The organism is Micromonospora humidisoli (assembly GCF_016900955.1).
In the GTDB taxonomy this organism is placed as follows: Bacteria; Actinomycetota; Actinomycetes; order Mycobacteriales; family Micromonosporaceae; genus Micromonospora; species Micromonospora wenchangensis.
This window is the reverse complement of the sequence record NZ_JAFEUO010000004.1, coordinates 629,942-860,027: the sequence shown is the minus strand read 5'-3', so window position 1 is coordinate 860,027 and position 230,086 is coordinate 629,942. Positions and strand designations below refer to the sequence as shown.

The 230,086-nt window shown below is 73.4% G+C and carries 200 protein-coding genes, 3 tRNA genes, 1 pseudogene and 2 riboswitches (1 of these 206 only partly in view); of the genes and pseudogenes, 129 read left to right on the top strand and 75 right to left on the bottom strand.

Going from position 1 to position 230,086, the window contains the following annotated elements:
- From JQN84_RS18660 to JQN84_RS18635, 6 genes are all read left to right on the top strand, one after another.
- Window positions 1–1,035 carry the final stretch of an Rne/Rng family ribonuclease gene (locus tag JQN84_RS18660; RefSeq protein WP_204959584.1) on the top strand. 2,091 nt of this gene lie to the left of the window's left edge, so the window shows 1,035 of its 3,126 coding nt (coding positions 2,092–3,126); its start codon lies beyond the left edge, outside the window; the stop codon is at window positions 1,033–1,035.
- A gap of 119 nt (window positions 1,036–1,154) precedes the next feature.
- The gene (locus JQN84_RS18655) at window positions 1,155–1,649 is read left to right on the top strand and encodes a hypothetical protein (protein ID WP_204959583.1); all 495 of its coding nucleotides are present in this window, start codon (window positions 1,155–1,157) and stop codon (window positions 1,647–1,649) included.
- 181 nt (window positions 1,650–1,830) lie between these two features.
- Complete coding sequence (gene rplU / locus JQN84_RS18650; RefSeq protein WP_067312477.1) at window positions 1,831–2,145, top strand: 50S ribosomal protein L21; 315 nt, start codon at window positions 1,831–1,833, stop codon at window positions 2,143–2,145.
- 11 nt (window positions 2,146–2,156) lie between these two features.
- Window positions 2,157–2,408: a 50S ribosomal protein L27 gene (gene rpmA, locus JQN84_RS18645; protein WP_088647594.1), complete on the top strand. Its 252-nt coding sequence runs from the start codon at window positions 2,157–2,159 to the stop codon at window positions 2,406–2,408.
- A gap of 156 nt (window positions 2,409–2,564) precedes the next feature.
- The gene (gene obgE / locus JQN84_RS18640) at window positions 2,565–4,037 is read left to right on the top strand and encodes a GTPase ObgE (RefSeq protein ID WP_204959582.1); all 1,473 of its coding nucleotides are present in this window, start codon (window positions 2,565–2,567) and stop codon (window positions 4,035–4,037) included.
- Window positions 4,038–4,107: 70 nt separating this feature from the next.
- The gene (locus JQN84_RS18635; protein WP_204959581.1) at window positions 4,108–4,557 is read left to right on the top strand and encodes a GNAT family N-acetyltransferase; all 450 of its coding nucleotides are present in this window, start codon (window positions 4,108–4,110) and stop codon (window positions 4,555–4,557) included.
- Between the two features lie 10 nt (window positions 4,558–4,567).
- Here the strand turns inward: JQN84_RS18635 and JQN84_RS18630 are convergent, their stop codons facing one another.
- From JQN84_RS18630 to JQN84_RS18620, 3 genes are all read right to left on the bottom strand, one after another.
- The gene (locus tag JQN84_RS18630) at window positions 4,568–5,050 is read right to left on the bottom strand and encodes a DUF4383 domain-containing protein (RefSeq protein WP_204959580.1); all 483 of its coding nucleotides are present in this window, start codon (window positions 5,048–5,050) and stop codon (window positions 4,568–4,570) included.
- Between the two features lie 236 nt (window positions 5,051–5,286).
- Window positions 5,287–6,390: a glycosyltransferase family 2 protein gene (locus JQN84_RS18625; RefSeq protein ID WP_281894955.1), complete on the bottom strand. Its 1,104-nt coding sequence runs from the start codon at window positions 6,388–6,390 to the stop codon at window positions 5,287–5,289.
- A gap of 218 nt (window positions 6,391–6,608) precedes the next feature.
- Window positions 6,609–7,856 carry a cytochrome P450 gene (locus JQN84_RS18620; RefSeq protein WP_204959579.1) on the bottom strand — a complete coding sequence of 416 codons (1,248 nt, stop codon included), beginning with the start codon at window positions 7,854–7,856 and terminating at the stop codon, window positions 6,609–6,611.
- Window positions 7,857–7,961: 105 nt separating this feature from the next.
- On the opposite strand from JQN84_RS18620, the gene JQN84_RS18615 reads away from it, so the two are divergent.
- Entirely contained in the window at window positions 7,962–8,450 is a 489-nt protein-coding gene (locus JQN84_RS18615) for a hypothetical protein (RefSeq protein WP_239485544.1), read from the top strand.
- 122 nt (window positions 8,451–8,572) lie between these two features.
- Here the strand turns inward: JQN84_RS18615 and JQN84_RS18610 are convergent, their stop codons facing one another.
- Window positions 8,573–8,791 (bottom strand): DUF397 domain-containing protein, encoded by a 219-nt coding sequence (locus JQN84_RS18610; RefSeq protein ID WP_067312494.1) that lies wholly within the window; start codon window positions 8,789–8,791, stop codon window positions 8,573–8,575.
- A 66-nt stretch (window positions 8,792–8,857) separates the two neighbouring features.
- Here JQN84_RS18610 and pepN point away from each other — a divergent pair, with 66 nt between their 5' ends.
- The 9 genes from pepN (at window position 8,858) to JQN84_RS18565 (ending at window position 19,455) form a co-directional block, all read left to right on the top strand.
- Window positions 8,858–11,374: an aminopeptidase N gene (pepN, locus tag JQN84_RS18605; protein WP_204959578.1), complete on the top strand. Its 2,517-nt coding sequence runs from the start codon at window positions 8,858–8,860 to the stop codon at window positions 11,372–11,374.
- 57 nt (window positions 11,375–11,431) lie between these two features.
- Window positions 11,432–12,028: a nicotinate-nucleotide adenylyltransferase gene (gene nadD / locus JQN84_RS18600; RefSeq protein WP_088644365.1), complete on the top strand. Its 597-nt coding sequence runs from the start codon at window positions 11,432–11,434 to the stop codon at window positions 12,026–12,028.
- A 110-nt stretch (window positions 12,029–12,138) separates the two neighbouring features.
- Complete coding sequence (gene rsfS, locus JQN84_RS18595; protein WP_204926278.1) at window positions 12,139–12,543, top strand: ribosome silencing factor; 405 nt, start codon at window positions 12,139–12,141, stop codon at window positions 12,541–12,543.
- On the top strand, window positions 12,540–13,172 hold the full coding sequence (locus JQN84_RS18590) for a histidine phosphatase family protein (protein ID WP_204959577.1): 633 nt from the start codon (window positions 12,540–12,542) through the stop codon (window positions 13,170–13,172). The genes rsfS and JQN84_RS18590 overlap by 4 nt, the downstream gene beginning before the upstream one ends.
- 142 nt (window positions 13,173–13,314) lie before the next feature.
- Entirely contained in the window at window positions 13,315–14,166 is an 852-nt protein-coding gene (locus JQN84_RS18585) for a DegV family protein (protein WP_204959576.1), read from the top strand.
- A gap of 555 nt (window positions 14,167–14,721) precedes the next feature.
- Entirely contained in the window at window positions 14,722–15,438 is a 717-nt protein-coding gene (locus tag JQN84_RS18580) for a ComEA family DNA-binding protein (RefSeq protein WP_372445999.1), read from the top strand.
- Complete coding sequence (locus tag JQN84_RS18575) at window positions 15,435–17,792, top strand: ComEC/Rec2 family competence protein (RefSeq protein WP_204959574.1); 2,358 nt, start codon at window positions 15,435–15,437, stop codon at window positions 17,790–17,792. Before JQN84_RS18580 ends, JQN84_RS18575 begins: the two co-directional genes overlap by 4 nt.
- 191 nt (window positions 17,793–17,983) lie before the next feature.
- Window positions 17,984–18,964: a DNA polymerase III subunit delta gene (gene holA / locus JQN84_RS18570; RefSeq protein WP_204959573.1), complete on the top strand. Its 981-nt coding sequence runs from the start codon at window positions 17,984–17,986 to the stop codon at window positions 18,962–18,964.
- Window positions 18,965–19,056: 92 nt separating this feature from the next.
- A complete protein-coding gene (locus tag JQN84_RS18565; RefSeq protein WP_239485543.1) occupies window positions 19,057–19,455 on the top strand; it encodes a hypothetical protein in 399 nt (132 codons plus the stop codon).
- Window positions 19,456–19,617: 162 nt separating this feature from the next.
- On the opposite strand, the gene rpsT is transcribed toward JQN84_RS18565, so the two are convergent.
- Together rpsT and JQN84_RS18555 are read right to left on the bottom strand one after the other, a co-directional pair.
- Complete coding sequence (rpsT, locus tag JQN84_RS18560) at window positions 19,618–19,884, bottom strand: 30S ribosomal protein S20 (RefSeq protein WP_204959572.1); 267 nt, start codon at window positions 19,882–19,884, stop codon at window positions 19,618–19,620.
- 177 nt (window positions 19,885–20,061) lie between these two features.
- Window positions 20,062–21,081 carry a phosphotransferase family protein gene (locus JQN84_RS18555; protein ID WP_204959681.1) on the bottom strand — a complete coding sequence of 340 codons (1,020 nt, stop codon included), beginning with the start codon at window positions 21,079–21,081 and terminating at the stop codon, window positions 20,062–20,064.
- 96 nt (window positions 21,082–21,177) lie between these two features.
- Here JQN84_RS18555 and JQN84_RS18550 point away from each other — a divergent pair, with 96 nt between their 5' ends.
- The 8 genes from JQN84_RS18550 (at window position 21,178) to JQN84_RS18515 (ending at window position 28,955) form a co-directional block, all read left to right on the top strand.
- Complete coding sequence (locus tag JQN84_RS18550) at window positions 21,178–21,714, top strand: DUF4240 domain-containing protein (protein WP_204959571.1); 537 nt, start codon at window positions 21,178–21,180, stop codon at window positions 21,712–21,714.
- A 138-nt stretch (window positions 21,715–21,852) separates the two neighbouring features.
- The gene (gene lepA, locus JQN84_RS18545) at window positions 21,853–23,730 is read left to right on the top strand and encodes a translation elongation factor 4 (RefSeq protein WP_204959570.1); all 1,878 of its coding nucleotides are present in this window, start codon (window positions 21,853–21,855) and stop codon (window positions 23,728–23,730) included.
- 354 nt (window positions 23,731–24,084) lie between these two features.
- Entirely contained in the window at window positions 24,085–24,372 is a 288-nt protein-coding gene (locus tag JQN84_RS18540) for a GlsB/YeaQ/YmgE family stress response membrane protein (RefSeq protein WP_204959569.1), read from the top strand.
- Between the two features lie 211 nt (window positions 24,373–24,583).
- Window positions 24,584–24,871 (top strand): GlsB/YeaQ/YmgE family stress response membrane protein, encoded by a 288-nt coding sequence (locus JQN84_RS18535; protein ID WP_204959568.1) that lies wholly within the window; start codon window positions 24,584–24,586, stop codon window positions 24,869–24,871.
- Window positions 24,872–25,171: 300 nt separating this feature from the next.
- A complete protein-coding gene (locus tag JQN84_RS18530) occupies window positions 25,172–26,461 on the top strand; it encodes a sugar ABC transporter substrate-binding protein (RefSeq protein WP_204959567.1) in 1,290 nt (429 codons plus the stop codon).
- Window positions 26,458–27,444: a carbohydrate ABC transporter permease gene (locus JQN84_RS18525; RefSeq protein ID WP_204959566.1), complete on the top strand. Its 987-nt coding sequence runs from the start codon at window positions 26,458–26,460 to the stop codon at window positions 27,442–27,444. Before JQN84_RS18530 ends, JQN84_RS18525 begins: the two co-directional genes overlap by 4 nt.
- Complete coding sequence (locus JQN84_RS18520) at window positions 27,441–28,271, top strand: carbohydrate ABC transporter permease (protein ID WP_204959565.1); 831 nt, start codon at window positions 27,441–27,443, stop codon at window positions 28,269–28,271. The genes JQN84_RS18525 and JQN84_RS18520 overlap by 4 nt, the downstream gene beginning before the upstream one ends.
- 42 nt (window positions 28,272–28,313) lie before the next feature.
- Entirely contained in the window at window positions 28,314–28,955 is a 642-nt protein-coding gene (locus JQN84_RS18515; protein WP_204959564.1) for an MOSC domain-containing protein, read from the top strand.
- A 44-nt stretch (window positions 28,956–28,999) separates the two neighbouring features.
- Here the strand turns inward: JQN84_RS18515 and JQN84_RS18510 are convergent, their stop codons facing one another.
- Together JQN84_RS18510 and JQN84_RS18505 are read right to left on the bottom strand one after the other, a co-directional pair.
- The gene (locus tag JQN84_RS18510; protein ID WP_204959680.1) at window positions 29,000–29,863 is read right to left on the bottom strand and encodes a hypothetical protein; all 864 of its coding nucleotides are present in this window, start codon (window positions 29,861–29,863) and stop codon (window positions 29,000–29,002) included.
- A gap of 96 nt (window positions 29,864–29,959) precedes the next feature.
- Window positions 29,960–30,742 (bottom strand): enoyl-CoA hydratase-related protein, encoded by a 783-nt coding sequence (locus JQN84_RS18505; protein WP_204959563.1) that lies wholly within the window; start codon window positions 30,740–30,742, stop codon window positions 29,960–29,962.
- 19 nt (window positions 30,743–30,761) lie between these two features.
- On the opposite strand from JQN84_RS18505, the gene hemW reads away from it, so the two are divergent.
- Entirely contained in the window at window positions 30,762–31,985 is a 1,224-nt protein-coding gene (hemW, locus tag JQN84_RS18500; protein WP_204959679.1) for a radical SAM family heme chaperone HemW, read from the top strand.
- Between the two features lie 85 nt (window positions 31,986–32,070).
- Here the strand turns inward: hemW and JQN84_RS18495 are convergent, their stop codons facing one another.
- A complete protein-coding gene (locus JQN84_RS18495; RefSeq protein ID WP_204959562.1) occupies window positions 32,071–32,697 on the bottom strand; it encodes a DUF4870 domain-containing protein in 627 nt (208 codons plus the stop codon).
- Between the two features lie 229 nt (window positions 32,698–32,926).
- Here JQN84_RS18495 and hrcA point away from each other — a divergent pair, with 229 nt between their 5' ends.
- From hrcA to JQN84_RS18440, 11 genes are all read left to right on the top strand, one after another.
- Window positions 32,927–33,949, top strand: a complete 1,023-nt coding sequence (gene hrcA / locus JQN84_RS18490) for a heat-inducible transcriptional repressor HrcA (RefSeq protein WP_204959561.1) — start codon at window positions 32,927–32,929, stop codon at window positions 33,947–33,949.
- Window positions 33,950–34,023: 74 nt separating this feature from the next.
- The gene (gene dnaJ, locus JQN84_RS18485) at window positions 34,024–35,169 is read left to right on the top strand and encodes a molecular chaperone DnaJ (protein WP_204959678.1); all 1,146 of its coding nucleotides are present in this window, start codon (window positions 34,024–34,026) and stop codon (window positions 35,167–35,169) included.
- 154 nt (window positions 35,170–35,323) lie between these two features.
- A complete protein-coding gene (locus JQN84_RS18480; RefSeq protein ID WP_204959560.1) occupies window positions 35,324–36,058 on the top strand; it encodes a 16S rRNA (uracil(1498)-N(3))-methyltransferase in 735 nt (244 codons plus the stop codon).
- A gap of 379 nt (window positions 36,059–36,437) precedes the next feature.
- Complete coding sequence (locus JQN84_RS18475) at window positions 36,438–36,797, top strand: histidine triad nucleotide-binding protein (protein ID WP_088644388.1); 360 nt, start codon at window positions 36,438–36,440, stop codon at window positions 36,795–36,797.
- An 86-nt stretch (window positions 36,798–36,883) separates the two neighbouring features.
- Window positions 36,884–38,224 carry a serine hydrolase domain-containing protein gene (locus JQN84_RS18470; RefSeq protein WP_204959677.1) on the top strand — a complete coding sequence of 447 codons (1,341 nt, stop codon included), beginning with the start codon at window positions 36,884–36,886 and terminating at the stop codon, window positions 38,222–38,224.
- Window positions 38,225–38,523: 299 nt separating this feature from the next.
- Complete coding sequence (locus tag JQN84_RS18465) at window positions 38,524–39,579, top strand: PhoH family protein (protein ID WP_204959559.1); 1,056 nt, start codon at window positions 38,524–38,526, stop codon at window positions 39,577–39,579.
- A gap of 43 nt (window positions 39,580–39,622) precedes the next feature.
- Window positions 39,623–40,096: an rRNA maturation RNase YbeY gene (ybeY, locus tag JQN84_RS18460; RefSeq protein ID WP_088644390.1), complete on the top strand. Its 474-nt coding sequence runs from the start codon at window positions 39,623–39,625 to the stop codon at window positions 40,094–40,096.
- Window positions 40,072–41,451 (top strand): hemolysin family protein, encoded by a 1,380-nt coding sequence (locus JQN84_RS18455; protein WP_204959676.1) that lies wholly within the window; start codon window positions 40,072–40,074, stop codon window positions 41,449–41,451. Before ybeY ends, JQN84_RS18455 begins: the two co-directional genes overlap by 25 nt.
- Window positions 41,444–41,830: a cytidine deaminase-like protein gene (locus JQN84_RS18450; RefSeq protein WP_204959558.1), complete on the top strand. Its 387-nt coding sequence runs from the start codon at window positions 41,444–41,446 to the stop codon at window positions 41,828–41,830. The genes JQN84_RS18455 and JQN84_RS18450 overlap by 8 nt, the downstream gene beginning before the upstream one ends.
- The gene (era, locus tag JQN84_RS18445) at window positions 41,827–42,723 is read left to right on the top strand and encodes a GTPase Era (protein ID WP_145921275.1); all 897 of its coding nucleotides are present in this window, start codon (window positions 41,827–41,829) and stop codon (window positions 42,721–42,723) included. The genes JQN84_RS18450 and era overlap by 4 nt, the downstream gene beginning before the upstream one ends.
- Window positions 42,724–42,853: 130 nt before the next feature.
- Window positions 42,854–43,936, top strand: coding sequence for an acyltransferase family protein (locus tag JQN84_RS18440; protein WP_204959557.1), 1,083 nt, complete (start codon window positions 42,854–42,856; stop codon window positions 43,934–43,936).
- 16 nt (window positions 43,937–43,952) lie between these two features.
- Here the strand turns inward: JQN84_RS18440 and JQN84_RS18435 are convergent, their stop codons facing one another.
- On the bottom strand, window positions 43,953–44,729 hold the full coding sequence (locus JQN84_RS18435; RefSeq protein ID WP_204959556.1) for a DUF4097 family beta strand repeat-containing protein: 777 nt from the start codon (window positions 44,727–44,729) through the stop codon (window positions 43,953–43,955).
- 102 nt (window positions 44,730–44,831) lie between these two features.
- Here JQN84_RS18435 and recO point away from each other — a divergent pair, with 102 nt between their 5' ends.
- Together recO and JQN84_RS18425 are read left to right on the top strand one after the other, a co-directional pair.
- Window positions 44,832–45,728 (top strand): DNA repair protein RecO, encoded by an 897-nt coding sequence (gene recO, locus JQN84_RS18430; protein WP_204959555.1) that lies wholly within the window; start codon window positions 44,832–44,834, stop codon window positions 45,726–45,728.
- Window positions 45,729–45,760: 32 nt separating this feature from the next.
- Window positions 45,761–46,537 (top strand): isoprenyl transferase, encoded by a 777-nt coding sequence (locus JQN84_RS18425; protein ID WP_204959675.1) that lies wholly within the window; start codon window positions 45,761–45,763, stop codon window positions 46,535–46,537.
- Between the two features lie 221 nt (window positions 46,538–46,758).
- Here JQN84_RS18425 and gnd read toward each other — a convergent pair whose 3' ends face one another.
- On the bottom strand, window positions 46,759–48,204 hold the full coding sequence (gene gnd / locus JQN84_RS18420; protein ID WP_204959554.1) for an NADP-dependent phosphogluconate dehydrogenase: 1,446 nt from the start codon (window positions 48,202–48,204) through the stop codon (window positions 46,759–46,761).
- 379 nt (window positions 48,205–48,583) lie between these two features.
- Between gnd and JQN84_RS18415 the strand changes: the two genes are divergently transcribed.
- Window positions 48,584–48,835: a hypothetical protein gene (locus JQN84_RS18415; RefSeq protein ID WP_204959553.1), complete on the top strand. Its 252-nt coding sequence runs from the start codon at window positions 48,584–48,586 to the stop codon at window positions 48,833–48,835.
- Window positions 48,836–48,989: 154 nt separating this feature from the next.
- Here JQN84_RS18415 and JQN84_RS18410 read toward each other — a convergent pair whose 3' ends face one another.
- Genes JQN84_RS18410 through JQN84_RS18400 form a run of 3 tightly spaced genes read right to left on the bottom strand, consistent with a single transcriptional unit; the run spans window position 48,990 to window position 51,894 of the window.
- Complete coding sequence (locus JQN84_RS18410; protein WP_204959552.1) at window positions 48,990–49,790, bottom strand: energy-coupling factor transporter transmembrane component T family protein; 801 nt, start codon at window positions 49,788–49,790, stop codon at window positions 48,990–48,992.
- 52 nt (window positions 49,791–49,842) lie between these two features.
- Window positions 49,843–51,270: an ABC transporter ATP-binding protein gene (locus tag JQN84_RS18405; protein WP_204959551.1), complete on the bottom strand. Its 1,428-nt coding sequence runs from the start codon at window positions 51,268–51,270 to the stop codon at window positions 49,843–49,845.
- A gap of 33 nt (window positions 51,271–51,303) precedes the next feature.
- Window positions 51,304–51,894 (bottom strand): ECF transporter S component, encoded by a 591-nt coding sequence (locus tag JQN84_RS18400; protein ID WP_204959550.1) that lies wholly within the window; start codon window positions 51,892–51,894, stop codon window positions 51,304–51,306.
- A 75-nt stretch (window positions 51,895–51,969) separates the two neighbouring features.
- Window positions 51,970–52,075: riboswitch (TPP riboswitch) on the bottom strand.
- A gap of 111 nt (window positions 52,076–52,186) precedes the next feature.
- Between JQN84_RS18400 and JQN84_RS18395 the strand changes: the two genes are divergently transcribed.
- Both JQN84_RS18395 and JQN84_RS18390 read left to right on the top strand, forming a co-directional pair.
- Window positions 52,187–53,017: an alpha/beta fold hydrolase gene (locus JQN84_RS18395; protein WP_204959549.1), complete on the top strand. Its 831-nt coding sequence runs from the start codon at window positions 52,187–52,189 to the stop codon at window positions 53,015–53,017.
- Window positions 53,018–53,143: 126 nt separating this feature from the next.
- Complete coding sequence (locus JQN84_RS18390; RefSeq protein ID WP_145921266.1) at window positions 53,144–53,647, top strand: DUF6328 family protein; 504 nt, start codon at window positions 53,144–53,146, stop codon at window positions 53,645–53,647.
- A 99-nt stretch (window positions 53,648–53,746) separates the two neighbouring features.
- Here the strand turns inward: JQN84_RS18390 and JQN84_RS18385 are convergent, their stop codons facing one another.
- Complete coding sequence (locus JQN84_RS18385) at window positions 53,747–53,914, bottom strand: hypothetical protein (RefSeq protein WP_204959548.1); 168 nt, start codon at window positions 53,912–53,914, stop codon at window positions 53,747–53,749.
- Between the two features lie 240 nt (window positions 53,915–54,154).
- Here JQN84_RS18385 and JQN84_RS18380 point away from each other — a divergent pair, with 240 nt between their 5' ends.
- Window positions 54,155–55,405: a cellulose binding domain-containing protein gene (locus tag JQN84_RS18380; protein ID WP_204959547.1), complete on the top strand. Its 1,251-nt coding sequence runs from the start codon at window positions 54,155–54,157 to the stop codon at window positions 55,403–55,405.
- 45 nt (window positions 55,406–55,450) lie between these two features.
- Here JQN84_RS18380 and JQN84_RS18375 read toward each other — a convergent pair whose 3' ends face one another.
- From JQN84_RS18375 to JQN84_RS18345, 7 genes and pseudogenes are all read right to left on the bottom strand, one after another.
- A complete protein-coding gene (locus JQN84_RS18375) occupies window positions 55,451–56,914 on the bottom strand; it encodes a cellulose binding domain-containing protein (protein WP_239485539.1) in 1,464 nt (487 codons plus the stop codon).
- 114 nt (window positions 56,915–57,028) lie between these two features.
- Window positions 57,029–57,634 carry a hypothetical protein gene (locus JQN84_RS18370; RefSeq protein WP_204959546.1) on the bottom strand — a complete coding sequence of 202 codons (606 nt, stop codon included), beginning with the start codon at window positions 57,632–57,634 and terminating at the stop codon, window positions 57,029–57,031.
- A 67-nt stretch (window positions 57,635–57,701) separates the two neighbouring features.
- A pseudogene (locus JQN84_RS18365) lies at window positions 57,702–58,004 on the bottom strand (ArsR/SmtB family transcription factor); the annotation flags it as partial.
- A gap of 43 nt (window positions 58,005–58,047) precedes the next feature.
- Window positions 58,048–58,914, bottom strand: a complete 867-nt coding sequence (locus JQN84_RS18360; protein WP_204959545.1) for a metal ABC transporter permease — start codon at window positions 58,912–58,914, stop codon at window positions 58,048–58,050.
- A 3-nt stretch (window positions 58,915–58,917) separates the two neighbouring features.
- Window positions 58,918–59,679 carry a metal ABC transporter ATP-binding protein gene (locus JQN84_RS18355; protein ID WP_204959544.1) on the bottom strand — a complete coding sequence of 254 codons (762 nt, stop codon included), beginning with the start codon at window positions 59,677–59,679 and terminating at the stop codon, window positions 58,918–58,920.
- Window positions 59,676–60,620 carry a metal ABC transporter substrate-binding protein gene (locus JQN84_RS18350; RefSeq protein WP_204959543.1) on the bottom strand — a complete coding sequence of 315 codons (945 nt, stop codon included), beginning with the start codon at window positions 60,618–60,620 and terminating at the stop codon, window positions 59,676–59,678. Before JQN84_RS18350 ends, JQN84_RS18355 begins: the two co-directional genes overlap by 4 nt.
- Before the next feature lie 54 nt (window positions 60,621–60,674).
- The gene (locus JQN84_RS18345; protein WP_204959542.1) at window positions 60,675–60,932 is read right to left on the bottom strand and encodes a DUF6703 family protein; all 258 of its coding nucleotides are present in this window, start codon (window positions 60,930–60,932) and stop codon (window positions 60,675–60,677) included.
- A 27-nt stretch (window positions 60,933–60,959) separates the two neighbouring features.
- On the opposite strand from JQN84_RS18345, the gene JQN84_RS18340 reads away from it, so the two are divergent.
- The 6 genes from JQN84_RS18340 to dusB all read left to right on the top strand — a co-directional run bounded on the left by JQN84_RS18340 (window position 60,960) and on the right by dusB (window position 67,324).
- Window positions 60,960–61,301 (top strand): antibiotic biosynthesis monooxygenase family protein, encoded by a 342-nt coding sequence (locus JQN84_RS18340; RefSeq protein WP_204959541.1) that lies wholly within the window; start codon window positions 60,960–60,962, stop codon window positions 61,299–61,301.
- A 144-nt stretch (window positions 61,302–61,445) separates the two neighbouring features.
- Window positions 61,446–61,946: an Rv0361 family membrane protein gene (locus JQN84_RS18335; protein WP_204959540.1), complete on the top strand. Its 501-nt coding sequence runs from the start codon at window positions 61,446–61,448 to the stop codon at window positions 61,944–61,946.
- A 116-nt stretch (window positions 61,947–62,062) separates the two neighbouring features.
- Window positions 62,063–63,442, top strand: a complete 1,380-nt coding sequence (locus tag JQN84_RS18330; protein ID WP_204926316.1) for a glycine--tRNA ligase — start codon at window positions 62,063–62,065, stop codon at window positions 63,440–63,442.
- A 152-nt stretch (window positions 63,443–63,594) separates the two neighbouring features.
- Entirely contained in the window at window positions 63,595–65,289 is a 1,695-nt protein-coding gene (locus JQN84_RS18325) for a hypothetical protein (protein WP_204959539.1), read from the top strand.
- 22 nt (window positions 65,290–65,311) lie between these two features.
- Window positions 65,312–66,100, top strand: a complete 789-nt coding sequence (locus JQN84_RS18320; RefSeq protein ID WP_204959538.1) for a hypothetical protein — start codon at window positions 65,312–65,314, stop codon at window positions 66,098–66,100.
- Window positions 66,101–66,154: 54 nt separating this feature from the next.
- Window positions 66,155–67,324 carry a tRNA dihydrouridine synthase DusB gene (dusB, locus tag JQN84_RS18315; RefSeq protein ID WP_204959537.1) on the top strand — a complete coding sequence of 390 codons (1,170 nt, stop codon included), beginning with the start codon at window positions 66,155–66,157 and terminating at the stop codon, window positions 67,322–67,324.
- Window positions 67,325–67,415: 91 nt separating this feature from the next.
- Here the strand turns inward: dusB and JQN84_RS18310 are convergent, their stop codons facing one another.
- Both JQN84_RS18310 and JQN84_RS18305 read right to left on the bottom strand, forming a co-directional pair.
- Window positions 67,416–68,072 (bottom strand): C39 family peptidase, encoded by a 657-nt coding sequence (locus tag JQN84_RS18310; RefSeq protein WP_204959536.1) that lies wholly within the window; start codon window positions 68,070–68,072, stop codon window positions 67,416–67,418.
- A gap of 828 nt (window positions 68,073–68,900) precedes the next feature.
- The gene (locus JQN84_RS18305; RefSeq protein WP_307821301.1) at window positions 68,901–70,616 is read right to left on the bottom strand and encodes a beta-N-acetylhexosaminidase; all 1,716 of its coding nucleotides are present in this window, start codon (window positions 70,614–70,616) and stop codon (window positions 68,901–68,903) included.
- A gap of 314 nt (window positions 70,617–70,930) precedes the next feature.
- Here JQN84_RS18305 and ppdK point away from each other — a divergent pair, with 314 nt between their 5' ends.
- From ppdK to JQN84_RS18275, 6 genes are all read left to right on the top strand, one after another.
- On the top strand, window positions 70,931–73,633 hold the full coding sequence (ppdK, locus tag JQN84_RS18300) for a pyruvate, phosphate dikinase (protein WP_204959535.1): 2,703 nt from the start codon (window positions 70,931–70,933) through the stop codon (window positions 73,631–73,633).
- A gap of 154 nt (window positions 73,634–73,787) precedes the next feature.
- Window positions 73,788–75,071: a deoxyguanosinetriphosphate triphosphohydrolase gene (locus JQN84_RS18295; RefSeq protein ID WP_204959534.1), complete on the top strand. Its 1,284-nt coding sequence runs from the start codon at window positions 73,788–73,790 to the stop codon at window positions 75,069–75,071.
- A 339-nt stretch (window positions 75,072–75,410) separates the two neighbouring features.
- A complete protein-coding gene (locus JQN84_RS18290) occupies window positions 75,411–76,244 on the top strand; it encodes a siderophore-interacting protein (RefSeq protein WP_204959533.1) in 834 nt (277 codons plus the stop codon).
- A 146-nt stretch (window positions 76,245–76,390) separates the two neighbouring features.
- A complete protein-coding gene (locus JQN84_RS18285) occupies window positions 76,391–78,034 on the top strand; it encodes a BCCT family transporter (protein WP_204959532.1) in 1,644 nt (547 codons plus the stop codon).
- A gap of 86 nt (window positions 78,035–78,120) precedes the next feature.
- Window positions 78,121–79,995: a DNA primase gene (dnaG, locus tag JQN84_RS18280; protein ID WP_204959531.1), complete on the top strand. Its 1,875-nt coding sequence runs from the start codon at window positions 78,121–78,123 to the stop codon at window positions 79,993–79,995.
- The gene (locus JQN84_RS18275; RefSeq protein WP_204959530.1) at window positions 79,995–80,633 is read left to right on the top strand and encodes a hypothetical protein; all 639 of its coding nucleotides are present in this window, start codon (window positions 79,995–79,997) and stop codon (window positions 80,631–80,633) included. Before dnaG ends, JQN84_RS18275 begins: the two co-directional genes overlap by 1 nt.
- 182 nt (window positions 80,634–80,815) lie before the next feature.
- Here the strand turns inward: JQN84_RS18275 and JQN84_RS18270 are convergent, their stop codons facing one another.
- The gene (locus tag JQN84_RS18270; RefSeq protein WP_204926328.1) at window positions 80,816–81,061 is read right to left on the bottom strand and encodes a flavin reductase; all 246 of its coding nucleotides are present in this window, start codon (window positions 81,059–81,061) and stop codon (window positions 80,816–80,818) included.
- 289 nt (window positions 81,062–81,350) lie between these two features.
- Between JQN84_RS18270 and JQN84_RS18265 the strand changes: the two genes are divergently transcribed.
- The 19 genes from JQN84_RS18265 to JQN84_RS18175 all read left to right on the top strand — a co-directional run bounded on the left by JQN84_RS18265 (window position 81,351) and on the right by JQN84_RS18175 (window position 105,554).
- Window positions 81,351–82,154: a helix-turn-helix domain-containing protein gene (locus tag JQN84_RS18265; RefSeq protein ID WP_307821298.1), complete on the top strand. Its 804-nt coding sequence runs from the start codon at window positions 81,351–81,353 to the stop codon at window positions 82,152–82,154.
- On the top strand, window positions 82,145–82,336 hold the full coding sequence (locus JQN84_RS18260; RefSeq protein WP_204959529.1) for a DUF397 domain-containing protein: 192 nt from the start codon (window positions 82,145–82,147) through the stop codon (window positions 82,334–82,336). The genes JQN84_RS18265 and JQN84_RS18260 overlap by 10 nt, the downstream gene beginning before the upstream one ends.
- Before the next feature lie 148 nt (window positions 82,337–82,484).
- The gene (locus tag JQN84_RS18255; protein ID WP_204959528.1) at window positions 82,485–83,624 is read left to right on the top strand and encodes a YihY/virulence factor BrkB family protein; all 1,140 of its coding nucleotides are present in this window, start codon (window positions 82,485–82,487) and stop codon (window positions 83,622–83,624) included.
- 339 nt (window positions 83,625–83,963) lie between these two features.
- The gene (locus tag JQN84_RS18250; protein ID WP_204959527.1) at window positions 83,964–85,142 is read left to right on the top strand and encodes an ROK family transcriptional regulator; all 1,179 of its coding nucleotides are present in this window, start codon (window positions 83,964–83,966) and stop codon (window positions 85,140–85,142) included.
- Window positions 85,139–86,746, top strand: coding sequence for a sugar ABC transporter ATP-binding protein (locus tag JQN84_RS18245; RefSeq protein ID WP_239485538.1), 1,608 nt, complete (start codon window positions 85,139–85,141; stop codon window positions 86,744–86,746). Before JQN84_RS18250 ends, JQN84_RS18245 begins: the two co-directional genes overlap by 4 nt.
- Before the next feature lie 31 nt (window positions 86,747–86,777).
- Window positions 86,778–87,899, top strand: a complete 1,122-nt coding sequence (locus JQN84_RS18240) for an ABC transporter permease (RefSeq protein WP_204959526.1) — start codon at window positions 86,778–86,780, stop codon at window positions 87,897–87,899.
- A gap of 128 nt (window positions 87,900–88,027) precedes the next feature.
- On the top strand, window positions 88,028–89,083 hold the full coding sequence (locus JQN84_RS18235; protein ID WP_204959525.1) for a substrate-binding domain-containing protein: 1,056 nt from the start codon (window positions 88,028–88,030) through the stop codon (window positions 89,081–89,083).
- Window positions 89,084–89,103: 20 nt separating this feature from the next.
- Entirely contained in the window at window positions 89,104–90,312 is a 1,209-nt protein-coding gene (locus JQN84_RS18230) for a Gfo/Idh/MocA family protein (protein ID WP_239485537.1), read from the top strand.
- A gap of 458 nt (window positions 90,313–90,770) precedes the next feature.
- Complete coding sequence (locus JQN84_RS18225) at window positions 90,771–91,919, top strand: inositol-3-phosphate synthase (RefSeq protein ID WP_204959524.1); 1,149 nt, start codon at window positions 90,771–90,773, stop codon at window positions 91,917–91,919.
- Complete coding sequence (locus tag JQN84_RS18220; protein WP_204959523.1) at window positions 91,916–92,830, top strand: SCO3242 family prenyltransferase; 915 nt, start codon at window positions 91,916–91,918, stop codon at window positions 92,828–92,830. The genes JQN84_RS18225 and JQN84_RS18220 overlap by 4 nt, the downstream gene beginning before the upstream one ends.
- On the top strand, window positions 92,827–93,747 hold the full coding sequence (locus JQN84_RS18215; protein ID WP_204959522.1) for a sugar phosphate isomerase/epimerase family protein: 921 nt from the start codon (window positions 92,827–92,829) through the stop codon (window positions 93,745–93,747). The genes JQN84_RS18220 and JQN84_RS18215 overlap by 4 nt, the downstream gene beginning before the upstream one ends.
- 37 nt (window positions 93,748–93,784) lie before the next feature.
- A complete protein-coding gene (locus JQN84_RS18210; protein WP_204959521.1) occupies window positions 93,785–94,387 on the top strand; it encodes an EboA domain-containing protein in 603 nt (200 codons plus the stop codon).
- Window positions 94,388–95,242 carry a TatD family hydrolase gene (locus JQN84_RS18205; RefSeq protein WP_204959520.1) on the top strand — a complete coding sequence of 285 codons (855 nt, stop codon included), beginning with the start codon at window positions 94,388–94,390 and terminating at the stop codon, window positions 95,240–95,242.
- Window positions 95,242–96,450, top strand: a complete 1,209-nt coding sequence (gene eboE, locus JQN84_RS18200; RefSeq protein WP_204959519.1) for a metabolite traffic protein EboE — start codon at window positions 95,242–95,244, stop codon at window positions 96,448–96,450. The genes JQN84_RS18205 and eboE overlap by 1 nt, the downstream gene beginning before the upstream one ends.
- A 64-nt stretch (window positions 96,451–96,514) precedes the next feature.
- Window positions 96,515–97,957 (top strand): alkaline phosphatase family protein, encoded by a 1,443-nt coding sequence (locus JQN84_RS18195; protein WP_204959518.1) that lies wholly within the window; start codon window positions 96,515–96,517, stop codon window positions 97,955–97,957.
- Window positions 97,954–99,021 carry a polyprenyl synthetase family protein gene (locus tag JQN84_RS18190; RefSeq protein ID WP_204959517.1) on the top strand — a complete coding sequence of 356 codons (1,068 nt, stop codon included), beginning with the start codon at window positions 97,954–97,956 and terminating at the stop codon, window positions 99,019–99,021. The genes JQN84_RS18195 and JQN84_RS18190 overlap by 4 nt, the downstream gene beginning before the upstream one ends.
- Window positions 99,022–99,451: 430 nt before the next feature.
- On the top strand, window positions 99,452–102,313 hold the full coding sequence (locus tag JQN84_RS18185; RefSeq protein WP_204959516.1) for a carbohydrate-binding protein: 2,862 nt from the start codon (window positions 99,452–99,454) through the stop codon (window positions 102,311–102,313).
- 65 nt (window positions 102,314–102,378) lie between these two features.
- Window positions 102,379–104,091 carry a ThuA domain-containing protein gene (locus tag JQN84_RS18180; protein ID WP_204959515.1) on the top strand — a complete coding sequence of 571 codons (1,713 nt, stop codon included), beginning with the start codon at window positions 102,379–102,381 and terminating at the stop codon, window positions 104,089–104,091.
- 452 nt (window positions 104,092–104,543) lie between these two features.
- The gene (locus JQN84_RS18175) at window positions 104,544–105,554 is read left to right on the top strand and encodes a sugar phosphate isomerase/epimerase family protein (RefSeq protein WP_204959514.1); all 1,011 of its coding nucleotides are present in this window, start codon (window positions 104,544–104,546) and stop codon (window positions 105,552–105,554) included.
- A gap of 54 nt (window positions 105,555–105,608) precedes the next feature.
- Here the strand turns inward: JQN84_RS18175 and JQN84_RS18170 are convergent, their stop codons facing one another.
- A complete protein-coding gene (locus JQN84_RS18170; RefSeq protein WP_204959513.1) occupies window positions 105,609–105,992 on the bottom strand; it encodes a hypothetical protein in 384 nt (127 codons plus the stop codon).
- A 293-nt stretch (window positions 105,993–106,285) separates the two neighbouring features.
- On the opposite strand from JQN84_RS18170, the gene JQN84_RS18165 reads away from it, so the two are divergent.
- From JQN84_RS18165 to JQN84_RS18145, 5 genes are all read left to right on the top strand, one after another.
- Window positions 106,286–106,358 (top strand) — tRNA-Asn (locus JQN84_RS18165).
- A gap of 198 nt (window positions 106,359–106,556) precedes the next feature.
- Window positions 106,557–108,683, top strand: a complete 2,127-nt coding sequence (locus JQN84_RS18160; RefSeq protein WP_204959512.1) for an MMPL family transporter — start codon at window positions 106,557–106,559, stop codon at window positions 108,681–108,683.
- Complete coding sequence (locus JQN84_RS18155) at window positions 108,673–109,914, top strand: NAD(P)/FAD-dependent oxidoreductase (RefSeq protein WP_204959511.1); 1,242 nt, start codon at window positions 108,673–108,675, stop codon at window positions 109,912–109,914. Before JQN84_RS18160 ends, JQN84_RS18155 begins: the two co-directional genes overlap by 11 nt.
- Before the next feature lie 131 nt (window positions 109,915–110,045).
- Window positions 110,046–110,122, top strand: a tRNA-Ile gene (locus JQN84_RS18150).
- A gap of 115 nt (window positions 110,123–110,237) precedes the next feature.
- Entirely contained in the window at window positions 110,238–111,092 is an 855-nt protein-coding gene (locus JQN84_RS18145) for a DUF8757 domain-containing protein (protein ID WP_239485536.1), read from the top strand.
- Here the strand turns inward: JQN84_RS18145 and JQN84_RS18140 are convergent.
- A complete protein-coding gene (locus tag JQN84_RS18140) occupies window positions 111,058–111,537 on the bottom strand; it encodes a DUF488 domain-containing protein (protein ID WP_239485535.1) in 480 nt (159 codons plus the stop codon). The two genes, JQN84_RS18145 and JQN84_RS18140, sit on opposite strands and share 35 nt — an antisense overlap.
- A 295-nt stretch (window positions 111,538–111,832) precedes the next feature.
- Here JQN84_RS18140 and JQN84_RS18135 point away from each other — a divergent pair, with 295 nt between their 5' ends.
- Window positions 111,833–113,458, top strand: a complete 1,626-nt coding sequence (locus tag JQN84_RS18135) for a LamG domain-containing protein (RefSeq protein ID WP_204959510.1) — start codon at window positions 111,833–111,835, stop codon at window positions 113,456–113,458.
- 108 nt (window positions 113,459–113,566) lie between these two features.
- On the opposite strand, the gene JQN84_RS18130 is transcribed toward JQN84_RS18135, so the two are convergent.
- Window positions 113,567–114,880, bottom strand: coding sequence for an FAD-dependent oxidoreductase (locus tag JQN84_RS18130; RefSeq protein ID WP_204959509.1), 1,314 nt, complete (start codon window positions 114,878–114,880; stop codon window positions 113,567–113,569).
- Between the two features lie 74 nt (window positions 114,881–114,954).
- Between JQN84_RS18130 and JQN84_RS18125 the strand changes: the two genes are divergently transcribed.
- Window positions 114,955–115,401 carry a MarR family winged helix-turn-helix transcriptional regulator gene (locus tag JQN84_RS18125; protein ID WP_204959508.1) on the top strand — a complete coding sequence of 149 codons (447 nt, stop codon included), beginning with the start codon at window positions 114,955–114,957 and terminating at the stop codon, window positions 115,399–115,401.
- Between the two features lie 288 nt (window positions 115,402–115,689).
- Window positions 115,690–117,123 carry a rifampin monooxygenase gene (rox, locus tag JQN84_RS18120; RefSeq protein ID WP_204959507.1) on the top strand — a complete coding sequence of 478 codons (1,434 nt, stop codon included), beginning with the start codon at window positions 115,690–115,692 and terminating at the stop codon, window positions 117,121–117,123.
- Between the two features lie 100 nt (window positions 117,124–117,223).
- Here rox and JQN84_RS18115 read toward each other — a convergent pair whose 3' ends face one another.
- The gene (locus JQN84_RS18115) at window positions 117,224–118,609 is read right to left on the bottom strand and encodes an extracellular catalytic domain type 1 short-chain-length polyhydroxyalkanoate depolymerase (RefSeq protein WP_204959506.1); all 1,386 of its coding nucleotides are present in this window, start codon (window positions 118,607–118,609) and stop codon (window positions 117,224–117,226) included.
- A gap of 286 nt (window positions 118,610–118,895) precedes the next feature.
- Between JQN84_RS18115 and JQN84_RS18110 the strand changes: the two genes are divergently transcribed.
- The gene (locus JQN84_RS18110; RefSeq protein ID WP_204959505.1) at window positions 118,896–119,906 is read left to right on the top strand and encodes a PaaX family transcriptional regulator; all 1,011 of its coding nucleotides are present in this window, start codon (window positions 118,896–118,898) and stop codon (window positions 119,904–119,906) included.
- A 28-nt stretch (window positions 119,907–119,934) separates the two neighbouring features.
- On the opposite strand, the gene JQN84_RS18105 is transcribed toward JQN84_RS18110, so the two are convergent.
- The 7 genes from JQN84_RS18105 to JQN84_RS18075 form a co-directional block, all read right to left on the bottom strand.
- Window positions 119,935–120,534 (bottom strand): hypothetical protein, encoded by a 600-nt coding sequence (locus tag JQN84_RS18105; RefSeq protein WP_204959504.1) that lies wholly within the window; start codon window positions 120,532–120,534, stop codon window positions 119,935–119,937.
- 83 nt (window positions 120,535–120,617) lie between these two features.
- Entirely contained in the window at window positions 120,618–123,866 is a 3,249-nt protein-coding gene (locus JQN84_RS18100; protein ID WP_204959503.1) for an ATP-binding protein, read from the bottom strand.
- A complete protein-coding gene (locus JQN84_RS18095) occupies window positions 123,863–124,513 on the bottom strand; it encodes a hypothetical protein (RefSeq protein ID WP_204959502.1) in 651 nt (216 codons plus the stop codon). The genes JQN84_RS18100 and JQN84_RS18095 overlap by 4 nt, the downstream gene beginning before the upstream one ends.
- On the bottom strand, window positions 124,500–125,546 hold the full coding sequence (locus JQN84_RS18090) for an endonuclease domain-containing protein (RefSeq protein WP_204959501.1): 1,047 nt from the start codon (window positions 125,544–125,546) through the stop codon (window positions 124,500–124,502). Before JQN84_RS18090 ends, JQN84_RS18095 begins: the two co-directional genes overlap by 14 nt.
- 205 nt (window positions 125,547–125,751) lie before the next feature.
- Window positions 125,752–126,720 (bottom strand): hypothetical protein, encoded by a 969-nt coding sequence (locus tag JQN84_RS18085; RefSeq protein WP_204959500.1) that lies wholly within the window; start codon window positions 126,718–126,720, stop codon window positions 125,752–125,754.
- Window positions 126,717–128,075 (bottom strand): hypothetical protein, encoded by a 1,359-nt coding sequence (locus JQN84_RS18080; protein WP_204959499.1) that lies wholly within the window; start codon window positions 128,073–128,075, stop codon window positions 126,717–126,719. The genes JQN84_RS18085 and JQN84_RS18080 overlap by 4 nt, the downstream gene beginning before the upstream one ends.
- The gene (locus JQN84_RS18075) at window positions 128,072–128,377 is read right to left on the bottom strand and encodes a DUF6403 family protein (protein ID WP_204959498.1); all 306 of its coding nucleotides are present in this window, start codon (window positions 128,375–128,377) and stop codon (window positions 128,072–128,074) included. Before JQN84_RS18075 ends, JQN84_RS18080 begins: the two co-directional genes overlap by 4 nt.
- A gap of 195 nt (window positions 128,378–128,572) precedes the next feature.
- Between JQN84_RS18075 and JQN84_RS18070 the strand changes: the two genes are divergently transcribed.
- From JQN84_RS18070 to JQN84_RS18060, 3 genes are all read left to right on the top strand, one after another.
- Complete coding sequence (locus tag JQN84_RS18070; RefSeq protein WP_204959497.1) at window positions 128,573–128,959, top strand: hypothetical protein; 387 nt, start codon at window positions 128,573–128,575, stop codon at window positions 128,957–128,959.
- 214 nt (window positions 128,960–129,173) lie between these two features.
- Window positions 129,174–129,443, top strand: a complete 270-nt coding sequence (locus JQN84_RS18065) for a hypothetical protein (RefSeq protein WP_204959496.1) — start codon at window positions 129,174–129,176, stop codon at window positions 129,441–129,443.
- A complete protein-coding gene (locus tag JQN84_RS18060; RefSeq protein ID WP_204959495.1) occupies window positions 129,443–130,480 on the top strand; it encodes a hypothetical protein in 1,038 nt (345 codons plus the stop codon). The genes JQN84_RS18065 and JQN84_RS18060 overlap by 1 nt, the downstream gene beginning before the upstream one ends.
- Window positions 130,481–130,492: 12 nt before the next feature.
- On the opposite strand, the gene JQN84_RS18055 is transcribed toward JQN84_RS18060, so the two are convergent.
- Window positions 130,493–131,023, bottom strand: a complete 531-nt coding sequence (locus tag JQN84_RS18055; protein ID WP_204959494.1) for an SRPBCC family protein — start codon at window positions 131,021–131,023, stop codon at window positions 130,493–130,495.
- A gap of 2 nt (window positions 131,024–131,025) precedes the next feature.
- Entirely contained in the window at window positions 131,026–131,331 is a 306-nt protein-coding gene (locus JQN84_RS18050; protein ID WP_204959493.1) for an ArsR/SmtB family transcription factor, read from the bottom strand.
- Between the two features lie 96 nt (window positions 131,332–131,427).
- Between JQN84_RS18050 and JQN84_RS18045 the strand changes: the two genes are divergently transcribed.
- Complete coding sequence (locus JQN84_RS18045) at window positions 131,428–132,357, top strand: LLM class F420-dependent oxidoreductase (RefSeq protein ID WP_204959492.1); 930 nt, start codon at window positions 131,428–131,430, stop codon at window positions 132,355–132,357.
- A 40-nt stretch (window positions 132,358–132,397) separates the two neighbouring features.
- On the opposite strand, the gene JQN84_RS18040 is transcribed toward JQN84_RS18045, so the two are convergent.
- The gene (locus JQN84_RS18040) at window positions 132,398–132,754 is read right to left on the bottom strand and encodes a hypothetical protein (protein WP_204959491.1); all 357 of its coding nucleotides are present in this window, start codon (window positions 132,752–132,754) and stop codon (window positions 132,398–132,400) included.
- Between the two features lie 198 nt (window positions 132,755–132,952).
- On the opposite strand from JQN84_RS18040, the gene JQN84_RS18035 reads away from it, so the two are divergent.
- Together JQN84_RS18035 and JQN84_RS18030 are read left to right on the top strand one after the other, a co-directional pair.
- Complete coding sequence (locus JQN84_RS18035; protein ID WP_307821314.1) at window positions 132,953–134,191, top strand: FAD-binding protein; 1,239 nt, start codon at window positions 132,953–132,955, stop codon at window positions 134,189–134,191.
- A gap of 84 nt (window positions 134,192–134,275) precedes the next feature.
- Window positions 134,276–135,145, top strand: a complete 870-nt coding sequence (locus JQN84_RS18030; protein ID WP_204959489.1) for an AraC family transcriptional regulator — start codon at window positions 134,276–134,278, stop codon at window positions 135,143–135,145.
- Between the two features lie 70 nt (window positions 135,146–135,215).
- Here the strand turns inward: JQN84_RS18030 and JQN84_RS18025 are convergent, their stop codons facing one another.
- Window positions 135,216–136,349: a site-2 protease family protein gene (locus JQN84_RS18025; RefSeq protein WP_204959488.1), complete on the bottom strand. Its 1,134-nt coding sequence runs from the start codon at window positions 136,347–136,349 to the stop codon at window positions 135,216–135,218.
- 150 nt (window positions 136,350–136,499) lie between these two features.
- Between JQN84_RS18025 and JQN84_RS18020 the strand changes: the two genes are divergently transcribed.
- Window positions 136,500–138,533, top strand: coding sequence for a prolyl oligopeptidase family serine peptidase (locus tag JQN84_RS18020; RefSeq protein WP_307821294.1), 2,034 nt, complete (start codon window positions 136,500–136,502; stop codon window positions 138,531–138,533).
- A 160-nt stretch (window positions 138,534–138,693) separates the two neighbouring features.
- On the top strand, window positions 138,694–140,091 hold the full coding sequence (locus JQN84_RS32310) for a transposase (RefSeq protein ID WP_204959486.1): 1,398 nt from the start codon (window positions 138,694–138,696) through the stop codon (window positions 140,089–140,091).
- Between the two features lie 69 nt (window positions 140,092–140,160).
- On the opposite strand, the gene JQN84_RS18010 is transcribed toward JQN84_RS32310, so the two are convergent.
- Window positions 140,161–141,006 (bottom strand): alpha/beta hydrolase, encoded by an 846-nt coding sequence (locus JQN84_RS18010; RefSeq protein WP_204959485.1) that lies wholly within the window; start codon window positions 141,004–141,006, stop codon window positions 140,161–140,163.
- A 195-nt stretch (window positions 141,007–141,201) separates the two neighbouring features.
- Here JQN84_RS18010 and JQN84_RS18005 point away from each other — a divergent pair, with 195 nt between their 5' ends.
- The 4 genes from JQN84_RS18005 to JQN84_RS17990 are packed head-to-tail and all read left to right on the top strand — an operon-like array spanning window position 141,202 to window position 144,760.
- Window positions 141,202–142,134 carry an ABC transporter ATP-binding protein gene (locus JQN84_RS18005; protein WP_204959484.1) on the top strand — a complete coding sequence of 311 codons (933 nt, stop codon included), beginning with the start codon at window positions 141,202–141,204 and terminating at the stop codon, window positions 142,132–142,134.
- A gap of 1 nt (window position 142,135) precedes the next feature.
- Window positions 142,136–142,927 (top strand): ABC transporter permease, encoded by a 792-nt coding sequence (locus JQN84_RS18000; RefSeq protein ID WP_204959483.1) that lies wholly within the window; start codon window positions 142,136–142,138, stop codon window positions 142,925–142,927.
- Window positions 142,928–142,985: 58 nt separating this feature from the next.
- Complete coding sequence (locus tag JQN84_RS32305; protein WP_204959482.1) at window positions 142,986–144,140, top strand: sensor histidine kinase; 1,155 nt, start codon at window positions 142,986–142,988, stop codon at window positions 144,138–144,140.
- A complete protein-coding gene (locus JQN84_RS17990; RefSeq protein ID WP_307821293.1) occupies window positions 144,137–144,760 on the top strand; it encodes a response regulator transcription factor in 624 nt (207 codons plus the stop codon). The genes JQN84_RS32305 and JQN84_RS17990 overlap by 4 nt, the downstream gene beginning before the upstream one ends.
- 33 nt (window positions 144,761–144,793) lie before the next feature.
- On the opposite strand, the gene JQN84_RS17985 is transcribed toward JQN84_RS17990, so the two are convergent.
- Window positions 144,794–145,678, bottom strand: a complete 885-nt coding sequence (locus JQN84_RS17985; RefSeq protein WP_307821291.1) for a L,D-transpeptidase — start codon at window positions 145,676–145,678, stop codon at window positions 144,794–144,796.
- 244 nt (window positions 145,679–145,922) lie between these two features.
- On the opposite strand from JQN84_RS17985, the gene JQN84_RS17980 reads away from it, so the two are divergent.
- From JQN84_RS17980 to JQN84_RS17965, 4 genes are read left to right on the top strand one after another with little or no spacing between them, the layout of a single operon-like run.
- The gene (locus JQN84_RS17980; RefSeq protein WP_204959481.1) at window positions 145,923–147,776 is read left to right on the top strand and encodes a ferric reductase-like transmembrane domain-containing protein; all 1,854 of its coding nucleotides are present in this window, start codon (window positions 145,923–145,925) and stop codon (window positions 147,774–147,776) included.
- Window positions 147,773–149,239 carry an NADH-quinone oxidoreductase subunit NuoF family protein gene (locus JQN84_RS17975; protein WP_204959480.1) on the top strand — a complete coding sequence of 489 codons (1,467 nt, stop codon included), beginning with the start codon at window positions 147,773–147,775 and terminating at the stop codon, window positions 149,237–149,239. Before JQN84_RS17980 ends, JQN84_RS17975 begins: the two co-directional genes overlap by 4 nt.
- A 21-nt stretch (window positions 149,240–149,260) precedes the next feature.
- On the top strand, window positions 149,261–149,884 hold the full coding sequence (locus JQN84_RS17970) for a TlpA family protein disulfide reductase (protein ID WP_204959479.1): 624 nt from the start codon (window positions 149,261–149,263) through the stop codon (window positions 149,882–149,884).
- On the top strand, window positions 149,884–150,738 hold the full coding sequence (locus JQN84_RS17965) for a cytochrome c biogenesis CcdA family protein (RefSeq protein ID WP_204959478.1): 855 nt from the start codon (window positions 149,884–149,886) through the stop codon (window positions 150,736–150,738). Before JQN84_RS17970 ends, JQN84_RS17965 begins: the two co-directional genes overlap by 1 nt.
- A 49-nt stretch (window positions 150,739–150,787) precedes the next feature.
- Here JQN84_RS17965 and serS read toward each other — a convergent pair whose 3' ends face one another.
- The 5 genes from serS to JQN84_RS17940 all read right to left on the bottom strand — a co-directional run bounded on the left by serS (window position 150,788) and on the right by JQN84_RS17940 (window position 156,653).
- Window positions 150,788–152,074 (bottom strand): serine--tRNA ligase, encoded by a 1,287-nt coding sequence (gene serS / locus JQN84_RS17960; RefSeq protein ID WP_204959477.1) that lies wholly within the window; start codon window positions 152,072–152,074, stop codon window positions 150,788–150,790.
- 598 nt (window positions 152,075–152,672) lie between these two features.
- Window positions 152,673–153,764, bottom strand: coding sequence for a DNA polymerase III subunit beta family protein (locus tag JQN84_RS17955; RefSeq protein WP_372445991.1), 1,092 nt, complete (start codon window positions 153,762–153,764; stop codon window positions 152,673–152,675).
- A 72-nt stretch (window positions 153,765–153,836) separates the two neighbouring features.
- Complete coding sequence (locus tag JQN84_RS17950; RefSeq protein ID WP_204959476.1) at window positions 153,837–155,009, bottom strand: saccharopine dehydrogenase family protein; 1,173 nt, start codon at window positions 155,007–155,009, stop codon at window positions 153,837–153,839.
- Window positions 155,010–155,085: 76 nt separating this feature from the next.
- Window positions 155,086–156,258, bottom strand: coding sequence for a zinc-dependent alcohol dehydrogenase (locus JQN84_RS17945; protein ID WP_204959475.1), 1,173 nt, complete (start codon window positions 156,256–156,258; stop codon window positions 155,086–155,088).
- Window positions 156,255–156,653 carry a hypothetical protein gene (locus tag JQN84_RS17940; protein WP_204959474.1) on the bottom strand — a complete coding sequence of 133 codons (399 nt, stop codon included), beginning with the start codon at window positions 156,651–156,653 and terminating at the stop codon, window positions 156,255–156,257. The genes JQN84_RS17945 and JQN84_RS17940 overlap by 4 nt, the downstream gene beginning before the upstream one ends.
- A gap of 177 nt (window positions 156,654–156,830) precedes the next feature.
- Between JQN84_RS17940 and JQN84_RS17935 the strand changes: the two genes are divergently transcribed.
- Window positions 156,831–160,139: a winged helix-turn-helix domain-containing protein gene (locus tag JQN84_RS17935; protein ID WP_372445990.1), complete on the top strand. Its 3,309-nt coding sequence runs from the start codon at window positions 156,831–156,833 to the stop codon at window positions 160,137–160,139.
- 289 nt (window positions 160,140–160,428) lie between these two features.
- Here the strand turns inward: JQN84_RS17935 and JQN84_RS17930 are convergent, their stop codons facing one another.
- Window positions 160,429–160,974 carry a DsbA family protein gene (locus tag JQN84_RS17930; RefSeq protein ID WP_204959473.1) on the bottom strand — a complete coding sequence of 182 codons (546 nt, stop codon included), beginning with the start codon at window positions 160,972–160,974 and terminating at the stop codon, window positions 160,429–160,431.
- On the bottom strand, window positions 160,971–161,468 hold the full coding sequence (locus JQN84_RS17925) for a redoxin domain-containing protein (RefSeq protein ID WP_204959472.1): 498 nt from the start codon (window positions 161,466–161,468) through the stop codon (window positions 160,971–160,973). Before JQN84_RS17925 ends, JQN84_RS17930 begins: the two co-directional genes overlap by 4 nt.
- Window positions 161,469–161,656: 188 nt before the next feature.
- On the opposite strand from JQN84_RS17925, the gene JQN84_RS17920 reads away from it, so the two are divergent.
- Together JQN84_RS17920 and JQN84_RS17915 are read left to right on the top strand one after the other, a co-directional pair.
- Window positions 161,657–163,735: a hypothetical protein gene (locus JQN84_RS17920; RefSeq protein ID WP_204959471.1), complete on the top strand. Its 2,079-nt coding sequence runs from the start codon at window positions 161,657–161,659 to the stop codon at window positions 163,733–163,735.
- A 176-nt stretch (window positions 163,736–163,911) separates the two neighbouring features.
- Window positions 163,912–166,677, top strand: a complete 2,766-nt coding sequence (locus JQN84_RS17915) for a cellulose-binding domain-containing protein (protein WP_204959470.1) — start codon at window positions 163,912–163,914, stop codon at window positions 166,675–166,677.
- Window positions 166,678–166,943: 266 nt separating this feature from the next.
- Here JQN84_RS17915 and JQN84_RS17910 read toward each other — a convergent pair whose 3' ends face one another.
- Both JQN84_RS17910 and JQN84_RS17905 read right to left on the bottom strand, forming a co-directional pair.
- Window positions 166,944–167,342 (bottom strand): hypothetical protein, encoded by a 399-nt coding sequence (locus JQN84_RS17910; protein ID WP_204959469.1) that lies wholly within the window; start codon window positions 167,340–167,342, stop codon window positions 166,944–166,946.
- Between the two features lie 157 nt (window positions 167,343–167,499).
- On the bottom strand, window positions 167,500–167,643 hold the full coding sequence (locus JQN84_RS17905; protein ID WP_204959468.1) for a hypothetical protein: 144 nt from the start codon (window positions 167,641–167,643) through the stop codon (window positions 167,500–167,502).
- Window positions 167,644–167,998: 355 nt separating this feature from the next.
- Here JQN84_RS17905 and JQN84_RS17900 point away from each other — a divergent pair, with 355 nt between their 5' ends.
- Both JQN84_RS17900 and JQN84_RS17895 read left to right on the top strand, forming a co-directional pair.
- Entirely contained in the window at window positions 167,999–168,361 is a 363-nt protein-coding gene (locus JQN84_RS17900) for an STAS domain-containing protein (RefSeq protein WP_067309377.1), read from the top strand.
- Between the two features lie 98 nt (window positions 168,362–168,459).
- Entirely contained in the window at window positions 168,460–168,927 is a 468-nt protein-coding gene (locus JQN84_RS17895) for an SRPBCC family protein (protein WP_204959467.1), read from the top strand.
- A gap of 120 nt (window positions 168,928–169,047) precedes the next feature.
- Here JQN84_RS17895 and JQN84_RS17890 read toward each other — a convergent pair whose 3' ends face one another.
- The 4 genes from JQN84_RS17890 to JQN84_RS17875 all read right to left on the bottom strand — a co-directional run bounded on the left by JQN84_RS17890 (window position 169,048) and on the right by JQN84_RS17875 (window position 174,713).
- Window positions 169,048–170,106: a coiled-coil domain-containing protein gene (locus JQN84_RS17890; protein WP_204959466.1), complete on the bottom strand. Its 1,059-nt coding sequence runs from the start codon at window positions 170,104–170,106 to the stop codon at window positions 169,048–169,050.
- A 4-nt stretch (window positions 170,107–170,110) separates the two neighbouring features.
- Window positions 170,111–170,242, bottom strand: a riboswitch (cyclic di-AMP (ydaO/yuaA leader).
- A 166-nt stretch (window positions 170,243–170,408) separates the two neighbouring features.
- Window positions 170,409–171,323 (bottom strand): cation diffusion facilitator family transporter, encoded by a 915-nt coding sequence (locus JQN84_RS17885; RefSeq protein ID WP_204959465.1) that lies wholly within the window; start codon window positions 171,321–171,323, stop codon window positions 170,409–170,411.
- Between the two features lie 107 nt (window positions 171,324–171,430).
- Window positions 171,431–173,548, bottom strand: a complete 2,118-nt coding sequence (locus tag JQN84_RS17880) for a HelD family protein (protein WP_204959464.1) — start codon at window positions 173,546–173,548, stop codon at window positions 171,431–171,433.
- Window positions 173,549–173,732: 184 nt separating this feature from the next.
- Window positions 173,733–174,713, bottom strand: a complete 981-nt coding sequence (locus JQN84_RS17875; RefSeq protein WP_204959463.1) for an alpha/beta fold hydrolase — start codon at window positions 174,711–174,713, stop codon at window positions 173,733–173,735.
- Window positions 174,714–174,858: 145 nt separating this feature from the next.
- Here JQN84_RS17875 and JQN84_RS17870 point away from each other — a divergent pair, with 145 nt between their 5' ends.
- A complete protein-coding gene (locus JQN84_RS17870) occupies window positions 174,859–175,527 on the top strand; it encodes a carbonic anhydrase (RefSeq protein ID WP_204959462.1) in 669 nt (222 codons plus the stop codon).
- A 75-nt stretch (window positions 175,528–175,602) separates the two neighbouring features.
- Here JQN84_RS17870 and JQN84_RS17865 read toward each other — a convergent pair whose 3' ends face one another.
- On the bottom strand, window positions 175,603–175,932 hold the full coding sequence (locus JQN84_RS17865) for a hypothetical protein (protein ID WP_088647745.1): 330 nt from the start codon (window positions 175,930–175,932) through the stop codon (window positions 175,603–175,605).
- A gap of 336 nt (window positions 175,933–176,268) precedes the next feature.
- On the opposite strand from JQN84_RS17865, the gene JQN84_RS17860 reads away from it, so the two are divergent.
- Both JQN84_RS17860 and JQN84_RS17855 read left to right on the top strand, forming a co-directional pair.
- Window positions 176,269–176,757, top strand: a complete 489-nt coding sequence (locus tag JQN84_RS17860; RefSeq protein WP_204959461.1) for a DUF3145 domain-containing protein — start codon at window positions 176,269–176,271, stop codon at window positions 176,755–176,757.
- Between the two features lie 580 nt (window positions 176,758–177,337).
- Window positions 177,338–179,059, top strand: coding sequence for a glycoside hydrolase family 3 protein (locus JQN84_RS17855; protein WP_372445998.1), 1,722 nt, complete (start codon window positions 177,338–177,340; stop codon window positions 179,057–179,059).
- A 67-nt stretch (window positions 179,060–179,126) separates the two neighbouring features.
- Here JQN84_RS17855 and JQN84_RS17850 read toward each other — a convergent pair whose 3' ends face one another.
- Complete coding sequence (locus tag JQN84_RS17850) at window positions 179,127–181,820, bottom strand: sugar-binding protein (protein WP_204959460.1); 2,694 nt, start codon at window positions 181,818–181,820, stop codon at window positions 179,127–179,129.
- 417 nt (window positions 181,821–182,237) lie between these two features.
- Between JQN84_RS17850 and JQN84_RS17845 the strand changes: the two genes are divergently transcribed.
- From JQN84_RS17845 to JQN84_RS17810, 8 genes are all read left to right on the top strand, one after another.
- Window positions 182,238–183,401 carry an ROK family protein gene (locus tag JQN84_RS17845; RefSeq protein ID WP_204959459.1) on the top strand — a complete coding sequence of 388 codons (1,164 nt, stop codon included), beginning with the start codon at window positions 182,238–182,240 and terminating at the stop codon, window positions 183,399–183,401.
- Between the two features lie 42 nt (window positions 183,402–183,443).
- The gene (locus JQN84_RS17840) at window positions 183,444–184,487 is read left to right on the top strand and encodes an extracellular solute-binding protein (RefSeq protein WP_204959458.1); all 1,044 of its coding nucleotides are present in this window, start codon (window positions 183,444–183,446) and stop codon (window positions 184,485–184,487) included.
- 94 nt (window positions 184,488–184,581) lie between these two features.
- Window positions 184,582–185,655 carry an ABC transporter ATP-binding protein gene (locus JQN84_RS17835; protein ID WP_204959457.1) on the top strand — a complete coding sequence of 358 codons (1,074 nt, stop codon included), beginning with the start codon at window positions 184,582–184,584 and terminating at the stop codon, window positions 185,653–185,655.
- A complete protein-coding gene (locus JQN84_RS17830) occupies window positions 185,652–187,433 on the top strand; it encodes an ABC transporter permease (protein ID WP_204959456.1) in 1,782 nt (593 codons plus the stop codon). The genes JQN84_RS17835 and JQN84_RS17830 overlap by 4 nt, the downstream gene beginning before the upstream one ends.
- A complete protein-coding gene (locus JQN84_RS17825; RefSeq protein ID WP_307821288.1) occupies window positions 187,421–188,455 on the top strand; it encodes a creatininase family protein in 1,035 nt (344 codons plus the stop codon). Before JQN84_RS17830 ends, JQN84_RS17825 begins: the two co-directional genes overlap by 13 nt.
- The gene (locus JQN84_RS17820; protein ID WP_204959455.1) at window positions 188,452–189,462 is read left to right on the top strand and encodes an amidohydrolase family protein; all 1,011 of its coding nucleotides are present in this window, start codon (window positions 188,452–188,454) and stop codon (window positions 189,460–189,462) included. The genes JQN84_RS17825 and JQN84_RS17820 overlap by 4 nt, the downstream gene beginning before the upstream one ends.
- Window positions 189,463–189,470: 8 nt before the next feature.
- Complete coding sequence (locus tag JQN84_RS17815; protein ID WP_204959454.1) at window positions 189,471–190,922, top strand: lyase family protein; 1,452 nt, start codon at window positions 189,471–189,473, stop codon at window positions 190,920–190,922.
- A 103-nt stretch (window positions 190,923–191,025) separates the two neighbouring features.
- Window positions 191,026–191,946 (top strand): ROK family protein, encoded by a 921-nt coding sequence (locus JQN84_RS17810; RefSeq protein ID WP_307821287.1) that lies wholly within the window; start codon window positions 191,026–191,028, stop codon window positions 191,944–191,946.
- 97 nt (window positions 191,947–192,043) lie between these two features.
- On the opposite strand, the gene JQN84_RS17805 is transcribed toward JQN84_RS17810, so the two are convergent.
- The 9 genes from JQN84_RS17805 to JQN84_RS17765 all read right to left on the bottom strand — a co-directional run bounded on the left by JQN84_RS17805 (window position 192,044) and on the right by JQN84_RS17765 (window position 201,997).
- Window positions 192,044–193,612: an amidohydrolase family protein gene (locus JQN84_RS17805; protein WP_204959453.1), complete on the bottom strand. Its 1,569-nt coding sequence runs from the start codon at window positions 193,610–193,612 to the stop codon at window positions 192,044–192,046.
- 222 nt (window positions 193,613–193,834) lie between these two features.
- Window positions 193,835–195,061 (bottom strand): beta-ketoacyl-ACP synthase II, encoded by a 1,227-nt coding sequence (gene fabF, locus JQN84_RS17800; RefSeq protein ID WP_204959452.1) that lies wholly within the window; start codon window positions 195,059–195,061, stop codon window positions 193,835–193,837.
- Window position 195,062: 1 nt separating this feature from the next.
- A complete protein-coding gene (locus JQN84_RS17795) occupies window positions 195,063–195,302 on the bottom strand; it encodes an acyl carrier protein (protein ID WP_067313076.1) in 240 nt (79 codons plus the stop codon).
- A gap of 77 nt (window positions 195,303–195,379) precedes the next feature.
- Window positions 195,380–196,324, bottom strand: coding sequence for a beta-ketoacyl-ACP synthase III (locus tag JQN84_RS17790; protein ID WP_145921163.1), 945 nt, complete (start codon window positions 196,322–196,324; stop codon window positions 195,380–195,382).
- Window positions 196,321–197,490, bottom strand: a complete 1,170-nt coding sequence (locus JQN84_RS17785; protein WP_204959451.1) for an acyltransferase domain-containing protein — start codon at window positions 197,488–197,490, stop codon at window positions 196,321–196,323. Before JQN84_RS17785 ends, JQN84_RS17790 begins: the two co-directional genes overlap by 4 nt.
- 134 nt (window positions 197,491–197,624) lie before the next feature.
- Window positions 197,625–198,815: a PucR family transcriptional regulator gene (locus JQN84_RS17780; protein WP_204959660.1), complete on the bottom strand. Its 1,191-nt coding sequence runs from the start codon at window positions 198,813–198,815 to the stop codon at window positions 197,625–197,627.
- A 123-nt stretch (window positions 198,816–198,938) separates the two neighbouring features.
- Window positions 198,939–200,018 carry a cellulose binding domain-containing protein gene (locus JQN84_RS17775; RefSeq protein WP_204959450.1) on the bottom strand — a complete coding sequence of 360 codons (1,080 nt, stop codon included), beginning with the start codon at window positions 200,016–200,018 and terminating at the stop codon, window positions 198,939–198,941.
- A 132-nt stretch (window positions 200,019–200,150) separates the two neighbouring features.
- The gene (locus JQN84_RS17770) at window positions 200,151–200,816 is read right to left on the bottom strand and encodes a response regulator (RefSeq protein WP_204959449.1); all 666 of its coding nucleotides are present in this window, start codon (window positions 200,814–200,816) and stop codon (window positions 200,151–200,153) included.
- Entirely contained in the window at window positions 200,813–201,997 is a 1,185-nt protein-coding gene (locus JQN84_RS17765; protein ID WP_204959448.1) for a sensor histidine kinase, read from the bottom strand. The genes JQN84_RS17770 and JQN84_RS17765 overlap by 4 nt, the downstream gene beginning before the upstream one ends.
- A gap of 188 nt (window positions 201,998–202,185) precedes the next feature.
- Here JQN84_RS17765 and JQN84_RS17760 point away from each other — a divergent pair, with 188 nt between their 5' ends.
- The 3 genes from JQN84_RS17760 to JQN84_RS17750 all read left to right on the top strand — a co-directional run bounded on the left by JQN84_RS17760 (window position 202,186) and on the right by JQN84_RS17750 (window position 204,181).
- Window positions 202,186–202,725, top strand: coding sequence for a hypothetical protein (locus JQN84_RS17760; RefSeq protein ID WP_204959447.1), 540 nt, complete (start codon window positions 202,186–202,188; stop codon window positions 202,723–202,725).
- Between the two features lie 104 nt (window positions 202,726–202,829).
- On the top strand, window positions 202,830–203,183 hold the full coding sequence (locus JQN84_RS17755; protein ID WP_204959446.1) for a hypothetical protein: 354 nt from the start codon (window positions 202,830–202,832) through the stop codon (window positions 203,181–203,183).
- Window positions 203,184–203,218: 35 nt separating this feature from the next.
- The gene (locus JQN84_RS17750; RefSeq protein WP_204959445.1) at window positions 203,219–204,181 is read left to right on the top strand and encodes an NADP-dependent oxidoreductase; all 963 of its coding nucleotides are present in this window, start codon (window positions 203,219–203,221) and stop codon (window positions 204,179–204,181) included.
- A 125-nt stretch (window positions 204,182–204,306) separates the two neighbouring features.
- Here JQN84_RS17750 and JQN84_RS17745 read toward each other — a convergent pair whose 3' ends face one another.
- On the bottom strand, window positions 204,307–204,972 hold the full coding sequence (locus tag JQN84_RS17745; RefSeq protein ID WP_204959444.1) for a hypothetical protein: 666 nt from the start codon (window positions 204,970–204,972) through the stop codon (window positions 204,307–204,309).
- A gap of 223 nt (window positions 204,973–205,195) precedes the next feature.
- Between JQN84_RS17745 and JQN84_RS17740 the strand changes: the two genes are divergently transcribed.
- A complete protein-coding gene (locus JQN84_RS17740; protein WP_204959443.1) occupies window positions 205,196–205,804 on the top strand; it encodes a copper resistance CopC family protein in 609 nt (202 codons plus the stop codon).
- A 59-nt stretch (window positions 205,805–205,863) separates the two neighbouring features.
- Here the strand turns inward: JQN84_RS17740 and gltX are convergent, their stop codons facing one another.
- The 3 genes from gltX to JQN84_RS17725 form a co-directional block, all read right to left on the bottom strand.
- Entirely contained in the window at window positions 205,864–207,273 is a 1,410-nt protein-coding gene (gltX, locus tag JQN84_RS17735; RefSeq protein WP_307821284.1) for a glutamate--tRNA ligase, read from the bottom strand.
- A 145-nt stretch (window positions 207,274–207,418) separates the two neighbouring features.
- Window positions 207,419–208,696 (bottom strand): MFS transporter, encoded by a 1,278-nt coding sequence (locus tag JQN84_RS17730; RefSeq protein ID WP_204959442.1) that lies wholly within the window; start codon window positions 208,694–208,696, stop codon window positions 207,419–207,421.
- Window positions 208,693–210,018, bottom strand: coding sequence for a GH1 family beta-glucosidase (locus JQN84_RS17725; RefSeq protein ID WP_204959441.1), 1,326 nt, complete (start codon window positions 210,016–210,018; stop codon window positions 208,693–208,695). Before JQN84_RS17725 ends, JQN84_RS17730 begins: the two co-directional genes overlap by 4 nt.
- 183 nt (window positions 210,019–210,201) lie before the next feature.
- Here JQN84_RS17725 and JQN84_RS17720 point away from each other — a divergent pair, with 183 nt between their 5' ends.
- Window positions 210,202–210,648: an SRPBCC family protein gene (locus JQN84_RS17720; RefSeq protein WP_204959440.1), complete on the top strand. Its 447-nt coding sequence runs from the start codon at window positions 210,202–210,204 to the stop codon at window positions 210,646–210,648.
- 63 nt (window positions 210,649–210,711) lie between these two features.
- On the opposite strand, the gene aceE is transcribed toward JQN84_RS17720, so the two are convergent.
- Complete coding sequence (aceE, locus tag JQN84_RS17715) at window positions 210,712–213,450, bottom strand: pyruvate dehydrogenase (acetyl-transferring), homodimeric type (protein WP_204959439.1); 2,739 nt, start codon at window positions 213,448–213,450, stop codon at window positions 210,712–210,714.
- Between the two features lie 206 nt (window positions 213,451–213,656).
- Here aceE and JQN84_RS17710 point away from each other — a divergent pair, with 206 nt between their 5' ends.
- Complete coding sequence (locus tag JQN84_RS17710) at window positions 213,657–214,061, top strand: YjbQ family protein (protein ID WP_168222548.1); 405 nt, start codon at window positions 213,657–213,659, stop codon at window positions 214,059–214,061.
- Window positions 214,062–214,117: 56 nt separating this feature from the next.
- On the opposite strand, the gene JQN84_RS17705 is transcribed toward JQN84_RS17710, so the two are convergent.
- Window positions 214,118–215,779: an alkaline phosphatase D family protein gene (locus tag JQN84_RS17705; protein ID WP_204959438.1), complete on the bottom strand. Its 1,662-nt coding sequence runs from the start codon at window positions 215,777–215,779 to the stop codon at window positions 214,118–214,120.
- Between the two features lie 296 nt (window positions 215,780–216,075).
- On the opposite strand from JQN84_RS17705, the gene JQN84_RS31450 reads away from it, so the two are divergent.
- The 5 genes from JQN84_RS31450 (at window position 216,076) to JQN84_RS17675 (ending at window position 221,337) form a co-directional block, all read left to right on the top strand.
- Window positions 216,076–219,126, top strand: coding sequence for a thiamine pyrophosphate-dependent enzyme (locus tag JQN84_RS31450; RefSeq protein WP_307821282.1), 3,051 nt, complete (start codon window positions 216,076–216,078; stop codon window positions 219,124–219,126).
- Between the two features lie 113 nt (window positions 219,127–219,239).
- Window positions 219,240–219,677 (top strand): DUF3052 domain-containing protein, encoded by a 438-nt coding sequence (locus tag JQN84_RS17690; RefSeq protein WP_067315614.1) that lies wholly within the window; start codon window positions 219,240–219,242, stop codon window positions 219,675–219,677.
- 93 nt (window positions 219,678–219,770) lie between these two features.
- Window positions 219,771–220,238 (top strand): peroxiredoxin, encoded by a 468-nt coding sequence (locus tag JQN84_RS17685; protein ID WP_204959437.1) that lies wholly within the window; start codon window positions 219,771–219,773, stop codon window positions 220,236–220,238.
- An 83-nt stretch (window positions 220,239–220,321) separates the two neighbouring features.
- Window positions 220,322–220,393, top strand: a tRNA-Val gene (locus JQN84_RS17680).
- Between the two features lie 155 nt (window positions 220,394–220,548).
- Complete coding sequence (locus JQN84_RS17675) at window positions 220,549–221,337, top strand: alpha/beta fold hydrolase (protein ID WP_204959436.1); 789 nt, start codon at window positions 220,549–220,551, stop codon at window positions 221,335–221,337.
- A 206-nt stretch (window positions 221,338–221,543) separates the two neighbouring features.
- On the opposite strand, the gene JQN84_RS17670 is transcribed toward JQN84_RS17675, so the two are convergent.
- Window positions 221,544–222,503, bottom strand: coding sequence for a phosphotransferase family protein (locus JQN84_RS17670; protein ID WP_204959435.1), 960 nt, complete (start codon window positions 222,501–222,503; stop codon window positions 221,544–221,546).
- Between the two features lie 562 nt (window positions 222,504–223,065).
- Here JQN84_RS17670 and JQN84_RS17665 point away from each other — a divergent pair.
- Window positions 223,066–224,214: a polysaccharide pyruvyl transferase family protein gene (locus JQN84_RS17665; RefSeq protein ID WP_204959434.1), complete on the top strand. Its 1,149-nt coding sequence runs from the start codon at window positions 223,066–223,068 to the stop codon at window positions 224,212–224,214.
- A gap of 223 nt (window positions 224,215–224,437) precedes the next feature.
- On the opposite strand, the gene JQN84_RS17660 is transcribed toward JQN84_RS17665, so the two are convergent.
- Window positions 224,438–224,635, bottom strand: a complete 198-nt coding sequence (locus JQN84_RS17660; RefSeq protein WP_088644837.1) for a DUF8847 domain-containing protein — start codon at window positions 224,633–224,635, stop codon at window positions 224,438–224,440.
- Between the two features lie 103 nt (window positions 224,636–224,738).
- On the opposite strand from JQN84_RS17660, the gene JQN84_RS17655 reads away from it, so the two are divergent.
- Genes JQN84_RS17655 through JQN84_RS17645 form a run of 3 tightly spaced genes read left to right on the top strand, consistent with a single transcriptional unit; the run spans window position 224,739 to window position 229,625 of the window.
- Window positions 224,739–225,260, top strand: coding sequence for a DinB family protein (locus JQN84_RS17655; protein WP_204959433.1), 522 nt, complete (start codon window positions 224,739–224,741; stop codon window positions 225,258–225,260).
- A 58-nt stretch (window positions 225,261–225,318) separates the two neighbouring features.
- Window positions 225,319–228,675: an SNF2-related protein gene (locus tag JQN84_RS17650; RefSeq protein WP_204959432.1), complete on the top strand. Its 3,357-nt coding sequence runs from the start codon at window positions 225,319–225,321 to the stop codon at window positions 228,673–228,675.
- On the top strand, window positions 228,672–229,625 hold the full coding sequence (locus tag JQN84_RS17645) for an SWIM zinc finger family protein (protein WP_204959431.1): 954 nt from the start codon (window positions 228,672–228,674) through the stop codon (window positions 229,623–229,625). Before JQN84_RS17650 ends, JQN84_RS17645 begins: the two co-directional genes overlap by 4 nt.
- Before the next feature lie 133 nt (window positions 229,626–229,758).
- Here JQN84_RS17645 and JQN84_RS17640 read toward each other — a convergent pair whose 3' ends face one another.
- Window positions 229,759–230,016: a DUF3040 domain-containing protein gene (locus tag JQN84_RS17640; RefSeq protein ID WP_204959430.1), complete on the bottom strand. Its 258-nt coding sequence runs from the start codon at window positions 230,014–230,016 to the stop codon at window positions 229,759–229,761.
- Window positions 230,017–230,086: the final 70 nt, after the last annotated feature.

The window sequence follows — 230,086 nt, the reverse complement described above, 5'->3', positions numbered from 1 at the left end:
ATCCGGGTGGTCCGGGACCTGTTCAACGAGGACTTCCGCGAGCTGGTCATCGAGGGCGAGCAGTCGTACGGCATGGTCGAGTCGTACCTGTCGCACGTCTCGCCGGACCTGGTCGACCGGGTGCGCCGGTACGTCGGCACCGCCGACGTGTTCGCCGAGTACCGGATCGACGAGCAGATCATCAAGGGGCTGGACCGCAAGGTCTTCCTGCCCTCGGGTGGCTCGCTGGTGATCGACCGCACCGAGGCGATGACCGTCATCGACGTCAACACCGGCAAGTACACCGGCTCCGGGGGCAACCTGGAGGAGACGGTCACCCGCAACAACCTGGAGGCGGCCGAGGAGATCGTCCGCCAGCTGCGGCTGCGCGACATCGGCGGCATCGTGGTGATCGACTTCATCGACATGGTGCTGGAGTCCAACCGGGAGCTGGTGCTGCGCCGGCTCACCGAGTGCCTGGGCCGGGACCGCACCAAGCACCAGGTGACCGAGATCACCTCGCTGGGTCTGGTGCAGATGACCCGCAAGCGGATCGGGGCCGGGCTGCTGGAGGCGTTCAGCGAGCCGTGCGAGTGCTGCAAGGGCCGGGGTCTGGTGATCCACACCGAGCCGGTGCCGGAGAAGCCGCGTACCGGTGGTGGCGCGGGCGAACGGGTCAAGACGGTGGCCTCGGCGGTCACCACCCCGGCGGCCGAGGCGTCGCCCACCGCCACCGCGTCGGCGCGGCGGCGGGCCCGCAAGGCGGTGACCGCGGAGCGTGCCGTGGTGGAGACCACCGAGGCCCCCGAGGTCGAGGTCGCCGCCCCGGCGGCCGACAACGGCTACGACGACACCATGGGCTATGACCTGTCCCGGTACGAGACGCAGACCCCGGCCGCCCCGGCCGTGGACGACGCCCAGGCCGGCGAGTCGGCCCGGCTCGCCGGGGCGGACGACCCGGACGCGCTCGGCGACCCCGACGGCGACGACGGGGAGGCCGGCACGGGCCGGCGGCGCTCCCGCCGGGGCGGTGCCCGTCGCCGTACCCGGCCGTGACCGGCTGAGCCGCGCACCCGACGGCAGTGGACCCCTTCCCCGGCGTACCGCCGGTGGGAGGGGTCCTGCCGTGCCGGGGTACGGCGATACCATCGGTCACCCCCGGCTAGGAGAAGACCATGCGCCGCCTGCCCGCCGCCCTCGTGCTGACCACCGTCCTGCTGGCCGGCGTCGGCTGTTCCGGTGACCGGGCCGACGCGCCGACGGCCTCCGGTCGGCCCTCCGGTGCCGCCACCCCGGCCTCCGTGGTCCCGTCGGCCGCGGTGAGCGGTTCCCCGGCCGGCGGCAACGGACCGCAGGTGTGTGCCGACGCCGAGGCGGCCTCGACCACGGCGGTGCGCACCTACGTCGAGGAACTGGGCACGATGATCGCGGCGGTCGGCGCGAACGACAGCGCGGCGGCGGCCTCCGCCCGCAAGCGGGCGGAGGCGGCGCTGACCACCTGGCGGACGGTGCTGCGGCAGCAGTCCGGCCGGGCCACCGATCCGCAGTTGAAGACCCTGCTCACCGATCTGGCCACCGAGATCGGCCGGCTCGGCACCGACGTCGACTCGATCGACGAGACCGAGTTGGACCGGCTCCAGCAGCGGCTGGACCAGCTCTGCGCCCGTTGACGGCGGGCCCGGCCGGGCGGGGGGTCGGTTTGGGTGGCGGGCGGGTGATGGCGTACTCTTTCCTGCGGCGCACTTTGGTGTGCCGAGTTCCCGCGTGCCCGCGCTGCCGGTGTCACAGCTACCCGGCGAGTTGCCATGGGAACGACCGCCAGCAGCCTCAACGACAGGGAGTCCGCCTCCGATGTACGCGATCGTCAAGACCGGCGGCAAGCAGTACAAGGTCGCCGAGGGCGACGTGATCGAGGTCGAGAAGCTCACCGGTGCCCCCGGTGACGCGGTGAAGCTCACCGCGGTGCTCCTCGTCGACGGTGACGACCTGGTGACCGACGCGGCGAAGCTTGCCAAGGTCGCGGTGTCCGGCGAGATCGCCGCGCACACCAAGGGCCCGAAGATCCGGATCCACAAGTTCAAGAACAAGACCGGCTACCACAAGCGCCAGGGTCACCGCCAGCCGCTGACCCAGGTCAAGGTGACCGGCATCTCCAGCGGGAAGTAGGTCGTCGGACAATGGCTCACAAAAAGGGTGCGTCCAGCTCGCGTAACGGTCGTGACTCCGCGGCCCAGCGACTCGGCGTGAAGCGCTTCGGTGGTCAGGTCGTCAGCGCGGGTGAGATCCTCATCCGTCAGCGTGGCACCAAGTTCCACCCCGGTGACCTGGTCGGCCGCGGTGGCGACGACACGCTCTTCGCGCTGGCCGCCGGCTCGGTCCTGTTCGGCACCAAGCGGGGTCGCAAGACCGTCAGCATCGTGCCGCAGTAACACGCAGGCGAAGCGGGCCGTGGACCTGGGGGTCCCGGCCCGCTTCGCCGTTTCAGGTGGGGGAATGCCCCCACCGCCGGGTGCCGGCCGCCGTCGCGGCGGGGCCGGGGGTGTTTTTCAGGTGCGGGGCCGGACCCCGCTGGAAGGATTGGCGTCGTGACGACGTTCGTTGACCGGGTCGTCCTGCACATGCAGGCCGGCGACGGCGGGCACGGCTGTGTCTCCATCCACCGGGAGAAGTTCAAGCCCTTCGGCGGCCCGGACGGGGGCAACGGCGGGCACGGCGGGAGCGTCTCGCTGGTGGTCGACCCGCAGGTCACCACCCTGCTGGACTTCCACTTCCGCCCGCACCTCAAGGCCGAGAACGGCAAGGGCGGTGCCGGCTCGAACCGGGACGGCGCCAACGGCCACGACCTGCTGATCAAGGTGCCGAACGGCACCGTCGTGCAGACCCTCGACGGCACCGTGCTGGCCGACCTGGTCGGCGCGGGCACCACCTTCGAGGCGGCCCGGGGCGGGCGCGGCGGCCGGGGCAACGCCTCGCTGGCCAACGCCCGCCGCAAGGCCCCCGGCTTCGCCGAGTTGGGCGAGCCCGGTGACCGGCTCGACGTGGTGCTGGAACTCAAGAGCGTCGCCGACGTCGGCCTGGTCGGTTTCCCGTCGGCGGGCAAGTCGTCGCTGATCTCGGTGATCTCCGCCGCCAAGCCGAAGATCGCCGACTACCCGTTCACCACCCTCGTGCCCAACCTGGGCGTGGTCCGGGTGGACAACCACACCTTCACCGTCGCCGACGTGCCGGGGCTGATCCCCGGGGCGGCCACCGGCAAGGGGCTGGGCCTGGAGTTCCTGCGCCACGTCGAGCGGTGCGCCGTGCTGGTGCACGTGGTCGACACGGCGACCCTGGAGCCGGGCCGGGACCCACTTGCCGACATCGACACCATCGAGGCGGAGCTGGCCGAGTACGGCGGGCTGGCCGACCGGCCCCGGCTGGTGGCGCTCAACAAGGTCGACGTGCCGGACGGGCAGGACCTCGCCGACATCGTCCGCCCCGACCTGCAGGCCCGTGGTTTCCAGGTGTTCGACGTCTCCGCGGCCACCCGGGAGGGGCTCAAGGAGCTGACGTACGCGATGGCGGAGCTGGTGGACCAGGCCCGCCGGGCCGCCCCGCCGGCCGAGCCGACCCGGATCGTGATCCGGCCGAAGGCGGTCGACGACGCCGGGTTCACCATCGAGGCGCAGACCGACGGCTCGTTCACGGTGCGGGGTATCCGCCCCGAACGCTGGGTCCGGCAGACGAACTTCGACAACGACGAGGCGGTCGGCTTCCTCGCCGACCGGCTGGCCCGGCTGGGCGTGGAGGAGAAGCTGGCCAAGGCCGGCGCCAACCCCGGTGACCTGGTCCGGATCGGGGAGCGGGAGTTCGACTGGCAGCCGACCCTGTACGCGGGCGTCGACTTCATCCCCGGCAACCGGGGGACCGACGTCCGGCTGGAGGAGAAGTCGACGCGTCCCGGGGCGGCCGAGCGGTTGGCCGCCCGTAAGGCACGTCGGCAGCGCCCGGAGGACGAACTGGACGCGGCCCCGGAGCCGGCGGACGACGACGAGGACAGCGACGGGGACGAAGAATAGCCCGTTACCGGCCGGGTCCGGGTCGTTTCCTGGAAACCTTCGTGAAACGGACCCGTCCTACCGTGGGATGATGCTGATCGAGTCCCGTCCCGCCACCGACCCGGAGGTCGACGCGCTGGTCGCCGCCCAGCAGCGGGAGCTGCGCGAGGCCGACGGCGGACTGGACGGGCAGGCCACCGTGGTGCACGACGGCATCCGCTACCTGGTGGTGGTCGACGCCGGTCGGGTGGTCGCCTGCGGTGGCGTACAGTCGCTCGACGCCGAGACCGGCGAGCTGAAGCGGATGTACGTCCGGCCGGCGTACCGGGGGCGGGGGATCGCCAGGCAGTTGCTCAGCGCGCTGGAGGAGCTGGCGTTCCAGCGCGGCCACTCGGTGCTCTGCCTGGAGACGGGCAGTTACCTGCCGGCCGCGATCGGCCTCTACACCTCCTGCGGATACCAACCGATCCCGGTCTACGGCGAGTACGTCGACAACCCGTACAGCGTGTGTTTCGCCAAGCGGCTGCCGGTGGCGGCCTGAGCGGGGCGGGTCAGGGCCGGTCGGCGGGGACGTCCAGCCGGCCGCCGGTGCCGGCGTCGTTGGACAGCAGCAGGCCGACGGCGAGCATGCCGAGGCCGAGCCCCAGGTGCAGCCAGCTGTCCGCGTCGTTGAACGGGACGATGTTGGCCGGGGCGTCCCGGGCGACGGCGAAGCCGTACAGCCAGAGCGCCAGGTAGAGCACCCCGCCGACGGTGAGGTAGAGCCGGGCCCCACCGAGCCGGCGGGCCAGCGCCAGGCCGACCACCCCGAACAGCAGGTGCAGCAGGTTGTGCAGGACCGACACCTGGAACACCCCGAGCAGCTTCGCCCCGGAGTGGTGGCCGGCGAAGGCCAGCCCGTCGTAGCCGGTGGTGACGCCGGGAACGAAGCCGAGGACACCGAGCAGCAGGAAGACCACCGCGACGGCGGCGGCGACCGTCTGCACCCGGGGCTTCGGGGCGGCCGGGGCGGGTCGTCGTACGGCGTGGGCCATCGCTGTCACCTCCACGGGAGCCAACTGCGCGGCACAGTCGGACGATCCTCACATTCTGGGCCGGCCGGCGACCTCCGGCGGCGGAAACGCGAATTGTGTGCCACCCACCGGCATCCGGCGCTGGCCGCCGACGCCGGGCCGGGCCGCGACCCCCGGCTGGGCCGCCGCCGCTGGGAGGCCCGGAACCGACAGTCATCCCGGGCACCCTGTCGGGCGTGCTCGCGGGTCACGTCCGGTCAGCGGCCCCGGGAGGCCGGATCGGCCCGCACCCACCGGATCAGCTCGCCCGGTTCGGCCGGGGCCATCAGGTGCCGCAGCGCCCGCACCGAGTGCGCCGGGCGGCGCACCCGCCGACCGGCGTGACGCACCCCGCCCCGGCCCACCCGACGGGCCACCGCGAGCCACCCGCAGAACCCGCGTTCGAGCAGCCAGAGCGGCGCGGCCAGGGTGGTGCTCGCCGGGAACACCGCCGTGCCGCCGGCCCGTCGCCGACCGATCTCCGCCAGCGCCACCGCCCCGGCCGCCGCACCGGCCACCAGCCCCGGCCGGCGGGCCACCGACGCGGCCACCACGGCAGGCAGCACCGCCAGTGTCACCAGCAGCCGCGCCGGTCGGGCCAGGTCGTCGTACGCCTGGCGGACCCGCTGGCCCCGGAAGCGCGCTGTGGACGGCGGCAGCCGGCGGACGTAGAGCCAGGCGGGACTCGCCTCGGTGCCGCCGTACGCGCGCACCGTGCGGACCAGCTCCAGGTTCTCGAAGAGCACGTCCGGGTCGTAGCCGCCCATCGCCCGGAAGGTGCTGCGCCGCACCGCCAGGGTCCCCGGCCAGTCGACGCCGAACGCCCGGTCGAGCAGGGTCCGGCCGGTGTCCCACCAGGCGTGCCAGGGCAGCGGGTCGAAGTAGTTCTGCGGGCGGACCAGGTCGACGGTGTCCAGCAGGCGGTGCACCACCAGCAGTTCCGCCTCGGCGTACCGGACGTCGTCGTCGGCGATCACCACGTGTTCGTGCCGGGCCGCCGCCACCCCGGTCAGCACCCCGCGTACCTTGCCGTTGAGCCCCTGCACCGCCGGGTCGGGCGGCAGGTGCCGCAGCAGGCCGCGCCAGTGGGCGGCGTGCCCGGCGAACACCTGTGGTGGTGAGCCGTCGACCACTGTCACGTCGACCAGCCGGCACAGCGTGCGCAGGTAGTCGGTCAGCTCGGCCAGGCCGTCGTCGTCGGTCCGGCGCAGCGGCAGGACGTACTCGACGGGGAGCCGGGGCGGGCGCGGCGGCCCGCCCGCCACGGCGGCCGGGCGGAACCCGGCCGGGGCCGGTCGCGCGGACCCGGCGGGGGCGCTCACCGGCGTGCCCCGCGACGTCCGGCGGTCCGCCCGCAGCGGACGGTGGTGGCGGCGTCCCGGCCGGTGCCGGCGCGGCGGTGGATGGTGTCGGGCACGGGTCCTCCCGGTGACGGTGGTCCCCGGACATCCCCCGCCGCCGGCCGGACAAACCGCGCGGCGTCAGGCACCCGCACCCGACCGGTGCCGCCGGGTCCCGTGCGGCGGCCCGGCCCCGGCGGTCAGTTGCTGGGGCGGACGTCGGTGAGCACCAGGCCGCTGGGCGGCAGGGTCGGCACCTGGGACAGGTCCAGGGCCAGGTCCTGCGGCGGCAGCCGGTAGTCCATCGCCCCGGTCAGCAGGCCGACCGCCCGCTTCATCAGCTCGATGGTGATCCATTCCCCGGCGCAGCGGTGGCCGCCCAGGTGGCTGCCCCCGCCCTGCGGCACGAAACCGTACGGGTCGTCGCGCCAGCCGGCGAACCGTTCCGGGCGGAACCGCTCCGGCTCGGACCAGATCCCTGGGTGGTGGTTGGTGCCGTACAGGTCGAGCAGCACCCGGCGGTCGGCCGGGAAGTGGTGCCCCTGCCACTCGAAGGAGTCCCGCACCCGGGCGAAGGCGACCGGGAAGAACGGGTAGTAGCGGCGGACCTCCTGGACGAACCACTCGGTCGGCTCGTCGCCGGTGCGCACCCGTTCCCGCCAGTCCGGATGGTCGTGCAGGGCCAGGGCGGCGAACAGGACGTACCTGTCGACGGCCACGGTGGGACGCAGCACGTTGATCAGTTCCACGGCGGCGACCCGGCGGGGGAGCAGCCGCCCCCCGGCGTCGCGGTGCTCGGCGACCACCGCGAGCGCGCTGCCCTCGGGAGCGGCCACGGTGCCGACCCGTACCCGCTCCACCAGGTCGGCGATCCAGCGTTCGGCCCGCAGCCGGCCGTACAACCCCCGCCAGTGCCGGGGGCCGAGCGCGGCCGGTCCGTCGATCATGGCCTGCATCTGGGCGTTACGCCTGCCGACCTCGCTCTCCGGCAGCGGTACGCCCGCCCAGGAGCAGACGGCCCGCAACAGCATCGGACCGATCTCGTCGCGGAGCACCACCGGGCCGGCGGCGCCCCAGGCGGCCAGCCGGACGCGCCACTGGTCGGCGAAGAGTCGGCCGATCCGCTCGACCGCCGAAGGCGTCATGATCGACATGAACATCGCCTTGCGGTCCGCGTGGGCCGCCCCGTCCAACCCCTGCACCCCACCCTGCCCGGTCAGCGTCCGCTGACCCCGCTTGGGAGCGGCACCGGCGCGCCGGAACCGCTGCGGGTCGTAGAACAGTTCCGCCGCGGCCCGCCCGCGCAGGAAGATCGTCGGTTCCAGCAGCAGCCGGGCGGTGAAGATGTCCGTGTCGTAGCGCTCACACCTGTTGCTGATGAACCGGTAGCCCTCGCGGAAGAACGCCAGCGTGCTCTCCAGGCTGCGGTCGGCCGGTGTGGTGGCCATCGGGCTCTCCTGACGCGGTGACGTGGGCGGACCCGGCTGGTCGGCCGTGGGTGGTCTACCCGGGTCCGGGGCCCTGAATCCCGCCGTGCCCCGGACGGTGACCGGATGCCCGCTGGCCCCTCCCGGGCCGCCGCGAACCTGGTTTGCTCGACCCCGGGCCCGCACGGGCGGCCGTGGGGCGTCGACGACGGGGAGGACCGGATGCGGGAGAACACACCGCCGTACTGGCGTCAGCGACAGGTGGTCGACGCGCTCGGCCGGGCCGGCGGGGGCCACCCGCCGGGTCGGCCGCTGCTCGCCAGGCCACGCCGGCCGTCCCGGCGCTTCACCGTGCACCTCGGGTTCACCGCCGACGGGCCGGAACATGCCCGGGAGTTGGCGGTGGCGTACGCGGAGGCGCTGAGCCTGCTCCGTCCGGAGCTGGTGCTGGCCTCGGCCGCGCTGTCCCCGGCCGATGCCTGGCGGGGCGCGGAGCGGCTGTTCTGTTCCGCCGTCGGCCCGGACGGCGACCGCTGCGCCGACGTCGCCGGCCACCCCGGCTTCCACCACGCCCCGGGGCCGGGCGGACTGGGCTGGGGCGAGGGGGACGGGTGAGCCGTCGAGCGGGTGCCACCGCGCCGGCCCGGGGCGGGTCGGGGCGGCGGTCGCCCGATCAGCCGGTGCCCCCGGGCGTGGGGCGGGTCGCCGCGTACCGCCCGGGGGCCGCTGCCCGGCCGTCAGTCCAGGTCGAACTCGCCGTCCTGCGCGCCGGCGACGAACGCGTCCCACTCCGCCTGGGTGAACACCAGCACCGGGCCGTCCGGCTCGGCCGAGTTGCGCATCCCGATCAGGTCGTCCACGAAGGCCACCTCGACCGCGCTGTCGGAGGTGTCGCCCTCGGCTCGCTGCCAGACCGCCCGGGACAGGTCGAAGTCGCCCTTGGGGTGCTGACCCATTGTTGATCCTCCATTGCCGCGCGTATCGGGGAGCCCGGCCGGCTCCCCGTCGGGCAGGATAAGCGGATGCCGAGCCTGACCCGTGTAGAGGCGACCGCGCGTCGCGCACTGATCGATGTCGAGTCCTATCAGGTGGACCTCGATCTGACCGGTGGCGAGGAGCGCTTCCGGTCGACGACCACCATCCGGTTCCGGGCCACCGCCGGTGCCGAGACCTTCGTCGAGGTCAAACCCGCGACCCTGGAGACGGTCCGGCTCAACGACCGGGAGCTGGACCCGGGAGCGCTCACCGACGGCCGGTTCCCGCTCACCGGGCTGGCGGCGGAGAACACCCTCACGGTCACCGCCGAGATGGCCTACTCCAACACCGGTGAGGGGATGCACCGGTTCGTCGATCCGGCCGACGGGGCGACGTACCTCTACGCGATGTCGTTCCTGGACGAGGCGCCGCGCATCTTCGCCGCCTTCGACCAGCCCGACCTCAAGGCCCCGGTGACCCTCACGGTGACCGCCCCGCCACAGTGGACGGTCGCCGGCAACGGCCCGCTCGCCGCCAACCCGGCCCCGGGCCGCTGGGAGTTCGCCCCCACCGCCCCCCTGGCCAGCTACTTCGTCACGCTGATCGCCGGCCCCTGGCACGTCCGGCGGGACAGCCACGACGGCATCCCGCTCGGCGTCTACTGCCGGCAGTCGTTGGCCGCGCACCTCGACGCCGACCTCGACGAGATCCTCACCGTCACCAAGCAGTGCCTGGACCGCTTCCACCAGCTCTTCGCCGAGCCCTACCCGTTCGTCAAGTACGACCAGGCGTTCGTGCCGGAGTTCAACGCCGGGGCGATGGAGAACCCCGGTCTGGTCACCATCCGCGACGACGACGTCTTCCGTTCGGCGGTCACCGACAGCGAACGGGAGCAGCGGGCCACCACCATCGCCCACGAGATGGCCCACATGTGGTTCGGTGACCTGGTCACCATGCGCTGGTGGGACGACCTGTGGCTCAACGAGTCCTTCGCCGAGTACCTGGGCACCCGGGTCACCGCCGAGGCCACCCGGTTCGACCAGGCCTGGACGACGTTCGCGATCCGTCGCAAGGCCTGGGGGTACGCCGCCGACCAGCGCCCGTCCACCCATCCGGTCGCCCCGGACGAGGTCGCCGACGCCGCCCAGGGCCTGCTCAACTTCGACGGCATCTCGTACGCCAAGGGCGCCAGCGTGCTCCGCCAGCTCGTCGCCTGGCTCGGTGACGACGCCTTCCTGGCCGGGCTCAACCGGCACTTCGCCGCCCACCGGTTCGGCAACGCCACCCTGGCCGACCTGCTCGCCAACCTCAGCACCGCCAGCGGGCGGGACCTCACCGACTGGGCCGCCCGCTGGCTGCGCCAACCGCAGGTCAACACGTTGCGGACGGAGACCTCGGTGGACGCCGACGGCCGGTGGTCCTCGGTGGCGGTGGTGCAGACCGCGCCGTCGGAGTACCCGGTGCTGCGCCCGCACCGGATCGCCGTCGGCCGGTACGCCCCCGACGGCGCGGCCGAGCGGGTCGAGGTCGACCTCGACCCGGCCGCGGACGGCGGGCGCACCGAGCTGCCCGCGCTGACCGGCCGGGTCGCCGGGGGCCTGCTCCTGCCCAACGACGGTGACCTCACCTTCGCCAAGCTCCGGCTCGATCCGGCGTCGGTGGACGCGGTCGGCACGGTGCTGCCCACGCTCACCGACCCGCTGGCCCGCGCGCTGCTCTGGGAGGAGTCGCTGGACGCCGCCACCGACGGCGAGCGGCCGGTGTCGGCGGTGGTGGCGCTGCTGACGGCGGCCCTGCCCACCGAGACCGAGGTGGCCGTCGCCGAGAGCGTGCTCGCCCGCAGCCGCAACCTGGTCGACCGCTACCTCGACCCGCTCGCCCGGGACGCCGCGCTGCTGCGCACGGCCGAGGCATGTGCCGCGCTGCTCACCGCCGCCCCGGCCGGCGGCTCGTTGCAACTGGCCGCCGCCCGGGGGTTGCTCTCCGCCACCGCCGACGCCGACCTGCTCGTCGGGTGGCTCGCCGGCCGTGGCGTGCCCGACGGGCTGGCCGTCGACGCCGAGCTGCGCTGGGCGCTGCTGCACCGGCTGGTGGTGCTGGGTGCGGCCGGTGAGCCCGAGATCGCCGCCGAGGCGTCGGCCGACCGCAGCGCCACCGGCGCCCAGCGGGCGGCCCGGTGCCGGGCGGCCCGGCCGGAGGTGGCCGCGAAGGACGCCGCCTGGGAGATCATCACCCGGGACACCACCTGCTCCAACCGGCTCGTCGAGGCAGCGGCCGAAGGGTTCTGGCAACCCGAGCAGGCCGAGCTGACCGGCACGTACGTCGACAGGTACTTCGCCGAGATGCCGGCGGCGGCGCGGCGGCGTACCGCCTGGGTGGCCGAACGGGTCGCCCGGCTGGCCTTCCCCCGGTACGCCGTGGCCCCGCCCACCCTGGATTCGGCCGCGGCCCTGCTCAGCCGCGACGACCTCACCCCCGGGCTGCGCCGCAGCGTCGTCGACGCCGCCGACGACCTGCGTCGGGCCCTGGTCGCCCGCACGGCGGTCGCCGCTGCCGCCGCCTGACGCTCGGTCCGCGCCGGGCCCCGGCGGGCCCGGCGCGGGGCGGCCTACGATCATGGGGTGGAGGACGACATCCGACGGATCGGCATCATGGGCGGCACCTTCGACCCGATCCATCACGGTCACCTGGTGGCGGCCAGCGAGGTGGCGGACCGGTTCGGCCTGGACGAGGTGGTCTTCGTGCCGACGGGTCAGCCGTGGCAGAAGGCGGACACCCCGGTCAGCCCGGCCGAGGACCGCTACCTGATGACGGTGATCGCCACCGCCTCCAACCCCCGGTTCCAGGTCAGCCGGGTCGACATCGACCGCGGTGGTCCCACCTACACCGTCGACACCCTGCGGGACCTGCACCACGAGTACGGCCCGAAGGCGCAGCTGCACTTCATCACCGGTGCCGACGCGCTGGAGCGGATCCTGTCCTGGAAGGATCTGGACGAGATCTTCGCGCTGGCCCACTTCATCGGGGTGACCCGGCCCGGGTTCGAGCTGACCGACAAGCACCTGCCCGCCGACACGGTCAGCCTGGTGCAGGTGCCCGCGATGGCGATCTCCTCGACCAACTGCCGGGAACGGGTGGGTCGGGGGGAACCGGTCTGGTACCTGGTGCCCGACGGTGTGGTGCAGTACATCGCGAAACGGCGACTCTACCAACGGTGATCATGCCCGGTTGCTCCCACTTCGTGCCGGTAAGCGGCCAGAACTGACAAGTCGTCTCCGCGCCGGGTGTGAGACGCTTGACGGGTCGCACGGTTGATCGAAGGAGAACGGTGACAGTTTCCGAACGCGCTCACGAGCTGGCGATGGCCGCCGCCCAGGCCGCGGCCGACAAGAAGGCGCAGGACATCGTCATCATCGACGTGGGTGACCAGCTCGCCATCACCGACGCGTTCCTGGTGGCCTCGGCACCCAACGAGCGTCAGGTGATGGCCATCGTCGACGCCGTCGAGGAACGTCTGCTGGAGCTGCCCGAGAAGGCCAAGCCGATTCGCCGCGAGGGTGAGCGGGGTGGCCGCTGGGTGCTGCTCGACTACGTCGACATCGTGGTCCACGTCCAGCACACCGAGGAGCGCGAGTTCTACGCTCTCGACCGGCTCTGGAAGGACTGCCCCCAGCTCCCGTTCGTCGACCGCGACCTGGTCGAGGCCGACGCCGCGGGTGCCGCCGCCGAATGACCCGCCTGATCATCTGGCGGCACGGCAACACCGACTGGAACGCCACCGGTCGGGTGCAGGGGCAGACCGACGTACCCCTCAACGACCTCGGCCGGGAGCAGGCCGCCGCCGCCGCCCCGCTGCTCGCGGCGCTGCGCCCGGACGTCGTCGTCGCCTCCGACCTGCGCCGCGCCGCCGACACCGCCGCCGCGCTCACCCGGCTCACCGGCCAGCCGGTACGCCCCGACGCCCGGCTGCGGGAACGGCACTTCGGCCGGTGGCAGGGCCTCGCCCTCACCGACGCCGCCGCCCGGTTCCCCACCGAGCACGCCCGGTGGCGGGCCGGCGACCCGGACCCGGGAGCGGGCATCGAACCCCTCGACGACCTCGGCAAGCGGGTCGGCGAGGCGTTGCTGGCCGCCGCCGAGCTGGCCGACGGGGGCACCGTCGTGGTCGCCACCCACGGTGGCGCGGCCCGACAGGGCGTCGGTCAGCTCCTCGGCTGGGACCACACCGTGCTGCGCAGCATCGGCGCGCTGGCCAACTGCCACTGGACCGAACTGCGCCGCAACGACCTGCGGGGCTGGCACCTGCGCGCGCACAACGTGGGCCCGATCGCTCCGCCCCCGCCACCGGCCGAGCCGGTCTGAGTCGACCGGCCGGCAGCGCCCCGACCCGGCCGCCCCGCAGCGTGCTGGGCCAGCTGGCCCGCAGCGCGCTGAGCCGGCCGGGTCGGGAGGTCAGTGCCGGCCGGCCAGGGCGGGTGGCCCGGCATCGGCTAGCGTGCCGGGCATGTCCGTCGCGGTCGTCACCGACTCCACCGCCTACCTTCCACCCGGGCCGGTGCGGGCGCACCGGTTGACCGTGGTGCCGCTGACCGTCGTCCTCAACGGCGCGGAAGGGCTGGAGGGGGTGGAGACCCTCCCCGCCGACGCCACCCGGGCCCTCGGTGGCCGGCGGGTCTCGGTGAGCACGTCCCGGCCGTCCCCGGCGCAGTTCGCCGCCACGTACCGGCGGCTGCTGGCCGACGGCGCGGACGGCGTGCTGTCGGTGCACCTGTCGGCCGACCTGTCCGGCACGGTCGACGCGGCCCGGCTCGCCGCCGCCGAGGTCGGCGACCGCGTCGAGGTCGTCGACAGCCGGTCCACAGGCATGGGGCTGGGCTTCCCGGCGCTGGCCGCCGCCGGCGCCGCCGAGGCGGGTGCCGACCTGCCCGGGGTACGCGCGGCGGCGCTGGCCGCCGTCGACCGGACCACCATCTTCTTCTACGTCGACACGCTGGAGTTCCTGCGCCGGGGCGGCCGGATCAACGCGGCGGAGGCGCTGCTCGGCACCGCCCTGTCGGTCAAGCCGATCATGCACATGCCGGACGGCACGATCGTGGTACGCGACAAGGTGCGTACCGCCAGCCGGGGGATGGCCCGTCTGATCGACCTGGCGGTCGAGGCCGCCGCCGACGCCGAGGTCGACCTCGGCGTGCACCACCTCGCCGCCCCGCACCGGGCCGAGCACCTGGTGCAGGCGCTCACCGCCCGGCTCGGCGACCGCCTGCACGACACGTACGTCTCCGAGGTCGGTGCGGTGGTCGCCGCCCACGCCGGGCCGGGCCTGGCCGGAGTCGTGGTCCACCGTCGTCCGGCCTGAACCGCTCCGGCCGCAGTGCCCGTCGGTCGGGGTCCGCATAGCAGATCCGGCCATGATCAGGCGGTTGTCCACAGCCGCCGTCGCCGTCCACAGCCGACCTCCGCCGGCCGGAACGGGTGCCGCCCACCGGCCTAACCTCGCGCCGTGTCGGAGGACGAGGAAACCAGGGTGCGGGGACGGCTGTACCGGTTGACCGCCGGGGTGGCGGCGGTGGCACGGACGGCGGACCCGCCGCAGCCGCCACCCCGCCCGTACCGGCCGGGGGCGTTGCGCGTACCGGGTGCGGGTGGGACGTCGCCGGAGGCGGGCACGGCCGGGGCGTCGGCCGGCCGCCATTCCCGGCCGGCCACCGACGCCGGTTTCCGCGACGCCGGCTCCCTCGACCTCGGCGACTACCTCGACGGTGTTCCACCCGGTCCCGGGGCGCATGACGACGGCCCTTCCGACGCCGGTCCACGTCGACATGACGATGACTCTCCCGACGCCGGTCCACGTCGCCACGACGACGGCCCTCGTGACACGGGTGCACGTCGTCGTGCGGTGGACGATCCGGCCGTGTTCCGCCCCGGCGACCTGGACCACCGGCATCCCGCCGACGGTGACGACCCGGCACCGGCCGCCCGGTTGCCCGGTCCCGGTGTCTTCGACCCCGGCCGGCGCGGGGTTCGGGCGCTGGCGGCCGTGGCGGTGGTCGTGGTGCTCGGCGCGGGATTCTGGGCCTGGCGGTCCCGTCCACAGCCGGAACCGGTGCGCCCCGCGGCGACGCTGGCCGGGCCGGAGTCCTCCGGCGGGCCCGCGTCCGGTCCGGCCGTCGCGCCGACCGGCGAGCTGGTGGTGGCGGTGGCCGGGCGGGTCCGCCGGCCCGGTCTGGTCCGGGTGCCGGCCGGGGCGCGGGTCGCCGACGCGGTCGAGGCGGCCGGCGGGGCCCTGCCCGGCACCGACGTGGCACTGCTCAACCCGGCCCGGAAGGTGGCCGACGGGGAGCTGATCCTGGTCGGTGTCACCGCCCCACCCGGCACCGTAGGCTCCGGTGCGGCCCCGGCCGGGCCGGCGGCGGCACCCGGCGGGGCGACATCGGGTGGCCGGGTCAACCTCAACACCGCCACGTTGGCCCAGCTCGACGCGTTGCCCGGGGTCGGTCCGGTGCTCGCCCAACGCATCCTCACCCACCGCGACCAGCACGGCGGCTTCCGCAGCGTGGGCGACCTGCGCCAGGTCGACGGCATCGGCGACGCCCGGTACGAGCAGCTCAAGGACCTGGTGACGGTGTGACCACCGACCGTGCACCCGACCTGCGGCTGGCCGGGCTGGCGGTGGCGGCCTGGTTGGCGGCGCTGTCCTGCCTGCACCTCACCACCCGCCCGGCGGTCCTGCTCGCCGCGAGCGCCGCCGTCCTCGCCGCCCTGCTCACCGCGCACCTGCTCGCGGTGCTGGGCCGCCCGGCCGCCCCGGCTCGCCGGTACGGCTGGATCGCCGTCGCGGTGCTGCTCGGCGTGGTCTGCGGCGGCACCGCCACCGCGGCCCGGCTGCACGTGCGGGACGCCGCACCACTGCGCCCGCTGGTCGACGACCGGGCCCGGGTCACCGTCGACCTGGTGCTCCGCGACGATCCCCGCCCGGTACGCGGGGCACCAGGCCGTCCGGTGACCCTGCTCGTCACCGCGCAGTCGAGCGTCCTCACCGACCCGCAGGGCCACCGCCTCCGGGTTCCGGCACGCCTGCTCGTGCTCGCCACCGACCCGGCCTGGCGGGGTCTGCTGCCGGGGCAGCGGCTGACCGTCCAGGGCAGGCTCGCCGCACCCCGGGGCGGTGACCTCACCGCCGCCGTGCTGACCGTGTCCGGCCCACCGGTCCGGAACGGGTCACCGCCGTGGCTCCAGCGCGCCGCCGGCACCCTGCGGGCCGGTCTGCACCGGGCCTGCGCCCCGCTCCCGCCCGAGCAGGGTGGCCTGCTGCCCGGCCTGGTCGTCGGGGACACCAGCCGGTTGCCGGCCACCGTGGAGGAGGACTTCCGGGCCACCGGGATGACCCACCTCAACGCCGTGTCCGGGTCCAACGTGGCGATCGTGGTCGGCGCGGTGCTGCTGGCGGCCCGGTGGGCCCGCGCCGGTCCGCGGCTGGCGGTGGTGCTCTGCGGCCTCGCCCTGATCGGCTTCGTCGTCCTGGTCCGTCCCTCGCCCAGCGTGGTGCGGGCGGCCACCATGGGGGCGATCGGGCTGGCCGCGTTGGCGGTCGGGCGGCCCCGGGCCACGCTGCCGGCGTTGGCCGCGGCGGTGACCGTGCTGGTGCTCGTCGATCCGGAGCTGGCCGGTGACGCCGGCTTCGCGCTGTCGGTCCTGGCCACCGGCGGGTTGCTGCTGCTCGCCCCGGGCTGGCGCGACGGGCTGCGGCGGCGGGGCGTGCCGGCCGGGTTGGCGGAGGCGCTCGCCGTCCCGGCGGCGGCCCAACTCGCCTGCGGCCCGGTGGTGGCCGGCATCTCCGGCACGGTGAGCCTGGTGGCGGTGCCGGCCAACCTGCTCGTGGTGCCGGCGATCGCCCCGGCCACGGTGCTGGGGGTGACGGCGGCGGTCGTCTCGCCGGGGTGGCCGGCCGGGGCGGAGTTCGCCGCCTGGCTGGCGAGCTGGCCGGCCTGGTGGCTGGTCACCGTGGCCCGGGTGGGGGCCCGGCTGCCCGCCGGTACCCTGCCCTGGCCGGGCGGGCTGCCGGGCGCGTTACTGCTGGCCGGGCTGACCCTGGGGCTGCTGTTGGCCGTCCGCCGGCCGCTGGTGCGTCGACTGGTGGCGGTCGGCGCGGCGGCGGTGGTGCTGGGCACCCTGCCGGTCCGGCTGGTGGCGAGTGGGTGGCCGCCTGACGGTTGGGTGGTGGTGGCATGCGCGGTCGGGCAGGGGGATGCGGTCGTGCTGCCGGTGGCGGCCGGCCGGGCGGTGGTGGTGGACGCCGGTCCGGAGCCGTCGGCCGTGGACGGTTGCCTGCGGCGGCTCGGGGTACGCGAGGTGCCGCTGCTGGTGGTGAGCCACTTCCACGCCGACCACGTCGGTGGCGTGGCCGGGGTGACCCGGGGCCGGCGGGTGGCCATGGTGCTCACCCCGACCCTGGCCGAGCCGGTGGCGGGGCGGGAACTGGTGACGGCCGCCGTCGGATCGGCGCGCCGGGTGGTGCCGGGGGTCGGCTGGTCGTACCGGTCGCCAGGGGTGGAGGTGGTCGCGCTCGGGCCGCCCTATCCGCTGCGGGGCACCCGGTCCGACCCGAACAACAACTCGCTGGTGCTGCGGGCCACGGTGGCCGGCGTCCGCATCGTGCTGCCCGGGGACGCGGAGACCGAGGAACAGCGGGCTCTGCTGGACCGGGTGCCGTCGCACGCGTTACGGGCCGAGGTGCTCAAGGTGGCCCACCACGGCAGCGCGTACCAGGACCCGGCCTTCCTCGACGCGGTCCGGCCGGCGGTGGCGCTGGTACCGGTGGGGGTCGACAACGACTACGGGCATCCGAGCCCGGTGATCCTCGACCGGCTCGCCCGCTCCGGTGTGCGGGTGCTGCGGACCGACACCGACGGGGACGTGGCGGTGGTGGTCCGTTCCGGCCGGCTCGCGGTGGTCGGCCGGGGCCTGCCGCCGGGCCGTCGGTGACCCGCCGGGCCGAAGGCGCGGTCCGCCGTCCCGGCGGCCGAGGAGGCAGAGACGAGAGATAATCCGGACTGGGAGGGATATTGCGTGCACTGGGTGGCAATCGAGGTAAATGTCTATATTTGCGATGACTGCGGGGTGGGCCGTCGCAGCCGTCGATGAGCAGGCGCGATCCTCCGCCGAGCCGTGCCAAGATGAGCGACGTGACCGGCGTCGACCTTGCTCCTATTCTGCTCGTCCTCGGCGACGAGGAGCTGCTCGCCACGCGCGCGGTGACCGAAGCCGTGGCGAAAGCCCGCAGCGTCGACCCGCAGGTCGACGTCCGGGAGTACCAGGCCGGGGCGTTGGCCGTCGGTGAGATCGCCGAGATGCTCAGCCCGTCGTTGTTCGGTGGGCGGCGGGTACTGGTGCTCCGCTCCGCCCAGGACGCCCGCAAGGACCTGGTCGGCGCGCTGCTCGACTATGCCCGCAATCCCGACCCGGACGTCCAGCTGGTGGTCCTGCACGTGGGTGGCGGCAAGGGCAAGGCGTTCGCTGACGGGCTGCGGGCCGCCGGTGCCACGGTCGTCCCGGCTGCGAAGCTCAAGGGGCACCGCGAGCGGGTCGCGTTCGTCCGCGAGGAGATCCGCCGGGGCGGTGGCAGGTGCACCGACGACGCGGCCGAGGCGTTGATCGCCGCCGTCGGGACCGACCTGCGGGAGCTGGCCGCCGCCTGCTCGCAACTGATCGCCGACACCGACGGGCGGATCGGCGCGGACACTGTCGCCCGCTACTACCGGGGGCGGGTCGAGGTGAGCGGCTTCACCGTCGCCGACGCCACCATGATCGGCGACGTGCCGGCCGCCCTGGAGGCGTTGCGCTGGGCCCTGCACGTCGGGGTCGATCCGGTCCCGATCGCCGACGCCCTCGCCGACGGGATCCGTACGGTGGCCCGGGTCGCCGCCGCCGGCCGGGGCGATCCCTACCAGCTGGCGAGCACCCTCGGCATGCCGGCCTGGAAGATCAAGAACGCCCAGCAGCGGGCCCGGGGCTGGACCCCGGAGGGCCTGGTCGAGGCGATGCGGGTGGCGGCCGAGTGCAACGCGGCGGTCAAGGGCGGTGCCGACGACCGGGGGTACGCCCTGGAGAAGGCGGTCTTCTCGGTTGCCGCAGCCCGGCGGGGCAGCGCCCGGTGACCGGCCCCTCCCGCCCGGTGGTGCGGCACGGTGGGCGGGTGACCGGCCCTCCCCGGCCGGTGGCGGGGCGCGGCCGGCCGGGATGGTCGGTCATGCCGGCCGACGAGCGCCGCTACCGGCCGCTCTACGCCCGGCTGCTCGGTCTGCGCATCGTCAACCCCGGCGGGGTGCTCTGCTTCCTCTTCTTCGAGGGGGCGGTGGCGCTCGCAGTGCTCCTCGCCCTCGCCGAGCTGGTGAGCTGGTGGGCGGTGGCGGTACTGCCGCTGGCGGTGGCGGTCATGGTCAAACTCAACGACGAGGTCGCCGGGCGGGTGGTCCACTCGGCGGCGCTGGTGCCGGAGCAGGAACGCGACAGGTTTCGGCGGGAACTCGAACCGATCGTCGGGCGGGCCCCGGTGTCGTACCCGCTGCCCGGCACGGTGGTCACCGACGTGCCCGCGCCGGGGAGGCCGGCCGGGCCGCCGCTGCGCTCCCGGCGCTACCACGGCTAGCCCGACCACGGTCGTGGTGCCACGACGCCGCCGGGACGAGGCGGGCGGCCGGCGCAGCGGCACCGCCGCCGGGGAGATGCAGCGCGCCGCCGCCAGGGAAACACACAGCCGAGAGCCCCGGGGTGGTGCCCCGGGGCTCTCGGTCAGGTGTGGGTTACTCGGTCAGGCCGAGAACGAGTCGACGCGCTTCGCGATGGCCGACTTCCGGTTGGCCGCCTGGTTGGCGTGGATGACGCCCTTGCTGACGGCCTTGTCGAGCTTGCGGGCGGCGTCACGCATCAGGGTGGTGGCCTTCTCGGTCTCACCAGCCTCCGCAGCCTCGTGGAACTTCCGGATGGCGGTCTTCAGCGACGACTTGACCGACTTGTTACGCAGCCGGCGCTTCTCGTTCTGCCGGTTGCGCTTGATCTGGGACTTGATGTTCGCCACGCGACAGCCTCGTCTTGATAGCTCGGTTTGGTCTGCTAATCCGCGTGTGACGAGCATGCGTCATCGCCACGCGAAAAGCCAGGCTACCAGGTCCGCCGGGACGAGCCAAAACCCCGTACCCCGACCGCACCCGCCCGGGCCACGCCGACGGCCCGGGTCACGGCGTCCCGGGTCGGGTCAGTGCCAGCCCTGCCGGGCGGCGAGCCAACGGAGCGCCTGTTCCCCGCTGAACCGCCGGTGTGCCCCGAGCAGCGCGGACGTGCCCGCCGGGTGTCCCCCGGCAGCAGCCGACCCCGCACCCGGCGTGGGGTTCGCCGTTGCCGGTGGGCCGGCGGCGGTGAGGTAGTAGCCGGCGAGCGCGGCCAGCGTCACGTCCAGGGCGTCGGGCGGGGCGTCGGCCGCTGCCGGATGCGCGGTGAAGACGGCGTCCAGCCCGGCCCCGTCGGCGTACCCGGTGATCAACAGACCGGCCAGGTCGAACCACGCCGGGCCGTGGCAGAGCCAGTTCCAGTCGCAGAACCAGGCCCGGCCGGCGGGGTCCAGCAGCACGTTGTCCACCCGCAGGTCGCCGTGGGCCAGGCCGGACGCGGTCGCCGCGTACCCGGGCAGGCGGGACTCCAGCGCGACGAGTTCGGGCAGCCGGTCGCGGGCCGGCGGGATCAGCGGGGGCACCGGCTCCCGTCCGGCGGCCACCTCGTCCCACCACAGGATGTCGGCGCGGGCCAGGTCGGCCAGCCGGGGTAGGCCGAGCGCGGTCAGTCCGGCTGGCGGGTCGGCCAGCGCGGCGGCGACCCCGGCGTATCCGGTGAGCACGGCGGCCAGTTCGGCCGGGTCCCAGGGCAGGCGGGGGGTCCGGCCGTCGACGGCGTCCAGGCCGACCGCGTACCAGCCGGCCGCGTCGAGTGCCCAGTGCGGGCGGGGCACCGGCAGGCCGGCCGGCAGCCGGGCGAGGACGGCCAGTTCCCGGGCGTACCAGTCGGCCAGGTGGCGCTGCCGGAGCAGGTCGGCGGCCTTGACGAAGACCCGTGCGCCGGTGGCCGTGGTGAGCACGGCGGCGAAGCCGCCGGTGAAGCCCGCGGTTGCGGTCCGGGCCGCGACCACCGGTGCGCCGAGCCGGCCGCTGATCGCGTCCCGCAGGCCGTCGGGCAGGTCCCGCCAGTCGGGTCGCACGGCGGTCTCGTGGTACGGCGGCGGCATCGCGGACACCCCACCATCGTGCCCGGTCCGGCCGGGCGTGGTGACCCCCGGCCGGGTGGGGTCGGGGGCCGGCGCGGGTCTGGGAGACTCCAGGCCATGAGGACCGACGACTTCTGGCAGTTGATCGACCAGGCGCGGGCCGGGGGCGGGGGAGAGGCCGAGGCGGTCGCGGCGCGGGCGGTCGCGCTGCTCGCCGAGCGCACCCCGCAGGACATCGTCGGGTACGCGCACCACCAGCAGCGGGTGCTGGCCGCCTCGTACCGGGTCGATCTGTGGGGTGCGGCGTACCTGATCAACGGGGGTGCCTCCGACGACGGGTTCGAGTACTTCCGGGGCTGGCTGATGACCCAGGGCCGGGCGGTCTTCGCCGCCGCGGTGGCCGACCCGGATTCGCTGGCCGGGCTGCCCCGGGTGCGGTCGGCGGCGCTCAGCGGCGAGGAGTTCGAGTGCGAGGACATGCTGGCGGCGCCGTGGGACGCGTACCGGAAGGCGACCGCGAGTGAGCTGCCGACGCCGCGGGACGCGGTGCCGGTGCCGGACCTGAACGACTTCTGGGACTTCGACGACGAGGCGGAGGCCCGCCGTCGGCTGCCGAAGCTCGCCGCCCTCTTCGTCGAGCCTCCCGAGGAGTGACCCCCGGGAGTGGGCCACCGGTGGTGCCGTCGCCGGGTACCCCAGGAGTGATCGGACCGGTTTCGGAGCGACGTGGGAGCATAGAGGGGGCCGGCGGCGCGTCGGCCCGCTCACGTCAGCCGACCAGAACGGACCGCTGTGCCACCGACGCTCGATCCCGGCGCGAACGCTCCTGGTGCCACCGACCCGGCGCGCATCCGGAACTTCTGCATCATCGCCCACATCGACCACGGGAAGTCGACCCTGGCCGACCGGATGTTGCAGCTCACCGGTGTGGTCGATCCCCGGCAGATGCGCGCGCAGTACCTCGACCGGATGGACATCGAGCGCGAGCGCGGCATCACCATCAAGAGCCAGGCCGTCCGGATGCCGTGGACCATCCGCGACGGCGAGCGGGCCGGTGAGCAGGCCGTCCTGAACATGATCGACACCCCGGGCCACGTGGACTTCACCTATGAGGTGTCCCGGTCGCTCGCCGCCTGCGAGGGTGCGCTGCTGCTGGTCGACGCGGCGCAGGGCATCGAGGCGCAGACGCTGGCGAACCTCTACCTGGCGCTGGAGAACGATCTCAAGATCATTCCGGTGCTCAACAAGATCGACCTGCCGGCCGCCCAGCCCGAGAAGTACGCCGAGGAACTGGCCCACCTGATCGGCGGCGACCCGGCCGACTGCATCCGGGTCTCCGGCAAGACCGGCGACGGGGTGCCGTACCTGCTCGACGAGATCGTCAGGCAGTTCGTCCCGCCGGTCGGTGACGCCGACGCGCCCGCCCGCGCGATGATCTTCGACTCGGTGTACGACGTCTACCGAGGCGTGGTCACCTACGTCCGGGTCATCGACGGCCGGATCAGCGCCCGGGACCGGATCAAGATGATGTCCACCGCCGCCGTGCACGAGCTGCTGGAGATCGGCGTCATCTCACCCGAGATGGTCAAGGCCGACGCGCTCGGCGTCGGCGAGGTGGGCTACCTGATCACCGGGGTGAAGGACGTCCGCCAGTCCCGGGTCGGCGACACCGTCACCATCAACGCCCGGCCGGCCACCGAGGCGCTCGGCGGCTACAAGGACCCGAAGCCGATGGTCTACTCCGGCCTCTACCCGATCGACGGCTCCGACTACCCCAACCTGCGCGAGGCGCTGGACAAGCTCAAGCTCAACGACGCCGCGCTCGACTACGAGCCGGAGACGTCGGGCGCGCTGGGCTTCGGCTTCCGCTGCGGCTTCCTGGGCCTGCTGCACCTGGAGATCATCCGGGAGCGGCTGGAGCGGGAGTACAACCTCGACCTGATCTCCACCGCGCCGAACGTGGTCTACCGGGCGATCACCGACGACGGTGAGGAGATCGTGGTGACCAACCCGAGCGAGTACCCCACCGGCAAGATCGCCGAGGTGTACGAGCCGGTGGTGCGGGCCACCGTGCTCACCCCGAACGACTACGTGGGCGCGGTGATGGAGCTGTGCCAGGGGCGGCGGGGCAGCCTGCTCGGCATGGACTACCTCTCCGCCGACCGGGTGGAGCTGCGCTACACCCTGCCGCTCGCCGAGATCATCTTCGACTTCTTCGACCAGCTCAAGAGCCGTACCAAGGGGTACGCCTCGCTGGACTACGAGCCCTCCGGCGAGCAGGCGTCCGACCTGGTCAAGGTGGACATCCTGCTGCACGGTGAGCCGGTGGACGCGTTCAGCGCGATCGTGCACAAGGACAAGGCATACAACTATGGCACGACGATCGCGGCGAAGCTGCGCAACCTGATCCCGCGCCAGCAGTTCGAGGTGCCGATCCAGGCGGCCATCGGCAGCCGGGTGATCGCCCGGGAGACCATCCGCGCCATCCGCAAGGACGTGCTCGCCAAGTGCTACGGCGGTGACATCAGCCGCAAGCGCAAGCTGCTGGAGAAGCAGAAGGAGGGCAAGAAGCGGATGAAGATGGTGGGCCGGGTCGAGGTCCCCCAGGAGGCCTTCATCGCCGCGCTCTCCTCGGACTCCGCCGACGCCAAGCCGGCCGGCAAGAAGTAGTCGGGCGCGTACGCCCGATCACGTCGGCCGCGCCCGCGCGGCCCAGCCGGTCCCGGTACCCCACGACGGCCGGCGGCCCCGGTGTTCCGACCGGGCCGCCGGCCGTCGGCACGCCCGCCCCCGGTGTCGTACGGAAGAATTTTTCCGCCCCCGTGCCACTGCCGGATCTGCCGGTGCGAGTGTCCTGAGCTGCGCGGACATCGACGGCCGGCAAACCGACGCAGCGGCGTCGGATCGACGTGCGGCGACATGTGGGGTGGTGAGTCGGTTTGGTTTTCCGGCGGGTCGGGAACCTAGCTGTCACGACAGGAACCACACATACCGTGTGACTCAATCTTCAGGAGGAGGGCGACCGTGGAGTTCACCGTCTGGGGCATCATCACCGCGCTCGTTGTTGGTCTCATCGTCGGCGCTCTGGGCCGTCTGGTCGTGCCGGGCCGCCAGAACATGCCGATCTGGCTGCACATGCTGATCGGTGTGGGCGCCGCTCTGCTGGGCACCGTGCTGGCCCGCGCGATGGGCATCGCCACGGAGACCGCCGGCATCGACTGGACCGAGCTGCTGGTGCAGGTCGTCCTCGCCGCCATCGCGGTGGCCCTGGTGGCCGGCGTGGGTCGCCGCCGCAGCGTCACCCACCGGTAAGTCAAGCGGCACCGCTGAGCGGGCGCCCGACCCCCACGGGGTCGGGCGCCCGCTGGCGTGCGGGGCCGGGTGGCGCGGGCCGTCGCCGGCGGCGGGCGGTCTAGACCAGATCGTTACCGGAGTCGGTTTGGAGATTCTCCGCTTCGGGAACCTATCGATCACCACAGCAACAAACACTCACCAACGACATATCTACTGAAGGAGGACGGCCGTGGAGTTCACCGTCTGGGGCATCATCACCGCGCTCGTCGTCGGTCTCATCGTCGGCGCTCTGGGTCGCCTGGTCGTGCCGGGCCGCCAGAACATGCCGATCTGGCTGCACATGCTGATCGGTGTGGGCGCCGCTCTGCTGGGCACCGTGCTGGCCCGCGCGATGGGCATCGCCACCCAGACCGCCGGCATCGACTGGACCGAGCTGCTGGTGCAGGTCGTCCTCGCCGCCATCGCGGTGGCCCTGGTGGCCGGCGTGGGCGGGCGTCGGGGGGTCACCCACCGGTGACCCCATCCGCCGGTCGGTGACCGACCGGCACGGACCAACTCAGCGGATGCCCGCCCCCGGACCGGGGGCGGGCATCCGCTTGTCCGGATGGCGACCGTCGATCCCGTCGGGTCGTCGCGGGGCCTGCCCGAGTGGCCCCCGCCTGCGATACGGTCGCCTCGCGCAACGCCCCGCCGTCCGCCGCCGCACCGTCGACGGTCCGCCCGCGCGGGGCGGCACCCACCCCCTGTCGTAAAGGAAATTTTCCTACTAGGGTGCGGCTGAGAAGGTTAATGCCGGACGGCGCGAGGGAGATGTGGCGTGAACAGGTGGAAGCGGCTGACCCCGGTCACCGCCGTCGTGGCCTCGGCCGTGATGGTGCTCGCCGGTTGCGGCGGTTCCGGCGACGACGAAGCCGCCGACGACAGCAAGCTGACGGTCTGGATGATGGGCGAGGGGAGCGACGCCCAGACCGCGTTCCTCGACGGCGTCGAGACCGAGTTCCGGCAGAAGCACCCCGACACCGACGTGGTGGTCCAGTACGTCCCCTGGCTGGAGGCGCCCAAGAAGTTCCAGGCGGCGCTCGCCGGCGGCGAGGGCCCCGACGTCACCGAACTGGGCAACACCGAGACCCAGGGCTGGGCGGCCCAGGAGGCGCTCGCCGACATCTCCGGCCGCTTCGGCGGCTGGGCCGAGGGCAAGGATGTGCTGCCCGATCTGGTGCGCAACGCCCAACTCGACGGCAAGCAGTACGGTGTCCCCTGGTACGCCGGGGTGCGCGCGGTCTACTACCGCACCGACTGGTTCGCCGAGGCCGGCGTGCAGCCGCCGAAGACCTGGGACGAGCTGGTCTCGGTCGCCAAGGCGGTGCAGGCCAAGAAGCCCGGCAGCTACGGCATCGCCCTGCCGGGCAACTCCGAGCTGCCGTTCTACTCCTTCCTCTGGGGTGCCGGCGGCGAGATCGCCACCGAGCAGGGCGGCACCTGGAAGTCCGGTTACACCAGCCCACAGGCGCAGCAGGCGGTGAAGTTCTGGACCGACCTGGTCACCGTGCACAAGGTGGCCCCGCCCGCCGCCGCCGGGTGGAACGAGATCGACGCCCGTACCCAGTTCGCCACGGGCAAGGCGGCGATGGCCTTCGCCGGCAGTTGGCAGGCCGGCGCGATCAAGAAGGACAACCCCGACATCGAGAAGGTCTGGGGGACCTTCCCCATCCCCGGCCCGGACGGCGGCCCGGCCCCCGCCTTCGCCGGTGGCTCGGACATCGCCCTCTGGCAGGACAGCGAGCGGCAGGACCTGGCCTGGGACTACCTCACCGTGCTGCTGAGCAAGAAGAACGCCAAGACGTTCGCCGGCAGCCTCGGCTTCTTCCCGGTCTACTCCGACCTCGTGCAGGGCGGCGACTACGCCGACGACAAGCTGATGGCGGCGTTCGCCAGCGCCATGCAGCGCACCCGGGTGACCCCGTTGACCCCGAAGTGGGTGGAGGTCAGCCGGACGAAGACGGTCACCCAGGCGATGAACAGCTCGGTCATCAAGGGCCAGAAGTCGGTGCAGCAGGCCACCGCCGACGCCGCCGCCGAGATGGAAAGCATCCTCAACGCCAAGTGAGCACCCTGACCGAGCACACCCCGACGGCCGCCGCCCGGGACACCCCCGCCCGGCGGCGGCCCCGGGTGGACCGCCTGCCGTACCTGCTCCTGCTGCCCTGCCTGGTCGTGATCGGGGTGCTGCTGCTCTGGCCGCTGGGCCAGGTGGTGACGATGTCGTTCTTCCGGCTGAACAGCGTCCGGCAGTTGCGCGGGGACCGGGAGTGGCCGTTCGTCGGGTTGGCCAACTACACCCAGATCCTCGGCGACCCGTTCTTCCGTACGGTGCTACGCAACACCGTGCTGTTCGCGGCGGCCAACGTACTGCTGACGATGGTGCTGGGCACCCTGGTCGGGCTGCTGCTGCACCGGCTCGGCCGGAAGATGGCCACCTTCGTCGCCAGCTGCGTGATGCTGGCCTGGGCCACCCCGGCGCTGACCGGCACGATCGTCTGGAAGTGGATCTTCGATGACACCTCCGGCCTGGTCACCTGGGCGTTCAACGCGCTGCCCGACGGGCTGTCGCAGGCGATCTTCGGCCGCACCGACTGGTCGGGCTACGGCTGGTTCAACTCACCCCTGTTGTTCTTCGCGATCCTGACCCTGGTGGTGGTCTGGCACTCGTTCCCGTTCATCGCGGTGAGCGTGCTCGCCGGGCTCAAGAGCGTGCCGAGTGAACTGCACGAGGCGGCCCGGGTCGACGGGGCCGGCCCGTGGACGGTGTTCTGGAAGATCACCTTTCCGCTGCTGCGGCCGGTCTTCGGCATCCTGGTGGTGCTCTCCACCATCTGGGACTTCAAGGTCTTCACCCAGCAGTTCGTGCTGGCCGGCGGCACCCAGGACCGGCCCACGTTCATGCTGTCGATCTACTCGTACGCCGAGGCGTTCTCCCCGCCGCCCAAGTACGGCGTGGGCTCGGCCATCGCGGTCATCCTCACGCTGATCCTGCTGGTGGTGACCGGCCTGTACGTCCGGATGGTGCTCAGACAGGAGGACGCGTCGTGAAGAAGATCGCCCTCAACGGCGCGGGCCTGCTGGTGGCGCTCTTCGCCGCCTTCCCGGTCTACTGGATGATCGCCACCTCGCTGAAGCCGAACCGGGAGATCTTCTCGGCCACCCCCCGGCCGGTCCCGGCCCACCCCACCCTGGAGCACTACCGGGAGATCCTCACCGGCAACCTGATCCCGGGTGTGACCTTCGGCGACTTCCTGCTCAACAGCGTGCTGGTGGCGGTCAGCACGGTCGTGCTCAGCGGCCTGGTGGCGCTGCTGGCCGCGACGGCGGTGGCCCGGTTCCGGTTCCGGCTGCGGACCACCTTCCTGATCATGCTGCTGGTGGTCCAGATGATCCCGCTGGAGGCGCTGGTCATCCCGCTGTTCCTGATGATCCAGCGGCTCGGCCTCTACAACACCCTGCCCAGCCTGATCCTCACCTACCTGGGCTTCTCGCTGCCGTTCGCGGTGTGGATGCTGCGCGGCTTCGTCGCGGCCGTGCCCAAGGAACTGGAGGAGGCCGCCGCCATCGACGGCGCGAGCCGCGCCCAGACCTTCCGCAAGGTCCTCTTCCCGCTGGTCGCGCCCGGCCTGGTGGCCACCAGCATCTTCTCCTTCATCACCGCCTGGAACGAGCTGATCTTCGCGTTGACCTTCGTCAACGACCAGAGCCGCTACACCCTGCCGGTCGCGATGACCTTCTTCTTCGGCCGGGACGACACCGCCTGGGGGTCGGTGATGGCCGCCTCCACCCTGTTCACCCTGCCCGTGATCATCTTCTTCCTGCTGGTGCAGCGCCGGATGGTCTCCGGTCTGGTCGCCGGCGCCGTCAAGGGCTGATCCGGGACGGCGACCGCCCGCGCCCGGCCGTACCCTGGGGCCATGACGGGCAGGGTGGCGGCGGTGAACCTCGGCGTGGTGACGCAGGCGCGGTGGGCGGGTGACGCGAGTGGACGCAGCGGCATCGACAAGCGGCCTGTCGACGGCCCGGTGCTGCTACGCGCCGACGGGGTGGCCGGTGACTTCATCGGCGAGCGGGCCCACCACGGCGGCCCCGAGCAGGCCGTCTACGCCTACGCGCAGGAGGACGCCGGCTGGTGGTCGGCCGAGTTGGGCCGTGACCTCCGCCCCGGCGGCTTCGGCGAAAACCTGACCACCTGGGCGGTCGACGTGACCGGCGCGGTGATCGGCGAACGCTGGGCGGTCGGCTCGGCGTTGCTCCAGGTCACCAAGCCGCGTACCCCGTGTACGACCTTCGCCGGCTTCTGGGGGGTGCCCGACCTGATCAAACGGTTCACCGTCCGGGCCACCCCCGGGGCATACCTGCGGGTGCTACGCGAGGGCGAGGTGAGCGCGGGTGACCCGGTGGAGGTGGTGGACCGGCCGGCGCACGGCGTCACCATCGGTGAGGTGTTCCGGGCCACCAGCCTGGAGCCGGAGCTGCTGCCCCGACTGCTCGACGTCCCCGAACTGCCCGAATCGACCCGGGCGAAGGTGCGTCGCCGGCTGAACGTCGCCGGCTGACCGGCCCACCGGCCGGCAGCTCGGCCGGGGTCGTCGCCGGCAGGTCAGGCGGGGTCGGCGAAGACCTCGGCCAGCACCCGTGCCCCGGTCGGCCGGCCGTCGGCGACCTTCGCCCACCGTCCGTTGTCGGCGTTCCACTCCAGCCCGTCGAAGCGCACCCGCTTCACCCCGTGGTCGGGGGCGTGCGAGACCAGCCAGTGCGCGTACCGCCAGCCGTCCCGGGCGTCCGCGGCGGGCACCGTCACGTCGGTCAGCTCGGCAACCGCACCGGCGTCGGGCAGGCCCCAGTCGAGGGTCAGGCCACGGGTCAGCTCGGCCGCCGCGGCCTGCCCGCGCATCACCGGGGTACGCCCCACCGTGCAGGCCACCGCGCCGGTCGCCTCGCCGAGCAGGGCCCGCGCCAGCACCTGCGACTCGTCGGCCCACTTCTGGTACGCGTTCGGGTACGCCGACCGCTGCACCGCCTGGGCCGCGTCGGTGACCTCCATCCGCTCCCAGCCGCGTACCTTCTTCAGCGCCTTGTAGAACCGGGCCGCCGCGTACCGCTGGTCGCGGATCTGCTCCGGGGTGCCCCAGCCCTGGCTGGGACGCTGCTGGAACAGGCCGAGCGAGTCGCGGTCACCGTGGGCGAGGTTACGCAGCCCCGACTCCTGGTAGGCGGTGGCGAGGGCGACCACCACGGCCTGTTCGGGCATCTGCCGCTGCATGCCGATCGCGGCGATGGTGGCCGCGTTGGCCATCTGGTCGGCGTCGAGCTTCACGGTGCCGTCGGCCTGGACGGTGCAGCTACGGCCGGCGACGGGAAGCCGGAACTCCCCGTCGAGTTGACGGACCCCCCAGCCCCCGACGATGGCGAACAACGCCACCACGACCCCGGCTGCCACGAATGTCCGCGTCCGCACCCGCACCTCCCGTTTCAACGTTCGCCAAGCGTACGTCGCCAACCGTCGGCCCCGGGTCGGTCGACCGGTTCACGTTCCCGCAGGAAATCAGAAGAAACCAGGTCAATCCCGGGGCACCCAGGCCGCGTCCCGCTTCTGTCGGAACGCCTCCACCCCCTCGCGGCCCTCGGCCGACAGGAAGTAGCCGGTGGACCGGGCGGACAGGTCGGCGACCTCCGCGCGCAGGTCCGTGGCGGCCGGGCGGCGCAGCAGCTCCTTCGTCCCGGCCAGCGCCCCGGGAGCGCCCCGGACCAGCGAGGCGCAGTACCCGGCCACCGCCGCGTCCAGCTCGGCGGCCGGCACGGCGGCGGTCACCAGCCCCACCTCGGCGGCCCGCCGGCCGTCGAAGGTGTCACCGGTCAGGTACAGCTCGGCGGCGGCCCGGGGGTGCAGCCGGGGCAGCACGGTCGCCGAGATCACCGCCGGGATCACCCCGATCCGCACCTCGGTGAAGGCGAACGTCGCCTCGGACGCGCAGACCGCCAGGTCGGCCGCCGCGATCAGGCCCAGGCCGCCGGCCCGGGCCGGCCCGGCCACCCGCGCCAGCACCGGCTTCGGGCACTCCCGCACCGCCACCAGCACGTCACCGAGTATCCCGGCCGGCACCGACCCGCTGGCGTACGCTGCCGCCGTCTCCTTCAGGTCGGCGCCGGAGCAGAACACCGGGCCGGTGTGGTCCAGCACGACCACCCGGACCGCGTCGTCGGCGATCGCCCCGGCGATCCCGGCCAGCAGCTCGGTCATCAGCGGGGTGGACAGCGCGTTGCGGTTGTGCGGGCTGTCCAGGGTGAGGGTGGTCACCCCACGGGCGGTGGCGACCCGCACGAGTCGGTCGGGAGAGGTCATGCCGGGCACACTAGTGGCCATGCCGGGCGTCCTTCCAGATGGTGAGACCGTTCCCGTCGACGGCGCGCTGCCCGCCACCGCTCTGCGGGAGGTCGGCGGGCGCGGCTTCGGCGTCTACCTGCACGTGCCGTTCTGCGCCAGTCGCTGCGGCTACTGCGACTTCAACACCTACACCGCAGCCGAGCTGGGCGGGGGTGTCGACCGCGAGTCGTACGCCGACACCGTGCTCGCCGAGCTGGCGCTCGCCGCCCGGGTGCTCGGCGGCACCCCACCGCCCCGGGTCGACACGGTCTTCGTCGGCGGCGGCACGCCGACCCTGCTGCCCGCCGACGACCTGGCCCGGCTGCTGGACGGCATCGACCGCACCTGGGGGCTGGCCGCCGACGCCGAGGTGACCACCGAGGCCAACCCCGAGTCGGTGACCCCGGAGTCGCTGAAGACCCTGCGGGCCGCCGGCTACACCCGGATCTCGCTGGGCATGCAGTCCGCCGCCGCCGGGGTGCTGGCCGTCCTCGACCGCAACCACCGCCCGGGACGCGCCGCCGAGGCCGCCCGGGAGGCCCGTGACGCCGGGTTCGACCACGTCAACCTCGACCTGATCTACGGCACGCCGGGGGAGCGCCCGGAGGACTTCGCCGCCTCGCTGGACCAGGTGGTCGCCGCCGGGGTCGACCACGTCAGCGCGTACGCCCTGATCGTGGAGGACGGCACCCGGCTGGCCGCCCGGATGCGGCGCGGCGAGCTGCCGTACCCCTCCGACGACGTGGCGGCGGACCGTTACCTGGCCGCCGAGGCCGCCCTCGACGCGGCCGGTTTCTCCTGGTACGAGGTCTCCAACTGGGCCCGCAGCGGGGCCGCCCGGTGCCGGCACAACCTGCTGTACTGGACCGGCGGCGACTGGTGGGGCCTCGGCCCGGGGGCGCACAGCCACGTCGGCGGGGTGCGCTGGTGGAACGTCAAACACCCCACGACGTACGCCCAGCGGCTCGCCGCCGGGCACTCACCCGGCCTGGCCCGGGAGATCCTCACCCCGACCGAGACGCACACGGAGGACGTGATGCTGCGCCTGCGGCTCGCCTCCGGGCTGCCGCTGGACGTGCTGGACGACGCGGGCCGGGCCGCCGCCGCGCGGGCGCTGGCCGACGGGTTGCTGGACCCGGTGGCGTACCCGCAGGGGCGGGCGGTGCTCACCCTGCGCGGCCGGCTGCTGGCCGACGCGGTGGTGCGCGACCTGCTGCCCTGAGCACGGTTGCGCCGGCCGCCACCCGCCGGGGTGCGCCGGAGTCGGCGGTGGTGCCCGACCGGCCGGGGGAGCGGCCGGTCGGGACTCACTTGATGAAGCTGGTGGACATCGGATAGCGGTAGGCCTGGCCCTCGTTGGCCTTCATGCCGGCGATGATCCCGAACAGGATCTGGATCACCACGACCGCGATGCTGGGCAGGAAGAACAGGCACCAGCTCACGAACAGCAGCACGAACGCGATGATCGACCAGAGGATCTGGAAGTTCAGCGCGGCCAGGGCCTGCGCCCGGACGGCCGGCGACTGCTGCCCGCGCACCAGGTAGGCGATCAGCGGGGCGACGAAGCCGAGCGGGCCGAAGCTGATCAGCGCACCGGCGGCCCCGCCGAAGTGTGCGACCAGCGTCCAGGTCTTGTCCTCGCTGTTGGCGTAGCCGCCGCCCGGTGCACCGTAGGTGCCGCCGGTCGGATATCCGCCGCCGGGCTGGGGATAACCACCCGCGCCGGGCGGGGGGTAGCCACCCGGCGGGGGGTAGCCACCCGCCGGCGGCTGGTCACCGGTGGGCGGCGGATACCCGCCGGGCGGGGGATACCCGCCCGCCCCCGGAGCGCCGGACAGTGGTGCGGTGGGCGGCTCGTATGGCGAGCCCTGGCCAGCGTTCGGGTCCGGCGGATAGCCGTCCCCCGCGCCGGGCGGGCGAGGTGGTTCAGTCATGCCCGCCACGGTAGGGGCTGCCGGCAAGGGTGCACCAGAGCGACACTGGTGAGGTTGGCCTCGACGCTGCGTCAGCGCCGGGATCCGCCGGGGCGGGCGCACCGACGGTCCGTCCTGATCATCGCGGCGGCGGTACTGCCGACGTAGACTGGCACTCGCTACAGTCGAGTGCCAGAGTGCTTGCCCGGGTGCGCAAGCGCCCGGGGCGACGTGCGTCAGGAGGTGGGAGATGGGTCTCGACGACCGCAAACTCGCCGTGCTGCGGGCGATCGTCGAGGACTACGTCGCCACGCAGGAGCCCGTCGGCAGCAAGACGCTCGTCGAGCGGCACCAGCTCGGGGTCTCCCCGGCGACGGTCCGCAACGACATGGCGGTCCTGGAGGAGGAGGGCTACATCCGGCAGCCGCACACCAGCGCCGGCCGGGTCCCCACCGACCGGGGCTACCGCCTCTTCGTCGACCGGCTCTCCCGGGTCAAGCCGCTCAGCCCGGCCGAACGCCGGGCCATCGAGCGCTTCCTGGTCGGCGCGGTCGACCTCGACGACGTGGTGCACCGCACCGTACGCCTGCTGGCACAGCTCACCCGACAGGTCGCCGTGGTGCAGTACCCGTCGCTGGCCCGCTCGTCGGTGCGCCACCTGGAACTGGTGCCGATCTCCACCACCCGGCTGATGCTGGTCATGATCGCCGACACCGGGCGGGTCGAGCAGCGGCTGGTCGAGCTGGCCGCGCCGGTGCCCGCCGACGACGTCCTCGACCTGCGCCGGCTGGTCAACGAGAAACTGGTCGGGAGTCGGTTGTCCGACACTCCGCCGCTGGTGCAGGCGCTCGTCGACGAGAGTGCGCCACACCTGCGCGGCGCGATGACCACCCTGTCCACGGTGCTGCTGGAGACCCTGGTGGAACGCACCGAGGAGCGGCTGGCGCTGGCCGGCACCGCCAACCTCACCCGGGGTGGCCTACTCGACTTCCAGGGCTCGCTGCGACCCATCCTGGAGGCGCTCGAAGAGGAGGTCGTGCTGCTCAAGCTGATCGGCGAGGCGCAGCCGAGCACCACCCGGGTGCTGATCGGCGACGAGAACGAGGTCGACAATCTCCGGGCCGCCTCGGTGGTCAGCACCGGGTACGGCCCGGGCACCACCATCGTCGGTGGGCTGGGCGTGCTCGGCCCGACCCGGATGGACTACCCCGGCACCATCGCCACGGTCAGGGCCGTGGCACGCTACGTGGGCGAGCTGCTGGCCCAGAACTGACCAGTCCGGGCCGGCGGCCGGCTCCGGCCGCCGACCGGCGCAAACGCGAGACGAACATGAGGACACGGAACGCAGTGGCCAGGGACTACTACGGCATTCTCGGGGTGAGCCGGGAAGCCTCCGACGACGAGATCAAGCGCGCCTACCGCAAGCTGGCGCGGCAGTTCCACCCGGACGTCAATCCGGACCCGGAGGCACAGGAGAAGTTCAAGGACATCAACGCCGCGTACGAGGTCCTCTCGGACGACCGGAAGCGGCAGATCGTCGACCTGGGCGGCGACCCGCTCGCCCCGGGCGGCGGGGGCGCCGGCGGCCCGGGTGGTCCCGGCGGGGCGGGCCCGTTCGTCGGCTTCCAGGACATCATGGACGCCTTCTTCGGCGGTGCGGCCGGTGGCTCGCGGGGTCCACGGCCGCGTACCCGGCCCGGTGCCGACGCGATCCTGCGGCTGGAACTGGACCTGCACGAGACCGCCTTCGGCGTCGAAGCCCCGATCACGGTGGACACCGCCGTGCTCTGCACCACCTGCTCCGGAGCGGGCACCGCGGCCGGCACCCACCTGGCGACCTGCGAGGCGTGCGGCGGCCGGGGCGAGGTGCAGTCGGTGCAGCGCACCTTCCTCGGCCAGGTCGTCTCGGCCCGGCCGTGCACCGTCTGCCAGGGCTACGGCACCACCATCCCGCACCCCTGCCCGACCTGCGCCGGCGACGGCCGGGTGCGGACCCGCCGCTCGCTGACCGTCAAGATCCCGGCCGGGGTGGAGGACGGCATGCGCATCCGGCTCGCCCAGCAGGGCGAGGTCGGCCCGGGTGGCGGCACCGCCGGTGACCTCTACGTCGAGATCCACGAGCGGCCGCACGACGTCTACTCCCGCAAGGGCGACGACCTGCACTGCCGGGTCACCGTCCCGATGACGGCCGCCGCGTTGGGTACCCGGCTCACCATCAAGACGCTGGACAGCGACGAGACCGTCGACGTCAAGGCCGGCACGCAGCCGGGCAGCACGCTGCGGCTGCGCGCCCGGGGCGTACCGCACCTGCGCGGCACCGGCCGGGGCGACCTCTACGTCCACCTCGACGTGCGTACCCCGACCAAGCTCGACGCCGACCAGGAGAAGATGCTGCGGGACTTCGCCAAGACCCGGGGCGAGGAGGTCGCCGAGCTGAGCAAGCAGGGCGGCTTCTTCTCCCGGATGCGCGACGCCTTCAACGGCCACGCGTGACGGGTCGGGCTGACCGGCCGGCCTCCTCCGGTCGGGCTGTTGTGGTCGGGTCCCGTGCGGTTTCGTGCCGGTCGGCTCGTCCCGGTCGGGGCGTCCCGGTCGGCCGGAGTCCCGGGTGGCTCCCCGGCCGGCCGGGCCGGTTAGCCTGATCGGCGTGTCCGCGCCGCTGTTCCTGGTCGAGTCGCTGCCCCCCGCCGACCAGGTCACCCTGGACGGCCCCGAGGGGCACCACGCCGCGACCGTGCAACGGCTGCGCGTCGGCGAGGAACTGCTGCTCGCCGACGGGCGGGGCGGCACCGCCACCGCTGTGGTCACCGCCGTCGGCCGGGGTGCCCTCGACCTCACCGTCACCTCCCGGGGGTACGTCGACGCGGACGTCCCCCGGCTGGTGGTGGTGCAGGGCATCGCCAAGGGTGACCGGGGCGAGTTGGCAGTCCAGGCGATGACCGAGGTCGGAGTGGACGAGATCGTGCCCTGGGCGGCGTCCCGCTCGGTGGCGCAGTGGCGCGGTGACCGGGGCGTACGGGCCCGGGAGAAGTGGGTGGCGACGGCCCGGGAGGCGGCCAAACAGGCCCGCCGGGCGTGGCTGCCGGTGGTGGCCGGCTCCCCGGACGAGTCCACCGCCATGGTGGCGCGTCGGATCGCCGGGGCGGGCACGGCGTTCGTCCTGCACGAGGAGGCCGAGGAGCGGCTCACCACGGTCGACCTGCCGAGCGCCGGCGAGATCGTCCTGGTCGTCGGGCCCGAGGGCGGCATCGCCCCGGCCGAGCTGGCCACCTTCACCGATGCGGGTGCCCGCCCGGTACGCCTGGGCCCCTCGGTCCTGCGTACCTCCACCGCCGGCCCCGCCGCCCTGGCCGTCCTCTCCACCCGCCTCACCCGCTGGTAACACCCCACCCCACCCCACGCTGCCCTCCCGCCTCGCCCCCGACCTGCCCTGGTGATCAAGAGGTTTGCGTCATCGCCGGGCCGATTCGTGCCGCAAACTTCTTGGTCACCGTCCCATTGGTGCCGTCTGCTGGCGGTGTCTTCGGTGATCAAGAGGTTTGCGTCATCGCCAGCCCCATTCCTGCCCCAAACTTCTTGGTCACCGCGCCCGCACCGCCGCCCCCTGGTGGTGTGCCCCGTGATCAAGAGGTTCGCGTCATCGGCCGGCCGGATTCTGACGCGAACCTCTTGATCACCGGGGGGAACGGCGGGGCGGGGGTAGCGGGGGAGGGCGGGGAGGGGGCGGGGGAGGGGAGTGGGGTGGTCTTTAGAGTGGGGGGATGGGAGCCGACTGTCTGTTCTGCCGCATCGTCGCCGGGGAGATTCCGGCCACCATAGTCAAGGAGACCGCCACCACCCTGGCCTTCCGTGACATCGGGCCGAAGGCGCCGGTGCACGTGCTGATCATCCCCAAGGAGCACTACGCCGACGTGGCGACGCTCGGCCAGGGTGACCCGGGGCTGGCCGGTGAGGTGCTGGCCACCGCGGCGGCGGTGGCCGAGGACGAGGGGCTGACCGGGGACGGCTTCCGGCTGATGTTCAACACCGGCCCGTACGGCGGCCAGGAGGTCTTCCACGTGCACGCCCACCTGCTCGGCGGCGCGCCGCTGGGCCCGATGCTGGCCCGGGACCTGGTGTGACGTCGACGGTCGACGGGGAAACCGACCCGGGCGGCGACGGGGACCCGAGCGGCGACGGGGCGCGGGTACGGCGTCGGCTGGAACGGATGGTCCGGGGCGCCCAGGCGCAGGCCCGGGTGCCCGCGCTGGCGGTGGCGCTGCACCGGGCCGACGGTCCGCTCTGGAGCTTCGAGGTCGGCGGCACCGGTAACGACACCGTCCTCGGCCCGGCGAGCCGGTTCCGGATCGGCTCGGTCACCAAGACCTTCACCGCCGTGCTGATCATGCAGTGCCGCGACGACGGGCTGCTCGACCTGGACGACCCGCTGGGCCGGCACCTCGACCTGCCCGCGCACGGCGAGCTGACCGTACGCCGGTTGCTGTCGCACACCGCCGGGCTGCAACGCGAGCCGTACGGCGACGTCTGGGACACGCTGCGCGCGCCGCAGGTGGACGAGTTGGTCGCCGACCTGGCCCGGGTCGAGCGGGTGCTGCCCACCGGCCGCCGCTACCACTACTCGAACCTGGGCATGGCGCTGCTCGGCCGGCTGGTCGGCACGTTACGCGGCGGCACCTGGGCCGAGGTGCTCGCCGACCGGGTGCTCACCCCGCTGGGGCTGGCCGACACCTCGGTCGACCCGGGGCCGCAGGCGGTGACCGGCTTCCTGGTCGACGCGTACTCCGATGAGGCGCATCCGGAGCCGCCGACCGACTTCGGGGCGGTCGGGCCGGCCGGCCAACTGTGGAGCACCGCGACGGACATGGCCCGCTGGGCGGCGTTCCTGGCCGACCCGGCCGCGCTGGACCCGACCGGGGCGGTGCTCGCCGCGACGACGCTGGACGAGATGCGCTGGCCGGTGACCACCACCGACGAGACGACCTGGAGGGCCGGCTTCGGGCTCGGGCTGATCCTGGTCCCGTACCCCGACCGGGTGGTGCACGTGGGGCACGACGGCGCGATGCCTGGCTTCCTGGCGGGCGTCTACGGCCGGCGCGGCGGGGACGGCACCCCCGGCGCGATGGGCTGCGCGGTGCTCGCCTCCTCCGGCACCGCCGCCGAGGTGCTGGAACTGCCGCACCGGCTGCTCGCCGCCTCGGTCGAACACGCCCCGGCGGAGATCGTGCCGTGGCAGCCGGGCCCGGGTGCGCCCGGCCCGCTGCGCGGGGTGCTGGGTCGCTGGTGGGGCGAGGGCTTCGAGTACGTCTTCTCCTGGCACGACGGGGCGTTACGGGCCCGCGGCGCGGACGATCCGGCGGGGCGACCTCCGGCGGTGTTCGCGCCGACGCCGCACTCGCCTGACGTGTTCCGGACGGTCTCCGGGCGGGAGGTCGGGGAGTTGCTGCGGCTCACCCGTGACGCCGACGGGACGGTGGTCGCGATGCACTGGGCCACCTACCGCTTCACCCGCCACCAGGAGACCTTCGACCGGTACGACTTCCGGGCCTGACCGGCCGGCCCCTCGACCTCGACCGCCAGCCTCCGGCCCGACGCCGGCTCCCGGGCCGGACCCGCCGGCTCCCGGGCCGGACCCGCCGGCTCCCGGGCCGGACCCGCCGGCTCCCCGGGCCGGTGCCGGTCGCTGGACGGGCCGGGAGGCCGCTACGACCACCCGGTCCGCCCGGGCGGAAAAAGTGACACGGTGCCGCCGGTGCCGAGCGGATACGATGGGAGTATCGTCCGCACGCCGCGCCAGCAGGGCACGGCGCGAGATGGAAGCAGGTGGCGCAGGGCCCCACGGCCCGACCTATGACCGGCACCTCACCTCCCGGCCCGCCCCGGGTGCAGACCAGGATCACGGTTCCCGACGCCAAGATCATGGTCAACCTGCTCGGCGCGGGCGACGAGATCCTGCGACTCGTCGAACGTTCGGTCACCAGCGACGTGCACGTACGCGGTAACGAGATCACCATCACCGGTGCGCCCGCGGACAACGCGCTCGCCGAGCGCCTCTTCAGCGAGCTGCTCGAACTGATCGAGAAAGGCGAGACCCTGACCACTGACGCTGTCCGGCGTACCGTCGGCATGCTCGAACAGGGTGGCACCGAGCGGCCCGCCGAGGTGCTCACCCTCAACATCCTCTCCCGGCGCGGGCGCACCATCCGCCCCAAGACGCTGGGCCAGAAGACGTACGTCGACTCGATCGACGCGAACACGATCGTGTTCGGCATCGGCCCGGCCGGCACCGGCAAGACCTACCTGGCGATGGCGAAGGCCGTCCAGGCGCTCCAGGCCAAGCAGGTCAGCCGGATCATCCTGACCCGTCCGGCGGTCGAGGCGGGCGAGCGGCTGGGCTTCCTGCCGGGCACCCTGAACGAGAAGATCGACCCGTACCTGCGCCCGCTCTACGACGCGCTGCACGACATGCTCGACCCGGAGTCCATCCCGAAGCTGATGGCCGCCGGCACCATCGAGGTGGCGCCGCTGGCGTACATGCGGGGTAGGACGTTGAATGACGCGTTCATCATCCTGGACGAGGCGCAGAACACCACGCCCGAGCAGATGAAGATGTTCCTCACCCGGCTCGGCTTCGGTTCCAAGATCGTGGTGACCGGTGACGTCACCCAGGTGGACCTTCCGGGCGGGACGGCCAGCGGGCTGCGGGTGGTCCGGGAGATCCTGGGCCACGTCGAGGACGTGCACTTCGCGCAGCTCTCCAGCGCGGACGTGGTCCGGCACCGGCTGGTCGGTGAGATCGTCGACGCGTACGCCCGCTGGGACGAGCGGGAGAACCAGCAGGCGCAGGCCGTGCACGCCGTGCCGGGGCGGACCGCCCAGGGCGGCCGGGCCGGCCGACGCCGCTAACCAACGGGCCGGCCGACGCCGCCAACCAACCAGAGGAAGACAGTTGTCCATCGAGATCGCCAACGAGTCCGGTGCCGAGGTCGACACCGACGCGGTGCTCGCCGTGGCCCGGCACGCCCTCGACGAGATGGGGGTCAACCCGCTCGCCGAGCTGTCCGTGCTGCTTGTCGACATCGGCTACATGACCGAGCTGAACCATCGTTGGATGGGCGGCGACGGCCCCACCGACGTGCTCGCCTTCCCCATGGACGAGGGCAGCGTCGACCACGGCCCGGGGGAGAGCGCCCCGGCCGGCGGTGAACCGGCCCTGCTCGGCGACATCGTGCTCTGCCCGGAGGTGGCGGCCAAGCAGGCGGCCACCGCCGGGCACAGCGCGGCCGACGAGCTGCACCTGCTCACCGTGCACGGGGTGTTGCACCTGCTCGGCTACGACCACGCCGAGCCGGAGGAGGAGCGGGAGATGTTCGCCCTCCAGGCCCGGCTGCTGGCCAGCTGGCGGTCGACCCGGTCCCGGTGATGGACATAGTCGCGGCCGGTCCGACCGCCGGCCTTCCCGATCTTCAGCTGATCTTCTTCGCGGCCGGGCTGGTGGTGCTCGCCGGGCTGATCGCGATGACCGAGGCCGCGCTGGCCGCGGTCTCCCCGGCCCGCGCCGCGGAGCTGGCCCGCGACGGGGCGCGCGGCGCGCGTACCCTGCAGGCCGTCGCCGGTGACGTGGTCCGCCACCTCAACCTGTTGCTGCTGCTCCGGCTGCTCGCCGAGCTGACCGCCACCACCCTGGTCGCCCTGGTCGCGGTGGACAGCTTCGGCGCGGGCTGGCGGGCGGCGCTGGTGACCGCCGGGGCGATGACCGTGGTCAGCTTCGTGGTGGTGGGGGTGGCCCCGCGCACCCTGGGTCGGCAGCACGCGTACGCGGTGGGCCGGGCGGTGGCGCCGCTGGTGCGCTGGCTGGGTCGGGCGCTGAATCCGCTGGCCTCGCTGCTGATCCTGATCGGCAACGCGGTCACCCCGGGGCGCGGGTTCCGGGAGGGGCCGTTCGCCACCCAGGTCGAGCTGCGGGAACTGGTCGACCTGGCCGAGCAGCGGGGGGTGGTGGAGCACGGCGAACGCCAGATGATCCACTCGGTTTTCGCGCTCGGCGACACCATCGCCCGGGAGGTGATGGTGCCGCGCACCGAGATGGTGTGGATCGAGGAGGGCAAGACCCTCTCCCAGGCGTTGGCGCTGTTCCTGCGCTCCGGGTTCTCCCGTATCCCGGTGATCGGCGAGAGCGTCGACGACGTGCTCGGCGTGCTCTACCTCAAGGACCTCATCAGGCGTACCCGGGGTGGTGACCTGCGGGCCCACCAGACGCCGGTGGCCGAGCTGATGCGGCCGGCGACGTTCGTGCCGGAGTCCAAGCCGGTCGACGACCTGCTGTCGGAGATGCAGGCCGCCCGCAACCACCTGGTCATCGTCGTCGACGAGTACGGTGGCACCGGCGGCCTGGTCACCATCGAGGACATCCTGGAGGAGATCGTCGGCGAGATCACCGACGAGTACGATGTCGAGCGCCCGCCGGTGGAGCACCTGGCTGACGGCGCGGTGCGGGTCACCGCCCGGCTGCCGGTGGAGAACCTGGGCGAGTTGTTCGACACCGAGCTGCCCACCGACGAGGTGGAGACGGTCGGTGGTCTGCTGGCGCAGGCCCTGGGGCGGGTGCCGATCCCGGGTGCCGACGCCGAGGTGGCCGGCCTCAAACTGGTCGCCGAGGGCACTACCGGCCGACGTAACCGGATAGACACCGTGCTGGTCAGCCGGGTGCCGTCGGACGGTCCCGATTCCCGTGACGGTCAACACAGCACCGAGGAGAGGCAACCCGCCGATGCCTGAGACACCCGTCGAGCCGGCCGCCCGGCCCACCCCGTCCGATCCGGCCGGGTTGAGCGCCGAGGACGGCAAGCTGGTCGTGCTGGCCCGTGGCGCCCGTGCCCGGGTGGCCGCCGTGGAGGGCGCGGCGGTCCGCGACCAGGACGGCCGGACGTACGCGGCGGCGAGTGTCGCGCTGCCCTCGTTGACGGTGACGGCATTGCAGCTCGCGGTGGCGTCGGCGGCGGCGGCCGGGGCGAGCCGGTTGGAGGCGGCGGTGGTGGTGACCGAGGCGTCGACGTTGGACGGGGCGGGTCACGCCGCGGTCCGGGACCTGTCCGCCGACGCGCCGATCCACGTGGCCGCGCCGGACGGCACGGTCCTGGGCACGGTGATCGAGTGACCGGCGTGGAGCAGCGGCCGTACCGGGCGGGTTTCGGGTGTTTCGTCGGGCGGCCGAACGCCGGCAAGTCGACCCTGACCAACGCGATCGTCGGCACCAAGATCGCGATCACCTCCAACAAGCCGCAGACCACCCGGCACGTCATCCGGGCCGTGCTGCACCGGCCGGATTCGCAGTTGGTGCTGGTCGACACCCCGGGCCTGCACCGGCCGCGCACCCTGCTCGGCGAACGCCTCAACGACCTGGTGCGCACCACCTGGACGGAGGTCGACGTGATCGGCCTCTGCATCCCGGCCGACGAGCCGGTGGGCCGGGGCGACCGGTTCATCAGCGGCGAGCTGAGCGAGTTGAAGGCCACCGTGCTCGCCGTGGTCACCAAGACCGACCTGGTGGACAAGCGGCGGCTGGCCGAGCAGTTGCTCGCGGTCAGCGAGCTGGCTGACTTCGCCGCCGTGGTGCCGGTCAGCGCGGTCTCCGGGCACCAGGTGGACACCCTGGTCGACGTGATGACCGGTCACCTGCCGCCGTCGCCGCAGCTGTATCCGGACGACATGCTCACCGACGAGCCGGAGCAGGTGCTGGTCGCCGAGCTGATCCGGGAGGCGGCGCTGGAGGGGGTCCGCGACGAGCTGCCGCACTCGATCGCCGTGGTGGTGGAGGAGATGATCCCCGAGGGGCAGCTCATGAAGATCTACGCCGACGTCTACGTCGAGCGGCCCAGCCAGAAGGCGATCGTGCTGGGTCACCGGGCCAGCCGGCTCAAGGAGGTCGGCACCACCGCCCGTAAGCAGATCGAGGAGCTGCTCGGCACCCGGGTCTATCTGGACCTGCACGTCCGGGTGGCCAAGGAGTGGCAGCGCGATCCGAAGCAGTTGCGCAAGCTCGGGTTCTGATCGCGTGCGGCTGGTGGAATTCGGACCCTGATATGGGAAGTTTCACGTCAGGTACCGATTAGCAGCGGTTTCACAGGTCGGGTGCGCAGGGTAGGGGACGTCCATCTGTCCCCCACATAGATGCAGCCTGATGCGTAACCGATATCTGGATCTGCTCCGGTTCCTGGCCATCGTCCGGGTCGTGGTCTACCACGTCACCGGGCTGGCCTCGCTGACGCTTGTCTTCCCGGCCATGTCGGTCATGTTCGCCCTGGCCGGATCGCTGATGGCCGCGTCGCTGGACCGCTCCGGCGTGCCTGCGGTCGGGCGTCGGCTGCGTCGGCTGCTGCCCTCGCTGTGGGTGGTGGCGGCGGTCTTCGTCCCGGCGATGCTGCTCACCGGCCTGGTGTTCACCCCCCGGGTGGTGCTCTGGCTGTTCCCGGTCGCCGACCCGCCCGCCAACTACTGGGGTGGGCTGGCGCTCAGCCCGATCTGGTACCTGCGGGACTACCTGTGGTTCGTGCTCGTCTCCCCGGTGGCGCTGTGGCTGTTCCGGCGGGCGCCGCTGCCCACCCTGGCCGCCCCCTACCTGCTGCTGATCGCGATCGAGGCGGATCTGTTCACCACCACCTCGGCGGTGCTGCAGCACTTCGGCCTGTACTTCGGTGCCTGGCTGCTCGGCTTCGCCCACCACGACGGGTTGCTGCGCCGGCTGGCCGGCCGGGTGCTGGTGCCGGCGGCGCTGCTGCTGGCCGGGGTCGGTGCCGGCTGGATCCTCACCCACCCCGGGCCGCGCGGCTACGACCTCAACGACATTCCGCTGGGCAACGCCCTGTGGTCGGCGGCATTCATCCTGGTGGTCATCGGCCGGGCCCCGGCCACCGCCGCCTGGGTGGACCGCAACCTGATCGTCAGCCGGCTGGTGACGATCGTGAACCGGCGCGCGTTGACCGTCTACCTGTGGCACATGCCCTTCGTGGTGGCGCTCACCCCGCTGGTCGGGCTGGTCGGCTGGTCATCCCGCGACCCGTGGGGGCTGGCCATCCGGGTGGTGCTGGTCTTCCTCCTGGTCGGCGTGGTGACCCTGCTGGTCGGCTGGGTCGAGGACGTGGCGGCCCGCCGCCGCCCCGAGCTGGTCCCCGGCCGGCGGCCGGCCCGACCGGTGCCGGCGACGCCCGTCGTCCCGGCCCCCCGGACACCCGGGGCCGACACCGTCGAGATCAGGGCCCGCTGAGGTACGCCGGGACGCCTCACCGCTGTACGACCGTCACGTTCCCGCTGTCGGCCTCCAGGTCCAGCACCAGCGACGCCGTCGGATCGTTGGTCACCCCGATCTCGGCCTCCCCCGAGTCGACGTTCGACTTCACCCGGTAGCGGCCCGCCGGCACCGTCAGCTCGACGTCCCCGCTGCCGGCGTGGGCCCGGGCCGAGGCCGCGGTGCTCAGCACGAGCGTGATGTTGCCGGAGTCGGTCGTGGCCGAGACGTCGCCGCCGAGCCGGGTACCGGTGACGTCACCCGAGGACGCCCGCAGGTCGACCGGGCCGGCGACGTTGAGCACCTCGATGTTGCCCGAGCCGGTCTCGGCCCGCACCGGGCCGCTGGCGTCGGCGATCCGCAGGTTGCCCGAGCCCAGGGAGAAGTCGACCGACCCGATCTTGGCCAGCTCGACGTCACCGGAGCCGGTCTCGCCCTGCACCCGCACCCCGGGCGGGGCGGTCACCTCGTACGACACCGAGCAGCGGGGGCCGCAGCCGGTGTCCAGCATCAACTCGTCGCCGGTGATCTGGTACGTGGTGTCGGGCTGGTCGCCCTGGTAGCGGAGCACCCGCTTGACGCGTACGCCGGTGGCCGGGCCGGTGGCCCGCACCACGACGTCCCCGGAGCCGGGCCGGACGGTGATCCGGGCGATCGTCGCCGCCTCGGTGGTGTCGAAGTCCAGCCGCCGGAACGCGAGTGTGTCGCACCCGGTGGCGAGGATGAGGGCGGCGGTCGCGCCGAGGGCGACCGCGCTGCGGGGAAGTGCCATGACCAGCAACCTACGACCGTCGTACCCCGGCGCACATCCGGGGCGCAGCGCCGGGCCACCCCGATCCGACCCTGATTTCCCACCCCGAGAGAGAATGACCCGATGGCCGGGTACCGCCGACAGCTCTACCGCGACGACGCGGTGGTGCTGCGTGTGCAGAAGCTGGGCGAGTCCGACCGGATCATCACGCTGCTGACCCGCCGGCACGGCCGGCTGCGCGCGGTGGCCCGGGGGGTACGCCGCACCACCAGCAAGTTCGGTGCCCGGCTGGAACCGTTCGGGCACGTCGACCTCCAGCTCGCCGGGGACCCGAAGGGCAACACCGGCAGTTCGCTGCACAGCGTCAGCCAGGTCGAGGGGATCGACCTGTACGGCAAGCGTTTCCTCGGGGACTACCCCCGGTACACGGCGGCGAGCGCGATCGCGGAGACCGCCGAACGCCTCACCCCGGTCGAGCGGGAGCCGTCGCTGCGGCTGTTCCAGCTCACCCTCGGCGCGCTCAAGGCGCTGTCCCGGGGCGAGCACGCCACCACGCTGGTGCTCGACGCGTACCTGCTGCGCGGGATGAGCCTCGCCGGGTGGGCGCCGGCGTTGACCGCCTGCGCGGTCTGCGGCACCCCGGGGCGGCACCGGGCGTTCTCCGTACCGGCCGGGGGTGCGGTCTGCCCGGACTGCCGGCCGCCCGGCGCGGCCCACCCCGCGCCGGCCACCATCGACCTGATGTCCGCCCTCACCAGCGGCGACTGGCAGGTCGCCGACGCCACGGCCACCGGGGTACGCCGGGAGTGCAGCGGCCTGGTCGCGGCGCACCTGCAGTGGCACCTGGAACGCGCGCTACGCTCGCTGCCGCTGGTCGACCGGGACGGCCCGCCGCACACCGGCCCGGCCGGCGGCGTGCCGGCCGGGGATGACGGCGGTGCGCCGGGTGGCCACCGGGGTGGCCGGGTGCTGCCGCCCCGGGTCGGTGTGGAGGGTGTGGACAGGGAGATGACCGAGTGATCCGATCGTTGAGGTCCGGCCGGCGGGAGCCGGTGCCGCCGACCCCGCACCCGTCGGGGGCACGTCCGCCGGCGCTGCCTGCGGAGGCGTTGCCGAAGCACGTCGCGGTGGTGATGGACGGCAACGGCCGCTGGGCCAAGGAGCGCGGCCTGCCCCGCACCAAGGGCCACGAGCAGGGCGAATACAGCCTCTTCGACACTGTCGAGGGGGCGATCGAGCTGGGCGTGCCCTACCTGTCGGCGTACGCCTTCTCCACCGAGAACTGGCGGCGCTCGCCCGACGAGGTCCGGTTCCTGATGGGCTTCAACCGGGACGTCATCCGCCGCCGCCGCGACCAGCTCGTCGACCTGGGGGTGCGGGTGGTGTGGTCGGGGCGGGCCGGTCGGCTGTGGAAGAGCGTCATCGCCGAGTTGCAGACCGCCGAGGAGATGTCCCGGGGCAACTCGACGCTGACCCTCCAGTTCTGCGTCAACTACGGCGGCCAGGCCGAGATCGCCGACGCCGCCGCCGCGATCGCCCGGGAGGTGGCCGCCGGCCGGCTCGACCCGGACCGGATCACCGAGAAGACCGTGGCGAAGTACCTCTACCACCCGGAGGTCCCCGAGGTGGACCTCTTCCTGCGCCCCTCCGGCGAGGAACGGATCTCCAACTTCATGCTCTGGCAGTCGGCGTACGCGGAGCTGGTGTTCCTGGACACCCTCTGGCCGGACTTCGACCGCCGCCACCTCTGGTACGCCTGCGAGCTGTACGCCAAGCGGGACCGCCGCTTCGGTGGCGCGCTGCCCAACCCGGTCGCCCCGCCGCGCTGACCGGGCCACGGCTGTCGGCGCGCGTGTGCCGCTGACCACCTGTCGGCCCGACCGTCTCCGGTCGACCGACGAGGACGCCGGCCCCGATACGTCGGAACGCCCCGCCGGACCGGTGTCGGACCGGTCCGGCGGGGCGTCGACGTGCCGTCGTGGCCCCGGACGGGCGTGCCGCCCGGTGGCCGGTGCGGTGCGGACACCGCACCGGCGTCGAGCAGGTGTGGTCAGCCGGCCACTTCGGAGCGGTCGGCGGTCGCCCACAGGGTGTGGAACGCGCCCTCCCGGTCGACCCGGTGGTAGGTGTGCGCGCCGAAGTTGTCCCGCAGGCCCTGGATCAGGGCCGCCGGCAGCCGCTCCGCGCGCAGCGCGTCGAAGTAGGCCAGCGACGAGGAGAAGGCCGGGGTGGGCACGCCGGCCCGCGCCGAGTCCGCCACCACCCGCCGCCAGCTCGGCACGCCGTCGCTCACCGCTTCGGCGAAGTACGGGGCGACCAGCAGCGTCGGCAGCTCCGGCTGCGAGTCGTACGCCTCCCGGATGCGGTCCAGGAAGCGGGCCCGGATGATGCAGCCGCCCCGCCAGATGGTGGCGGTGCCGCCCAGGTCGATGTCCCAGTGGTACTCGCGGCTGCCGGCCCGGATCTGGTCGAAGCCCTGCGCGTACGCGACGATCTTGCTGGCCAGCAGCGCCCGGCGGACGTCCTCGACGAACGCGTCCCGGTCCTCGACCTGCCACTTCTCGCCCGCGTCGCCGAAGGTGCGGCGGGCCGCCTCACGCTGGCCGGCGTGCCCGGACAGCGACCGGGCGAAGGTCGCCTCGGCGATGCCGGTGATCGGGATGCCCAGGTCGAGGGCGATCTGCACCGTCCAGCGGCCGGTGCCCTTCTGCTCGGCCTGGTCGAGCACCACGTCGACGAACGCCTTGCCGGTGGCGGCGTCGGTGTGCGCCAGCACGTCGGCGGTGATCTCGATGAGGAACGACTCCAGCTCGCCGGTGTTCCACTCCCGGAAGATCTCCGCGATCTCCGCCGGGGTCGCCCCCAGCCCGGCCCGCAGCAGGTCGTACGCCTCGGCGATGAGCTGCATGTCGGCGTACTCGATGCCGTTGTGGACCATCTTGACGAAGTGGCCGGCGCCGTCGGGGCCGACGTGCTGGCAGCACGGGACGCCGTCCACCTGCGCGGCGATCTTCTCGAACATCGGCCCGAGCTTCTGGTAGGACTCCGCCGAGCCGCCCGGCATGATGCTCGGCCCGAGCAGCGCGCCCTCCTCGCCGCCGGAGACGCCGGTGCCGACGAAGTGCAGCCCGTGCTCGCGCAGCGTCTCCTCCCGGCGGCGGGTGTCGGCGAAGTGCGCGTTGCCGGCGTCGACGACGATGTCGCCCTCCTCCAGCAGCGGCACCAGCTCGTCGATGACGGCGTCGGTGGGGGCACCCGCCTTGACCATGACGATCACCGCGCGGGGCCGCTCCAGCGAGCCGACGAAGTCCGCCAGGGACTCCGACGGCACGAAGGTGCCCTCGTCACCGTGCTCGGCGACCAGGCTGCGGGTGCGCTCCGGGGAGCGGTTGTGCACCGCCACGGTGAACCCGTTCCGGGCCAGGTTGCGGGCCAGGTTGCGACCCATCACCGCCAGCCCGGTCACGCCGATCTGCGCCGTCGCCTGTTGCGTCATCTCGTACCCGCCACCTCTCACGTCACCTGTGTGTTGTGAACCTATCGCGCGCCCGCGAGGGCCGGCAGCCGCCGTCCACCCAGTGTCACAGGGTGGTCGCGTGCGCCCGACCGGGGCCACCGCCGTCGGCCGCGCCGAAAAGCGGGTGCGTCGGGTGCGGGGGTCGGTTAGCGTGATGGCATGCGCATCTGACGCCCTTCTCTCCAGAGCCGACCCGCCGCCGAGGCTGCGGGTCCGCGTGCTCGGGCGTCCGCGTCTCCCACTTCTCCCCGCAGGGGATGACCCGTGGCCGGCCGTCCGGAGCAGATCCCGTCCGTCGACCGCCCGCCCGCCGCCCGTGTGGCAGGGCGGCCCTCCGCACCTCGTCAGGAGGCAGCGTATGCCCGCCAAGCGCAGTCCGAAGAAGTCCCGTCGTCCCGTACCGTCCCCGGTGGAGGTGGACGCGTCGGCGCTCGCGGCACTGACCGTGACGCCCGTGCGCCCGGTTCCCCTCGCCGTCGCGTCGTCCCACCCGGACGCCGCCGCCCGGCCGACGCCGCCCCCACCGCCGTCGCGGTCGGGCCGGTCGGTCCGGGCCGGCTCCACCACCGCCCAGGGCCAGAACCGGCGGTACGCCTTCCGCCGCAGCTGACCCGCCTCGGCCGGGTCCCGCTTCGGCCGGGGTCCCGTCCGGGCCGGCGGCCCGTTACCCAGTGAGCCGAAACAGCGGTATCCGAGGGCTCGGATACCGCTGTTTCGGCTCCATTGCATCGGCGGCCTGCCGTTCGGCGTGCCGTGCGGGCGGGTCAGCCGATCAGGGGGCGGAAGGTGCCGAGGACGACGCTGACCGCGAGGGCACCGCCGGCCAGGACGGCTGCTCCGGCGACGAGCAGCCAGTCGGCCGGGCGGAACACCTGGCGGCGGGCCACCGTACGCGGGGTGCCGGCGTCGAAGCCCCGGGCGTCCATCGCCACCGCCAGCCGGGTGCCGCGCCGGATCGCCCCCACCAGCAGGGCGAACGCCGTGGCGGCGAAGAGCCGCAGCCGGGCCAGCGGGTTACGGCCGGCGTCCACGCCCCGGGCCCGCCGGGCCATGGTCAACATCTGCCACTCCTGGCCGAGCAGCGGCACCAGCCGGAACGCGGCCAGCGCGCCGATCGCGAAACGGGCCGGGGCCTTCGCGTTCTGCACCAGCGCGTCGGCCAGGTCGGTCGGGTCGGTGGTGGCGAAGACGATCACCCCGGGCAGCGCGACCGCGAGCATCCGTAACACCAACCCGAGCGCGGTGACCAGCACCCCCGAGGTGACCACCAGCGGCCCGGCGGCCCAGAGCACCGGGCCTGAGCGGTCGGCGGCGAACAGCACCAGGGTGACCAGGATCCCGACGGCACCGGCCAGCAGCGGCCACGCCCGGCGGGCCAGCACCCGGTAGCGGATGCCGAACAGCGGCAGCAGCGCCAGCTCGACGGCGATGGCGACCGCCGGTGCGACCGGGTCGAGGCTGGCGACCAGCACGAACGAGAAGACCAGCCCGGCCGCGAGCTTCGCCACCGGGTTGCGCCGGGCCAGCGGCGCACCGGGCGTCGCGACCGGTTCCAGGCCGATCACGACCGCCCCCACGCCTTCGGGTGGGCGGTGCGGGGGAGCCGGGTGGGGGCGCTCACGGCTGCTCCCGGGCGGGGCGCAGGGTGACCGTCCGGTCGGCGAGCGCGGCGACGAAGTCCGCGTCGTGGGTGACGGTGACCACGCCGTGTCCGGCGTCACGTAGGTCGGCGAAGAGGTCGACCAGCTCACCCCAGGTGCGGCGGTCCTGGCCGAAGGTGGGTTCGTCGCAGATCAGCAGCCGGGGCGCGGTGGCCAGGGCGGTCGCCACGCTGAGCCGCCGGGCCTCCCCACCGGAGAGGGTGTACGGGTTGGCCCCGGCGAGCCGGGTCAGCCGCAGCCGCTCCAGCAACTCGTCCACGGTGCCCCGGACAGCCGGCTCGGGGCGACCCGTGCGGCGCGGACCGAGGGCCAGTTCGTCGCGGACGGTACGGGTGACGAACTGGTGCTCCGGGTCCTGGAAGACCGAACCGATCCGGCCGGCCAGGGCGGGGGCCCGCCACCGGTGCGGGGGCGTGCGGGTGTCCCCGCCGGCCAGGGCGGCGGTGGCGGTCAGCCGGCCGGTCCCGGGGCGGAGCAGGCCGCCGAGCAGCAGCGCGAGGGTGGACTTGCCGGCCCCGTTGGGCCCACGGACGGCGAGCGCCTCGCCGGCGTGTACCACCAGGTCGGTGGGGGCCAGCCGGGGTGGCAGGCCGAGCCGGTCGGCGGTGAGCAACTCCGCGCCGGGCGGGCCGGCGGCCGGCCGGGTCGCGGTGGGGTGGCCGGGCACCCACACCCCCTCGGCGGCGAGCGCGGTCCCGTGCGCGGCGAACACCGCATCCGGTGTCCCGTCGGCCCGGACCCCGCCGCCGGGGGTCAGCACCACCACCCGGTCGACCAGGGGCAGGGCGTCGGCGACCCGGTGTTCGACCAGGACCAGTGTGGTGTCGTGGTCCACCGCGCCGGCCACCGCACCGCGCACCAGCTCGGCCCCGGCCGGGTCGAGGTTGGCGGTCGGCTCGTCGAGCAGCAGCAGCCCCGGCCGCAGCGCCAGCACCCCGGCCAGGGCGAGCCGCTGCTGCTCGCCGCCGGACAGCGCCGCGGTGGGCCGGTCCCGGTGGTACGGGAAACCGACCCGGCGCAGCGCCTCGTCCACCCGGGGCCAGATCTCGTCGCCGGGCACCCCCCGGTTCTCCAGCCCGAACGCGACGTCGTCGCCGCAGCGGGCCATCACCAGCTGGGACTGCGGGTCCTGGAAGACGGTGCCGACCCGTTCGCGGGCCTTGGCCGGGTCGAGGCCGTCGATCTCGACGGTGCCCTCCTGCTCGCCGGAGTCCGCCGGCAGCAGCCCGGCCAGCGCGGCCAGCAGGGTGCTCTTGCCCGCCCCGGACGGCCCCAGCAGCAGCACCCGTTCCCCGTGGTCGATGCGCAGGTCGACCCCGCGTACCGCCCAAGCCCGCCGCCCGGCGTGCCGCCAGCCGAAGCCGACCAGCCGCACCCCGGTCACGCCGGCGACCCCTCCCCGCTCGTCACGGCAGGGTCAGACGAGCGTGCGGTCGCGGGCGGCGGGGAACCTGTCGAGCACCCCGGTCTCGGCCAGCGCCCGGGTCAGGTACCAGCCGCCGACCCCGGCGACGACGGCGGCGCTGAGCACGGTCAGCGCCGCGTACGGTAGGCGGTAGCTGGCCAGGGCGTACTCGGAGTTCCAGACGAAGAAGTCGAACAGGGCGGCGCTCAGCCCGGTCATCGCCCCGGCGAGCACCGCCACCGGCAGCCGGTACGCCCGGTAGCGGAACGCGGCGAAGGCCAACTCCGCGCCGAGACCCTGGATCAGGCCCTGCACGATGGTGATGCCGCCCCACTCCGCGCCGAGCAGCGCGGAGACGGTGGCGGCGACGGCCTCGCAGAACAGGGCCGCCCCCGGCTTGCGGATGACCAGGCCGCCGAGGACGGCCGGGACGAGCCAGACGCCGTACATCACGGCCTGGCTGGCCGGTGCGGCGGCGAACGCCGGGTCGGCGGCCTTCCAGACCAGCCCCCAGGCCCAGAAGATGACGCCGAAGGCGACGGCGATCACGGCGGCGACCACGATGTCGATGGTGCGCCACCGGTTGGTGGTGGTGTGCTGCATGTCGGTGCTCCCAGTCCAGCGATCGAACCAGGAGAAGACGCACGCCGCGCCCGGCGGCAGCCGGACGGCGGCGCGGCTGGAGGTCGACCGAACTCCCTGCGCTGGCATTACCCAGATCAGGTTCGAGGGTCTGCGGGCGGTGCCCGCACTCTCAGCGCTGTGCGCTCCCCTGTCGGATGTGAAGTTGTCTCGGCAGACGCTAGCACCGACCTGCGGCAACGGCCCAGCAGGTCATGGTTCCCGGCATTGCACGCCCGGGCGGGGGCCCGGGCCACTGGGTAGGCTGCCGATCATGCAGGTGAGCGCGCGCGGCCTGACGTTCGACGTACGGGCCGGTGGCCCCGAGGGTGGCGAGGCGGTGCTGCTGCTGCACGGCTTCCCCCAGCACGGTGGGGAGTGGGACGCGGTGACGCCCGCCCTGCACGCCGCCGGGCTGCGCACGTACGCACCCGACCAGCGGGGTTACTCGCCCGGGGCCCGTCCCGCCGAGGTGGCCGACTACCGGCTGCCGGAGCTGGTCGCCGACGCCGTGGCGGTGCTGGACGCGCTGGGCGTCGACACCGCGCACGTGGTGGGGCACGACTGGGGCGCGGTCGTCGCCTGGGCGTTGGCGGCGCGGCATCCGCAGCGGGTGCGTACCCTCACCGCGGTCTCGGTGCCGCACCCGGCCGCCTTCGGGTACGCGCTGGCCACCGACCGCCGGCAGCGGGCGCGCTCGGCGTACATGGCGTTGTTCCGCCGGGCGGGCCTGGCGGAGCGGGTGCTGCTGGCCGGGCGGGGGGTAGTGCTGCGCCGGCTGCTGTCCGGCGTCGGCGACCCGGCCCGGGTGGCCGGGTACGCCGGGCCGCTGCGGACGCCCGGCGCGTTGACCGGCGCGTTGAACTGGTACCGGGCGATGTCGGGGCGGGACCTGAAGGCGGTCGGTCCGGTGGGCGTGCCGACCAGCTACGTGTGGAGCGACCGGGACGTGGCGATCGGGCGGGCCGCCGCGCAGGCGTGCGCCCGGCACGTGTCGGGGGACTACCGGTTCGTGGTGCTGGGCGGGGTGACCCACTGGATTCCCGACGAGGCGCCGGGCCCGCTGGCCGAGGTGATCCTGGCCCGGGTGCACGGCTCGGCCTGAGGACGCGGCCGACGCGGGCCGATCGGGGTTCGTGAATCGGTTTCGGGCGATCGTGGATCGGGCACAGGCGTTGCTGCCGACGGGGGGTGCCCCCGTCGGTCGTACCGTCTCAACCGGAGGTAGCGCGTGTCGAAGGAATCCGAGAAGCAGCGATGGCAACGCAACTTCGCCGATCTGCTCCAGGAGCTGCGGGTCGCCCAGACCGGCGTGCAGATCCTCTTCGCCTTCCTGCTGACCCTGCCGTTCAGTAACGGGTTCACCCGGACCAGCGAGTTCCAGCGGGACGTCTACATCCTGGCCCTGCTGTCCGCCGCCGCGGCCACCGCGATGATCATCTCGCCGGTCGCCTTCCACCGGGCGCTGTTCCGCCAGGGCCGCAAGCCGGAACTGGTCCGCTTCGCCCACCGGATGGCCTCCGGCGGGCTGGCCTTCATGCTGGTCGCGATGGTGAGCGCGGTCCTGCTGATCGCCGACTTCGTGCTCGACACCGGCATCGCCGTGGTGCTCACGGTGATCACCGGCCTGTGGTTCCTGACCTTCTGGGTGATCCTGCCGTTCGCCAGGCGCAACTGGGGTGACGACGACATCGACGACGACGATGACGACCCGGTGGTGCTCAACGGGGACTGATCCCACCCGTGGGTGGTGGATGCGGTGGGCCGGGGGCCCGTCCGGGCCGACGGTGGCCGGGGCGGGCCCCCGGCCCGTCCGCCGGTCGGGGCCCGCGGGTCAGCGGGCGATGGCCCAGGCCAGCACGGCGGCCAGGATGAGCCCGTTGAGCAGCGCCAGCACCAGGTACGCCTGCGGCGGGATCTTGCGTCCGCGCCGGACGAAGCTGACCAGCACGCCGGCGTACGCCAGCAGCAGCACGGCGATGACGATCAGGAAGTAGAGCACCGCACCACCCTAGACGAGCCGGTTGCGGTGCCCGACGACCGAGCGCGACCACCCGCGGCCCGGTGCGGCGTCGCCCGGCGTGTCGGCCCGACCGGGCGAAGGTGGGAGAGCAGATTAATATCGAGTAACATCGATTTTTGCCTCCTCCCGTCCCGGGTGCGGCCATCGTCGCGGGGCTCGGGCGGCCGTCCAGATGGGGGCGGGCGACGCCGGCCCGGCACCGGCGACTAGGAGCAGATCATGAGAGCAGCACGGCGACGTCTCGCCGGACTGGGCGCGATCACCCTGGCGGTCCTCGCCGGCGGGGTGGCGGTCGCGGCCGGGAACGCCACCGCGGCGGCCACCGGCTGCCGGGTCGACTACAAGGTCACCAGCGAGTGGCAGGGCGGCTTCGGCGCGGACGTGACCATCACCAACCTCGGCGACCCGGTCACCGGCTGGACGCTCACCTGGGCGTTCGCCAGCGGACAACGGGTCAGCCAGGCGTGGAACGCCACCGTCACCCAGAACGGGACGGCGGTCAGCGCCACGGACGTCGGCTACAACGGCACCATCGGGACCGGGGCCGCCGTCAGCTTCGGTTTCAACGGCGCGTGGACCACCGCCAACCCGGTGCCCACCGCGTTCGCGCTCAACGGGGTCTCCTGCACCGGCGCGACCCCGACCGTCACGCCCTGCCCGCCACCGTCCACCCCGCCGACCCCGACGCCCACCCCGACCACGACCCCCACCCCGACCCGCACCCCCAGCCCGACGCCCTCGACGCAGCCGCCGGTCACCGTGTGGCTGGCCGGTGACTCCACCGTCGCCAACCCGTCGTCCAGCGGGGCCTGCCCGGTGGGCTGGGGCAACCAGTTCGGCCAGTACCTCAACGGCAACGCCACCGTGGTCAACAGCGCGGTCGGCGGGCGCAGCATCCAGACCTGGCTGTACGACCCGAACGTCACCACCACGATGAACTCGGCGGGCGAGTGCGTGGTCAACCCGCAGACGTACTCGACCCGCTGGCAGGCGATGCTCAACGCCAACGGTGGGATGAAGGCCGGTGACTACCTGTTCATCCAGTTCGGCATCAACGACGGCAGCACCACCTGCAACCGGCACGTCGGCTCGGCCCGCTACAAGGAACTGCTCGGCGTGATGGCCCGCGCGGCCCAGCAGCGCGGCGCGTACCCGATCTTCCTCACCCCGGCCGCGGCGATCACCTGCTCGGGCAGCACCGCCGTGGGCAACCGGGGCTTCCTCACCGAGACCTTCGACGCGGGCCGGGCCAACAACGTGCCCGTCATCGACCTGCACAAGCTGAGCTACACGCTCTACAACACGCTGAAGCTCTGCCCGAACAACGGCGACTACAACTCGGGCGCGGTGGGCGCGTTCTTCTGCGCCGACCACACCCACTTCGAGACGGCCGGGGCCCGGCAGATCGCCGGTGTGGTCGCCACCGCCCTGCGTAACCAGCAGCTCGGCCTCGCGGCCTACCTGCGCTGACGGTGTGCGGTCGGGCGGCCCCGGACCGGGGCCGCCCGACCGGGGTCAGGACAACGTGCAGGCGGTGCCGTTGAGGGTGAAGCCGGCGGGGCGGTTGTTCGTGCCGGTGACGTCGGCCAGGAAACCGAAGCTCGTCGTCGCGCCGGCCGCGATCGTGCCGTTCCAGGCGACGTTGGTCGCGCGGACGGTGCCGCCGCTCTGCGTGTAGCCCGCATTCCACGCCTGGCTGATCCGCTGGCCGTCGGCGAAGCTCCACTGGAGGGTCCAGCCGTCGACCGGGGCGGTGCCGGTGTTGCGGATCGTCACCTCGCCCTGGAAGCCACCCTGCCACTGCCCGGTGACCGCGTACCCGACGGCGCAGCCGGTCCCGCCGGCCGGCGGCGTGGTCACCGGCGGCGCGGTGGTGGTCGGGGGCGCGGTGGTCACCGGCGGCGTGGTGGGCGGTGCGGTGGTGGGGGTGGGCGTCGGCGTGGTGGACAGCTTCGCCGCGATGACCGGGGCGAGCCGGGCCGTGATCGCCCGGTGCCCGGCGTCGTTCGGGTGCACCGAGTCGCTGAGCCCGTCGGCCGGCAGCCAGCCGGTGGTGTCCACGTAGAACACGTTGCGGTCGCCGCCCCCGGTGACCGTGCTGACGGCGGCGGCGGTCTCCGCGGCGTACCGGCCGCTGAAGGTGCGCAGCGCGAAGATCGCCGCGCGCGGGTACTTGCCCCGCACGGTACGGATGAACGTGGCGTACTGATTCTGGAAGTCCGCGCCGCTCACCCCGTGGCTGCGGTCGTTGGTGCCCAGGTTGATCACCACGGCGTCGGCCTGGTAGCGGCTGAAGTCCCAGGCCGGGCTGTTCGCCGCGTACCCGGTGCGGAGGAACTGGCTGGCCACGCTGACGCAGCCGTCGGCGGTGGCGACCAGGCAGCCCCCGCCGTAACCGAGCTGGGTGTGTTCGGTGCCGAGCTGCTCCCCGGTCAGCCACCCGTACGCGGTCAGCGCCGTCCGCGACGAGGTGGTGCCGAGGGTGATGGAGTCGCCGACGAACTCGATCAGCTGGGGCCGGACCGCCGCCGGCAGGGTACGCGCGCCCGAGTCGAGGGTGAGCCCCTGGAACACCGCGTCCCCGGTGTACGAACCGGCGACCACCCGGTACGACACCACCAGCGTGTGGTTGCCGGCGCGCAGCGGGGTCGGGGTCAGGTTGACCGTGCCGCTGACGTTGGTCAGGTAGCGGAAGTCGGCCCCGTCGATGCTGTAGTAGAGGTCGATGGTGCTGCGCTGCCGCAGCTTGACCGTGGTGCCGGTGAACCCGGTCTTCAGGTAGGCGCCCGCCCAGTTCGGCACGTACGCGCTGCTGTTGCTGCGGTCCCAGCGGCCGACGAACGCGATGTTCGCGTCGGTGGGGGAGCCGTCACCGGTGGCGGCGCTGGCCGGGGGCAGGCCGATGAGGGTGGCGGCCAGCACCGCCACCATCCCGGCGGCTCCCGCCGCGAGGATCGACCGACTGCGGGACACGGGCATGGGGACGCTCCCTCTCCGGACCGTCCGTGCCGACGCACGCCGACGGCTTGCAGACTTAAGACATTTACCATCATCTAAGCCTGCGGGTCGGGGAGGCACAACAGGTGACGGTGCCTAGCGGCCGGCGCGCAGGCCGAGTCGGCGCAGCTCCAGGGCGGCGAGCGCATCGACGGTGGCGTCGTCGCCGTGCCGCCACGCCTGCGCCACGTCCGGGTCGATCCGGGTCAGCCGGCGCAGCGGCTGACTGGTCAGCGCGCGCAGCGCCAGCAGGTCCCGACCGGCCGGCCCGGCGGCGAGGGCCTTCGCCGACGCGGCCCGCCGCATCCAGCGCAGCCGTAGCGGCAGCCAGCCGAACAGCACCAGCCCGAGCGGGAAGACCAGCACCGCGATGCTCAACGCCAACGCGAGCTGACCGACCAGCTCCTGCTGGTCGCGGCCGGCCTCGGCCACCGCGCGGGCGGCGTCGGCGGCCTTGGTGAACGGGCCGGTCAGCTCGTCGCCGACCAGCGGCACCCGGCCCACCTTGCCGCCGGCCTCGGCCAGGTTGTCGGCGAGGCCGCCGCCGGCCCCCTCCAGCTTCCGCCCGGGTACGGCGAGCTTCTCCACCAGGTCGTACAGCCACATCGCGAAGCGGATCGCCGCGTAGACCCAGGCGACGACGAACAGGTCGGTGAGGAACTGACGGAGGGCGACCGGAAAACGGTCAGCGTAGATCTTCACGGCCGACAGCGTGCCACGACGCGGGCCGCCCGGCACCCCCCGCGCGCCCGGCGGTCGGCTCGGCGGGGGCGGACGGCCCCTCCCCGGCATGGCTGACCGCGTCGGCGACGATGTGCGCGACGTGCTCGTCGACCAGGGCGTAGGCGATCTCCCGGCCGCGCCGGGAACCCCGCACCACCCCCGCGCCGCGCAGCACCCGCAGGTGCTGGGAGACCAGCGGCTGCGGTGCGCCGAGCTGCTCGACCAGCTCGTGCACGCACCGCTCGCCCTGGGCCAGCTCGCTGACGATCGCCAGCCGGATCGGCGCGGACAGCGCCCGGAGCAGCTCGCCCGCGCCCTCGAAGGCGTCGTAGCCGTGGGTGCCGGTCACTCCGTAACGGTAACCAACACCGGTGACGGTACGCCGGTCGGCGTCACCGCAGCACCACCTCGTGCGGCTCCGGGGTGCTGGCGACGGTCGGGGTCCCCCGGCGGCGCAGCACCCGCCGGGCGGCTGCGGCCAACGCCACCACGAGGAACGACGCGATCGCCAGCAGCACCACCGAGGCGCCGGGGGCGGTGTCGGCGGTGGCCGCCACCCACACCCCCGCCCCGGCGGCGAACAGGCCGAGCGCCATGGCCGCCGTCATGGTGCTGCGGAAACCCCTGGTGACCTGCTGCGCGGTGGCCACCGGCACCACCATCAGCGCGCTGATCAGCAGGACCCCGACGGCCCGCATGGCGATGGTGACGGTGACCGCGGTGGCGACCGCCAACAGCATGTTCAACGCCCGCACGGGCAGCCCGGCGACCCGGGCGTACTCCTCGTCATGGCAGACCGCGAACAGCGCCGGGCGCAGCGCCAGCATGAGCACCGCGATGCCCGCGCCGAGCACCGCGATGGTGGTCAGGTCGGCGGGGGAGGTGGTGGTGAGCGAGCCGAACAGGTAGGCGTTGAGGTTGGCGCTGCTGGCGTCGGAGAGGCCGACCAGCATCACCCCACCGGCGATGCCGCCGTAGAACAGCAGGGCCAGCGCCAGGTCGCCGGAGGTACGGCCGCGGGCCCGGACCAGCTCGATGGTGACCGCGCCGAGGATCGCCGCGACCACCGCCACCAGCACCGGGGAACGGTTGAGCAGCAGGCCCGCCCCGACGCCGGTGAGCGCGACGTGGCCGATGCCGTCACCGATCAGGGCCAACCGCCGCTGCACCAGGTAGATGCCGAGGGCGGGGGCGGCCAGCCCGATCACCAGGGCGCCGACCAGCGCCCGCTGCATGAAGTCGTACTGGAAGAGGTCCATCGTTCAGCTGCTCCACAGCCCGGCGGGCTCCTCGGGACCGTGCGGGTGCACGTGGTCGTGGTCGGGCTCGGCGTGGTGTCCGGCCGGTTCCGGCACCGGGCCGTCGTGGCAGACGCCGCCCTGGTGCACCACCACCGCCCGGCTGATCAGCGGGCGCAGCGGCCCCAACTCGTGGGCGACCAGCAGCACGGTGCCGCCGGTGCCGACGAAGTCGTGCAGCGCCCCGGCGAACGCCTCCTGGCTGGCCGCGTCGACCCCGGCGGTCGGCTCGTCGAGCACCAGCAGCTCCGGCCCGCCGGCCAGGGCGCGGGCGATCAGGGTGCGCTGCTGCTGGCCGCCGGAGAGGGTGGCCACCGGGTCCCGGGCCCGGTCGGCGAGCCCGACCGCGCGCAGCGCCGCCTCGACCGCGGCCCGGTCGGCCCGACCGGGTGGGCGCAGCACGCCCCGGCGGGCCAGCCGACCCGAGGCCACCACTTCGGCGACGGTGGCCGGCACGCCGCTGCCGGCCCCGAGGCGCTGCGGGACGTAGCCGATCCGGTGCCACTGCCGGAACCGGCGCTGCGGGACGCCGAACAGCTCGACCGTGCCGGCGCCCAGCGGGACCAGCCCGAGCACCGCCCGGATCAGGGTGGACTTGCCGGAGCCGTTGGCCCCGAGCACCGCCACCACCTCGCCGGCGGTGACGGTCAGCGAGACGTCCCGCAGCACCGGCCGGCCGTCGTAGCCGGCGGTGGCGTGCGCGACCTGGATGACGGGAGCGGTCACGAGCACCCCAGGGCGGTGCGGAGCGTGGTCAGGTTGGTGCGCATCACCGAAAGGTAGTCCCCACCCCCGTCAGCGGAGAGCCCTTCGATCGGGTCGAGCACCGCGGTCTTCGCGCCGACCTCGGCGGCGATGGTCTCGGCGACCTTCGGACTGACCAGCGTCTCGAAGAAGATCGTGGTGGCACCGTGCTCGCGGGCCTCGCGGGCGACCTCGGCCAGCCGCTGCGGGGCGGGCTCGGTGTCCGGGGTGAGCCCGGTCAGGCCGATCTGCTCCAGCTGGTAACGCTCGGTGAGGTAGCCGAAGGCGGCGTGGCTGACCACGATCTCCCGACGCTGGCAGGTCTTCAGGCCGGCGGCGTACTCGGTGTCGAGCTTCTCCAGCTCGCCGCGCAGCGTCCGGGCCCGGCCGGTGTAGTCGGCGGCCCGGTCGGGATCGACGCTGCCGAGCCGCTCGGCGAGCTTGTCGGCGACGGTGGCCAGCCGGGTCGGGTCCAGCCAGAGATGCGGGTCCTTGCCGCCGTTCTCCTCCTCGGCGTGACCGTCCTCACCCTCGTGGTCGTGTCCGCCGGCTGTCGCGTCGCGCAGCGGCGCGACGGTCGTCACGTCGAACGCCCGGTCGGCGGCGTTCTGCGCGACGGCCTCGTCCACCGCCGGCTGGAAGCCCTTGAGGTAGAAGACCAGCTCGGCCTCGCTGACCTGGCCGACCTGGCGGGGGTTGAGTTCCAGGTCGTGTGGCTCGGCGCCCGGCTTGGCCAGGTTGGTCACGGTGACCGCGTCCCCGCCGACCCGCTCGGCGACGAACTGGAGGGGGTAGAAGGCGGCGACCACGTCCACCCGGTCCGGGTCGGCCCCGGTGCCCTCGGTCGAGCAGGCGGTGAGACCGGTCAGGGCGAGCAGGGCGGTGGCGGCGGTCAGGGCACGGAACCGGGTGCGGGCGATCATGTCGGCAACTGTCCGTGAAAACGAGAATGATTGTCAAAAACGCATGAGTGCATGTCAGAAGAGCTTGACCAGGGCCACCGCCACCAGCAGCGTCACCATCACCAACCGGATCAGCCGGGTCTGCGACGCCTGCACCGACCAGGTGACAGTCAGCAGGTAGACCAGCCCGGCGGCCAGCGCCAACAGCAGCAGACCACCGACCGGGCCGGGCGCGAAGAGCGCCACCAGCACCAGCGCGAGGGTGGCGAGGAACACCGACGTCGGGTTCGCCCGGGCCAACCGGGCCAGCACGGGGCGCTGCGTAGGCTGCATCCCACAGACTCTACGAGGAGGAACCCGGTGCTGGTCACCAACCGGTTCGTGGTCGCCGTCGAGGCGGCCGACGACTTCACCGCGAGGGCGCACGCCGCGCTGGCCGCGCTCGCCGCCCGCCCCGGCTACCGGCGCGGTGAGCTGCTGCGGGCCCTCGACGACCCCCGGCACTGGTGCCTGCTCACCGAGTGGGAGTCGGTCGGCACGTACCGGCGGGCGCTGGGCGGCTTCGACGTCAAGATCACCGCCGTGCCGCTGCTCGCCGAGTCGGTCGACGAACCCTCGGCGTACGAGACGCTGGCCGGCGCGGCCCCCGACGGCGAGGTGGTGGTGGTCGACAGTGATCGGGCCGCGAGTCCGCACCGTTGAGCCGGGGGGCACTACCCTGCTCCTATGACCGCTCCCGGCCCGGCAGCCCCACCGCCGTACCCCGCGACACCCGGCCCGGCCGGCGCACCGCCGCCCGCCGGCCCGGGGGGCCCGGGGACGCGCCTCCCGCCGGGTGACCCGGGCGTGCCCACCCCGCCGTCGGACCCGGGCGTCCCCCCGCCGCCCCAGGGTCCCGGGGTGGCCCCGCCGTTCGCCGCCCCGCCCACCGAGGGCAGCCGCAAGCGGCTCTGGCTGGGCCTCGGCGTCGGCGCGCTGGCCCTGCTGATCTGCTGCGGCGGTGGCGGTGCGGCGGCCGTCGGACTGGTGGTCAGCAACGTGCAGGCCATCGAGGAACAGGGCCAGGCGGTCACCGACGACTACTACCGTGCCCTGGTCGCCAAGGAGTACGGCAAGGCGTACGACACCCTCTGCGAGGACGCGCGGCGGCGGGAGTCCCGGGGCGAGTTCTCCCGCCGGGTCGCCGAGGAGCCGGCGGTCGCCAGCTACCGGGTGGGCGACGTCGACCCGCAGACCCTGACCGTGCCGGTCGACGTCACCTTCAGCGGCGGCGGGCGGGACACCCAGCAGGTCACCCTCGCCGCCGACCAGCAGAGCGGTGGCATGGAGGTCTGCGGGGTCAGCTGAGCCGTCAGCGGTATTCTGCTGGGCCCGGGGCGCTGCTGGTCGTACCGTTGTCCCGGGCCGTCCGGTCCCACCCGTCTTCATGGCCACGCCGACCGCCAGCCGGCGTAGGAGGAAACATGCCAGCCGACCGTATCGACGCCGTCGTCAGTCTCGCCAAGCGCCGAGGCTTCGTCTTTCCCTCCAGCGAGATCTACGGAGGCACCCGGTCGGCGTGGGACTACGGTCCGCTCGGCGTGGAGCTGAAGGAGAACGTCCGCCGGCAGTGGTGGAAGGCGATGGTCCAGCAGCGCGACGACGTCGTCGGCCTCGACTCGGCGGTCATCCTCGCCCGCAAGGTCTGGGAGGCCAGCGGCCACCTCGCCGAGTTCGTCGACCCGCTGACCGAGTGCCAGTCCTGCCACAAGCGGTTCCGCGCCGACCACCTGGAGGAGGCGTACGCCGAGAAGCACGGCAAGCCGCTGACCTCGTTGCAGGAGCTGAACTGCCCCAACTGCGGCAACAAGGGCACCTTCACCGAGCCGAAGATGTTCAACGGCCTGATGAAGACCTACCTCGGCCCGGTGGAGAGCGACGAGGGCCTGCACTACCTGCGTCCGGAGACCGCCCAGGGCATCTTCGTCAACTACAACAACGTGGCGACCGCCGCCCGCAAGAAGCCGCCGTTCGGCATCGCGCAGACCGGCAAGTCGTTCCGCAACGAGATCACCCCGGGCAACTTCATCTTCCGCACCCGCGAGTTCGAGCAGATGGAGATGGAGTTCTTCGTCGAGCCCGGCTCCGACGAGCAGTGGCACGAGTACTGGTTGCAGGAGCGCTGGAACTGGTACCTCGACCTGGGCCTGTCCGAGGAGAACCTGCGCTTCTACGAGCACCCCAAGGAGAAGCTCTCCCACTACTCGAAGCGCACCGTCGACATCGAGTACCGGTTCCGGTTCGGCGGCACCGAGTTCGCCGAGCTGGAGGGCGTGGCCAACCGCACCGACTTCGACCTGGCCACGCACAGCAAGCACTCCGGTGTCGACCTGTCGTACTTCGACCAGACCCGCAACGAGCGCTGGGTGCCGTACGTCATCGAGCCGGCCGCCGGCCTGACCCGCGCGGTGCTGGCCTTCCTGCTGGAGGCGTACGACGAGGACGAGGCCCCGAACACCAAGGGCGGCGTCGACAAGCGCACCGTGATGCGGTTCGACCCCCGGCTGGCCCCGGTCAAGGTGGCGGTGCTGCCGCTGTCCCGCAACGAGGCGCTCTCGCCCAAGGCCAAGGGGCTCGCCGCCCAGCTCCGCAAGCGCTGGGTGGTGGAGTTCGACGACTCGCAGGCGATCGGCCGCCGCTACCGCCGGCAGGACGAGATCGGCACCCCGTTCTGCGTCACCGTCGACTTCGACACCCTCGACGACGATGCGGTGACCGTGCGGAACCGGGACACCATGGCCCAGGAGCGGGTCGCCCTCGACCAGGTCGAGCGCTACCTGATCGAGCGCCTGCCCGGCTGCTGACCGGCGAGCACCGCCGGACGGCCCCGCCCCCGACCGGGGGCGGGGCCGGTCCGTTCTCCGGCATCGGTGGAGAGCCCTGTCCGTCCGGTCCTTGAGCCGGTGGGTGGGTCGTGCCAGCATTCCCCGTGCTGAATGTCGACACGGGGGTGGAAATGACGCACGAGCCGCAACCTGACCATGATCATGTTCCGGAGCGCCGCCGCCTCCTGCGCCGGGCCGCCGCGGTCGCCGCGACCACGGCCGGCGCGGGTGTCGCCGCCACCGTCGGCCTGCCCGGCACCGCCCGCGCCGCCCCGGGCGACCACCTCACCATGGGTACGACCAACGACGCTGGTCCGGCGACCACCACGCTCAGCCTCGGCTACGCGGGGCTCACCCTGAGGAACACCGCAGGTGCGCCGTTGCGACTGGTACCCGGCGAGCAGGTCTACCCGCAGGTGCTGGACTCGCCGACCGGCACCGTCGCGGTGGACCCGCTCGGCGACGTGTTCGTACAGGCCGGCCGGCCCGGCGACGAGGTCAACAGTTGGCTGTGGACGAGCGAGTGGGCGACCACCTCGGTCCCGGTACGGCCGACCCGGGTGCTGGACAGCCGGGACCCGGACCTGCGCCGCACCATCGTCGCGGGCGCCTCGACGCTCGACCCGACGGGACGGCTCACCCCCGGTAACCCCATCGTGCTGAGCCTGGACCACCTGGTCCGCGACGGCTACGCCCTCAAGGGCAACGTGACAGTGGTCGGCATGACCGGTCCGGGCTTCCTGACGGCCTGGGGCAGTGGCACCAGGCCGACCGTGTCGACGGTGAACTGGTCGGCCGCCGGTCAGATCCTGTCGAACTTCCTCTTCGCCGAGCTGGGCACCCTCGGCGGGTACCGCAGCGTGCTGACGGTGCAGGTCTCCGCGCCGACCCACGTGATCGTCGACCTGACCAGCCTGCTGGTCGGCCACCCGAGCCAGGTCGTCGCGGTCGGCGGCGGTGCCGCCCCGGCGAGCGCCGCCGAGGCCGCGCCCCCGGTGGAGCCCGCCCCGGCGGCGGCCGCCCCCGGTGAGCCGGTCGTCCTCGGCCAGCGGAACAGCCCCGGCGTCACCACCGTGACCAGCGCCGCCCCGGACGGTGCCGCCACCCTGGCGCTGCGGAACCCGAACGGGGCGACGCTGGAGCTGACCCACAGCGACCTGCACGTGGCAAGCGATCTCGCCGTGGGCACCCTCGGAGTCGGCGTGTACGGGCTGGAGGTCGGCAACGGCACTTCCGTGGGGCGAATCTCGGACGCGGCGTTCAGCACGTCGAACGCGACCATGCTGGTGTCGGTCCCGCCGACCCGGCTCCTCGACACCCGCAGCGCCGCCGGCCGGGCCCGGCTGCTGGAGGGCGTCGGCCGGATCGACGGCCGGGGGCGGGTGCTGGCCGAGACACTGCTGATCGTGCACCTGCGCGACATCGTCGAGTACGGCGACGGGATGTTGGGCAACATCACCGTGGCCGACACCACCCAGGGCGGCTTCGCCACGGTGTGGGGCACCGGCAGCCTGCCCACCGCCTCCACCATCAACTGGTGGACCGCCGGCCAACTGCTCTCCAACGGGGTGATCACGCAGCTCGGCGGTTACGAGACGGTCGGCGGCGACTACTACCCGGACGTGGTCGCCATCTACCTGCAAAAGAGCGCGGCGGCGGTGATCCTCGACGCGACCGGCCTGCTGGTGCGCCATCCGGATTCCGCGGTCGTCAATGCCCCGACGTCGACCCGTACCGCCGCCGGCTCCGCCGGCCGTCGGGCCCGGGCCCGGGCGATCAGGCAGGCCGCCGAGCGCGGCGACCGGGCGGTGCGGGCCGATGCGTGACCACGGAACCGGGAAGAGGGACATGAGCGCCGACGAGACCCCGTCCACCACCCGTCGTACGGTCATCCGGGCCGGGGTGGCCCTCGGCGTCGGTGTCGGCGCGACCGCGCTGGCCGGCACGCCGGCCGACGCCGCGCCCGGTGCGCCGGTGATCGGCGGGCAGCTCAACGACGCGGGCGAGGCCGGGACGGTGCTGGTCGGTGGCTCGTCGGCGAACCCGACGCTGGCGCTGGCCGGCACCGACCCGATGCTGCGGCTGTTCCCGACGCCGGACGACGCCATCCCGGCGGAGCTGCCGACCGGCTCGCTCGCCGTCACCCCCACCGCCGAGCTGGTGGTCGGCGGTCGGGACGGTCGTCGGGCGTACGTCAACACGTCGCGCTGGTCCAACCGCATCGTCGCCGTCCCGCCGGTGCGGCTACTGGACACCCGGGCGTTGGCCAGCTATTCCGCCAACGTCCTCGCCGGTGCCGACGGGGTGGTGTCGGGCCGGTTGCAGGCGGGCCGGACGCTGTACCTGACCGTAAGTCGGGTCCCGGCGGGGTCCTACTACGCGCCGGTCGGTGCCTACCTCAACATCACGGTGGCGAACACGGTCTCCGGCGGAGTGCTCACCGCCTTTGCGGCCGGGGCCGCCAGGCCGGACACCTCCTCAGTGAACTGGTGGGGGCCGAACCAGATCCTCTCCAACCTGGTGGAGGTGCCGTTGGGTGCCCACGAGCGTGGTGCGACCGCGTTCGCCCTGCACGTCCGCGCCGCCGCCACGGTGGTGGTGGACGTCTCGGCCCTGATCCTGAGCCTGCCGGGTTAGGACTGCCGCCCACCGCGGTGGGCGGGCCGCCGCCGGCATGGGATTCTGGGGTACGTGACCTCTCCCGCTGCGGTCCTGCGCCCGCTCACCATCGGCCCCCACCAGGTGTGGCCGCCGGTGGTGCTCGCCCCGATGGCCGGCATCACCAACGTCGGTTTCCGGCAACTCTGCCGGGAGCAGGGCGGTGGCATCTACGTCTGCGAGATGATCACCACGGTCGCGCTGGTGCAGCGGAACCCGAAGACCCTGCGCATGATCGCCTTCGGCGCCGACGAGCGGCCGCGCAGCCTCCAGCTCTACGGCACCGACCCGGAGATCACCGCCCAGGCGGTGCGGATCGTGGTGGAACGGGACCTGGCCGACCACATCGACCTGAACTTCGGCTGCCCGGTGCCCAAGGTGACCCGGCGGGGTGGCGGGTCGGCCCTGCCCTGGCGGCGGCGGCTGTTCGCCCGGCTGGTGCGGGCCGCGGTGGACGCCGCAGCACCGGCCGGGGTGCCGGTCACCGTCAAGATGCGCAAGGGCATCGACGACGACCACCTGACGTACGTCGAGGCGGGGCTGGCCGCCCAGGACGCCGGGGTGGCGGCGGTGGCCCTGCACGGGCGGACGGCCGCGCAGCGGTACTCCGGCACCGCCGACTGGGACGCCATCGCCACCCTCAAGCAGGCGCTCGACGTGCCGGTGCTCGGCAACGGCGACATCTGGGAGGCCGACGACGCGCTGCGGATGGTGGCCCACACCGGGGTGGACGGGGTGGTGGTCGGCCGGGGTTGCCTGGGGCGGCCGTGGCTCTTCGCCGACCTGCAGGCCGCGTTCGAGGGCCGCCCGGAGCGTCGGCTGCCGACCCTCGGCGAGGTGGCGGTGACCATGCGGCGGCACGCCGAGCTGCTGGTGGCGCAGTTCACCGCCGGCTCGCGTACCCCGGCGCGGGGTGAGCGGGACGGCTGCACCGACTTCCGCAAGCACGTCGCCTGGTACCTGAAGGGTTTCCCGGTGGGCAGTGAGCTGCGCCGGGAACTCGCCATGATCGAGAGCCTGGCCCAGCTCGACGACCTGCTCGGCAAGCTCGACGCGACCGAACCGTTCCCGGTGGCCGCCCTGGGGCAGCCGCGCGGCCGGACGAACTCTCCCGGCAAGGTCTTCCTGCCTGAGGGCTGGCTGGCCAGCCGGGACGACGACACCGTCCCCGAGGGCGCCGAGCTGGACGACTCGGGCGGCTGAGGCCGGCCCGCCCCGCCGTCGGAGCGCGGACCGGGGGTGACGACGAAGGGCCGACCCCCTCGGGGGGTCGGCCCTTGCGGTTCGGTACGGGTCAGGAGGCGTAGCCGCGGCTGGCGATCCAGTGGGCCAGCTCGCCGACGTCGATCCGGTAGGAGGCGGTGTCCGGGTTGGCGGAGTCCGCGATCGTCACGACCCGCCCGCCGTCGCGGTAGCCGACGACGCTGATGTAGTGCCCGCCCTCGAAGGAGTGGGTGTTGCCGTCGGTGTCGGTGGCGGTGCCGGCGATGTTGGCGACCACGGCGCGGCCGTCGTCCACCGCACGGACGATGTCCGCGCGCAGCTTGTCGATCCGCTTGCCGTCGACCTTGCCGGCCGGGATCTCCGTGCTGCGGTACGCGTCCTTGCGGCCGATCTCCTTGTTCAGGATCGGGGTGATGTCGTTGATGCTGTCGGTGCCGTCCTCGGTGGTGCCCATCTCCCTGGCCATCGCGTCCACGTCGATGTTCTTGCCCTGCACGCTCAGCGCGTTACGGGCGGCGGCCGGGCCGCAGTAGTAGAAGTTGGGCTGGGCGGCGTAGTCGACCTTCAGTTCACGCTCGCCGGCGGGCTTGCGGTCGGTCTGCACGACGGCGGCGGGCCGGGCGGTCTCGGCGGCCTGTGCGGCCAGCGCGGGGCCGGCGATGCCACCGGCGGTGACGGCCAGGCCGGCGGCGGTCAGCACGGTCTTACGCAGGATGTCGGTACGCATGATGGGGTGCTCCTCTGCATCTCGGGGGGTGCCACGGCGCGTCCCGCAGGGGGTGCGGTGACGCGGCGGTGCGGCATCGGCAGGTGAAGAGGAAGTCGTGACCCCGGCCGGGTGACGTGCGTTCCGGCAAGGCCGCCCTGCTGGGCGGGGCCGGGCCGGGGACTGGCCGGGGCGATCGGGGATACCAGGTGTAACGACCCCGCCGGGCCGACGATTCCGCCCGGCGGGTGGCCCCCCGTCACTCGCCGCCGGGCCGATCCGTCAGCGCCTCGTCACCACCGACGACACCCGTCGGCAAACCCACCATCCGGTCACTGAAAGTCATAATCCGCCCACCGACCCCAGCGCCCCTCCGCACCCTTTGCTCTGCTGCCCTCCCCGCGACAGTCACCCTTTGTACCTGGCGCATATGGAGCAGCAGAGCAAAGCGTGCGAGAGAGGTATGTGGTGGTTACTGGCGGGGGATGAAAATGCGCAGCTCAGGGTGGGTTGATGGTAGAGGGGGTGCCGGGGCCCGCTGATCATCGCCGAAGGTGGTCACTCTGTGTGATACGCGTGGCGCTTCGTGGCAGATGTGACTGGCTGTGATCGGAGAGGTGGTGGGCGGAGGTCCGGCCGGTGATCCTCCGGAAGTCGGAGAAGCCTGGACCTCACGGAGAACCCCGTGCTGGAAACCCGCCCCGGAGCTTCCCGCGCCGGAGGCTCCCGTGCAGGAGGGGCCGCCGGGCCGGGGAGTCCGCCGGGCCGGGGAGTCCGCCGGGTCGGGAGGTCCGCCAGGTCGGGGCGCCCGCTGTGCGGGGAGGCCGGGCGGGTCCGGGGCGACGGTGGTCACCGCGCGTCGGGTGTGGTGGCGGTGTCTCGGGCGGATGAGGGCTGCCCGGGGGCGGGATTCCGGTGCGTTTCCGCAGCGTCGGGGAGGTGCCGCCCGGCCGGTGCGGCGGGCCAGGGGATCTCCGGGGACGGGTGGAAGGCGATGCCGGCGGCGTGCCAGCGCGGGCCGTGGCCGGCCAGCCGCCCCCGGAAGCCGGTCCAGCTCCGGGTGGACGGCGTGGACCAGGCCACCTCGGCGAGGGCGGGCAGGCGCGGGAAGACCATGAACTCGATCTCGGCCAGCGAGCTCACCGACTCGGTCCAGAGCGGGGCCTCCACGCCCAGCACCGCCTCGGCGGGGAAGCCGGTCAGGTGGGTCGCCGGGTCCCAGTGGTAGGCCCGGTGCACGTCGATCAGGCCCGCCCAGTCGTGCCCGATGGGGGTGTCCGGGGCGTATTTCATGTCCAGGTAGGCGTGGTTGCCGGGGGAGAGGATCACCCGGGCGCCCCGGCGTACCGCCTCGGCCACCGCCGGGTCGTCACCGTCGGTGCCCCACCACTGCAGCACCCGGCCGTCGACCTGCCCGGCGGGGGCGATCTGGTGCCAACCGACCACGGTCCGGCCGAGCCCGGCGACGATCCGCTGGGCCCGCTCCACGAACCCGGTGTACGCCGCCCCCTTGACCTTGTACGCCTCGTCGCCGCCGATGTGCAGCCACGGCCCGGGGGTCAGCGCCGCCAACTCGCCGAGCACGTCGGCGACGAAGTCGTACGTGCGCTCGTTCGTGGGGTCGACGTAGCTGAAGCCGACCTCGGTGCCGGTGTACGGCGGCGGCGCGACCCCGTCCGGGGCCAGCTCGGGGTACGCGACGAGGGCCGCGTTGGTGTGGCCGGGCAGGTCCACCTCGGGGACGACGGTGACGTGCCGCCGCGCGGCGTAGGCGACGATGCGCCGGTAGTCGGCGGCGGTGTACCAGCCGCCGGGGCCGCCGCCCACCGCGGTACGCCCGCCGACGGTCGCCAGCCGGGGCCAGGAGTCGACGGCGATCCGCCAGCCCTGGTCGTCGGTGAGGTGCAGGTGCAGGTGGTTGAGCTTGTACCGGGCGAGGTGGTCGATCACCCGGCAGACGTCCTCGACGCCGAAGAAGTGCCGTGCCACGTCGAGCATCGCGCCCCGGTAGGGGAAGCGGGGCCAGTCGACGATGCTGCCGCCGGGCACCACCCAGTGCTGCGCCACCGGGGTCCGGCTCTCCACGGCCACTGGCAGCAGTTGCCGCAGCGTCTGCACGCCGTGGAACAGGCCGGTGGCGGTGCCGGCGGTGATCCGTACCGTGTCGGGGTCGATGTCGAGCCGGTAGCCCTCGGCGTCGCCGGACACCGTCGCCACCGGGCCGTGTGGTGCGGCGGCGGAGAGGGTGAGCTGGAGCGGGCCCGGGGCGGGCGGCAGGTCGGCGACCGGGAGCGGGTAGCCGGTGGCCGGGCGGAGCAGCTCGGCGAGGTGGTCGGCGACCTCCCGGGCGTCCGCGTCGGCGCTGACCCGGATCGCCGCGTCGGCGGCCAGGACGAAGTCGGCGGCCGGTCGCGGCCGGACCGACGTGGGCGCCGGCACCACGTCGCCCAGGCCGATGGTCGGCGGGGTGAGCAGCCGTCCGGCGGCCTGCGTGGCGCTGCGCGCCAGCGCGCCCGCAGCCGGCGTGACGGCGCGCGCGACGCCGGTACGTGGGGTACGCGACACGGGGCGGCTCCAAGGGGTGTATTCGCGAGGGATATGGCAAAGGTCAGGTTTGGCGCAACGGGTGACGTCAAGAGTACGAGGGGGAACCGGAATTGCGTGATCGTGCTCGTGGAAGCGTTCCCAGAAACCCGCGTGAACGCGGATAGTCGGGACGGCTGTGCCTATTGTCACCGAACGGTCCCAGCCCGCCTGATGTTCGCTTAACCTTCGCCCACCGAACGCTGACCAGGCCGGATATCCGGTGGTCGGCCCCGGGGTAAGTCAGAACTGAACCTTCGTTAAGTGTCAATTCCGGCGCGCGTGGGAGGCTTCTGGTGACAGCGCACGAGACGGACAAGTACGTCTACGACTTCGCCGAGGGCAACAAGGATCTCAAGGACCTGCTCGGTGGAAAGGGTGCCAATCTCGCCGAGATGACCAATCTCGGCCTGCCGGTGCCACCGGGCTTCACCATCACCACCCGGGCGTGTCAGGCGTACCTGGCGACCGGGCGGGAACCGGACGGGCTGGCCGGGCAGATCGAGGCCCACCTGGAGGCGCTGGAACGCGCGATGGGCCGCCGCCTCGGCGATCCGCAGGACCCGCTGCTGGTCTCGGTACGCTCCGGGGCCCGGTTCTCGATGCCCGGCATGATGGAGACCGTCCTCAACGTCGGGCTCAACGACCGCAGCGTCGTAGGACTGAGCGACCAGGCAGGGCAGAACGACCGGTTCGCCTGGGACTCCTACCGCCGGCTCATCCAGATGTTCGGCAAGACCGTCTGCGAGGTACCGGGCGAGGAGTTCGAACACGCCCTCGACGAGGCCAAGCGGGCCAAGGGCACGCACGACGACCTCGACCTGGACGCCGACGACCTGCGCGGGCTCGTCGAGACGTACAAGAAGATCTTCGCCAAGCACACCGGACGGGAGTTCCCGCAGGAGCCGCGCGAACAGCTCGACCTGGCCATCCGGGCGGTCTTCGCGTCGTGGAACGCCGAGCGGGCGATCCTCTACCGCCGCCAGGAGCGCATCCCCGCCGACCTGGGCACCGCCGTCAACGTGGTGGCGATGGTCTTCGGCAACCTCGGGCCCGACTCCGGCACCGGAGTCGCCTTCACCCGCGACCCGGGCAGCGGCGCGCAGGGCATCTACGGCGACTACCTGGCCAACGCCCAGGGCGAGGACGTCGTCGCCGGCATCCGCAACACCGTGCCGTTGCAGGAGCTGGAACGGCTCGACAAGACCTCCTACGACCAGCTGCTCGACATCATGGCCCGGCTGGAGGGGCACTACCGGGACCTCTGCGACATCGAGTTCACCATCGAGCGCGGCAAGCTCTGGATGCTCCAGACCCGGGTGGGCAAGCGCACCGCCGCCGCCGCGTTCGTCATCGCCGGTCAGCTCGTCGACGAGGGCCTGATCGACCTCGACGAGGCGCTGCACCGGGTCAACGGCGCGCAGCTCGCCCAGCTCATGTTCCCCCGCTTCCAGCTCGACCACGAGTTCGAGGCGGTCGCCCGGGGCATCGGGGCCTCCCCGGGGGCCGCGTCCGGCGCGGTGGTCTTCACCTCCGCCCGCGCGGTCGAGCTGGCCGCCGAGGGGAAGTCGGTGATCCTGGTCCGCCGGGAGACCAACCCCGACGACCTCAACGGCATGATCGCCGCCCAGGGCATCCTCACCTCGCGCGGCGGCAAGACCAGCCACGCCGCCGTGGTGGCCCGGGGCATGGGCAAGACCTGCGTCTCCGGGGCCGACGAGATCGAGGTCGACGTGCCGGCCAAGCGGTTCACCGTCGGCGGGCGCACCGTCTCCGAGGGTGACGTCGTCTCCATCGACGGCACCACCGGCAAGGTCTACCTGGGCGAGGTGCCGGTCACGCCGTCGGAGGTGGTGCAGTACTTCGAGGGCACCCTCGACCCGGAGCGGACCGACGATGCGCTGGTCCGGGCCGTACACCGGATCATGAGGCACGCCGACGCGCGGCGGCGGCTGGCCGTGCGGACGAACGCCGACACCGGGGCCGACGCGGCCCGGGCCCGGCGCTTCGGCGCCGAGGGCATCGGCCTGTGCCGCACCGAGCACATGTTCCTCGGCGACCGGCGGGAACTTGTCGAACGGCTGATCCTCGCCGCCACCGACGTCGAGCGCACCGACGCGCTCGCCGCTCTGCTGCCCCTACAGCGCCAGGACTTCGTGGAGATCTTCCGCGAGATGGCCGGACTGCCCGTCACCGTCCGGTTGATCGACCCGCCGCTGCACGAGTTCCTGCCCCCGCTGGAACAGCTCGCGGTCAACGTCGCCGTCGCCCAGGAACGCGGCGAGGACGTCGCCAAGGAGGAGGCGCTGCTCGCCGCCGTCCGGCGGATGCACGAGGAGAACCCGATGCTCGGCCTGCGCGGCGTGCGCCTCGGCCTGGTCATCCCCGGCCTGTTCGCGATGCAGGTCCGCGCGATCGCCGAGGCCGCCGTCGCGGTCACCCGCGACGGCGGCACGGCCTGCCCGGAGATCATGGTCCCGCTGGTCGGCGCGGTCCAGGAACTGGAGACGGTACGCGCCGAAGCCGAGAAGATCATCGCCGAGGTGGTCGGGGACAGCGGCGTCCAGGTGCTGATCGGCACCATGATCGAGGTACCCCGGGCGGCGCTGACCGCCGGCCAGATCGCCGAGGCGGCGCAGTTCTTCTCCTTCGGCACCAACGACCTCACCCAGATGGGCTGGGGCTTCTCCCGCGACGACGTCGAGGGCGCGTTCTTCTGGCGCTACCTGGAACTGGGCATCTTCGGCATCTCCCCGTTCGAGTCGATCGACCGCGACGGCGTCGGCCGGCTCATCCGGATCGCCGCCGAGGAGGGCCGGGCCGCCCGACCCGGGCTGAAGCTCGGCGTCTGCGGCGAACACGGCGGCGACCCCGACTCGGTGCACTTCTTCCACGAGGTGGGGCTGGACTACGTCTCCTGCTCGCCGTTCCGGGTGCCGGTCGCCCGGCTGGAGGCTGGCCGGGCCGCCATCGAGACCACCGGCTCCGACAGCCGCTGACCGCCCGCGACGCCCACCGGCCCACCGCCGGTGGGCGTCACGCGGCGTCGGTGCCCGGCCGGGTCGCGGGGTTCCCGGTGCGCGCGCCCTGCGGCGCGGCGCGGCGTAACCTGGGCTCCCGCGACCATGGGGTACGACGTGGAGGGGAGGCCGGATGGTGGAGCCGCCCACCCGACCACCAGGCGTCGAGGGGAACCCGGCCGACGCGCAGCGGTGGGTCGAGGAGACGCCCAAGGACACCGGCCACGGCCGATCCCCGTACGAGCGGGACCGGGCCCGGGTGCTGCACTCGGCGGCGTTCCGGCGGCTCGCCGCGAAGACCCAGGTGCACGTCGCCGGCACCGACGACTTCCTGCGTACCCGGTTGACCCACTCGCTGGAGGTGGCCCAGATCGCCCGGGAGATGGGGGCCCGGCTCGGCTGCGACCCCGACCTGGTGGACACCGCCGGGCTGGCCCACGACCTCGGGCACCCGCCGTTCGGGCACAACGGCGAGGACACCCTCGACGGGCTCGCCGCATCCTGCGGCGGCTTCGAGGGCAACGCGCAGACCCTGCGGGTGCTCACCCGGCTGGAGGCGAAGGTGCTCGCCCCGGACGGCAGCCCGGCCGGGCTCAACCTCACCCGCGCCGCGCTCGACGCGGTCAGCAAGTACCCGTGGCCCCGCCGCCCCGGGCTGCGCAAGTTCGGCGTGTACGGCGACGACCGCCCGGTCTTCGACTGGCTGCGCGCCGGCAGCCCCGCCCCTGGTGATCCCGACCCGTCCGGCGGGGCCCGCCGCTGCCTGGAGGCGCAGGTGATGGACTGGGCCGACGACGTGGCGTACTCGGTGCACGACGTCGAGGACGGTATCCACGGCGGCTACGTCTCGTTGCGCCCCCTCCTGAACGACCCGGACGAACGCGCCGCGCTCTGCGTCGACGTGGCCGCCGTCTACTCCGGGGAGTCCCCGGGTGACCTCGAAGAGGTACTTGTCGAACTGCTCGCCGACCCGGTGCTCACCCCGCTGGCCGGGTACGACGGCAGCCACCGGGCGCAGGTCGCCCTCAAGGCCACCACCAGCGTGCTCACCGGCCGGTTCGTGGCGACCGTGGTCGGGGCGACCCGGGACCGCTTCGGCCCCGGCCCGCACCGCCGCTACGCCGCCGACCTGGTCGTGCCGCGCCGGATCAGGGCGCAGTGCGCCCTGCTCAAGGGCATCGCCTGGCGGTACGTCATGTGCCGCCCGGACGCCCGCGCCCGCTACCAGCGTCAGCGGGAGGTCCTCACCGAACTGGTCACCGTGCTCGCCGACCGCGCCCCGGACGCCCTCGACCCGGTCTTCGCCCCCCTGTGGCGGCAGGCCGGGGACGACCCCGCCCGGCTGCGCGTCATCATCGACCAGGTCGCCTCCCTCACCGACCCCGCCGCCCTGACCTGGCACACCCACCTCACCTGAACACCGGCTCCCCACTCTCCCCACCCTCCCTGCTCTCCCCGCCTCCCGGCCGCCCTTGACCGGCGCCCCCGTCCCGCCGGGCCGCTCGCACCCGTCCCCGCCCCTCGCTCCCGCCCCTAACTCCCGCCCCTCGCTCCCGGTGATCAAGAGATTTGCGTCAGTTGATCAAGAGGTTTGCGTCAAAGTTGATCGCTGAATTGACGCAAACCTCTTGATCACCGCGGAGCGGAGCGGAGGAGCGGGGGGCGGGGGTGGGGGTGAGGGCGCGGACGGGTGAGGAGTGGAGGCTGGTGGGGTGGGGGAGGGAGGGGGTTGGGGAGTTAGGGTAACCTTAGTTTTATGGCGGAGCGCTCCAAGATGGTTACTGCGGCTCGGGTGGTGCGGACCGGACGGCCCACCCCGCACCTGGTCCGGCTCGTTCTCGGTGGGGAGGAGTTGGCCGGGCTGCCGGTGGGGGAGTTCACCGACCACTACGTCAAGCTGGTCTTCCCGCCCGACGGGGTGGAACTGCCGAGGCCGTTGGACCTGACGGCGGTCAAGCGGGAGCTGCCCCGGGAGCAGTGGCCCCGGCTGCGCGCGTACACGGTGCGGGCCTGGGATGCGGCGGCCGGTGAGCTGACCATCGACGTGGTGCACCACGGGGACGAGGGGTTGGCGGGGCCCTGGGCAGCGCGGCTGCGTCCCGGCGACGAGGTGCTGTTCGTCGGCCCGGGTGGAGCGTACGCGCCGGACCCGACGGCCGACTGGCACCTGCTGGTGGGCGACGAGAGCGCCCTGCCGGCGATCGGTGCCGCGCTGGAGCGGCTGCCCGAGGGCGCCCCGGCGGTCGTCCTGGTCGAGATCGCCGACCCGGCCGACGAGCAGGTGTTGCCCAGCCCCGGCGCGGTGGCGCTGACCTGGCTGCACCGGGCCGGCCGACCGGTCGGCGAGGCACTGGTCACGGCTGTCCGGGAGCTGGAGTTCCCACCCGGTCGGGTGCACGCGTTCGTGCACGGCGAGGCCACCTTCGTCAAGGAGTTGCGCCGGCTGCTGCGGGTCGAGCGGTCGGTGCCCCGGGAGGCGCTGTCCATCTCCGGCTACTGGCGGCAGGGCATGGACGACGAGGGCTGGCGCTCCACCAAGCCGGACTGGAACCGGCAGGTCGAGGCCGAGGAGGCCGCCGCCGTCGGCTGAGCGGGGTGATCCGGACCGGTCGTCGCCGCGTGCGGGCACGTAACGACGACACCCGGGGCGTGCGGCTAACGACCTCGGCCCTCCACGGGGCGTGGAAATGGGCGTAAACCGCCTGCTGCCGGCCCGCTGGCCGGGACGATACGACCATGGCTGAGCAGGCGCGGGACGTCGGTAGGCGGGCGGGTGGCCGGCCCGACCCGGTGGTGCTCGCCCTGGGTGTCGGCGGGGTGCTGGCGGTCGTGCTCTGGGGGGTGTCCGCGCGCGGTTCGCTTGCCGACTTCGGCGAGTCCGGGCTGGCGTGGGTGATCGGCACCTTCGGCTGGTTCTTCGTCGTCGCGGCGGACGCCTTCCTGGTGCTCGCGGTGGCCGTCGCGGCCTCCCGGTACGGCCGGGTCCGGCTGGGCGCCGACGACGAGCAGCCGGAGTTCAGCACGCTGGCCTGGGTCGCCATGATGTTCAGCGCGGGGATGGGCATCGGTCTGGTCTTCTTCGCGGTGGCCGAGCCGATCCAGCACTACGCCACGCCGCCGCCGGCGACCGGCATCGCGGCGCAGACCCCGGCTGCCGGGGCGGCGGCCATGCAGTACACCCTCTTCCATTGGACGCTGCACCCGTGGGGCATCTACGCCGTCACCGCGCTGGCGCTGGCGTACTCGACCTTCCGGCGGGGGCGGGACAACCGGATCTCGGCCGCGTTCCGCCCGCTGCTCGGCGCGCGGGCCGACGGGGTGGCCGGTCGGGCCGTCGACCTGCTCGCCGTCTTCGCCACGGTCTTCGGTTCGGCCACCAGCCTCGGGCTCGGCGCGCTCCAGGTGGCCGCCGGTCTGGACCTGGTGGCCGGCGTACCGGACACCCGGGCGGTGGAACTGACGGTGATCGGCGCGCTCACCCTGGCCTTCGTCGTCTCGGCCTTCTCCGGCCTGCACCGGGGGGTCAAGTGGCTGTCCACCACCAACGTCCTGCTGGCCGTGCTGCTGATGATCTTCGTGTTCGTGGTGGGGCCGACGATCTACACGCTGGAGGTGCTGCCCGCGTCGGTCGGTGACTACCTCAGCCGCCTGGTGTTCATGTCCACCCGTACCGGCGCGTTCTCCGACCCAGCCTGGCTCGGGTCCTGGACGATCTTCTACTGGGCCTGGTGGATTTCCTGGGCACCGTTCGTCGGCACCTTCATCGCGCGCATCTCGCGCGGGCGGACCGTACGTCAGTTCCTGGTCGGGGTCCTGCTGGTGCCCAGCGGGGCCAGCGCGATCTGGTTCGCGATCATGGGCGGCAGCGCCCTGCGTACCCAGGCTACCGGCACCCGCGACCTGGTGGCGGACGTCGGGGCGGGCAGCGAGCAGGCGCTGTTCGGGCTGCTGGACGCGCTGCCGCTGGGGACCGTCACCAGCGTGCTGGCCATGGTGCTCATCGCGCTCTACTTCGTGACCAGCGCCGACTCGGCGTCGCTGGTGCTGGGGTCGCTCAGCTCGGGTGGCGCGCTGCGCCCGCACCGCGTACTCGTGGTGCTCTGGGGGGTGCTGATCGGGGCGGTCGCCGCCGCGCTGCTGCTCGCCGGGGGCCTGGCCGCACTGCAACAGGCGACCATCATGGTGGCGCTGCCGTTCGTGGTGGTGATGCTCGGGCTCGCCGTGGCGCTGCTGCGCGACCTGGCCCGGGACCCGACGGTCAACCCGCACCCGGACCGGGACCGCCGGTCCGGGCTGGCCGCCGCCGTGCGGGCCGCCCGGTCGTACGACGAGGAGGACGCGCCCCCGGTCACCCGCTGGCTGCACCGTCCTCCCCGCTGAGCCGGGCGTTCGCCGCCCGCCCGTCCCCCGCCCGACGGATCGTCGGTCCGGCAGGGCAGGATGGAGGGCCGAGGGGGTGGCACCGCATGGCTGGGCGGATCCGGGACGAGGACATCGCGTTGGTCCGCGAGCGCACCTCCATCGCCGAGGTGATCTCGGACACGGTGACCCTCAAGTCGGCAGGTGGCGGCAACCTCAAGGGGCTGTGCCCGTTCCACGACGAGAAGAGCCCGTCGTTCAACGTCTCGCCGGCCCGCAACGTCTTCTACTGCTTCGGCTGCGGCGTCGGCGGCGACGCGATCAAGTTCCTGATGGACGCCGAGCATCTCACCTTCGTCGAGTCCGTCGAGCGGCTCGCCGACCGCGCCGGCATCCAGTTGCGCTACGTCGAGGGTGACCAGGCCGCCCCCCGGGCCCGCCCGCAGCAGGGGCAGAAGCAGCGGCTGGTCGCCGCGCACGCCGCCGCCGTGGAGTTCTACCAGGCGCAGCTCACCACGGCCGGCGCCCGTCCGGCGCGGGAGTTCCTGGCCCGGCGCGGTTTCGACCGGGCCGCCGCCCAGCGGTACGGCTGCGGCTTCGCCCCGGACGCCTGGGACCTGCTCACCAAGCACCTGCGCCAGCAGGGGTTCACCCACGACGAGCTGGTCACCGGCGGGTTGTCCCGGCCGTCGCGCTCGGGCACCCTGATCGACAGGTTCCGCCGCCGGCTGATGTGGCCGATCCGGGACATCGCCGGTGACGTGATCGGCTTCGGGGCACGGAAACTCTTCGACGACGACGACGGGCCGAAGTACCTGAACACCCCCGAGACGCCGATCTACAAGAAGTCGCACGTGCTCTACGGCATCGACCAGGCCAAACGGGAGATCGCCAAGCAGGGCCGGGTGGTCGTGGTCGAGGGCTACACCGACGTGATGGCCTGCCACCTGGCCGGGGTGCCGACCGCCGTGGCGACCTGCGGCACCGCCTTCGGCGCGGACCACATCGGCGTGCTGCGCCGGCTGCTGCTCGACACCGACGCGGTGGCCGGTGAGGTGATCTTCACGTTCGACGGGGACGCCGCCGGGCAGAAGGCCGCGCTGCGTGCCTTCGAGGACGACCAGCGCTTCGTCGGGCGTACCTTCATCGCGGTCAGCCCGGACAACATGGACCCGTGCGACCTGCGGTTGGCAAAGGGTGACCTGGCGATCCGTGACCTGGTGGCCCGCCGCGAGCCGCTCGTCGACTTCGCCCTCCGGCACGTCATCAACCGCTACGACCTGGACACGGTGGACGGCCGGGTGGAGGCGATGCGCCGGGCCGCGCCCCTGGTTGCCAAGATCAAGGACCTGGAGAAGCGTCCCGAGTACGTCCGCAAGCTCGCCGGTGACCTCGGCATGGAGATCGAGCCGGTGCAGCGTGCGGTGCTGGCCGCCGCCAACTCCCCCGGCGAACGGGAGGGGGCCGCCCCGCCCCGGGGCCGGAGCCGTACCGCCGTGCCCGCCGTGGACAGTCCGGAGTCGATGGTCGAGCGGGAGGCGTTGAAGCTCGCTCTCCAGGAGCCGGTCCTCGCCGGCCCGATGTTCGACGCGGTCGAGGCCGCCGAGTACCGGCACCCGGTGCACGTCGCGGTGCGTACCGCGATCGCGGCGGCGGGCGGGGTGGCCGTCGCGGCCGGCGGGGCGGTGTGGATCGAGGCGGTCCGGGACGCCTGCGCCGACCTGGCCGCCCAGGCACTGGTCGGCGAACTGGCCGTGGAACCGCTGCGGCTCGACGGCGAGCCCGACCCGAGGTACGTCTCGATCACCATGGCCCGGTTGCAGTGGGGCTCGGTGACCGCCCGCATCAGGGACCTCAAGTCCAAGATCCAGCGGATCAACCCGGTCACCCAGAAGGACGAGTACTTCGCCCTGTTCGGGGAACTGCTCTCGCTGGAACAGCACGCGCGGGCCCTGCGCGAGCAGGCCGCGGGAGGACTCTGATGGGACTGTTCGGCCGCAGGCGCAAGCTGCCGTCCGCCGTCCGCCCGCCCCTGGCCGCCGGTGAACGCGTCCTGGCCTGGGCCGCCACGGGTAACGGCAGCAGTAACGGCGCACCGCCCGCCGACCGGGTGTCCGCCGTCGACGAGGCGTCGCCCGCCGAGGGCACGTCGGCCGGTGCCGGTGCCGGTGCGTCGGTCGGCGCCGGTGGCGGGGTGCTGGTGGCCACGAACCTCGGGCTCTGGCTGCCGGGCCGGGGACAGCGGTTGGGCTGGCACGACATCCTCAAGGCCGTCTGGTCCGGGCGGGAGTTGACGGTCACCCCGGCCGCGACGGTTGCCGAGCGGGACGGCTACCTGGTGGTCGCCGACGGTCCCGCCGAGACGTACCTGCTGCTCGATCCGGGTGACCTGCCGCACCAGGTGCGGGCCCGGGTGACCCGCTCGGTGGCGTACACCCAGCAGCACCCGGTGCCCGGCGGCTCGGGGCGGATCGCGGCCCGGCGGGTGGCCGGGGCCGACGGTCTGACCTGGACGGTCCGCTACGACCCCGGCACCCCGGTCGACGCCGACGAGGTACGCGCCGAAACCGACCAGCTCGTCGCCGCCGCCCGCGCCGCCACCGCCCCCGCCGATCTCTGAGCCCTCGGCGTGGTCGTGGGGTGGAGATCGCGCTCAGTCGGCGACATAGCGGTATCACCGCGACCTGATGCCGCTGCATCGGCCCAACTGAGTCGATCATGACCTGACGCGGCGGGATCGTGGAAGCTCCCCGTGAACCGTGCGTCGCCGGTCGGCGGGCGAGGTGTGCCGGGGTGGTCGGGTCACCGGGACCGTGCCCAGGTGACGATGCGGTCGGTGAGGCCGGGTGGCGCGACACCGTCGTGCAGGCTGGCGAGGTCGTCCATGGCTTCGCCCAACAGCAGGCCCAGGTAGACCAGCAGGGCGGTGCGATCCTCGCGGTACTCCCCGAGCAGCGCCAGCCGGGCCGGCGAGCACGGCCAGGCCGCCCCGCATACCCGGCACCGCCAGGAGGGGCGGGCGGCCACGTGGGGGCGGTACCGGGGCATCAGCGCCGCCCCGGCCGGCCGGCACGGGGGCCGGGGTGCCCCGGGAATCCGTAGCGCGATCCGAGAACCTGTCGCATGGTCGAGCCTCCGTCGATGCTGGAGGGGAGCGCCCGCCGACGACACCGACAGACGCTCCCGGCCTGGTTCCGCCCACCGTCCGATCCCGGGAGCGGTCCCGCTGGGTGACAGTCTGTTGATGGCCCGGCTACGGTGGGAGGTCCGCCGTGCCGACGACGCAGGCGTGGACCGGTCGAGCCGGGGCGGTACGACAATGTACGGAGGCTGTCTGGTGGAACGCTCGTCCATGCTGGACCACTTCGCGGAGGAACTGCGGCTCACCCGGGCCGGCCACGGCATGTCCCAGGCGGCGCTGGCCGAGGCGCTGAGCTATTCGGGGGCCTTGGTCGCCAAGGTGGAGACCTGCGAACGCCGGCCGAGCCTGGACTTCGCCCGCCGCTGCGACACGGTGTTCACCACCGACGGCCGCTTCGAACGAATCCAACGCCGAATCAGCCGGGAAACCGTGGTGCCCTGGGCACGGGACTGGACGGCAGTGGAAGCGGAGGCGCGGGCGTTCCGTTGGTTCGAGCCGCTCTATGTTCCCGGCCTGCTTCAGACCGAAGAATATGCCCGAGCCATCCTGGTCGGGGCCGGGCTGTTCGGCGTCGACGAAATCGAACAACAGGTGGCCACGCGAATCGAGCGCCAGGTAGTGCTCACCCGGGACCGGCCGCCGCTGCTCACCGCCGTCATCGACGAGTACGTGTTGCGCCGCAATGTCGGTCAGCCGGAGGTCATGTGTCAGCAGTTGCAGCACCTGGTGAAGCTCGGCACGACGTTGCCGCGAGTCCGTATCCAGGTGGTTCCACTGTCCGCCGGTGCCTATCCCGGACTTGACGGCCCTTTCGTCATTGCCACCTCGCCCACTGGTGAGGACGTCGTCTACCTGGAAGGACAGCGCCACGGGCAGGTGGTCGACCGCACCGATTACCTACGCGAGGTGGTTGAGGTATGGGAGTCGATCCGTGGTGAGACACTTTCCCAGCAGCAGTCCATCGAGTTGACAGGGGAGGTGGCGGAAACATGGACCTGAACGGTGTCCGGTGGCGCAAGAGCACCCGTAGCAATGGCGGTGGCGGGGCCTGCGTCGAGGTGGCTGACAACCTATCCGGCGTGGTGATGGTGCGGGATTCCAAGGACCCGGGTGGGCCGGTGCTGGCCTTCGACCCGTACGCCTGGCGGGCATTCGTCGGCGCAACGGCGAGAAGGGCTTAGTGGGCCGGCGGCCCGATCCCGGGTCGTTGCACGCGCGCCCGGCGGCGGGAGAGTGCCTGTCGTCACCTCTGCCGCTGCCCGGTGGTTAGGCGGCGGCTGTGGCGGGGCATGTCGGAGGGCGACATCCGCAGATCCCCGAGGAGGGGCGATGGCCTCCGACGAGACCCACGCCGACCGCGACGACGCGGCCACCGTGACCGCAGCCCGGCACGACCGGGACCGGTCGGGTGACCGGCGCTCCGGTGACCGCCCGGCGGGTGAGCCCGGGTCCGGCGACCGGCGGCGGGGCGACCGGCGGGAGGCCGACGCGCGTACCCGGCCGGTGGGTCCCGACGACGGCCCGGACAGCCCCACGGACCTGCACCGGGCGGACTGGAAGGCGGCGCTCAAGCGCACCGGGCGGGAGTTCCAGGAGGACAGCCTGACCGACTGGGCCGCCGCGCTGACCTACTACGGGGTGCTGTCGATCTTCCCCGGGATGCTGGTGTTGATCTCGATCCTTGGTCTGCTCGGCGAGCGGGCCACCAGCGGGGTCCGGGACACCGTCGGGCAGGTGGTGCCGGAGGAGAACATCCGCACCATCATCGAGACCGCGATCGACCAGGCCGGCCAGTCGGGTGGGCTGGCCAGCATCGCCGCGGTCATCGGTCTGGTCGCCGCGTTCTGGTCGGCCTCCGGCTACGTGGGCGCGTTCATGCGGGCCTCGAACAGCATCTACGACGTGCCGGAGGGGCGGCCGGTGTGGAAGACCCTGCCCATCCGGCTCGGGGTGACCGCCCTGGTGGGGGTGCTGCTGCTCGCCGCCGCAGTGATCGTGGTCTTCACCGGTGGCCTCGCCGAGCAGGCCGGCAGCGCCATCGGGTTGGGCTCGACGGCGGTCACGGTGTGGAACATCGCCAAGTGGCCGGTGCTGCTGGTGCTGGTCAGCCTGATGTTCGCGATCCTCTACTGGGCGTCGCCGAACGCCCGGCACGGCGGGTTCCGCTGGGTCAGCCCGGGTGGTGTGCTGGCGGTGCTGCTCTGGCTGCTGGTCTCCGGCCTGTTCGCCCTCTACGTCGGCAACTTCGGGTCCTACAACAAGACCTACGGGGCGCTGGCCGGGGTGATCATCTTCCTGGTCTGGCTCTGGCTGAGCAACATCGCGATCCTGCTCGGTGCGGAGTTCGACGCCGAGTTGGAGCGGGGTCGGGCGATCGCCGCCGGCCACGACCCGGACGAGGAGCCGTACGTCGAGCTGCGCGACGACCGCAAGCTGCGCAAGAAGCGCAACGCCGCCCCCGGCCGCTGACCCCGCCTCCGGGAGGCCCGCCGGACCCACCGACCCCGCCCCGCCACGATCGAGCTGGCGGGGTGGGGTCTTGTCATGTCCGGGGGTGATCGGGTAATGCTTCCCCCGCCCGTTCGGGGCCTGCGGGGAGGCGCTAGCCGGGCCCCGGTAGCAGGTCGTTGCGGAGATTTCTCGGTCTGTCAACCTTTTCTTGATCCACTAGTAGCTTTTGTTCGTTCGGACAAAAGTTGCCGGAGGAACGAACGAAGCTATGGACACGCGCCACGGAAGTCTCCTACTGTGTCGACCACAACACAACGGCGTGACGTCAATGTGAACCCTGAGGCGGAGGTGAGTCCCGTGCGGACGGCAGATCCCCTGCACGTGCAGCTGTTGCGGCTGCTCCGTGACGAGGGGCCAGCGTCCCGGGCCGAGCTGGGCGACCGGTTGCAGATGCCCCGGCCCCGGCTCCTCGCCGAGTTGGAACGGCTGGTCGGGCTGGGCCTGGTGGCCGAGGCCGGGCTGGCCGCCTCCCGGGGTGGCCGCCGGTCCACCCTGGTGGAGCTGAACCCGGACCTGCGGTTCGCCGGCATCGACATGGGCGCCAGTTCGATCGACGTCGAGGTGGTCAACGGGCGGCTCGAACCGGTCGCCGCGTACGCCGAGCCGGCCGACATCCGCTCCGGCCCGAAGGCCATCCTGCACCGGGTCAACGACCTGCTGCACAAGGCCCGGGTGGATGGGGCGTACGAGCGGCTCAACGGCGTCGGCATCGGCGTCCCCGGCCCGGTCAGCTTCCGCGACGGGGTGCCGGTCTCGCCGCCGATCATGCCGGGCTGGGACCGCTACCCGGTGCGCGAGCTGATCAGCCGTGAGCACGGGTGCCCGGCGGTGGTCGACAACGACGTGAACATCATGGCGATCGGCGAGCGGCACGGCGGGGTGGCCCACTCGGTCGACGACTTCCTCTTCGTCAAGATCGGCACCGGAATAGGGTGTGGGATCTACCTCAGCGGCGAGGTCTACCGGGGCACCGACGGCTGCGCCGGCGACATCGGACACATCCAGGCCGAGGCCGGCGGACCGGCCTGCACCTGCGGAAACGCCGGTTGCCTGGAGGCCGTGTTCAGCGGCGCGGCACTGGCCCGGGAAGCCGCCGTCGCGGCGCGTACCGGCACCTCGCCGGCGCTGGCCGAGCGGCTCGCCGCCCGGGGTGCGGTCTCCGCCCGCGACGTCGCCGAAGCGGCGATCGAGGGCGACGTCACCTGCATCCAGCTCATCCGCGACGGGGGCCGCCGGGTCGGGCAGGTGCTGGCCGGGCTGGTCAGCTTCACCAACCCGTCGATGATCGTCATCGGCGGCGGGCTGGCCCACCTCGGGCACATCCTGCTCGCCGAGATCCGCAGCGTGGTCTACCGCCGTTCGCTGCCGCTGGCCACCGGCAACCTGCCGGTCGTCCTGTCCGAGCTGGGACCGCGCGCCGGAGTGGCCGGCGCGGCCGTCCTCGCCAGCGACGTCGCCTTCGGGGAGGCATCATGAGCAAGCAACCGACCTCCCCCACCGGGGACAAGGCCGCCGCCGGGGACAAGGCCCCGCTGGTCGAGGCGCCCGGCGACACCGTCGCCGGTGAGGTGGTGCTGCGGCTGACCGACGTGGTCAAGACGTTCCCCGGCGTCCGCGCCCTCGACGGGGTGCAGCTGGAGGTACGGGCCGGCGAGGTGCACTGCCTGCTCGGGCAGAACGGCGCCGGCAAGTCCACCCTGATCAAGGTGCTCGCCGGGGTGCACCGGCCCGACTCCGGTCAGGTGGAATGGCGTGGCGAACCGGCGCACTTCGCCAACCCGCAGGCCGCCATGCGTGCCGGCATCGCCACCATCTACCAGGAACTCGACCTGGTCGAGGACCTGTCGGTCGCCGAGAACGCCTTCCTCGGCCACGAGCCGAAGGTCGCCGGGTTCGTCAGGCGCGGGCTGATGGCCCGGCGTACCCGGGAGATCCTCACCCGGCTCGGCCACGGCGAGATCCCGCCCGGCCGGATGGTGCGCGCGCTGCCGGCCGCCGGCAAGCAGGTGGTCAGCATGGCCCGGGCGCTGTCCCACGAGGCCCGGCTGATCATCATGGACGAGCCGAGCGCGGTGCTGGCGCACGACGAGGTGGACAACCTGTTCCGGATCATCCGGGAACTCACCGCCCAGGGCATCGCGGTCATCTACATCTCGCACCGGATGGAGGAGATCCGCGAGATCGGCGACCGGGTCACCGTACTCAAGGACGGCCGGACCACCGCGGCGAACCTGCCGGCCCGGAACACCCCGACCGGCGACCTGGTCGCCCGGATGACCGGCCGGACCATCGAGTACGTCTTCCCGGACCGCCCGACCGCGCCCGCCACCGGCGAGGAGCTGCTCCGCGTCGAGCGGCTGACCCGGACCGGCGAGTTCGCCGACGTCTCGCTCAGCGTCCGTCCCGGCGAGATCGTCGGCATCGCCGGGCTGGTCGGCTCCGGCCGCTCGGAACTGCTGGAGACGATCTACGGGGCCCGGCGTGCCGAGTCCGGCACCATCACGATGGGCGGCCGGACCCTGCGGCCGGGCAGCGTCGGCGCGGCGGTCCGGGCCGGCATGGGCATGGCCCCCGAGGAACGCAAGAGCCAGGCGTTGCTGCTCGGCGAGCCGATCCACCGCAACGTCACCCTGGCGACCTTCACCCGGTACGCCCGCCTCGGCTTCACCAGCGCCGCGCGCGAGCGGGCCGAGGCGGAACGGATCGCCGACGACCTCCAGCTCCGGCCCAACGACGTGCGCCGGGCGGTACGCACCCTTTCCGGCGGCAACCAGCAGAAGGTGGTGGTCGGGCGCTGGCTGCTCGGCGACACCCGGTTGCTGCTGCTCGACGAGCCGACCCGGGGGGTGGACGTGGGCGCCCGTGCCGAGCTGTACCGGGTGATCCGTGGCCTGGCCGCCCAGGGGGTCGGCGTGCTGCTGGTCTCCAGCGAGGTGCCCGAGGTGCTCGGCCTGGCCGATCGGGTGCTGGTGATGCGGGAGGGCCGGATGGTGCGCGAGGCGCCCGCCGGCGAACTGGACGAGAACACCGTGCTCGACCTCGTCATGGCGGGGTCTCTGATGGAAGGCGCGCCGGCATGAGCGAGCGCAGTGGACATAACGAGGTGACGGCATGAGTGAGTCGACCGGGACCGCGACACCGGACCGGCCGGCGGACCTGCCGGCGCAGTCCCCGCCGGTAGACCCGGCGGTGACGGCGTCGCTCAAGGAGAAGCCCAGGACCGGTGGGTTGTCGTTCTGGGCGGGTGAGGGCGGTGAGGGCGCGAAGCGTAACCTCGGCCTGATCGGCGTGCTGGTGGTGCTGGTGGTGATCGGCGCCGCGACCCGCTGGGATCTCTACTCCAACCCGGACTGGGTGTGGGGCAACACGCTGACCATCCTCAAGCTCGCCTCGGTGGTCGGGGTGGTCACCGTCGGGATGACCTTCGTGATCATCGGCGGCGGCATCGACCTGTCGGTCGGCGCGATCGTCGCCCTCGCCGGGGTGTGGGCGACCACGGTCGCCACCCAGAGCTACGGCGCGGGCGGCATGATCTTCACGGCGGTCGTGGTCGGTGTCGCGGTCGGCCTGGTCAACGGGATCCTCATCTCCTACGGGCGGCTGGTGGCGTTCATCGCCACGCTGGCCATGATGGTCGCCGCCCGGGGTCTGGCCGCCCAGATCTCCGGCAAGCAGACCCAGGTGTCGAACAACTCCTTCATCAACGGCATCGCCAGCACCGACCTGCTGGGCATCCCGCTGCTGGTCTACATCCTCGCCGCCGTGGTCGCCGCCGGGTGGGTGCTGCTCAACCGCACCACCTTCGGCCGGCGTACGGTCGCCGTCGGCGGCAACCCGGAGGCGGCCCGGCTCGCCGGCATCAACGTCAGGCGGCACACCCTGCTGCTCTACGCGCTCTCCGGTCTCTGCTGCGGCATCGCCGCGATCATGCTGACCGCGCAGGCCAACTCCGCCCAGGCGGCCATGGCCAACCTCTACGAGCTGGACGCGATCGCCGCGGCCATCATCGGCGGCACGCTGCTCAGCGGTGGCCGGGGCACCATCATCGGGTCCCTGCTCGGGGTGCTGATCTTCTCCACCATCACCAACCTCTTCGCCATCAACGGCCTGTCCACCGAGGCCCAGAACATGGTCAAGGGCGGCATCATCGTCGGCGCCGTCCTGATCCAGCAGGTGCAGTTCCGCAGCGTCACCCAGTTCCTCAGCCGCAACAAGCTGACCACCCCCGCCTGACCCGGACGCGTCGCCCCACCGGGCGCGTCCCGACCCTCCGCACCATCGCATTCCGGCGGCCACCGACGGTGGCCGGGATCAGCACAACCTTTTTCACCCCCACCATCCGTCATTTCCTGGAGGTCGTCATGACCCAGCCCCGTGACCTGTCCCGTCGCCGGTTGCTCTTCGGCGGCGCGGCGGTCGGCGCCGGTGTGCTCCTCGCCGGTTGCACCAGCAACGAGTCCACACCGACCGCGGCGCAGACCAAGGCGGCCGACAACGCCGACGGCGGCAACGCCGCCCCCGGCAAGAAGGTCACCATCGGTTTCTCCGCCCCCGCCGCCGACCACGGCTGGATCGCCGCCATCACCAACAACGCCAAGGCGCAGGCCGGCGCGTACTCGGACGTGGACTTCAAGACCGTCGAGGCCGGCGCGGACGCGGCGGCCCAGCGGGCGGCGCTGTCCACCCTGGTCGCCCAGAAGCCTGACGTCATCGTGGTGCTGCCGCACGACGGCAAGGAGCTCAACGCGTTCGGCCTGGAGGCGATGAAGGCCGGCATCCCGGTGGTCAACCTGGACCGGGCGTTCCCGGACGCGCTGGCCTACCGGCTGCAGATCATGGGTGACAACTACGGCATGGGCGTGGCCGCCGCGAACTTCATCGTGGCGCAGCTCAAGGCCAAGGGCGTCAGCAACCCGATCATCGGTGAGATCCCCGGCATCGACTCGCTGGAGCTGACCCAGCAGCGGTCCAAGGGCTTCGCCGACACCCTGGCCACGGCCGGGTTCAAGGTGGCCAACCGGCGGCCGGCCGAGTTCACCGCCGACTCCGGCCAGCAGGCGGCCACCGGCCTGTTCCAGGCCCTGCCGAAGATCGACGCGGTCTGGAACCACGATGACGACCAGGGCATCGGTGTCCTGGCCGCGGTCAACCAGGCCAACCGCAAGGAGTTCTTCATGGTCGGCGGCGCCGGCTCGAAGAAGGCCATGGAGGACATCCAGGCCGACAACACGGTGCTCAAGGCGACCGTGACCTACAGCCCGTCGATGGCTTCCTCGGCCATCTCCCTGGCGCGTCTCATCGCCCAGGGCAAGGGCATGTCCGACCTGGTGGAACTCCAGGTGCCCAAGGAGATCGTGCTCGCCTCGGAGACGATCACCAAGGAGAACGCGAGCAACTACCTCAAGCTCGGGTTCTGATACACGGGGGGAGACCCACCTTGTCCACTCACGACAGCGAACTCCGGATCGGCATGATCGGGTACTCGTTCATGGGCGCCGCGCACTCACAGGCGTGGCGCACCGTGAACCGGGTGTACGACCTGCCCGCCCGGGTTCGGATGGCGAAGATCTGCGGCCGGGACGCCGCGAAGGTCGCCGAGGCAGCCGACCGGCTGGGCTGGGACGCGCACACCACCGACTGGCGTGCCCTGGTCAACTCGGACGACATCGACGTGGTCGACATCTGCACACCAGGTGACAGCCACGCCGAGATCGCCCTCGCCGCGCTCGCCGCCGGCAAGCACGTGATCTGCGAGAAACCGCTGGCCAACACGGTGGACGAGGCGCGGGCGATGACCGCCGCCGCAGCCACCGCGGCAGCCGCCGGGGTCCGGTCCATGTGCGGGTTCAACTACCGCCGGGTGCCCGCCGTCGCCCTGATGCGACAGCTCGTCGCCGAAGGACGGCTGGGGACGATCCGGCACGTCCGTGCGACGTACCTGCAGGACTGGATCGTCGATCCGCAGTTCCCCCTGGTCTGGAGGCTGGAGAAGGACAAGGCGGGCTCCGGTGCCCTCGGCGACATCGGGGCGCACATCATCGACCTGACCCAGTACGTGACCGGGCAACGGATCACCGGGGTCAGCGCCGTGACCGAGACGTTCGTCAAGGAGCGTCCGCTGCCGGGCGCGTCCAGCGGCCTGGCCGCCGAGGTCGACGGCGACGCCACGGCGACCGGCACGGTCACCGTCGACGACGCCGCGATCTTCGTGGCCCGCCTCGACGACGGGGCACTGGCCACGTACGAGGCGACCCGGTTCGCCACCGGCCGCAAGAACGCCCTCCGGGTGGAGATCAACGGTTCGCTCGGTTCGGTGGTGTTCGACCTGGAACGCCTCAACGAGCTGGAGTTCTACGACGCCACCCGGCCGACGGCCGAGCAGGGGTTCGCCCGCATCCTGGTCACCGAGGCCGAGCACCCGTACATGGCGGCCTGGTGGCCGCCGGGGCACATCATCGGCTACGAGCACTCCTTCACGCACGAGATGCGCGACTTCGTCGAGGCGGTCGCCACCGGCGTCGACCCGACCCCGTCGTTCGCCGACGCGTTGCAGGTACAGCTCGTGCTGGATGCGGTGACCCGTTCGGCGGAGTGCGGTTCCCAGTGGACCGACGTCGAGCCGGCCCTGGCCGCGCTCGCCGTCTGACCAGCCACCTCCGTCGCCGACCGGCGAGGGACCGGCCGCGGTTGCGCCCCGCGGCCGGGCCGGGGTCGGTGCCGGAGGGTGTGCGTCGGGCCGTCGGCCCGGGGCACGCGCACGTCGGCCGTCCGGTGCGGCCGGACCGGGATTCCCCGGTCGCACCGGAGGGCCGCCTGTTAGAACATAGATGAGCGTGATTCGATAAACCGGATCACCGACCACAGTCGTCCGGCCGGAGGCGCGCCGCCGCCGTCGGCCGGATGCGGGGAGGCAGGGCCGAGACGCCGAACCGGCCCTGCCTACCAGCCCCGTCCGCACGCCGTACGGGAACCGGATGCGGAGACGATGCCGCCGACATCGTCGCCGCGCCCGGTGCCATCCCGCACGGCGGGCGGGCGGGGCCACCCCGCGCCCACCCGTACCACTTCACCGACAGAGCGTTTCCACCCGACGGAGGGAGCACCATGAGAACGGGTGTCTGGCTGGTGGGAGCGCGCGGTTCCGTCGCGACCACCGCCATCGTCGGGGGCCTCGCCCTGCGGGCCGGTCTCACCGGTCCCACCGGCTGCGTCACCGAACTGCCCGACCTGCGCGGGCCCGCCCTGCCCACCTTCGCCGACCTGGTCTTCGGCGGTCACGACGTGGCCACCACCCCGCTGACCAAGCGGGCCGAGGCACTCGCCGCCGCCGGGGTGCTGCCCGGCCGGCTGGCCACCGCGCTCACCGCCGACCTGACCGCCGTCGAGGAGGACCTGCGGCCCGCGCCCACCGGCGGCAGCCAGGCCGACCGGGCCGCCGCCATCGCCGCCGAGCTGACCGCGTTCCGCGACCGGCACCGGCTGGACCGGGTGGTGGTGGTCAACGTCTCGGCCACCGAACCCGCCCCCGCCGCGCACCCCGGCCACGCCGACCCGGACGCCCTGCGGGCCGCCCTCGCCGGCCCCGACGAGGTGCTGCCGCCCAGCTCGCTCTACGCGTACGCGGCCGTCGAGGCGGGCTGCCCGTACGTCGACTTCACCCCGTCCACCGGGCTGCGCCTGCCGGCGCTCGCGGCGCTGGCCGCCCAGCGCGGCCTGCCGTACGCCGGGCACGACGGCAAGACCGGGGAGACCCTGGTCAAGTCGGTGCTCGCCCCGATGTTCGCGATGCGGAACCTGGCGGTGCGGTCCTGGTCCGGGGTCAACCTGCTCGGCGGCGGCGACGGGGCGACCCTGGCCGAGCCGGGCGCCAACGCCGCCAAGGTGGACAGCAAGCAGCGGGTCCTCGGCGAGACCCTCGGCTACGTGCCGCAGGGTGGCACCCGCATCGACTACGTCGAGGACCTCGGCGACTTCAAGACCGCCTGGGATCTGATCACCTTCGCCGGGTTCCTCGGCACCGGAATGCGGATGGAGTTCACCTGGCACGGCTGCGACTCCGCGCTGGCCGCCCCGCTGGTGCTCGACCTGGCCCGACTCACCGCCGCCGCGCACGCCGCCGGCCGGGTCGGCCCCCTGCCCGAGCTGGCGTTCTTCTTCAAGGACCCGATCGACTCGCCCACCCACTCGCTGAGCGCGCAGTGGCAGCGGCTCGTCGACTTCGCCAGCGAGCTGCACGCCGGCGGTGCCGGGTGACCAGCCTGGCCGACCTGGCTGAGCTGGTCCGGGCGCCGGCCGCGCTGTCCGTACCGGGTGACCTGGTGGCCGGGGCGGCGGCGGCCGGGGTGCTCGGCCCGCGTACCGCCGGGCTGGCCGGCGCGTCGGTGCTGCTCTACTGGGCCGGGATGGCCGCCAACGACTGGGCCGACCGGGGGCTGGACGCCGAGGAACGCCCGGAACGGCCCATCCCGAGCGGCCGGATCAGCCCGGCCGCCGCCGCCGGGGTCGCCGCCGGGCTCACCGCCGCCGGCCTGGGCCTGGCCGCCGCCGTGGGCGGTCGTCGGGCCGCGGCCGTCGCGCTCCCGCTCGCCGCCACCATCTGGGGGTACGACCTGGCGGCGAAGAACACCGCCGCCGGTCCCGCCGTGATGGCCGCCTGTCGGGGGCTGGACGTGCTGCTCGGCGCGTCCCCCGGCCGGCCGGTGCGGGCGCTGCCGGCGGCGCTCACCGTCGCCGCGCACACCTGGACGGTCACCGCCCTGTCCCGACGTGAGGTCAGCGGCGCCGACGCGGCGCTGCCCCGACGTACCCTCGCCGGCACCGCCCTGGTCGCGCTGGCCGCCACCACCCTGCCCCGCCGCGCCGCCGCCTCCCCGCGCCCCCGGGCCGCCGAGCCGGCCCCGCGTCCCCTGGCCGGGATGGTCGCCGCCGCGCTGCCGGTCGGCCTGGCCGGCTGGTACGTCGCCCGGTACGGCGGCGCGCAGGCCCGGGTCGCCGCCGAGCCCACCGCCGGCCGGGTCCGGGCCGCCGTCGGGGCCGGCATCACCGGGCTGCCCTCGCTGCAGGGCGCACTCACCGCCCGGGCCGGCGCCGGGCTGGTCGGCGCGCTGGTCGCGCTTGCCGCGCCGCTGGGCGGCCGGTTGGCCCGGAAGCTCTCCCCGACATGACCACCCCACCGCCCACCACCACGCCCGGGCAGCGGCTGCGGTTCGGCTACGGCACCAACGGGTTCGCCAACCACCGGCTCGACGACGCCCTGACCGTGCTGGCCGACCTCGGCTACGAGGGGGTCGCGCTGACCCTCGACCACGACCACCTCGACCCGTACGCGCCGGGGCTGGCCCGTCGGGTCGACGCGGTGGCGCACCGGCTGGCCGCGCTGGGCCTCGGCGTGGTGGTCGAGACCGGTGCCCGCTACCTGCTCGACCCGTGGCGCAAGCACGCCCCGACGCTGCTGCACGACGAGGCGGCCGGCCGGATCGACTTCCTGGAGCGGGCGGTGCGGGTCGGCGCGGACCTCGGCGCTGAGGCGGTCTCGTTCTGGGCCGGGGTCCGGCCCGGCCACGTCCCGGTGGAGGTGGCCCGGGACCGGCTGGTCGCCGGCTGCGCCACGGTGGTGGCCGCCGCCGACCGGGCCGGGGTGACCCTGGGCTTCGAACCGGAACCGGGGATGCTGGTCGAGGACATCGCCGGCTGGCGGTGGCTGCACCGGGCCCTCGGCGAGCCGGCCCGCTTCGGCATCACCCTCGACATCGGACACTGCCGCTGCCTGGAGTCGGCAACCGTGCCCGACTGCGTACGCCAGGTGGCCGAGCACCTGGTCAACGTGCAGATCGACGACATGCGCCGGGGCGTGCACGAACACCTGGAGTTCGGCACCGGCGAGATCGACTTCCCGCCGGTGCTGCGGGCCCTGGCCGACGGCGGCTACCGGGGACTCGTCGCCGTGGAGCTGCCCCGGCACTCGCACGCCGCGCCCACCGTGGCCGCCCGGTCGCTGGACTTCCTGCGTACCGCCGCCCGGCAGGCCGGTCTCGCGGTGGACACGCCACCCGTGCCCGCCGGCACCACCGGGGCGGACTGACCACCGCCGACCGAACGTACCTGGGGAGGGAAGACGGATGACACCTGATCGACTGCGGGCCGCGCTGGCGGGCGCACCCGGTCCCGACTGGCTGGACACCGCGCTGCGGCACGTCGCGGCCGAGCCCGACACGGTCGCGCGGTACTTCCCGGCCGCCGCCCGCCGGTGCGGCCGGCACGACCTGCCCGACGCCCCCGGCTGGAGCGCCGACGAGGCGGCCCGCGCGCTGCTGCTGGTCGCGCTGCCCGCCGACCGGGCCGCCGGGCAGGTCGAGCAGGTCTACCGGTACGGCGACGCCGCCGAGAAGCGGGCCGTGCTCAAGGCCCTGCCGCTGCTGCCGATCGACGACGCCGGGGTGCCGCTGCTGCACGACGCGATCCGCACCAACGACACCCGGCTGGTCGCCGCCGCGCTCGGCCCGTACGCCCGGCACCTGGCCGCCGACGCCTGGCGGCAGGCGGTGCTCAAGTGCGTCTTCATCGGGGTCCCGCTGGCCGTCGTCGCCGACCTGGACGACCGGGCCGACGGGGAACTGGCCACCATGCTCGCCGCGCTCGCCGCGGAACGGCACGCCGCCGGCCGGCAGCTCCCCGCCGACGCCACCGCATTGCTCGACCGGCTCACCATCAGGGAGGCGTGAATGCGCATCTTCGACCCCCACATCCACATGACGTCGCGGACCACCGACGACTACGAGCGGATGGCCGCCGCCGGGGTCCGCGCCGTGGTCGAGCCGGCCTTCTGGCTGGGGCAGCCGCGCACCAGCGCCGCCTCGTTCGCCGACTACTTCGACTCGCTGATCGGCTGGGAACCGTTCCGGGCCGGCCAGTTCGGCGTCCGGCACCACGCCACCGTGGCGCTGAACCCGAAGGAGGCCAACGACCCCCGCTGCCGGCCCGTGCTCGACCTGCTGCCCCGCTACCTGGAGAAGGACGCCGTGGTCGCGGTCGGCGAGATCGGCTACGACGACATGACCCCGGCCGAGGACGAGGCGTTCGCCACCCAGCTCGCCCTGGCCGTCGACCACGACCTGCCGGCCCTGGTGCACACCCCGCACCGGGACAAGGCGCGCGGCGTCGAGCGGAGCCTGGCGGTGGTCGCCGAGAGCGGCATCGCGCCGGGCCGGGTGGCCCTGGACCACCTCAACGAGGTGACCGTGAAACTGGCCCGGGACAGCGGCTGCTGGCTGGGCTTCTCCATCTACCCCGACACCAAGATGTCGCCGCCGCGGATGGTGGAGCTGCTGCGCACGTACGGCACCGAGCGGATGCTGGTCAACTCGGCCGCCGACTGGGGCCGCTCCGACCCGCTGCTCACCCGGGCCACCGGCGAGGCGATGCTGGCCGCCGGATTCACCGACGACGACGTCGACCTGGTGCTCTGGCGCAACCCGGTGGAGTTCTACGGGCAATCCGGCCGGCTCGACCTGACCGACCTGGACACCCCGGCCAGCGGCACCTTCGAGGGCAACTCCATCCTGCGCGGCGGCGACTGATGCGGCTGCGGCACGCCGACGGCAGCACCGTCCACCTCGGCTACTGCACCAACGTGCACCCGGCCGAGGACACTGCCGGCATCCTCGCCCAACTCGACACGTACGCCCTGCCGGTGCGGGAGGCGCTCGGCGCGGACCTGCTCGGCCTGGGGCTGTGGTTGGCCGCCCCGGTCGCCGCCGAACTGGCCGCCGACCCGGCCGCCCGTCGCCGGCTGCGCGCCGAGCTGACCCACCGGGGGCTGGAGGTGGTCACCCTCAACGGCTTCCCGTACGCGGCCTTCCAGGCCCCGGTGGTCAAGGGCGCGGTGTACCACCCGGACTGGACCACCGGGCAGCGGCTGCGTTACACCCTCGACCTGGCCCGGATCCTGGCCGACCTGCTCCCCGACGACGCGGCCCGGGGTTCGGTCTCCACCCTGCCGCTGGCCTGGCGACACCCCTGGGACGCGGCGCACGCCGAGGCGTCCCGTCGCCGGCTCGACGCGCTCACGACCGGCCTGGCCGAGGTGGAACGGGACACCGGCCGGGTGGTGCGGGTCGGTTTCGAACCCGAACCGGGTTGCGTGGTGGAGAGCAGCGGGCAGGCCGCCGCGCTCCTGACCGACCTGGACCCGGACCGGCTCGGGATCTGTCTCGACCTGGCCCACCTCGCCTGCGCCTGGGAGGAGCCCGTCGCGGCGCTGGCCCGGCTGCGCGCCGCCGGGCTGCCGGTGGTCAAGGTGCAGGTCTCCGCCGCCCTGGAGTCGGCCGACCCGGTCGCCGACGCCGAGGCGCTGGGCCGCTGGGTGGAGCCGAGGTTCCTGCACCAGACCCGCACCGCAGGCTGCGCCCACGCCGCCGATCCGGCCGATCCGGCGTACGCGGCCGACGACCTGGACGAGGCGCTGGCCGCGCGGCTGCCCGGGGCCTGGCGGGTGCACTACCACGTGCCGCTGCACGCCCCACCCGAGCCGCCGCTGACCTCCACCCTGCCGGTGCTGCGCGCCGCGTTGGCCGCGCTGCTCGCCGGCCCGACGGCCGGTTGCGACCACCTGGACGTCGAGACGTACACGTGGGGGGTGCTGCCGGCGGCGCGGCGGCCCCGCACCGACGCGGAACTGGCCGTGGGCATTGCCGCCGAACTCGCGTTCGCCCGCGACGAACTGGTCACCCTCGGCCTCACCCCGGCCGGGCGAGCCGTCCCGACGACCCTGGGAGTACCACGATGAGCGAGCGCCAGCGACCCGGTACGACGAGGCGCCACCGCCGCGCCGGACGCAGCGGGGTGTCGGCATGAGCCGCCGGCTGGTGGTGCTGGACGTGGTCGGCCTGACCCCCCGGCTGCTGGCCCACATGCCCCGGCTGCGCGCCGTCGCCGAGCAGGGCTTCTCCGCCGGACTGGGCACCGTGCTGCCGGCGGTCACCTGCTCGGCGCAGGCCACCCTGCTGACCGGTGAGCAGCCGTCCGGGCACGGCATCGTCGGCAACGGCTGGTACTTCCGCGACCTCGGTGAGGTGCTGCTGTGGCGGCAGCACCACGCGCTGGTCGGTGGGGAGAAGGTGTGGCAGGCGGCCCGTCGGGTCGAGCCCGGCTACACGGTGGCCAACGTCTGCTGGTGGTACGCGATGGGCGCGGACGTCGACTGGACGGTCACGCCCCGCCCGATCTACTACGCCGACGGGCGCAAGGAACCGGACTGCTGGACCGACCCGCCGGAGCTGCACGACACGCTCACCGACGCGCTGGGCACCTTCCCGCTGTTCACCTACTGGGGGCCGGGTGCCGGGCTGCCGTCGTCCCGGTGGATCTGCCGGGCGGCCGAGCGGATCCTCGCCGACCACGCCCCCGACCTGACCCTGGTCTACGTCCCGCACCTCGACTACGACCTGCAACGCTTCGGCCCGTCCTCGCCCCGGGCCGCCGCCGCCGCGGCGGAGCTGGACGCGGTGCTCGCCCCGCTGCTGGACGCCGCGCGGGCCGCCGACGCGACGGTGGTGGCGCTGTCCGAGTACGGCATCACCGACGTCTCCCGCCCGGTGGACGTCAACCGGCTGCTGCGTGCCGAGGGGCTGCTGCGGGTCTACACCCAGGATGGCATGGAGTACCTGGACCCGTGGACGTCGCGGGCGTTCGCCGTGGCCGACCACCAGGTCGCCCACGTCTACGTGAAGGACCCGGCGGACGTGGCGGCGGTGGCGAAGCTCTGCGCCGGGCTGCCCGGGGTGGCCGAGGTGCTCGACGCCGAGGGCAAGGCGGCGGCCGGGCTGGACCACGAGCGGGCCGGTGAGCTGGTGCTGGTGGCCGAGCCGGACTCCTGGTTCACCTACTACTACTGGCTCGACGATGCCCGCGCCCCGGACTTCGCCCGCAACGTCGAGATCCACCGCAAGCCCGGGTACGACCCGGCGGAGCTGTTCTTCGACCCGGCCGCGCCGGGTGCGGCGAAGCGGCGGGCGGGGGTGGCGCTGGCCCGTAAGAAGCTCGGCATGCGCTACCTGATGAGCGTGGTCGGTCTGGACGCCGGGGCGCGGGCGGTGCGCGGTTCGCACGGCCGGTTGCCGGCCGACCCGGCGGACGGCCCGGTGCTGCTCTGCTCCGACCCGTCGCTGGCCCGGGACACCTTCGCCGCGACCGAGGTCAAGGCACTGCTGCTGGAGCTGGCCGGGCTGGGTGCCGGTGCCGACGGGGCGGCCGCGGCCCCGACCGGCCCGCCGGGCGCGGGGGAGCGGCGGTGACGCTCACCGCAGCCCCGACCGACGCCAGTGAGCTGCGTACCCGCTTCGACGCCGAGCTGGTGGCGTTCCTCGACCGGCAGGGCCCGGACTGGCCGGACGGTGCCCCGCGCGGCATCTTCACCGCCCTGCACCGGTTCGTGCTGGCCGGCGGGAAGCGGCTGCGTCCGCTGTTCTGCTACTGGGGCTGGCGGGGGGCCGGGGGCGTGGACGACCGCCCGATCGTGGTGGCGGCGGCGGCGTTGGAGCTGTTCCACGCGTTCGCGCTGATCCACGACGATATCCTCGACGGCAGCGACCACCGCCGGGGTGCGCCGTCGGTGCACCGGGTCTTCGCCGAGCTGCACACCCGCTCGGCGTGGCGCGGCGACCCGGAGACGTACGGCCGCAACACCGCGCTGCTCTGCGGGGACCTCTGCGCGGCCTGGTCGGATCAGATGTTCCACGAGTGCGGGATGACCTCCGCGCAGATCTGGCAGGGCTACCGGGTCTTCGCCCGGATGCGTACCGAGGTGATCGCGGGGGAGTACCTGGACCTGGTCTCCGGGGTCGGGGACGGCTCGGTGGCCAGCGCGCTGACGGTGATCCGGATGAAGGCGGCCCGGTACACGGTGACCCGGCCGTTGCAGATCGGTGCGGCGCTGGCCGGGGCCCCGGCGGAGCTGATCGCGGCGCTCGTCGACTTCGGTGATCCGTTGGGTGACGCGTTCCAGCTCCGCGACGACGTGCTGGGTGTCTTCGGTGATCCGGCGGTGACCGGGAAGTCGATCCTGGATGACCTGCGGGAGGGCAAGCCGACGGTGATGATGGCGATGGCCCGCGACGCCGCCGACCGGGCCCAGGCCGCCCGGCTGCGGGACCTGTTCGGCAATCCGGAACTGGACGCGGCGGGCGCCGCCGAGCTGCGGACGATCATCGAGGCGACCGGGGCGCGGGAGAAGATCGAGCGGTTGATCCGGGTCCGGGCCGATGCCGCCCGGGTGGCGCTCGGCCAGGTGCCGCTGGCGGAGCCGGCCCGTGCCGCGCTGGCCGCCCTGGCCGACCAGGCCGTGCACCGGCAGCACTGAGCCGTCCCGCCCCGGCCCCTGCGGCGGTGCGGGGTGGGCACCCCGGCGCGGCGGGGCCGGCACGGCGGCCGGTCTTTCATCAGATGTATGTGGGTTCCCGTGCGGGTGTCGGGTGGCCGGGGTGGGGTCTTCATCTGATGAAAACCCACACCGGTGGGCAGAGGGTATGGACATTGATATAGGTCACCATTAATGTTTGTGGCATCACGGGCATGTTTCGTCAAGGTGAACCGGCGGCGCGGTAACCCCTCGGCGAGCGACCTTCCGCTGGGCGGTTCGCGCCCCGGCCGAGGGTTCGGACCGGCCGGGGTGTCCCCGGCCGCCCTGCCTGCCCTGCCACACCCCACCACTCCACCCCACCACCCGGCATCCGGCGCGGCGGCACGCGTCCCGCCCTGGCCGTGATCCGTCAGGAAGGGACAATCCTCCAATGTCCACAAAGGACTACACAGGTCACCGATCCCGACGGTGGCTACCCTCAGCGGCCGTGCTGCTGCTGGCCGTCACCGCCGGCACGGTCGCCGCGACCACCGGCCCACCCGCCCCGGCCGCCGCACACACCATCAACGCCAGCGACTTCCAGCAGGTCGAGCTGGCCCGGGGCGTCAACGAGATGGGCGAGCCGATGTCGCTCGCCGTGCTGCCGGACCGGTCCGTGCTGCACACCGCCCGCAACGGCACCGTGCGTCGTACCGACTCCGCCGGCGTGACCCGGGTGATCGGCACCATCCCCGTCTACACCCACGACGAGGAGGGGTTGCAGAGCCTCGGGGTCGACCCGGACTTCGCCACCAACCGGCACATCTTCCTCTTCTACGCGCCGCCGCTGTCCACCCCCGGCGGCGACGCACCCGCCACCGGCAGCAACTGGTCGGCCTGGCAGGGCGTCAACCGGCTGTCCCGGTTCACCCTGAACGCCGACTTCACCATCAACATGTCCAGCAAGGTCGACGTGCTGGACGTCGGGACCGACCGGGGCATCTGCTGCCACGTCGGCAGCGACATGGACTTCGACGCCGCCGGGAACCTCTACCTGTCCACCGGCGACGACAGCAACCCCTTCGACTCCGCCGGCTACTCGCCGCTTGACGAACGGACCAACCGCAACCCCGCGTACGACTCCCAGCGTGGTGCCGGCAACACCAACGACCTGCGCGGCAAGCTCCTGCGGATCAAGATGAACCCCGACGGGACGTACTCGATCCCGAGTGGGAACCTGTTCCCGCCCGGCACCGCGAAGACCCGCCCCGAGATCTACGCGATGGGTTTCCGCAACCCGTTCCGGATCAGCGTCGACAAGGCCACCGGCGTCGTCTACGTCGGCGACTACGGCCCGGACGCCGGCAGCACCAACGCCAACCGGGGCCCCTCCGGCCAGGTCGAGTTCAACCGGGTCACCGGCCCCGGCAACTACGGCTGGCCGTACTGCACCGGCACCAACACCACGTCCGAGACGTACAACGAGTGGAACTTCGCCACCAACTCGACCGGCCCGAAATACAACTGCACCGGCGGGCCGACCAACAACTCGTTCCGCAACACCGGTCTGACCACCCTCCCGCCGGCCAAGCCCTCCTGGATCCGGTACGGCGGCGACGCCGGCAGCCCGGCCGCGTTCGGCAGCGGCTCCGAGTCGCCGGCCGCCGGCCCGGTCTACCGGTACGACCCGAACAACCCCTCGGCGACGAAGTTCCCGCAGAGCTTCGACGGGCAGTTCTTCGCCACCGAGTTCGGTCGGGGCTGGGTCAAGCCGATCCACGTCAACGCCGACGGGTCGCCCGGCACCATCGACAGCTTCCCCTGGGTGGGCAAGCAGGTGATGGACTCCGCGTTCGGCCCCGACGGGGCGTACTACCTGCTCGACTACGGCACCGGCTACTACAACGGTGACGCCAACTCGGCCCTGTACCGCTTCGACTACGTCGGTGTCGGCAACCGGGCGCCGGCCGCCCGGGCGAGCGCCGACCGGACCTCCGGCCCCGCACCGCTGACCGTGAACTTCTCCTCGGCCGGATCCGCCGACCCCGAGGGCGGGGCGCTGACCTACTCGTGGGCGTTCGGCGACGGCACCACCTCCACGGCGGCCAACCCGACGAAGACGTACACCACCGACGGCTCGTACACCGCGACGCTCACCGTGCGGGACCCGCAGGGGGCGACCGGCACGAACAGCGTGACGGTCAACGTCGGCAACACCGCCCCGACGGTCACCATCACCGGTCCGGTCGACGGCTCGCTGTTCTCCTTCGGTGACACCGTGCCGTTCAGCATCACCGTCACCGACCCCGAGGACGGCACCGTCGACTGCACCAAGGTCAGGATGACCTACGTGCTCGGCCACGACCAGCACGGTCACCAGATCTCCTCGGTCAACGGCTGCTCCGGCACGATCACCATCCCGGTCGACGGCGAGCACGACGACGCGGCGAACATCTTCGCGATCTTCGACGCCGAGTACACCGACGCCGGTGGCCTCACCACGCACACCCAGCACACCCTTCAGCCCCGGCACCGGCAGGCCGAGCACTTCAAGACCTCGTCCGGCGTGACCCTCTACGACAAGACCCCCGCCGAGGGCGGCAAGACCGTCGGCAACATCGAGAACGGGGAATGGATCGGGTTCTCCCCGTACCAGATCGGCAACGTCACCTCGTTCACCGCGCGGGTCTCCTCGGCCGGCGCCGGCGGCACCCTCCAGATCCGCGCCGGCTCGCCCACCGGCACCGTGCTCGGACAGGCCAGCGTTCCGGTCACCGGCGGCTGGGAAACCTTCACCACCGTCACCGGCACGGTGTCCGGCGCACCCACCGGCACCACCACGCTCTACCTGACCTTCGCCGGTGGCAGCGGGCTGCTCTACGACCTGGACGCGTTCACCCTCAACACCGGCACCGTCCCACCGCCGACCAACGGCACCGGGCCGATCAAGGGGCTGGGCGGCAAGTGCCTGGACGTGCGTAACGCGGCCACCGCCGACGGCACCCAGGTGCAGATCTTCACCTGCAACGGTGGGGCCGGGCAGACCTGGACGGTCACCCCGAACGGCCCGATCAAGGCGCTGGGCAAGTGCCTGGACGTCAACGGCGGCGGCACCGCCAACGGTACCAAGATCCAGCTGTGGACCTGCACCGGCGGCAGCCCGCAGGTCTGGTCGGCGCAGTCCGACGGGACCCTGCGCAACCCCGCCTCGGGCAAGTGCCTGGACGTCTCCGGGAACAGCTCGGCCGACAGCACCGTGGTCCTGCTGTGGACCTGTAGCGCCGCCGCGAACCAGAAGTGGACCCTGCCCTGACCTGACCTGACGGGCGCGGGACCGGCCCCGTCCGGTCCCGCGCCCCCGGCGTACTGGAGCACGACATGAGACTTTTCCGGCCCCTCCTCGGCGCGGCCACCGCCGTCCTCGCCGCCCTCGCCTGTACCGCCCCGGCCACCCCCGCGACCGCCGCCGACGCCGCCTACGACGTGCTGGTCTTCTCCAAGACCGCAGGCTTCCGGCACGACTCCATCGCGGTCGGCACCCAGGCCATCCGTGACCTGGGCGCGGCCAACAACTTCACCGTCACCGCCACCGAGGACGGTGGCCAGTTCACCGCCGCCAACCTCGCCCGGTTCGAGGCGGTGATCTTCCTCAACACCACGGGCGACGTGCTCAACGCCAGCCAGCAGAGCGCCTTCGAGTCGTACATCGCCGCCGGTGGCGGGTACGTCGGGGTGCACTCCGCCGCCGACACCGAGTACGACTGGCCGTTCTACGGCAACCTGGTCGGGGCGTGGTTCGCCTCCCACCCGGCCATCCAGCAGGCCACCGTCCGGGTGGAGGACCGCGCACACGCGGCCACCGCCCACCTCGGCCCGACCTGGCAGCGCACCGACGAGTGGTACAACTTCCGCACCAACGCCCGCTCCACCGCGCACGTGCTGGCCAACCTCGACGAGTCGTCGTACTCGGGGGGTGGGATGGGGGCCGACCACCCGCACGTGTGGTGCAAGACGTACAACGGCGGCCGGTCGTTCTACACCGGCGCCGGGCACAACCAGTCGGCGTACTCCGAGCCGGCGTTCCGGGCCCACCTGCTCGGCGGCATCCGGTACGCGGCCGGCCGGACGAAGGCCGACTGCCGGCCGGAGACCGGCTACACCGCGCTCTACAACGGCTCCATTAACGGCTGGTCGCAGGCCGGGCCGGGCAGCTTCACCAACGCCAACGCCACCCTCAGCTCCGTCGGTGGGCTGGGCATGCTCTGGTACAGCGCGAAGCAGTTCACCAGCTACTCGCTGAAGCTGGACTGGAAGGTGGACGGCGACGACAACTCGGGCGTCCTGATCGGCTTCCCGCCGTCGAGCGACCCGAACTCGGCGATGGACAACGGCTACGAGGTGCAGATCGACGCCACCGACACGGTCGACCGGACCACCGGCTCGGTCTACTCGTTCCAGGCCGCCGACCAGGCGGCCCGGGACGCGGCGCTGAACCCGCCGGGGGAGTGGAACACCTACGAACTGCTGGTCGAGGGGGAACGGCTCCAGGTCTTCCTCAACGGCGCGAAGATCAACGACTTCACCAACACCAACCCGGTCCGCTCGCTCGCCGGTCACATCGGCATCCAGAACCACGGCGACGGTGACGACGCCTCGTTCCGCAACATCCGGATCAAGGAGTTGGGCGGCACCACGCCGACCCCCGGCACCGGCCCGATCAAGGGGCTGGCCGGCAAGTGCCTGGACGTGCGCAACGGCGCCACCGCCGACGGCACCCAGATCCAGATCTTCACCTGCAACGGCAGCGCCCGGCAGACCTGGACGGTGACCCCGAACGGCCCGATCAAGGCGTTGGGCAAGTGCCTGGACGTGTCGGGTGGCGGCACCGCCAACGGTACGAAGATCCAGCTGTGGACCTGCACCGGCGGCAGCCCGCAGGTCTGGTCGTCCCAGTCCGACGGCACCCTGCGCAACCCCGCCTCGGGCAAGTGTCTGGACGTCAACGGCAACAACTCGGCTGACAACACCGTGGTCCTCCTCTGGACCTGCAACTCCTCCGCCCCCAACCAGAAGTGGACCCTCCCCCAGTAACCCCACCCAGCCCTGTCCCACCAGGCCCTGTCCCACCCGGCCGGCGGGCCGCCCACCCGGCGGCCCGCCCGGCCCGCCGGTCGGGCTGAGCATCGGTGATCAAGAGGTTTGCGTCACGCGGGTCGCCCGTCGTGACGCAAACCTCTTGATCGTTCGGGCGTCGGGCGTCGGGCGTCGGGCGTCGGGCGGCGTGTGGGCGTGTGGGCGGGCTGGGGTGGGCGGTGGGCGAGGGGCGGTGGGTGAGAAGAGGGGTTTCGTGGGGGGTGGGGTGGGCTTAGAGTGGTGGGCGGCGACCTGCGGGTGGCCGGTGACCCGACGGGAGGCGCAACCCGTTGGGCCCAGGTGCGTGTGCACCCACCGGTGACCCGGCACGGCCGTCGACGTACCGGCCCGGCCCGGTCCCCTCGCCCCGGTCAGCTCAGGAATCCCCACCACAACAGGGGAGACAGACGATGGCGCGACCGATCACGCTCTTCACCGGCCAGTGGGCCGACCTGCCGTTCGACGAGGTCTGTCGACTCGCCTCCGAATGGGGCTACGACGGGCTGGAGATCGCCTGCTGGGGCGACCACTTCGAGGTCGACAAGGCGCTCGCCGACGACTCGTACGTCGAACGCAAGAAGGAGACGCTGGCCAAGCACAACCTGAAGGTCTTCACGATCTCCAACCACCTGGTGGGTCAGGCCGTCTGCGACCACCCGATCGACGAGCGGCACCAGGACATCCTGCCCGCCCGGATCTGGGGCGACGGCGAACCCGAAGGGGTACGTCAGCGGGCCGCCGAGGAGATCAAGGACACCGCCCGTGCGGCGGCGAAACTCGGCGTGGACACGGTGGTCGGCTTCACCGGGTCGTCGATCTGGCACACGCTGGCGATGTTCCCACCGGTCCCGCCGGCGATGATCGAGCGCGGCTACCAGGACTTCGCCGACCGGTGGAACCCGATCCTCGACGTCTTCGACGAGGTGGGGGTGCGGTTCGCCCACGAGGTGCACCCCAGCGAGATCGCCTACGACTACTACACCACCAAGCGCACGCTGGAGGCGATCGACCACCGGCCCGCGTTCGGGCTCAACTGGGACCCGTCGCACTTCGTGTGGCAGGAGCTGGACCCGGTGAACTTCATCTTCGACTTCGCCGACCGGATCTACCACGTCGACTGCAAGGACGCGAAGGTGCGCACCGGGGACGGTCGGCGTGGCCGGCTCGCCTCCCACCTGCCCTGGGCCGACCTGCGGCGCGGCTGGGACTTCGTCTCCACCGGCCACGGCGACGTGCCCTGGGAGGACTGCTTCCGGGCGTTGAACGCGATCGGGTACACCGGGCCGATCTCGGTGGAGTGGGAGGACGCCGGGATGGACCGGCTGGTCGGCGCGCCGGAGGCGCTGGAGTTCGTCCGCCGGCTGGCGTTCGACGCCCCGACGGCGGCGTTCGACGCGGCGTTCAGCAGCGGCAAGGACTGAGACACCCGTCGGGCCGGTCGCCACGTGGCGACCGGCCCGACGACGTACGGACGGTCAGAGGGTGCTGCCGTTGGTGCCGGTGCCCGGCGCCTTGGGCTTCGGGGTGGTGGTGGTCGAGCTGGTCGGGGTGACGCCCGACTTGGCGCCGACGGTGGCCGGGGTGCCGGCGAAGGCGTCGTCGGCGGGGGTCAGCTCCGGCTTGCCGGTGTTGCCGGTGTGCAGCTTCTCGCCGAGCCTGGACTGGCCGAGCTTGTCCTTGCCCTCGCTGTACAGGCGGGTGGCCTGGGCCTGGGCGACCCCGGCGGCCTCCTGGACGGTCGGGTGGTCGAGCACCTTGCGGCCCCGCACGACCAGCTCCTCGTACTTCTCCCGGCCGGCACGGGCGCCCAGGACGAAGCCCGCAGCCAGCCCGCCAAGAAACATGATCTTTCCGCGCATGGCGGCTCCTTCCGTACCTGACGCTCCCGTCGTTCCCGCCGGTGGTGTCCGGTCGGGACCGACCATCGTCGCGCCCCACAGTTTTCTCGGTCGACAGCTAACTACCCATCCTGCTCCGCGCTCATACCTGGTTGTGCCGGGATGACGAATTGTCCGCATTGTGAGCGTCGATCGTTCCGGGCGGTAGCGCGGCGGTCGAATGCGGTAACCCCCTGGACCGAACCCCCCCGAAGTCCTGTACTCTTGTGCCGTCGCCGAGCGCCGGAGAGATCCGACACGACGCGACGAAGCAGTCCCCCGTAGCTCAATTGGCAGAGCAGCCGGCTGTTAACCGGCAGGTTTTTGGTTCGAGTCCAAACGGGGGAGCCCAGTCCCGCACTCCCGCCCGTCGGCCCCGCCGACGGGCTTTTCCTATCCCGCTGCCGACGTCCTTCTCCGCCGCCCGCGACGAGGGCCGGCTGGGCGGTTTCGGCCCCGGAGGGCGTAACCGGGCGGCAGGATGACTGATGTCGACCTGGACTCCCGCGGCGTCGACGGGCGCGTCGACTAAAGGGGTGGACCGGGATGGCCGGTGGACGGGGCCGGGGCACGGCCACGCTGATCGCCGTGGCGGTCGTCCTGGGCTGGCTGGTCGTCGGCGCAATCGCCGGACCGTACGCCGGCAAGCTGGGCGACGTCGCCACCAACGACAACGCCGCCTTCCTGCCCGCCGACGCCGAGGCGACCCGCGCCCAGGACCTCGCCGCCGGCTTCGTCGCCCGCCCGACCACCCCCGCCCTGGTGGTGTACGCCCGCAGCACCGGCATCACCGGTGCCGACAAGCAACGGGCGGTCGCCGACAGCACCCGGTTCGCCCAGGTCAAGGGGGTGGTCGGCCCGCTGCCCCCACCGATCGCCAGCCAGGACGGCCAGGCCCTACAGGTGGTGGTGCCGATCGACGACGCCGAGGGGGAACAGATCGGCCGGGTGGTCGACGAGTTGCGGAGCATCGCCGGTGGCGACCGGGACGGGCTCACCGTGGACGTCGCCGGCCCGGCCGGCCTGCTCGCCGACCTGATCGAGGTCTTCTCCGCCATCGACGGGCCACTGCTGCTGGTCACCCTGGTCGTGGTGCTGATCATCCTGCTGGTCGTCTACCGCAGCCCGGTGCTGTGGGTCTTCCCGCTGCTGGCGGCGGGGATGTCGTACGCGCTGGCGGCGGTCTTCGTCTACCAGTTGGCGAAGCACGACGTGATCAAGCTGAACGGGCAGGCTCAGGGCATCCTGACCGTGCTCGTCTTCGGCGCCGGCACCGACTACGCGCTGCTGCTGATCGCCCGCTACCGGGAGGAACTGCACCGGCACGAGCGCCCCTGGGACGCGATGCGCGCCGCCTGGCGGGGTGCCGCCCCGGCCATCGCCGCCTCCGGGGCCACCGTCATCGTGAGCCTGCTCTGCCTGCTGCTGTCCAGCCTCAACTCCAACCGGGCACTCGGTCCGGTGGCCGCCATCGGCATCGCCGCCACCCTGCTGGTGATGCTGACATTCCTGCCCGCGCTGCTGGTGCTCGGCGGCCGGTGGGCGTTCTGGCCGCGTACCCCCGGGGTGGACCGGGCGGACCCGCAGGCCGAACATGGGCTGTGGGCCCGCATCGCCCGTTTCGTCGCCCGCCGGGCCCGGGTGGTGTGGCTGACCACCGCCGTGGTGCTGGCGCTGCTCACCCTCGGCCTCACCCAACTCGGGGCCACCACCCTCGGCCAGTCCGAACTGTTCGCCAACCGCACCGACTCCGTCGCCGGGCAGGAGGTGATCGCCAGGCACTACCCGGGCGGCACCGGCAGTCCGGCGACCATCTTCACCCGACAGCAGACCGCCGGACAGGTCGCCCAGGTCGCGCAGGGCGTGCCCGGGGTGGCCGCCGTACGTCAGGTGACCGGGCGGGACCAGGCCGGCCCGCCCGCCCCGGACGCCCCACCCCTGGTGGTCGACGGGCGGGTGGAACTGGAGGCGACCCTGACCGACCCGCCGGACAGCGACGCCGCCGCCCGGACCATCCGCAACCTGCGCGAGGCGGTGCACCGGGTGCCGGACGCCGACGCCGTGGTCGGCGGGTTCACCGCCATCGACGTGGACACCTCCGACGCCTCCACCCGGGACCGCAACGTCATCATCCCGGTCGTCCTCGTGGTGATCACGGTGATCCTGGCGCTGCTGCTGCGGGCGCTGGTCGCGCCGGTGCTGCTGATCGCGACGGTGGTGCTGTCCTTCCTGGCCACCCTCGGGCTCTGCGCGCTGGTCTTCACCTACCTGCTGGACTTCCCCGGGGTCGACGCGTCGTTCCCGCTGTTCGCCTTCGTGTTCCTGGTCGCGCTGGGCATCGACTACAACATCTTCCTGATGAGCCGGGTCCGTGAGGAGTCCGCCCGGCGGGGCACCCGGGCCGGGGTGCTGGCCGGGCTGACCGTCACCGGCGGGGTGATCACCTCGGCCGGTATCGTGCTCGCCGCCACCTTCTCGGCGCTGGCCGTACTGCCGCTGGTGGTGCTCGTCGAGTTGGGTGTGGCGGTCGCCGTCGGGGTACTGCTGGACACCATCGTGGTCCGCTCACTGCTGGTGCCCGCCCTGGCGTACGACATCGGGCCCACGGTGTGGTGGCCGAGCCGACTGTCCCGGTCGGCGCGCGACGACACGGAGGTGGCACATGGTGGCTGAGACGGACGTGGTGATCGTCGGCGGTGGTCTCGCCGGGCTGGCGGTCGCCCGCCGGCTGCACCGGGCCGGGGTGCCCTGGCGGCTGCTGGAGGCCGGCGACCGGATCGGCGGCCGGGTCGCCACCGACACCGTCGACGGCTACCTGCTCGACCGGGGTTTCCAGGTGCTCAACACCGCCTACCCGAGGCTCGGCACCCTGCTCGACCTGGGCACCCTCGACCTGGGCTGGTTCACCTCCGGGGTGCTGGTCCGCCGCGGCGACCGGCTCGACCGGCTGGTCCACCCGCTGCGCGAACCCGGCGGCACACCCGCCACCGTGCTCGCCGGCGTCGGCTCGCTGCCCGACCGGCTGCGCTTCGCCGCCCTCGCCACCGGCTGCGCCACCCTGCCGGCACACCGGCTGCTCGACGCGCCGGAGACCACCAGCGAGACCGCCCTGCGCCGGGCCGGGCTGTCCGACACCATCATCGAGGAGCTGATCCGGCCGTTCCTGTCCGGCGTGCTGATCGACCGGGAACTGGAGACCTCCAGCCACGTGCTGGCGATGATCCTGCGGTCCTTCGTCCGGGGCCGGATCGGCCTACCCGCCCGGGGGATGGCCGCGCTGCCGCAGGCCGTCGCCGCCCCCCTGCCGGCCGACCTGATCAGCTGCGACACCCCGGTCACCTCGGTCGCCCCCGGCCGGGTCCGCACCCCGGACGGTGAGATCGCCTGCCGCGCCGTCGTGGTCGCCGCCGACCCGACGGCGGCGACCACGCTGCTGCCCACCCTGCCCCGGGTACGCACCCACAGCTACACCACCTACTACCACAGCGCCCCCGAGCCGCCGCTCGACGAACCGATCCTGCTCGTCGACGGCGACCGGCGGGAACTCGTGGCCAACACGGTGGTGGTCAGCCGGGCCGCGCCGTCGTACGCCCCGCCCGGCCGGCATCTCGTGGCGACCTCCGTGGTCGGCCCCACCGCCCCGCCCGAACCGACGATCCGGGCCGAACTGGACCGGCTCTACGGACGCTCCACAGCGGACTGGGAACACCTGACGACGGTGTCGGTCCCCGAGGCGCTGCCCGCCGCGCCACCCCCGCAGGGGCGGCTCCGCAAGCCGGTGGCGCTCGGCGGAGGGCTCTTCGTGGCCGGTGACCACCGGGACAGTCCGTCCATCCAGGGGGCCCTGGCCAGCGGCTGGCGTACCGCCGGTTCGGTGCTCGCACAACTGCGCGCGGCGGGCTGATTCGGGTGCCACCGCAGCCGCTGCTGACTGTTATCCTCGCGTAGCCCATCGTGCCGAACGGTGCCGACGGGTGGCACCGTTGCGGCGGTGGCCGGTGATTCGTCGGGCGGGTTACGATCCGGCGCGGTACGGGGGCGGTAGCTCAGCCGGTTAGAGCAGGGGACTCATAATCCCTCGGTCGCGGGTTCGAACCCCGCCCGCCCCACCAGCGCAGACACTGATCAGTCGATCGGTCGGCCGCCGTCGCCAATCTCTCTATGTCGATCTGTCGATCCGTGAGAACCTGAATCATCGTGTGATCACACGACTACCTACGGCTATTCATGCTGGAGGCGCGCGTGGCGCAGATGTCACTCTTCGGTCCCGGCGAGGCTGGACCCGACCCGAAGCCGGCCGACGACCGCACCGTTCGGCTACAGCTGCTCATTACGGTAAAGGCGGCACCGAACCCGTCAGAGAAGTACGGAGAGACCGTCTGCGTGGCGGGGCTGCGAACGGACGTGTTGCAGCCGACGTGGATTCGCCTCTACCCGATCAACTTCCGGTATCTGCACAGCGACGAGGCGTTCAGGAAGTACGACATCATCTCCGTCGACGCCAAGCCGGCACGGCAGGATCAGCGGCGCGAAAGTTGGAAGCCGATCATGGAGCGGATATCCAGGGAGCGCCATCTCGACGGCTGGCGGTCTCGACAGCCGTTGCTTGATCCGGCTGTCGAGGATTCGATGTGTCGTCTCAACCGTGCTGCTCAGGAGCGCGCTGACGCGCAATCGCTGGCCCTCGTGCGCCCCAAGGAGGTTCGCGGACTCAAGGTCACGCCGCGCGGCGGTTGGGACGAGGACGAGCAACGCAAGATCGAGGCGTACGCGAGTCAGCCGGACCTGTTCAGCGGCCGGAGCAGGTCCCCGCTACAGGCCCCCCGCTTCAAGGCGGCGTACCACTACCGCTGCTACGAGCCCGGGTGCAAGGGGCACAGGCAGCACGTCATCGACTGGGAGTTGGTGGCGCTACAACGCCGGCTCGCTGGCTACTCGGACGCTGCGCTGAAGGAAGCTCTGGAGGCCAAGTTTCTGGGAGAGATGTGCGCGCCGAACCGTGACGTCGCCTTCTATGTCGGCAACCAGGCCAAGCGCGTACACGTCTTCAGCGTGCTGGGCGTGTACTGGCCGAAACGATAGGCATCCGGCCTTCGAGTGCGCGCATCACGACCTGGCGGTGACACCGGCTCTCATCCGCCTCGAAACAGAGCAGCGCCACCAGCTCACGTTGTGCCGTCTCGGCGAGGGCGTCGAGCGCTGCCAGCGACTCGGCGTGGTGTAGCCGAGAGGCGTACACCGCCCGTGCGGACCGCAACTCTTCGGGGTTGCCGCCGAACCCGGGGCGGTTCTCCTTCGGGTTGCCAAGCTCCCGGCGATGCTCGTAAGCGATGCCCTGTGCCGCGAGCGCCTGGCTGAGGGCCGACTTGCTGAATCCACGCTTGCGGGAGATCGGCGTCATCCGGACGTCGACCAGGCGCGTGACGCCCAGGTCGGCGAGGCCGGTCACGAACTCATCGATGGAGCGGCCCTCGTAACCGACACCCAGGATGCCGGTCCGGTGACTCACGGTTGAGGTGACGCTCATCGGGACACCCTCTCATGACTCGTCCGCCAAGACCATCCGGACGGCCGAGAAGTGTGCCGCCCGGCCCCACCTGCGAACGGAACCGGGTCGCAGGTGGCAACGGGTCGGCTCAAGCGCTTTCGGTGGATTGGGCGGTGAGCTGGGCGCGTGCTTGCGGAGTGCTGCGCAGGGGCCGCCCCGGCGGCATCGAGGGAAAGGGAGGGGCAGCGGCCAACGGGTGATCCTGTGACACTGTGCTGACGGGGCGTGTTCTCGGCCTCGTCCGTCCGCATTGACGATCTCCCGAGAAGGTTTGATGACCAACCACAACGCGGTGTTCCGCCTTGGCCGGGTCACCCTGACCCTGACCACGATCGCTGCCGTGACGCTGCTTCCCCTCGGCCCGGCGGCCGGGGCGGACCCCGACCGTAGTGTGACCACGTTCGACCGCCCGGCCCCGGCGACGGCGCGGTGGCGGCTGGAGGCGGTGCCCGGCGTCACCCGGGAGCAGGCACTTGCCGACGGGCAGCCGGCGTTGGGCGGCGACACCCCGCTGACCGGCACGGGCATCAGTTGGCAGGAGGACGCCCGGTTGCTCGGTGCCCCGGCGGTCGGCTTCGACGGCACCTCGTCCTACCTGTCCGCGACGCCGTCGACCCTGGACACCTCCGCGACGTTCTCTCTCGCCACCTGGGTACGGCTGACCGACACCTCGGTCAGCCGGGTCTTCGCCAGCAAGGCCGGCAGCCACCGGGCCACCTTCTCGGTCGGCTACGACAAGGCGAGCAACCGGTGGCAGGTGCAGATGCCCTCGAAGCTCGGCAAGCGCGGCACCATTGCCGTCGCCCGGTCGACGTCGACGCCGGCGGTCGGGCTCTGGACCCATCTGGCGGTGGTGTACGACGCCACCGAGCACACTCTCACCCTGCGGGTCGACGGGGTGGCTGAAGCCGCGGTGGGCAATGTGACAGGCGTCAACGATCCGGCCGGCGAGTTCCGCCTGGGTCGCGGCGACAGCACCTGGTGGCAGGGCAACATGGCCGATGCCCGGCTGTACGCCCGAGCGCTGGTGGGGCAGGATTTCACCGGCTGGCTCGCGTCCGACCCCGGCTCCGGCGGGTTTTCGGAGCCCGGGCTGTTGCGGGCGCCGCTCGCCGGAGCCTGGCGTTTCGAGAGCGGTGTCCCGTGCTACGAGGAGGACATCGATCCGACTCTGTGCTCCGTGTCGGACGGCAGCTCCTTCGGACGCCAGCTCACCCTGACCAAGGGCAGTTTCATCACCGACTCGGCCCGTGGCATGGTGCTGGAGCTCGACGACCGGCACTGGATCGATGATCCGTCCGATCCCCACTTCGGCGAGGCGACCCGGGAGTACGCGCGTACCCAGATCAACCCCGGAGATCCGCGGAATCCGGTCTGGCAGGACGGATCGGTGCTCCGCACCGACCAGTCGTTCGCGGTTTCGGTCTGGGCGCGGCTCGACCCGGCGCGGGGTGCGCAGACGGTCGTCTCCCAGGACGACGGCGACCGCAGCATGTTCCGGTTGGGGTACGAACCGACCGGCGGCGGGCGGTGGGAGTTCCAGGTGCGCGCCGGGGCCGACGACTCCGCGACCACCACGGCGACCGCGTCGGCTGCCGGCCCCGACCAGTGGCATCATCTCGCCGCGGTTCTCGATGCCCGGCATCGGCAGGTGCGGCTGTACGTCGACGGGGTGTCGACGGGCGCGGTGGGGCTGCACCCCGCCTGGCAGCCCGGACAGGCGACCGGTTCCCTGCTGGTCGGCCGGTCCACCACCCCGACGGGGCCGGACGGTTGGCTCTACGGGCAGGTCAGCGATCTCGCTGTCTACCAGGGCATCGTCAGCGACGCGGACGTCCAGCGCATCTACTCCGAACAGCTGGTGACGGCGCTGAGCCGGGGAACCGGCAGAGGTAACTGACCAGCCGGCAGCTGACCGCTACCAACCCCCGGGTCGGGAGCGGTCAGCTGCCGGCCCACCGGGGCGGATCCTCAGCCGGCGGGCGCCGGGCCGTGGAAGGGCAGCCGGTCAGTCCTGGCCGCCGCGGTACTCGTACAGGCCGTCGATCATCCTGCGTTTGAGCGCCGGGACCCGGTCGACCACGCGCAGGTAGCCGCGCATGCCGGCCAGCGCGACGCGCCCCAGCACCGGCTTGTGCACCAGGGCGTCGGCGGTCATCTGCTCCCGGGAGTCCCGGACGGCCTGGAAGCCGTACTCGATCATCCTGGTCTCGTAGTCGTGGACGGCCTCGACCAGCCCCTTGCGTCCGTCGCGGACGAGCGTCAGTTCGTCGGTCAGCCGCTGCGCGTCCCGTAGCGCGGTGTTCGCGCCGACGCCCCGACCCGGCGTCATGGTGTGGATGGCGTCGCCGAGCAGGGTGACGTTCGTGCTGGGCCACGCCGGGATCGGCACCGAGGTGCGGATGGTGATGGCGAACGCGGTGCTCGGGTCGCCGAGGGTGAACAGTTCGCGCAGCCGGGGGCTCCACGTCGGGGTCATCCGCAGGGCCAGCCGGATCAGGTCGTCGCCGCCGTAGCCCGTGACGTCGGCCGGGAACGTGTCGGCCGCCGCCGCGATGCCCCAGTTGAGGTAGTCGCGGGTGTTGTCGAACAGCAGGCCGGGCCACTGTGCCAGCAGTTCGTCGTTGTTCCTCGGTCGGCCCTGCCGGTCCCAGGGGAACTCCATCCAGTGCAGGATGCAGGACTTGCCGCCGGGCGCGAGGACCATGCCGATGCCGGGGAAGTACCGCGTCGGCAGCAGCGCCGTGCTCCGGGGCGTCATCGGCACCTTCGCGGTGATCGCGATGATGCCGGTGTCCTCGGTGCGGGCGTGCGGGAGGTACTGCCGGCGTACCGCCGAGTTGACGCCGTCCGCCGCCACCAGCAGGTCTCCGGTCGCGGTGGTCCCGTCGGCGAAGATAGCGGTGACGCGACCGTCGGCCTGGTGCCGGTAGCCGACGAAGGTCTTGTCGAAGTGGATGACGTCCTGCATGCCGGTGAAGAGCACCTGGCGCAGGGTCATCCGGCTCACCGACTTCTCGCTGTCGACGTCGTCGGTGGGTGGGCGCAGGGGCAGCGCCAGCGTCGGCCGCAGCTGCTCGTCGAAGAACACGAAGTGTTCCGGCGCGCGGGCGCAGGTCGCCACGAACGTGCGGTAGAGCTGGTCGGGCAGGCACGCCTTGAGTGCCCTGCTGCCGTGCGGGTCGATGCCGACCCGGTAGCCGTGCAGGCCGTCGCTGCGGGTGCGGTCCCGCTCGTAGACGGCGACGTTGATGCCGGCTTGCCGCAGGCCGTGGGCCAGGCACATCCCGCCGGTCCCGGCGCCGATCACGAGTACGTCCATGCCACCGCTCCTCTAGAAACTCTGATTACTAGATTTTCTAGATACTGTACGACGGTTCGCTAGAATTTCCCACCATGGGTCTGGCGGAGCAGCTCGGCGAGGCGATGCAGGCGTACCAGCGCGCGGTCGACGTGCTCGACCAGCGCGCCGCCGACCTGCTCGGCCTGAACCGCACCGACATGCGCTGCCTTGAGCTGCTGTTCGCGCCGGAGCCGCCGAGCCCCGGCGAGCTGGCCGCCGCGGCCGGGATGACGACCGGGGGTGTCACCACCGCGATCGACCGGCTGGAACGCGCCGGGTACGCGACCCGGGAACGCGACAGCGCCGACCGCCGCCGGGTGACCGTCCGCCCGACGGAGCTGGCCAACCGGATGGTCGGCACGATCTACGGGCCGATCGTGACCGACGGACAAGCGTTCCTGCGGCGCTACGACGACGAGACGCTGGCGCACATCCTCGAATTCGTCACGCACGCCACGCAGAGCTGTCACGAGCACGCCGAACGGCTGGGCCGGGGCTGAGTCTGCCCACCGTGGCGCTCGGCGTCGCGGGCGTCGTGCGTCTCACCGGAGCCGGCACGGGCCGGGACGCAGCAAAGATGGGTCACGCCAGAGGCGGGATACGGCAAAGGCAGGGGGCCACTGCCTCCCTGCCACTTCTAACTTATATCGCACCCCGGGCCTTGCGGCAAGACCCCGGTGCCGGTGCAGAATCTCCACTCGACGCCAGAACCTGGCGAAATCCGAGATTCGCGAAGCATGCGCCGGTATCGACGCATCAGGCGGCGCGAGCAGTCGAACGGGGACTCCATGATCGACGTGACCATCGTGGGTGGCGGGCCGACCGGTCTGATGCTGGCCACCGAGCTGCGGCTACACGACGTACGGGTGGTGGTGCTGGAACGCGACGCCGAGCCGACCAGCGTGGTGCGTTCGCTCGGCATGCACGTACGCAGCATCGAACTGCTGGACCAGCGGGGCCTGCTGGAGCGGTTCCTCGCACACGGCAGGCAGTTCCAGGTCGGCGGCTACTTCGCCGGCATCGCCAAGGAGTGGCCGTCGCAGCTGGACACCGCGCACGGCTACATCCTCGGCATCCCGCAGCCGGTCACCGAGCAGCTGCTGACCGAGCACGCCACGGCGGTCGGCGTCGAGATCCGGCGGGGCAGCGAACTGGTCGGGCTGAGCCAGGACGGGGACGCGGTGACCGCCGAGCTGGCCGACGGCACCCGCCTGCGTACCCGTTACCTGGTGGGCTGCGACGGCGGCCGCAGCACGGTGCGCAAGCTGCTGGGTGTGGGCTTTCCCGGTGAGCCCACCAGGAACGAGACGCTGCTGGGCGTGATGGAGCTGACCGCGTCGCTCGACGAGGTCGTCGCGGTGATGACCCGGGTGCGCCGGACGCAGCTGCGGTTCGGGGTCGGCCCGGTCGGCGACGGTGAGGGGTTGTACCGCGTCGTCGTACCGGCCGCCGGGGTCAGTGAGGACCGGGCGGTCGCACCGACCATCGAGGACTTCCGGCAGCAGTTGTGGGCGACCGCCGGCACGGACTTCGGGGTGCACTCGCCCCGTTGGCTGTCCCGCTTCGGCGACGCCACCCGGCTGGCCGAGCGGTACCGGGTCGACCGGGTGCTGCTGGCCGGCGACGCGGCGCACGTGCACCCGCCGCTGGGCGGGCAGGGGCTCAACCTCGGTCTCCAGGACGCGTTCAACCTGGGCTGGAAGCTGGCCGCGCAGGTCGCCGGCTGGGCGCCGGCGGGCCTGCTGGACACCTACCAGGCGGAGCGCCGGCCGGTGGCTGCGGACGTGCTGGACAACACCCGGGCGCAGACGGAGCTGATGTCGCTGGAGGCCGGCCCGCAGGCGGTGCGTCGGCTGCTGACCGAGCTGATGGACTTCGAGCAGGTGAACCGGTACCTGATCGAGAAGATCACCGCGATCTCGGTCCGCTACGACCTCGGTGCCGACCACGACCTGGTCGGCCGGCGGCTGCGGGACGTGGAGCTGAAGCGGGGACGCCTCTACGGGCTGATGCACCGGGGTCGGGGGCTGTTGCTGGACCAGACCGGGGAACTGTCGGTGGCGGGCTGGGCCGACCGGGTCGACCACGTCGTCGACGGCGGCGGGGAACTGGAGGCGCCCGCGCTGCTGCTGCGGCCCGACGGGCACGTCGCGTGGGTCGGTGACGACCAGCAGGAGCTGCGCGACCGGCTGTCCCGGTGGTTCGGCGTCGCCGCCGCGTGACCAGGGCTGTGCCCCCGGGGTGGGCCGGGGCGCGGTGTGCCGACGCCGTGCCCGGCCACCCCGAACGGGGCGGCCGGGCACGGACGGTGGAGCGGGTCGGTCAGGCGACCGTGCAGGCCGCGCCGTTGAGGGTGAACGAGGAGGGCTTGGCGGTGTTGCCGGTGTGGTTGGCCTGGAAGCCGATGTCGATCGAGCCACCGGCCGGGATGGTGCCGTTGTAGCTGGCGTTGCGCGCCGTCACCTGCCCCGACGAGGGGGAGTAGGTGGCGTTCCAGCCGGAGGTGATGCTCTGCCCGCCGGGCAGCGTGAACACCAGGGACCAGCCGTTCACGGCGCTGGAACCGGTGTTGGTGATGGTCAGGTTCTCGGTCAGGCCGCTGTTCCAGGCGTTGACGCTGGCGGTGACCCGGCAGGCCCCGGAGCTGGGCGGCGGGGTGGTCGTCGGCGGGGGCGTGGTGGGCGGCGGGGTGGTCGGCGGAGGCGTGGTGGGCGGGGGCGTGGTGGGCGGCGGGGTGGTGGGCGGCGTGGTCGGGGTCGGGTTGGTCAGGCCGAAGAACTGGAGGGCGACGGCGGCCATCCCGCCGGCGGGCAGGCTGTGCCCCGCCCCCTGGATGCTGTACGCCTCGACGAGCACGTTGCCGCTGGCGTCGGCGTAGCGGCGGCGGTTCCAGCCGGACTGTGGGGTGTCGGTGGAGGTGGGCGTCTGGCTGAGCCCGAACACGTTCGTCCACTGCTCGATGGTCTCCTGGAGCAGCGAGTACGGCACCAGGGTGTCGGCGGTGCCGTGCCACAGCTGCACCTTCGGCCGGGGGCCGGTGTACCCGGGGTACGCCTGCTGGCGTACCGCGTCGCCCCACTGCTGCGGGGTGCGGTTCATGTTCCCGCCGGTGCACTGGCTGGCGCCGGGCGGGTAGTCGGCCGCGTTGGCGAAGCAGTTGTAGGGCACCCCCATGAAGGCGGCCCCGGCGGCGAACACGTCCGGGTAGACCGCCAGCATGTGGTTGGTCATCATGCCGCCCGACGAGCTGCCGGTGGCGAACACCCGGCGGGGGTCGCCGCCGTACTGCCGCTCGGTGTAGGTGATCATCGAGACGATCGACACGGGGTCGCTGCCGCCGCCCCGGCGCTTCGCGGCGTCCGACCAGGTGTCGAAGCAGTTGCCGAAGCCGGCCTGCTGGGTCGCCGACGGGTAGATCACGATGTAGCCGTACCGGTCGGCGAGCGAGGCGAACTCGCTGCTGGAGTAGAAGCCGGGGCCGGTGCCGCCGCAGCCGTGCATGGCCACCACGATCGCCGGGTTGGTCGGGCGGGTGTTCGGCACGTAGATGTGCATCCGCATCCGACCGGGGTTGTCGCCGAAGTTGGTCACCTCGACCAGCGACGCGGCGTACGCCGGCTGGAGCGTCGGGACCACCAGGGCGGCTGCCGCCACGGTGGCCACCAGCGGCGCCGCCAGGGCGAGCAGCAGTTTCCGTCTGATTCTCATGGGCGTGACTCCCTCACAGGTTGAGATCGGCCGCGCGACCGTGCGGCACGGGTACGCCCGGATGCCCGTGTCGTCCGCGCCGGCCCACTACGTCCGGCATGCCCTGCCCCGGCCCCAGGGCATTGCATGGCACTTAGTGTTCTCCTCGGTCCGACAAGTGTCAATCGAATGACCTCGATACACTTGACGGTCACCGGTTCCGCCCCGGACCGCGTTCGGTAGGCGGGCACCGGTGCGCCGTCTACAGTCGGTGCCACCGTCGCCCAGCCGAGCCCGGAGCGTCCCAGTGCCACACCCGTTCGACATCGAGGAGATCTTCCCCGACGACGGGGACCACCCGGTGCGGCTGCCCCGACGGCAGGCCGGCAACTCGCCCCAGGGCGTCGCGGTGACCCTGCTGGCCGACTACACGCTGCGGACCCGGGCGTGGCTGCCGTCCGCCGCCATCGTCGCGCTGCTGGCCGAGTCCGACGTCAGCCTCGCCGGCGCGCGGACCGTGATCAGCCGGCTGGCCCGCCGGGGCGTACTGGAGGGCAGCCGGCAGGGCCGGCGCAGCTCGTACCGGCTCAGCCGGTCCGCCGCCGTCAGCCTCTCCGTCGGCGGCAGCTGGGTGATGGCCGCGACCACCACCACCCAGCCGTGGGACGAGTGCTGGACCCTCGTCGCGTTCTCCCTGCCCCAGGAGCGCAGCGCGCAACGACGTGCCCTGCGCGGCCAACTCCGCTGGCTGGGCTACGCGCCGCTGTACGACGGACTGTGGATCTCGCCGCACGAACTGACCCCGAAGGCGCGGGCCCAGCTCACCCAGCTCCACCTCGGGGCGGTCACCGTGTTCCGGGGCCGTCGGGTCGACCTCGACGCGGTCGCCGGCCGCGACCCGCTCGACGCCTGGGACGTCGCGGCGGTCGCCGAACAGTACGAGAGCTTCCTGCGGCGCTGGCGGCCCCTGCTGCCACGGATCGCCGCCGGCCGGGTCGACGGCGCGGAGGCGGTCCGGGCCCGGACCGAGGTGATGGACACCTTCCGGCGGTTCCCCACCCTCGACCCCCAGCTACCGCTGCGGCTGCTGCCCGCCGGCTGGCTGCGCGGCCCCGCCCGGGAGACCTTCGCCGCCGTCTACGACGGACTCGCCGACACCGCCGAGCGGCACGTCCGGGCCGTCGTCGCCCGGTTCGCCGACGGTACGCAGGCCGACGTGCGGGCGCACACCACCGCCGACCTGCTGGCCGGCGTGTGCGCCACCGAAACCCGGCACGCCGCCCCACCCGACCTGGCGCAGTCGTCCCCCGCGCACTGACCCGTCAACCGCCGGCCCCACGGCCCGCTCAGAGTTTCAGCCCCTCGACGGTGCCCAGGTCGTACCAGGTGAGGGAGAAGGGGTCGTCGCCGGACGGCACGACCGGGAACACGCCCCAGCTCTCCAGGACCGCACCGGGCCGCAGGGTGAAATCCGTGCCGGGCCGCTGCGACGCGCAGTACGTGTCGACCGGGAAGACCTCCCGCCCGTCGGCCAGCGTCAGATGCGACGACTGGAGATCCGCCGTCCGGGCCGGGCAGCTGAGCACCCAGCCGCCGGGGGACCGGGTCGCATAGCGCAGCTGCACCCGCAACGTACCCGCCGTGACCTCCAGACCCGTGACGGTCGCCGTGTTCTGCCCGTCGTCGTACAGGAGGCGACTCATCTGCCGTGGGCCGGCCTCCGGCGACGCCGAAGCGACCGCGCCGGGCACGGTGGTCGACGGGGCGGGGCTGCCGGGGGTCGGCTGTGTGGGCCCGGAGGTGGTCACCCCGGCCGGGGCCGCCGCGTCCGGACCCGGCCCGGTCGACTCCGGCCCGTCGGGCGTGAGCCAGACCACGGCGGCGGCCCCCAGCGACACGATGACGACGACGCCGACGATCAACCCGATCAGATGCTTGCGCAACATCGATGATCCTTACTGCCGGTGAACAGGCTCCTTCCACGCTAGATCGCGGTGGCAAGATCCGCAGGGTGGAGGGTTCGTCGAGCTCACCTGCGGCGGGCCCGGTCCAGCACCTCCTCGGCGGTGAGCGGACTACGCGGATGATGGCTGAGCGACAGCGGGGTCCTGATCTTCACCGGTGCGGCCCCCTCGGCGGCGAGGTAGAACTCGCCGGTGCCGAGCCGGGCGACGTCGACGATGTCGCCACCCTTCGCCTTGGCCATCTCCCGGGCGGCCTCGATCTGGATCGGGCTGTTCAACCGGCCGTAGAGCTGGGTCGCCGCGTTGCCCGGGATCCGGTTGTGCAACCCCTTGGGCGCCTGGGTGGCGAAGACCAGCCCCAGGCCGTACTTGCGGGCCTGCGCTGCCAGCGCCAGCGTGCTCTGGGTGCACGGCGTCATCGCGCCGGACGGGGCGAACGTCTGTGCCTCGTCCATCACCAGCAGCCCGAGCAGCGGCCTGTCGTTCGCCGGGTGCTTCCTGATCCAGGCGAACAACGCCATCTGCAACTGGTTGACGAAGCCCTGCCGGGCCTCGTCGGACTGCAACCCGACGAGGCTGACCACGGAGATCCGGGCCCGCGCGCCGGGGGCGGGGGTGAGCAGCAGCCCCGGGTCCATCGGGCTGCCCTCGCCGCCGAACAGCGGATCGTTGACCATCGCCGCGGCCAGCGACTGCGCGATCCCCACCCCGATCTTGTCCGCCCCGTCGATGTCCAGCAGCCCGTCCGGCAGATCGGCCAGGGTGTCGATCAGCCCCTGCACCCGGCTGCCGCCCCGCCGGCCGTAGTGCTCGACGGCCTTACGCAGCACGGCGAGCCCCAGGTGGACCTTGTTGGTCCGACCGGTCAGCTGGGCGCGCGGCGCGAGCGACGCGACAGCCGCCTCCACGGCCTCGTGGAACTCGTCGGGGTCGTCGCGCACGCCCCGGAAGTCCGGCAGCGGCTGGAAGCTCAACGGGCGGCCCGACGACCGGCGCGGCGTCCACACCACCACGTCGGTCCCGGCGAGGTAGTCGTCGGCCTTCTCCGCGTCGCCGGCGCGCCAGTCCGGCGGCGGCTCCGGCCACCCGTCACCGAGCCGGGCCAGGTCGTTGTTGGGGTCGAGGACGATGGCGGAGACCCCGGCGAGGGCACACTCCTCCAGGATGCGCCGGATCAGCACGGTCTTGCCCGACCCGGAGCCGGCGAAGATGGTGGTGTGCTTGCGGAGGGCTTCGAGCGGGAGGGACACGGGTTCGTCGGTGCGGTGGTCGTACCCCACGGTGAGGCACGGACCCGACTTCTCACCGCCGGCCGGTGGTGGGTCGACGTCCCCCGAGCCGGGCCTCCCGCCGGCTGTCCCCGCGTCGACCGATTCCACCTCGGTCGGTGTCGTCTCGGTCGGTCCTGCGGTGACCGGTCCGGTGTGGTTCGGGCGTACCGCTGGACCGGCTTTGTGGTCACCGGCAGCATCGGAGAGCCAGCCATCGGCGGAAGCGAGGGCCTGCTGCAACACGGAGAGGTCCCGGGTCGGTTGACGGGTGGTCAACCAGCCCTGGATGTCGGCGGGGGACTCGGCCAGCATGACCCGCAGCGCCCCGAGGATGCGAAGATCCTCGTGGTCCAGCGGCAGGATCGTCCCGCCGGCCTGAGTGAAGGCCGTGACCGCCTGCCGGGTCTTCGCCCCGCTCGACCAGGCCCCGTTGCGGAGCAGGAAGAGCTTGCGGCGGGCCACCCGGGCGTCGAGCCCCGCCACCGTGCACGCCTTACGCAGCCGGGCCAGCGCGGCGATGGCGTGGTGTTCCTCGCTGATCGCCCGGAAACACCAGTGGACCTGGTCCTCGGTGGCCTCGTCGAGGGTGAGCCGGAGCCGGGCGTGCAGCGGCGGCTGGGCGCTCGGGGGCGGGTCCACGCTGAACGATCCGCCGCCCTCGCCGCGCGCCATCACCCAGGCGGTCAGCCCCGCCGCGAGCAACGCCGGGACCGTGCCGTCCTCGCTGTCGCGGGCCAGCGGGGCGGAAACGTCGACCTCGCTCTTGAGCTGGGCGAATCTCGCGTCGAAGCGATCGAGGTCCGCGACGGGGGGCAGGTCCGGGCCGTGGGGTTGCGGCTGCGCCGCGGCACCGAGCCGGTCGAGCTCCCGCACCTCGCCGGCCACGACGCAGGCCCGGACGTGCCGGTCGATGTCGATCAGCAACTGCCTGGGGGTCATCCCCTCGGCCTGCGCGAAGGCTTCCGGCCGCACCGGCCACGACGGATACGGGGGTACGAAGCCGCGCTCGGCGAACCGGGCGGCGAACCGCCGTTCGACGATCTGCCGGGCCAGGGCGGCGTCGTGGATGGTGGTGAGCCGGGGCGCCACCCGGAACCTGTCGCTCACCGTCCCCACCGTCCGGCTCCTGATGATCGTCCACGAGGTCGGCAGGCAGGCCACCAGGGTGAGCGTGCGGCGGGTGAGCTGGCGCAGCGACATCAGGCCGTCGGCGATCCGGGCGTGCACCGCGGCCTGCTCCGGGTCGTCCTGCGCGCCGGGCCGGGCGTGCAGGGCGTCACCGCTGGCCACGGACTGCGCGATCAGGGTGTCGATCTGGTCGACGGCGATCACGGACGGGCCGGTGAGGGCCAGCAGCCAGGAGAGTTCCTGGACGATCTGCTGCGCGGTGCGGGGGGCCCGCCGCATGCCCCAGGCACCGCGTTCGCCCGGTTCCCCCTCCTCGCCCGAGGTGAAGTAGTTCTCCGCGATGTCCCGGTGGGTGCCGTCCTCCGAGACGCTCAGCGCGAGCGCCCGCGCCGTCTCCCGGCAGGCACGGGCCACGTGCGGCGCGTACCCGACGAGCCCTTCGACGAACGCGTCCAGGGCCGGCCGGGTCAGTTCGGTGTCGCCCATCACCGCCCGGCGGGCCGACCGGGGTGCCCCGACCATCGAGGAGAGCCGGCGCAGCAGCAGCCGGAGCTGGCTCTCCCCGTCGGGCACCGGCCGGGCCAGCCCGTCGAGCATGGCGGTGAGCACGCTGTCCCAGAAGCCGCGCGCGTCGAGCAGGCCGACCAGGAAGAAGTAGCCGTCCTGCTGCTGCACCTGCTGGCGGATCCAGCCCAGCAGGTGGGTCTTGCCCGAGCCGCGCTGACCCTGGAGCACCAACCCGATCGGGCTGCTGTCGGCGCTGTTCCGGGCGTCGGCCACCCCGTCGAGGACGTCGCGGACCACGGCGGTGTGCAGGCCCTCCACGTGGAACGGCGAGGGCCGCCAGACGTCGTCGGGCACCGGTGCCCAGTCGAGCCTGAGCGCCGCCAGGGCCGCCTGTTCCGCCACGGTCATCCCACCCCGATCGCCAGCAGGTGCTTGTCCTGGCCGCCGAGCCGCAGGGCCGCCGCCACGTCCGCCGGGGTCAGCAGCTTCTGGTTCTCTTCCGGGACGATGTCGACGTCCGGCTCGCGTTCCAGGTCCCGCAGCGCCCCGTCGAGGTCGGCGGGGTCGACGTCGCCGAAGAACGGCCGCAGCCGGGTCAGGCTGACCCAGGCCCCCGGTTCGGCGGCCAATGCCGCATAGGCGTGCCGGACGCGGAGCCCGAGGGTACGCCGCTGGTCCGGTTGCCCCGTGCCGGCCCGTACGTCGGTCAACGCGAACATCTCACCGAACGTGCGGTAGTCGCTGCGGCCCATCACCCGGTCCCGCAGGTTCACCTGCAACGCCGTCAGCGCCCCGCCGAGGATGCGGCCCTGCGCCGACTGGAAGTTGAGGTCCTCCTGCACCCGGACCCACCCTTTGTCGGCGAGCTGGTGCAGGAAGGTGTTGCCGTCGCGGCGGCTGTCCAGGAAGCCGAGCCGGTTGAGCTTGTCCCGGTACGACTTGCGGACGTCGACGCCGTAGCGCTTGCGCAACTCGGTGTTGGGCACCTCCCGGGCCTCGGCCATCAACACGATCAGGATCGCGCTCTCGGAGGGGGTGAGGTCATCGCGGGGCATGGAACGTTCCTTCCGCCATGTCGCGTCGTCGGGCCCGGATGACGGTGCCGATCTGGTGCACCACCGCCCCGACGTCGTGGTTGATTCGGGCATTGGTGAAGCGCAGGACGGCGTAACCGTCCATCTGCAACCGCACGTCGCGCTGCCGGTCCGCCTCGAACCGGTCCGGCCGGCAGTGCTCCGGGCCGTCGACCTCGACGACACAGCGTTCCGCGGGCCAGAGCAGGTCGGGGCAGACCGGGGGCGCGAGGGGATGCGACTGGTGGTAGCGGTTCCAGACCCGGCCCGCCGCCCAGCCCTCGGCGGCCAGTGCCGCCTCCAGTGCCGCCTCGGTGGCGCTGCCGGGATGGGGACGCCCGAGCACCGTCGGTGGCGTGGCCGGGACCGGCCGGGGTGGCGTGGCCGGGACCGGCCCCGGCGGCGTCGCCGCCGGGGTGAGCACGACGTCGACCACCCGGTCCTCGTGCCGCAACGGCGTCCCGGTCAGCCACACGGCGGCCCGGCCGTGGTGGCACAGCCACTCCGCGCCCGCCACGACGGCCCGTTCCCCGGCCGGGTCGAGACCGGCGGGCACCTCGACCAGCAGGCTCAGCCGGGGCCGGTCGAAGCCGTCCGCCACCACCCGGGTCAACCCGGGACAGCGGACCTCCGGGGGGAACGGGTCGGTCGGTGGCCGCCGCCCGGACACCGCCACACCGGCGAGGTACGCCAGGAACGGCGCGGAGTGCGCGGAGCCCCGCGCCCGCCGGCCGGCTGCGGCCCGGACGGCGGCCAGGCCGAACGGGTCGGCGCGGGCCACGTGCGCGGCCTCGGGAAGCCAGCCGGGCAGCAGCGCCACCGCCACCCGTTCGAGGTCGTCCAGGACGGCACGGACGAAGGAACCGGGGGTACGGGTCGGGCCGGGTCGCAGCACGACGGCGACCGGGCCGGCCGCGTCCCCGGTGGTGGCCGCCGCGACCGTGTCGGTGGGTACGCCGCGCAGCTGCACGACGCGGTCCGCCGGTAACCCGGCGATCTGCTGGAGGAGACTCATGGCAGGTCACCGGCGTGGACCGCGACCGCCGTTTCCCGGGGGAGGTCGGATCGGGCGGAACTCAGCGGTCTTCATCCTCCCGTGTGGCTGTCGGCCGAACCCGCACACACTACGAAGCGGTTCACTGGAAGCGCCAGAGCCGTCCCCGGTCAGTCGTGCTTCGGACAGCTGGACGCACGGTGGCCGGCCCGGCCGGTGTGACGGGTCACGGGGACGGGTGGGGTTTCCGGTCGGTGAGGGACTGTGCCCGGCGGCTCAGCGACTCGACCCGGTCGGTCAGTGCCCGTACCGCCTCCTCGTCGGCGTCGTCCAGGGTCGACAGCCGGTCGAGCAGGGCGGCATGGTCGGAGGTCAACTGCCGGTAGCGCTTGACGAAGGTGCTGTCGTCGCCGCCGCGCCGGCTGCTCAGCAGGGCGTACGTCGGGTCGAGGTCGATGATCTGCTGGGCCAGGCCGGCGGTGGCGGCGCTGAGCATGCTGCGGCTGTCGGTGCGTTCGTCGCGGCGGACCCGTCGGGCCGCCGCGAGCCGCCCGGCCCGCCGGCCACCGAAGTAGAGCCCGGATGCTCCGGCGACGACCCCGGTGACCGCCGCGGCGGCGAGCAGGAACCGGGGCAGCGACGGGCTGATCCTCCGCGCGCCGTCGGGCACGGTGCCGGCCTTGACCAGCCGGTCGTAGTTGACGGCGATGACCTTCACGGCCTCCAGCGGGCGGTCGACGAACGTGTCGATGCCCCGCCCGATGATCATCTCGGCCGCGGCGGCCTTGCCCAGGTTCTTCTTCTCGTACCCGGGCACCAGGGCGCAGCCGTAGGTGTCGTAGTCGTCGCCGTCGCGGCTGAGCACCAGCACGACGGTCCCGTCGGCGGCCCGGTGCACCTGCTTGCAGGTGTCCCGCAGGTCGGCCCCGGGGGAGCGCAGGATCACCACCAGCCGGCGGTTGCCGATGATCCGTTCTGCCTCGGCCCGGTCCACGTCGAGCCCCGGGTCGGCATAGAACGACGTGGTGCGCACGTGCCTGGCGATCGCGCCGTCCAGCGCCCCACCGCTCCACACCGCCCAGCCGGCCAGCACCAGGCAGGCCAGGACGGCCAGGCCGAACGGGGTGCCGAGCAGGCCGGCGACGCGTCCCTGCCACGAGCGGGCGGCGGTCTGCGGGGATACGGAACGTGTCATGACAGCCTGCCCCGCAGGTAGTTGTCCGGGCGGTAACTGGCGATGCCGACCTGGCGCGCGGTGTCGTCCAGCTCGGCCGCCGCCTCGTCGAGCAGGGTGCGGACGTGCCGGGCGGGCAGCTTCTCCTCCCACGCCGACCGGGCGGCCTGGAGTGCGACGATGCCCCGGGTCAGCGCCGGGTTGCTGCGGGCGTCGGTCAGCAGCGACACCTCGACGGCCAGCGCGGTCAACCCGGCCAGCCGGGTCGGCGTGGTGTCCCGCCGGCTGCCCAGCCGCCGGCCGGGCCGGCGCAACGACCGGGCCGACAGCACCATGAACGCCGCCACGCAGCCCGCGAAGAGCCACGGCAGCGCCGGCAGCGCCACCCGCAGCGGGTCGGCCGGCCGGTACGGCAGGGGCCGCTCGAACAGGCCCGCGTAGCGGATGTCGGTCACCCGGTTGAGGTAGACACCTAGCACGTTGCGCTGCGGATAGTCGGAGCGGCTGAGCACGCCGGCGAACTGGCCGTAGAAGCTCGCCCCGGCCAGCTCCGCGAAGTCCGCCGCGCCCGGCCCGTGGTATTCGATCCAGAGCCCGTACATCACCACGATCGGCCGGTCGGGGAACCGGGCGCTCAGGGCGGGGCCGTACCGGGGCAGGGGTTCGCCGTAGCGTTGCACGGGCAGCGCTACGTACCAGGCGCCGTCGGGGAAGGCGTTGCGGGCGGCGGCCTCGGGCACGTCGGTGAGGGTCGCGCCGGGCGCGATGTGCCGGCCGGTGGCCCGCAGGTCGGTCAGGACGGTGGTCAGCTCCGGCCCGCTCGGCTCGCGCCAGCGCAGCTCGTCCCGGTCGGCCGGGGTGGACTCCTTGCGTAGCGCGGTGATCAGGGCGATCAGCAGGTCGGTGACGTCCCCGGTGGCGAACTGTGCCCGCCAGGCGGGCAGCCGGTCGGAGCTGGCCTGGTAGAAACCGCCGCTGACCTCGGTGCCGATCACCCGGATCGTGGCGTTCTCCACGTCCCGGACCCGCTCCCGTCCGTCTTTGTCCAGGCCGGGCGGGGCGACCAGGATCCGGGTGTCGCCGGCCACCTCCCGGACCCGCTGCTCGTTCCAGTACGCCACCGAGCCGGGCAGGCGGACCACCGGCGCGGCGGCGACCAGCGCGGTCATCTCGTCCACCGACGGCACGGTGGCCCGGTCGGAGGTGCCGGCGCCGTCCGTGTCGACCCCGGCCGTCGACGCCGGTGACCGGCCGTAGCTGACGTCGATGCCCTGCTGCCGCTGGGCGACCAGGAAGACCACCAGGACGAGCACGGCGAGCCCGAGCAGCGTCCAACGCAGCGGCTCGGCCAGGCGGCGGTATCCGCGGGCGGTCACCGGTGCTCCCGCCACAGCCGGTCGGCCTGCCGGGCGTGCTCGGCCGCCGCCCGCGCCGCGTCGACCCCGCCGCGCCGGCCCGCGAGCGACTCGGCGCGGGTCAGCAGCCGTTCCGCCTCGGGCACCGGGCCCGGGGCCGCGTCCCGGCTGACGGCCGCGCTGTCGATCGCCGCGCGCGCGGCCGACCAGGCGGTCCGCCGCTGCTCCGCGTGGGCCCGCCGGTGCGGCAGCAGGCTGGTCGCCACGCCCGCGGTCACCAGCAGCACCGCGCCGGCCAGCCAGAACAGGGAGGGGTCTGCCATGGGCTCCAACCGTTCGCCGGGGTCCGGGGGACGGCCCCCGGGGGTGGTTCCGACCGAGTCTCGCCGATCGGGGCAACCCGCGCCACACGGCCCCCGACCAGGGCGGTTACCGCTGCGAAGGGTGGTGTGCCGGTGATCGTGAGTACGGGTGCTCATCCGGTGGCCGGCCCCGCCGACGATGATCGGGGCGTGCAGATGACGCGTACCCGAACCCTTCTCGGCGGTGTGCTGCTGGCGGCCGCGACGATCGGCACCTGGGCGGCCTGGCTGGGGTGGGAGAGCGGCTACTCGACGGATCCCCGCACCGGCGCGACCTCCGGTCCGTACGCGGTCTGGCAGGTGGTCGGCGCGGTGCTCACCCTGGTCGTGGTCGCCGCCGTCGCCGGCTGGCTGCTCAGCCCGGTGCTGGTGGCGCCGGTGATGACGGTGGCGTTCACGGCCGCCTGGTCGGGGCACGCGGCGGCGACCGACGACTCCGGGCTGTGGGTGGTGGGGGCGGTGCTGGTGTTCCTCGGCACCGGCCTCGGCAGCACCCTGGTCAGCCTCGGTGCCCACCTGTTCCGCCGACGCCGCACCCGGTGACCTGGCGGATTGCCGACAGGACGCCCGGGGCTCGCAGGGGGCACTGTTGACGCAGGTGGATGGCGGTGTGGCCGGGGAGGCGCGGCGCACCGGTCCGGCCGGCCGGCGGTGACCGTGCCCGGTCGCCACCGCCCGGTCCGGACAACGACGTCACCATCTCCGGCCGGCGGGCGTCGCGCCCGTCGACCGGGCCAGCAAGGAAGGAGGGGCCGCCATGGCCGCTCCCACCGTGACCGCCAGCCTCGACGCCTCGACCTACGCCCCGGGTGAGCCGATGACGCTCACCGTCGACTACGCCGACCCGGACACCCGGCCGGTGACCGTCACCATCGTGCTGACCGACCCGGACGGCAACAGCAGCGCCCCGGTGCGGGTCACCGCGGTCATCGACCCGCTCGGCGTCGAGATCGCCGACGACTCCGGCCGGGCCTGGACGATGGTCTCGGACACCGGGACGACCGCCGTGTACCGGGCGGTGGCCTGATGCCCCGGGTCACCGTGACCGTGCGTGACCAGGGCGGACGCACCGCCAGCGCGGCGGCCGACTACGCCCTGGCACCACCGGTGTGGGGTGGCTACTACCTGGCCGGCAACGCCGACCCGACGGGGGACATGGTGGGCGGGAACTTCCGTTCGCTGACCCAGTACCGCAGCCTCGCCGACGGCTACGTCTTCCCCGGCTACGGCATGACCTGGCTGCGCGACCTCGGGCGGGCCGGGGTCGCGGCGAACATGGTGCTGGAGCTGAAGCACTACGGCGCGGGCAGCCCCGGCGCGCAGACGTTCACCGTCGACGGGGTGACCTGGACCGTTCCCGCGCCGGCGATGACCATCCAGCAGCGTCCGGGCACCACCTGGCCCCGGGCGTACGGGTACGGCCAGGTGCTCGCCGGTCAGTGCGACGGGCTGCTCGCCCGCGCCCTGTCGCAGTACCGGACGCTGGGGTTCCCGGTGAACCTGCAACTCGCCTCGGAGCTGGACACCGACCACGAGTTCGGCACCACCGAGGCGGGTGTGTCGTTCACCTGGGCCGAGTCGGACGCCCGCGCGGTGCAGGCGCTGACCTACGTGGTGAACTGGTTGCGGGCCCGGGGCCTGCCCACCGGCACCACCTTCTCGGTCGGTTCGGGCGGCTTCGACCGGGCGGCCTTCCGGCGTACCCATCCGGAGGCGCTGATGTCCCGGGTGGATTTCCTCCAGTGGAACGTCTACGCGACCGACCCGGCGCACACCGCGTCGGGCCGGTTCCGCCGGACGCGGGACTGGGCGGTGACCGACCTCGGGCCGGTGGCACTCTCCCGACCGGTGATCATCGCGGAGTGGGGGGTGCAGGTGTCCGCCTTCCCCGACCAGGCGGCCTGGATCGCCACCGTGCCGGCGGCCCTGGCCCGGCTCAACGCCGAGCGGGGGCCCCGGATCGTGCGGGCGAACTACTTCAACTCCGGCTGGGGCACCCTGACGCCGAAGCAGCCGGGCCTGGCCGCCCTGCGTGCCGCGTACGCGACCAGGCCGTTCGGCTGAGACGCGGGCGTCTCAGCCGTCGCCGAGTTCGTGGGCGTACGCGTCGCGTAGTTGCGCCCAGCCGTGGTCGAGGGCGGCGCGGCCCCGGACCGGGCCGACCGGGTCGCCGGCGAGCAGCCGGTCGGCGACGTCGACGCAGAGGTGCCAGCCGGCGGCCACCATCGGCAGCGTGCCCCGGTCGGCGACGGTGTGCCACAGGGTGAGCCGGGTGCCGTCGGCGGTCGGGGTCAGCTCCCAGCGGAGCAGGTCCCCGCCCCAGGTGTGTTCCAGCAGGCGCGGTGCCTCGGCCCGGCGTACGGTGGCCGGCTGCGCGTCGGTCGTGTCGCCGTCGACCAGGGTGAGCACGACGTCGCCGGGGGTGCCGAGGTCGCGGTCGGCCAGGAACGGCGCCCACCCGGCCAACTGGGCCGGGTCGGTCAGCGCCGCCCAGACCCGCTGCGGTGGGTGCCGCAGTTCGCGGACGAAGCGCAGGGTCCACCGGCCGTCGGCGGGGACGGCGGTGACCTCGGCCGGTGGGCCGGGGCGCAACGGGGCAGGATCCATGGTCACTCCTTGTCGAGGTGACGCTCCAGGGCGTCGAGGTGGGTCTCCCACATCCGCCGGTACGGGGCCAGCCAGTCGTCCACCGCCCGCAGCCGACGCGGGTCGAGGCGGTAGATGCGGTGCTGGGCGACCGCGCGGCAGGAGACGAAGCCGGCTTCGCGGAGCACCCGCAGGTGTTTGGAGACGGCCGGCTGGCTCAGCTCCAGCGTGTCGACCAGCTCGCCGACGCTGCACTCGGCCCGGCGGAGCGTGTCGAGGATGCGGCGGCGGCTCGGCTCGGCCAGGACGGCGAAGGCGTCAACGGACACGCAGGCAATATGCCTGCACCGGCATATTGCTGTCAAGGCATATAGCTGGTCGGCGGGGCCCGAGCGGGTGCCCGCCCGGCTCCCTATGCTCGGAGAATGGAACTGCGGATCTTCACCGAGCCCCAGCAGGGCGCCACCTACGACCAACTGCTCACGGTGGCCCGCGCCGCCGAGGACGCCGGCTACGGCGCGTTCTTCCGCTCCGACCACTACCTGGCGATGGGGTCCTCCACCGGCGAACCCGGCCCGACCGACGCCTGGACCACCCTGGCCGGGCTGGCCCGGGACACCTCCCGGATCCGGCTCGGCACGCTGGTCACGGCGGCCACCTTCCGGCTGCCCGGCCCGCTGGCGATCACCGTCGCCCAGGTCGACCAGATGAGCGGCGGCCGGGTCGAGTTGGGCCTCGGCGCCGGCTGGTTCGCCGAGGAACACACCGCCTACGGCATCCCGTTCCCGCCGCTGGGCGAACGCTTCGACCGGCTGGAGGAGCAACTCGCCGTCATCACCGGGCTGTGGGAGACCCCGGCCGGCGAACGGTTCGACCACGCCGGCCGGTACTACCCGGTCGAGAACTCCCCGGCGCTGCCCAAGCCGGTGCAGCAGCCCCGCCCGCCGATCCTGCTCGGCGGCAAGGGACCCAAGCGCACCCCGCGCCTGGCCGCCCGCTACGCCGACGAGTTCAACCTGCCCTTCGTCTCGGTCGACGAGACGGTCGCCCAGTTCGGCCGGGTCCGCGCGGCCTGCGCCGAGGCGGGCCGCGACCCGGGCACCCTGCGCTGGTCCAACGCGCTGGTGCTCTGCTGCGGCCGGGACGACGCCGAGGTGGCCCGCCGGGCCGCCGTCATCGGCCGGGAACCGGCCGAACTGCGGCAGAACGGGGTCGCCGGCACCCCCGCCGAGGTGGTCGACACGATCGGCCGCTACGCCGAGGCCGGCAGCGAGCGGATCTACCTCCAGGTGCTCGACCTGGCCGACCTGGACCAGCTGGAACTGGTCGCCGCCGAGGTGATGCCCCAGCTGTGACCCCGGCGGCCACTGCGCCGGTGGCGGGCGGCCGGGCCGGTCAGCGGTGGCGGGCGTCCGGCTCGCGCACCACCGTGTCCAACCGGCCGTCCCGGTCGCTGTCCAGGTAGGTGATGTCCGGTACGCCGTCGCCGTCCAGGTCGACCTGGACCACGTCGGCGATCCCGTCACCGTCCAGGTCGGTCACCACCTGCGTCGAGCCGTCCAGGTGGTGGGTGACGATCGAGTGCGCCTCGTTCCGCGCCACCCGGGGGCCGGGCGTCGTGGTCGGCCCCGTCCGGTCCGGGTACGCCGACGGCGGGGCGCTCGCCGGCTCCAGGCCGACCCCGGTCGGGTCGATCTCCTCCTCGGACGGGTAGACGTCGCCGTGCAGGATCGGGTCGCGGTAGCTGCTCATCGCGCCATGGTTCCCCGCGGACCCCGCCGACAACCGTGCCGGACGGTGCACCGGACCACGCGGGTACAGTTCCGACGTGGTCGACACACTGGTGGGACACGCCCGCGCGGCACTCGACTCGGACGACCCGACCCGGCGTCGGGCGGCCCGCGACGGGCTGGCCGCCGAACCCGCCACCGGGGTCGACAGGTGAGCGGGGTGCCGCGGCACAACTGGGCCGGCAACGTCCACTACGCCGCCCGTGCCTTCCACGAGCCGACCACCCTCGACGAGCTGCGCCGGCTGGTCGCCGGCAGTGACCGGGTGCGGGCGGTCGGCAGCGGCCACTCGTTCAACCGGATCGGCGACACCACAGGCGACCTGGTCTCGCTGGCCGGGTTGCCATCCACCGTCGAGGTCGACCGGGAACGCGGCACCGTCACCGTCGCCGCCGGCCTGCGCTACGGGGACGTGGCCACCCGGCTGCACGAGCAGGGGCTGGCCCTGGCCAACCTCGCCTCGCTGCCGCACATCTCGGTGGCCGGCGCGGTCGCCACCGGCACCCACGGCTCCGGCGACGGCAACCGCAACCTGGCCGCCGCCGTGGCCGGCCTGGAACTGGTCACCGCCGACGGGGACGTGCTCACCGTGGACCGCTCCGCCGGTGACCGGTTCGCCGGCATGGTCGTGTCCCTCGGCGCGCTGGGCGTGGTCACCCGGGTCACCCTGGACGTGTTGCCCACCTTCACCGTCCGCCAGTACGTCCGCGAGGGCCTGCCCGTCGACGCGCTGGACGCGGCACTCGCCTCGGCGTACAGCGTCAGCGGGTTCACCACCTGGCGGTCGACCGACATCGACCAGGTCTGGCGCAAGCAGCTCGCCGACGCCCCGCCGCCGGAGCCGGACTGGCTCGGCACCACCCCCGCCGAGGGGCCGGCGCACCCGGTGCCCGGGATGGACCCGGTCAGCTGCACCCCGCAGTTCGGCGAGCCCGGCCCGTGGCACGAGCGGCTGCCGCACTTCCGGCTCGGCTTCCTGCCCAGCAGCGGCGACGAACTCCAGTCCGAGTACCACCTGCCCCGCTCGGCCGGGGCCGGGGCGCTGGCCGCGCTGGCCGGGATGCGGGAGCGGATCGCACCCGTGTTGCAGATCTGCGAGCTGCGCACCGTCGCCGCCGACGAACTGTGGCTGAGCCCCAACCAGGGGCGCGACACGCTGGCCGTGCACTTCACCTGGGTCGACGACGCGGCGGCGGTGCAGCCGGTGCTGGCCGAGGTCGAGGCCCGGCTCGCCCCGTTCGACCCCCGGCCGCACTGGGGCAAGGTCTTCACCCTCGACCCGGCCGTGGTCGCCGCCACCTTCCCCCGGTACGCCGACTTCGCCGCCCTGCTCACCGAGCTGGACCCGGCCGGGGTGTTCCGCACCGACCTGCTCGACCACTACTTCCCCCGCGCCTGACCACCCGACCGCAGCGGGCACCGGAAGTCGGGTCCGGTCGTTCCCGGCTGCCTGGCGTGGATCACGTGAGCGCAAGGAGAACAGATGCTGGAGCGGCTGAACGAGGCCCTGGCGTACGTGGAACGGCACCTCGACGAACCGATCGAGGTGGCCGACCTGGCACGGATCACCCTCACCTCGGAGTACCACTTCCGGCGGATGTTCTCGGCGCTGGCCGGGATGCCCCTGTCGGAGTACGTCCGCAGGCGGCGGCTCACCGTCGCGGCGGCCGAGGTGCTGGCCGGTGAGCGGACGTTGCTCGACGTCGCGGTCCGCCACGGGTACGGCTCGACCGAGGCGTTCACCAGGGCGTTCCGGGCGATGCACGGCATCGGGCCGGGTGAGGCGCGGCGTACCGGGGCCGTACTGCACTCCCAGCAGCGGTTGTCCTTCCGGCTCGTCGTCGAGGGCAGTGGCAGCATGCGGTACCGGGTGGTGGAGAAGCCGGCGTTGCGGCTGGTGGGCCGGCGGGCCCGGGTGCCCCTGGTGCACGAGGGGATGAACCCGGCGATCGTGGCGTTCATCAGGGGGATCCCGGCGGGGACGACGGCCCGGATCGAGGCCCTGTCCGACCAGGAGCCGGCGGGCATCGTCAACGTCAGCGACCTGCTCGGCGAGGACCGCTCCGAGGGCGTCGAACTGGATTACTGGTACGGCGTGGTGACCGGCGCGGACGCGCCGGACGACCTGGAGTCGCTCGACGTGCCGGCGGGGACCTGGGCGGTCTTCGCGTCCTCCGGGGAGTTCCCGGCGGCCGTGCAGCACCTGTGGCGGGACGTGTTCACCCAGTGGTTCCCGTCGAACCCCTACCGGAGCCGGCCGGGCCCGGAGATCTCCAGGGTCCGCATCGCGGCCGGCGGCACCCACGCCGACGCCGAGCTGTGGATTCCGGTGGAGCGGGCCGGCACCGCCTGACCGGGGCCGACGTCGCGGGGTCCGCGCGCTGCGGAGACCGCCTGCCTCGCCCCCGCCGCGCGCCCGGCCCTCAGCCGGCCGGGTGGGGCCGCAGGGTGCTGCGCTGCACGGCGCGGCTGATGTCGCTGGGGGAGACGATGCCGACGAGCCGGTCGCCCGTCACCACCAGGGCACGGCCGTCGGAGCACTCGCCGAGGCGGGGGAGCAGGTCGTTGAGCTGCTCCTCCGGCCGGGCCAGCACCAGGTCGTCGGCCCGGCAGGCGACCTCGGCCAGCGTGGTGGCGGCCCGGCGGTCGGGTGGCACGCCACGGACCCGGTCCAGGGTGACCAGGCCGACGGGCCGACCGTCCTCGGTCAACGGCAGCGCCGTGTGCCGGTAGGCGAACAGGTAGTGGTCGACGAAGTCGGCGACGGTCATCTCCGCCGACGCGGTCTGCGGCTGCGGGGTCATCACCTCACCGACCCGGACGCCGGTCAGCGCGCTGCCCAGCCGCGCCTGGCGCTCCTCCGTACCCGCCGCGCCGATCAGGAACCAGCCGATCAGGGCCAGCCAGAGCCCGCCCACCCCGTACCCGGCCAGGAACTGCCAGATGCCCAGGCCGATCAGCAGCACGCCGAGCACCCAGCCGGCGCGGGCGGCCACCACCGACGCCCTGGCCCGGTCGCCGGTGGCCTTCCACACGGCGGCACGCAGCAGCCGGCCCCCGTCGAGCGGGGCGGCCGGCAGGACGTTGAACACCGCCAGCAGCACGTTGATCCCGGCCAGCCAGGACACCGCGCCGAGCAGCAGCCCCTCCTGCCCGGCCAGCGCCAGCAGCACCGCGACCGCCCCGAAGAACACCCCGAGAAGCAGGCTGACCAGCGGGCCGACCCCGGAGATGCGTAGCTCCGCGCCCGGGTCGGAGGGCTCGCCACGCAGCTCGGCGACGCCGCCGAACAGCCACAGCGTGATCCCCTCCACCTGGAGGCCGTTGCGTTTCGCCACCACCGCGTGCGACACCTCGTGGGCCAGCAGGCCGACGAAGAAGACCACCGCCGCCGCGAGCCCGGCCAGCAGGTACGCCCAACCGGGCCGGTCGGGGTACGAACGGGGAAACTGGTTGGCCGACAGCACCCACGCGATCAGCACGAAGATGACCAGGACGCTCCAGTTGACCCCGACGGGTACCCCCGCGATCCGGCCAAGCCGGAAGCTCGCCCTCATGCCCCGCTCATACCCGGCGTCGCCGCGCCCATGCCAGGACGGCTGCCGTCGCGTCGGGTGCCGGCGTCCGGGCCCGGTCAGCTCGGGGCGCCCCAGATGGTGGCTGCCGTGGTGAAGGAGCGGGTTGACCGATCGGGAATAGTGGAAGGGGTGACGCTGATCGATGAGGGTGACGACCCGTACCGCTGGCTGGAGCAACTCGACGCGGAGCCGGCAGCCGCCTGGGTCCGCGAGCGCAACGCGGCGACCGTCGCGGCGCTGACCGGCGACGACGCGTTCGCGGCGGCGCAGGCCGAGATCCGGCAGGTGCTCGACGCCGACGACCGCATCCCGTACCCCGGCTGGCGCGGCGACGGGTTCTACTACGGCTTCTGGCGGGACGCGGCGCACCCCCGGGGGCTGTGGCGGCGTACCACGCTGGCGGAGTACCGGCGGCCCGAGCCGGCCTGGGACGTGCTGCTCGACCTGGACGCGCTGGCCGCCGCCGAGGACGAGAACTGGGTCTGGGGCGGGGTGACGGTGCTGCGGCCCGGCCACCGGCGCTGCCTGGTCAGCCTGTCGCGGGGCGGCAAGGACGCGGTGGTGGTCCGCGAGTACGACCTCGACACCCGCAGCTTCGTGCCCGACGGGTTCACCCTCGCCGAGGCCAAGAGCGACGTCACCTGGATCGACGTCGACCGGATCTACGTCGGCACCGACCTCGGCCCCGGCTCGCTGACCGTTTCCGGCTACCCGAGGGTGATCCGCCGGTGGCGGCGGGGCACCCCGTTGGGTGCGGCCGAGATCGTCTACGAGGGGCAGGCCGAGGACGTCTCCGCGTACGCCTCGCACGATCCGACACCCGGGTACGAACGGGACTTCGTCGGCCGCAGCCTGGACTTCTACCGGACCCGTAGTTTCCTGCTGACCCCCGACGGCGACCGGATCCCCGTCCCGGTGCCCGAGGACGCCCAGTGGGACGTGCACCGGCAGTGGCTGGTGATCCGGTTGCGGACCCCGTGGGAGGTCGCCGGGGTCACCCATCCGGCGGGGGCGCTGCTGGTGGCCCGGTTCGACGACTTCCTCGCCGGGGGCCGCGACCTCACCGTGCTGTTCGAGCCCGACGAGCGGACCGCGCTGAGCTACCACGTCTGGACCCGTAACCACCTGATCCTGGCCACCCTGGTCGACGTACGGCGGCGGTTGGAGGTGCTCACCCCCGACGGGTCGGGCTGGCGGCGGACGCCGTTGGCCGGGGTGTCGGCCGACGACGACACCTGGATCGTGGACACCGATCCGGACCTCGGCGACGACTACCTGATCGCCTCCACCGGCTACCTGCGGCCGCCGACGCTGCGGCTGGGCCGGGTCGGCGGGCCGGTCGAGACCCTCAAACGGGAGCCGGCGTTCTTCGACACCACCGGGCTGACCGTGCGCCAGTTCTTCGCCACCTCGGCCGACGGGACCCGGGTGCCCTACACCGTGGTCGGCCCCCCGACGGCGTCCGCCGGGCCGACCCTGCTCACCGGGTACGGCGGGTTCGAGATCTCGCTGACGCCGCACTACGACGGGGTGATCGGCCGGGGTTGGCTGGCCCGGGGCGGCAGCTACGTGGTGGCGAACATCCGGGGCGGCGGGGAGTACGGCCCGCGCTGGCACCGGGCGGCGCTGCGCGAGAACCGCCCCCGGGCGTACGAGGACTTCGCCGCCGTCGCCGCCGACCTGGTGGCCCGGGGGATCACCACCGCGCCGCAGCTCGGCGTCGAGGGCGGCAGCAACGGCGGGCTGCTGATGGGGGCGATGCTGACCCGTTGTCCGACGCTGGTCGGCGCGGTGGTGGCGAACGTGCCGCTGCTGGACATGCGCCGCTACCACCTGCTGCTCGCCGGGGCGTCCTGGACGGCCGAGTACGGCGACCCGGACGACCCGGACGACTGGGCGTTCCTGCGGGAGTACTCGCCGTACCACAACGTGCGGGCCGGGGTGACGTACCCGCCGGTCCTGTTCGTCACCTCGACCCGGGACGACCGGGTGCACCCGGGGCACGCCCGGAAGATGGCCGCGCTGCTGGCCGAGCACGGCCACGACGTGTCGTACTACGAGAACGTGGAGGGTGGGCACGGCGCGGCGAGCAACAACGAGCAGCGGGCGTTCCTGTCGGCGCTGACGTTGCGTTTTCTGTGGCGGCGACTGGGCGGTCGGTGAAGGCACGCCGGGCCCGGGGTGTCCCGGTCTCTTCCGGGGACGAAGGCGGCTGCCCGCAGGGGCAACCCGGACTGCCCGCAGGACCGGCCGGCGACCGGGGGACGGACCGGCAGATCCGGTGCACGCTGGTGCGGACCCGCCCACCGACCGGGAGACAGGCGTGTATCCGCATCAGGACGTCCAGCCGGCGCCATGGCAACACACGTTCGCCACCACCTTCGCCTGGCTCGCCGAGCACGAGCCGGCGTACTTCCAGCGCCTCACCTGGGCCGAGACCCAGCAGAACCCCACCTGCCTGGCGATGTTCCATGCCTGGGCCGACGAGCAGGCCGCCCACACCGGCGTCGACCAGCTGCGCCGTAGCCTGGCCACGATCACGCTGCTCCAGCAGCACGCCAGTGGGCAGCTGGACCGGGACCACCTCGTCGTCGCGCTGGTGGAGACCGTCCGGCCGCCGTGGGTCGACCACCCCCTGGCGACGGCGTTCGGGGAGGTCGATCCGACGCTCGTCGCGGAGTTCGCCCAGCTCGACGACATGTTCGCGCTGGTCGCCCGGTTGACGCAGGTGTTCGAGGCAGACACCGGGTTCACGTTCGCCCTCTGGTCGGTGGCCGCCGAGGCCCTCGCCGGCGAGGTCGCCGGGGCGTACCTGCCGTACTTCGCCGCAGCGTGCGACGAGCACCTGCGGCAGTGGTATCTGACCGCCACCGTCGCGCAACCGGACCTGCCCGGCCAGCTTGGGGGCCCGGCACCTGACGGCGGCGACCAGCCGGCGACCCGGTGGCTGGACTACCTGGACCCCGACCAGTTCCCGCAGGTGCTGGCGGACTGCCCGGACCTCGCCGCCGACATCGCCGACTACAACACGCAGGTGTACGCGTTCAATCTGGCCGGGCCGTACCAGGAGGAGTACCGGTCGTCGGTGCATGGTGCCATGGCCCGCGTGCTGGCCTGGTACGCCCACCGGCAACCGGTGATCCTGGGTCGCCTCCAGGCGTTCGTCGGGCCGCAGGGGCAGCCCGACGATCCGGCGACCGCCCATCTGCTGGCCCTCGCCCCGCAGTGGGAGCAGCTCCGCCAGACCTGCGGGCTTCTCACCGCCGCCCTCGAACCCGACTTCACCGGATATCCGCCGGCCCAGCCGTTACCGGTCCGGGAACAGATCGCGGCGGCGGCGCGGGCCCGGCTGGCGGCCAGGGAGAGCCAACCGGGCGGTGCGGAACCGCCGGGACCGGTCGGGGTGCCGAGAGCCGTCGAGGTGCCGCGTCCACCATCGCGCCGGCCCGAACGGGACGAGCAGGGCGAACGGCCGGCTCCGGGTGGCATCACCGACGAGCAGTGGCGGCAGATCGCGGCGATCCTGCCGGGCGGCAACTCGCAGCGGAGCCGGCGGTACGACCTCCGGCTGATCGTGGAAGGGATCCACCACCACAAACGCACCGGCTGCGCCTGGTTGAACATGCCGGGGCACTATCCACCCGCGCGGACCCTCACCAAGTACCAGTCGACCTGGGAGGGTGACGGCACCATGCGCCTGATCGAGGCGATCCTGGGCTAGCTGGACGGCAGGTGCTCCCGGCGGCACGGGTGGCGGTGAGGGTGCGTCGCCCGGCGGGGCGGTGCTGGGTCAGCGGCGGGACGGGGTGCCCGCCGTCGCCGGGGCCTGCGCCATCCGGGTCGCCCAGTCCAGGGCGTAGTCGGCGACCGCCTCCCAGCCCGGCTCACCCACCGTGAAGTGCGAGCGGCCGGGGAACTCGTGGTACGCGGTGACCGCCCGCGACTTCTGGTAGAGCCCGGCGTTCGCCTTGACCAGCGACGGCGGGGCCACGTGGTCCTGGCCGCCGGCGATCAGCAGCAGCGGCGGCCGGTCGTCGCGGCCGGTGTCGACCGTCGCGGCGGAGTGCGGGTCGAGGTTGGCGAACGCCCCCTCGAACAGCACGTGTCCGGCGGCCGGGACGGCGTAGCGCCGCCAGGCCCGGTCGGAGTCGTCCGGTTGGAGCGTGTTGCCGAAGGCGTACCGGAACTCGTCCGGGCTGATCTGCACCCCCCGGTGCCGGTTGACCGGGCTGCGCAGCACCGGGTACGACGCCCGCAGCGTGCTGATCGGCAGCCGGAGCACCCCCTTGACCGGGGCGGACGCGACCGCCACGACGGCCGCGCCGAGCTGCCGGTCGGCGAGCACCTGGGCGACCAGCCCGCCGAACGAGTGGCCGATCACGATCGGTGCGCCGGGCAGCTCGCGGATCACCGTCGTGTAGTGGTCGATGATCTGGCGCAGGGTGGTGCCGGCGATGGTGCCGGGGTCGGCGCGTAGTGCGGTCACCTCCCGGTCGAAGCCGGGCCAGGCGGGGGCGAGCACCCGGAACCCGCGTGCTTCGTACCGCTCCGCCCAGCCCTCCCAACTGCGTGGTGTCATCCACAGCCCGTGCACGAACACCACCGTGTCGACCCGCCCCTCCGACGCGTTCCCCATGCGGTCCTCCCCGACCTCGCCCCGACCGCGGCGGCATACCCACCTTCCACCGCCCGATGCCCCGCGCCGGGGGCCTGCAGGCATACGACTTTCCTTCGGAACGGACACCGGGTGCGACACCGCTGACATTTGTCACGGGTGGAAGGTGACGGGCGGGCCGGGAAAGGGCGGGCCGGCCGGCGCACGCTCGGTGGCATGACCAGTGAGTGTCCGGCCGTCGCACTGCGCGGCCTGCGGAAGAGCTTCGGGCCGGTGACCGCCGTCGACGGGCTCGACCTGACCATCCACCCGGGCGAGGTGGTGGCCTTCCTCGGCCCCAACGGCGCCGGCAAGACCACCACGATCGACATGCTGCTCGGCCTGGCCCGCCCCGACGCCGGGGAGGTCCGGCTGCTGGGCGGTACCCCCGCCGAGGCCGTCCGCCACGGCCGGGTCGCCGCCGTCATGCAGAGCGGCGGCCTGCTCAAGGATCTCACCGTCGCCGAGACGGTACGGATGACCGCGTCCTTCTTCGGCCGGACCCGGCCGGTCACCGAGGTGCTGACCCGGGCCGGGATCGCCGACCTGGCCGACCGGCTCGTCGGCAAGTGCTCCGGGGGCCAGCAGCAGCGGCTGCGGTTCGCGCTGGCCCTGCTCTCCGACCCGGACGTGATGGTCCTCGACGAGCCGACCACCGGCATGGACGTCGAGGGCCGACGCGACTTCTGGCAGGCGATCCGCGCCGACGCCCGATCCGGCCGCACCATCATCTTCGCCACCCACTACCTCGACGAGGCCGACGCGTACGCCGACCGGATCGTGCTGGTCCGGCAGGGCCGGGTGGTGGCCGACGGCACCACCGCGCAGATCAAGAACCTGGCCGCCGGCCGGGTCGTCCGGGCCACCCTCCCCGACGCCGACCAGTCCGGCCTGGCCGCGCTGCCCGGCGTGGAGGCCGTCGAGGTACGCGGCGACGCCGTGCTGATCCGCACCGGCGACTCGGACGCCGTCGCCAGGCACCTGCTCACCCGTACCGCCGCCCGGGACCTGGAGATCACCTCCCGCAACCTGGAGGACGCCTTCCTGGCCCTGACCGCCACCGACGCCACCCCCGCCGAAACCACCCCCACCGCGACCGTTGGAGCCTGAGATGACCACCCCGACCCTCACCACCGCCACCACGGACCGCCGGCCGCCGGCCCTCGGCGGGTTCTCCCCGGCGGTGCTGCTGATCGAGATGCGCCGGGTGCTGCGCAACCGGCGGACCCTGCTGTTCACCATGGTCATGCCGGCGGTGTTCTTCCTGCTGTTCGGCCTCCCGCAGCGCGGCGAGACGCTGCCCAACGGCCGGCAGGTGCTCGCCTGGATCATGGTCAGCCTCGCCGTCTACGGGGCGATGGTCGCCACCACCAGCGCGGGCGCGGCGGTCGCCACCGAACGGGCCCTGGGCTGGAGCCGTCAGCTCCGGCTCACCCCGCTGCACCCGGCCGCGTACGTCGCCACGAAGGTCGCCACCGCGATGGTGCTCGGGCTGGTCGCGGTCGTGATCGAGTTCGCGGTCGGAGCCGCCGCCGGGGTCCGGCTGCCGGTGTCCGTCTGGCTGCTGGCCGGGGCGGCGGCCTGGCTCGGCTCGCTGGTCTTCGCCGCGCTGGGGCTGCTCATCGGCTACCTCGGCCCGGCCGAGAACGTCATGCAGTTCATGGGGCCGGTGCTCGCCCTGCTCGCCATGTTCGGCGGCCTGTTCCTGCCGGTGGAGATGCTGCCCGAGGTGATGCAGCGGATCGCCCAGTTCACCCCCGTGTGGGGGGTGGGTCAACTGGCCCGCGCGCCGCTGACCGGTGACCCGGTGACCGTCGGGGTGCTCGTCAACGTGCTCGGCTGGACGGCGGGCTTCGCCCTCGGCGCGGCCCGGTTGTTCCGCCGCGACACCCAGCGGGTCTGAGCCGTGACCCGGCACCGGCGGGCCCGGACACCGGCCGGCGCGGACTAGCGTGGACCCGGTGGACCTCCCGTTCGATCGGCCGTCGCCGGTGACCCGCCGCTGGCGGGTCACCGGCTGGCTGCTCGCCGGGGTCTGGCTGTTCTTCCTCAACATCCCGCTGCTCACCGCCGTACACCAGGCACAACCCTGGCGGCGGGCGGTGGGGGTGGGCACCCTGGTCGTGTTCGGCGTGCTCTACGTGCTGATCTTCCAGTGGGCGCGCGCCCTGCGCCAGGCGCACCGGCCGATCCCGGCCGGCCGGGCGCGGGCGTCGGTGGGACTGCTGCTCGCGCTGGGCCTGGCCGGCATCCCCGGCACCGCGGGGGACTGGCTGACCACCCTGGTCTTCGTCGCGGCGGCGGCGGTGTTCCTGCTGCCCCCGGTGGACGCCCTGGTGGTGGTCGTGCTGAGCGCGCTGACCCCACCGGTCGCCGCCGCGCTGGTGCCCGGCTGGGAGGCGGAGAGCACCGTCGTCTTCGCGGTGTTGCTCGCCTCGTTCGCCATGTTCGGGGTGAGCCGGCTGGCGCAGCGCAACGGCGAACTGCGGGCCGCCCAGGCCGAGATCCGCCGGCTCGCGGTCGCCGAGGAACGCGCCCGCACCGCCCGCGACCTGCACGACATCCTCGGGCACTCGCTGACCGTGGTGGCGGTCAAGGCGGAGCTGGCCGGGCGGCTGCTGGAGCTGGACCCGGCCCGCGCCGGCACCGAGATCGCCGACGTCGAGCGGCTGGCCCGGCAGGCGCTGGCCGACGTGCGACGTACCGTCGGGGCGTACCGGGAGATCAGCCTGAGCGGCGAGCTGGCCGGCGCCCGGACGGCGCTGGCGGCGGCGGGCATCGTCGGTGACCTTCCGGACGACCTGCCGGCGCTGCCGGCGGCGCGGGAGGAACTGTTCGGCTGGGCGGTCCGGGAGGGAGTGACGAACGTGGTGCGGCACAGCGGCGCGCGGCGGTGCGTGATCCGGGTCCACCCGGACCGGGTGGAGATCGCCGACGACGGGCGCGGGCCGGCCGGCGACGGCATGCCCGGGCCGCAGCCGCCCGGCGACGGCGGGCACGGGCTGCTCGGCCTGCGGGAACGCAGCCGGCGGCTCGACGGCACCGTGACGGTCGGCCGACGGCCGGACGGCATCGGGTTCCTGCTGCGGGTCACCGTGCCGGTGGAGCAGCGGTGAACGACCCGATCCGGCTGCTGCTCGCCGACGACCAGGCGCTGGTCCGGGGCGCACTGGCCGCGCTGCTGTCGCTCGAACCGGATCTGGACGTGGTGGCCGAGGTGGGTCGGGGTGACGAGGTGGTGGACGCGGCCCGCCGCACCCGTCCGGACGTGGCGCTGCTCGACGTGGAGATGCCGGGGCTGGACGGCATCGCCGCGACCGCCGCGCTGCGGGCCGCGCTGCCCGGCTGCCGGGTGCTGGTGGTCACCACCTTCGGTCGGCCCGGCTACCTGCGGCGGGCGATGGAGGCCGGGGCGGGCGGCTTCGTGGTCAAGGACACCCCGGCCCGGCAGCTCGCCGACGCGGTCCGCCGGGTGCACGCCGGGCTGCGGGTGGTCGACCCGGCGCTGGCGGCGGAGACCCTCGCGGCCGGGACGAGCCCGCTGACCGAACGGGAGACGGCGGTGCTGCGGGCGGCCCGGGGCGGTGGCACGGTGGCCGACCTGGCGGCGGCGCTGCACCTGTCCGAGGGGACGGTCCGCAACCACCTGTCGGCGGCGATCGGCAAGACCGGCGCCCGCAACCGGGCCACCGCCGTCCGGCTCGCCGAACAGAACGGCTGGCTGCTCGGCGACTGAACCGGTGCCGGTCGCGGGGTGGGGCGGCCGGGCTCAGGACGTGGTCAGGGCGTCGACGACGACCAGTTCGGTGCCGGGGCGGACCTCGTCGAGGAGGGTCTGCTGGGCGGTGCGGGTCAGCCGGATGCAGCCGTTGGTGACGTCCTCGCCGAGCGTGTCGTCGTCCTGCCAGGTGTGCAGGCCGATGTGCGCGCCCCGCAGCCCGGTGGGCACCGCCTCCGGGTCGTCGGGGACCGCGCCGAGGGCGAAGACGTCCACCCCGCCGTAGACCGGTTCGGGGGGTGGCGTGGTGCCGAGGATGAAGGTGCGGCCGAGGGGAGTCTCCTGGCCGGGCTGGCCGAGGCTGACCGACCAGGTGTGCACCGGTTGGCCGTGCCGGTACCAGGTGAGGCGGTGGGTGCGCCGCTGCACCACGATCTGGTCCCGCAGCACGACGGAACTCCAGCCCCCCTCGGGTAGCCAGGCCAGTCGACGGTTCGCCGAGGGCAGCAGGACCGCCGTCCAGCCGGTGCGCCGTTGCACCACCGGCATGGTCAGCTCCACCCCGCTGATGCTGGGGGCGAGCAGGGCGCGGGGGCGTCCGCCCGGTGCGTCGTACGCGGCGATGTTCCGGGTCGGGGTGACGCCCTCGGTCAACGGGGTGACGTCCAGCGGGTGCGGGTCGGCCGGGAAACCGGCGGGGGCCGGGTCGTAGTCGATCACGGGCAGTCCGGGCGGGGCCGGCGCGGCGGGCGGCACGGTCTCGTCCTCCTGCGGGACGGCCACGGTCGGTGGCGGGGCCCCCCGGCGGGTCGGGGTGGGCGCGTCGTAGCGCAGCGCCACCCCGACGAGCAGGGCCAGCACCAGCAACGCCGGTACGCAGGCGACGGCGACGAGCGGCCCCCGGCCCCACCGTTCGATCATCCGGTCAAAAGCCACGAAACAACTCTAATGGGTAGGTAGCTCCGCCCGGTGTGAATCGTCCGGACGGGCCGACGGTCCCCGACCCGCCCCCGCCGGGACGCCGTACGCCGGGCCCTACACGCGCCCCGGACCGGGGTGGTTCGACAATCCGCCGAGAATTTTCACCACCCGCACTGATCCGTACGCGCCGGAGGTCCGTACTGGAGGTGGGAGCAGGGTCGGCCGGTGGTGGCGCCGCCGTTAGACGATCGAGGAGCAGATGGCCCGGGCAAAGCAGAACGAGAAGGCGGCGACCGTCCGGACCTCCACCAGCAGCCGTGGTGTCCGGACAGTGTCGAAGGGCACGATGGCGCTGATGGTGGCGTCCGCGCTGGGGCTGTTCTGGGCCGGGGTCGAGATGACCGGCAACGGCACGGCGATGTACGCGTACGGGTTCTTCTTCACCGAGTTCTTCGCCGGGGTGGTCGCCCTGGTGTCGCTCAGCCTCACCGTGATGATGGGCCTGCTCGCCACCGACCGGCTGGTCCTCATGATCCGCCACCGGGTGCTCCTGCAGTCCGCGCACCGGGCCACCGGCATCCTCGGCGTCGCCGGCCTGGTCTTCCACGTCATCACCAAGATCGCCATCGGTCGGGCCGGACCCACCGACGCCGTGGTGCCGTTCATCGGCGGCAGCGGGCTCTACGTCGGGCTCGGCACCGTGGCCGCCTTCCTCATGGTGAGCGTGCTGTGGACCGGCCTCATCCGGGTCCGCTTCGCCGGGGTCGGACCCAAGTGGTTCTGGCGCAGCCTGCACTCCCTGGCGTACCTGTCCTGGCCGTTCGCCCTGTTCCACGGCCTCAACGCCGGCCGGGCCGCCAAGTCCTGGGTGGTGCTCAGCTACCTGGCCTGCGTCCTGCTGGTGGTGGTGGCGCTACTGGTGCGGATGTCGGTCTACCTCGGCAAGCGCAGCCGCGAGCAGCAGCAGGCCGTCGCGTTGAACAAGGCCATGACGGGCAAGGGCGTCGACGAGGGCAAGGGCCGCACGCTGCTCACCGGGCTCGGCCGCAAGAAGGAGGAGGAGAAGGAGAGCCGGAGCAGCTGGGCCGAGACCGCCCTCGCCCCGTCCTGGAACGCGCCGACCGGCAGCGCCCGGCGTCGCGACCCCGAGCGGTTCACCGTCCCCGTCGTCCCCGAACCGGGCACCCTGCGCGAACCCGTGCGGGGCGGCCGGGGCCGTACCACCCAGGAGAGCGAGCCGGCCCCCCGCCGCGAGCGCGACCTGGAACCGGCCGCGCGCCGACGGACCGTCGAGCGGGACGACCGTGACGAGCGACCCCGCCGTCGCGACGAGGACGTCGCCCCGGTCTCCGGCGCCCGCCGTTCCCGCTACGACGAGGACGTGGCCCCGGTCTCCGGCAGCCGTCGCTCCCGCTACGAGGAGGAGGCGGCCCCCGTCTCGGGCAGCCGTCGCTCCCGCTATGAGGAGGAGGTGGCCCCGGTCTCCGGCAGCCGTCGCTCCCGCTACGACGAGGACGTCGCGCCGGTCTCCGGCAGCCGTCGCCGCGACCGCGACGAGGACGTCGCACCGGTCTCCGGCGCCCGGCGTTCCCGCTACGAGGAGGACGTGGCCCCGGTCTCCGGTGGTCGTCGCTCCCGGTACGAGGAGGAGGTGGCCCCGGTCTCGGGCAGCCGTCGCTCCCGCTACGAGGAGGACATCGCCCCCGTCTCCACCGGCCGCCGGGCCCGACGGGACGACGACGACCGGGCCGCCCGCTACTCGGCCCCGCCCCGGCGGCGCACCGAGGAGCCGGAGGAGCCGTGGGACAGCCCGCGCCGCTGGGAGGGGTCCGACCGGCCCGTCTCGGCCGAACCGATCTCCGCCGCCCCGCGCAGCGGCTCCGGCCGGCACAGCGTCGAGCCGGACGTGCCGGAGGAGCCGGACTACTGGCGTCCGCCGGCCCGCTACGTCGCCGACGACATCCCCGTCGACGACACCCCGACCCTGGTCGACCTGGCCTCCCGGCGGGCCCGCAAGGCCACCGGCGACAGCCGCAGCCGGCGCAAGGGCAAGGCCAACGCGGACGCCGTCGACGGGGCGTACTGGGCCGGGCTGCGCGGTGAGGCCAAGTGATGCGGACCAAGGTGCCACCGGTCGCCTGCATCGGCGAGCCCCGGCTCACCGCCGGCTTCGCGGAGTTCGGCCGGCTGGACCTGATGGCCCACGAGATGGAGCACGGGCCGATCGGCCCGATGGAACCGGCCAACCTGCTCCGGCTCGCCGAAGCCATCCAGCTCAAGGGCAAGGGCGGGGCGGGTTTCCCGTTCTACCGCAAGTTCAAGGCGGTGCTGGAGTCCTGCGAGCGGCAGGACCTGCCCGCCGTGGTGGTGGTCAACGCCACCGAGGGGGAACCGGCGAGCTGGAAGGACAAGGTGCTGCTCACCCGGGCCCCGCACCTCATCCTCGACGGTGCCGCCCTGGCCGCGTACGCGCTGGACGCCGAGGAGATCGTGCTCTGCGTCGCCGACGACCTGATCGGCCGGGACTCGCTCACCGAGGCCCTCGCCGAACGCCGGATGCCGGTGCCCACCACCATCGTCACCGTGCCGCACCGGTTCATCTCCGGTGAGGGCGGCGCACTGGTCAACGGGATCAACGGCCTGCCGCACATCCCGCCGGGCACCAAGAAGCGGTCCAGCGACTCGGGCGTGCGCAACCTGCCCACCCTGCTGTCCAACGCCGAGACGTACGCCCAGGTGGCGATCGCCGCCCGGCTCGGCCCGTACGAGTACGCCGCGCTCGGCACCGACGACGAGCCCGGCACCGTGCTGCTCACCGTGACCGGCCAGGCCAAGCGCGCCGCCGTGGTGGAGTGCGCCGCCGGCACCCCGCTGCGGGACATCCTCGACCTGTGCGAGGTGCCGGAGGGGCCGGGCATCCTGATGGGCGGCTACCACGGCCGCTGGATCACCTGGGAGGCGGCGCAGCGGGCCGAGATCACCCGCAAGAGCCTCACCAGCGTCGGCGGCACCCTGGGCGCGGGCATCATCATCCCGCTCGGCCGGGACACCTGCCCGCTCGGCGAGGCCGCCCAGGTGGTCCGCTACCTGGCCGGGGAGTCCGCCGGGCAGTGCGGGCCGTGCAAGCGTGGCCTGCCCGACCTGGCCCGCGCCGTCGACCTGGCGGTCTCCGGCAGCGCCCCGGTGGAGGTGGTCCGGGCCGCCGCCGGTGACGTGAAGGGGCGGGGCGCGTGCAGCCACCCCGACGGCACGTCCCGCTTCGCCCTCTCCGCGATGGAGGTGTTCGCCGACGACCTGCGGCAGCACACCACCGGTGAGGGGTGCGGCAAGCGGGTCAAGGGCGTGATGGGGCTGCCCGGCGCGCCCGACGCCAACCCCCGCAAGCTCACCCTGGACTGGTCCCGCTGTGACGGGCACGGGCTGTGCGCCCACGTCGTACCGGACTTCATCCGGCTCGACGGCAACGGATACCCCGCCTTCCCGTCCACCCCTGTGCCGACCTGGCTGAAGGAAGGTGCGATGAAGGCGGTCAAGGTCTGCCCCGAACTCGCGCTGCGGCTGGTCGAGGCCGAGTAGCACCACCGAGAGGAGCACCGGATGCGGTCGTCGTCACCCAGCAACGGGCCGGAGGGCCGCCCGGCCGCCCGGTTCACCGTCGCCGCCACCCTCGCCGGCACCCTGCTGGCCGCCTCGGCCTGCGCCGTCGGTCCGACGGCGGCGCAGCCGGCCGCCGAGGTCGCCGTCCCGGTCGCCACCGCGCCGGCCTCCGCCGCGCCGTCGTCCGCCGCGCCCGCCCCGACCGGCGCGCCCGCCGTGGTGCCTGACGCGCTGCGCTTCACCGCCAGGACCCTCGACGGTACGGCGTTCTCCGCCGCCGCCCTGGCCGGCCGGCCGGTGGTGCTGTGGTTCTGGGCGCCCTGGTGCGCCACCTGCGCCAGCCAGGCGTGGACGGTCGCCGAGATCGCCCCGAAGTACCGGGACACCGTGCCGATCGTCGGGGTCGCCGGCCTCGGCGAGCAGAAGGCGATGCGCAGCTTCGTCACCGAGTTCGAACTCGGCGGCACCACCCAGATCGACGACCGGGCCGGCGCGCTGTGGCGGCGCTTCGAGATCGTCGAACAGAGCACCTTCCTGATCATCGACCGGGAGGGGAAGGTCGTCCACCAGGGCTTCCTCGACGGCGAGGACCTCACCCGCCGGGTCGCCGCCCTGGCCGGCTGATGACCGGCCCGCTGCTGCTCGCACTGACCGCCGGGATGCTCGGCGCGGTCAACCCGTGCGGCTTCGCGATGCTGCCGGCGTACCTGTCGCTGCTGGTCGCCGGGCCGGCGGACGGCCGGGGCGCGATCGGCCGGGCACTGACCGCGGCGGCCGGCCTGACCTGCGGGTACGTGGTGGTGTTCGGGGCCTTCGGGCTGGCCGTCGCACCGTTGGCGGACTGGCTGCGCCCCCGGCTGCCCTGGCTGACCGTGACCCTCGGGTTGGGCCTGCTGGCGCTCGGGTTGTGGCTGCTCGCCGGTCGCCGGTTGCCCACCCCGCGTCCGTCGGCCCGCGCCCCCCGGCTGACCCGTTCGCTGCCGTCCATGGCGCTGTTCGGCATGGCGTACGCGCTGGCGTCGCTGAGCTGCTCCATCGCCCCGTTCCTGGCGATCGTGGTGACCAGCCTCCAGGCCGGCTCGACCCTGCGCGGGCTGGCGCTGTTCGTCGCGTACGCGGTCGGAATGGGGTTGGTGGTGGCGGTGGCGGCGCTCGGCGTGGCGCTGCTGCGCGGCCGGGTGGTGCGTGGGCTGCGCGGCGTCGGCGCGTGGGTGTCCCGGCTCAGCGGCCTGGTGCTGCTCGTCGCCGGCGGCTACGTCGCCTGGTACGGCTGGTACGAGGTCCGCCTCGCCCAGGGTCGATACGACGCCTTCGGTGACCCGGTGGTGGTCGGCGCGGCCCGGGTGCAACGGATGCTGGTGACGGCGCTGGACACGGCCGGCCCGGCGGTGCTCGCCGGGTTGCTGGTCGTGCTGCTCGCGGTGGCGGCGCTGCGGCACCGTGGCCGAACCCGCACCGCGGACGCCGAACGGACGTGAGGACGGTGGGCGGCGGGTGCCCGCAGGACCCCGCCGCCCACCGGACGCCTCAGCGCAGCGGGGTGAGCCGGTCGGTGCCGAGCCGGTCGCGCAGCACCTCGGGCACCAGCACCGAGCCGTCGGGCTGCTGGAACTGCTCCAGGATGGCCGGGAAGAGCCGGCTGGTGGCCAGCGCCGACCCGTTGAGCGTGTGCACGAAGCGGGTCTGCTTGCCGCCCGGCTCGCGGTACCGGATGGCGGCCCGGCGGGCCTGGTAGTCGCCGGCCCAGGAGACCGACGACACCTCCTTGTACTTGCCGGTGCTCGGCATCCACACCTCGATGTCGAGGGTCTTCTTCATCGAGGCGCTGGCGTCACCGGCGGACAGCAGGCTGCGCTGGTAGTGCAGGCCCAGCTTCTCGACCAGGCTCTCCGCGTGGGCGAGCATCTCCTCCAGCGCCGCGTCGGCCTGCTCGGGCAGGGTGAACTGGAAGATCTCCACCTTGTTGAACTGGTGCCCGCGTACGGTGCCGCGCTCGTCGGAGTGCGAACCGGCCGCCTCCCGCCGGTAGCAGGGGGTGTAGGCGAACGCCTTCAGCGGCAGCTTGGAGGTCTCCAGGATCTCGTCCTGGTAGGCGCCGAGGATAGCCGTCTCCGAGGTGGGCAGCAGGAACTGCCCGCGTGGGGCGGACTCCCGGTCCAGGTGGTAGACGTCGTCGTAGAACTTGGGGAACTGGCCGGCGGCGAAACCGGCGGTGTCGAGCAGCAGGTGCGGCGGGAGCAGGAACTCGTAGCCAGCCCGCACGTGCTCGTCGATGAACCAGTTGATCAGCGCCCACTCCAGCCGGGCGCCCAGGCCGGTGTACATCCAGAAGCCCGAACCGCCGAGCTTGACGCCCCGCTCGTGGTCGACCAGGCCGAGTGCCCGGCTCAGCTCCACGTGGTCGCGGATCTTCTCGATGACCGGAGGCTCACCGAAGGTCTTCACCACCCGGTTGGCCTCCTTGCCGCCGGGCACCACGTCGTCGGCGGGCAGGTTGGGCAGCTCGCTCATCGTGCCGCGCAGCCGGGACTGCACCTCGTCGAGCTGGGACTCCAGCTCGGCGAGCTGCTTACGCTCGACCTCCGGCGCGACGGACTCCGGCGTGGTGCCGGCCCGCTTCGCCTGCGCGTACGCCCGGGCGTCGGCCTTGCGGCGCTGCCGCTCGGCGTCGATCTCCGTGATCAGGGCGCGGCGTTCCTGGTCGAGTCGCTGGATGTCGTCCAGGACCCGGTTGACCTCGGCGGGATCCAGTCGCTTCGCGAGCGCGGTCGCCACCGCCTCGCGATCCTTCCGGATCAACTCCATGTCGAGCATGCTGCTCCGTGCTCCGTCCAGGCGGTCAGGGTGGGACCCACCGATGCTACCGTCGCGCCCGCCGCCACCCGGCCCCGGCCGGAGCCCCGCCTCCACGGCGCTGCCCGCCCCGACCGCCGCCTGCGGCCGGTCGTGTCCGCTCTGGTGGGACCGCCGGCCGGCGGTCCCGCAGACGCCCGTCGTCGTCCGATCCCGACAGCTGCCGCCGTTGACCCGACCGGTGACCCACGGTGATCGGTCGACGTCGGCCTCTCTGTATCACTGTGCGTTACTGCCGGAGGGGCGCTTTACCGTGCCCTGCTGGGTTCTCAGCGGGAGAACCCCATTCGAGCTGCTCAAATTTGGCATCACCCCGCCACCCCCCACCACCCCCACCTCGACGCTTTGCTCTGCTGCCGTTGGCGCGACGGTTACCCGCCGTGCCGGTCGCGTCGGTGGCAGCAGAGCAAAGCGGGCGCAGGGGAGGAGGCGGGGCGAGGTCGGTACTACTTTCCGTAATCGGATGTGGACGTCGTTGTCCGTCGGTGGCGCACCGGCAGGCCCGGTGCCGACGCCGGCCCCCGACGACCGCCGGCTGTGCTGCCGCCGGCCGCGACCGTCAGAGCCGGATCGGCATCAGGATCGAGAAGGTGTCCTCGTCGTCGGGGCGGCGGACAGCCAACGGGGCGATCGGACCGTCGAGTTCCAGCACCAGCTGCGGGCCACCGGCGGCGTCCAGCGCGTCGAGCAGGAAGTCCCCGTTCACCCCGACCAACAGGTCGGTCGGGTCCGGCCCGGCCAGTTCGGCCGCACCGACCAGCCGCAGCCCGTCACGGTCGTCCACCCCCAGCACCGTCACCGGCAGCGCCACCCCCTCGTGTTCCCGGGTGACAGCGGGGGTGCCGGCACGCAGGGCGGCACGCAGGGTCGCCACGTCGACCGGGACCTGCCGGGCCGGTGCGCCCGCCGGTCGGTGCAGCAGCCGCCGGTAGTCGGTGAACTCGTAGGGCAGCACCGACGCACCGGCCTCGGCGTCGGCGACGGTGATGCTGACCCGGCCGGCGGCGATCGTCAGGTACGCCTGCTCCTGCCCGCCGGTGTCCAGCAGCGCCCGGAACTCGTCGACGGCCGCCGCCGGCAACAACGCCCGTACCGGCGGGCCGTCCACCCGGCCGCCGGCCCGGGCCAGCGCCATCCGGTACCTGTCGGTCGCCACCAACCGGACGCCGTCGGACTCCACGTCCAGCAGCACACCGCCGAGCACCGGCAGGTCGGGGTCGGTGCCGACGGCGAACCGGACGGCGTCGACGGCGGCGGCCAGGGCGGCGGGGGACAGGGTGATTCGGGTGGTCATCCAAGACTCCTCAGGATCGATCAGGGCACGGACCCGGGAGAGTTCGCGGCGGGCGTCGGCGAGACCGTCCTCCAACCGGCGCAGGTGCGCGTCGAGCAGCCGTCCGACCCGCGCCGGATCGTCCCGCAGCCGCAGGGCGGCGGTGATCCCGGCCAGCGGCATGCCGACCCGGCGCAGGCCGGCCACCAGCCGGGCCGGCGTCACCTGCGCGGCGGTGTACCAGCGGTAACCGTTCACCGGGTCGACGAGCGTCGGGGTCAGCACCCCGCACCGGTCGTAGAACCGCAGCGCGCTGACCGTCAGGCCACTGGCCCGGGCCAGCTCGCCGATACTCAGCAGCTCGCTCTCCACGCCCATGATGCTGTCGCCTCAACCAGGTCGAGGGTCAAGCCCGCACCGGTCGTCACCGTGATCCGGCGGGTCGTCCCGCTACGGGAGCACCCGGAACGTGATCCCCGCCCGCACCAGCCGGTCCAGCAGCGCATCCCCCATCGCCGCCACCGGGGTGAGCTGTCCGCAGCTGACGGGCAGCTCGTCGTACGCCAGGCAGAGGGCCGACTCGGCGAGCATCTTGGCGGTCTCGTCGTAGCCGGGGTCACCGCCGCTGACCTCGGTGCGGACGGTCCGGCCGCCGCCCTCGCCGACGAACCGCACCCGGAACCACGACCGGGCCCGCTGCGCCGCGCTCGGCCCCTGCCCGGACGCGAGCCGGCCGAGCAGCCAACGCCTGGTCGGGGGCAGCTTCACCAGCCCGATCACCCCGGCCATCCCCGCCCCCGCCACCAGCACCGTCGGCAGCCGCCTGACGGCGGCGAAGTGCCGGTAGCGGAAGTCCGGACCGTACTCCGGGCGGGCGGCGGCGGACCGGCGCACCACCTGCGGGTCGATGGTGGGCAGCGGCACCGCCCACATGCCGGTCGCCGCCGAGCGGCCCAGCTTCCCGGCCACCGCGCGGACCCGGCGTCCGTCCGGCCGGGGCTCGACCGCCCGGCGGGCCCGCGCCGCCCGCTTCGTCTGCGCGGTACGGGAGAACGCGGTGAGCGCCGAATGGTACGTCCCGCCGGACAGCCTCCCGCCGGCCCGGACGAACCCGTCGACGCTGATCGGCCCGTCCGCCGGCAACTGCCGGACCGTGTACCAGACGCCCAGGTCGTGTGGGACCGAGTCGAAACCGCAGGCGTGCACCAGCCGGGCCCCGGTGCGGACCGCCTCGGCGTGGTGCCGCACGTACATCAGGTCGACGAACTCCGGCTCGCCGGTGATGTCGAGATAGTCGGTGCCGGCGGCGGAACACGCGGCGACCAGCGGCTCCCCGTGGTGCACGTACGGCCCGACGGTGGTGGCGAGCACCCGGGTGCCCTCCGCCACCGCCCGCAGCGACCCGGCGTCGGTGACGTCGGCGGTCAGCAGCGGCAGCGTGACCAGGGCCGGGTCGACGGCGGCGAGCCGGTCCCGTACGGCCGCCAGCTTCGCCGGGTCACGGCCGGCCAGCGCCCACCGCAGCCCCGCCGGGGCGTGCCGGGCGAGGTACTCGGCGGTCAGCCCGCCGGTGAAGCCGGTCGCGCCGAACAGGACGATGTCGTACGGGCGGTCGGGGCGCATCCGCCGAGTGTGCCACCCGCGCCCGACCCGCACCGGCTGGGCGGGCCGGTCCGGTCTCGCCGGCTCGTCGGGCGGCTCAGCCGTGCGGGGTGAACACCGCCCGCACACAGCCGTCGGCCCGGTCCCGGAACAGCGCGTACCCGGCCGGGCCCTCGTCCAGGTCGAACCGGTGCGTCGCCAGGTGCTCGGTCCGCAACTCGTCACGGGCCATCCGGTCCAGCAGCATCGGAATCCACCGTTGACCGTGCTGCCGGGCGCTGCGCACGGTGAGCCCCTTGTGCATCACCGCGCCCAGCGGGAAGGCGTCCACGAAACCGGTGAAGGTGCCCGAGACGAAGACCGTGCCGCCCTTACGACAGGCGTGCACCGCCTCCCGCACCGCCAACGGGTCCTCGACCGGGCCGCTCCGGCCGGTGAACCGGTCGGCCAGCGACAGCGGACGGCCACCGCCGTCGGCCACCCCGACCGCCTCCACGCACACGTCGGGACCCCGGCCACCACTGCGTTCCCGCAGTTCGGCGGGGACATCCGTGTGCTCGTAGTGCAGCGTCTCTGCACCGGTGTGCCGTTCGGCCATCCGCAGCCGCTCCGGATACCTGTCGATCACGATCACCCGGTCCGCACCGAGCACCGTCGCCGCCTGCGCGGTGAGCTGACCGACCGCGCCCGCCCCCCACACCGCCACCACGTCACCGGGGCGGACCGCACCCAGCTCGGCACCCATCCACCCGGCGGGGGCGGCGTCCGAGGCGAACACCGCCCGGTCGTCGCTGACCGGGTCGGGCACGGTGAACGCCCCCACGTCGGCGTACGGCACCCGGACGTACTCGGCGTGGCTGCCGGCGAACCCGCCCGCCGTACGGGGATGGCCGTAACAGCCGCCCGTGGGTTGCCCCCAGGCCGCCTCGGTGACCGCCGTGGCCGGCGCGCCGTTGTCGCAGCAGGAGTACAGCCCCTGCCGGCAGTACCAGCAGTTCCCGCAGGCCACGGCGGCGCAGACCACCACCCGGTCGCCGACGCGGTGCCGGCGCACCGCCGGGCCGACCTCGGCCACCTCGCCCAGGAACTCGTGCCCGAGCACGTCACCGGCGGCCAGGCCCGGCACCCGACCGGCGAGCAACGGCAGGTCGGTCCCGCAGGTGGCGCTGCGCCGTACCCGCACGATCATGTCGTGGGCGTTGCGCAGCTCCGGGTCCGGCACCTGGCGTACCGCGAGCCGGTCGACGCCCTCCCAGCACAGCGCCCTCATCCGGGCACCGCCGGCCGGTCGGGGGTGGGCCGCTCGACGGCCGGCCGGTCGGCGCGCAGCACCTCACCGGTCTCGACGAGCTGCCGCACCGTGCGCAACACCTGCCGTAGGTAGCCGTCGGGGTCGTCACCGACCAGGTGGGCGGCCATCCCGGGCAGCGCGGCGCGCCCGCCGAGCGTCCGGACGGCCAGTTCGGCGCCACGCCCGCCGGGGGCCGGCCGCAGATCCAGCTCCACGGCACCGGCCAGCGGTCGCAGCGGCTCCGGCCACCGCCCGTCGGGCAGCAGCTCCGCCGCCGGTACCCCGACCGTCACCACCTGCCAACGCCCCGCCCCGGCCGCCGCGCCGAACGCCGTGGCGGCGAGGATGACCGCTCCCCGGGTCAGCCGTCTCATCCGTACCACCCGCCTCTCCCGCCGGGACGTGCCCGCGCCGTCGGTACGGGGCCGTCCGGTGCGCCAATCGTCGGCGCGGCCCGGGTGAACCGGGCTCGTCCCGAAGGGGTGAACCGGGCCGTGCCGGGTAACCGCCGCCGACCGGGGGAGGAACGCGCCGAGTGGGGGTGGGACGCAATGCCGCAGCAGCCCGTACCGGCGGTCGACCCGACACCCCACCCCGGCGACGCCGCGACCACCCGGGAGTCCGGGCCGCCGCTGCTGGCCTCCCGGCTCACCCCGCCCGCCGCGCCCGAGCCGATGCTGCTGCGGCCCCGGCTGCTGGCCCGCCTCGACGACGGGGCCGCCGGCATCCTCACCGTGGTCCGCGCGCCCGCCGGTTGGGGCAAGACGACACTGCTCACCGCCGGTGCGCAGGCGGCGGAACCGACAGGCAACCCGGTGGCCTGGGTGCAGGTCGAGGCCGGCGACAGCGGGCAGCGCCTGTGGGCGTACCTCACCCGGGCCCTGCGCGGTGCGTTGCGGGCCGGACCGGACGAACTGCCGCCGGCCCCCACAAGTCCGTGGCGGCCCGACGGGCTGGAGGCGCTGGCCGCCGCACTGGCCGCCCGGGAACACCCCGTCCGGCTGGTCCTCGACGACCTGCACCGGGCGACCGCTCCCGACGTCCTCACCGGGCTGGAGTTCCTGCTCCGGCACGCCGACGGGCGGCTACGCCTCGTCGCCGCCGGCCGGACCGGCCTGCCGCCGGCCCTGCACCGGCTGCGGCTGGCCGGCGAACCGACCGAGATCGGCCCCGACGACCTGGCCTTCACCACCGACGAGGTGGCCGACCTGCTGGTGGCGCACGGGGTGCCGCTGCCGGCGGCGGCGGTCGCCCGGCTCCGGGAAAGCACCGGCGGCTGGCCGGCGGGCCTGCGCTTCGCCGCGCTGGCCGCCCGCAGCCAGGCCGACCCGCAACGCTGGGTACGACGGTTCGGCGGCGACCACCCGGACGTCGCCGCCTACCTGCGCGCCGAAGTGCTCACCCCACTACCGGGGCCGGCCCGGGAGGTGCTGCGCCGCTGCGCCGTCGGCGGGGCGGTCCGCGCCGACCTGGCCGACGCGTTGACCGGACGTGCCGACGCCGGTCAGCTCCTGGCCGGGCTGGCCCGCGACGGCGGGTTCCTGCACCGCGACGACAGCGACCCACCCTGGTACCGGCCGCACCCCATGCTGGCCGACCTGCTGCGTGAGGAACTCGCCGGCCTCGACGGGCGGGAACGCGGCGAACTGCACCGGCGGGCCGCCGACTGGTACGCCGACCACGACCGGCCCGCCGACGCGCTGCACCACGCCCTGACCGCCGCGCAGTGGGACCGCGCCACCGGACTGCTGCTGGCCCACTGGCCGGAGCTGGTCCCGTACGAGCAGGAGCCGCCACACCTGCCGCCACCTCCGCCGCCACCCGCCGGGGCGGTGCGCCGGGACCCGGAGTTGGCGCTGGCCGCCGGCACCGAGCGGGCGTACGCGGGGGACGTGCCGGCGGCGACCGCCCGGCTGCGGGACGCGGTGCAGGCCGCCCGCACGCTGCCGGCCCCCCGCCGGGACCGGTTCCGGCGGCTGGCCGTGGCGCTGGAACTCACCCTGGCCCGGCTGGCCGGCGACCCCGCGACGGTACGCGATGCCGCCGCCCGCCTGCTCGCCACCGCTTCGGGGCTGCCTGCCGGTTCGGCGCTGCCTGCCGGTTCGGCGCTGGCCGGCGGTTCGGGGCTGCCTGCCGGTTCGGCGCGGCCCAGCGGGTCGGCGTTGTCCGCCGGTGCGGCTTCCGTCCTTCCGGTTCCTGCTGGTCCGTGCGCCGGCACCGATGTGCTCGGCCAGTCCGCCGGTGTCGACGTGCTCGGCCAGCCGGCCGGTGCCGATCTCCGGACCGGCGACGATGTGGCGACCGATGGTGGTCCTGCGATCGACGGTGGTCCTGTGAACGACGGTGGTCCTGTGAACGACGGTGGTGCCGTGAACGACGGTGGCGCTGTGAACGACGGTGATCCCCGGGCCGGGGCGGACGACGCGGACGTCCGGGCGGTGGCCGGCACCGCGCTCGGCCTGACCGATCTGGCCGGGGGTGAACTGGGACGGGCCGCAGCGTGGTTCCGGGCTGCGCTGGCGGCGGCCCGGCGGGCCGGCCGCCCCCGGACCGAGCTGGTCGGCGCGAGCCGGGCAGCCCTGCTGCTCGCCCTCGCCGGTGAGCTGACGCCGGCCGAGGAGACCGCACGGATGGCCCTGGCCATGCCCTGCTGCCAGGGATGGTCCGGTCAGGTCGACTGCGGCTACGCACACCTGGCACTGGCACTGGTGGCGGTCTACCGGGACCAGCCCGCCGAGGCTACCGCCGAGTTGGCGGCGGCCGGTGCCGTGACCGGGCTGCCCCTGGCCGGGGCGGTGACGGCGCTGTGCCGGGCCGCTCTGCTTCGCGACGCGGGCGAGCCGGCGGCGGCCATGGCGGCGGTGCTACGCGCCCGCGACGAACTGACCGCCAGCATGTCGACGTCCCCCGGTGACCCGGCGTTGCCCGGCGGTGCGGATGTCTCCAGAGCTGCGGAAGTCTCCGGCGGCATCGGGGTGTCCGGCGGTGTCGGGATCACCGGTGGTGCGAGCGCGCCCGGCGGTGCGGCGCTGCCCGATGGGGCTGAGGTGGGCGGGGTGACCGGCGGTGCGGTACAGCGCGGCGGCGCTGAGGTGGCCGGTGGTGCCGGGGCGGCTTCTGCGGTGGCGGCCAGCAGCGCGGGAGCGTTGGTTGACCGGTTGCTGGCCCTGGAGGCGGACCTGCGCGGCGAGCAGGGTGACGTGGACACGGCCCGACGGCTGCTCGGCGAACGGGCCCTCGGACCGGACCCGGTGCCGGTGCTGGCGTTGGCGCTGGCCCGGGTGGAGTTGCGGGCCGGTGACCTCCGTGCCGCCCGGCACGCCCTACCCGACTGGGACGCCCCGGGCGCGGCCGACTGGCCGTTGCCGGTACGGCTCGCCGCCGGGGTCCTGGACGCGTTGCTGACCCGGCGGGCCGGTGACGAGCGCCGGGCCGGGCGGCTGCTGGAACGGGTGCTGGACCTGGCCGGGCGGCACGGCCACCGTCGGGTCTTCACCCGGGCCGAACCGGAGGTCCGGGAACTGCTCGCGGCCCACCTGGACTCCGGTACGGCGTACTGGCCGCAGGTCAGTGACCTGGTACGGGACGCCGTCCCGCCGCCCGGCCAGGGGGGCGCCCGGCGCGGGCCTGCCGATTCCCGACCGGGCGACCCGGATCGCCCCCTCGACGAGCCCCTCACCGAGCGGGAGTTGACCATCCTGCGGTACCTACAGAGCATCCTGTCCAACGTGGAGATCGCCAGTGAACTGTCCCTGTCGGTCAACACCGTCAAGACCCATGTCCGCAACATCTACCGCAAGCTCGACGCCACCCGCCGCCGCGAAGCCGTCCGCCGAGCCCGCGACCTACACCTCCTCTGACAGCCCCACCCTTACCCCCACCCCACCCCCGCTCTGCCCACCCCACCCCCGGTCCGCCCCAACCCCAGCCCCGCTCCACCCCAGCCCACCCAGATGATCAAGAGGTCTGCGTCAAATTTGATCTTCGAATTGACGCAAACCTCTTGATCAACTGACGCAAACCTCTTGATCACCGGAGCGGGGCAGGACGGAGCAGGGCTGGGCGGGACGGGGTAGCGCGGAGCGGGGCAGGACGGGGTAGGGCAGAGCGGGGCAGGGTGGGGCGCGGTCGCGCGGTTGGGTGGCGGGGTCAGGGGGTGGCGGAGTCGACGGTGGTGAGGAGGGTGGCCAGGTCGAGTGGGCCGTCGTGGCGGTGGTCGCCGACGAAGAGCGTGGGTGTGCCGTTGACGCCGCTGCGGATGCCGCCGGTGAAGTCGTGCCGTACCCGGTCGGCGTGCGCGTGCCGGTCGACCTCGGCGTCGATCTCGTCCGGCGGGAGCCCCACCTGCGCCACGCCGAGCGACAGGTGCACCGGGTCCAGTTGGTCCTGGTGTTCGTAGAGCCAGTCGTGCATCTCCCAGAACCGGTCCCGGCGGCCGGCCGCCTCGGCTGCCTCGGCGGCCCGCTCGGCGTACGGGTGCAGGTTGGTGATCGGGAAGTGCCGGTAGACCAGCCGGACGGTGTCCCGCCGCTGCCGCAGCAGCTCGGCCAGGTTCGGGTACGCCGCCCCGCAGTACGGGCACTGGAAGTCGCCGTACTGCACGAGGGTGACCGGGGCGTCCAGTGGCCCACGGACATGGTCGGTCTCGGTCACCGGCACCCGGAGTCGGGCGGTGACCTGCAACGGGGTGCTCATCGGGTCGTCACCTGCCGTTCGGTGCCGAGGTGTTCCAACGCGTCGAGGATGCCGTCGGCGCCGGGGTTGACCTCGGCGGGGGACAGGTAGCTCCAGGCCACCGTCCCGGCCGGGTCGAGCACCACCAGGGCCCGGCGGGCCTGCCCCTGCGGCGTGTACGCCCCGTAGCCCCGGGCCACCTCGCCCTTGGGTTCGAAGTCGGACAGCAGCGGGAACCGGATTCCCTTCGCGTCGGCGAACGCCCGGTGCGACCAGAGGCTGTCCACCGAGATGCCCAGCACCACCGCGTCGTACCGCTCGAACTCCGGCATCGCGGCCTGGTAGAGCGCCATCTGGTCGCCGCAGACCGGGGACCAGTCGGCGGGGTAGAAGGCGAGCACCACCGGCCGGCCCCGGAACTGCGCGGGTCCGGTCCGTCGCCCGTCCGGGGTGGCCGGCAGGGTGAACTCGGGGGCCGGTGTCCCGGGTCGGATCAGCCCGTCGGATCCAGTCATGCCGCCCACCGTCCCGCCGGACCGGGTGAGGGCGGCTCACCCGACCCGGGTGGTCTCGCCGCACGACGCCGTCAGATCGGATTCGGACCGCCGGAGGGGAGCCGGTGGCGAAATTCGGGCGGTTCGTGGTGTCGACAACCGGATCGGACTCGGGCAGTCTGACGGACGGCGAAGGACGGGGTGGAAAGATGGACGTCGATCAGATGCGGGTCTTCGGTCGCCGGTTGGCGGGCGTGTCGTGGCGGGTCGCCCGGCACGAGTGGACCCTGGCGGCGCTCGCCGCGCTGCTGCTGGCCGTGGTGCTGACCTGGCCGACCCTGCGCGATCCGGCGAGCACGATCCCGCAGGACACCGGCGACCCGACGTTGCAGGCGTGGCAGGTGGCCTGGGGCGGGCACGCCCTGCTCACCAACCCGTTGCAGGTCTGGCACTCCAACACGTTCTATCCCGAGCCGTACACCTACGCCTATTCCGACACCCTGCTCGGGTACGCCCCGTTCGGCATGATCGGGGACGGTCCGGTGGCCGCCGTGATCCGCTACAACCTGCTCTACCTGCTGACCCACGCCCTCGCCCTGTTCGGGGCGTACGCGCTGGCCCGGCAGGTGGGGGCCGGGCGGGCCGGTGCGGCGGTGGCCGGGGTGTCCTTCGCGTACGCCCCGTGGAAGCTCGCCCAGGCCGGGCACCTGCACGTGCTCAGCATCGGCGGGATCGCCCTCGCGCTTGCCATGCTGGCCCGGGGGCACGGCTGGTCGCTGCGGCACGGCCACCGCCCCGACCGGGTCCGTCCCGGCTGGGTGGTCGCCGGGTGGGCGGTCGCCGCCTGGCAGGTCACCCTCGGTTTCGGTATCGGCCTGCCCTTCGCGTACGTGCTGGGTCTGCTCTGCCTCGGCGCGGTGGTCACGTACGGCGTGGTGTGGTTGCGGCGGCGGACGAGGCCGGTGGTGCCGCGCCGCCTGCTCCTGGCCGACCTGGCCGGCGGGATCGGGTTCGCCGGGGTGACCCTGGCGATGGCGGCGCCGTACTTCGAGGTGGTGGCCCGCAACCCGTCCGGCCGGCGGACGGTGGCCCAGATCGAGATGTTCTCCCCGCCGTGGCGGGGGTTCGTCACCGCGCCGCCGGAGTCCTGGCTGTGGGGGGAGCGGCACGAGGCGGCGCGCGCCACGCTCGGGTTCCCGGGCGAGATGACCCTGCTGCCCGGGGTGGTGCTGCTGTCGCTGGCGGTGGCCGGGCTGTTCTTCTCGGCGTGGCGGCTGCGGCACCGGCTGATGCTGGCCGGTGCGGCGCTGGTCAGCGTGGCGCTCGCGGCGGGCACCACGTTCGGCGGTGACGGTAACCCCGGTTACGTGACGCTCGTCGAGCACGCCCCGGGCTGGGACGGGGTGCGCACCCCGGGCCGGCTGGTGCTGTGGACGACGCTGCTGCTCGGCCTGCTCGCCGCCGGGGCGTTGACGGTGCGTGAGCCGGCGCGGGAGACCGCCCCCGGCGCGGAGCCGGCCCCGGGACCGGAGGGGGAACGGCCACCGGGATCGGAGCCGGCGGGGGGGCCACAGCCGGGTCCGGAGCCGACCGGGGAGCAACCGGGATCGGAGCCGACCGGGGCGCAGCCGTCGGGGCCGGAGCGGGCCGGGGAGCAACCGCCGGATCCGGAGCGTGGGGCGGAGCCGGCCGTGCCGACGCTGCGACCGGCGGGAGCACCCGTGCTGGTGGAGGCGTTCGCTGCGGTGGAGGCGGCACCGGGACCACGGCCGGCGCTGCGGTCGGCGGCGTGGTCCGGGTCGGCAGCCGAGCAGGCGGCCCCCCGGAAGCCGGCCCCGAAGCGGGACGGTGGGCAGTGGCGGCTGGCCCGGCTGGCGCTGCTGGTGCCGCTGCTGCTGGTGCTGGTGGAGGGGATCAACCGCACCCCGCACGTGCCCGCGCCGGAGCAGCCGGCCGTGCTGCGGGGGCTGACCGGCCCGGCGCTGGTGCTGCCCAGCGACGGCATCCGGGAGTTGCACGTGATGCTCTGGTCCACCGACGGGTTCCCCAAGGTGGTCAACGGGCTCGCCTCGTTCACCCCGCAGTCCCAGGAGCGGATCAGGGCGGCGAGCATGACCTTCCCGGACGCCACCTCGGTGGCGTACCTGCGGCAGGTGGGGGTGCGCACGGTGGTGCTGCTGCCCGGTTGGGCGGCCGGCACGCCGTGGGCGGACGTGGCCGCCCGACCGGTGGACGGGCTCGGCATCAGTCGCGAAATGGTCGGTGAGGACGTCATCTACCGGCTCTGATGGCCGAGTTAGTTGGGAGCGCTTCCTAATTCGGCGGCGTACCGGTTACTGTTGGGTTCTTCTTCGGCAGCGGGAGCCAAGCGTGCCGGCGGGGAGCCAGGGCAGCTCTTCGCACCCGTCGACGTCCCTAACGGGGCCGTCGCACCCTGACCCTGGCATCCCGAGAGGAACCGCAGATGCGGAGAAGTCTCGTCGGCGCGGTCACCACCGTGCTGGCAGCCGCGACGGCCGTCGTGGCCGTACAGTTCACCGTCGCACCCTCCACACCGGCCGCCGCGGCGGCGGCCGAGCCGTACAGCTGGAAGAACGTCCGGATCGACGGCGGTGGCTTCGTCCCCGGCATCATCTTCAACCAGACCGAGAAGAACCTGATCTACGCGCGTACCGACATCGGCGGCGCGTACCGCTGGGAGCAGGCCAGCCAGTCCTGGACGCCGCTGCTCGACTGGGTTGGCGCGGACAAGTGGGGCTACAACGGCGTGGTCAGCCTGGCCACCGACCCGGTGCAGACCAACCGGGTGTACGCGGCCGTCGGCATGTACACCAACGACTGGGACCCGAACAACGGGGCGATCCTGCGCTCGTCGGACAAGGGCGCCACCTGGCAGGCCACCGCGCTGCCGTTCAAGAACGGCGGCAACATGCCCGGCCGGGGCATGGGGGAGCGGCTCGCCGTCGACCCCAACAAGAACAGCATCCTCTACTACGGCGCCGAGGGCGGCAACGGCCTGTGGCGCAGCACCGACTTCGGGGTCACCTGGGCCAAGGTGGCGAACTTCCCCAACGTCGGCAACTACCGGGCCGACCCCAACGACACCACCGGCTACCAGAGCCAGAACCAGGGCCTGACCTGGGTCACCTTCGACAAGAGCACCGGTACGGCGGGCAACGCCACGCAGACCATCTACGTCGGTGTGGCGGACAAGGCCAACCCGGTGTACCGCTCGACGAACGGCGGCACGAGCTGGGAGCGGATCGCCGGCCAGCCCACCGGTTACCTGGCCCACAAGGGTGTGGTGGACCCGGTCGGCGGCTTCCTCTACATCGCCACCAGCGACACCGGCGGCCCGTACGACGGCGGCAAGGGTGACGTGTGGAAGTTCAACCGGGCCACCGGCGCGTGGACGCAGATCAGCCCGATCCCGTCGTCCAGCAGCGACGCCTACTTCGGCTACTCGGGGCTGACCATCGACCGGCAGAAGCCGAACACCCTGATGGTCGCCACCCAGATCTCCTGGTGGCCGGACGCGATCTTCTTCCGTAGCACCGACGGCGGCGCGACCTGGAGCCGGATCTGGGAGTTCGGCAGCTACCCGGAGCGCACCAAGAAGTTCACGATGGACATCAGTTCGGTGCCATGGCTGACCTTCGGGGCCAACCCGGCCCCGCCGGAGGAGTCCCCGAAGCTGGGCTGGATGAACGAGTCGGTGGAGATCGACCCGTTCGACTCGAACCGCTTCATGTACGGCACCGGCGCGACCATCTACGGCAGCACCGACCTCACCAAGTGGGACACCGGCGGCAAGCTCACCATCAAGCCGATGGTCAAGGGCCTGGAGGAGACCGCCGTACAGGACCTGATCAGCCCGCCCACCGGGGCGCCGCTGATCAGCGGGCTCGGTGACATCGGCGGGTTCCGGCACACCGACCTCGACGCGGTACCGCCGATGCTGTTCACCCAGCCGGTCTTCACCACCACCACCAGCCTCGACTACGCCGAGGCGAACCCGGCGACGATGGTCCGGGCGGGTAACTTCACCGACGCCGACCGCCCCAACGACAGCCACGTCGCGTTCTCCACCGACGGCGGGGCGAACTGGTTCCAGGGCAGCGAGCCGGGCGGGGTCAACAACGGCGGCACGGTCGCCGCCGCCGCCGACGGCAGCCAGTTCGTCTGGGCTCCCGGTGACCCCGGGCAGCAGGTGATCCGTTCGGTCGGCTTCGGCAACTCGTGGACCGCCGCCACCGGCATCCCGGCCAACGCCGTGGTCGAGTCCGACCGGGTCAACAAGAACAAGTTCTACGGCTTCAGCGCCGGCAAGTTCTACGTCAGCACCAACGGCGGGGCCAGCTTCACCGCCTCCGCCGCCACCGGCCTGCCGGCCACCGGGAACGTCAAGTTCAAGGCGGTGCCCGGCAAGGAGGGCGACATCTGGCTGGCCGGTGAGGGCGGGCTGTGGCGCTCCACCGACTCCGGGGCCAGCTTCACCAAGCTGGCCGGGGTCACTGCGGCGGTGAACGTCGGCTTCGGCAAGGCCGCCCCCGGGCAGACGTACCCGGCGGTGTTCACCTTCGGCACCGTCGACGGCAAGGCCGGCGTCTACCGTTCCGACAACACCGGTGCGGCCTGGGTGCGGATCAACGACGACCAGCACCAGTACGGCAACGCGGGCGAGGCGCTGACCGGCGACCCCCGGGTCTACGGCCGGGTCTACCTGGGCACCAACGGCCGGGGCATCCTGGTCGCCGACCGGCTCGGCGGCACCCCCACCCCGACGCCGACCACCCCCGGCCCGACCACGCCTCCGCCGACGACCCCGCCGCCGACGACGCCGCCCCCCACGACGCCTCCGCCGACCACCCCGCCCCCCACGACGCCTCCGCCCACCACGCCGCCGCCGACGACTCCGCCGCCCACCGGCGGGTGCGCGGCGACGTACAAGGTGACCGGGTCGTGGCCGGGTGGCTTCCAGGGTGAGGTGACGGTCCGCAACGCCGGCACCAGCGCGATCGCCGGCTGGACGCTCAACTGGACGTTCGCCAACGGTCAGACGGTCAACTCGCTCTGGGGCGGCACCTTCACCCAGACCGGGGCGAACGTCTCGGTCCGGGACGCCGGCTGGAACGGCGCACTCGGTGGCGGGGCGAGCACCAGCATCGGCTTCACCGCCAACGTCACCGGCACCAACGCCGTCCCGACGGTGACCTGCACCAGCCGCTGACAACTATCGACTATCCGACACCTGCCGGCTCCCCCGATCCTGTCGGGGGAGCCGGTGCGTGTCCGGCTCGGGATCTGCCCGGTCCGTGGGTGATCGACCCGGTCGGGTGATCGACTCAGTGCGGCGAAGTTGTGGCATCAACCCCGTGTCTTTACCGCAACATCGCCCCAATGGAGTGGATTGAGAGCGACGTAGGCCCCGGTCGACGCTGAGGAGCGTGACCGGGGCCTGTGTGTGTCGTGGAACGGCTGCGTGCCGTGGAGCAGTCAGTCGTCCAGCCCGACGGGGGAGTTCGGCCGGTCCACGTCGACGAACTCGATGTCGTCGACGGCCCGGTCACCCCGGCTGCCGGCGGCCCGTGCGGCGGTGCCGGCCGCCCAGCCGACCGCCGCGCCGACCAGCGCCGCGCCGATCAGCAGGGTCCAGGGCAGGGCCGGCCGTCGGCCGGCGAGCGCGTCGAAGGCGAGCGTCGCCCGACGGCGTGCCTCGTCGGCGGTCGAGCCGACCAGGTCACCGGCGTCGGCCAGCCCCGAGTCCCGGACCGACCGGGCGGCGTCCCGGACGCTGTCACCGGCGGAGTCCACCGCCGAGAGCAGGTGGTTCCAGGCCTGGTCGGCGATCCGCTCGGGCTTGCTGCGGCGCTCCAGAAGGTTGCTGCCGATCATCGTGTTACCTCCTCGAATGCCGAAGTCTGCGGCCACTTCGGACGTCGTCTCCGTGCCGCGGGACGGTCCTCGCACGGACCGGACGACCGGCCCGTGTCCGAGCAGTGCCCCGCCCGGCCGGGTCGCAAACCCGGTACGCAGGGGTGACCGGCACGACTCAGCGGACCATGACCACGGACGTGGCGCGGGCGAAATCGTCGTCGTCGTCATCGTCGTCGTCCCCGCCGCCGCCGAAGCCGCAGGCCAGGACGAGGGCGAGCAGCGCGCCGACGCCGGCCAGCCCGAGTAGTCTCTTGAGCATCGATCCGTCTCCTCGATCGTGGTGACCCATCTCTCGCCCACGGTAGGCACCTGTCACAACCTGCGCCGGGGGAGTCGGCACGCCGTGCCGGGGTGTCGACGGGGCTCGCCCGGCCCACCGCATCCGGTTACCACTGGACCGGGGCCGCTACTCTGGGACGGTTGGAACGGCCGAGCTGTGCCGTTCGTCGGAAGAGAACAGGACCAGCAACGGTGTGGAGAGGGACGGTCCGGTCCGTCCGGATCCGCGAATTGCTCATCCCGAGGGGTGGCGACCGAGGCCATCGGAGGAATACTCTCGGTCGCGGCCCGCGTACTGATGAGGCGCCCGGGGACGGGCGAGTGGAGGTGCTCGCGTGAGCCTGTCGATCGTGAAGTCGGTCCTGCCGGCCGGTGTCATCGAGATCGCCCCCCGTGGTGAGATCGACGTCGACACCGCCTACGAGGTACGTGAGGCGATCGCCGAGGTGCTGGCCAAGGGCCGGCCCGCGCGGATCGAGCTGAACATGCGACTCGTCACCTTCATCGACTCCGTCGGGATCAGCGCCATGGTCGCCGGCTTCCAGACCGCCGAGGTCAGCGGCGTCAAACTGATCGTCACCGAACCGAGCCGGTTCGTGCACCGGCAGCTCTGGGTGACCGGCCTGCTCGGTCTCTTCGGCGCTCCGGAGCCGTACTTCGCCGGTGCCGCCACCCCGGAGGTGCTGCCCGGCGCCTGACCGGGCCACGGGCGGCGTCCATGCCGTCCGACCAGTGACGTTGCCAGTCCGTCTCCGGTACGGCACGATCGTGCGACCGACGACGGTCAGGAGGCCCGGTGGTCCGGCGGGAGAGCTTCAGCTACACGGTGCAGGCGCGCTGCTCACCGGCGGACGCGATGGCGCTGCTGAGCGACCTGTCCCGGCAGGAGGAGCTGCATCCGCTGATCGTCCGGGTACGCCGGCTGCCCGCCCGGCCGGGTGCCCTGGCCAGCTATGCGATCACCGACCGGCTGGAGTTGGGGCCGCTGCGGTTCCCCGTCACCTACCAGGCCGACGTGCTGCTGGCCGGCGACGACGAGATCGTGACGGTGGCCCGCCAGCAGCCCGGCACCACCGTACGCAACCACACCCGGCTGCGGATGGAGGGTGACCTGCTGCGGATCGACGTGGAGATCACCCTCGCCGCACCGGCGCCGTTGTTCGGCTACGCCTTCCGGCAGGCCCGCGCCGCCCACCTGGGGCTGGCCAGCCGCCTCGGTGCCGTTCTGGACTCCCGGGCCGGCGACCCGCCTCCGGTGGGCTGACCACCGCCGGCACCCGGGCTGCCCGACCCGGTCGCGGCGCGGCGGCACCCGACCTGACCTGCCGCTGCGGCCGGCCGTGGTCCGGTGGCCCGCCCGGGTCGGACGGGCCACCGGGTCGGCTCAGATCATCGACAGGTGCACGTGGTTGGTGTGGTCGCTGGACGGGTCCCCGTTGCCCCCGCTGTACGCCTTCCACCCGCTGCTCGGCAGCCAGATCCGCTTGAACCAGATCACGTAGAGCACACCGAGCCGGTCGGCGTTGCGGATGAAGTACGCGGCGAGGTTGTTGCCGTACGTCCGGTCGCCGCCACTGGCCACCCCGCCGAAGCCACCCTTCTGGGCGGCGAAGTCGCACGCCCGGCCCTTGGGGTGTTCCCCGGAGCCGCTGGGCCGGTAGCAGGAGACGTACCTGGTGAAACCGGCCGCCTTGGCCTGGTTGAGGGCGTTGAGCGTACGCGGGGTGATGCAGCCGTTGGCCGGCGTCGGGTCGTTGACGCTGCACGACTCGGACGGCCAGGAGCCGTCGGAGTTGCGGGGCGCCCCCTTGGCGTTGCTGGTGGACGTGCCGTCCGAGCTGCCGGAGTCGCGGGAGGTGGGGGCCGGCTTGTCGGCGGCGGCCACCGCCAACGCCCGCTCGGCCTGTTCCTTGCGTTTGCCCATGGTGGCGACCTGCTTGCGCTGTTCGGTGATCTCCCGGCTGACCGCGGCCCGGGTCCGGGTGGCCTGGTCCCGGGTCTCGATCATCGTGCGCAGTTCCTGGTCCTCCCGGGTGGCGACCGTCTCCAGCGCCGCCGCGCGGTCCAGGAAGCCGGTCGGGGTGTTGCTGTTGAGCAGGGCGGACATCGGTCCGAGCCGGCCGGTGCGGTAGGCCGCGCCGGCGATCTCGCCGACCTTGGCGGTCTGCGTGACCAGTTGCCCCTCGATGGTCTTGAGCTGCCCGTCGAGTTCCTTTTGGCGTTTGGTGGAGCGCTCCAGGGCGGCCTTGGCCTCCAGCCAGCCCTTGCTGGCCGCGTCGAGCTGGTCGCGCAGCGCCGGGGTGCCGCCCTCGTCGTCGTCGCCCGGGGCGGCGAGCCGGGTGGTGGGCGCGGCGACGGCCGGGGTGAACGGCGCGGCCGACACGCCCAGGGCCAGCGCCGTGACGACTGCGGCCAGCAGCCGCGTGGTGGTGCGTACGTGCATGCGGATGTCCTTCCGTCAGCCGCCGACCGGGTTAGCTGACGGGTTCGGGACGGAAGATCCCTACCGCTTGCGCGGATGCACCCCAGGAACGTGGTTCCCCGGTTCGCCCGGGCGGGCGATTAGGCGGCGGCCTCCGCCTGGCGGAGACCGGGGCCGAGCCTACCGGTACGCGTGTGACGCCTGCCTACCTCGTGACTGAGGGTACGAGAGTGAATACCCTCAAAAGGGGCAAACAGCGCAAATTCCCGTGATCTCTGTGCGGGAGTACCCGCCGGGGCTGACCGTCCGGCCCGGGGTGGGGGTCACCAGTGGGCGGGTCCGCACGCCCCCGGGGTCGCCCCGGGCTCGATCTGGAGGGTGGCGTGCTCGATGTGGAAGTCCTCCCGCAGGGCGCCCCGGGCGGCGGCCAGCACCGTGCCGACCTCGGCGTCGCCGGCCAGGGTGAGGTGGGCCGAGGCGACGTCCATGCCCGAGGTGAGCGTCCAGACGTGCAGGTCGTGCACCTCGGCGACGCCGGGCACGGCGATGAGCCGGTCGTGCACGGCGGTCACCGGCAGGTGCTCCGGGGCGGCCTGCACCAGGATGCGTACCGCCGCCCGGCCGAGTCGCCAGGTGCGGGGCAGGATGAACACGCCGATCGCCACGGCGACCAGCGGGTCGGCCCACCACCAACCGGTGCCGGCGATCAGCAGCGCCGCCACGATCACGCCGACCGAGCCGAGCAGGTCGCCCAGCACCTCCAGGTACGCCCCACGCAGGTTGATGCTCTCCTTGGCGCCCTCCCGCAGCAGGCCGAACGCGACGATGTTGGCGAGCAGGCCGAGCACCGCCACCACCAGCATCGGGCCGGCCAGCACCTCGGGCGGCTCGCCGAACCGGCGGACCGCCTCGATCAGCACGTAGACCGCGACCCCGCTGAGCAGGACGGCGTTGGCCAGGGCGGCGAGCACCTCCAGCCGGTAGAGGCCGAAGGTGCGCTGCGGGTCCCGGGCGGCCCGCCGGGTGGCGGTGATCGCGGCCAGCGCCATCCCGATGCCGAGCACGTCGGTGAACATGTGCCCCGCGTCGGAGAGCAGGGCCAGCGAGCCGGTGCCGAAGGCGGCCACCGCCTCGACCACCATGAGCACGGCGAGCAGCCCGAACGCCGCCCAGAGCCGCCCCCGGTGCCGGTGCGCGGCGTTGCTGACCGTCGCGCTGTGGTCATGACCTGCGCCCACGTCCACACCTTCCGTCGCCGCTGCGGACCGGCTCCAATCTATGCTCACATCGCTATGTATGCAAGTGATGGTCGGTCGTCCGGCCAGGTGGGACGGGTTCCGGGCGGTCAGCCGGTCGGTTCGACGGTGGTGAGGCGCTGGGTCGCCCGGGACAACGCCACGTAGAGCGTCCGTACCCCGGAGCCCGGATCGGCCCGGATCTCGCCGGGGCAGACCAGCACCACCCCGTCGTACTCCATGCCCTTGGCCTGGAGGCTGGTCACCACCTGCAACCGCGCCCCGCCCCGGTCGCCCAACCAGCCGGCCACCTCGTCGCGGCGGGGCACCGGGGTGATCACGCCGACCGTCCCGGCCACCTCCGCCAGCAGCGCGTCCACCGCGTCGGCCGTCGCGCGGGCCAGCTCCGCCGCCGGCACCTGCAACGCCACCGGGTCCACCCCGGTGGACCGCACCGCGCTCGGCAACTCCAGGTCGGGATAGAGCCGGCGAATCTCCGCCGCCGCCACCGCGAAGATCTCCGCCGAGTTGCGGTAGTTGGTGGAGAGCGTGAACCGGTGCCGCCGCCGCCGACCCAGCGCCTGGTCCCGGGCCCGGTCCAGCTCCGCCTGGTCACCCGTCCAGGCGGTCTGCGCCGGATCACCCACCACCGTCCAGGAGGCGAGCCGGCCGCGCCGGCCGATCATCCGCCACTGCATCGGCGAGACGTCCTGCGACTCGTCGACCACCACGTGTGCGTAGTCCCGGTAGTCCTCGGGCCGCTCCCGGGCCGCCGCCCGCGCGGCCCGCTGCCGCTCCCCGAAGGTGCTCAGCTCCCGGACGCCGCCGGCGAGCTGGAACGGGTCCCGGCGGGCCTTCTTCGGGCGGACCGGCTGACCCAGCAGCGCGTCCAGCTCGTCGAGCAGGGCGATGTCAGCCACCGTCAGCCCCTCGGTGTCCAGCGACCGGTACGCCTCCACCAGCAACCCGACCTCCGTCCGGGACAGGACGCCGGCCGCGTACCGGTGCAGCCGCTCCGGTCGGGCCAGCCAGCCCAGCACGTGCCGGGGATGCAGCCGGGGCCACCACGCCTTGAGGAACTCCCGGAACTCCGGCCGCTCGATGATCTCGTCCTCGAAGGCCGGCTGCTCGGGCAGACCGGCGACGGCCAACCGTCGGGCCTGCGCGTACAACGCGGCGAGCACCCCGTCGAAGCCGACCCGACGGACCTCGTTACGGCGGGCCCCCCGGTGCAGCGCCCGGTCCCGGACGCCGTCCAGCTCGCGCCCCTCCAGGCGCAGCAACGCACCCCGGTAGAGCAGCCGCAGCTCCTGCGGGCCGTCCGGCACCGCGTCCCGGGCCGCCCGCTCCAGCACCCGACGCATCCGCAGCGAACCCTTCACCGCCGCCACCTCGGGACCGTCCGTGCGGGTCGCCGACAGACCGGGGAACAACGAACCCAGCGAGTGCAGGGTGGCGGTCTCCTCACCCAGCGACGGCAGCACCGAGGCGATGTACTCCACGAAGACCGCCGACGGGCCGACCACCAGGATGCCGCCGCCGGCGTACCGGCTGCGGTCGGCATAGAGCAGGTACGCCGCCCGGTGCAGGGCCACCGCCGTCTTCCCGGTGCCCGGCCCGCCGGAGACGATCGTGACCCCCGAACCGGGGGACCGGATCGCCTCGTCCTGCTCCCGCTGGATGGTCGCGATGATGTCCCGCATCCCCCGGCCGGTCGCCCGGGACAGGGTCGCCAGCAGCGCCCCGTCACCCACCACCGGCATGTCCGGCGGGGCGGCCTCCGGGTCGAGCAGGTCGTCCTCGATCCGGGTGACCTTCTCGTCCGACGAGCTGATCGTGCGCCGTCGCACCACCCCCAGCGGCTCCGCCGGGGTGGCCCGGTAGAAGGCGGCGGCGGCCGGGGCCCGCCAGTCGACCACCAGCGTCTCGGCGTCGTCGTCGCGCACGCCGAGCCGGCCGACGTGCAGCACCTGCCGGTCGCGCAGGTCCAGCCGGCCGAAGACGAGCCCCTCGTGTTCGGCGTCGAGCAGGTGCCGGCGCTGGGCGGCATGGAAGACCATTGCGTCCCGCTCCACCAGCGCGCCGAAGTTGCCGACCTTGGCCAGCCGGTAGCCGTCCCGCTCGGCGCGGGCGGCCGAGCGGCGCAGTTCGACGAGCCGGGCGTACACCCGGTCGAGATGCCGTTGCTCGGCGGCGATCTCCTGCTCCAGGGTGCTCTGGTCGGTCAACGTACCGCTCCTGTGCGACGGCGACGCCGGGCGCGGGTGCACGCCAGGCGGAATGAGGGTACGGGCAGCCGCCGACGCCGCGGCGGGCCGATACCCGTACCGCGACCTCCACCACCTCCGCGTGACCGGCCGCCCCGGCGGCGACGCACCGGGACGGTACGGCGGCCCCACGTGGCGGGACGGCTCAGCGTGTCGCCCGGCCGGTGGCGGCCCGCGCGCCCGGGGCGTCGGCGGGACGGCGGGGCCCCGGCGGTGGACCCACCCCGGTGGCGGACAGCACCCGGTCGAGCACCCCGGCGACGGCGGCGTTCACCTCGTCCGGGCGCTCCATCATCAGCATGTGGCCGGCACCGGGGCAGACGGTCAGCTCGGTGGCCGGCAGCGCCGCCGCGATCGACTCCGCACACGGCGGCGGGGTCAGCCGGTCCCGGTCCCCGACCAGCGCCGCCGCCGGCAGGTGCGCCAACGCGGCGAGCGTCGCCAACCGGTGCTGGGCCCCGATCGAGGCGCGGAACCCACCTATCGAGCGCAGCGAGGCGCGGGCCACCGCCGAGGTGACCAGCCGGATGTCGGCACCGGAGCAGCGGTCGCCGAAGAGCATCCACCTGATGCTCGGGGCCAGGGCGCGCAGCAGCGGACGGGGTGGCCGCCAGGAGCCGCACCGGGCCAGCACCCCCGCGCCGGTGGTCTCGGCGAGCCGGATCAGCCGGGCGATCCGTGGCGACAACCCGTACACGGTGTGGGTGTGCCCCTCGGCGGTGGTGGAGACGAAGATCAGTCCGGCCGTACGGGCGGCGAAGTGGGCGGGATGCCGGTGGGCGTACTCCATCACGGTCATCCCGCCCATCGAGTGCCCGACCAGCACCACCGGCCCGGTCGGGGCGAGCTCGTCCAGCACCGCCGCGAGGTCGTCGCCGAGCTGGGCCAGGGTCGCCGTCCGCAACGCCATGCAACTGGACCGGCCGTGGCCCCGGGCGTCGTAGGTGACCACCCGGACCCGGTCGCCGAAGCGGCCACGCAGGTCGGTGAGCTGCCGGTGCCAGGCGCGGCCGTCGAGCGTCCAGCCGTGCAGCAGGACCGCCGTCGCCTCGGCCTCGGCCGGGCCGGTCACCTCGACGTGCAGGCGTACCCCGTCGGGCAGCCGCAACTCCCGCTGATCCGGCATCGCCACCTCCCAGGCACCCGGGACACATTCACCGGCGTAACCCGGCGGTAACACCGGCTACCCGACATCAGACCACGCCAACCGTGCCGGTGAGAAGATTCCTGACCGGCCTGCGCACGGTCGGACCGGCGGTCAGGCTGGAGCCATGCCGCCTCCGCCCACCGGGGCCGCCCGGCCCTCCGGCCCGCCGCCCGTCGCCGCCGGACCGCCAGGTGCCGCCCGCACCCCCCGGGCGGCGCTGGCCGAGCTGCTCACCGGCAACCGGCGCTTCGTCAGCGGCCGGCCGGTCCACGGGCACGACGTGACCGCCGCCGCGGCCGTGGCCTCCGGGGACCAGCAGCCGTACGCGGTGCTGCTCGGCTGCATCGACTCACGGGTGCCGCTGGAGGCGATCTTCGACCAGACCTTCGGGTCGATCTGCGTCATCCGCACCGGGGGGCACGTGCTCGACCGGGCCGTGCGGGGCTCGATCGAGTACGTGGTGGCGCAGCTCGGGGTGACCCTGGTGATGGTGTTGGGGCACGAACGGTGCGGCGCGGTCGCCGCGACGGTGGACAGCGTGCGGACGGGCCGCCGTCCGGGCGGTGACCTGGGCTACCTGGTCGAGCGGATCACCCCGGCGGTGACCGAGGCGGGTCCGCACGACCCGGCCGTGCACCCGCTGGCCGTACGCCGGCACGTGCGCCGTACGGTGCGGGCGCTGCGCGCCGACGACATGCTGGCCGGCCCGGTGGCGGCGGGTGGGGTGGACGTCGTCGGTGCCCTGTACGACCTGGACACCGGCGAGGTCACCCTGCTCGACGACGCAGCCTGACCCGGCGGGACGCAGACATGCAACCGCCCGCCGGGGTGACCCGACGGGCGGTTGCGGATGTGCTCGGGGGAGGGCTCAGCCCTCGAAGACGCCGGCCTCGACGAGACGCTTCTCGGTCTTGTCCCACCCGTGGTCGGGGTGGGTGGCGGCGAGGTTGCTGATCTCGGCGCGGATCTTGGCGGCGTGACCGGCGGTGGCCAGCGTCCGGATCTCCTCGACGAAGGCGTCGGAGTCGGTGCGCAGGTGCGCGGTCTTGCCGTTGGTCAGGTTCCGCACGTAGGCGTGCTTGCCGCCGTTGAGCGGGATGAGGTACTTGAACTCGCCCAGCACGCTGAGGGCGCCACCCTGGCCAGCCTGGCCGGCCCGGACTGACGCGCGCGCGGTCTTCGAGGTGTTGCTCGCCACGGAGATGCTCCTTGCAAGACGTACGGGAGGACGGGGACCGTCCGGGGGCTGTAGCGGGTGACGCCCGGTGGTCGTCGAACGGCCGGGTGGTCGTCGGCCCGCGAAGTGGTGCGACGGCACAGAACCGCCCAGAGAAATATACACGACCACGGTGCCTGGCAGCTCACCGTGCCCGTCGGAGTGCACAACCCGGGTCACCGGTCCGGGTATTTCCCGCCGGCGAATTTTCCGATTCCCTGGCGCACCATCCGTCACAGCAGTCATCATGTGTGGACAACAGCCACTCGGGTGTCGAGGTCGTAGGGGAAGACGCACCTCGCCCTCCGGGAGGTCACCGTGCCAACGCGTGGCGTCGTATACGTCCACTCGACCCCGCTCGCCGTGTGCTCACACGTCGAGTGGGCGATCGCGCGCGTCCTCGCCGCGCCGGTCAACCTGCACTGGACGGCCCAGCCCGTCGATCCCGGCGCCCGCCGGGCCGAGTGCGGATGGACCGGTCGGCCGGGGACGGGTGCCGAGCTGGCTGCTGCCCTGAGACAGTGGCCCATGATCCGTTTCGAGGTGACCGAGGAACCCAGCACCGGCGCGGACGGCGAACGCTTCATGCACGTGCCCGGCCGGGGCCTCTTCCGGGGCGCGGTGGGCGCGGCCGGCGACATCCAGCTCGGCGAGGACCGGCTGCGCAGCATCATGGCGTCGGTACGCCCGGAGGCCCTGGCGCACGCCCTGGACAAGGCGATGGGCACCGCCTGGGACGCCGAACTGGAGCCCTACCGCTACGCCGGGGACGGCGCTCCGGTGACCCTGCTGACCCGGGTCGGCTGACAGTCACCCGCCCGCCGTCCCGTTCCCATGCGGTCGCCCGGCGCCACCGGCCCGTCTCCCCGGATGCCGGTACGGTCGGCGCGCTTTTCCGCGTGCCGGCACCTGTCGGCCTGGCTCCGCACGCCCCCGTGCCCGCCGGTCTCACCTCCCGGCACCCGATGACAACCGGCTGACCGCGCCAACGACGATCTTCATGCCGGCTGTGCCGCCGCAGCGATGTCGCCGCGGAGAGCACTATGCCTGTGGGTCATAAATATGACCCACAGGCATAGTGCTCTCCAGGAGGTCGTCCCCGCATCGAGCGGCCCAGTGACCGTGTCCGGTCCGGGCGGGACGTCCGCCGTACGAGCGGCCGGAGGGGGCACCCCGGACGCGGGGTGGGTGCCCTGGATCACCGGCCCGCGCGAGGGGCAGCCGCCGACCGAGCGGCCGGTCCGGGTGAATCCGCTCACCCGGACCGACCGCGTCCCGCCCGGGACCCGCCGGGTAGCCGGACACCCGGTCGGGGACGGGCACGCCGCACCCGCTGCCTGACCTGGTCGGGTTGCCGCTGATCTCCGGCGCGGGTTGGATGGGCCGGGTGCCGATCTCCCCGCGACGTACCGGCGTCGCCGTCGCCGCCCTGACCGCGCTGCTCACCTCCGCATGTGCGGGGCAGGGGCAGGCCCCCGCGCCGGTTCGCCCCGAAGCCACCCCGACGGCCACCACGACCGTCGCCCCCTCCGCCACCGACGACCCGGCCGGCCGGGCCGCCGCGCTGGCCGGCACGCTCGCCGACGAGGACCTGGTGGGCCAGGTGCTGATGCCGTACGCCTACGGCAGCTCGGCGACGACGGTGACCCCCGGCTCGGCCGCCGGCAACCAGGCCCTCGCCGGGGTCGACACCCCGGCCGAGATGATCGCGAAGTACCGGCTGGGCGGGCTGATCCTGGTCGGGTTCAGCGCCGACGATCCCACCTCGGGCAACCAGTCGACCACCAACGTCGACAACCCGGCCCAGGTGCAGAAGCTGACCGCCGGGCTGCGCGCGGCGGCCGGGAAACTGGCCGCCGGCCCGGCCCCGTTCCTGGTCGGCACCGACCAGGAGTACGGCGTGGTCACCCGGATCACCGACGGGGTGACCACGCTGCCCAGCGCGCTGGCCGCCGGTGCGGCCGACGACCCGGCCCGCACCGAGGCCGCCTGGAAGGCCGCCGGCACCGAACTGGCCGCGATGGGGGTGAACCTGGACTTCGCCCCGGTCGCCGACGTCCTGGCCACCCGCAGCACGGTCATCGGTTCGCGGTCCTTCGGCGCCGACCCGAAGCGGGCCGCCGCGCAGGTCGCAGGCGCGGTCCAGGGGTTGCAGAGCGCCGGGGTTGCGGCCAGCGTCAAGCACTTCCCCGGGCACGGGCTCAGCGCCGCCGACTCGCACCAGGAGGTCCCGGTGGTCGGCCAGCCCCGGGCCGAGCTGGACGCCACCGCCTTCCCGCCGTTCCGGGCCGGCATCGACGCCGGGGCGATGGCGGTGATGTCGGCGCACCTCGACGTCACCGCCGTGGACCCGGGCACCCCGGCGACCTTCTCCCGCAAGCTGCTCACCGACGTGCTGCGCGGCGAACTGGGCTTCCAGGGGGTGGTGATCACCGACGGGATGAACATGCCGCCGGCCAAGCGCTACCCGCCGGGCGAGGCGGCGGTGAAGGCCCTGCTCGCCGGCAACGACCTGATTCTGATGACCCCGAACGTCGGCCAGGCGTACGACGGGCTGCTGGCCGCGTTGCGTGACGGCACGCTGCCCCGGGACCGGTTGGTGGCGTCGGTCACCCGGGTGTTGACCATGAAGTTCCGGCTCGCCGACCGGCCGACCCCGGCGATGTCCACGCTCGACAGCGCCCCGCACCGGGCCGCCGCCGCCGCGTTGGCCGCTGCGGCGGTCACCCAGCTGCGGGGGAAGTGCGGTGTCGCGGTGTCCGGCCCGGTCACCGTCACCACCTCCGACGGGCGGGACAAGACCCGGGCGGCGCTCACCGCGGCGCTGACCGCCGCGGGCGTACGGGTGGTGCCCAAGGGCGGCACCCGGGTGCACCTGGTCGGTTACGGCGACGGCCCGAAGGATCTTGCCGCCGACGCGGCGGTCACCGTGGCGATGGACACCCCCTACGTGTTGGAGAAGGCGACCTCGCCGACCCTGCTGGCGACCTATTCGTCCAGCCGGGCCTCGATGACCGCGCTCGCCGGGGTGCTGGCCGGCAAGGCCCGCCCGACCGGACGTTCCCCGGTGCCGCTGACCGGTCTGCCCGCCACCAGCTGCACCGGCTGACCCCGGACACCGACGTGGCCGGCCGCCGACGGAGTCGACGACCGGCCACGGGTCACGCGGTGGCGGATCAGTTCAGCGGGACCTGCTGCGCCACCGCCGCACCACCGGCCTCGAAGGCGGCCAGCAGCGACGTCGGGGTGCCCCCGCTGACCGGGACCGTCACGGTGACCCGGTCACCGGCGGCCAGCCGTACGGTGTGCTCGCCCCGGGCCGTGTCGCCGTCCCAGGCGTACAGGTAGGCGGTGCCGGCCCGGTCGGCGCGCAGGGTGACCTGCACGCCGTCGGTGACCCGGTGGGCCGAGGTCAGCCGCAGCGCCGAGTTCTTCAGCCTCGGCACGGCGGCCGGGGCCACCCCGTCGACGGCCGACTGGGCGATGGTCTGCGGGCTGTGCACGCTGCGCGCCGAGGTGTCCGGGAACACCGGCGTGCTGGGCTGCCGGGCCGCCGGCTGGTAGCCGGGCAGGGTGGTCAGACCGTAGCGGTACGGGTCGGCCCGGACACCGGTGAAGGTGGACCAGCCCAGCCGGGACTGCGAGCTGAGGTCCTGGGTGTCCGAGTCGTAGACCAGCACGTTGAAGCCCATCCGGGCCGGGTCCACCGCGTCGGGCAGCACCGCGAACGGGATCATCGTCTCGATGGTGTAACCGGTGTACGGGGAGCTGACCTTGCTGACCACGGTCATCCCGGGCGCGGTGGTCGCCCCCGGGCCCTGCCGGTTGTCGGCGTCGCGCTGCCAGCAGGGCGGGTCGCCGTTGGCCGGGTCGTCGGTGACCGGGAAGATGCCGGCCTTGAACACGGTGGAGGTGTCCGTCGAGTTCCCCTTCGGGTCGACGATGATCTCCACGCTGTCGGTGCGGCGCTGCCGCTTGCAGTCCTGCGGCACCACCTTTTTGCCCAGCACGTCGTCGGTGACCTGGACGATCACCTTAAGCCCGTCGGCGGTCCAGGCGATCCGGCCGGTCGCCGAGGCGTCCTGCGGCGTGGTGGCCTGTCCCTCCCAGATGCGGGAGAAGTCCAGCTCCGGGCCGGGGTACTCGCCGGGCGAGGCGACCCCGTCGACGGTGCCGTCACCGGCGCGCGGGACCTCGGTGGTCGGCACGATCTCCAGTGCGCCGGTCTCCACGGTGCTCCCGGCGGCGCTGGTGGTGGTGATGGTGATGCCGTAGTCCCCGTCCGTGCCGCCCTCGTTGGCGGTCGGCAGGGTGGCGTCGGTGTTGGTGACGGTGAAGGTGACCGAGCCGGTCGCGCCGGGGGCCAGCGCGGGGTAGCTCTTGGTGGCCGCGTCGGCGGTGAAGCCGGCCGGCAGGCCGAGGGTGACGGTGCCGTCGCGGTTGACCCGGCCGTGGTTGCGCAGGTCGATGCGAACGGTGCGCTGCTGGCCGGAACCGATGGTGAGCACCGGCTTGATCAGCGTGTCCAGCTGCGGGTATCCGCCGTCGCCGGCCCAGTCGCGGAAGATGCCGACCTCGGGCAGCGGCTCCAGCGTGCCACGGACGTCGGCGACCACCCGGACGGCCCGGTCGGTGCGCCCGACACCCTGGCGGGTGGTCAGGGTGGCCCCGATGAGCTGCTGCTGGTTGGTGTCAGCGTCGGCCGGGACGGTGACGGTGAACGTGCGGGTCCGCTCCTTGCCCGAGGGCACGTCGTTGTTGAGCACGCCGGAGCCCTTGGCCTTCCAGCCCGCCGGCAGGCGCAGGTCGATCCGGGGCTTGACCAGCGCGCGGTTCTGCGGGGCGCGCAGGTGTGCGGTGACCTCGACGGTCGCGCCGGGGGCCAGGTCGAACCGGTCGGTGGTGAGGTACAGCTCGGTGCCCTTGGGCAGGCCACCGGTCACCGGCGGCAGCACCGAGCCGCGCAGGATCGCCTCCGGGGAGGTGTCCGCCGGGTCGTACGGGACGCGGCTGTCGATCAGTGTGTAGAAGTCACAGCGGATCTTCGTCGGGTCGGTGGGGGCGGCGGCGGTGCCGGCCCAGCCCTGGGTGACGTACTCCCGGCGGGCTTCGACCTCGATCTCGGCCCAGGTCTTCCCGCTGGCACTCGGCGTGCCCTCCCAGACGCCGAACACCTGGTCGGTCGGGACGGTGGGGGTGAAGCTGGTCGCGCACTGCGGGCCGGCGGCGGAGCTACCGGTGCCACCGGTGCGCAGGAACTTCGCGGCCCGGAACGGGGTGAGGCCCTCGGTGCTGAGCTGCTCGGGGAAGGCGTTCGGGTCGGCGGCGGCGGTGAACGCCTCGGCGGCGAACCGGGCGGCCTGCTGGTGGTTGCCATGGTTGCCGGGGGTCGGCGACGGGTTCATCGTCATGATGATCTCGGGCCGGGTGGTCCGGATGACCCGGACGATCTGGCCCAGGGTGTCGTCGTGACCCCAGATCTGCTCGGACAGCGGGGCGGAGGCGGTGTACCAGAAGTCGACCCGGTCGAGGTTGTAGAGGTTCTCCACGCCGGCCTTGCCGATCGCGGTGCGTTCCTCGCGTTCCCGGATGATGCCCAGCGGCGGCCCCTCCTCCAGACCGACGGCGTTGCCGCCGCCCTCACCACGGGTGATGGTGACGACGCCGGCCTTGGCGCCGTACTTCTCCTTCCACTGGCCGAGGGTGGCGAGGCTGCCGGCCTCGTCGTCGGGGTGGGCGCTGACGAAGAGCACGTCGAGGTCGACGGCCTTGGCGGGGCGTACGTCGGCCGGGGCGGCGACGGCGGTGGCGGGCGCCCCGGCCACGGCCAGGGCGAGTGCGGTGGGTAGCAGGAAACCCTTGATGCGCATGCGGATCCTTCCGGGACCACGGTGTCCGGGCAGCGACCGTCCTCGTCGGACGCAGGGCGTCGGACGCGGGGTCGCCAACGGACGGTGAGGCGGTGGGAACGGGGACCGGTGGGCGTCGTCGGACGCGGTGCACCGGGTACGGCAGCGGTACGGGTTCCGTACACACTGGAAGGCCTTCGTCCGGTGACGCTAGGGACCGGCGCGTCGGTACGTCAATCCTTTGGAAGGTATTTCTTCCTTTGCAGAAGAAATAAAGTGGGCCCTGCCCGGGATGTCCAGTCCTGTGCCACCGCGGCCGTCCCCGTCCCGGACGTTGGCCCCATCGCGGCCGTTCTCGCTGCTCCGACGCGGTGGGGTGGGTTGGTCGAGACGGACTTGTTACTTGACTATTTAATTCGTTCGCCGTAGGAAGGAAGTGTGACAGACGTGGTGACGCCACCAACGAGCCCGGTGAGCCGGGAGCGGTCGAAGGAGATCAAGCGGCTTTCCGTGATCTCCACCGCCCGCCAGGTCCGGGTGCTCTCCCGGGCCGAGCTGACCGAGCTCACCGGCCTGAGCCCTGCCACGCTCACCCCGCTGGTGCGGGACCTGATCGCCGAGGGATACCTGATCGAGCGCGGTCCGGGGACCTCCCGCGCCGGTCGTCCCCGGGCGATGCTGGAGTTCAACCCGCGCGCCGAACTGGTCGCCGCCGTCTCGCTGGAGCCGTCCCGGATCAGCTGCGAGATCGCCGACAGCGACGGCGCGGTGGTCGCCCACCGCACGGTCCGGCTGACCGGCGACATCGTCGACACCATCTGCCGGTCGGTGCCCGAACTGGCCGGCGACGGCCTGCCGGCACTGCGCGGGGTGGCCATCGCCGCGCCCGGCGTCATCTCCGGCGGCGCGGTCCGGCTCGCCCCCTCGGTCGGCCAGATCGAGGGCCGCCCGATAGGGGAGTCGGTCCAGCGGACCCTCGGCGTGCCCGTGGTGGTGGACAACGACGTCAACCTGATGGCGGCCGGCGAACACGCCGCAGGTGCCGGCACCGACGTCGCCGACCTGCTGCTGCTGCACGTCGCCGATGGCATCGGCGCGGGCCTGGTGCTCGACGGTCAGGTCCGCCGCGGTGCCCGGGGCGCGGCCGGTGAGGTCGGTTTCCTGCCGCTGGACCCGGCCGGCCGGGGACACGACGGGATCGGCCCGTTCGAGGCCCGTTGGTCGGAGAACGCGATCGCCGAACGGATGGTCGCGCTGGCCCCCGGCCGCCGCCCCGAATCGCCGGTACGTGCGCTGGTCGAGCTGGCCGCCGCCGACCCGCGTGCCGCCGGCTACCTCGACGAACTGCTGCACGCCTGGTCCCGGCTGATCGTCTCCTGCGTCTGCGTGATCGACCCGGGGCGGGTGCTGCTCAGCGGCGCCGCCGCCGAACTCGACGACGCCGCCGTCGGCCGGCTCCAGGACCTGGTCACCGCCGCCGCGCCCAGCACCACCGAGGTACGCCGGGCCGTGCTCGGCGACCGGGCGGTGTTGCACGGCGCGGTCAGTTACGCCCTCTCGGCTGCCGCCGCCGGCCTGCCCACCCTGTTACCGGCCCTTTGACCTGCCCTGCCTCAGTTCTTCCCAACCCCTCGGAGGTACCCCATGAGACGTCGACTTCTGCTCGCCGGAGCGCTCGCCACCGTCCTCGCCGCCGGCACCGCCTGCGGCGGCGGCTCGGACGACACCGCGGCCGGCGAAACCGAGAAGCTGACGATCTACACCGCCCGCGACAAGAAGGTCTCCACCTTCGTCGTGGACAAGTTCACCGCCAAGTACCCCGAGTACAAGGGGAAGGTGGAGATCCTCAACCTGGGCGCGCAGGAGATCCTGGAGCGGGTCCGGGCCGAGAAGGCCAACCCGCAGGCCGACGTCTGGTGGGGTGGCACCCAGCAGGGGCTGGCCGCCGGTGCCGGCGAGGACCTGCTGACCGCCTGGCAGCCCGCGTTCGCCGGCAAGATGGACGCCAAATACAAGGACGCCGAGGGCCGCTGGTTCGGGGAGATCCTGCTGCCCGAGGTCATCATGTACAACAACAAGGCGCTCACCCCGGAGCAGGCCCCCAAGGACTGGGACGACCTGCTGAAGCCGGAGTGGAAGGACAAGATCGTCATCCGCGACGTGGCCGCCTCGGGCACCATGCGGTCGATCTACGCCGCGATGATCATGCGGCAGTCGCCGGACGGCAGCAACCCGCAGCCCGGCTACGACTGGCTCAAGAAGCTCGACGCCAACACCGGCTCGTACGCGGCCAACCCGGCCGACCTCTACCTCAAGCTCTCCCGCCAGCAGGGCACCCTGAGCGCCTGGAACCTCCAGGACATCCTGCTCCAGGCCAACCAGTCCAACATGCCGTTCGGCTACGTGATGCCGGCCTCCGGCGCCCCGGTGCTGGTCGACGGGCTGGCCGCGGTCAAGGGCGGCAACAGCACAGGCGCGCAGAAGTTCATCGAGTTCCTCTTCGACGACACGCTCCGCGCCGACCTGGCCAAGGACTACTACCAGATCCCGGCCGTGGAGATCGCCCAGCAGCCGGAGTGGCTGGCCCAGCTCAACCTCAAGCCGCTCGACGTCAACTGGGACATCATCGGCAAGAACGAGACCGAGTGGATCAACCACTGGAACAGCCAGATCAAGAACAAGGGCTGACCCGTACGGGTGCCGGGGGCCGTCCCGCCCCCGGCACCGCCCGTCCCGCCAGCCCGCCCGGCCAGGTCCGGTACCGCATGAAGGAGAAGACATCATGATCGATGTCACGCTGGAGTCGGTGAGCAAGCGCTTCGCGCGTGCCGGCGACACCGCTGCCGTCGACGACGTCGACATCAGCATCGCCGCCGGGGAGTTCTTCACCCTGCTCGGGCCGAGCGGCTGCGGCAAGACCACCACCCTGCGGATGGTGGCCGGGTTCTACTTCCCCACCTCGGGGCGGATCAGGTTCGGCACGGAGGACGTCACCCACCGGCCGCCGAACAAGCGCGACACCGGCATGGTGTTCCAGAACTACGCCCTCTTCCCGCACATGTCCGTCGCGCAGAACGTCGCGTACGGGCTGAAGATCCGCAAGGTGGGGCGGGCCGAGTCGGCCCGGCGGATCGAGGAGGCCCTCGGCCAGGTGCACCTCGCCGGCTACGGCGACCGCCGGATCGACCAGCTCTCCGGCGGCCAGCAGCAGCGGGTGGCGCTGGCCCGCGCCCTGGTCATCCGGCCGCGTACCCTGCTGCTCGACGAGCCGCTGTCCAACCTCGACGCCAAGCTGCGCGAGGAGACCCGGGTGGAGATCCGGCGCATCCAGCAGGAGGCCGGCACGACCGCCATCTACGTCACCCACGACCAGTCCGAGGCGATGGCGATGTCCGACCGGATCGCGGTGATGGAGTCCGGCCGGGTCCGGCAGATCGGCGCCCCGCAGGAGATCTACCACCGGCCGGCGACCGCCTTCGTGGCCCGGTTCATCGGCCGCAGCAACGTGCTCAGCCTGCCGGTGGTCACCGCCGCCGCCGACACGGTCACCGTGGGCCTGCCCGACGGCAGCGAGACCGCCGTCGCCGCCCCCGCCGACCACGGCCTGCGCGCCGGGGACACCGCCCTGGTCTCGGTACGCCCCGAGCACCTCGGCCTCACCTCGGCCACCGAGCCCGGCGCGCTCACCGGCCGGGTGACCGAGGTGGAGTTCACCGGCATGGCCACCAACCTCGTGGTCGAGGTGGCCGGCGAGCCGGTGCAGGTCGCCGCGATCGACGTCCCGGCCGGCATCGCGGCCGGCGACCAGGTCGGCCTGCGGCTCAACCGGGACCGCATGTGGGTGGTCACCCCATGAGCACCATTCCCGCCGCGCCGAGTGCGGCGACCGTGCCGCCGGTCACCCAGGATCCCGTCCCGCCGAAGGCCGACCGGCCCCGGCGCGGCCTCAACGCCAACTCGCCGTGGTTCCCGTACCTGCTGGTCTTCCCGCTGGCACTGATCCTTTTCGGCTACGTGGTGCAGCCGATGTTCGCCACCTTCGCCGAGAGCGTCGGGGTGGACGGGGTGGCCAACTACACCGAGTTCGTCACCGGCACCGGGGTGGCCCGGTCGGCGCTGCTCACCTCGTTGATGATCTCGGCGGCCAGCGTGCTGCTCTGCGGGATCGTCGGGGTGGCGATGGCGTTCCTGCTCAAGCGCTTCTCGTTTCCCGGGCGGCGGCTGATCGAGGCGATCATCCTGGTGCCGGCGGCGCTGCCGCCGCTGATCGGGGCGATCTCGTTCCAGCTGCTCTACAGCGAGACCGGCATCCTGCCGCGCGGGCTGCAACAGCTGCTCGGCACCGAGAACCCGGTGCTGCCGTTCACCGGCATCGCCGGGGTGCTGGTGGTGCACACCTTCACCATGTACCCGTTCTTCTACCTCGCCGCGTCCGCCGCCCTGGTCGGGATGGACCCGTCGGTGGAGGAGGCGGCCTACAACCTGGGCGCGAGCCGGGTCCGGGTCTGGCGCACGGTGCTGCTGCCGATGCTCACCCCGGCGCTGGTCTCGGCGTCGCTGCTGGTCTTCATGACGTCGCTGGCGTCGTACACCGCGCCGTTGCTGTTCGGGGTGGACCGGACGATGACCATGCAGATCTACATCAACCGCACCAACGGCGACCTGCCGATGGCCTCCACCTACGCGTCGGTGCTGGCGGTGTCCTCGGTGCTGTTCCTGCTCGGGATGCGCTGGTACGAGGGGCGGCGCAGCTACCGCTCCCAGTCCAAGGGCGTCGCCTCGCACCGCCGGGAGATCACCAACCCGTTCGGCAAGTGGCTGGCGCTGCTGGCCTCGGTGCTGGCCACCATGGTGCTGCTCGCCCCGGTGGCGACGATCGCCCTGGTCGCCTTCTCCCGGGACGGCTCCTGGACCACCGAGGTGATCCCCGCGGAGTACACCATGCAGAACTTCGTGACGATCTTCTCGGACCCGGGGGCGTACCGGCCGATCCTCAACTCGTTGCAGATGAGCCTGCTCGCCACCGTCGGCTGCGTGGTGGTCGGCGTGCTGATCGCGTACGCGGTGCGCCGGCTCGACTTCCGGGGCCGGGGGCTGCTCGACGTGGCGGTCATGCTGGCCTGGGCGCTGCCCGGCACGGTGGTGGCGATCAACCTGATCTCGGCGTTCAGCACGGGCAACGCGTTCAGCTTCGGGCAGGTGCTGATCGGCACCTTCTGGATCATGCCGTTGGCGTACTTCGTGCGGTTCCTGCCGCTGGTGTTCCGGTCGAGTTCGGCGACGCTGGCCCAGATCGACCCGTCGCTGGAGGAGGCGGCCCGTAACCTCGGCGCGCCCTGGTGGCGGGCGTTCGGCACGGTCACCCTGCGGCTGATGCTGCCCGGTGTGCTGGCCGGCGCGCTGCTCGCGTTCGTCAACGGGGTGGGCGAGTTCGTCGCCTCGGTGCTGATCTACACCTCGGAGACGGCACCGATCTCGGTCGAGATCAACAACCGGATGTACTCGTTCGAGGTCGGCACCGCCGCCGCGTACGGCATGCTCCAGGTGGTGTTGATCTTCATCGTGATGGTGTTCTCCGGTCGCCTCCAGAACGGCGGCCGGGCCACCCGGGAGGCGGCGAAGTGGACGGCGTGACCTGGCCGGCCGGGGGCGGGCTGCTGCCCGCCACCCGGATTCCCGGCGGTGAGCTGGCCGCCGTCGCGGCGGCGGCCGACTACGCGGTGCTGCCCGTCGGCGCCGTCGAGTGGCACGGCCCGCACCTGCCGCTCGGCACCGACCTGATCCTCGCCGAGGGCTTCGCCGCCGAAGCCGGCGGCGCAGGTGGCCCGGCCGCCGAGGCCGGCGGCGCAGGTGGCCCGGCCGCCGGGGCCGGTGGCTCGTCCAGCCCGGCCGCCGGGGCCGGTGGCGCTGTCGCGTCGGCTGCCGGGTCCGCGTCGGCCGCCAGGTCCTCGGGGGATACGACCACCGGCTTCCCCGGGCCGCGCGGGGTGCTCTTCCCGGCGGTGCCGTACGCGGCCTGCCCGGGGCAGACCCGGCCCTGGCCGGGGACGGTGTCGATCCGGCCGGAGATCGCCGTCGGCTACCTCGCCGACGTGATCGAGGGGATCGTCGCCGCTGGTTTCCCCCGGCTGCTGATCGTCAACGGCCACGACGCCAACATGTCCACCGTGCGGGCCGCGATGGAGTGGGTCTCCGGCCGGCGTACCGCCAGCCTGCTGCTGGTCAACTGGTTCCAGCTGGTCACCCCGGCGGAGACCACCGACCTGTACGGGCCGCTGACCGCCCGGGGGCACGGCGGCGCGTACGAGACCTCCGGGGTGCTCGGGTTCGACCCCGGCGCGGTCCGCCTCGACGCGGTGACCGACCTGCCGCCGAAGCCGAAGCTGCCGGTCGGCCACCCGTACGTGCTGGTCGAATCCCGACCCGACCCGTGGCAGGGCTGGTCCGGGCACATCTCGCTGGCCTCCGAGGCGGCCGGTCGGCAGGTCCGCGCCACGGCCGGCGCGCGGCTGCGGGAGATCGTCGCCGCCTGGGTGGCCGCCCCGCCGCCCGCCCCGCCCACCGCCGACCCGCTGCCTGACGTGGCGGCCGACGGCCCGGCCCCGACGGCCGGTGACCCGACGGCGGCGGACGGGGCGACCGGGGGAGACCGGTGAGCGTGGACCGGGGACTCGACATCGTCGACTTCCACCTGCACTTCCGGATCGGCACCGACGAGACGATCCACGCCTGCGAGGACGCCGCCGGGATGCACCCCGGCGGGGAACACGAGCGGGCCGTGCGGGCCGCCGGCTCCGCCCCGTACGCGAAGGCGTGGCGGCAGGCGTGGAGCTTCCCCGACCCCGAACCACCCGCGCCGCGCTGGCAGGACGAGGCCGACCGGTGGGCCGACGAACTGCGCGCGGTACGGGTACGCCGGGCCGTCTTCGTCACCGGCGGCGGCAACGACACCGTCGCCGACGTGGTCGACAGGCATCCGGACCTGCTGCTCGGCTTCGCCCACCACGACCCGTACTCGCCGGGGGCCGCCGCCGAACTGGAGCGCGCGGTGACCGGACGGGGCCTGCGCGGGCTGAAGCTGTTCGCCCCGCTGCTGCGCGGCCCGCTGGACCACGCCGACCTGGACCCGCTCTGGTCCACCGCCCAGCGCCTCGGGGTGCCGGTGCTGATCCACATCGGCCACTACGGCAGCGCCGGTGGCCTGTCCTTCGGCCGGTACGGCGGCCCCGACGAGCTGGCCCGGATGGCCCGCCGCTTCCCCGAGCTGACCGTGGTGGTGCCGCACTTCGGCGTCCAGCACGTGCAGGACCTCCTCTTCGCCGCCTGGGGCTGCCCCAACATCCACGTCGACACGTCCGGCTCCAACCAGTGGGTGCGCTGGATGCCGTACAAGCTGACGTTGGAGGACCTGTTCCGCCGCTGCTACGAGACGATCGGCCCGCAGCGCATCGTGTACGGCAGCGACTCGTCGTGGTTTCCGCGCGGCTACGTCACCCGCTACCTCGACGACCAGTTGCGGGTCTGCCGCGAGCTGGGGATGCCCGACGACCACCTCCGCGCGATCTTCGCCGGTAACGCCGAACGGCTGCTGGGCCTGACCGACCGGCCAGCCGAGAACCCGGGAACCGGCCCCAGCGCCGCGTCCCGGCCCGGAAGGAAGTAAGGAACGCCATGAGCGAGCTGACCACCTACCAGCGGTACCACCTGGCCCCGACCTACCACCACCACGTCGGGCACCTGTACCCGGCGATGGTGCGTGCCAGCCAGGCGCACGTGGTGATGCTGACCGAGCAGGGCCTCATCCCGGCCGAGCGGGGGGCCCGGCTGCTGCGCGGGCTGGCCACGCTGCGCGCCGACGACAGCCCCGCCCCGGCGTTCGACGGCAGCTTCGAGGACACCTACTACCTGCTGGAGTCCACCCTCGCGCAGGCGTGCGGCCTGCCCGCGTCCGAACTGGACGTGCAGATGGCGCGCAGCCGCAACGACCTGGACGCCGGGGTGTTCCGGATGCTGCTGCGCGACCAGCTGCTCGGGGTGCTGGAGAGGGTGCTGGTCACCGGCGTGACCGCGCTGGACGTCGCCGACCGGTACGCCGACGTGGTGATCACCGGGTACACCCACCGCCGGCCGGCCCAGCCCACCACCATCGGGCACGCGCTGGCCGGCTACGCCGAGGCGCTGGCCGGTGAGGCCGCCGCGTACGCCGACGTGATCGACCAGCTCAACGTCTCGCCGCTGGGATCCTGCGCGTTCGCCGGCACCGACCTGGACATCGCCCCGGCCCGGGTGGCCGAGCTGCTCGGCTTCGACGGCCTGGTGACCAACTCCTACGAGGCGGTCGCCGGGGCCGACCACCTGGTGCGGGTCGGCACCCTCAACGCGCAGGCCCTGGCCACCGGTGCCCGGCTGGCCCGCACCCTGATGGACTGGCTGACCTGGCAGTGGGTGGCCACCCCCGGCGACTTCACCCAGGGCAGCAGCATCATGCCGCAGAAGCGCAACCCGGTGGTGCTGGAGCACCTGGTGTCGATGGCCGGCGCGAGCGCCGCCGACGCCGCCTCGGTGCTCAACAACGTCGGGGCGGCCTGGTGGGAGGACTCCAACAACGCCACCACCGACGTGCAGGTCCGGCTCTGGGACAGCAACGACCGGGCGGACCGGTTCTTCGCCCTGGTCGGCGGCTTCCTCGCCGAGCTGGAGCCGCTGCACCCGCCGACCCGGGAGGAGATCGTCGCGTCCGGGGCCACCACCACCGCGGCAGCCGACGCGTTGACCCGGCACGGGGTGCCGTTCCGGGCCGCCCACTCGGTCGTCGGCCGGCTGGTCCGCGCCGGTGCGCCGGGCACCTGGACCGCCGACGGCGTCCGGGCCGCCGCCGACGGGCTGGTCGACGGGCTCACCGACGACGCCGTGGCCGACCTGATCGCCGCCGCCGTCGACCCCGACCTGGTACTGGACCGGGCCCAGGTGGACGGGCCGGGTGCCGCCGCGGTGCGCGCCCAGGTGGCGACGCTGCGGGTCGCGTTCACCGGCGTCGCCGACCGGCTCGCCGCGACCCGCGACCGGCTGGCCCGCGCCGACGAGGCGCTGGACGCCGTGGCCGCCGAGGTGGCCGGCCGGTGAGCGCACCGATCGGGCGACCCGGTGGCCGCCGGCCCCTGCGGCCGGGCGGCACACCGTCGTGGAGACGACCGGCGGGCACGGCGGTGACGGGGCGGTGGACCAGGTGAGCGTACGGCTGGCCGGCCGGGCCGCCGCCGGCACCCGGACCGGCGAACTGCTGCTCGGCATCGACTTCGGCGGGACCAAGATGGCGGTCGGGGTGGCCGACGACACCGGTCGGCTGCTGGCCCACCGGCGGATCGCCACGCACGCCGAACAGGGTGCCCCGCAGGCGTTGGACCGGGCCCTGGAATTGGCCGCCGCACTGGTCGCCGAGGTCGGCGGGCCGCTGGTGGCGGCCGGGGTGGCCTCGCCCGGGGTGGTCCGCCCCGACGGCATCGACCTGGCCCCGAACGTGCCCGGCTGGGAGCGGCTACGCCTGGCAGACGCCGTCTCCGCCGCCCTCGGGGTGGCCCGGGTGGCGGTGGACAACGACCTCAACGCCGCGGCCCTGGCCGAGCTGCGGCTCGGTGCGCTGCGCGACGCCGACCCCGGCCTGGTGGTCGGGATCGGCACCGGCGTTGCGGCGGCCGTCACCGTCGGCGGCCGGGTCCTCGCCGGGCACCGGGGCGCGGCCGGCGAGATCGGCTACGCGGTGGCCGGCGGCCCGTGGCCGGGCACCATGCTGGAGCTGGACTTCTCCGGCCGGGCCCTGGACCGGTTGGCCGACGAGCTGGGGGTGGCCGGGCAGGCGGCCGGGCTGTCCGCCGCCGCCGAGCTGCCCGGCGCGGCCCGCGACGCGCTCACCGCCCGGGTCGACGAGCTGGCCCGGCACCTGGTCACCTGCTGCCTGCTGCTCGATCCGCAGCGGGTGGTGCTGGTCGGCGGGGTGGCCGGCAGCGCGTTGATCCGGGGGCTGCTCGTCGACCGGCTGGCCGAGGTGCTTCCGCACCGCCCCGACGTGGTGCTGTCCCGGTTCGCCGACGACGCGGCGTTGCTGGGCGCGGTCACCCTTGCCCGGGAAGCGGTGCCCGCTCCCCGCTGACCTGGCGATCCGTGCGTCCGGGCCGTGAGGGGTGGACCGGTCGGACCGGGTGTCCGGCCCGCGAAGGGGGCGGGCCGGACAGCCGGTGCGGGGCGGGTCAGAACGTGGGCGGGGTGGGGCTGGTCGGCGTGAGCACGCCACCGGCCCGGGTGCGGACGGCGTGCGCCGCCGCCGCCGCGTTGCGGACCACCTTGGCGGTGTCGTGGCTGACCATGGTCCGGTTCTGCTTCACGATCCGGCCGTCGATGAGCACGGTGTCGATGTTGGCGGGGGTGGCCGAGCGGACCAGTGTCGACTCCAGGTCCCCGATGGGGGCGATGTTCAGGTCGTCCGCCCGGATCAGGACGATGTCGGCCCGCTTGCCGGGGGTGATCGAGCCGATCACGTCGGCGAGACCCAGCGCCTTCGCGCCGTTGATGGTGGCCATCTCGATCGCCTGCCGGAACACCACGGGCGGCAGCGTCTCAGTGTCCGTGCCCAGCCACGGGATGCCCAGGTTCCAGGCGACGTTCATCGACTCGAACATGTTGATCGGGGCGAGCGAGCTGGCGTCGAAGGACAACGAGACGGTGATCCCGGCGGCCAGCATCCGCAGCAGTTGCCCGTGGAAACCGCCGGCCGTGCCGAGGCGCAGTTCGGAGTGGACCGAGAAGCTGACCGGGGCGTGGGTGCGGACCATCGCCTGCCGGTCCGCCTCGTCGAACGGCAGGGCGTGGCAGAGCAGGAAGTCCGGCCCGAGGAAGCCCATCCGCTCCAGGTCGGCGGCGTGCACGGCCGTCGTCGGGCCCTGCCCGGAGTGCACCGAGACCGGCAGCTTCCGCCTCCTGACCTCGGCCATCTCGGTCAGGAAGGTGGGCAGTTGGCCGGGCCCGCGCAGGTTCACCCCGAGGTGCACCAGCCCGTCGAACGGTGACTTCTTGCCGAACCAGGTGGACGCGACCCGGTCGATGTCGGCGAAGTCGATCGGCTGGGTGGCCGGCTGGCCGTCCCGGTGGCCGTACGAGTAGCGCGCCCGGACCAGGCCGTCGGCGTGCGCGTGCAACTCCGCGTCGGCGTACTCCGGCCCGCGTACGTTGTGCGCCCAGTTGTTGACGGTGGTGATGCCGGCGCTCGCACACTCGACCAGACCGAGCAGCACGCTGTGGTAGAAGTCGTCAGGCTGGTAGGCGGCGACGGTTGCCGACTTCGCCGCGAAGTACTCGAATCCGGTGGAGACGAAGTTGCGGCCCAGCGCGCTCCACATGTGGTAGTGCGTCTCCACGAAGCCGGGCATCGCGATCATCTTCGCGGCGTTGATGACCTGGGCACCCCGGGCCCGCAGGCCCGGGCCGACCTGGACGATCCGTCCGTCGAGCACCTCGATGTCGGCCCGTGCCTGGTTGCCGATCACGGGGTCGACGGAGACCAGCGCCGCGTTCCTGATCAGGTAGTGGCCCCGCTCCGGACGCCAGCCCGGGGCGCGGCCCGGCCGGTGCGGCCCGGGGGAGGCGGCGCGGGCCGGCGTGGGGAGGGCCAGTGGCGACACGGCGGCGGCCCCGGCGGCGGCGAGCAGGGCGCGTCGGCCGAGCAGCGGCGCGGGAGCGGGCCTGCCGCATTCGTCGAAGAGTGTCGTTGTGTGGTCGTCGCCGTTCTCCGGCGTCGCAGCTGTGTCCGGGGTGTGAGGCATGCGGGCAAGCTAGGAAGACGCGATTTCCGCGAAATTTCCGACCGGCTAGTATCCGGTGAACGCGCTGGTCGCGGCCGGATGCTGGGAAGATCGCCGGTCGCCCGCTACCCGCCGACGGGCCCCGCTCGCCGACCGTCACCCCGCCGGTGCCGGCCGGCGAGGCGGTCGGGCTGGCCGACGGCCCGGCACCGCAGGGTGCCGGGCCGTGGGTCGCCGGTGCCGTCAGGGGCGGGTGAAGACCAGGGCGACGTTGTGGCCGCCGAAGCCGAACGAGTTGTTCAGCGCGGCGGGCACGTCCAGGTGGCGGACCTTGTTCGCGGCCACGTCCATGTCCAGACCGTCGTCCGGATCGTCCAGGTTGATCGTCGGCGGGATGACACCGTCGCGGATGGTCAGGATGGTGGCGATCGACTCCAACGCACCGGCCGCGCCGAGCAGGTGCCCGGTCATCGACTTGGTGGCGGTCAGCACCGGGTGGTCACCGAGCGCCCGGTGCAGCGCCTTGATCTCGGCGAGGTCGCCCACCGGGGTCGAGGTGGCGTGCGCGTTGACGTGCACGATGTCGGCCTTCGCCACGTCGGCGTCGGCGATCGCCTTGGCGATGGCCCGGATCGCCCCGGCCCCCTCGGGGTGCGGCTGGACGATGTCGTACCCGTCGGAGGTGATGCCCGCACCGGCGAGCCGGGCGTAGACGTGCGCGCCCCGGGCGGCGGCGTGATCGGCCCGCTCCAGCACCAGGATCCCGGAGCCCTCGCCGAGGACGAAGCCGTCGCGGCCCTTGTCCCACGGGCGGGAGGCCTGCTCCGGTTCGTCGTTGCGGGTCGACATGGCCCGCATGGAGCTGAACCCGGCGATCGGCAGCGGGTGGATGACCGCCTCGGTGCCGCCGGCCACCACCACGTCGGCCCGGCCGGAGCGGATCATGTCCAGGCCGAGCGCGATCGCCTCCGCACCCGTCGCGCAGGCGCTCGCCACGGAGTGCACCCCGGCCTGTGCGCCCAGCTCCAACCCCACCCAGGCGGCGGGACCGTTGGGCATCAGCATCGGGATGGTGTGCGGGGAGACCCGGCGCGGGCCGGACGCCTCCAGGATGTCGTCCTGCGCGAGCAGGGTCAGGGCACCGCCGATGCCCGAGCCCACGCTGGCACCCAACCGTTCCGGGTCCAGCCCCGAGTCGGCGAGCCCGGAGTCTGCCCAGGCCTGCTGCGCCGCGATCAGCGCGATCGCCTCCGAACGGTCCAGCCGGCGCAGCTTCACCCGGTCCAGCACCTCGGTCGGCTCCACCGCCAGCTGGGCGGCGATCCGGACCGGGAGCTGGCCGGCCCACTCCTGGGTGAGCGAACTCACCCCGGAGCGGCCGGCGAGCATGGCGTCCCAGGTCGACGCGACGTCCCCGCCCAGCGGGGTGGTCGCGCCGAGCCCGGTGACGACGACGTCGACGCGACTCATCTCAGGACTGCGCCTCGATGAAGCTGACGGCGTCCCCGACGGTCTTCAGGTTCTGCACCTCGTTGTCCGGGATCTTGACGCCGAACTTCTCCTCGGCGGCGACCACGACCTCCACCATGGAGAGGGAGTCGACGTCGAGGTCGTCGGTGAAGGACTTCCCCTCGGCCACGTCGTCCGGGTTCACCCCGGCGACCTCTTCGAGGATCTCGGCGAGGCCGGAGGTGATCTCGTCACGGGTCATTACGGTGGGTTCCTCTCATCGGGGTTTTGTTCTCCGCCGGATGGCGGCGCGCCGCGGTCGCCGACCGCGTCGGGTCTTCAGGGGCAGCGGACGACCTGACCGGCGTAGGTCAGCCCGCCGCCGAAGCCGAACAGCAGCACCGGCGCGCCCGAGGGCACCTCCCGCCGCTCGACCAGCTTGGACAGGGCCAGCGGCACGCTCGCCGCCGAGGTGTTGCCGGACTCGACGATGTCCTTGGCGATGATCGCCTGCGGGATGTTCAGCCGCTTGGCGATGCCGTCGATGATCCGCGAGTTGGCCTGGTGCGGCACGAACGCGGCCAGCTCGGACGGGTCGACGCCGGCCTTCTCGCACGCCTGGAGCGCCAGCGGGGCCAGCGCGGTGGTGGCCCAGCGGAACACCGACTGCCCCTCCTGCGCGATGTACGGCCGCCAGCCCTCGATGCGTACCGCGTCGCTCTTGTCCGGCGCGGAGCCCCACACCACCGGACCGATCCCGCTCGGCTCGTCGCCGGTGGTGGCGGTGACCACCGCCGCGCCCGCGCCGTCGGCGAAGATGATGCAGGTCGAACGGTCGGTCCAGTCGGTGAAGTCGGAGAGCTTCTCGGCCCCGATGACCAGCGCGTTGCGGGACGCGCCGGCGCGGATCGCGTGGTCGACGGTGCCCAGCGCGTACGCGAAGCCGGAGCAGGCGGTGTTCAGGTCGAACGCGCCGGGGGCGGTGATGCCCAGCTTGGCGGCGACCCGGCAGGCCACGTTCGGGCTGCGGTCGATCGAGGTGCAGGTGGCGACGACGACCAGGTCGATGTCGGCGGCGGTGAGGCCCGAGTTGGCCAGCGCCTTGTCGGCGGCGGCGGTGGCCATGTCGGCGACCGTCTCGCCGTCGGCGATGCGCCGGCTGACGATGCCGACCCGGTCCCTGATCCACTCGTCGTTGGTGTCGACGAACTGGGCGATGTCGTTGTTGGTCACCACCCGGGAGGGCTGGTAGTGCCCGAGGGCGACGATCCGACTGCCGCTCATGCCTGGCCTCCGATGCGGGCGATGGGTTGGCCCGGCGCGACCGGGTCGGCGGGGTGGGCGAGCCACTCGGTGAGCGGGCCGCTGTCGTGGGCGGTGACCTCGACCGGCCCCTGCCGGGTGGTCACCTGGCCGAGCACCTGGCCGGCGCTCAGCCCGGTGCCCTCGGCGAGTCCCTCGGCCGGTGCGAAGGTGCCGACGGCGGGGGCGACGACCACCCGGGCGCGGGGGGCCGGGCGGTGACCGGGCGGGCCGCTGTGCCGGGCGATCAGGTCCCGGGCGGCGGGCAGGTCGGCGGGGGTGTTCAGGGTGACGATCTCGGGCACCCCGGTGGCCTTGAGCTCCCGCTTGACCAGCCCGGCGAGGGTGCCGGCCGGGGGCAGTTCGAGCACGCCGGTGACCCCCAGGTCGGCCAGCGTCCGCATGCACAGGTCCCAGCGCACCGGCGCGGTGACCTGCCGGACCAGCCGGTGCACCAGCTCCCGGCCGTGCGCGACGGGAGTGCCGTCGAGGTCGGAGAGCAGGAGCCGGGCCGGGCTCGACGGGGTGATCCCGGCGGCGACGGCGGCCAGCGCCTGCTCGGCGGGGCCCATGTACGGGGTGTGGAACGCCCCGGCGACCTTGAGCCGGACGATCCGGGCCCTGGCCGGGGGTTCGGCGGCGAGCTTGTCCAGGGCGTCGAGCGTGCCGGCGGCGACCACCTGCCCGCCGCCGTTGCGGTTGGCTGGATGCAGGCCGTGGGTGGCCAGGGCGGCGAGCACCTCGTCGGGGTCGCCGCCGAGCACGGCGGCCATCCCGGTCGGTGCCAGGGCGCAGGCGGCGGCCATCTCCCGGCCGCGCACCCCGGCGAGGGTGACCGCGGTCTCGGCGGAGAACACCCCGGCCAGCGCGGCGGCGGCCAGCTCGCCGACGCTGTGCCCGGCGACCAGGTTCACGTCGTGCAGGGGGAGCTGCTCGGCCGCGACCAACGCCGAGGCCACCAGCAGCGGCTGGGTGCGGGCGGTGTCCACGATCTCGTCGGCGTCGGCCTCGGTGCCGAGGTGGACCAGGTCGACCCCGGCCGACACCGACCACCAGCGCAGCCGTGACTCGACGCCACGCAGGGCGAGCCAGGGCGTCAGGAAGCCGGGCTTCTGGGAACCCTGGCCGGGAGAGAGGACGGCGAGCACGTCTATGACTCTTCCCGATACTCCGGGGTAAGCGCTGTGCGGGCTGACACCAAACCGCACTAGAACTCTTGGAGGGTTCCTACAAAATCGGCAGAGATCGTCACCTGACGGCCCTGCTCACCGGTCACCCGGTGTCATTTCTGGTTCGGACCGGGTGCGCCCGCCGGGACGATCGGGTCCAGCCGGCCGACCGTCAGCGCCACCTGGAGTGCGAACGCGTCCCGGGGGGTCAGTGGGGAGAACCCGGTGACCTCGGCGATCCGGCGCAGTCGGTAACGCACCGTGTTGGGATGGACGAAAAGGGCACGGGCCGCGCTCTCCAACGTCCCGCCGGCGGCGAAGAAGGCGTCCAACGTCTCCAGCAGTTCCCCGCCGGCACGCACCAGGGCGGCGTACACGTCGTGGCGCAGCCGGCGGCGGGCCTCGGCGTCACCGGCGAGGGCCCGCTCGGGCAGCAGGTCGGCCGCCGGAACCGGCCGGGGCGCGGTGGGCCAGGCCGGCGCCGCCCGGTAGCCGGCCAGCGCGGCCCGCGCCGAGTCCGTCGCCTCGTCCAGACTGGGTACGGCGGGACCGACCACCACCGGGCCGTCGCCGAATCCGGGGAGCAGCTTCTCGGTGGCGGCCATCGGGTCGGCCGCGCCACCGAGCACGATGACCAGCCGGTCGCCGTGCACGCCGCCGATCACCTCCACCCCGATCCGGCGGGCGTACCGGTAGACGGTGTGCAGCACGGCGGACACCTCCCCGCCGGGGGACCGGCCCACCGCCACCGCCACCGGTGGGGCGTCCGCCCAGCCCAGGGCGGCGGCCCGGCTGGCCAGCACGTCGGGGGAGTCCCCGCGCAGCAGGGCGTCGACCAGCAGCGCCTGCAACCGGGCGTCCCAGGAGCCCCGGGACTCGGCGGCACGGGCGTACACCCGGGCGGCGGCGAAGGCGATCTCCCGGGAGAACCGCAGCACCGCCTCGCGCAGCTGCTGCTCCTCGCCGGGCGCGGCCAGGTGCGACACCTGCTCCTCGACCACGTCGATGGTCACCTTGATCAGCGCGACCGTCTGCTGAAGGCTGATCGAGCGGGCCAGGGCCAGCGGCGCGGTGGCGAAGACCTCGTCGGAGACCTCCTGGGTGCTGTCGGTGGTGCCGCCGCCGGAACCCAGCCACTCGACCAGCGACCGGGCGCCGGCCTGCGCCACCAGCATCACCCAGGAACGCTGCTCGGCCGGCAGCTCGCGGAACCAGGGCAGGCTCTCGTCCATCCGCACCACGCTGGCCGTGGCCAGCGCCCCCGCCGCCCGCTCGATCCGGCGCAGGGTGGCCGTCAGTTCCATCCCGTCCGGCTCGTTCACCGCTCCAGCGTGACATGCCGTGAGCAGGGACTCGACGTCGGCTCCGGGGCGGCCCGCCGGGTGACGGGCCGCCGGGCGTCGAGGCGCAGGTCGGCGGTGGGGCGGTCAGCTGGTGACGGTGACGTGCACCACCCAGCGCACCTGCGGGGACGGGCAGGGGGTCGGCGCGTGCCGGCAGAGGTTGTCGGTGATGGTGGAGACGTCGACCTGGCCGGGTGCGGTCGCCACGTAGCGGGCGATCAGCGGTTGGCCGCTCGGGTAGCCGCCGGTCACCTCGCCGGGCACGACGACCCCGGCGGGGGTGAGCGTCGGGGGCAGGTAGTTGCTGGGCAGGCTCACCACGAGCGTGTCACCGACGCGCAGCGTGAGGTCACGCTGGTTGTCAGGAGCGGAGACGACGACGGTCTGCCCGGCGTCGGTCGGTGGCAGCGCGATGACCGCGACGTGCAGCGCCCACAGCACGGTCGGCAGGGTGCACGGCGGGGTGGTGTGCTGGCAGGCGTGGTCGGTGCGGGTGGTCAGCTCGGCGGTGCCCGGGGACACGGCCCGCAGCGTCGCCACGAGCGGCTGCCCGGTCGGGAAGCCGCCGCTGGTCGACACCGGGGTCAGCGCGTTCCCGGTGGTGCTGACCGGCAGGTAGTCGGCCGCCAGGGTCACGCCCAGCGTCTGCCCGACGTACAGGGTGACGGTGCGCTGGTTGTCGGCCTCGCGGACGGTGACGTCGGCCCCGGCCGGCGGGCTGGCGGTGGTCGGCGGGACGGCGTCGTTGGTGCAGCTCGGGGTGGGTGCGGTGGTGGGGCCGGCGAGCTGGACGCCGAAGGTGGTCGACGCGCCAGGTGTCAGCACCCCGTTGTACGGCGCGTTGGTCGCGGTCGCGGTGCCGCCCGCCGCGCTGACCGAGGTGTTCCAGGACGACACGATCCGTTGGCCGTCGGTGAGCGGCCAGGTGACCGCCCACCGGGTGGCGGTCGCCGACGCGGTGTTGGCGACGGTGAAGGTGACGATCTGGCCGCCGCTGGCGCCGCTGCCCCAGCGCGAGTCGACCCGGACCGTGGCGGTGCAGCCGCCGGCCGGGGTGGCCGTGGCGGGTGCGCCACCGGCGACCGTGGTCATGCCGAGGGCGGCGACGGTGGTGGCGGCGAGGATGCCGCCGGCCGTCAGGACGGACCGCCTGGAAGCGATCATGATGATTCCTCCGATCCCCGTCGGAGCTCCTGCCGGGGCGGCGTCGGGCCGGCCGCCGGCCGGGAAGCCCATGGTGCCGTCCGCACCCTACGACCATCCGGTGGCCGCCGTCAATATAGACATAGATCTATGTTATGGTGGTGGCGCGGGCAGCCCCAGCTCCTGCGCCAGGATCGCCGCCTGCACCCGGCTGCGCAGCGCCAACTTCGCCAGCACCCGGCTCACGTGGGTCTTCGCGGTGCTCTCCGCCACCGCCAGCCGGTCGGCGATCTCCCGGTTGGACAGGCCGATGCCCAGGCAGGCCAGCACGTCACGCTCCCGGGGGGTCAGCCCGGCCACGGCGGCGCGGTCCGCCGCGTCGACGCCCGGCGCGGTCGCCGCGAACGCCGCGATCAGCCGCCGGGTCACCGTCGGGGCGATCACCCCCTCGCCCCGGGCCACCGTCCGGACCGCCGCCACCAGACCGGCCGCATCGGTGTCCTTGAGCAGGAAACCGGCCGCCCCGGCACGCAGCGCGCCGAAGACGTACTCGTCCAGGTCGAAGGTGGTCAGTACCAGCACCTCGGCGGTGCCGGCGGCGACGATCTCCCGGGTCGCCGACACCCCGTCCAGCCGGGGCATCCGGATGTCCAGCACCGCCACGTCGGGACGCAGCTCCCGGCAGAGCCGCACCGCCGCCTCCCCGTCGGCCGCCTCGCCCACCACCTCGATCTCCGGCGCGCCGGCCAGGATCAGCACCAGACCGGCCCGGACCGCCGCCTGGTCGTCGGCCAGCACGACCCGGACCGGGGCAGTCACGGCTGCTCCCCGGCCGGCAGCGTCGCCCGCACCCGCCAGCAGCCGTCCCGGGGGCCGGCGGTGAACTCGCCGTCGAGCAGGGCGGCCCGCTCCCGCATCCCGATCAGGCCCGCACCCCCGGCCGGCAGCCCCGCGCCGGTGCCGGGCCCGCCGGAGCGGACCGGATTCTCCACCGTCACCGTCACCTCCGTCGGCAGGTACGCCACGGTCAGCTCCGCCGTACCCGTGCCGTGGCGCAACGCGTTGGTCAACGACTCCTGCACGATCCGGTACGCCGCCAGGTCGACCCCGACCGGCAGCGCCCGGGGCCGCCCCCGCACCGTCGAGCGGACCCGCAGGCCGGCGTCGGCCATCCGGGCCAGCAGCCGGTCCAACTCGTCCAGCCGGACCCGGGTGGCCTCCTGCACCGGGTCCACGGACGGCTCCCGCAGCAGCCCGACGAGTTGCCGCATCTCGGCCATGCCCTGCACGCTGCTGTCCCGGATCACCCGCAGCGCCGCGTCGATGCGGGGCCTGTCCAGCCCGGGGGCGGCGAGTACGGCGGTGGCGTGCAGGGCCACCGCGCTGAGCTGGTTCGCCACCACGTCGTGCAACTCCCGCGCCATCCGGGCCCGTTCGGCCAGCACCGCCTGCCGCCGGTCCAGCTCGACCAGCCGGGCGGTCTGCTCGGCGCGGGCCCGCTCGGTCGCCGCCTGGTCCCGGTACTGCCGCACGCTGACCCCGGTGACCACCGGCAACACCCCGAGCAGCGCGAACGGCATCCCGACGGCGGCACCCCGCCAGCCCCAGCAGAGCAGGCCCAGCACCACGCCGCCGACGCTGAGCCCGACGGTGACCCGCAGCAGCCAGCGCCACCACCGGGGCGGGCCGTACACGCACGTGTCGTACAACACCTGGGTGAAGATCACCGTGACGCCCACCGACACGCCGAGCGCGGCGTCGGCGAGCACCGCCACCGTGCCCACCGCCAGGCCGGTCCGGGTGGCCACCCGCCGCAGCCCGACCGCCACGCTCACCGCCAGCAGCGGCAGCAGGAAGGACACCCGTGGCACGTCCGGCGCCCAGGGGAACTGGGGTTGCAGGCCGACGCCGTAGGCCGCCAGGCCGCCGACCAGGGACACCCCGGCCAGGGCCAGGTCGCGTCCCGGCCGGCCGGAGCCGACCCAGCCCGGCACCCGCATGGTCCCGATCCCACCACATCCCGGGTCGGCACCCCTCCCACCTGCGGAGGAGGCCGCCCGGTCGGCCGTCCGCCGAAGGGGGTACGCCGGGCCGCCGCTCCGCCGAAGGAGGGACCCGCAACTCGTCCCCGCCGGTGAGGTGACCACCTCCCCGCCCCGGCACGCTGGACCGGGACGGGGAGGTGGACATGCTGCTGGCGGTCATCGTCGGGTGTGAGATCGGGTTCTGGGTGCTGCTCGTGGCCGGGCTGGTCGCCCGCTACCCGCTGCGCCGGCCCCGGCTGGGGGCGGCGCTGCTGGTCTGCGTACCCCTGGTCGACCTGGTGCTGCTGGGCGCGGCGGCGGTGGACCTGCGCCGGGGGGCGACCGCGGACGCCACCCACGGGCTGGCCGCCGTCTACCTCGGGTTCTCGGTGGCGTTCGGGCACTCCCTGGTCCGCTGGGCCGACCAGCGCTTCGCGCACCGTTTCGCGGGCGGCCCGCCGCCGGTGAAACCACCCAGGTACGGCTGGGCGCGGGCCCGCCACGAGTGGCGGGAGTGGGGTAAGGCACTGCTCGGCTGGGCGGTCGCCTGCGCCCTGCTGGCCGCCGCGATCGTCGTCGTCGGGGACGCCGAACGCACCCGGGAGCTGGCCGGCTGGATCCGCAACCTCACCGTCGGACTGCTGATCTGGCTGGTCGCGTTCCCGGTCTGGGAGACGATCTTCCCGCGTCGCCCGAGGTCCTGACACCGGGGGTACGCGCTGCACGGCGCGTCGGTGCCGGCCAGTACGGTGGCACTGCCGCGCCGGGGTGTCGTCCCGGCGGGCGACGCGAGTGTGAGGAGACCTGGATGGCGCACGGCGAGGCCGACCACGGCTGCGCCCAGGGCGAGCCCTGCCGACCGGGCCACCCCGACCAGCCGCCGGCGGGCCGACCGCACCGCCGGATGGTCACGGAGCAGGTCTGCCGGGCGGCCGAACGGGTCGACGACGAGCTGATCCTGCCCCGCCAGCGCGGCACCGAGACCGTCGACGGCGCGGCGTGCCGACCGGCGGCGGAGCCCGGCCCGACCGGTCAACCGGACACCTCGGCCGGAGCCTGCCGCAGCGACCTGGCCGGGTGGGCCGGCGCGCACCGGCACGGCCCGGTCCGCCCCGGCCGGCGTCGGCAGCGGGTCCAACGCCCGCCACACCGCTGGTGCTGATCACCCGGCGGCCCGTCGGCCGTTAGCGTGGTGACGTGCAGGCGATCGCGATCGACGGGTGGGGTACGGCCGACCGGCTGACCCCACGGGAACTGCCCGACCCCCCGGTGGGGCCGGACACGGTGCTGGTGCGGGTCCGCGCCGCCGGGGTGAACCCGGTCGACGCGAAGGTCCGCGCCGGGCAACTCGCCGGGGCGATCCCCGCGCACTTCCCCCTGGTCCCCGGCTGGGACGCGGCGGGCGTGGTGGTGGCGGCCGGTCCGGCGGTCACCGGGTTCGCCGTCGGCGACGAGGTGATCGGGTACGTCCGCCGCGACCACCTCCAGTACGGCACCTACGCCGAACTGGTCCCCGCCCCGCAACGCTGCCTGGCGATCAGGCCGGCGCGGGCGTCCTGGGCCGAGGCGGCCGGCCTGCCACTGGCCGGGCTGACCGCCTACCAGGCGTTGCGGCGGGCCGGCACCGGCGCGGGGGACACCGTGCTGGTGCACGGCGCGTCGGGCGGGGTGGGGCATCTCGCGGTGCAGGTGGCGCGGGCGCTGGGGGCGACCCGGGTGATCGGCACGGCGGGCCCGGCCAACCACGACTTCGTCAGGTCGTTGGGCGCCGAACCGGTCGCCCACGGCGACGGCTTGGCCGACCGGATCCGCACGCTCGCGCCCGACGGGGTGGACGTGGTGCTCGACCTGTTCGGCGGTGCGGCGCTGGACGCGTCCGCGGTGCTGCTGTCCAGCCCGGCCCGGCTGGTCTCCGTCGCCGATCCGGAACACGTCACCCGGCTCGGCGGCAGCTACCTGTTCGTGCAGCCGTCCTCGGCGGACCTGGGGCTGCTGGCCGCGCTCGTCGACGCGGGCCGGCTCACCGTCCACATCGAACGGGTGCTCCCGCTGGCGCAGGCCGCGGACGCGCACCGGCTGGTCGAGGCCGGGCACGTCCGGGGCAAGGTGGTGCTGGCGGTGTGGTCGGCGGCGGGTACGGCGGCCGACCGGCCGACCTGACCGGCACCGGGCGCGGTGCACCCGGCGGGCCGGCGAGGCTGTCGGGCCCGGTGGCCTCGCCGGGCCCGGTGGCGGTCGGCCGGCCCGTGCTCGTGGTCGGCCGGTGGTCGCCGGCCGGCCGGTGGTCAGCGGGTGCGGCGGCGGACCAGCAGGGCGATGCCCGCCAGGCCGAGCGTGATCACCAGCATCACGCCCACGTTGAGCAGCAGCAACCGCTGGAGTTCGGCGATCGCGTCGTCGATGTCCCGGCCCGGGTTGAGGGCGTCGTCGGCAAGGGCCCGCTCGCCGCCACCCACGCCGCCGCTGACCGTGTCGAACTGCCGCTCCAGCGGCACCCCGGCGGCGCGCAGCGTCTCGGACATGGTGAGCCGGCCGAGGAACCAGCCGGCGGTGGTCTTGTGCTGGTCGGGCTGCTTGGCCGGTCGGAAGGCCCGCGGGCCGCCCTTGGCCAGCGGATAGAGGTCGAACGTCTGCTTGGGGGTGTCCCCGGCGAGCACCACGATGGTGTACTTCGGACCGAGGTCGGCGGCCTTGGGCCCCTTGGCCTCACCGGTGCGGCCGAACCAGCTGACCTGGTCGATGACCGCGACCACGTGGGTCGGGGCGGTGTCGGTGCGCAGACGCAGCGGTTCGGTCAGCCCGACCCCGGTGATGTCCACTCCGGCGGGTGGCGTCTTCGGCGCCGCCCGCTGTGCTCCGGCCGCCTGCGCGGCCGGCCCGGTGCCGAGCAGCACCACCGCCGCCACGCCCACGGCGACCGCTGCCAGCAGCCGCCTCACCCTGTCGACCATCGCCGCCTCCTCGCCCCGTTCGATGGATGGCTGTGCTGCGGGTCACGCGCGGGTCGGTCGGCATCGGCGCGTGACCGGGCAGCGCCGGCCACACCGCACAGACTTCCTGGAACATCGCTCGGATGCAGCTCTGGGAACAATATGTGGAACTATCTGCGATCCTGGAACGACCAATGCTCAGCCGCGTGATCAGCGGGCGGATCGTACCTTTGCGGAGGACTTCATGGGGGGCAGGGTCCCACGGCTGGTGCGGGCGGTGCCAGTGCTGGTCGGCGTGGCGCTCGGCGTGGCGTTGTTACCGGCGTCGCCGGCGCTGGCACACAACTCGCTGACCGGGAGCAATCCGGCCAACGGGGCCAAGGTCGCCGCCGCGCCGGCCGCCGTCGAGCTGCGTTTCCTGGCCAAACTCGATCCGGGCAGGACGAAGATCACAGTGACCGGGCCGGACAACGTCCCGGCCGCCGGTGGCGAGCCGACCTTCTCCGGCAGCCGGGTCAGGGTGCCGTTCGCCCCGGGCGCGGCCGGTCTCTATATCGTCGACTATCAATTGCCTTCCAGTGACGGGCACCCGGTCAAGGGGGAGGTGCGGTTCACCCTCACCACCGGCACTGCCGCCGCGCCCCCGTCGCCGTCGGTCACCCCGTCGGCCAGCCCCACCCCGTCACCGACGCCGAGCAGCGCGGCACCCGCCTCCCCGTCGACCACCCCGGTCGCCGCCGCCGGCACCGACGACGCCGGCCGGGGCTGGCTCTGGGCGGCCGGTGGCCTGGTGCTGCTCGCCGCGCTCGCCGCCGGGCTGTTCCTGCGCCGCCGCCGGGCCAGCCGGACCTGACCGGACACCGAAGCGGGGCCCACCGGTCACCGGTGGGCCCCGCTTCGGTGTCGTGGCGGCTAGACCAGGCGGAGCCGGGCGGCGCGCAGCCGGGCCAGGGTGCGCTCCCGACCGAGCACCTCAAGCGACTCGAACAGCGGCAGCCCGACGGTACGGCCGGTGACCGCCACCCGGACCGGGGCCTGCGCCTTGCCCAGCTTGAGACCGCGTTCCGCGCCGACCGCCTCCAGCGTCGACTTCAGCGACTCCGCGTCCCAGGACTCCAGTGCCGTGTAGCCGGCGACGGCCGCGTCGAGCAGCTCGGCCGCCCCCTCCTTCATCGCCTTGGCCCAGGCCGCCTCGTCGATCAGCGGGTCGGCGAGGAAGAGGAAGTCGACGTTGGGCACGATCTCGCTGAGCACCGCGATCCGGGTCTGCGCCAGCGGCGCCACCGCGGCGAACGCGTCGGCGTCGAACTCCTCCGGCTGCCACGGTGGCGGCGCGATGGTGCCGGTGCCGGTCAGCCACGGCCGGCAGGCGGCCACGAACTCGTCGACCGGCAGCGCGCGGATGTACTCGCCGTTGAACGCGCGCAGCTTCTTCTCGTCGAAGAAGGCGGGGGAGGGGTTGACCTCGGTCAACCGGAACTCCTCCTCGATCACCGACCAGGGCACGATCTCCCGGTCGCCCGAGGGCGCCCAGCCGAGCAGCATCAGGTAGTTGCGCATCGCGGCGGCGAGGTAACCCTCGTCCCGGTACGCCTCCAGGGCCACCTTGTCGCGGCGCTTGGAGAGCTTCTGCCGCTTCTCGTTGACCACCACCGGCACGTGCGCCCAGACCGGCGGCTTGACCCCGAGCGCGTCCCAGAGGAGCTGCTGCTTCGGGGTGTTCGGCAGGTGCTCCTCGGCCCGGATCACGTGGGTGATCCCCATCGTCAGGTCGTCCACGACGTTGGCGAGCAGGAACACCGGGGAGCCGTCGCCCCGGGCGATGACGAAGTCCTCGATCAGCTTGTTCTCGAACGTCGGCTCGCCCCGGATCAGGTCGACCACCACGGTCGTGCCCTCGTCGGGGGTACGGAAGCGCAGCGCCCGACCCTCGCCCGGGGGCAGGCCCCGGTCCCGGCAGAAGCCGTCGTAGCCCTGGTACTGCGAGCCGGTACGGGCCTGCACCGCCTCCCGGGTGCAGTCGCAGTAGTAGGCCCGGCCGGCGTCGTACAGCCGCCCGGCGGCGGCCCGGTGCTCACCGGCGTACGCCGACTGGAAGTAGGGGCCCTCGTAGGTGTCGCGGGCGATGCCGATCCACTCCAGCGCGGACAGGATGCCCTCGGTCCACTCGGGCTTGTTGCGGGCGGCGTCGGTGTCCTCGACGCGCAGCACGAACACCCCACCCTGCTGCTTGGCGAAGATCCAGTTCTGCAGCGCCGAGCGGGCGCCGCCGACGTGGAACATACCGGTCGGGGAGGGGGCGAAGCGCACACGTACCGTCACGCCGTCCAGCCTACGGCCGGCCGCGACCGGGTTTCGCCAGGGGGCCGGGACGCCACCGCCGGGCGTTGTCGACCCTTGGACGGCGACGGCGACGGCGACGACGACGACGGCGGCCCGACCCGCCCGGCCGGGTCGCCGCCGGGGGTCAGCGCACTCCCCGGATCTTGAGGACCAGGGCGCTGCCGAGCAGGGTCACCACGGCGGTCACCGCGTACAGCGTCGGGTAGCCGCCCAGGTGGACCACGATCGGGGCGGAGAGCGCCGGGCCGAGCACCTGGGGTGCCGAGTTCGCGATGTTGATCACCCCGAGGTCCTTGGCCCGGTCGGTGGCGCGCGGCAGCACCTCGGTGATCAGCGCCGCGTCGACCGACAGGTAGACGCCGTAGCCGGCACCGAGCAGCACGGCCGCGACCAGCGCCATCGGCCAGGTCGGCGCGACCGCCAGCAGCAGCGCGGCCACCGCCATCACCACCCCGGACACGATCACGTAGACCTTGCGCCGGCCGGACCGGTCGGACAGCATCCCGGCGACCACGGCGGTGAGCATCATGCCGAGGGTGTAGAGCAGGATCAGCACCAGCAGCCCGCCCTCGGGGTCGGGGTAGCGCACCCCGTCGGTGAGGAAGTACAACAGGTAGAGGGTGCCCAGGGCGTTGCCGATCTGCACCAGGAACCGGGTGATCCAGGCCCAGGCGAAGTCCGGGTGCCGGCGCGGGTCGATCCACATCGAGGCGACCAGCGCGCGCAGCCGCAGCGGCGGGCGGTGCTGCCGGGGCAGCGGGTCGTCGGGGGTGAGGAACGCGAACGGCAGCGACAGCAGCAGCACCGCCAACGCCATCGCGGTGTAGCCGGGCACGGTGCCGCTGACCAGGGCGGTGACCAGTACCGCGCCGAGCACCAGGCCGAGCGCCTGTGGGATGCCCACCCAGCCGGAGACGCCACCGCGCTGCACCACCGGCACCCGGTCGGGGATGCCGGCGGTGAGGCTGGCCAGCATCGCGTTGAAGCAGACCTGGGCGGCCACCCAGCCCAGCGCCACCCCGGCGATGGTCTGCTGCCGGGCCAGCAGCACCAGCGCCAGCGCGCCGAGCACCGCGCCGCCGGCCGTCCAGACGTGCCGGCGGCCGAACTCCCGTCCGCCGACGCGCAGGCAGGTGCGGTCCGACAGCGCCCCGGCGAGCGGGTTGGCCAGCACCGCCGCGAGCGCGCCCAACCCGGTGACGACGGCCAGCATCGCCTCCTTGTCGGCCGGGGCGATCCGCTCCACCTGCTGGGGCAGCAGCACCTGGATCGGGGTGAAGAAGGCCATCCACACGCCGAGGTTGGCCGCGAAGATCAACGCGATCCAGCTGCGCCGGACCGGGACGACCGGGTCGGCGAGCGCCGCCGGTAGCGAGGCCGGCGTCGGGTCGACGGTGGTCACCCCCGGCCGACCTGGGACCGGTACCAGGCGTACGAGGACTTGGGCGTGCGGGTGCCGGTGGCGAAGTCGACGTGCACCAGGCCGAAGCGCTTGGTGAAGCCCTCGGCCCACTCCCAGTTGTCCAGCAGCGACCAGACGAAGTACCCGGTCACGTCGACGCCCTCGTCGATGGCGGCCCGCAGGGCGCGCAGGTGCCCGTCGAGGTAGGCGATCCGGTCCGGGTCGGGCACCAGACCGTCGGCGTCCGGGACGTCGTCGTAGGCGCAGCCGCCCTCGGTGATCTGGATCGGCGGCAGCGCGTCGCCGTACCTGTCGCGCAGGCCGACGAGCAGGGTACGCAGCCCGTCGGGCACCACCGGCCAGTCGAACGCGGTCAGCGGGTAGCCCTCCAGCGGGACCAGCTCGAACGGCAGCGGGGAGCCCTCCTCGGGGGCGCGTACCCCGGTCGGGTTGTAGTAGTTGACGCCGAGCACGTCCAGCGGCGCGGCGATCACCGCGAGGTCGCCGTCGCGGACCACGCCCGGGTCGAAACCGTCGGGGTAGCCCCGGCCCAGCAGCGGGTCGGTGAACAGGTGGTTGTGCAGGGCGTCGTACGCCGCCGCGGCGGCCCGGTCGGCGTCGGTGTCGCCGTGGCGGATGACAGGCGAGTAGTTGTTGGCGATGGCCACCGGCGCGGTGCTGTGCGCGCGCAGCGCGGCGACGGCCAGCCCGTGCCCGAGCAGTTGGTGGTGGGCGGCGGGGAAGGAGTCGAACAGCAGGGTCTGGCCGGGGGCGTGCTCGCCGGTGCCGTGGCCGAGGCTCAGGTGGATGAACGGTTCGTTGAGGGTGATCCAGAGCTTCACCCGGTCGCCGAGGCGGGCGGCGGTCACGTCGGCGTACTCGGCGAAGTGGGCGGCGGTGTCCCGGTTGAGCCAGCCGCCGGCGTCCTGGAGGGGCTGTGGCAGGTCCCAGTGGAACAGGGTGGCGACCGGGTCGATGCCGGCGGCCAGCAGGTCGTCCACGAGCCGGTCGTAGAAGTCCAGGCCGGCGGCGTTGACCGGGCCGGTGCCGCCGGGGCGCACCCGGGGCCAGGCGATCGAGAACCGGTACGCCGAGACCCCGAGCCCGGCCAGCAGCGCGACGTCCTCCCGGTGCCGGTGGTAGTGGTCGCAGGCCACGTCGCCGGTGCTGCCGTCGATGATCCGGCCGGGGGTGTGCGCGAAGGTGTCCCAGATGGACGGTCCCCGGCCGTCGGCGTCGGCGCCCCCCTCGATCTGGTACGCCGAGGTGGACACCCCCCAACGGAAACCGGCGGGGAAACCGGGGATCGGTGCGGTCGTCATCCACCCTCCCAGAACGCGAAACGTGTTCGCACTCTAGGGCGCGAAGTCCGCGAGCGCCATAGGTGCGAGGCAATGCGGGCGCAAGGGCTGTCGGCGTGTCTTTTTCCGAACACGTCCCAGTAAGTCCGATTTAACGCATAGAGTGCGGAATATCGCGGATGTCCTCAGTGGGGGAAGAACAGAATGATCCTCGTCGAACGCAGTGCGCACGTGATGGCGCCGGTGGAAGCGGTCTGGGAAGTCGTCCAGCGGGCCGAGCAGTTGCCCGCCTGGCTGGCCGGGGTCCGGGCCGCCGAGGTCCTTTCGGGGGAGGGCTTCGGTCGCCGACAACTCGTCCAGGCCGGGCGCGGCTCGGCGCACGAGGCCGAGGTGATCGCCTACCAGGAACCCACCCTGATCGGCTGGCGGGAACGCGCCCGGGGGGCCGGGGCCCGCGCCGAGGCGCGTACCGAGATCTACGTGCAGCTCACCGCCGACGAGGAGGAGGGCGGCACGATCGTCCGGCTGATCGTGGTGCGCTGGCCGGCCGGCCCGGTCAAGGGTGCCCTGCTGCGCCTCGGGCTGCGCCGGGTCGGTGCCGACCTGGAGGAGTCGCTGGCCCGGCTCACCGACCTGGCCGCCGTCGGCTGACCCGACCAGGCGACGCGAAAGGGCCCGGCGCACCGCGCCGGGCCCTGCGTCGTACCTCGGGGACTAGCTGTCCCCGCCGGTCTCGCCGACCGGGGCGGCGTTGACGTCGTCGATCGCGTACTTCTTGGCGGCCTCGGCCGGGACACCGGCCGGGACCGTGCCGCGCAGGGCGAGCTGCCGCAGCGTCGCCACCGCCACCGACTCGGCGTCGACGTGGAAGTGCCGCCGCAGCGCGTGCCGGGTGTCCGACATGCCGAAGCCGTCGGTGCCGAGCGAGGTGTAGTCGCCAGGTACCCAACGGGCGATCAGGTCCGGTACCGCGCGCATCCAGTCGCTGACCGCGACCTTCGGCCCGTCGGCGTCGGCCAGCTTCTGCGCGATGTACGGCACCCGCTGCTCCGCGCCCGGGTTGAGCAGGTTGTGCTCCTCGCAGAGCACCGCGTCCCGGCGCAGCTCCGTCCAGGAGGTCACCGACCAGACGTCGGCGGCCACCCCCCAGTCCTGGGCGAGCAGCTGCTGCGCCTTGAGCGCCCACTGCATGCCGGTGCCGGAGGCGAGGATGTTGGCCTTCGGGCCGTCGACCTGCGGGGCCGGCGCGTAGCGGTAGATGCCCTTGAGCAGCCCGTCGACGTCCACGTCGGCCGGCTCCACCGGCTGGTGGATGGGCTCGTTGTAGATGGTGAGGTAGTAGAAGATGTTCTCCTGCTCCTCGCCGTACATCCGGTGCAGGCCGTTCTCGACGATGTGGGCCAGCTCGAAGGCGAACGCCGCGTCGTAGGCGACCACCGCCGGGTTGGTGGCGGCCAGCAGCAGCGAGTGGCCGTCCTCGTGCTGGAGACCCTCACCGTTGAGCGTGGTCCGCCCGGCCGTCGCGCCGAGGACGAAGCCCCGGGCCATCTGGTCGGCCGCCGCCCAGAAGCCGTCACCGGTGCGCTGGAACCCGAACATCGAGTAGAAGATGTACATCGGGATCATCGGCTCGTCGTGGGTGGCGTACGCGGTGCCGGCGGCGGTGAACGAGGCGACCGAGCCGGCCTCGTTGATCCCCTCGTGCAGGATCTGCCCGGTGGTCGACTCCTTGTAGGACAGGAACAGGTCCCGGTCGACCGAGGTGTACCGCTGGCCGTGCGGCGAGTAGATCTTCGCGGTCGGGAAGATCGAGTCGAGGCCGAAGGTGCGCGCCTCGTCCGGGATGATCGGCACCCAGCGCTTGCCGAACTCTTTGTCCTTCATGATGTCCTTGAGCAGGCGGACGAAGGCCATCGTGGTGGCCACCTTCTGCTTGCCCGAACCGCGCTTGACGTCGGCGAACCGCTCCGGCCCCGGGATCGCCAGCTTCTTGTGGCTGGTCCGCCGCGACGGCAGGAAACCGCCGAGCTGCTCGCGCCGCTCCCGCAGGTAGGCCAGCTCGTCGGAGGACTCGCCAGGGGTGTAGTACGGCGGCAGGTACGGGTTCTCCTCCAGCACCTTGTCCGGGATGTCCAGATAGAGGCGGTCGCGGAACAGCTTGAGGTCGTCAAGCGTCAGCTTCTTCATCTGGTGCGTGGCGTTACGGCCCTCGAAGTGCGAGCCCAGCGTCCAACCCTTGATGGTCTTGGCCAGGATGACGGTCGGCTGCCCGGTGTGCTCGGTGGCCGCCTTGTAGGCCGCGTAGAGCTTGCGGTAGTCGTGCCCGCCCCGCTTGAGGTTCCAGATCTCGTCGTCGGACAGGTGCTCGACCATCCTGCGGGTCCGCTGGTCGCGGCCGAAGAAGTGCTCCCGCACGTACGCCCCGGACTCCGCCTTGTAGGTCTGGTAGTCGCCGTCGGGGGTGGTGTTCATCAGGTTGACCAGCGCGCCGTCGGTGTCCGCGGCGAGCAGCGGGTCCCACTCCCGGCCCCAGACCACCTTGATCACGTTCCAGCCGGCGCCCCGGAAGAACGCCTCCAGCTCCTGCATCACCTTGCCGTTGCCCCGGACCGGGCCGTCCAGCCGCTGGAGGTTACAGTTGATCACGAAGGTGAGGTTGTCCAGCTCCTCGCGGGCGGCCACGCCGATCGCGCCGAGCGACTCCACCTCGTCCATCTCGCCGTCGCCGAGGAACGCCCAGACGTGCTGCTGGGAGGTGTCCTTGATGCCCCGGTGGTGCAGGTAGCGGTTGAACCGGGCCTGGTAGATCGCGTTCAGCGGGCCCAGGCCCATGGACACCGTGGGGAACTCCCAGAAGTCCGGCATCAGCCGCGGGTGCGGGTACGACGGCAGCCCGCCGCCCGGGTGCGACAGCTCCTGCCGGAACCCGTCGAGCTGGTCCTCCGAGAGCCGGCCCTCCAGGAACGCCCGCCCGTACATGCCGGGGGAGGCGTGGCCCTGGTAGAAGATGTGGTCCCCGCCGCCCGGGTGGTTCTTACCCCGGAAGAAGTGGTTGAAGCCCACCTCGTAGAGGGAGGCGGAGCTGGCGAAGGTGGAGATGTGCCCGCCGACGCCGATCTCCGGCCGCTGCGCCCGGTGCACCAGCATCGCCGCGTTCCACCTGACGTACGCCCGGATCCGTCGCTCGATGTGCTCGTCACCCGGGAACCAGGGTTCCTGCTCCGGGGCGATCGTGTTGATGTAGTCGGTGGTGGTCAGGGACGGAACCCCGACCTGCCGCTCGCGGGCCCGCTCCAGCAGGCTCAGCATGACGTACCGGGCGCGCTTGGTTCCGCGCTCGTCGATGACACCGTCGAGCGACTCGACCCATTCGCCGGTCTCTTCAGGGTCGATGTCCGGAAGCTGGCTCGGCAGACCAGCGGTGATCACCGGGCGCTTGCGTTCCGTAGCCACAGGCGTTCCCTCGGTTGTGTGTGGGATAGGTCTCTAGCGCCATCCTGCCCTCTGGTGGCACCCGGCGTCACCTGTAGCTCCCTCAGACGCGACGCTGAACACAGGTACCCGTCGGTAACTTTGCGTGGACGGCCGCGCCGTCGCCGGGGACCGCCAGCGCCCCCGGGCGGCGGCGGCAGTGCGACGCATGCGGCAGAATCCGCCCTATGCGCAGTGAGGTGATCACCGTCCGGACCGGTTCCCGTCCCACCGTCGCCGACATCACGGCCGAGGCCGAACGGTTCGTCGCCGGGCAGGGCGACGGCCTGCTGCACGTCTTCGTGCCGCACGCCACCGCCGGGGTGGCGATCATCGAGACCGGCGCCGGCTCCGACGACGACCTGCTGCGGGCCCTGGACGACCTGCTGCCCACCGACGACCGTTGGCGGCACCGGCACGGCTCGCCCGGCCACGGCCGCGACCACGTGCTGCCCGCCTTCGTCCCGCCGTACGCGACGCTGCCGGTGCTCGGCGGCCGGCTCCAACTCGGCACCTGGCAGTCGGTCTGCCTGGTCGACCCCAACGGCGACAACCCGTCGCGCCAGGTCCGCTTCTCCTTCCTCCCCGGCTGACCCGCCCCGGCCCCGGCCGACGCCCGGCCGGCCCCCAGGGCCCCGACCGGCCGCGATCAGCGCAGCCCGGTCTCCGTCTCGACCGTGTAGCGGTCCCGGTCCACCGGCCGGACGCGGGCGGTGGACGGCGGCCGGTCGTACGTCTGGTGCAGGCCGGGCACCCGGTCCTCGACCACGAACGACGCCCGGGGGTACGCCGGCGCACCCGCCCGGCTCACGTACGGCAGCACCATGAAGTCCGCACTGAGCTGCGCGGGGGTGATCGTGGTCCGGACGAAACCGCGCAGGTCGTTCTGGAACCGCAGGTGCGGGTTGGTCCGCAGCCACGGGTGCGAGCCGCTGGCCGAGTCGAAACCGTCCCCGCCCGAGGTGACCGAGGAACAGACCAGCTCGGTGCCGACCGTCCGCGCCGCCGGGTCGAGGTAGTCCAGCTTCAGGTCGGCCGCCCAGTGCGCGTGCACGTCGCCGGTGAGCACCACCGGGTTGCGGACCCCGGCGGCCACCCAGCCCCTGGTGATCCGGTCCCGGGAGGCCAGGTAGCCGTCCCAGGCGTCCATGCTGGTCAGCCGGGTCGGCCCGGGGTCACGGTCGCGGGCGGCGAAGAACACCTGCTGGGCGAGCAGGTCCCAGCGGGTGTCGGAGCGGCGGAACCCGTCCAGCAGCCACTGCTCCTGCGCCGTCCCGGTGATGGTGCGACCCGGGTCGGCCGCCGCCGGGCAGTCCCGGTAGCCGTCCCCGCACGCCTGGTCGTCCCGGTACTGCCGGGTGTCGAGCAGGTGGAAGGTGGCCAGCCGACCCCAGCGCAACCGCCGGTACAGCGCGATGTCCGGACCGCGCGGCACCGAGTACCGCCGCAACGGCATGTTCTCGTGGTACGCCTGGAAGGCGGCGGCCCGCCGGGCCAGGAAGTCCGGGTCCGGCTCCTCCGGCACCGCGCCGGCCCAGTTGTTCTCCACCTCGTGGTCGTCGAAGATCACCGCCCAGGGGGCCGCCGCGTGCGCCGCCTGCAGATCCGGATCGGTCTTGTACTGGGCGTGCCGCTGCCGGTAGTTGGCAAGCGTCCGGGTCTCCGGCCCCTCGTGCCCGCGCGGGCGGTCCGGACCATACTCCCTGGCGTACTCGTACTGATAGTCGCCGAGGTGCAGGATCAGCTCCGGCGCGCTCTCGGCCAGCCGCCGGTACGCGGTGAAGTACCCCTGCTCGTAGTGGGAGCAGGAGACGAAACCCATCGCCAGCGCGGTGGGCAGGGACGCCGGGTCGGGCGCGGTCCGGGTGCGCGCGGTGGGGGAGAGGTGCCCCTCGGCCCGGAACCGGTAGAAGTACTCCCGTCCCGGCAGCAGCCCGGTCAGCTCGACGTGCACGCTGTGCGCCGCCTCGGGCCGGGCGGTCTGCGTACCCCGCTGGACGACGTGCCGGAACAGTGCGTCGGCGGCGACCTCCCACTGCACCTCGACCGTCCGGCCGGGCATGCCGCCCAGGCCGTCCTCGGCCAACGGCTGCGGTGCCAGCCGGGTCCACAGAACCACCCCCTGGTGGTCGGGGTCACCGGAGGCCACCCCGAGGGTGAACGGCCAGACCAGCGGCCGGTGCCGGGCCGGCACCGCCGGCCGGGCGGGACGGCCGTCGGCGGCGTCGGCGGGCGTGGACCGGCCGCCGGTCGCGCCGACCGCGCCGAGCGCCGCGCCGGAGAGCAGGACGGTACGTCGGGACAGTGCCATGGGAGCCTCCCCAGGGTCCGGTGCGTTCCTGACCCCGGCAGCGTCGCGACCCACGGTGGCCGTCAGGTGACGATCGGAGACCGGCACCGTCTCCGGCAGCCGAACAGCGTCCGGCGGACCGGGTGCCCGCCGCGCCGGCCCGTCGCCCGACCAGCGGGCAGGCTGTCCACACTGCGGAAACGGGGCGGGACGGTGCCCCACGGGGACCGTCCACAGCGGGGTGCGGCCCGGCGTCGTGGCCCGGTCGGGTCGTGTCTGACTGGGCGACCGTGGCCTCCGTCGGTAATGCTGATCGCGTGACCACCCCGCAAGATCTCGACGACCGGTTCCGGGAGACCCTGGGCGCGTTGCCCGAGCCCGAGCGGCGGCGTGACCCCGGGCAACCCGTCCGGCCCGGTGCCGCGCTGACCGGGCGACAGGTGCTCGCCCTGTTCGACGCGCAGGTGACCAGCCGCCAGCTCGACCTGGCCGCGCGGTGGCTGCGCAGCTTCGACGAGGGCTTCTACACGATCGGCTCGGCCGGGCACGAGGCCAACGCGGCGGTGGCCGCCGCGCTGCGCCCCACCGACCCCGCCCTGCTGCACTACCGCTCCGGCGCGTTCTACTGCCTACGCGCCGCCCAGGCCGCCGGCGACTTCCCCGGCGGCGACGCCGGGACCGGCGGGGATCTCGCGGCGGCGACCGGTGACTTGGACGCCGACGACCCGGACGCCGACGACCAGCCGTCGACCGGAGACCCCGACGGCGTCCATGAGCCGACCGACACCCCCGACGGCGTCCATGAGCCCGCCGACACCCCTGACGGCGGCAGTCGGCCGGCCGCCGCCCCCACCGACGGCGGCCACCCGGCGGTCGACGACGTCCCCGCGCCCGCCGGAGCGCACCACACCGGCCCGCCCGCCGCAGGTCCGGACGCCGGCTCCCGGCCCGGTCACCCGGACGCGCCCGGTTCCCCGGCGGTCACCGGGGCGTCGCACGCCGTCGCCGCGCCGCCCGGAGCCCCGGACGCCGCCGGCCCGTCGACCGGTCTGCCGGACGCCGTTGCCGCGTCCTCGGGAACCCCTGACGCCGGCCCGCCGGACGCGGTCGACGGCCTCGCCGTGCCGCCGTCCCCGGCCGGAGCGGTCGCCTACCGGGTGGGTGCCGACGGCACCGCCGAGCCGGTGCCCCGCCAGCGGACCGCCACCCCGGTAGCAGCCGTCCCCACCGGTCAGACCGTCACGTCCGCCGGTTCCGCTCAGACCGTCACGTCCGCCGGTTCCGCCGCCGACCCGTCCGGCCCGGCGGGAGACCCGGCCGACGTCGGGCCCGGAACCTCCGTCGCCACCGGCCCTCGCCCCGAGCCGGCGGTGGCCGACCCGGCGGGCGGCCCGGACCGGGACGGATGGCAGGAGGCGTACGCCGGGGCGGCCCGGGACGTGCTGCGCGGCATGGTCGCCTCGACCCGGGACCCGATCGCCGGGGGCCGGCACAAGGTCTTCGGCCGCGCCGACCTGGCCGTGGTGCCGACCACCTCCACCATCGCCTCGCACCTGCCCCGGGCGGTCGGGTTGGGGCTGGCCGTGGAGCGGCTACGCCGGATGGACACCGCCGGCCGGCGCGACGACCCGGACGGCCCGCCGCGCTCGCCGTGGCCCCGGGACGCCATCGTCGTCTGTTCGTTCGGCGACGCCTCGGTCAACCACGCCAGCGCCACCGCCGCCTTCAACACCGCCGGCTGGTACGACCACACCGGCCTGCGGATCCCGGTGCTCTTCGTCTGCGAGGACAACGGCCTGGGCATCAGCGTCCGGTCACCGGAGGGCTGGGTGGAGCGGACCCTGCGGGCCCGGCCGGGGGTGCGGTACTTCACCGCCGACGGCACTGATCCGGTGGCCGTGCACGCGGTGGCCGCCGAGGCCGCCGGCTGGGTGCGGCGGCACCGTCGCCCGGCGGTGCTGCACCTGCGTACCGTGCGGTTGCTGGGCCACGCCGGTGCCGACGCCGAGCAGGCGTACCGCAGCACCGCCGAGATCGCCGCCGACGAGGCGCGCGACCCGGTGCTGGCCACCGCCCGGCTGCTCGTCGAGGCCGGGGTGGCCACCGGGGAGGAGTTGCTGGCCCGCTACGACGAGCGGGGCTGGCAGGTGCGACGGACCGCCGAGGAGGTGCTCGACGAGCCGAAGCTGGCCGCGGTGGCCGAGGTGGTGGCCCCGCTGTCGCCGCGCCGGCCGTCGCGGGTCGCCGCCGCCGTGGCGCAGGCCGCCCAGCGGGCGGCCGGACCGGACGCGGCCGGCCGGGCGGAGGCGTTCGGCGGCAAGCCGCCGGAACTGGCCGGCCCGTTGACCCTCGCGCAGAGCATCAACGCGGCCCTCGCCGACGGGATGCTCAGCCATCCGCAGTTGGCGGTCTTCGGCGAGGACGTCGCCGCCAAGGGCGGGGTGTACGGGGTGACCAAGGGGCTGCGGGAGCGGTTCGGGGCGGCCCGGGTCTTCGACACCCTGCTGGACGAGACGTCGGTGCTGGGGCTGGGGCTGGGCGCCGGGCTGGCCGGGATGCTGCCGGTGCCGGAGATCCAGTACCTGGCGTACCTGCACAACGCCGAGGACCAGTTGCGGGGCGAGGCGGCCACGTTGCAGTTCTTCTCGCAGGGGGCGTTCCGCAACCCGATGGTGGTGCGGGTGCCGGGGCTGGCGTACCAGGAGGGGTTCGGGGGGCACTTCCACAACGACAACTCGGTGGCCGTACTGCGGGACGTGCCCGGTCTGGTGGTCGCGGTGCCGGCGCGGCCGGACGACGCCGGGCCGCTGCTGCGGACCTGCCTGGCCGCCGCGGTCGTGGACGGCACGGTCTCGGTCTTCCTGGAGCCGATCGCGCTCTACCACACCCGGGACCTGTACGAGCCTGGTGACGGTGAGTGGCTTGGTGCCTACGCCGAGCCGTCCGCCTGGGCTGCCGGTCACGCCCCGATCGGCCGGGCCCGGGTGTACGGCGTCGGCTCCGCCGAGGACGTCACCATCGTCACGTTCGGTAACGGGGTGCGGATGTCGCTGCGGGCGGCGTCGACCCTGGCCGACGAGGGGATCGGCTGCCGGGTGGTGGACCTGCGGTGGCTGGCTCCGCTGCCGGTGGCGGACCTGATCCGGGAGGCGTCGGTGACCGGGCGGGTGCTGGTGGTGGACGAGACGCGGCGCTCCGGCGGGGTGGGCGAGGGCATTCTCGCGGCGCTGGTCGACGCGGGATACGTGGGGGCGGCGCGGCGGGTGGCGGCAGTTGACTCGTTTGTACCATTAGGTCCGGCTGCCCGTCAGGTCCTGGTCTCCGAGGATGCCATTACCCAGGGTGCCCGTACGCTGCTGGCACGGTAAATTCCGTTCCACCCGGTGCGCCACTTGCGCGACGGACCACAACTGTGTGGACTCTGCCTGACGGCGTCACCGCGACGCCGCCGGGCAGGGACGAGATGAGGAGGCACGCGACAGTGAGCGCGACCGCTGGTCAGGCCGCCGACGGGGTACGTCTCCTGGCGGACCGGTTCGGGATCGAACCGGGCATGGTCGTCATGGAGATGGGGTACGACGAGGACGTCGACCAGGATCTCCGGGACGCCCTGACCGACCGCTGTGGAGAACTGGTCGACGAGGACACCGACGAGGTGGTCGACGCGGTGCTCGTCTGGTACCGCGACGGTGACGGTGACCTCTTCGAGCTCCTCGTCGACGCCCTCGGTCCGCTGGCCGACGCCGGAGTCGTGTGGCTGCTGACCCCGAAGGCCGGCCGGGACGGGCACGTCGAGCCGAGCGAGGTCGCCGAGTCGGCGCAGACCGCGGGGCTCCAGCAGACCTCGACCCTCAACGCCGGCAAGGACTGGAGCGGTGCCCGGCTCGTGCTGCGCCGCGGATCCAAGGGCCGCAAGTAGTAGGCCGTACGCGACTGAGCAATCCCGCACCCGGGGCATCGCCCACGGGTGTGGCAGGCTGGACCCACCTCAGACTCGACCCAAGGAGTTCGCATGCCGATCGAGGTTGGTGCCGAGGCACCCGACTTCCTGCTGAAGGACCAGAACAACCAGGAGGTACGGCTCTCGGACTACCGGGGCAACCGCACCGTGCTGCTGGTCTTCTACCCGCTCGCCTTCACCGGCATCTGCCAGGGCGAGCTGTGCGAGGTGAGGGACAACCTCAACGACTACGTCAACGACGACGTGCAGGTGCTCACCGTCAGCGTCGACTCGATCTACGCGCACAAGATCTGGGCCGAGAAGGAGGGCTACCAGTTCCCGCTGCTGGCCGACTTCTGGCCGCACGGGGCGGTCGCCCAGGCGTACGGCGTCTTCAACGACCTCGCCGGCATCGCCAACCGGGGCACCTTCGTCATCGACAAGGCCGGCATCGTCCGGTTCGCCGAGATGAACATGCCGGGTGAGGCGCGCGACCAGCAGAGCTGGCGCAAGGCCCTCGCCGACACGGTCGCCGCCTGACCGGTCTCCGGGCATACCGTTGCGACGGGCCGGCGGCCGGCAGGTAAGCTTGCCAGCCACCGGCCCGCCCGCACGGGCGTTCCGGGCGCGTAGCTCAGTGGGAGAGCACCCGCCTTACAAGCGGGGGGTCGCAGGTTCGAAACCTGCCGCGCCCACCCACCCCTGCGCCACCGCGAACCCGCAGGTCACCGGCCCTGCCGACGCGCCCGTACCCCTCCCACCCCGCGCCCGTCCCGCCGCAGGTCCGCGGGGTCGCCGTCAGGGCGTCCCCGGCCGGCCCGAGGCCTGGAGCAGGTCGGAGGAGACCCCGGTGAGCTATGCCGACGTCAACGGGCTGCGGCTCTGGTACGAGGAACACGGTGACGGACCCCCGCTGGTGCTGCTGCACGGCGGCTACGGCGCGGCGGAGATGTTCGCCCCGATCCTGCCGGCGCTGGCCCACCGCCGTCGGGTGATCGCGGTCGACCTTCAGGGGCACGGTCGGACCGCCGACGTGGACCGTCCACTGCGCTACGAGACGATGGCCGACGACGTCGCCGCGCTGCTGCGGCACCTCGGCCTGCCCGGGGCGCAGCTGCTCGGCTACTCCCTGGGCGGCGGGGTGGCGCTGCGGACCGCCGTCCAGCATCCGGACCTGGTACGCCGGCTGGTGCTGGTCTCCACCCCGTTCCGGCGGCGGGGTTGGTATCCCGGGGTGCTGGCCGCCATGTCCGGCCAGGACGAGCGGGCCGGCGAACGGATGCGCGGCACGCCCCCGCACCAGCTCTACACGCGGATCGCCCCCCGGCCGCAGGACTGGCCGGTGCTCTGGGCCAAGACCGGTGACCTGCTCCGCCGCGAGTACGACTGGACACCGCAGGTGGCGGCGCTGGCCGTACCGACCCTGCTGGTCTTCGCCGACGCGGACGCGATCCCGGTCGCCCACATGGCCGAGTTCTACGGGCTGCTCGGCGGTGGGCACCGTGACCCGGGCGGCGACGGCACCTCGCGTCCGACCTCCCGCCTCGCGATCCTCCCCGGCCTCACCCACCAGGACATCCCCACCACCCCCCTGCTACCCCACCTCGTTCTCCCCTTCCTCACCCACCAACTCCACTGACCCCCGGCCTCTCTCCCCCCGCCCGCGCCCCTTCCACCGCCCGCCCGTCCGCGCCCTGCCTTCCGTCGCCCGTCCCCGCGCTGCTTCCGTCGCCCATCCGCGCGCTGCCTTCCATCGCCCGTCCGCGCGCTGCCTTCCGTCGCCCGTCCGCGTTGATCAAGAGGTTTGCGTCACGGAATCCGCTGGCGGTGACGCGAACCTCTTGATCAGCCAGCATTCTGCGGGCGGGAGAGGCGGTGGCGCAGCCAGGGCAGCAGAGCGTCGGCCTGGGCCTGCTGGAAGGCGCGGACGGTGGGAATGTTGGGCGGCGGCGGGCGGCGCGCGCTGTCGGTGAAGAAGCCGGCCAGCCCGGCGTAGAAACCGGTCAGGGCGGCCGGGTCGGCCCCGGCGGTGAGCGGCAGCCGGCGCAGCAGCGCCTCGGTGTCGTGCCCGCCGTGCAACCGTACGTTGACCAGCAGCAACGCCGTGTCCAGCCAGGCGGGGCCCCGGCAGGCCCACGGCCAGTCCACCACGGTGACCGTGCCGTCCGGGCCGATCAACAGGTTGTCGGCCCGCACGTCCAGATGGCACAGGGTGTCCCCGGTCAGCCCGGTCAGCCCCCGGTCGGCCGCCGCGCACAACTCGTCAAGGTGCCCGGTGACCCACGGGTCGAGCCGGGGCGGCGGGTCGGCGACGATCCGCCGCCAGCCGCCGAAATCGTGGGCCAGCCGTTCGGCGGCGGTCGGCGTGTCCGGCACCGGGTTCGGCGTGAGCGTCCCGGCCAGGGTTTCCAGCGTACGCAGCGTCAAGTCGAGTTCGGCGTCCCGCCAGGGGGTGTACGGGTGTCGTCCGTCCACGTCGGTCAACACGAGCGCCACCCACTCGCCGTCGTCGTGGCAGCCGAGCAGCCGGGGCGTCGGTGCCGACAGGGGCATTGCGGCGGTGTGCCGGGCCTCGGCGCGGTGCATCCGGGGAGTGTCCGGGTTCTGCGCCGGGCTGACCGCCTTGACGAACGCCCGTCGACCACCGGCGGTCCGCACCCGGTCGGCGGTGCCCGGGGAGTAGCCGCCAGGCTGGGAGACCGCCCCGACCACCCGGTCACCGATGATCCGCTCCACCGCCTGCCGGACATGCCCGGGCAGCTCATCCCACCCGATCCTGCCCCCGCCCGTACCCATACCCGCCATCCCCCCACCCTGGCGAGCACCCCCACCCCCAGCAACCCGATTACCCCACCCCACCCCACCCCCACCCCACCCCCACCCGCCCCCGGCCCAGCTCCCGCTCCCACCTCAGCCTCTGCTCCTCGCCCCGGCCCCCTCCGTGATCAAGAGCTTTACGTCAACAGCCCGTCCCGAACCGACGCAAACCTCTTGATCACCCCTCCGCCGTCGTCGATGTCTCCGTTGATCAAGAGGTTTGCGTCAGTCAAGCGGTACAGGTTGACGCAAACCTCTTGGTCAACCGCTGACTCCCTTGTTGTCCCTGTTGATCAAGAGGTTTGGGTCGGCCGGGCGGTGCAGGTTGACGCAAACCTCTTGGTCATCCGTCCACTCCCTCGTTGTCGCCGGCTGATCAAGAGGTTTGGGGCGGAAACAGCGGATGGGTTGACGCAAACCTCTTGATCGCCGGGGCCAGGGGTGGGGCCGGGGCCGGGGTGGGAGCCGGAGCGGTAGGGGAGCGGGGTCGGGGCATGGGTGGGGTGGGAGGGGGAATGCGCGGCGGGACGGTCCTGGGGAGGAGTGACGGATGAGGGGTCCCACCGGCTTGACCATCGGTGTGCTCGGCTCGTACGGCGGTCGGAACCTGGGGGACGAGGCGATCCTCACCGGTCTGCTGGCCGATCTGCGGGAGCAGGAGCCGAATGCGCGGATCATCGTGTTCTCCCGTAACCCGGCGCACACCGCGCTGGCCCATCCCGACGTCGAGGCGGTGCCCTGGGAGGGTGTCAGCCGGGTCGACTCGGCCGAGGTGCTCGGCCAACTCGACCTGCTGATTCTCGGCGGCGGCGGCATCCTGTACGACAAGGAGGCCCGCCGTTACCTGCGGGTGGTCCGGGTCGCCCAGGAACGCGGTCTGCCCCTGCTGACGTACGCGGTGGGTGTCGGTCCGCTCAACGACGGGGTGGACACCGGCATGGTCCGGGAGACGCTGGCCGGGGCGACCGAGGTGACCGTCCGCGACCAGGAGTCCCGGATGGTGCTGGAGGAGGCGGGACTGCTCAATCCGATCACCGTCACCGCCGACCCGGCGTTCCTGCTGGAGCCGGAGGACTTCCCCGCCCGGTTGCTGCGCGAGGAAGGGGTTCCCGCCGGAAAGCGGCTGGTCGGGCTGAGTGTCCGGGAGCCGGGGCGGGCGGCCGAACGACTGGACGTCGACGGGTACCACCGGTTGCTCGCCCAGATCGGCGACTTCCTGGTGCAGCGGATCGACGCGCACGTGCTGTTCGTCCCGATGGAACGCGACGACATCCGGCACTCGCACGGGGTGCTGTCCCACATGATCGCCGCCGACCGGGGGCGCATCCTGCACGGCGACTATTCGCCCCGGCAGGTGCTCGGCCTGATGAAGCACTTCGACCTGGCGGTCGGCATGCGGCTGCACTTCCTGATATTCGCGGCGATGGTCGGTACCCCGTTCCTGCCCCTGCCGTACGCGGGGAAGGTCTTCGATCTTGCCCAGCGGCTCGGGGTGCCGGCGCTGCGCGGCGTGGAACGGGAGGTGGAGGGTCCGCTGCTGGCGGAGGTCGACAGGCTCTGGGACGAACGGGACGCCCGCCGCGAGGCCACCGCCCGCCGGGTCGCCGAGGTGTGCGACCAGGCCCGGGGTACCTCCCAGGTCACCCGTGCCGTACTGGACGGCCTGCGCTCGCGCACCCTGGCCCGGATGGCCGCCTGACCGGCGACCCCCGGATGGCCGCCTGACCGGCGACCCCAACGAAACGGACCGCCGTCACACTGGCGGACCTGACGGTCGGGACCGCCTTCACCGGCGGCCCCGACCGTCCGGTCCGCCCGACACCGGTGACCGGCACGACCAGGGCCGGCTCCGGCACGACCGGCACGACCAAGGCTGAGAACCGGCACGACCGGCACCGTCGGGGGCGGTCGTACCGGTCGGGTCAGACGGCCGGGCCGCGCCAGCGGTAGCGCCACTGGTCGCCAGCGGACTCCAACTCGTAGATCTGGGCGTCGACCAGACCCTGCGGGCCGAGGTGGTGGTGGGTCAGCGGGGGACGCTCGTTGCTGTCCAGCTCGACGTCGACCGCCTCGCCGTCAGCCGGGCCGTCCGCCAGGGGAATCCGTACCGTCGCAGCCATGCGCCCATCCTGCCAAGCCGGCCGCCGGCCCGCAGGGTTTGCCGACGACAGTGGGCTCGCCGGGGGGACAGCGGGACGGCACGGCCACCGCTATCGTCCGCTGATGGCGGAAATCCAGATCGATCCGACGCTCGCCCCGGTGCTGGCCCGCACCGGCGACGAGCGGGCGGTGCTCGACGCGTTCCTCGATTTCCACCGGGCGATCGTGCTGCGCAAGGCACGGGGCCTGAGCGACGCCGAGGCGGCCCGCCGGCTGGTGCCGTCGGCCACCACCCTGGCCGGCATCCTGCAGCATCTCACCCTGGTCGAGCGGAACTGGTTCCCGTTCCTGCTCGATCCGGCCCCCGGCGACGTCTTCCCGACCTCCGAGGAGGACGCGGCGGCCAGTTTCGCCCTGGCCGAGGGGGAAACCCTCGACCAGCTCGCCGACGCCTACGAGCGGGCCTGCGCCCGGTCCCGTGAGCTGGCCGCCCGGTTCCCGCTGGACCATGTCGTGGCGCAGCCGCAGCTCGGCGAGGTGTCCCTACGTTGGATCATGGTGCACATGATCGAGGAAACCGCCCGGCACGCCGGCCACGCCGACATCCTCCGTGAGCTGACCGACGGCAGCACCGGCGCGGTCTGAGCGACGGTGACCGGCCCTCGCCCTATCCTGACCCCCGGGCGTCGACGAGGGGGAACGAGTGCTGGTCGTCCACGGGGTGTGGCTGGTCGGGGCCGGTCTGGCGGTGTGGGCGGAGGACTCGACCCGGCCGACCCGGGTGCCGCGCCGCCCCGGCCGGGCCCCGCGTGAGCGCCCCCACCCCTTCGCCGCCGACCCGGGCACCCTGACCGCGCTGCTCGGTGACCACCCGCCCGGCACCGTGCCGCTCACCCTCCCCACCCGGGCGGGCGCACCGCTGCACTCGCCGGAGCTGGTCCCGGCCACCGTCGCGGAACCGGCCCGTGGCCCGGTCACCCTCGCCGCCTGGCGCACCCCCGTCCTCCGGTACGCCCCGGACGACGCGTTCGACCTGCTGCGTACCCTCGACGGGCTCGACGCCGTGGTGGGGGCCGACCTGCGGCACCTCGCCGAGCTGGCGGGTTTCGCGGTCGACCTGGTGGCCCGGGGCCGGCTGCTGCCCGGCGTGGCCGACCGCCCGCCCGGGGACGCGCCAGCGGACCGGCGCCCGACCGTCCGCCGGGACTCCGACGGGCCGGTGGACCGGAGACCGGAAGAACGCGGTCTGGGGGACCGGACGCCGGACGGCGACGGGCCGGTGGACCGGCGGGCGGGCGGCCGGTCGACGGGGAAGGCGGTCGGGTGGGCGGTGTGGCGGCCCCTGCTCACCGGCGCGGACGCGGCCTGGGCCCGGTCGCTGGCCCTCGCTCTGCCCCCGGCGGTCCGTGCCGCCGTCGACCCCGGATCGCCCCCCGCCCGCCCGCGTCCCGGTGCCGGGAGGCGGACCGGCCCCGAGGGGGTGCCCGCCTCGGCGCAGCGCGGGGCAGACGCACCGCCCGCCGGTGCCGGCCCGGCCGGTCGACCCGGCGTGCCCACCGGTGCCAGCGGCGTCGACGGGGCCGGCGGGCTGGTCGCGGATGTGCTGGATCTGCTCACCGATGCCGCCGCCCGCCGGGCGCTGGCCGACGTCGACCTGCTCCGGGGTGGGCGGCGCGACGGGGTGACGGCCGGGTGGCTGGCGGCACTGACCGGCCCGCAGCGACGGTTCACCGCCGAACCCGACGGGCTGGGCACCCTCCGCACCGAACTGGACGCCTGGCAGCGCGACGCCGTCGGCGGCCCGGTCCGGGCGAGTTTCCGGCTGGTGGAGCCGGCCGACGACGAGATCGTCGACACGCTGACCGTGGTGCCGGCCGACCCGTCGGCGGTCGTCAGGCAGGGGGGACGGTGGCGTATCGAGTTCGGTCTCCAGGCCGCCGACGAGCCGGGTCTGCACGTCGCCGCCGGTGACGTCTGGCGGCACCCGGAACGGCTGCCGGCGCTGGCCGGCCGCTGCGGCGATCCGCAGGAGACCCTGCTGGCCGAGTTGGGCCGGGCCGGGCGGCTCTGGCCGGAGCTGGACGGGGCCCTGCGCATCCCCGCCCCGGAACAGCTGGAGCTGGACGTCGAGGGGGCGCACCGGTTCCTGCGCGACGGCGCGCCGGTGCTGCACGCCGCCGGCTTCGGGGTGCTGCTGCCGTCCTGGTGGCGGCGGCCGGCGGCCCGGCTCGGTGCCCGGTTGCAGGCCCGCAGCCGCACCGCCCCGGGCACGGTCGCCACGGCCGGGGCGCTCGGGCTGGACGCGCTCGTCGACTACCGCTGGGAGGTGGCGCTCGGCGACGAGACGGTCGACGCCGACGAGTTGGCCGCGCTGGCCGCCCTGAAGACCCCGCTGGTGCGGTTGCGCGGCCGGTGGGTGGAGCTGGACCCGAAGCGGCTGGCCGCCGGCCTGCGGCTGCTGCGGTCCTCCGGCGAGCTGACAGTGGCCGACCTGCTGCGGATGGGGCTGGCCGGGGCGGACCGCCCGGAGGCCCTGCCGGTGCTCGAGGTGACCGCCGACGGCCCGCTCGGTGACCTGCTGGCGGGGCAGGCCGAACGGCGGCTCGTCCCGTTGGACCCGCCGCCGGCCTTCAAGGGCACCCTGCGGCCGTACCAGCGGCGCGGCCTGGCCTGGCTGGTGTTCCTCCAGTCGCTCGGGCTCGGCGGGGTGCTCGCCGACGACATGGGGTTGGGCAAGACGGTGCAGCTGCTGGCCCTGCTCGCCGGGGACCCGCCGGACGCCGGGCCGACCCTGCTGGTCTGTCCGATGTCGCTGGTCGGCAACTGGCAGCGGGAGGCGGCCCGGTTCACCCCCGGGTTGCGGGTGCACGTGCACCACGGCGCGGACCGGGCCCGGGACGACTCGTTCACCTCGGCGGTGCACGCCGCCGACCTGGTGCTCACCACCTACGCGGTGGCGGCGCGGGACGCGGTGGCGCTGGCGTCGGTCGGCTGGCACCGGGTGGTGGTCGACGAGGCCCAGGCGATCAAGAACGCGGCCACCCGGCAGGCCGAGGCGGTCCGGGCGCTGCCCGCCCGGCACCGGATCGCCGTCACCGGCACGCCTGTGGAGAACCGGCTGGCCGACCTGTGGTCGATCATGCAGTTCGCCAACCCCGGCCTGCTCGGCCCGGCCAGTAGTTTCCGGCAGTCGTACGCGGTGCCGATCGAGCGGCACGGCGACGCCGAGGCGGCGGCCCGGCTGCGCCGGGTCACCGGCCCGTTCGTGCTACGGCGGCTCAAGACCGACTCCTCGATCATCAGTGACCTGCCGGAGAAGCTGGAGATGGAGGTGGTCTGCAACCTCACCGCCGAGCAGGCGTCGCTCTACCGGGCGGTCGTCGACGAGATGCTGGCCAGGATCGAGTCGAGCGACGGGATGGAACGCCGGGGCCTGGTGCTGGCCACGATGACCCGGCTCAAGCAGGTCTGCAACCATCCGGCCCAGCTGCTGCACGACGGCTCGCCGCTGGCCGGGCGTTCGGGCAAGCTGCAACGGTTGGAGGAGATCGTCGACGAGGTGCTCGCGGCCGGCGAGAAGGCCCTGCTGTTCACCCAGTACGCCGAGTTCGGCGCGCTGCTGCGCGGCCACCTGTCGGCCCGCTTCGGCCGGGAGGTGCTCTACCTGCACGGCGGGGTCGGCAAGGCCGAGCGGGACGACCTGGTCACCCGGTTCCAGTCCCCGGACGGCCCGGCCCTGTTCGTGCTCTCCCTGAAGGCCGGCGGCACCGGGCTGACCCTGACCGCCGCCAACCACGTGGTGCACGTCGACAGGTGGTGGAACCCGGCGGTGGAGGACCAGGCCACCGACCGGGCGTTCCGGATCGGCCAGCGACGGCGGGTGCAGGTCCGCAAGTTCGTCTGCGCCGGCACCGTCGAGGAGAAGGTGGCCGCGATGATCGCCGACAAGCGGGGGCTGGCCGCGTCGGTGGTGGGCAGCGGCGAACAGTGGGTCACCGAGTTGTCCACCGGGCAACTGCGGGAGCTGTTCACGCTCGACGCTGGGGCGGTGGTCGAATGACCCCCCGACCGGCCGGCACCGGGCCGGACGACTCGACGCCGACGGGCCGGTACGCCGACTTCGGTCCGGCCCTGCGGGTCGACGGCGGGCTGCGGGCACGTAGCACCCGGGGCGCGATCGGGGTCTCCTGGTGGTCCCGACGCTTCCTGGAGGTGCTGGAGTCGTTCGCGTTGGGCACCCGGCTCACCCGGGGCCGGGCGTACGCGCGCCGGGGGCAGGTGCTGCGGCTCGACGTGTCACCCGGGCGGGTCGAGGCGAGCGTGCAGGGTTCCCGGCCCCGGCCGTACCCGGTGACGATCGCCCTGCCACCGTTTCCGGACGCGCTCTGGGACCGGGTCGAACGGGAGCTGGCCGGGCAGGCGTTCTTCAGCGCCCGGCTGCTCGCCGGTGACCTGCCGGCCGAACTGGAGGAGGTGTTCGCTGCTGCGGGCGCGCCCCTGTTCCCCCGGTCGGTGGGGGAGCTGAGCCAGCGCTGCGGCTGCCCCGACGTGGCGGTGCCGTGCAAGCATCTGGCGGCGACGTTCTACCTGCTCGCCGAGGCGTTCGACGCCGACCCGTTCCAGTTGCTGCACTGGCGGGGCCGCAGCCGCGACGCGTTGCTGGGCCGGCTGCGTACCCTCCGGGCCGACGCGGTCGGTTCGGCCACGCCCACCGGGCGGGACGCCGGCATGCCCGGCCCGACGCCGTCGGTGGTGGACGGTGCGCCGGGCGGGCCGCCGGCTGCGGTGGCGGGGGCGGCCCGGGTGCTCGCCGACGTGCCCGACGTGCCGCCCACCGAGGCGGTGGACCGGTTCTGGGTGTCGCCGGTGCCGCTGCCGGACCGGCCGCCCATCCTGGCCACCGGCCCGGAGCTGCTGCTGCGGCAGCTCGGCGCGCCCGCTGCGGCGATCGGCGGCCCCGGCCTGCTGGAACGTCTGCGCCGGGCCTACCAGGCCCTCGACCCGGGCTGACCCGGCGCGGTCATGATCGACACCAGTGGGGCGATGTCGGGGTGTCCCGTCGCCTGCGATCCCGCATCATCGCGCCCCTGGTGCCGATCATGGCGTCGGCCGGTGCCGGCGGTGGTGCCGATCATGGCGCGGGTCAGCGCCAGCGGTGCCGGAAGTGCCACATCAGGCCGGTGTTGGCCGCCAGGACGACGACGCACGCCGCACCCGCCGTCCGTCCGGCCAGGACGGTCATCGCGGGTAGCGACGCCCACAGGACGACCGTCAGCAGCATCAGCCAGCGCCCACGTCGGGCCCGGATCCGATGGTCGAGTCGTGCGAAGAACTTCGGATCGCTCTCCCGGAGCTGCCGGGTGATCTGTTCGAACCTGCGCTGATCCTCTTTGCTGAGCATGGCGGTGCCTTCCCCTCAGGCTTCAGCGGTTCGGCGGCTTACCCGCTGCGGCGGCCGGTCACGCCCTCCT

Coding starts and splice junctions, on each gene's coding strand:
- JQN84_RS18655 (WP_204959583.1), top strand. CDS start 1,155: ATGCGCCGCCTGCCCGCCGCCCTCGTGCTGACCACCGTCCTGCTGGCC.
- rplU (WP_067312477.1), top strand. CDS start 1,831: ATGTACGCGATCGTCAAGACCGGCGGCAAGCAGTACAAGGTCGCCGAG.
- rpmA (WP_088647594.1), top strand. CDS start 2,157: ATGGCTCACAAAAAGGGTGCGTCCAGCTCGCGTAACGGTCGTGACTCC.
- JQN84_RS18635 (WP_204959581.1), top strand. CDS start 4,108: ATGCTGATCGAGTCCCGTCCCGCCACCGACCCGGAGGTCGACGCGCTG.
- JQN84_RS18630 (WP_204959580.1), bottom strand. CDS start 5,050: ATGGCCCACGCCGTACGACGACCCGCCCCGGCCGCCCCGAAGCCCCGG.
- JQN84_RS18620 (WP_204959579.1), bottom strand. CDS start 7,856: ATGGCCACCACACCGGCCGACCGCAGCCTGGAGAGCACGCTGGCGTTC.
- JQN84_RS18615 (WP_239485544.1), top strand. CDS start 7,962: ATGCCCGCTGGCCCCTCCCGGGCCGCCGCGAACCTGGTTTGCTCGACC.
- JQN84_RS18610 (WP_067312494.1), bottom strand. CDS start 8,791: ATGGGTCAGCACCCCAAGGGCGACTTCGACCTGTCCCGGGCGGTCTGG.
- pepN (WP_204959578.1), top strand. CDS start 8,858: ATGCCGAGCCTGACCCGTGTAGAGGCGACCGCGCGTCGCGCACTGATC.
- JQN84_RS18590 (WP_204959577.1), top strand. CDS start 12,540: ATGACCCGCCTGATCATCTGGCGGCACGGCAACACCGACTGGAACGCC.
- JQN84_RS18585 (WP_204959576.1), top strand. CDS start 13,315: ATGTCCGTCGCGGTCGTCACCGACTCCACCGCCTACCTTCCACCCGGG.
- holA (WP_204959573.1), top strand. CDS start 17,984: ATGAGCGACGTGACCGGCGTCGACCTTGCTCCTATTCTGCTCGTCCTC.
- JQN84_RS18565 (WP_239485543.1), top strand. CDS start 19,057: ATGCCGGCCGACGAGCGCCGCTACCGGCCGCTCTACGCCCGGCTGCTC.
- JQN84_RS18555 (WP_204959681.1), bottom strand. CDS start 21,081: ATGCCGCCGCCGTACCACGAGACCGCCGTGCGACCCGACTGGCGGGAC.
- JQN84_RS18550 (WP_204959571.1), top strand. CDS start 21,178: ATGAGGACCGACGACTTCTGGCAGTTGATCGACCAGGCGCGGGCCGGG.
- JQN84_RS18515 (WP_204959564.1), top strand. CDS start 28,314: ATGACGGGCAGGGTGGCGGCGGTGAACCTCGGCGTGGTGACGCAGGCG.
- JQN84_RS18505 (WP_204959563.1), bottom strand. CDS start 30,742: ATGACCTCTCCCGACCGACTCGTGCGGGTCGCCACCGCCCGTGGGGTG.
- hemW (WP_204959679.1), top strand. CDS start 30,762: ATGCCGGGCGTCCTTCCAGATGGTGAGACCGTTCCCGTCGACGGCGCG.
- JQN84_RS18495 (WP_204959562.1), bottom strand. CDS start 32,697: ATGACTGAACCACCTCGCCCGCCCGGCGCGGGGGACGGCTATCCGCCG.
- hrcA (WP_204959561.1), top strand. CDS start 32,927: ATGGGTCTCGACGACCGCAAACTCGCCGTGCTGCGGGCGATCGTCGAG.
- JQN84_RS18475 (WP_088644388.1), top strand. CDS start 36,438: ATGGGAGCCGACTGTCTGTTCTGCCGCATCGTCGCCGGGGAGATTCCG.
- JQN84_RS18470 (WP_204959677.1), top strand. CDS start 36,884: ATGGTCCGGGGCGCCCAGGCGCAGGCCCGGGTGCCCGCGCTGGCGGTG.
- JQN84_RS18465 (WP_204959559.1), top strand. CDS start 38,524: ATGACCGGCACCTCACCTCCCGGCCCGCCCCGGGTGCAGACCAGGATC.
- JQN84_RS18450 (WP_204959558.1), top strand. CDS start 41,444: ATGCCTGAGACACCCGTCGAGCCGGCCGCCCGGCCCACCCCGTCCGAT.
- JQN84_RS18440 (WP_204959557.1), top strand. CDS start 42,854: ATGCGTAACCGATATCTGGATCTGCTCCGGTTCCTGGCCATCGTCCGG.
- JQN84_RS18435 (WP_204959556.1), bottom strand. CDS start 44,729: ATGGCACTTCCCCGCAGCGCGGTCGCCCTCGGCGCGACCGCCGCCCTC.
- recO (WP_204959555.1), top strand. CDS start 44,832: ATGGCCGGGTACCGCCGACAGCTCTACCGCGACGACGCGGTGGTGCTG.
- gnd (WP_204959554.1), bottom strand. CDS start 48,204: ATGACGCAACAGGCGACGGCGCAGATCGGCGTGACCGGGCTGGCGGTG.
- JQN84_RS18415 (WP_204959553.1), top strand. CDS start 48,584: ATGCCCGCCAAGCGCAGTCCGAAGAAGTCCCGTCGTCCCGTACCGTCC.
- JQN84_RS18400 (WP_204959550.1), bottom strand. CDS start 51,894: ATGCAGCACACCACCACCAACCGGTGGCGCACCATCGACATCGTGGTC.
- JQN84_RS18395 (WP_204959549.1), top strand. CDS start 52,187: ATGCAGGTGAGCGCGCGCGGCCTGACGTTCGACGTACGGGCCGGTGGC.
- JQN84_RS18380 (WP_204959547.1), top strand. CDS start 54,155: ATGAGAGCAGCACGGCGACGTCTCGCCGGACTGGGCGCGATCACCCTG.
- JQN84_RS18375 (WP_239485539.1), bottom strand. CDS start 56,914: ATGCCCGTGTCCCGCAGTCGGTCGATCCTCGCGGCGGGAGCCGCCGGG.
- JQN84_RS18360 (WP_204959545.1), bottom strand. CDS start 58,914: ATGGACCTCTTCCAGTACGACTTCATGCAGCGGGCGCTGGTCGGCGCC.
- JQN84_RS18350 (WP_204959543.1), bottom strand. CDS start 60,620: ATGATCGCCCGCACCCGGTTCCGTGCCCTGACCGCCGCCACCGCCCTG.
- JQN84_RS18345 (WP_204959542.1), bottom strand. CDS start 60,932: ATGCAGCCTACGCAGCGCCCCGTGCTGGCCCGGTTGGCCCGGGCGAAC.
- JQN84_RS18330 (WP_204926316.1), top strand. CDS start 62,063: ATGCCAGCCGACCGTATCGACGCCGTCGTCAGTCTCGCCAAGCGCCGA.
- JQN84_RS18325 (WP_204959539.1), top strand. CDS start 63,595: ATGACGCACGAGCCGCAACCTGACCATGATCATGTTCCGGAGCGCCGC.
- JQN84_RS18320 (WP_204959538.1), top strand. CDS start 65,312: ATGAGCGCCGACGAGACCCCGTCCACCACCCGTCGTACGGTCATCCGG.
- JQN84_RS18310 (WP_204959536.1), bottom strand. CDS start 68,072: ATGCGTACCGACATCCTGCGTAAGACCGTGCTGACCGCCGCCGGCCTG.
- JQN84_RS18295 (WP_204959534.1), top strand. CDS start 73,788: ATGGTGGAGCCGCCCACCCGACCACCAGGCGTCGAGGGGAACCCGGCC.
- JQN84_RS18290 (WP_204959533.1), top strand. CDS start 75,411: ATGGCGGAGCGCTCCAAGATGGTTACTGCGGCTCGGGTGGTGCGGACC.
- JQN84_RS18285 (WP_204959532.1), top strand. CDS start 76,391: ATGGCTGAGCAGGCGCGGGACGTCGGTAGGCGGGCGGGTGGCCGGCCC.
- dnaG (WP_204959531.1), top strand. CDS start 78,121: ATGGCTGGGCGGATCCGGGACGAGGACATCGCGTTGGTCCGCGAGCGC.
- JQN84_RS18275 (WP_204959530.1), top strand. CDS start 79,995: ATGGGACTGTTCGGCCGCAGGCGCAAGCTGCCGTCCGCCGTCCGCCCG.
- JQN84_RS18270 (WP_204926328.1), bottom strand. CDS start 81,061: ATGCCCCGGTACCGCCCCCACGTGGCCGCCCGCCCCTCCTGGCGGTGC.
- JQN84_RS18260 (WP_204959529.1), top strand. CDS start 82,145: ATGGACCTGAACGGTGTCCGGTGGCGCAAGAGCACCCGTAGCAATGGC.
- JQN84_RS18255 (WP_204959528.1), top strand. CDS start 82,485: ATGGCCTCCGACGAGACCCACGCCGACCGCGACGACGCGGCCACCGTG.
- JQN84_RS18245 (WP_239485538.1), top strand. CDS start 85,139: ATGAGCAAGCAACCGACCTCCCCCACCGGGGACAAGGCCGCCGCCGGG.
- JQN84_RS18240 (WP_204959526.1), top strand. CDS start 86,778: ATGAGTGAGTCGACCGGGACCGCGACACCGGACCGGCCGGCGGACCTG.
- JQN84_RS18235 (WP_204959525.1), top strand. CDS start 88,028: ATGACCCAGCCCCGTGACCTGTCCCGTCGCCGGTTGCTCTTCGGCGGC.
- JQN84_RS18225 (WP_204959524.1), top strand. CDS start 90,771: ATGAGAACGGGTGTCTGGCTGGTGGGAGCGCGCGGTTCCGTCGCGACC.
- JQN84_RS18215 (WP_204959522.1), top strand. CDS start 92,827: ATGACCACCCCACCGCCCACCACCACGCCCGGGCAGCGGCTGCGGTTC.
- JQN84_RS18210 (WP_204959521.1), top strand. CDS start 93,785: ATGACACCTGATCGACTGCGGGCCGCGCTGGCGGGCGCACCCGGTCCC.
- JQN84_RS18205 (WP_204959520.1), top strand. CDS start 94,388: ATGCGCATCTTCGACCCCCACATCCACATGACGTCGCGGACCACCGAC.
- eboE (WP_204959519.1), top strand. CDS start 95,242: ATGCGGCTGCGGCACGCCGACGGCAGCACCGTCCACCTCGGCTACTGC.
- JQN84_RS18195 (WP_204959518.1), top strand. CDS start 96,515: ATGAGCCGCCGGCTGGTGGTGCTGGACGTGGTCGGCCTGACCCCCCGG.
- JQN84_RS18185 (WP_204959516.1), top strand. CDS start 99,452: ATGTCCACAAAGGACTACACAGGTCACCGATCCCGACGGTGGCTACCC.
- JQN84_RS18180 (WP_204959515.1), top strand. CDS start 102,379: ATGAGACTTTTCCGGCCCCTCCTCGGCGCGGCCACCGCCGTCCTCGCC.
- JQN84_RS18175 (WP_204959514.1), top strand. CDS start 104,544: ATGGCGCGACCGATCACGCTCTTCACCGGCCAGTGGGCCGACCTGCCG.
- JQN84_RS18170 (WP_204959513.1), bottom strand. CDS start 105,992: ATGCGCGGAAAGATCATGTTTCTTGGCGGGCTGGCTGCGGGCTTCGTC.
- JQN84_RS18160 (WP_204959512.1), top strand. CDS start 106,557: ATGGCCGGTGGACGGGGCCGGGGCACGGCCACGCTGATCGCCGTGGCG.
- JQN84_RS18155 (WP_204959511.1), top strand. CDS start 108,673: ATGGTGGCTGAGACGGACGTGGTGATCGTCGGCGGTGGTCTCGCCGGG.
- JQN84_RS18145 (WP_239485536.1), top strand. CDS start 110,238: ATGCTGGAGGCGCGCGTGGCGCAGATGTCACTCTTCGGTCCCGGCGAG.
- JQN84_RS18140 (WP_239485535.1), bottom strand. CDS start 111,537: ATGAGCGTCACCTCAACCGTGAGTCACCGGACCGGCATCCTGGGTGTC.
- JQN84_RS18135 (WP_204959510.1), top strand. CDS start 111,833: ATGACCAACCACAACGCGGTGTTCCGCCTTGGCCGGGTCACCCTGACC.
- JQN84_RS18130 (WP_204959509.1), bottom strand. CDS start 114,880: ATGGACGTACTCGTGATCGGCGCCGGGACCGGCGGGATGTGCCTGGCC.
- JQN84_RS18125 (WP_204959508.1), top strand. CDS start 114,955: ATGGGTCTGGCGGAGCAGCTCGGCGAGGCGATGCAGGCGTACCAGCGC.
- rox (WP_204959507.1), top strand. CDS start 115,690: ATGATCGACGTGACCATCGTGGGTGGCGGGCCGACCGGTCTGATGCTG.
- JQN84_RS18115 (WP_204959506.1), bottom strand. CDS start 118,609: ATGAGAATCAGACGGAAACTGCTGCTCGCCCTGGCGGCGCCGCTGGTG.
- JQN84_RS18105 (WP_204959504.1), bottom strand. CDS start 120,534: ATGTTGCGCAAGCATCTGATCGGGTTGATCGTCGGCGTCGTCGTCATC.
- JQN84_RS18100 (WP_204959503.1), bottom strand. CDS start 123,866: ATGACCGTGGCGGAACAGGCGGCCCTGGCGGCGCTCAGGCTCGACTGG.
- JQN84_RS18095 (WP_204959502.1), bottom strand. CDS start 124,513: ATGCCCCGCGATGACCTCACCCCCTCCGAGAGCGCGATCCTGATCGTG.
- JQN84_RS18090 (WP_204959501.1), bottom strand. CDS start 125,546: ATGAGTCTCCTCCAGCAGATCGCCGGGTTACCGGCGGACCGCGTCGTG.
- JQN84_RS18085 (WP_204959500.1), bottom strand. CDS start 126,720: ATGACACGTTCCGTATCCCCGCAGACCGCCGCCCGCTCGTGGCAGGGA.
- JQN84_RS18075 (WP_204959498.1), bottom strand. CDS start 128,377: ATGGCAGACCCCTCCCTGTTCTGGCTGGCCGGCGCGGTGCTGCTGGTG.
- JQN84_RS18070 (WP_204959497.1), top strand. CDS start 128,573: ATGACGCGTACCCGAACCCTTCTCGGCGGTGTGCTGCTGGCGGCCGCG.
- JQN84_RS18065 (WP_204959496.1), top strand. CDS start 129,174: ATGGCCGCTCCCACCGTGACCGCCAGCCTCGACGCCTCGACCTACGCC.
- JQN84_RS18060 (WP_204959495.1), top strand. CDS start 129,443: ATGCCCCGGGTCACCGTGACCGTGCGTGACCAGGGCGGACGCACCGCC.
- JQN84_RS18055 (WP_204959494.1), bottom strand. CDS start 131,023: ATGGATCCTGCCCCGTTGCGCCCCGGCCCACCGGCCGAGGTCACCGCC.
- JQN84_RS18045 (WP_204959492.1), top strand. CDS start 131,428: ATGGAACTGCGGATCTTCACCGAGCCCCAGCAGGGCGCCACCTACGAC.
- JQN84_RS18040 (WP_204959491.1), bottom strand. CDS start 132,754: ATGAGCAGCTACCGCGACCCGATCCTGCACGGCGACGTCTACCCGTCC.
- JQN84_RS18030 (WP_204959489.1), top strand. CDS start 134,276: ATGCTGGAGCGGCTGAACGAGGCCCTGGCGTACGTGGAACGGCACCTC.
- JQN84_RS18025 (WP_204959488.1), bottom strand. CDS start 136,349: ATGAGGGCGAGCTTCCGGCTTGGCCGGATCGCGGGGGTACCCGTCGGG.
- JQN84_RS18010 (WP_204959485.1), bottom strand. CDS start 141,006: ATGGGGAACGCGTCGGAGGGGCGGGTCGACACGGTGGTGTTCGTGCAC.
- JQN84_RS18005 (WP_204959484.1), top strand. CDS start 141,202: ATGACCAGTGAGTGTCCGGCCGTCGCACTGCGCGGCCTGCGGAAGAGC.
- JQN84_RS18000 (WP_204959483.1), top strand. CDS start 142,136: ATGACCACCCCGACCCTCACCACCGCCACCACGGACCGCCGGCCGCCG.
- JQN84_RS17980 (WP_204959481.1), top strand. CDS start 145,923: ATGGCCCGGGCAAAGCAGAACGAGAAGGCGGCGACCGTCCGGACCTCC.
- JQN84_RS17970 (WP_204959479.1), top strand. CDS start 149,261: ATGCGGTCGTCGTCACCCAGCAACGGGCCGGAGGGCCGCCCGGCCGCC.
- JQN84_RS17965 (WP_204959478.1), top strand. CDS start 149,884: ATGACCGGCCCGCTGCTGCTCGCACTGACCGCCGGGATGCTCGGCGCG.
- serS (WP_204959477.1), bottom strand. CDS start 152,074: ATGCTCGACATGGAGTTGATCCGGAAGGATCGCGAGGCGGTGGCGACC.
- JQN84_RS17955 (WP_372445991.1), bottom strand. CDS start 153,764: ATGGGCGTGGAGAGCGAGCTGCTGAGTATCGGCGAGCTGGCCCGGGCC.
- JQN84_RS17950 (WP_204959476.1), bottom strand. CDS start 155,009: ATGCGCCCCGACCGCCCGTACGACATCGTCCTGTTCGGCGCGACCGGC.
- JQN84_RS17945 (WP_204959475.1), bottom strand. CDS start 156,258: ATGAGGGCGCTGTGCTGGGAGGGCGTCGACCGGCTCGCGGTACGCCAG.
- JQN84_RS17940 (WP_204959474.1), bottom strand. CDS start 156,653: ATGAGACGGCTGACCCGGGGAGCGGTCATCCTCGCCGCCACGGCGTTC.
- JQN84_RS17935 (WP_372445990.1), top strand. CDS start 156,831: ATGCCGCAGCAGCCCGTACCGGCGGTCGACCCGACACCCCACCCCGGC.
- JQN84_RS17930 (WP_204959473.1), bottom strand. CDS start 160,974: ATGAGCACCCCGTTGCAGGTCACCGCCCGACTCCGGGTGCCGGTGACC.
- JQN84_RS17925 (WP_204959472.1), bottom strand. CDS start 161,468: ATGACTGGATCCGACGGGCTGATCCGACCCGGGACACCGGCCCCCGAG.
- JQN84_RS17920 (WP_204959471.1), top strand. CDS start 161,657: ATGGACGTCGATCAGATGCGGGTCTTCGGTCGCCGGTTGGCGGGCGTG.
- JQN84_RS17915 (WP_204959470.1), top strand. CDS start 163,912: ATGCGGAGAAGTCTCGTCGGCGCGGTCACCACCGTGCTGGCAGCCGCG.
- JQN84_RS17910 (WP_204959469.1), bottom strand. CDS start 167,342: ATGATCGGCAGCAACCTTCTGGAGCGCCGCAGCAAGCCCGAGCGGATC.
- JQN84_RS17905 (WP_204959468.1), bottom strand. CDS start 167,643: ATGCTCAAGAGACTACTCGGGCTGGCCGGCGTCGGCGCGCTGCTCGCC.
- JQN84_RS17890 (WP_204959466.1), bottom strand. CDS start 170,106: ATGCACGTACGCACCACCACGCGGCTGCTGGCCGCAGTCGTCACGGCG.
- JQN84_RS17875 (WP_204959463.1), bottom strand. CDS start 174,713: ATGCCGGATCAGCGGGAGTTGCGGCTGCCCGACGGGGTACGCCTGCAC.
- JQN84_RS17870 (WP_204959462.1), top strand. CDS start 174,859: ATGCCGCCTCCGCCCACCGGGGCCGCCCGGCCCTCCGGCCCGCCGCCC.
- JQN84_RS17850 (WP_204959460.1), bottom strand. CDS start 181,820: ATGCGCATCAAGGGTTTCCTGCTACCCACCGCACTCGCCCTGGCCGTG.
- JQN84_RS17840 (WP_204959458.1), top strand. CDS start 183,444: ATGAGACGTCGACTTCTGCTCGCCGGAGCGCTCGCCACCGTCCTCGCC.
- JQN84_RS17835 (WP_204959457.1), top strand. CDS start 184,582: ATGATCGATGTCACGCTGGAGTCGGTGAGCAAGCGCTTCGCGCGTGCC.
- JQN84_RS17830 (WP_204959456.1), top strand. CDS start 185,652: ATGAGCACCATTCCCGCCGCGCCGAGTGCGGCGACCGTGCCGCCGGTC.
- JQN84_RS17815 (WP_204959454.1), top strand. CDS start 189,471: ATGAGCGAGCTGACCACCTACCAGCGGTACCACCTGGCCCCGACCTAC.
- JQN84_RS17805 (WP_204959453.1), bottom strand. CDS start 193,612: ATGCCTCACACCCCGGACACAGCTGCGACGCCGGAGAACGGCGACGAC.
- fabF (WP_204959452.1), bottom strand. CDS start 195,061: ATGAGTCGCGTCGACGTCGTCGTCACCGGGCTCGGCGCGACCACCCCG.
- JQN84_RS17795 (WP_067313076.1), bottom strand. CDS start 195,302: ATGACCCGTGACGAGATCACCTCCGGCCTCGCCGAGATCCTCGAAGAG.
- JQN84_RS17790 (WP_145921163.1), bottom strand. CDS start 196,324: ATGAGCGGCAGTCGGATCGTCGCCCTCGGGCACTACCAGCCCTCCCGG.
- JQN84_RS17780 (WP_204959660.1), bottom strand. CDS start 198,815: ATGGAACTGACGGCCACCCTGCGCCGGATCGAGCGGGCGGCGGGGGCG.
- JQN84_RS17775 (WP_204959450.1), bottom strand. CDS start 200,018: ATGATCGCTTCCAGGCGGTCCGTCCTGACGGCCGGCGGCATCCTCGCC.
- JQN84_RS17765 (WP_204959448.1), bottom strand. CDS start 201,997: ATGCGGGTGCCGGGCTGGGTCGGCTCCGGCCGGCCGGGACGCGACCTG.
- JQN84_RS17760 (WP_204959447.1), top strand. CDS start 202,186: ATGCTGCTGGCGGTCATCGTCGGGTGTGAGATCGGGTTCTGGGTGCTG.
- JQN84_RS17755 (WP_204959446.1), top strand. CDS start 202,830: ATGGCGCACGGCGAGGCCGACCACGGCTGCGCCCAGGGCGAGCCCTGC.
- JQN84_RS17745 (WP_204959444.1), bottom strand. CDS start 204,972: ATGGTCGACAGGGTGAGGCGGCTGCTGGCAGCGGTCGCCGTGGGCGTG.
- JQN84_RS17740 (WP_204959443.1), top strand. CDS start 205,196: ATGGGGGGCAGGGTCCCACGGCTGGTGCGGGCGGTGCCAGTGCTGGTC.
- JQN84_RS17725 (WP_204959441.1), bottom strand. CDS start 210,018: ATGACGACCGCACCGATCCCCGGTTTCCCCGCCGGTTTCCGTTGGGGG.
- JQN84_RS17720 (WP_204959440.1), top strand. CDS start 210,202: ATGATCCTCGTCGAACGCAGTGCGCACGTGATGGCGCCGGTGGAAGCG.
- JQN84_RS17710 (WP_168222548.1), top strand. CDS start 213,657: ATGCGCAGTGAGGTGATCACCGTCCGGACCGGTTCCCGTCCCACCGTC.
- JQN84_RS17705 (WP_204959438.1), bottom strand. CDS start 215,779: ATGGCACTGTCCCGACGTACCGTCCTGCTCTCCGGCGCGGCGCTCGGC.
- JQN84_RS17685 (WP_204959437.1), top strand. CDS start 219,771: ATGCCGATCGAGGTTGGTGCCGAGGCACCCGACTTCCTGCTGAAGGAC.
- JQN84_RS17670 (WP_204959435.1), bottom strand. CDS start 222,503: ATGGCGGGTATGGGTACGGGCGGGGGCAGGATCGGGTGGGATGAGCTG.
- JQN84_RS17665 (WP_204959434.1), top strand. CDS start 223,066: ATGAGGGGTCCCACCGGCTTGACCATCGGTGTGCTCGGCTCGTACGGC.
- JQN84_RS17660 (WP_088644837.1), bottom strand. CDS start 224,635: ATGGCTGCGACGGTACGGATTCCCCTGGCGGACGGCCCGGCTGACGGC.
- JQN84_RS17655 (WP_204959433.1), top strand. CDS start 224,739: ATGGCGGAAATCCAGATCGATCCGACGCTCGCCCCGGTGCTGGCCCGC.
- JQN84_RS17645 (WP_204959431.1), top strand. CDS start 228,672: ATGACCCCCCGACCGGCCGGCACCGGGCCGGACGACTCGACGCCGACG.
- JQN84_RS17640 (WP_204959430.1), bottom strand. CDS start 230,016: ATGCTCAGCAAAGAGGATCAGCGCAGGTTCGAACAGATCACCCGGCAG.